General features: G+C 62.8%; 228 protein-coding genes and 4 tRNA genes (2 of these 232 running past the window's edge). 122 read left to right on the top strand and 110 right to left on the bottom strand.

The features are described from left to right. The 3 genes in view from KJP28_RS10810 to KJP28_RS10800 are tightly spaced (at most 5 nt apart) and all read left to right on the top strand, a layout consistent with a single transcriptional unit that may run on beyond the window. On the top strand, positions 1-71 hold the 3' portion of the coding sequence (locus KJP28_RS10810) for a CheR family methyltransferase (protein WP_336245335.1). It extends 730 nt beyond the left edge of the window; only the last 71 of its 801 coding nucleotides appear in the window; its start codon lies beyond the left edge, outside the window; its stop codon occupies positions 69-71. Continuing rightward, positions 71-457, top strand: a complete 387-nt coding sequence (locus tag KJP28_RS10805) for a response regulator (RefSeq protein ID WP_218392548.1) — start codon at positions 71-73, stop codon at positions 455-457. Before KJP28_RS10810 ends, KJP28_RS10805 begins: the two co-directional genes overlap by 1 nt. Positions 458-462: 5 nt before the next feature. After that, on the top strand, positions 463-840 hold the full coding sequence (locus KJP28_RS10800; protein ID WP_218392547.1) for a hypothetical protein: 378 nt from the start codon (positions 463-465) through the stop codon (positions 838-840). Between the two features lie 136 nt (positions 841-976). On the opposite strand, the gene KJP28_RS10795 is transcribed toward KJP28_RS10800, so the two are convergent. The 9 genes from KJP28_RS10795 to KJP28_RS10755 form a co-directional block, all read right to left on the bottom strand. Next, positions 977-1,498, bottom strand: a complete 522-nt coding sequence (locus KJP28_RS10795; RefSeq protein ID WP_218392546.1) for a chemotaxis protein CheD — start codon at positions 1,496-1,498, stop codon at positions 977-979. A gap of 19 nt (positions 1,499-1,517) precedes the next feature. After that, a complete protein-coding gene (cheB, locus tag KJP28_RS10790; protein WP_255552301.1) occupies positions 1,518-2,573 on the bottom strand; it encodes a chemotaxis-specific protein-glutamate methyltransferase CheB in 1,056 nt (351 codons plus the stop codon). Further along, positions 2,570-5,173 carry a methyl-accepting chemotaxis protein gene (locus tag KJP28_RS10785; RefSeq protein WP_255552300.1) on the bottom strand — a complete coding sequence of 868 codons (2,604 nt, stop codon included), beginning with the start codon at positions 5,171-5,173 and terminating at the stop codon, positions 2,570-2,572. Before KJP28_RS10785 ends, cheB begins: the two co-directional genes overlap by 4 nt. A gap of 39 nt (positions 5,174-5,212) precedes the next feature. After that, complete coding sequence (locus KJP28_RS10780) at positions 5,213-5,782, bottom strand: hypothetical protein (RefSeq protein ID WP_218392544.1); 570 nt, start codon at positions 5,780-5,782, stop codon at positions 5,213-5,215. 207 nt (positions 5,783-5,989) lie between these two features. Then, positions 5,990-6,484, bottom strand: coding sequence for a 30S ribosomal protein S9 (rpsI, locus tag KJP28_RS10775; RefSeq protein WP_218392543.1), 495 nt, complete (start codon positions 6,482-6,484; stop codon positions 5,990-5,992). Positions 6,485-6,486: 2 nt separating this feature from the next. Beyond that, positions 6,487-6,951 (bottom strand): 50S ribosomal protein L13, encoded by a 465-nt coding sequence (gene rplM, locus KJP28_RS10770; protein WP_218392542.1) that lies wholly within the window; start codon positions 6,949-6,951, stop codon positions 6,487-6,489. Between the two features lie 119 nt (positions 6,952-7,070). Next, positions 7,071-7,712 carry a hypothetical protein gene (locus KJP28_RS10765; RefSeq protein WP_218392541.1) on the bottom strand — a complete coding sequence of 214 codons (642 nt, stop codon included), beginning with the start codon at positions 7,710-7,712 and terminating at the stop codon, positions 7,071-7,073. A 214-nt stretch (positions 7,713-7,926) separates the two neighbouring features. Beyond that, positions 7,927-8,904: an SLAC1 anion channel family protein gene (locus tag KJP28_RS10760; protein WP_218392540.1), complete on the bottom strand. Its 978-nt coding sequence runs from the start codon at positions 8,902-8,904 to the stop codon at positions 7,927-7,929. Positions 8,905-8,983: 79 nt separating this feature from the next. Continuing rightward, positions 8,984-9,406, bottom strand: coding sequence for a PaaI family thioesterase (locus KJP28_RS10755; protein ID WP_218392539.1), 423 nt, complete (start codon positions 9,404-9,406; stop codon positions 8,984-8,986). A 55-nt stretch (positions 9,407-9,461) separates the two neighbouring features. Between KJP28_RS10755 and KJP28_RS10750 the strand changes: the two genes are divergently transcribed. The 6 genes from KJP28_RS10750 (at position 9,462) to typA (ending at position 14,562) form a co-directional block, all read left to right on the top strand. Then, positions 9,462-10,247: an enoyl-CoA hydratase gene (locus KJP28_RS10750; RefSeq protein ID WP_218392538.1), complete on the top strand. Its 786-nt coding sequence runs from the start codon at positions 9,462-9,464 to the stop codon at positions 10,245-10,247. 146 nt (positions 10,248-10,393) lie between these two features. Then, the gene (cutA, locus tag KJP28_RS10745; RefSeq protein ID WP_218392537.1) at positions 10,394-10,708 is read left to right on the top strand and encodes a divalent-cation tolerance protein CutA; all 315 of its coding nucleotides are present in this window, start codon (positions 10,394-10,396) and stop codon (positions 10,706-10,708) included. After that, entirely contained in the window at positions 10,705-11,037 is a 333-nt protein-coding gene (locus KJP28_RS10740; RefSeq protein ID WP_418887927.1) for an SMR family transporter, read from the top strand. The genes cutA and KJP28_RS10740 overlap by 4 nt, the downstream gene beginning before the upstream one ends. Next, a complete protein-coding gene (locus tag KJP28_RS10735) occupies positions 11,037-11,654 on the top strand; it encodes a YitT family protein (RefSeq protein WP_218392535.1) in 618 nt (205 codons plus the stop codon). Before KJP28_RS10740 ends, KJP28_RS10735 begins: the two co-directional genes overlap by 1 nt. Before the next feature lie 62 nt (positions 11,655-11,716). After that, positions 11,717-12,685: an alpha/beta fold hydrolase gene (locus KJP28_RS10730; protein ID WP_218392534.1), complete on the top strand. Its 969-nt coding sequence runs from the start codon at positions 11,717-11,719 to the stop codon at positions 12,683-12,685. Between the two features lie 56 nt (positions 12,686-12,741). Next, on the top strand, positions 12,742-14,562 hold the full coding sequence (gene typA / locus KJP28_RS10725; protein ID WP_218392533.1) for a translational GTPase TypA: 1,821 nt from the start codon (positions 12,742-12,744) through the stop codon (positions 14,560-14,562). A 122-nt stretch (positions 14,563-14,684) separates the two neighbouring features. Here typA and KJP28_RS10720 read toward each other — a convergent pair whose 3' ends face one another. The 8 genes from KJP28_RS10720 to dksA all read right to left on the bottom strand — a co-directional run bounded on the left by KJP28_RS10720 (position 14,685) and on the right by dksA (position 26,007). Next, entirely contained in the window at positions 14,685-14,972 is a 288-nt protein-coding gene (locus tag KJP28_RS10720) for a DUF1330 domain-containing protein (RefSeq protein WP_218392532.1), read from the bottom strand. Continuing rightward, positions 14,973-17,624, bottom strand: coding sequence for an alanine--tRNA ligase (gene alaS, locus KJP28_RS10715; protein ID WP_218392863.1), 2,652 nt, complete (start codon positions 17,622-17,624; stop codon positions 14,973-14,975). 180 nt (positions 17,625-17,804) lie between these two features. Continuing rightward, complete coding sequence (recA, locus tag KJP28_RS10710; protein WP_218392531.1) at positions 17,805-18,872, bottom strand: recombinase RecA; 1,068 nt, start codon at positions 18,870-18,872, stop codon at positions 17,805-17,807. 203 nt (positions 18,873-19,075) lie between these two features. Beyond that, positions 19,076-21,457: a hybrid sensor histidine kinase/response regulator gene (locus tag KJP28_RS10705; protein ID WP_255552299.1), complete on the bottom strand. Its 2,382-nt coding sequence runs from the start codon at positions 21,455-21,457 to the stop codon at positions 19,076-19,078. 155 nt (positions 21,458-21,612) lie between these two features. Then, a complete protein-coding gene (locus KJP28_RS10700; RefSeq protein WP_218392530.1) occupies positions 21,613-22,782 on the bottom strand; it encodes an RsmB/NOP family class I SAM-dependent RNA methyltransferase in 1,170 nt (389 codons plus the stop codon). Further along, positions 22,782-24,236 carry an IMP dehydrogenase gene (guaB, locus tag KJP28_RS10695; protein ID WP_218392529.1) on the bottom strand — a complete coding sequence of 485 codons (1,455 nt, stop codon included), beginning with the start codon at positions 24,234-24,236 and terminating at the stop codon, positions 22,782-22,784. The genes KJP28_RS10700 and guaB overlap by 1 nt, the downstream gene beginning before the upstream one ends. 119 nt (positions 24,237-24,355) lie before the next feature. Next, entirely contained in the window at positions 24,356-25,525 is a 1,170-nt protein-coding gene (locus KJP28_RS10690; RefSeq protein WP_218392528.1) for an FAD-dependent monooxygenase, read from the bottom strand. Between the two features lie 59 nt (positions 25,526-25,584). Further along, positions 25,585-26,007, bottom strand: coding sequence for an RNA polymerase-binding protein DksA (gene dksA / locus KJP28_RS10685; protein ID WP_218392527.1), 423 nt, complete (start codon positions 26,005-26,007; stop codon positions 25,585-25,587). 206 nt (positions 26,008-26,213) lie between these two features. On the opposite strand from dksA, the gene KJP28_RS10680 reads away from it, so the two are divergent. The 6 genes from KJP28_RS10680 (at position 26,214) to KJP28_RS10655 (ending at position 31,376) form a co-directional block, all read left to right on the top strand. Beyond that, positions 26,214-27,068 carry an AAA family ATPase gene (locus tag KJP28_RS10680; protein WP_218392526.1) on the top strand — a complete coding sequence of 285 codons (855 nt, stop codon included), beginning with the start codon at positions 26,214-26,216 and terminating at the stop codon, positions 27,066-27,068. A gap of 316 nt (positions 27,069-27,384) precedes the next feature. Next, the gene (locus KJP28_RS19955; protein WP_255552298.1) at positions 27,385-27,837 is read left to right on the top strand and encodes a GNAT family N-acetyltransferase; all 453 of its coding nucleotides are present in this window, start codon (positions 27,385-27,387) and stop codon (positions 27,835-27,837) included. A 3-nt stretch (positions 27,838-27,840) separates the two neighbouring features. Continuing rightward, positions 27,841-29,250 (top strand): DUF2927 domain-containing protein, encoded by a 1,410-nt coding sequence (locus tag KJP28_RS10670; protein WP_255552297.1) that lies wholly within the window; start codon positions 27,841-27,843, stop codon positions 29,248-29,250. Positions 29,251-29,290: 40 nt separating this feature from the next. After that, entirely contained in the window at positions 29,291-29,449 is a 159-nt protein-coding gene (locus KJP28_RS10665) for a hypothetical protein (protein WP_218392524.1), read from the top strand. Positions 29,450-29,469: 20 nt separating this feature from the next. Next, the gene (locus KJP28_RS10660) at positions 29,470-30,654 is read left to right on the top strand and encodes a vWA domain-containing protein (protein ID WP_218392523.1); all 1,185 of its coding nucleotides are present in this window, start codon (positions 29,470-29,472) and stop codon (positions 30,652-30,654) included. 38 nt (positions 30,655-30,692) lie between these two features. Further along, complete coding sequence (locus KJP28_RS10655) at positions 30,693-31,376, top strand: M48 family metallopeptidase (RefSeq protein ID WP_218392522.1); 684 nt, start codon at positions 30,693-30,695, stop codon at positions 31,374-31,376. Between the two features lie 4 nt (positions 31,377-31,380). Here the strand turns inward: KJP28_RS10655 and KJP28_RS10650 are convergent, their stop codons facing one another. From KJP28_RS10650 to KJP28_RS10640, 3 genes are all read right to left on the bottom strand, one after another. Next, positions 31,381-31,935: an RSP_2648 family PIN domain-containing protein gene (locus tag KJP28_RS10650; protein ID WP_218392521.1), complete on the bottom strand. Its 555-nt coding sequence runs from the start codon at positions 31,933-31,935 to the stop codon at positions 31,381-31,383. Further along, positions 31,932-33,131: an RSP_2647 family RNA methyltransferase gene (locus KJP28_RS10645; RefSeq protein WP_218392520.1), complete on the bottom strand. Its 1,200-nt coding sequence runs from the start codon at positions 33,129-33,131 to the stop codon at positions 31,932-31,934. The genes KJP28_RS10650 and KJP28_RS10645 overlap by 4 nt, the downstream gene beginning before the upstream one ends. Before the next feature lie 87 nt (positions 33,132-33,218). Next, on the bottom strand, positions 33,219-33,818 hold the full coding sequence (locus KJP28_RS10640) for a DUF6778 family protein (RefSeq protein ID WP_218392519.1): 600 nt from the start codon (positions 33,816-33,818) through the stop codon (positions 33,219-33,221). 216 nt (positions 33,819-34,034) lie between these two features. On the opposite strand from KJP28_RS10640, the gene edd reads away from it, so the two are divergent. Both edd and eda read left to right on the top strand, forming a co-directional pair. Next, positions 34,035-35,840, top strand: coding sequence for a phosphogluconate dehydratase (edd, locus tag KJP28_RS10635; RefSeq protein WP_218392518.1), 1,806 nt, complete (start codon positions 34,035-34,037; stop codon positions 35,838-35,840). A 10-nt stretch (positions 35,841-35,850) separates the two neighbouring features. After that, a complete protein-coding gene (gene eda, locus KJP28_RS10630; protein WP_218392517.1) occupies positions 35,851-36,492 on the top strand; it encodes a bifunctional 4-hydroxy-2-oxoglutarate aldolase/2-dehydro-3-deoxy-phosphogluconate aldolase in 642 nt (213 codons plus the stop codon). Positions 36,493-36,506: 14 nt separating this feature from the next. On the opposite strand, the gene KJP28_RS10625 is transcribed toward eda, so the two are convergent. Together KJP28_RS10625 and KJP28_RS10620 are read right to left on the bottom strand one after the other, a co-directional pair. Next, positions 36,507-36,794, bottom strand: a complete 288-nt coding sequence (locus tag KJP28_RS10625; protein WP_255552296.1) for a hypothetical protein — start codon at positions 36,792-36,794, stop codon at positions 36,507-36,509. After that, on the bottom strand, positions 36,791-39,580 hold the full coding sequence (locus KJP28_RS10620; RefSeq protein ID WP_218392516.1) for a [protein-PII] uridylyltransferase family protein: 2,790 nt from the start codon (positions 39,578-39,580) through the stop codon (positions 36,791-36,793). Before KJP28_RS10620 ends, KJP28_RS10625 begins: the two co-directional genes overlap by 4 nt. Before the next feature lie 62 nt (positions 39,581-39,642). Here KJP28_RS10620 and KJP28_RS10615 point away from each other — a divergent pair, with 62 nt between their 5' ends. The 5 genes from KJP28_RS10615 to KJP28_RS10595 all read left to right on the top strand — a co-directional run bounded on the left by KJP28_RS10615 (position 39,643) and on the right by KJP28_RS10595 (position 43,805). Continuing rightward, complete coding sequence (locus KJP28_RS10615; protein WP_218392515.1) at positions 39,643-40,113, top strand: YbaK/EbsC family protein; 471 nt, start codon at positions 39,643-39,645, stop codon at positions 40,111-40,113. A 126-nt stretch (positions 40,114-40,239) separates the two neighbouring features. Then, on the top strand, positions 40,240-40,743 hold the full coding sequence (locus tag KJP28_RS10610; RefSeq protein WP_218392514.1) for a DUF2852 domain-containing protein: 504 nt from the start codon (positions 40,240-40,242) through the stop codon (positions 40,741-40,743). A 79-nt stretch (positions 40,744-40,822) separates the two neighbouring features. Beyond that, on the top strand, positions 40,823-41,287 hold the full coding sequence (locus KJP28_RS10605) for an RDD family protein (protein WP_218392513.1): 465 nt from the start codon (positions 40,823-40,825) through the stop codon (positions 41,285-41,287). A 113-nt stretch (positions 41,288-41,400) separates the two neighbouring features. Beyond that, entirely contained in the window at positions 41,401-42,240 is an 840-nt protein-coding gene (locus tag KJP28_RS10600; protein ID WP_218392512.1) for an arginyltransferase, read from the top strand. A 185-nt stretch (positions 42,241-42,425) separates the two neighbouring features. Then, entirely contained in the window at positions 42,426-43,805 is a 1,380-nt protein-coding gene (locus tag KJP28_RS10595) for a uracil-xanthine permease family protein (RefSeq protein ID WP_218392511.1), read from the top strand. Between the two features lie 62 nt (positions 43,806-43,867). On the opposite strand, the gene KJP28_RS10590 is transcribed toward KJP28_RS10595, so the two are convergent. Further along, positions 43,868-45,730 (bottom strand): PhoX family protein, encoded by a 1,863-nt coding sequence (locus tag KJP28_RS10590; protein WP_218392510.1) that lies wholly within the window; start codon positions 45,728-45,730, stop codon positions 43,868-43,870. Positions 45,731-46,145: 415 nt separating this feature from the next. Between KJP28_RS10590 and KJP28_RS10585 the strand changes: the two genes are divergently transcribed. From KJP28_RS10585 to KJP28_RS10570, 4 genes are read left to right on the top strand one after another with little or no spacing between them, the layout of a single operon-like run. After that, entirely contained in the window at positions 46,146-47,900 is a 1,755-nt protein-coding gene (locus tag KJP28_RS10585) for an acetolactate synthase 3 large subunit (protein WP_218392509.1), read from the top strand. A 2-nt stretch (positions 47,901-47,902) separates the two neighbouring features. After that, the gene (locus tag KJP28_RS10580; protein ID WP_218392508.1) at positions 47,903-48,127 is read left to right on the top strand and encodes a hypothetical protein; all 225 of its coding nucleotides are present in this window, start codon (positions 47,903-47,905) and stop codon (positions 48,125-48,127) included. 11 nt (positions 48,128-48,138) lie between these two features. Next, positions 48,139-48,702, top strand: a complete 564-nt coding sequence (gene ilvN / locus KJP28_RS10575) for an acetolactate synthase small subunit (RefSeq protein ID WP_218392507.1) — start codon at positions 48,139-48,141, stop codon at positions 48,700-48,702. A 3-nt stretch (positions 48,703-48,705) separates the two neighbouring features. Further along, on the top strand, positions 48,706-49,080 hold the full coding sequence (locus KJP28_RS10570; RefSeq protein ID WP_218392506.1) for a hypothetical protein: 375 nt from the start codon (positions 48,706-48,708) through the stop codon (positions 49,078-49,080). Positions 49,081-49,239: 159 nt separating this feature from the next. Here KJP28_RS10570 and KJP28_RS10565 read toward each other — a convergent pair whose 3' ends face one another. The 8 genes from KJP28_RS10565 to pdxH all read right to left on the bottom strand — a co-directional run bounded on the left by KJP28_RS10565 (position 49,240) and on the right by pdxH (position 57,267). Continuing rightward, the gene (locus tag KJP28_RS10565; RefSeq protein ID WP_218392505.1) at positions 49,240-49,527 is read right to left on the bottom strand and encodes a hypothetical protein; all 288 of its coding nucleotides are present in this window, start codon (positions 49,525-49,527) and stop codon (positions 49,240-49,242) included. Continuing rightward, complete coding sequence (locus KJP28_RS10560; protein WP_218392504.1) at positions 49,528-50,076, bottom strand: ImmA/IrrE family metallo-endopeptidase; 549 nt, start codon at positions 50,074-50,076, stop codon at positions 49,528-49,530. It lies immediately after the preceding gene. Positions 50,077-50,090: 14 nt separating this feature from the next. Then, positions 50,091-53,792, bottom strand: a complete 3,702-nt coding sequence (locus KJP28_RS10555) for a vitamin B12-dependent ribonucleotide reductase (RefSeq protein ID WP_218392503.1) — start codon at positions 53,790-53,792, stop codon at positions 50,091-50,093. A 620-nt stretch (positions 53,793-54,412) separates the two neighbouring features. Further along, positions 54,413-55,279: a DUF8021 domain-containing protein gene (locus tag KJP28_RS10550; RefSeq protein WP_218392502.1), complete on the bottom strand. Its 867-nt coding sequence runs from the start codon at positions 55,277-55,279 to the stop codon at positions 54,413-54,415. Between the two features lie 122 nt (positions 55,280-55,401). Then, positions 55,402-55,478 (bottom strand) — tRNA-Pro (locus KJP28_RS10545). 41 nt (positions 55,479-55,519) lie between these two features. Continuing rightward, positions 55,520-55,993, bottom strand: coding sequence for a DUF192 domain-containing protein (locus KJP28_RS10540; protein ID WP_218392501.1), 474 nt, complete (start codon positions 55,991-55,993; stop codon positions 55,520-55,522). Position 55,994: 1 nt separating this feature from the next. Next, a complete protein-coding gene (locus tag KJP28_RS10535) occupies positions 55,995-56,540 on the bottom strand; it encodes a cold-shock protein (protein ID WP_218392500.1) in 546 nt (181 codons plus the stop codon). A 121-nt stretch (positions 56,541-56,661) separates the two neighbouring features. Continuing rightward, positions 56,662-57,267 (bottom strand): pyridoxamine 5'-phosphate oxidase, encoded by a 606-nt coding sequence (gene pdxH / locus KJP28_RS10530; RefSeq protein ID WP_218392499.1) that lies wholly within the window; start codon positions 57,265-57,267, stop codon positions 56,662-56,664. 119 nt (positions 57,268-57,386) lie between these two features. On the opposite strand from pdxH, the gene fabI reads away from it, so the two are divergent. After that, on the top strand, positions 57,387-58,211 hold the full coding sequence (fabI, locus tag KJP28_RS10525) for an enoyl-ACP reductase FabI (RefSeq protein ID WP_218392498.1): 825 nt from the start codon (positions 57,387-57,389) through the stop codon (positions 58,209-58,211). Beyond that, entirely contained in the window at positions 58,208-58,714 is a 507-nt protein-coding gene (gene gpt / locus KJP28_RS10520; RefSeq protein ID WP_218392497.1) for a xanthine phosphoribosyltransferase, read from the top strand. The genes fabI and gpt overlap by 4 nt, the downstream gene beginning before the upstream one ends. A gap of 162 nt (positions 58,715-58,876) precedes the next feature. Here the strand turns inward: gpt and KJP28_RS10515 are convergent, their stop codons facing one another. The 3 genes from KJP28_RS10515 to KJP28_RS10505 are packed head-to-tail and all read right to left on the bottom strand — an operon-like array spanning position 58,877 to position 60,967. After that, on the bottom strand, positions 58,877-59,398 hold the full coding sequence (locus KJP28_RS10515) for a gamma carbonic anhydrase family protein (RefSeq protein ID WP_218392496.1): 522 nt from the start codon (positions 59,396-59,398) through the stop codon (positions 58,877-58,879). Beyond that, positions 59,395-60,036: a guanylate kinase gene (gene gmk, locus KJP28_RS10510; RefSeq protein ID WP_218392495.1), complete on the bottom strand. Its 642-nt coding sequence runs from the start codon at positions 60,034-60,036 to the stop codon at positions 59,395-59,397. The genes KJP28_RS10515 and gmk overlap by 4 nt, the downstream gene beginning before the upstream one ends. 10 nt (positions 60,037-60,046) lie before the next feature. Continuing rightward, positions 60,047-60,967, bottom strand: a complete 921-nt coding sequence (locus KJP28_RS10505; RefSeq protein ID WP_255552295.1) for a YicC/YloC family endoribonuclease — start codon at positions 60,965-60,967, stop codon at positions 60,047-60,049. Positions 60,968-61,129: 162 nt separating this feature from the next. On the opposite strand from KJP28_RS10505, the gene KJP28_RS10500 reads away from it, so the two are divergent. After that, positions 61,130-61,834 (top strand): PAS domain-containing protein, encoded by a 705-nt coding sequence (locus KJP28_RS10500; protein WP_218392494.1) that lies wholly within the window; start codon positions 61,130-61,132, stop codon positions 61,832-61,834. Between the two features lie 107 nt (positions 61,835-61,941). On the opposite strand, the gene KJP28_RS10495 is transcribed toward KJP28_RS10500, so the two are convergent. After that, entirely contained in the window at positions 61,942-63,312 is a 1,371-nt protein-coding gene (locus KJP28_RS10495) for a class II 3-deoxy-7-phosphoheptulonate synthase (protein ID WP_218392493.1), read from the bottom strand. A gap of 200 nt (positions 63,313-63,512) precedes the next feature. Here KJP28_RS10495 and KJP28_RS10490 point away from each other — a divergent pair, with 200 nt between their 5' ends. From KJP28_RS10490 to KJP28_RS10455, 8 genes are all read left to right on the top strand, one after another. Next, positions 63,513-64,511, top strand: a complete 999-nt coding sequence (locus KJP28_RS10490) for a GlxA family transcriptional regulator (RefSeq protein ID WP_218392492.1) — start codon at positions 63,513-63,515, stop codon at positions 64,509-64,511. 121 nt (positions 64,512-64,632) lie between these two features. Continuing rightward, entirely contained in the window at positions 64,633-65,826 is a 1,194-nt protein-coding gene (locus KJP28_RS10485; RefSeq protein WP_218392491.1) for an ABC transporter substrate-binding protein, read from the top strand. Positions 65,827-65,916: 90 nt separating this feature from the next. Beyond that, positions 65,917-66,699 carry an ABC transporter ATP-binding protein gene (locus KJP28_RS10480; protein WP_218392490.1) on the top strand — a complete coding sequence of 261 codons (783 nt, stop codon included), beginning with the start codon at positions 65,917-65,919 and terminating at the stop codon, positions 66,697-66,699. Next, positions 66,696-67,514: an ABC transporter ATP-binding protein gene (locus KJP28_RS10475; protein ID WP_218392489.1), complete on the top strand. Its 819-nt coding sequence runs from the start codon at positions 66,696-66,698 to the stop codon at positions 67,512-67,514. Before KJP28_RS10480 ends, KJP28_RS10475 begins: the two co-directional genes overlap by 4 nt. A gap of 1 nt (position 67,515) precedes the next feature. Next, on the top strand, positions 67,516-67,878 hold the full coding sequence (locus tag KJP28_RS10470; protein ID WP_218392488.1) for a hypothetical protein: 363 nt from the start codon (positions 67,516-67,518) through the stop codon (positions 67,876-67,878). Beyond that, on the top strand, positions 67,878-68,888 hold the full coding sequence (locus KJP28_RS10465; RefSeq protein ID WP_218392487.1) for a branched-chain amino acid ABC transporter permease: 1,011 nt from the start codon (positions 67,878-67,880) through the stop codon (positions 68,886-68,888). The genes KJP28_RS10470 and KJP28_RS10465 overlap by 1 nt, the downstream gene beginning before the upstream one ends. Beyond that, positions 68,885-70,189 carry a branched-chain amino acid ABC transporter permease gene (locus tag KJP28_RS10460; protein WP_418887924.1) on the top strand — a complete coding sequence of 435 codons (1,305 nt, stop codon included), beginning with the start codon at positions 68,885-68,887 and terminating at the stop codon, positions 70,187-70,189. The genes KJP28_RS10465 and KJP28_RS10460 overlap by 4 nt, the downstream gene beginning before the upstream one ends. Next, entirely contained in the window at positions 70,186-70,806 is a 621-nt protein-coding gene (locus KJP28_RS10455) for a nucleotidyltransferase family protein (RefSeq protein WP_218392486.1), read from the top strand. The genes KJP28_RS10460 and KJP28_RS10455 overlap by 4 nt, the downstream gene beginning before the upstream one ends. 31 nt (positions 70,807-70,837) lie before the next feature. On the opposite strand, the gene KJP28_RS10450 is transcribed toward KJP28_RS10455, so the two are convergent. The 5 genes from KJP28_RS10450 to ypfJ all read right to left on the bottom strand — a co-directional run bounded on the left by KJP28_RS10450 (position 70,838) and on the right by ypfJ (position 81,204). Then, the gene (locus tag KJP28_RS10450; RefSeq protein ID WP_218392485.1) at positions 70,838-71,536 is read right to left on the bottom strand and encodes a Hint domain-containing protein; all 699 of its coding nucleotides are present in this window, start codon (positions 71,534-71,536) and stop codon (positions 70,838-70,840) included. 555 nt (positions 71,537-72,091) lie between these two features. Next, entirely contained in the window at positions 72,092-79,273 is a 7,182-nt protein-coding gene (locus tag KJP28_RS10445; RefSeq protein WP_218392484.1) for an Ig-like domain-containing protein, read from the bottom strand. 1 nt (position 79,274) lies between these two features. Then, the gene (locus KJP28_RS10440; protein WP_218392483.1) at positions 79,275-79,559 is read right to left on the bottom strand and encodes a hypothetical protein; all 285 of its coding nucleotides are present in this window, start codon (positions 79,557-79,559) and stop codon (positions 79,275-79,277) included. A 674-nt stretch (positions 79,560-80,233) separates the two neighbouring features. Beyond that, a tRNA-Leu gene (locus KJP28_RS10435) sits at positions 80,234-80,319 on the bottom strand. A 42-nt stretch (positions 80,320-80,361) separates the two neighbouring features. Next, positions 80,362-81,204 (bottom strand): KPN_02809 family neutral zinc metallopeptidase, encoded by an 843-nt coding sequence (gene ypfJ, locus KJP28_RS10430; RefSeq protein WP_218392482.1) that lies wholly within the window; start codon positions 81,202-81,204, stop codon positions 80,362-80,364. Between the two features lie 119 nt (positions 81,205-81,323). On the opposite strand from ypfJ, the gene KJP28_RS10425 reads away from it, so the two are divergent. Continuing rightward, positions 81,324-81,902: a YqaA family protein gene (locus KJP28_RS10425; protein WP_218392481.1), complete on the top strand. Its 579-nt coding sequence runs from the start codon at positions 81,324-81,326 to the stop codon at positions 81,900-81,902. 5 nt (positions 81,903-81,907) lie between these two features. After that, on the top strand, positions 81,908-82,369 hold the full coding sequence (locus KJP28_RS10420) for a disulfide bond formation protein B (protein WP_218392857.1): 462 nt from the start codon (positions 81,908-81,910) through the stop codon (positions 82,367-82,369). A 1-nt stretch (position 82,370) separates the two neighbouring features. Here KJP28_RS10420 and KJP28_RS10415 read toward each other — a convergent pair whose 3' ends face one another. Further along, a complete protein-coding gene (locus KJP28_RS10415; protein WP_218392480.1) occupies positions 82,371-83,117 on the bottom strand; it encodes an RNA methyltransferase in 747 nt (248 codons plus the stop codon). Positions 83,118-83,163: 46 nt separating this feature from the next. On the opposite strand from KJP28_RS10415, the gene KJP28_RS10410 reads away from it, so the two are divergent. Further along, the gene (locus KJP28_RS10410) at positions 83,164-83,502 is read left to right on the top strand and encodes a TfoX/Sxy family protein (protein ID WP_218392479.1); all 339 of its coding nucleotides are present in this window, start codon (positions 83,164-83,166) and stop codon (positions 83,500-83,502) included. Positions 83,503-83,555: 53 nt separating this feature from the next. Beyond that, on the top strand, positions 83,556-84,176 hold the full coding sequence (locus KJP28_RS10405) for a thiamine phosphate synthase (RefSeq protein WP_218392478.1): 621 nt from the start codon (positions 83,556-83,558) through the stop codon (positions 84,174-84,176). A gap of 3 nt (positions 84,177-84,179) precedes the next feature. On the opposite strand, the gene olsA is transcribed toward KJP28_RS10405, so the two are convergent. From olsA to KJP28_RS10390, 3 genes are all read right to left on the bottom strand, one after another. Further along, the gene (gene olsA / locus KJP28_RS10400; RefSeq protein ID WP_218392477.1) at positions 84,180-85,025 is read right to left on the bottom strand and encodes a lyso-ornithine lipid O-acyltransferase; all 846 of its coding nucleotides are present in this window, start codon (positions 85,023-85,025) and stop codon (positions 84,180-84,182) included. Next, on the bottom strand, positions 85,022-85,807 hold the full coding sequence (olsB, locus tag KJP28_RS10395; RefSeq protein ID WP_218392476.1) for an L-ornithine N(alpha)-acyltransferase: 786 nt from the start codon (positions 85,805-85,807) through the stop codon (positions 85,022-85,024). The genes olsA and olsB overlap by 4 nt, the downstream gene beginning before the upstream one ends. A 120-nt stretch (positions 85,808-85,927) precedes the next feature. Next, on the bottom strand, positions 85,928-86,113 hold the full coding sequence (locus tag KJP28_RS10390; protein ID WP_218392475.1) for a DUF3553 domain-containing protein: 186 nt from the start codon (positions 86,111-86,113) through the stop codon (positions 85,928-85,930). A gap of 33 nt (positions 86,114-86,146) precedes the next feature. Here KJP28_RS10390 and KJP28_RS10385 point away from each other — a divergent pair, with 33 nt between their 5' ends. Next, positions 86,147-86,737, top strand: a complete 591-nt coding sequence (locus tag KJP28_RS10385; protein WP_218392474.1) for a histidine phosphotransferase family protein — start codon at positions 86,147-86,149, stop codon at positions 86,735-86,737. 36 nt (positions 86,738-86,773) lie between these two features. On the opposite strand, the gene KJP28_RS10380 is transcribed toward KJP28_RS10385, so the two are convergent. The 8 genes from KJP28_RS10380 to KJP28_RS10345 all read right to left on the bottom strand — a co-directional run bounded on the left by KJP28_RS10380 (position 86,774) and on the right by KJP28_RS10345 (position 94,205). After that, complete coding sequence (locus tag KJP28_RS10380) at positions 86,774-88,027, bottom strand: glutamate-5-semialdehyde dehydrogenase (RefSeq protein ID WP_218392473.1); 1,254 nt, start codon at positions 88,025-88,027, stop codon at positions 86,774-86,776. A gap of 70 nt (positions 88,028-88,097) precedes the next feature. After that, positions 88,098-89,027: a hypothetical protein gene (locus KJP28_RS10375; RefSeq protein ID WP_218392472.1), complete on the bottom strand. Its 930-nt coding sequence runs from the start codon at positions 89,025-89,027 to the stop codon at positions 88,098-88,100. 119 nt (positions 89,028-89,146) lie between these two features. Then, entirely contained in the window at positions 89,147-90,259 is a 1,113-nt protein-coding gene (proB, locus tag KJP28_RS10370; protein ID WP_218392471.1) for a glutamate 5-kinase, read from the bottom strand. After that, positions 90,247-91,296 (bottom strand): GTPase ObgE, encoded by a 1,050-nt coding sequence (obgE, locus tag KJP28_RS10365; protein ID WP_218392470.1) that lies wholly within the window; start codon positions 91,294-91,296, stop codon positions 90,247-90,249. The genes proB and obgE overlap by 13 nt, the downstream gene beginning before the upstream one ends. 102 nt (positions 91,297-91,398) lie before the next feature. Continuing rightward, positions 91,399-91,944, bottom strand: a complete 546-nt coding sequence (locus KJP28_RS10360; protein WP_218392856.1) for a GNAT family N-acetyltransferase — start codon at positions 91,942-91,944, stop codon at positions 91,399-91,401. A 183-nt stretch (positions 91,945-92,127) separates the two neighbouring features. Next, on the bottom strand, positions 92,128-92,397 hold the full coding sequence (gene rpmA, locus KJP28_RS10355; RefSeq protein ID WP_218392469.1) for a 50S ribosomal protein L27: 270 nt from the start codon (positions 92,395-92,397) through the stop codon (positions 92,128-92,130). Positions 92,398-92,419: 22 nt separating this feature from the next. Further along, positions 92,420-93,088, bottom strand: coding sequence for a 50S ribosomal protein L21 (locus tag KJP28_RS10350; RefSeq protein WP_218392468.1), 669 nt, complete (start codon positions 93,086-93,088; stop codon positions 92,420-92,422). Positions 93,089-93,371: 283 nt separating this feature from the next. Beyond that, positions 93,372-94,205 (bottom strand): hypothetical protein, encoded by an 834-nt coding sequence (locus tag KJP28_RS10345; RefSeq protein WP_218392467.1) that lies wholly within the window; start codon positions 94,203-94,205, stop codon positions 93,372-93,374. A 186-nt stretch (positions 94,206-94,391) separates the two neighbouring features. On the opposite strand from KJP28_RS10345, the gene KJP28_RS10340 reads away from it, so the two are divergent. From KJP28_RS10340 to msrB, 3 genes are all read left to right on the top strand, one after another. Then, a tRNA-Ser gene (locus KJP28_RS10340) sits at positions 94,392-94,481 on the top strand. 110 nt (positions 94,482-94,591) lie between these two features. Further along, positions 94,592-95,020 carry a MarR family winged helix-turn-helix transcriptional regulator gene (locus tag KJP28_RS10335; protein ID WP_218392466.1) on the top strand — a complete coding sequence of 143 codons (429 nt, stop codon included), beginning with the start codon at positions 94,592-94,594 and terminating at the stop codon, positions 95,018-95,020. An 84-nt stretch (positions 95,021-95,104) separates the two neighbouring features. Next, on the top strand, positions 95,105-95,545 hold the full coding sequence (msrB, locus tag KJP28_RS10330; protein ID WP_218392465.1) for a peptide-methionine (R)-S-oxide reductase MsrB: 441 nt from the start codon (positions 95,105-95,107) through the stop codon (positions 95,543-95,545). 13 nt (positions 95,546-95,558) lie between these two features. On the opposite strand, the gene KJP28_RS10325 is transcribed toward msrB, so the two are convergent. Beyond that, the gene (locus tag KJP28_RS10325) at positions 95,559-96,272 is read right to left on the bottom strand and encodes an RlmE family RNA methyltransferase (RefSeq protein WP_218392464.1); all 714 of its coding nucleotides are present in this window, start codon (positions 96,270-96,272) and stop codon (positions 95,559-95,561) included. Positions 96,273-96,275: 3 nt separating this feature from the next. After that, a complete protein-coding gene (locus KJP28_RS10320) occupies positions 96,276-97,388 on the bottom strand; it encodes a Ppx/GppA phosphatase family protein (RefSeq protein WP_218392463.1) in 1,113 nt (370 codons plus the stop codon). A 208-nt stretch (positions 97,389-97,596) separates the two neighbouring features. Here KJP28_RS10320 and KJP28_RS10315 point away from each other — a divergent pair, with 208 nt between their 5' ends. Together KJP28_RS10315 and KJP28_RS10310 are read left to right on the top strand one after the other, a co-directional pair. Then, positions 97,597-97,902, top strand: coding sequence for a virulence factor (locus KJP28_RS10315; protein ID WP_218392462.1), 306 nt, complete (start codon positions 97,597-97,599; stop codon positions 97,900-97,902). A 10-nt stretch (positions 97,903-97,912) separates the two neighbouring features. Continuing rightward, positions 97,913-98,968 (top strand): methyltetrahydrofolate cobalamin methyltransferase, encoded by a 1,056-nt coding sequence (locus tag KJP28_RS10310; protein ID WP_218392461.1) that lies wholly within the window; start codon positions 97,913-97,915, stop codon positions 98,966-98,968. Positions 98,969-99,065: 97 nt separating this feature from the next. Here KJP28_RS10310 and KJP28_RS10305 read toward each other — a convergent pair whose 3' ends face one another. The 3 genes from KJP28_RS10305 to KJP28_RS10295 all read right to left on the bottom strand — a co-directional run bounded on the left by KJP28_RS10305 (position 99,066) and on the right by KJP28_RS10295 (position 101,161). Next, positions 99,066-99,479 (bottom strand): DUF1330 domain-containing protein, encoded by a 414-nt coding sequence (locus tag KJP28_RS10305; RefSeq protein ID WP_218392460.1) that lies wholly within the window; start codon positions 99,477-99,479, stop codon positions 99,066-99,068. Positions 99,480-99,568: 89 nt separating this feature from the next. Further along, positions 99,569-100,900, bottom strand: a complete 1,332-nt coding sequence (tig, locus tag KJP28_RS10300; RefSeq protein WP_218392459.1) for a trigger factor — start codon at positions 100,898-100,900, stop codon at positions 99,569-99,571. Positions 100,901-101,076: 176 nt separating this feature from the next. Then, positions 101,077-101,161: transfer RNA gene (locus KJP28_RS10295), tRNA-Leu, on the bottom strand. Positions 101,162-101,310: 149 nt separating this feature from the next. Between KJP28_RS10295 and KJP28_RS10290 the strand changes: the two genes are divergently transcribed. Continuing rightward, the gene (locus KJP28_RS10290; protein ID WP_218392458.1) at positions 101,311-101,826 is read left to right on the top strand and encodes a Hint domain-containing protein; all 516 of its coding nucleotides are present in this window, start codon (positions 101,311-101,313) and stop codon (positions 101,824-101,826) included. A 33-nt stretch (positions 101,827-101,859) separates the two neighbouring features. Here the strand turns inward: KJP28_RS10290 and KJP28_RS10285 are convergent, their stop codons facing one another. Then, positions 101,860-102,336 (bottom strand): Lrp/AsnC family transcriptional regulator, encoded by a 477-nt coding sequence (locus KJP28_RS10285; RefSeq protein WP_218392457.1) that lies wholly within the window; start codon positions 102,334-102,336, stop codon positions 101,860-101,862. A gap of 150 nt (positions 102,337-102,486) precedes the next feature. Here KJP28_RS10285 and KJP28_RS10280 point away from each other — a divergent pair, with 150 nt between their 5' ends. From KJP28_RS10280 to KJP28_RS10260, 5 genes are all read left to right on the top strand, one after another. Beyond that, positions 102,487-102,792, top strand: a complete 306-nt coding sequence (locus tag KJP28_RS10280) for a DUF2849 domain-containing protein (protein WP_218392456.1) — start codon at positions 102,487-102,489, stop codon at positions 102,790-102,792. Beyond that, positions 102,785-104,443, top strand: a complete 1,659-nt coding sequence (locus tag KJP28_RS10275; RefSeq protein ID WP_218392455.1) for a nitrite/sulfite reductase — start codon at positions 102,785-102,787, stop codon at positions 104,441-104,443. The genes KJP28_RS10280 and KJP28_RS10275 overlap by 8 nt, the downstream gene beginning before the upstream one ends. Beyond that, entirely contained in the window at positions 104,433-105,158 is a 726-nt protein-coding gene (locus KJP28_RS10270; protein ID WP_218392454.1) for a phosphoadenylyl-sulfate reductase, read from the top strand. Before KJP28_RS10275 ends, KJP28_RS10270 begins: the two co-directional genes overlap by 11 nt. Further along, positions 105,155-105,577 carry a DUF934 domain-containing protein gene (locus KJP28_RS10265; RefSeq protein WP_218392453.1) on the top strand — a complete coding sequence of 141 codons (423 nt, stop codon included), beginning with the start codon at positions 105,155-105,157 and terminating at the stop codon, positions 105,575-105,577. Before KJP28_RS10270 ends, KJP28_RS10265 begins: the two co-directional genes overlap by 4 nt. Before the next feature lie 66 nt (positions 105,578-105,643). After that, positions 105,644-106,477, top strand: a complete 834-nt coding sequence (locus tag KJP28_RS10260; protein ID WP_218392452.1) for a ferredoxin--NADP reductase — start codon at positions 105,644-105,646, stop codon at positions 106,475-106,477. Between the two features lie 83 nt (positions 106,478-106,560). Here the strand turns inward: KJP28_RS10260 and KJP28_RS10255 are convergent, their stop codons facing one another. After that, positions 106,561-107,373 carry a translation initiation factor 3 gene (locus KJP28_RS10255; RefSeq protein WP_218392451.1) on the bottom strand — a complete coding sequence of 271 codons (813 nt, stop codon included), beginning with the start codon at positions 107,371-107,373 and terminating at the stop codon, positions 106,561-106,563. A gap of 135 nt (positions 107,374-107,508) precedes the next feature. Here KJP28_RS10255 and infC point away from each other — a divergent pair, with 135 nt between their 5' ends. Further along, a complete protein-coding gene (gene infC, locus KJP28_RS10250; protein ID WP_472850321.1) occupies positions 107,509-108,102 on the top strand; it encodes a translation initiation factor IF-3 in 594 nt (197 codons plus the stop codon). 72 nt (positions 108,103-108,174) lie between these two features. Here infC and KJP28_RS10245 read toward each other — a convergent pair whose 3' ends face one another. The 7 genes from KJP28_RS10245 to KJP28_RS10215 form a co-directional block, all read right to left on the bottom strand. After that, the gene (locus tag KJP28_RS10245; protein ID WP_218392450.1) at positions 108,175-109,722 is read right to left on the bottom strand and encodes a glutamate synthase-related protein; all 1,548 of its coding nucleotides are present in this window, start codon (positions 109,720-109,722) and stop codon (positions 108,175-108,177) included. A 97-nt stretch (positions 109,723-109,819) separates the two neighbouring features. Then, the gene (locus KJP28_RS10240) at positions 109,820-111,742 is read right to left on the bottom strand and encodes an OmpA family protein (protein WP_218392449.1); all 1,923 of its coding nucleotides are present in this window, start codon (positions 111,740-111,742) and stop codon (positions 109,820-109,822) included. A gap of 170 nt (positions 111,743-111,912) precedes the next feature. Continuing rightward, positions 111,913-112,695 carry an FAD binding domain-containing protein gene (locus KJP28_RS10235; protein ID WP_218392448.1) on the bottom strand — a complete coding sequence of 261 codons (783 nt, stop codon included), beginning with the start codon at positions 112,693-112,695 and terminating at the stop codon, positions 111,913-111,915. 12 nt (positions 112,696-112,707) lie between these two features. After that, the gene (locus tag KJP28_RS10230) at positions 112,708-115,071 is read right to left on the bottom strand and encodes a xanthine dehydrogenase family protein molybdopterin-binding subunit (protein ID WP_218392447.1); all 2,364 of its coding nucleotides are present in this window, start codon (positions 115,069-115,071) and stop codon (positions 112,708-112,710) included. 59 nt (positions 115,072-115,130) lie between these two features. Next, complete coding sequence (locus KJP28_RS10225) at positions 115,131-115,616, bottom strand: (2Fe-2S)-binding protein (protein WP_218392446.1); 486 nt, start codon at positions 115,614-115,616, stop codon at positions 115,131-115,133. A 117-nt stretch (positions 115,617-115,733) separates the two neighbouring features. Next, the gene (locus tag KJP28_RS10220; RefSeq protein WP_218392445.1) at positions 115,734-116,726 is read right to left on the bottom strand and encodes a molybdopterin-binding protein; all 993 of its coding nucleotides are present in this window, start codon (positions 116,724-116,726) and stop codon (positions 115,734-115,736) included. After that, the gene (locus tag KJP28_RS10215) at positions 116,726-117,697 is read right to left on the bottom strand and encodes an XdhC family protein (protein WP_218392444.1); all 972 of its coding nucleotides are present in this window, start codon (positions 117,695-117,697) and stop codon (positions 116,726-116,728) included. Before KJP28_RS10215 ends, KJP28_RS10220 begins: the two co-directional genes overlap by 1 nt. Before the next feature lie 94 nt (positions 117,698-117,791). Here KJP28_RS10215 and trpC point away from each other — a divergent pair, with 94 nt between their 5' ends. The 4 genes from trpC (at position 117,792) to lexA (ending at position 121,062) form a co-directional block, all read left to right on the top strand. Continuing rightward, positions 117,792-118,592: an indole-3-glycerol phosphate synthase TrpC gene (gene trpC / locus KJP28_RS10210; protein ID WP_218392443.1), complete on the top strand. Its 801-nt coding sequence runs from the start codon at positions 117,792-117,794 to the stop codon at positions 118,590-118,592. Further along, positions 118,589-119,068 (top strand): cyclic pyranopterin monophosphate synthase MoaC, encoded by a 480-nt coding sequence (gene moaC / locus KJP28_RS10205; RefSeq protein WP_218392442.1) that lies wholly within the window; start codon positions 118,589-118,591, stop codon positions 119,066-119,068. Before trpC ends, moaC begins: the two co-directional genes overlap by 4 nt. Further along, a complete protein-coding gene (locus KJP28_RS10200; RefSeq protein WP_218392441.1) occupies positions 119,068-120,240 on the top strand; it encodes a molybdopterin molybdotransferase MoeA in 1,173 nt (390 codons plus the stop codon). The genes moaC and KJP28_RS10200 overlap by 1 nt, the downstream gene beginning before the upstream one ends. Before the next feature lie 123 nt (positions 120,241-120,363). Then, positions 120,364-121,062 (top strand): transcriptional repressor LexA, encoded by a 699-nt coding sequence (gene lexA, locus KJP28_RS10195; protein WP_218392440.1) that lies wholly within the window; start codon positions 120,364-120,366, stop codon positions 121,060-121,062. On the opposite strand, the gene KJP28_RS10190 is transcribed toward lexA, so the two are convergent. Further along, positions 121,056-123,209, bottom strand: coding sequence for a ComEC/Rec2 family competence protein (locus KJP28_RS10190; protein WP_336245326.1), 2,154 nt, complete (start codon positions 123,207-123,209; stop codon positions 121,056-121,058). The genes lexA and KJP28_RS10190 overlap by 7 nt on opposite strands. Before the next feature lie 78 nt (positions 123,210-123,287). Here KJP28_RS10190 and gltX point away from each other — a divergent pair, with 78 nt between their 5' ends. Continuing rightward, positions 123,288-124,691 (top strand): glutamate--tRNA ligase, encoded by a 1,404-nt coding sequence (gltX, locus tag KJP28_RS10185; RefSeq protein WP_218392439.1) that lies wholly within the window; start codon positions 123,288-123,290, stop codon positions 124,689-124,691. Between the two features lie 45 nt (positions 124,692-124,736). Continuing rightward, positions 124,737-126,032: a citrate synthase gene (gltA, locus tag KJP28_RS10180; protein WP_218392438.1), complete on the top strand. Its 1,296-nt coding sequence runs from the start codon at positions 124,737-124,739 to the stop codon at positions 126,030-126,032. A 79-nt stretch (positions 126,033-126,111) separates the two neighbouring features. Here gltA and KJP28_RS10175 read toward each other — a convergent pair whose 3' ends face one another. From KJP28_RS10175 to KJP28_RS10165, 3 genes are all read right to left on the bottom strand, one after another. Beyond that, positions 126,112-126,891 (bottom strand): enoyl-CoA hydratase-related protein, encoded by a 780-nt coding sequence (locus tag KJP28_RS10175; RefSeq protein ID WP_218392437.1) that lies wholly within the window; start codon positions 126,889-126,891, stop codon positions 126,112-126,114. Between the two features lie 66 nt (positions 126,892-126,957). Beyond that, positions 126,958-127,419 (bottom strand): cytochrome c-type biogenesis protein, encoded by a 462-nt coding sequence (locus KJP28_RS10170; protein ID WP_218392436.1) that lies wholly within the window; start codon positions 127,417-127,419, stop codon positions 126,958-126,960. Then, on the bottom strand, positions 127,416-129,392 hold the full coding sequence (locus KJP28_RS10165; RefSeq protein ID WP_218392435.1) for a heme lyase CcmF/NrfE family subunit: 1,977 nt from the start codon (positions 129,390-129,392) through the stop codon (positions 127,416-127,418). The genes KJP28_RS10170 and KJP28_RS10165 overlap by 4 nt, the downstream gene beginning before the upstream one ends. A gap of 228 nt (positions 129,393-129,620) precedes the next feature. Between KJP28_RS10165 and KJP28_RS10160 the strand changes: the two genes are divergently transcribed. After that, positions 129,621-130,094, top strand: coding sequence for a hypothetical protein (locus KJP28_RS10160; protein WP_218392434.1), 474 nt, complete (start codon positions 129,621-129,623; stop codon positions 130,092-130,094). Positions 130,095-130,159: 65 nt separating this feature from the next. Then, entirely contained in the window at positions 130,160-130,426 is a 267-nt protein-coding gene (locus KJP28_RS10155; RefSeq protein WP_218392433.1) for a hypothetical protein, read from the top strand. Between the two features lie 14 nt (positions 130,427-130,440). Here KJP28_RS10155 and KJP28_RS10150 read toward each other — a convergent pair whose 3' ends face one another. The 9 genes from KJP28_RS10150 to KJP28_RS10110 all read right to left on the bottom strand — a co-directional run bounded on the left by KJP28_RS10150 (position 130,441) and on the right by KJP28_RS10110 (position 139,155). Continuing rightward, the gene (locus KJP28_RS10150) at positions 130,441-130,872 is read right to left on the bottom strand and encodes a hypothetical protein (RefSeq protein WP_218392432.1); all 432 of its coding nucleotides are present in this window, start codon (positions 130,870-130,872) and stop codon (positions 130,441-130,443) included. Between the two features lie 129 nt (positions 130,873-131,001). Then, positions 131,002-131,193 (bottom strand): hypothetical protein, encoded by a 192-nt coding sequence (locus tag KJP28_RS10145; RefSeq protein ID WP_218392431.1) that lies wholly within the window; start codon positions 131,191-131,193, stop codon positions 131,002-131,004. Then, entirely contained in the window at positions 131,183-131,713 is a 531-nt protein-coding gene (locus KJP28_RS10140) for a holin family protein (RefSeq protein ID WP_218392430.1), read from the bottom strand. The genes KJP28_RS10145 and KJP28_RS10140 overlap by 11 nt, the downstream gene beginning before the upstream one ends. Continuing rightward, the gene (locus tag KJP28_RS10135) at positions 131,704-132,315 is read right to left on the bottom strand and encodes a holin-associated N-acetylmuramidase (RefSeq protein WP_218392429.1); all 612 of its coding nucleotides are present in this window, start codon (positions 132,313-132,315) and stop codon (positions 131,704-131,706) included. Before KJP28_RS10135 ends, KJP28_RS10140 begins: the two co-directional genes overlap by 10 nt. Before the next feature lie 65 nt (positions 132,316-132,380). Continuing rightward, positions 132,381-132,824 carry a cytochrome c maturation protein CcmE gene (ccmE, locus tag KJP28_RS10130; RefSeq protein ID WP_218392853.1) on the bottom strand — a complete coding sequence of 148 codons (444 nt, stop codon included), beginning with the start codon at positions 132,822-132,824 and terminating at the stop codon, positions 132,381-132,383. Positions 132,825-132,895: 71 nt separating this feature from the next. Continuing rightward, positions 132,896-133,924, bottom strand: coding sequence for an N-acetyl-gamma-glutamyl-phosphate reductase (gene argC / locus KJP28_RS10125; protein WP_218392428.1), 1,029 nt, complete (start codon positions 133,922-133,924; stop codon positions 132,896-132,898). Positions 133,925-133,979: 55 nt separating this feature from the next. After that, positions 133,980-134,792: a glutamate racemase gene (murI, locus tag KJP28_RS10120; protein ID WP_218392427.1), complete on the bottom strand. Its 813-nt coding sequence runs from the start codon at positions 134,790-134,792 to the stop codon at positions 133,980-133,982. Between the two features lie 4 nt (positions 134,793-134,796). Further along, positions 134,797-135,669 (bottom strand): lysophospholipid acyltransferase family protein, encoded by an 873-nt coding sequence (locus KJP28_RS10115; protein ID WP_218392426.1) that lies wholly within the window; start codon positions 135,667-135,669, stop codon positions 134,797-134,799. Between the two features lie 60 nt (positions 135,670-135,729). Beyond that, positions 135,730-139,155, bottom strand: a complete 3,426-nt coding sequence (locus KJP28_RS10110; protein WP_218392425.1) for an indolepyruvate ferredoxin oxidoreductase family protein — start codon at positions 139,153-139,155, stop codon at positions 135,730-135,732. 157 nt (positions 139,156-139,312) lie between these two features. Between KJP28_RS10110 and KJP28_RS10105 the strand changes: the two genes are divergently transcribed. The 4 genes from KJP28_RS10105 (at position 139,313) to KJP28_RS10090 (ending at position 144,500) form a co-directional block, all read left to right on the top strand. Continuing rightward, positions 139,313-140,218: a LysR family transcriptional regulator gene (locus KJP28_RS10105; RefSeq protein WP_218392424.1), complete on the top strand. Its 906-nt coding sequence runs from the start codon at positions 139,313-139,315 to the stop codon at positions 140,216-140,218. Between the two features lie 67 nt (positions 140,219-140,285). Next, on the top strand, positions 140,286-141,398 hold the full coding sequence (locus KJP28_RS10100; RefSeq protein WP_218392423.1) for a hypothetical protein: 1,113 nt from the start codon (positions 140,286-140,288) through the stop codon (positions 141,396-141,398). A 274-nt stretch (positions 141,399-141,672) separates the two neighbouring features. After that, positions 141,673-143,838 carry a phosphoribosylformylglycinamidine synthase subunit PurL gene (gene purL, locus KJP28_RS10095; RefSeq protein WP_218392422.1) on the top strand — a complete coding sequence of 722 codons (2,166 nt, stop codon included), beginning with the start codon at positions 141,673-141,675 and terminating at the stop codon, positions 143,836-143,838. 131 nt (positions 143,839-143,969) lie between these two features. Next, positions 143,970-144,500, top strand: a complete 531-nt coding sequence (locus tag KJP28_RS10090; protein WP_218392421.1) for a dihydrofolate reductase family protein — start codon at positions 143,970-143,972, stop codon at positions 144,498-144,500. A gap of 88 nt (positions 144,501-144,588) precedes the next feature. Here KJP28_RS10090 and KJP28_RS10085 read toward each other — a convergent pair whose 3' ends face one another. Beyond that, complete coding sequence (locus KJP28_RS10085; protein WP_218392420.1) at positions 144,589-145,341, bottom strand: MerR family transcriptional regulator; 753 nt, start codon at positions 145,339-145,341, stop codon at positions 144,589-144,591. 79 nt (positions 145,342-145,420) lie between these two features. Between KJP28_RS10085 and KJP28_RS10080 the strand changes: the two genes are divergently transcribed. The 3 genes from KJP28_RS10080 to grxD all read left to right on the top strand — a co-directional run bounded on the left by KJP28_RS10080 (position 145,421) and on the right by grxD (position 146,617). Then, on the top strand, positions 145,421-145,930 hold the full coding sequence (locus KJP28_RS10080; protein WP_218392419.1) for a hypothetical protein: 510 nt from the start codon (positions 145,421-145,423) through the stop codon (positions 145,928-145,930). A gap of 68 nt (positions 145,931-145,998) precedes the next feature. Next, positions 145,999-146,241, top strand: a complete 243-nt coding sequence (locus KJP28_RS10075; protein ID WP_218392418.1) for a BolA/IbaG family iron-sulfur metabolism protein — start codon at positions 145,999-146,001, stop codon at positions 146,239-146,241. A gap of 16 nt (positions 146,242-146,257) precedes the next feature. After that, complete coding sequence (grxD, locus tag KJP28_RS10070; RefSeq protein WP_218392417.1) at positions 146,258-146,617, top strand: Grx4 family monothiol glutaredoxin; 360 nt, start codon at positions 146,258-146,260, stop codon at positions 146,615-146,617. A 73-nt stretch (positions 146,618-146,690) separates the two neighbouring features. Here grxD and KJP28_RS10065 read toward each other — a convergent pair whose 3' ends face one another. Together KJP28_RS10065 and KJP28_RS10060 are read right to left on the bottom strand one after the other, a co-directional pair. Then, complete coding sequence (locus tag KJP28_RS10065; protein WP_218392416.1) at positions 146,691-147,056, bottom strand: cell division protein ZapA; 366 nt, start codon at positions 147,054-147,056, stop codon at positions 146,691-146,693. Beyond that, positions 147,049-147,552, bottom strand: a complete 504-nt coding sequence (locus KJP28_RS10060; RefSeq protein WP_218392415.1) for a coiled-coil domain-containing protein — start codon at positions 147,550-147,552, stop codon at positions 147,049-147,051. Before KJP28_RS10060 ends, KJP28_RS10065 begins: the two co-directional genes overlap by 8 nt. Positions 147,553-147,775: 223 nt before the next feature. Between KJP28_RS10060 and tkt the strand changes: the two genes are divergently transcribed. Next, a complete protein-coding gene (gene tkt / locus KJP28_RS10055; RefSeq protein ID WP_218392414.1) occupies positions 147,776-149,797 on the top strand; it encodes a transketolase in 2,022 nt (673 codons plus the stop codon). Positions 149,798-149,945: 148 nt separating this feature from the next. Here the strand turns inward: tkt and KJP28_RS10050 are convergent, their stop codons facing one another. Then, positions 149,946-150,923 carry a DUF808 domain-containing protein gene (locus KJP28_RS10050; RefSeq protein ID WP_218392413.1) on the bottom strand — a complete coding sequence of 326 codons (978 nt, stop codon included), beginning with the start codon at positions 150,921-150,923 and terminating at the stop codon, positions 149,946-149,948. 290 nt (positions 150,924-151,213) lie between these two features. Here KJP28_RS10050 and gap (KJP28_RS10045) point away from each other — a divergent pair, with 290 nt between their 5' ends. Continuing rightward, positions 151,214-152,209 (top strand): type I glyceraldehyde-3-phosphate dehydrogenase, encoded by a 996-nt coding sequence (gap, locus tag KJP28_RS10045; protein WP_218392412.1) that lies wholly within the window; start codon positions 151,214-151,216, stop codon positions 152,207-152,209. Positions 152,210-152,391: 182 nt separating this feature from the next. Here the strand turns inward: gap (KJP28_RS10045) and KJP28_RS10040 are convergent, their stop codons facing one another. Further along, the gene (locus tag KJP28_RS10040; protein WP_218392411.1) at positions 152,392-153,456 is read right to left on the bottom strand and encodes an alpha/beta hydrolase; all 1,065 of its coding nucleotides are present in this window, start codon (positions 153,454-153,456) and stop codon (positions 152,392-152,394) included. A gap of 80 nt (positions 153,457-153,536) precedes the next feature. Between KJP28_RS10040 and KJP28_RS10035 the strand changes: the two genes are divergently transcribed. The 6 genes from KJP28_RS10035 to KJP28_RS10010 all read left to right on the top strand — a co-directional run bounded on the left by KJP28_RS10035 (position 153,537) and on the right by KJP28_RS10010 (position 157,831). After that, entirely contained in the window at positions 153,537-154,376 is an 840-nt protein-coding gene (locus KJP28_RS10035) for an AraC family transcriptional regulator (RefSeq protein WP_218392410.1), read from the top strand. Positions 154,377-154,413: 37 nt separating this feature from the next. After that, on the top strand, positions 154,414-154,557 hold the full coding sequence (locus KJP28_RS10030) for a hypothetical protein (RefSeq protein ID WP_218392409.1): 144 nt from the start codon (positions 154,414-154,416) through the stop codon (positions 154,555-154,557). A 140-nt stretch (positions 154,558-154,697) separates the two neighbouring features. Beyond that, a complete protein-coding gene (gene gap / locus KJP28_RS10025) occupies positions 154,698-155,696 on the top strand; it encodes a type I glyceraldehyde-3-phosphate dehydrogenase (RefSeq protein ID WP_218392408.1) in 999 nt (332 codons plus the stop codon). 82 nt (positions 155,697-155,778) lie between these two features. After that, positions 155,779-156,741 carry an alpha/beta fold hydrolase gene (locus tag KJP28_RS10020; protein WP_218392407.1) on the top strand — a complete coding sequence of 321 codons (963 nt, stop codon included), beginning with the start codon at positions 155,779-155,781 and terminating at the stop codon, positions 156,739-156,741. A gap of 196 nt (positions 156,742-156,937) precedes the next feature. Continuing rightward, positions 156,938-157,564: a MarC family protein gene (locus KJP28_RS10015; protein WP_218392406.1), complete on the top strand. Its 627-nt coding sequence runs from the start codon at positions 156,938-156,940 to the stop codon at positions 157,562-157,564. Positions 157,565-157,669: 105 nt separating this feature from the next. Next, complete coding sequence (locus KJP28_RS10010; protein WP_218392405.1) at positions 157,670-157,831, top strand: DUF1127 domain-containing protein; 162 nt, start codon at positions 157,670-157,672, stop codon at positions 157,829-157,831. Here the strand turns inward: KJP28_RS10010 and coaD are convergent, their stop codons facing one another. The 3 genes from coaD to KJP28_RS09995 all read right to left on the bottom strand — a co-directional run bounded on the left by coaD (position 157,832) and on the right by KJP28_RS09995 (position 159,802). Further along, positions 157,832-158,329: a pantetheine-phosphate adenylyltransferase gene (gene coaD, locus KJP28_RS10005; protein WP_218392404.1), complete on the bottom strand. Its 498-nt coding sequence runs from the start codon at positions 158,327-158,329 to the stop codon at positions 157,832-157,834. A gap of 85 nt (positions 158,330-158,414) precedes the next feature. After that, positions 158,415-158,849 carry a CBS domain-containing protein gene (locus tag KJP28_RS10000; RefSeq protein ID WP_218392403.1) on the bottom strand — a complete coding sequence of 145 codons (435 nt, stop codon included), beginning with the start codon at positions 158,847-158,849 and terminating at the stop codon, positions 158,415-158,417. Between the two features lie 62 nt (positions 158,850-158,911). Continuing rightward, positions 158,912-159,802, bottom strand: a complete 891-nt coding sequence (locus tag KJP28_RS09995) for a LysR family transcriptional regulator (RefSeq protein ID WP_218392402.1) — start codon at positions 159,800-159,802, stop codon at positions 158,912-158,914. A 103-nt stretch (positions 159,803-159,905) separates the two neighbouring features. Between KJP28_RS09995 and KJP28_RS09990 the strand changes: the two genes are divergently transcribed. From KJP28_RS09990 to KJP28_RS09935, 12 genes are all read left to right on the top strand, one after another. Then, positions 159,906-161,405 (top strand): CoA-acylating methylmalonate-semialdehyde dehydrogenase, encoded by a 1,500-nt coding sequence (locus tag KJP28_RS09990; RefSeq protein ID WP_218392401.1) that lies wholly within the window; start codon positions 159,906-159,908, stop codon positions 161,403-161,405. A gap of 92 nt (positions 161,406-161,497) precedes the next feature. After that, a complete protein-coding gene (locus tag KJP28_RS09985; protein WP_218392400.1) occupies positions 161,498-161,908 on the top strand; it encodes a hypothetical protein in 411 nt (136 codons plus the stop codon). A gap of 115 nt (positions 161,909-162,023) precedes the next feature. Continuing rightward, positions 162,024-162,623 (top strand): L,D-transpeptidase, encoded by a 600-nt coding sequence (locus tag KJP28_RS09980; protein WP_218392399.1) that lies wholly within the window; start codon positions 162,024-162,026, stop codon positions 162,621-162,623. 67 nt (positions 162,624-162,690) lie between these two features. After that, positions 162,691-163,140 carry a hypothetical protein gene (locus tag KJP28_RS09975; protein WP_218392398.1) on the top strand — a complete coding sequence of 150 codons (450 nt, stop codon included), beginning with the start codon at positions 162,691-162,693 and terminating at the stop codon, positions 163,138-163,140. A 49-nt stretch (positions 163,141-163,189) separates the two neighbouring features. Then, on the top strand, positions 163,190-163,630 hold the full coding sequence (locus KJP28_RS09970; RefSeq protein WP_218392397.1) for a hypothetical protein: 441 nt from the start codon (positions 163,190-163,192) through the stop codon (positions 163,628-163,630). Between the two features lie 28 nt (positions 163,631-163,658). Beyond that, on the top strand, positions 163,659-164,081 hold the full coding sequence (locus KJP28_RS09965; protein WP_218392396.1) for a hypothetical protein: 423 nt from the start codon (positions 163,659-163,661) through the stop codon (positions 164,079-164,081). A 75-nt stretch (positions 164,082-164,156) separates the two neighbouring features. Continuing rightward, the gene (locus tag KJP28_RS09960) at positions 164,157-165,290 is read left to right on the top strand and encodes a carboxylate-amine ligase (RefSeq protein WP_218392395.1); all 1,134 of its coding nucleotides are present in this window, start codon (positions 164,157-164,159) and stop codon (positions 165,288-165,290) included. Between the two features lie 127 nt (positions 165,291-165,417). Further along, a complete protein-coding gene (locus KJP28_RS09955) occupies positions 165,418-166,563 on the top strand; it encodes an acyl-CoA dehydrogenase family protein (RefSeq protein WP_218392394.1) in 1,146 nt (381 codons plus the stop codon). Position 166,564: 1 nt separating this feature from the next. Further along, on the top strand, positions 166,565-167,590 hold the full coding sequence (locus tag KJP28_RS09950) for an enoyl-CoA hydratase/isomerase family protein (protein ID WP_218392393.1): 1,026 nt from the start codon (positions 166,565-166,567) through the stop codon (positions 167,588-167,590). Positions 167,591-167,639: 49 nt separating this feature from the next. Further along, positions 167,640-168,512 (top strand): 3-hydroxyisobutyrate dehydrogenase, encoded by an 873-nt coding sequence (gene mmsB / locus KJP28_RS09945; RefSeq protein WP_218392392.1) that lies wholly within the window; start codon positions 167,640-167,642, stop codon positions 168,510-168,512. Next, positions 168,509-169,171 (top strand): Crp/Fnr family transcriptional regulator, encoded by a 663-nt coding sequence (locus KJP28_RS09940; RefSeq protein WP_218392391.1) that lies wholly within the window; start codon positions 168,509-168,511, stop codon positions 169,169-169,171. The genes mmsB and KJP28_RS09940 overlap by 4 nt, the downstream gene beginning before the upstream one ends. Before the next feature lie 73 nt (positions 169,172-169,244). Beyond that, complete coding sequence (locus KJP28_RS09935; RefSeq protein WP_218392390.1) at positions 169,245-169,451, top strand: YgaP family membrane protein; 207 nt, start codon at positions 169,245-169,247, stop codon at positions 169,449-169,451. Positions 169,452-169,565: 114 nt separating this feature from the next. Here the strand turns inward: KJP28_RS09935 and KJP28_RS09930 are convergent, their stop codons facing one another. Continuing rightward, entirely contained in the window at positions 169,566-171,116 is a 1,551-nt protein-coding gene (locus tag KJP28_RS09930) for an NAD(P)H-hydrate dehydratase (protein ID WP_218392389.1), read from the bottom strand. Between the two features lie 171 nt (positions 171,117-171,287). Between KJP28_RS09930 and KJP28_RS09925 the strand changes: the two genes are divergently transcribed. After that, positions 171,288-171,626: a P-II family nitrogen regulator gene (locus tag KJP28_RS09925; protein ID WP_218392388.1), complete on the top strand. Its 339-nt coding sequence runs from the start codon at positions 171,288-171,290 to the stop codon at positions 171,624-171,626. A gap of 48 nt (positions 171,627-171,674) precedes the next feature. Beyond that, on the top strand, positions 171,675-173,081 hold the full coding sequence (gene glnA / locus KJP28_RS09920) for a type I glutamate--ammonia ligase (protein ID WP_218392387.1): 1,407 nt from the start codon (positions 171,675-171,677) through the stop codon (positions 173,079-173,081). Positions 173,082-173,439: 358 nt separating this feature from the next. On the opposite strand, the gene KJP28_RS09915 is transcribed toward glnA, so the two are convergent. Beyond that, positions 173,440-174,354, bottom strand: a complete 915-nt coding sequence (locus KJP28_RS09915) for an endonuclease/exonuclease/phosphatase family protein (protein WP_218392386.1) — start codon at positions 174,352-174,354, stop codon at positions 173,440-173,442. A 123-nt stretch (positions 174,355-174,477) separates the two neighbouring features. Here KJP28_RS09915 and KJP28_RS09910 point away from each other — a divergent pair, with 123 nt between their 5' ends. The 15 genes from KJP28_RS09910 to KJP28_RS09840 all read left to right on the top strand — a co-directional run bounded on the left by KJP28_RS09910 (position 174,478) and on the right by KJP28_RS09840 (position 187,760). Then, positions 174,478-175,707 carry a bifunctional alpha/beta hydrolase/OsmC family protein gene (locus KJP28_RS09910; RefSeq protein WP_218392385.1) on the top strand — a complete coding sequence of 410 codons (1,230 nt, stop codon included), beginning with the start codon at positions 174,478-174,480 and terminating at the stop codon, positions 175,705-175,707. Positions 175,708-175,739: 32 nt separating this feature from the next. After that, positions 175,740-176,789, top strand: coding sequence for an alanine racemase (gene alr / locus KJP28_RS09905; protein WP_218392384.1), 1,050 nt, complete (start codon positions 175,740-175,742; stop codon positions 176,787-176,789). Next, a complete protein-coding gene (locus KJP28_RS09900) occupies positions 176,786-177,571 on the top strand; it encodes an MlaE family ABC transporter permease (protein WP_218392383.1) in 786 nt (261 codons plus the stop codon). The genes alr and KJP28_RS09900 overlap by 4 nt, the downstream gene beginning before the upstream one ends. Continuing rightward, positions 177,568-178,284: an ABC transporter ATP-binding protein gene (locus tag KJP28_RS09895; RefSeq protein WP_218392382.1), complete on the top strand. Its 717-nt coding sequence runs from the start codon at positions 177,568-177,570 to the stop codon at positions 178,282-178,284. The genes KJP28_RS09900 and KJP28_RS09895 overlap by 4 nt, the downstream gene beginning before the upstream one ends. 177 nt (positions 178,285-178,461) lie before the next feature. Next, complete coding sequence (locus KJP28_RS09890; RefSeq protein ID WP_218392852.1) at positions 178,462-178,923, top strand: paraquat-inducible protein A; 462 nt, start codon at positions 178,462-178,464, stop codon at positions 178,921-178,923. A 144-nt stretch (positions 178,924-179,067) separates the two neighbouring features. Further along, on the top strand, positions 179,068-180,435 hold the full coding sequence (gene radA / locus KJP28_RS09885; RefSeq protein ID WP_218392381.1) for a DNA repair protein RadA: 1,368 nt from the start codon (positions 179,068-179,070) through the stop codon (positions 180,433-180,435). A 24-nt stretch (positions 180,436-180,459) separates the two neighbouring features. Next, positions 180,460-181,035 (top strand): CvpA family protein, encoded by a 576-nt coding sequence (locus KJP28_RS09880; RefSeq protein ID WP_218392380.1) that lies wholly within the window; start codon positions 180,460-180,462, stop codon positions 181,033-181,035. Positions 181,036-181,154: 119 nt separating this feature from the next. Then, positions 181,155-182,606 (top strand): amidophosphoribosyltransferase, encoded by a 1,452-nt coding sequence (purF, locus tag KJP28_RS09875; protein ID WP_218392851.1) that lies wholly within the window; start codon positions 181,155-181,157, stop codon positions 182,604-182,606. 202 nt (positions 182,607-182,808) lie between these two features. Further along, a complete protein-coding gene (locus KJP28_RS09870) occupies positions 182,809-183,096 on the top strand; it encodes a pilus assembly protein PilP (RefSeq protein ID WP_218392379.1) in 288 nt (95 codons plus the stop codon). A gap of 56 nt (positions 183,097-183,152) precedes the next feature. Beyond that, on the top strand, positions 183,153-183,530 hold the full coding sequence (locus KJP28_RS09865) for an iron chaperone (protein ID WP_218392378.1): 378 nt from the start codon (positions 183,153-183,155) through the stop codon (positions 183,528-183,530). A 122-nt stretch (positions 183,531-183,652) separates the two neighbouring features. Next, positions 183,653-184,303 carry an SDR family NAD(P)-dependent oxidoreductase gene (locus tag KJP28_RS09860; protein WP_218392377.1) on the top strand — a complete coding sequence of 217 codons (651 nt, stop codon included), beginning with the start codon at positions 183,653-183,655 and terminating at the stop codon, positions 184,301-184,303. 3 nt (positions 184,304-184,306) lie between these two features. Continuing rightward, on the top strand, positions 184,307-185,056 hold the full coding sequence (locus KJP28_RS09855; RefSeq protein WP_218392376.1) for a hypothetical protein: 750 nt from the start codon (positions 184,307-184,309) through the stop codon (positions 185,054-185,056). A 53-nt stretch (positions 185,057-185,109) separates the two neighbouring features. After that, positions 185,110-185,895, top strand: a complete 786-nt coding sequence (gene surE / locus KJP28_RS09850; RefSeq protein ID WP_218392850.1) for a 5'/3'-nucleotidase SurE — start codon at positions 185,110-185,112, stop codon at positions 185,893-185,895. After that, on the top strand, positions 185,892-186,545 hold the full coding sequence (locus KJP28_RS09845; protein WP_218392375.1) for a protein-L-isoaspartate(D-aspartate) O-methyltransferase: 654 nt from the start codon (positions 185,892-185,894) through the stop codon (positions 186,543-186,545). Before surE ends, KJP28_RS09845 begins: the two co-directional genes overlap by 4 nt. A 54-nt stretch (positions 186,546-186,599) precedes the next feature. Then, positions 186,600-187,760 carry a M23 family metallopeptidase gene (locus KJP28_RS09840; protein ID WP_255552292.1) on the top strand — a complete coding sequence of 387 codons (1,161 nt, stop codon included), beginning with the start codon at positions 186,600-186,602 and terminating at the stop codon, positions 187,758-187,760. A gap of 39 nt (positions 187,761-187,799) precedes the next feature. Here the strand turns inward: KJP28_RS09840 and der are convergent, their stop codons facing one another. Genes der through KJP28_RS09825 form a run of 3 tightly spaced genes read right to left on the bottom strand, consistent with a single transcriptional unit; the run spans position 187,800 to position 191,362 of the window. Next, positions 187,800-189,257: a ribosome biogenesis GTPase Der gene (gene der, locus KJP28_RS09835; RefSeq protein WP_218392374.1), complete on the bottom strand. Its 1,458-nt coding sequence runs from the start codon at positions 189,255-189,257 to the stop codon at positions 187,800-187,802. 48 nt (positions 189,258-189,305) lie between these two features. After that, positions 189,306-190,727, bottom strand: a complete 1,422-nt coding sequence (locus tag KJP28_RS09830) for an outer membrane protein assembly factor BamB family protein (RefSeq protein ID WP_218392373.1) — start codon at positions 190,725-190,727, stop codon at positions 189,306-189,308. Next, entirely contained in the window at positions 190,724-191,362 is a 639-nt protein-coding gene (locus KJP28_RS09825; RefSeq protein ID WP_218392372.1) for a hypothetical protein, read from the bottom strand. Before KJP28_RS09825 ends, KJP28_RS09830 begins: the two co-directional genes overlap by 4 nt. A 193-nt stretch (positions 191,363-191,555) precedes the next feature. Between KJP28_RS09825 and KJP28_RS09820 the strand changes: the two genes are divergently transcribed. Next, positions 191,556-192,668, top strand: coding sequence for an efflux RND transporter periplasmic adaptor subunit (locus KJP28_RS09820; protein WP_218392371.1), 1,113 nt, complete (start codon positions 191,556-191,558; stop codon positions 192,666-192,668). After that, positions 192,665-196,426 carry an efflux RND transporter permease subunit gene (locus tag KJP28_RS09815; protein ID WP_218392370.1) on the top strand — a complete coding sequence of 1,254 codons (3,762 nt, stop codon included), beginning with the start codon at positions 192,665-192,667 and terminating at the stop codon, positions 196,424-196,426. The genes KJP28_RS09820 and KJP28_RS09815 overlap by 4 nt, the downstream gene beginning before the upstream one ends. Positions 196,427-196,497: 71 nt before the next feature. On the opposite strand, the gene KJP28_RS09810 is transcribed toward KJP28_RS09815, so the two are convergent. Next, positions 196,498-198,297, bottom strand: coding sequence for an ABCB family ABC transporter ATP-binding protein/permease (locus tag KJP28_RS09810; protein WP_255552353.1), 1,800 nt, complete (start codon positions 198,295-198,297; stop codon positions 196,498-196,500). Between the two features lie 139 nt (positions 198,298-198,436). Further along, positions 198,437-200,431, bottom strand: a complete 1,995-nt coding sequence (locus tag KJP28_RS19950; RefSeq protein WP_255552291.1) for a LysM peptidoglycan-binding domain-containing protein — start codon at positions 200,429-200,431, stop codon at positions 198,437-198,439. 102 nt (positions 200,432-200,533) lie between these two features. Here KJP28_RS19950 and KJP28_RS09800 point away from each other — a divergent pair, with 102 nt between their 5' ends. Continuing rightward, a complete protein-coding gene (locus KJP28_RS09800; RefSeq protein WP_218392368.1) occupies positions 200,534-201,091 on the top strand; it encodes an LOG family protein in 558 nt (185 codons plus the stop codon). Here the strand turns inward: KJP28_RS09800 and rarD are convergent. The 3 genes from rarD to KJP28_RS09785 form a co-directional block, all read right to left on the bottom strand. Further along, a complete protein-coding gene (gene rarD, locus KJP28_RS09795) occupies positions 201,028-201,945 on the bottom strand; it encodes an EamA family transporter RarD (protein ID WP_218392367.1) in 918 nt (305 codons plus the stop codon). The genes KJP28_RS09800 and rarD overlap by 64 nt on opposite strands. A gap of 81 nt (positions 201,946-202,026) precedes the next feature. Further along, positions 202,027-202,482 carry a host attachment family protein gene (locus KJP28_RS09790; protein ID WP_218392366.1) on the bottom strand — a complete coding sequence of 152 codons (456 nt, stop codon included), beginning with the start codon at positions 202,480-202,482 and terminating at the stop codon, positions 202,027-202,029. Then, positions 202,482-202,709: a hypothetical protein gene (locus KJP28_RS09785; RefSeq protein ID WP_218392365.1), complete on the bottom strand. Its 228-nt coding sequence runs from the start codon at positions 202,707-202,709 to the stop codon at positions 202,482-202,484. The genes KJP28_RS09790 and KJP28_RS09785 overlap by 1 nt, the downstream gene beginning before the upstream one ends. 96 nt (positions 202,710-202,805) lie before the next feature. Between KJP28_RS09785 and KJP28_RS09780 the strand changes: the two genes are divergently transcribed. The 4 genes from KJP28_RS09780 (at position 202,806) to KJP28_RS09765 (ending at position 204,970) form a co-directional block, all read left to right on the top strand. After that, a complete protein-coding gene (locus tag KJP28_RS09780) occupies positions 202,806-203,165 on the top strand; it encodes an ArsR/SmtB family transcription factor (RefSeq protein ID WP_218392364.1) in 360 nt (119 codons plus the stop codon). Then, positions 203,158-203,697, top strand: coding sequence for an SRPBCC domain-containing protein (locus KJP28_RS09775; protein WP_218392363.1), 540 nt, complete (start codon positions 203,158-203,160; stop codon positions 203,695-203,697). The genes KJP28_RS09780 and KJP28_RS09775 overlap by 8 nt, the downstream gene beginning before the upstream one ends. A 123-nt stretch (positions 203,698-203,820) precedes the next feature. Further along, positions 203,821-204,309, top strand: coding sequence for a MarR family winged helix-turn-helix transcriptional regulator (locus KJP28_RS09770; RefSeq protein WP_218392362.1), 489 nt, complete (start codon positions 203,821-203,823; stop codon positions 204,307-204,309). After that, on the top strand, positions 204,299-204,970 hold the full coding sequence (locus tag KJP28_RS09765; protein ID WP_218392361.1) for an MBL fold metallo-hydrolase: 672 nt from the start codon (positions 204,299-204,301) through the stop codon (positions 204,968-204,970). Before KJP28_RS09770 ends, KJP28_RS09765 begins: the two co-directional genes overlap by 11 nt. Positions 204,971-205,103: 133 nt before the next feature. Here KJP28_RS09765 and KJP28_RS09760 read toward each other — a convergent pair whose 3' ends face one another. From KJP28_RS09760 to KJP28_RS09735, 6 genes are all read right to left on the bottom strand, one after another. Continuing rightward, positions 205,104-205,703: a superoxide dismutase gene (locus tag KJP28_RS09760; RefSeq protein ID WP_218392360.1), complete on the bottom strand. Its 600-nt coding sequence runs from the start codon at positions 205,701-205,703 to the stop codon at positions 205,104-205,106. A 166-nt stretch (positions 205,704-205,869) separates the two neighbouring features. Further along, positions 205,870-206,418: a sarcosine oxidase subunit gamma gene (locus KJP28_RS09755; protein ID WP_218392359.1), complete on the bottom strand. Its 549-nt coding sequence runs from the start codon at positions 206,416-206,418 to the stop codon at positions 205,870-205,872. Continuing rightward, positions 206,411-209,431, bottom strand: a complete 3,021-nt coding sequence (locus KJP28_RS09750; protein WP_218392358.1) for a sarcosine oxidase subunit alpha family protein — start codon at positions 209,429-209,431, stop codon at positions 206,411-206,413. Before KJP28_RS09750 ends, KJP28_RS09755 begins: the two co-directional genes overlap by 8 nt. Beyond that, positions 209,428-209,751 carry a sarcosine oxidase subunit delta gene (locus tag KJP28_RS09745; protein ID WP_218392357.1) on the bottom strand — a complete coding sequence of 108 codons (324 nt, stop codon included), beginning with the start codon at positions 209,749-209,751 and terminating at the stop codon, positions 209,428-209,430. The genes KJP28_RS09750 and KJP28_RS09745 overlap by 4 nt, the downstream gene beginning before the upstream one ends. Positions 209,752-209,823: 72 nt before the next feature. Next, positions 209,824-210,087, bottom strand: a complete 264-nt coding sequence (locus KJP28_RS09740; protein WP_218392356.1) for a hypothetical protein — start codon at positions 210,085-210,087, stop codon at positions 209,824-209,826. An 82-nt stretch (positions 210,088-210,169) separates the two neighbouring features. Continuing rightward, complete coding sequence (locus KJP28_RS09735) at positions 210,170-211,417, bottom strand: sarcosine oxidase subunit beta family protein (RefSeq protein WP_218392355.1); 1,248 nt, start codon at positions 211,415-211,417, stop codon at positions 210,170-210,172. A gap of 193 nt (positions 211,418-211,610) precedes the next feature. Between KJP28_RS09735 and ccmI the strand changes: the two genes are divergently transcribed. From ccmI to KJP28_RS09720, 3 genes are read left to right on the top strand one after another with little or no spacing between them, the layout of a single operon-like run. Then, the gene (gene ccmI / locus KJP28_RS09730) at positions 211,611-213,146 is read left to right on the top strand and encodes a c-type cytochrome biogenesis protein CcmI (RefSeq protein WP_218392354.1); all 1,536 of its coding nucleotides are present in this window, start codon (positions 211,611-211,613) and stop codon (positions 213,144-213,146) included. Beyond that, positions 213,143-213,610, top strand: coding sequence for a Holliday junction resolvase RuvX (ruvX, locus tag KJP28_RS09725; RefSeq protein ID WP_218392353.1), 468 nt, complete (start codon positions 213,143-213,145; stop codon positions 213,608-213,610). The genes ccmI and ruvX overlap by 4 nt, the downstream gene beginning before the upstream one ends. Next, complete coding sequence (locus KJP28_RS09720; protein ID WP_218392352.1) at positions 213,607-213,831, top strand: DUF1289 domain-containing protein; 225 nt, start codon at positions 213,607-213,609, stop codon at positions 213,829-213,831. Before ruvX ends, KJP28_RS09720 begins: the two co-directional genes overlap by 4 nt. Before the next feature lie 116 nt (positions 213,832-213,947). Here KJP28_RS09720 and KJP28_RS09715 read toward each other — a convergent pair whose 3' ends face one another. The 3 genes from KJP28_RS09715 to purQ form a co-directional block, all read right to left on the bottom strand. Beyond that, on the bottom strand, positions 213,948-215,279 hold the full coding sequence (locus KJP28_RS09715; RefSeq protein ID WP_218392351.1) for a sigma-54-dependent transcriptional regulator: 1,332 nt from the start codon (positions 215,277-215,279) through the stop codon (positions 213,948-213,950). 70 nt (positions 215,280-215,349) lie between these two features. Further along, positions 215,350-217,140: a sensor histidine kinase gene (locus KJP28_RS09710; RefSeq protein WP_218392350.1), complete on the bottom strand. Its 1,791-nt coding sequence runs from the start codon at positions 217,138-217,140 to the stop codon at positions 215,350-215,352. Between the two features lie 36 nt (positions 217,141-217,176). After that, a complete protein-coding gene (gene purQ, locus KJP28_RS09705; RefSeq protein ID WP_218392349.1) occupies positions 217,177-217,845 on the bottom strand; it encodes a phosphoribosylformylglycinamidine synthase subunit PurQ in 669 nt (222 codons plus the stop codon). A 143-nt stretch (positions 217,846-217,988) separates the two neighbouring features. Here purQ and KJP28_RS09700 point away from each other — a divergent pair, with 143 nt between their 5' ends. Beyond that, positions 217,989-219,098 (top strand): histidine kinase dimerization/phosphoacceptor domain -containing protein, encoded by a 1,110-nt coding sequence (locus KJP28_RS09700; RefSeq protein WP_218392348.1) that lies wholly within the window; start codon positions 217,989-217,991, stop codon positions 219,096-219,098. A 53-nt stretch (positions 219,099-219,151) separates the two neighbouring features. Here the strand turns inward: KJP28_RS09700 and purS are convergent, their stop codons facing one another. From purS to purC, 3 genes are read right to left on the bottom strand one after another with little or no spacing between them, the layout of a single operon-like run. After that, entirely contained in the window at positions 219,152-219,382 is a 231-nt protein-coding gene (gene purS, locus KJP28_RS09695) for a phosphoribosylformylglycinamidine synthase subunit PurS (protein WP_218392347.1), read from the bottom strand. Positions 219,383-219,386: 4 nt separating this feature from the next. Beyond that, a complete protein-coding gene (locus tag KJP28_RS09690) occupies positions 219,387-219,752 on the bottom strand; it encodes a hypothetical protein (protein ID WP_218392346.1) in 366 nt (121 codons plus the stop codon). A 3-nt stretch (positions 219,753-219,755) separates the two neighbouring features. After that, positions 219,756-220,517 (bottom strand): phosphoribosylaminoimidazolesuccinocarboxamide synthase, encoded by a 762-nt coding sequence (gene purC, locus KJP28_RS09685; RefSeq protein ID WP_218392345.1) that lies wholly within the window; start codon positions 220,515-220,517, stop codon positions 219,756-219,758. A 211-nt stretch (positions 220,518-220,728) separates the two neighbouring features. Between purC and KJP28_RS09680 the strand changes: the two genes are divergently transcribed. The 3 genes from KJP28_RS09680 (at position 220,729) to bmt (ending at position 224,263) form a co-directional block, all read left to right on the top strand. After that, a complete protein-coding gene (locus KJP28_RS09680; protein ID WP_218392344.1) occupies positions 220,729-221,043 on the top strand; it encodes a DUF1476 domain-containing protein in 315 nt (104 codons plus the stop codon). A gap of 181 nt (positions 221,044-221,224) precedes the next feature. After that, on the top strand, positions 221,225-223,165 hold the full coding sequence (locus tag KJP28_RS09675; RefSeq protein WP_218392343.1) for a phosphatidylglycerol lysyltransferase domain-containing protein: 1,941 nt from the start codon (positions 221,225-221,227) through the stop codon (positions 223,163-223,165). A gap of 78 nt (positions 223,166-223,243) precedes the next feature. Next, positions 223,244-224,263, top strand: a complete 1,020-nt coding sequence (gene bmt / locus KJP28_RS09670; protein ID WP_218392342.1) for a betaine--homocysteine S-methyltransferase — start codon at positions 223,244-223,246, stop codon at positions 224,261-224,263. An 18-nt stretch (positions 224,264-224,281) separates the two neighbouring features. Here bmt and KJP28_RS09665 read toward each other — a convergent pair whose 3' ends face one another. Next, positions 224,282-225,361, bottom strand: coding sequence for a PA0069 family radical SAM protein (locus KJP28_RS09665; RefSeq protein ID WP_218392341.1), 1,080 nt, complete (start codon positions 225,359-225,361; stop codon positions 224,282-224,284). Positions 225,362-225,498: 137 nt separating this feature from the next. On the opposite strand from KJP28_RS09665, the gene KJP28_RS09660 reads away from it, so the two are divergent. Then, the gene (locus KJP28_RS09660; RefSeq protein WP_218392340.1) at positions 225,499-226,203 is read left to right on the top strand and encodes a corrinoid protein; all 705 of its coding nucleotides are present in this window, start codon (positions 225,499-225,501) and stop codon (positions 226,201-226,203) included. Then, positions 226,203-226,335 carry the 5' portion of a hypothetical protein gene (locus KJP28_RS09655; RefSeq protein ID WP_218392339.1) on the top strand. 41 nt of this gene lie beyond the right edge of the window, so only the first 133 of its 174 coding nucleotides appear in the window; its start codon is at positions 226,203-226,205; its stop codon lies beyond the right edge, outside the window. The genes KJP28_RS09660 and KJP28_RS09655 overlap by 1 nt, the downstream gene beginning before the upstream one ends.

The following is a 226,335-nucleotide window of genomic DNA, read 5'->3' as shown; positions in this document are numbered from 1 at the left end:
ACCTGTTCGAGAAGTCAGGTATTACGACCTACACGCGGCGCGGCGATCCGACCTCTCGAAAGGAAACCTGATGTCATTGCGGAACCAGCTCAGGATCATGGTCGTTGATGACATGTCGACCAGCCGCGGATTGATTACCCAGGCATTGGATGATTTCGGTATCCGTCAGGTTGAAAGTGCGACTGACGGGCACGCAGCGCTGAAGAAAATAGCGACCTGGCCTGTCCACCTCGTTATTTCCGACATGAACATGCCGGGAATGAACGGCCTCCAACTCCTCCATGCGCTCAGAAATGCGCCTGCAACACGCAAAGTCGGGTTTCTCCTTATCACCGGAAAGGTGGAACGGGACATCATCGAGATGGGTAAAAAGCTGGGAATGAACAATTTCATTCCCAAACCATTTCGACCGGATGACTTGCGCAATGCCGTCGAGGCAATTGTCGGACGGCTGTGATCTTCATGGATGGTGGTTTCAGCAACATGGATCAGGAAGAGACATTGCCTCTGTCCGATGCGATCGGGCGCCTGAGTATCGAGTTGGAGCGTGCGGCCTGCGACTGCGCCAAGCTTCAAGTCCTGACATCTACTTTGCTCGAGAAGTCGAACCACCCGGACCTGGCATCAGAATTCATGATGTTACAGGATCTTGATCGGCTCCATCAGACACTCGAGAATCTGAATGCTTACGCTCACCAATTGTCCGGCATTAAAGCGGACCAGACAGTAGGTCGAGCCCATTTGGAAGCGAGCATTCAACTCATGTCCCTGCGAGCCCGAATGTTTCCACGGGCCGATAACTCCAGTGATGACGGGTTGGACGGAACGACGTGGCTTTGACGCAACTTGGCACCCATGATTTGGATTGAATCTGTTCCCGCCCTGACCTCGATGTGACTACTGAGAACACCTTGCTGGTTTTTCGACCTCGCGCGCGCGATAGCGATTGGGGCCATCCGCGACTATTCTGCTCTCATCAGAACAATTCGACTCCATGCGCCGTCATGGTCTCTGTTGGAGCGAGCGGCACTTGCAGGGCTACCGATTTCACACGAGCGCGCCCAGTTCCAGGCCAGAACTCCAGTCTGCGCGCAGCATTTCCACCCGTGTCTCCACCGATGTAAGAGATGGATTCCCGTCGAAGAAAGTCCTTCACGAAGTCGACGTTGCGCGGGCCTGCGTTGGACAAGCCGTCAATCATGCGTGCCCCGCCGAAGACTTTCGCCTTTAATGTCGATCGGTCTGCGCCAAGTCGCAGCAATCCATTGATCAAGAGTTCCATTGAATTGACTCCATGTCCGTAGGCTTGATCGGAACCCGATGTGTCGTCAGTGAACAACACATGGTTCATCCCACCGATCCCGCGTGCCGCGTCCCAAATGCACGCCGACACGCAAGAACCAAGAAGCGTTGCGATTACGGCATCTTGACCGCCGTCGATTGCAAATTCGCCCTGTGAAATATAGGACTTTCCCACCTTGAGTTTGCTTATGCTCATATATGGAACTCCGCTGTTCTTACGGTTGCGCCAGAGATGCGGCTTGCAACAACCGACCGGACATCTGTGGGAGACCAACCAGATCTTCCAATGCTCCAAGTTGCCAAGCTGCGCGCGGCATACCGAAGACCACACAAGAATCCTCGTCTTGTCCGAAACAGATCGCGCCCGCCTTTTTCAGATTAAGCATCCCTTCCGCGCCATCTCGGCCCATACCGGTCAGGAGGGCAGCAATGACGCGGCTCCCAAAAGGAACTGCGGACTGGAACATTCGATCTACGGAAGGTCGGTGCCCGGAACACTTCGGCCCTGCCGAGAGTTTCGCGCGAAATTCTTCTTCGGACAATTCCAGGTGGAACGCGCCACCGGGGGCGAACAGGATCTGACCCTTGCTCGGCTTGTCGCCTTCTGAGGCAAGCCGCACTTCTGGCGCGACGATTCCATCAAGCCGTCGCGTGAAACTTGACAAAAACTGTTCCGGCATATGTTGCGTCACATAGGTTGGCGGGCAATCCGCAGGAAACTCTTTGAAAAGGTATTCGAGCGCCTCGACGCCTCCCGTGGAGGCCCCGATCAGAATGAATTTGCCGTTCCACTCCGCGAAGTGCTGCGGCGCCAAGTGCTCGCCCCGGCTAGACGGGGGAAACCTGAGATTTGTCTTTTTGCCCGCCACGGAAACAAGGAGGTCGGCAAGGCGCGCGAATGTTCGTTCTGCTTCTCCGAACCTTGGTTTTTCGATACAATCGATGGCACCAAGGCTCATGGCCTGGATTGCAGCCTCGCTGCCCTCCGGCGTAAAGGACGATATCATCACGACCGGTTTCGGACGCGCCGCCATTAACCTTTTCAGGAACTCCAACCCATTCATTCCTGGCATTTCTACATCCAGGGTCACAGCATCGATTTCGACCGATTGGATGCATTTCCGTGCCTCCACTGCCGTGCCCGCTTCGGCGACGACTGTAAGCCTGGGATCGGCTTCCAAACCGGCGCGGATGAGCTTTCTCATCGTTGGTGAATCGTCAACGATAAGGACCCGCGTCTTTCGTGGAATTCCTGTCGCAACTGTGTTCAAAATTCATCCCATCCGTCGTCGTCCGAGACGGAAGCCTCAATCACGGCACCACCGGATACGGCACGAAGTGCAGACGGTTCCTGGACCACTTGGCCTTGCGACGGGTCAGACCGTGTTGCAGCCTCTGACCTGACGAGAGCCGATGCGTCTTGGGAACCCTCTCCGACCTTGAAACGGGCCATCGTGATGGCCAGGCTCTCGGCCTCGCGTGTGAGAGCGTGGCTTGCGGCCGTGGTTTCCTCGAACATCGCTGCGTTCTGCTGTGTGACCTGGTCGAGCTGGTTCACGGCTGCGTTGATCTCACCGAGCCCCGAACTCTGCTCCCGGGCGCTTTCCGCGATCTCCGCGACATTGCGCGATATCTCGGTGACCGCGTCGACGATACCCTTGAGCGCCGTGCCGGTTTGCCCGACGAGCTCGACCCCTCGTTTCACCTGACCGCCGGACGCCGCGATCAGTTCGTTGATCTCTCGCGCCGCATCCGAGGACCGCTGGGCCAGCGCCCGCACTTCCGAGGCCACAACCGCGAAACCGCGCCCCGCCTCGCCGGCCCGCGCCGCCTCGACCCCGGCATTGAGCGCCAGCAGGTTCGTCTGGAACGCGATGTCGTCGATCACGCCGGTGATCTTCGAGATCTGGGTCGAGCTCGCCTCGATCTCGCCCATCGCCTCGACCGCTTCGCGCACGACCTTGCCCGAGGCCTCGGCATCGGTGCGCGCATTCTCGACGATCTCGCGGGCATGGGCCGCACCATCTGCGGCAGAACTGACCGACGAGGTCAGCTGATCCAGCGCCGATGCGGTTTCCTCCAACGTCGCGGCCTGTTTCTCGGTGCGGGCCGAAAGATCGTCCGCGGCGTTGGAAATCTCGGACGCTTCCCCGGTGATCAGTTCGGCGTTCTCGATCACCCCGCGCATGGCATCCAGCAACTTGTCCGCAGCCAGGTTGAAATCCGCACGAAGCTGCTCGTAATCCTCGGAAAACGCCTCTTCGATCCGCATCGTCAGATTGCCTTCCGCAAGGCTCTCCAAACCACGGCGCAATCCTTCGACGACCAGGTCCTGCGCCTGTTTCTGCGCGGTCTTCTGGGCTTCGACCCGCGCGAATTCGCGTTCGACGTCCGTGACGTCCGCGCCGATCAGAATAATCCGCAGAAGACGCCCCGCGGTATCGAGGACGGGCGTGAACCCACCGTCTACGATCACATGGTCTCCAAACTTCGTTCGCAGTTTGAATTGCCCATAGACCGTTTGGCCGCCTCGAAGCTGGTCAAAAACACTGCCACGTTCGGCTTCAAGCGTCTGATCAAAGTCGAAGAGATCTCCACCCCCTTTGCTGCCGATCTCATCCATTGTGCATCCTGTTGCATCGAGGAAATGCCTGTTGGCAACGAGCAATGCGCCGTCGATCGAAAATTCCGCTTTCAACTGGTTGTTTTCGATCGCGGCTAGAAGGGCCTCGTTCATGTATTCCTTGGTCTTGTCTTCCCACTCGACGACATAGCCTGCGAGGGCACCGCTTTCGTCCCGGACTTCGTTGATGCTGAGTTTGAAACGGCCCTCGCCGACCGAGATATGTGCGGTATAAGGAAGTCGCTTGGGATCCGTTAGGATATCGCGCACATGTTGCGCCATGGGCCCCGGGTGAAATTTATCCAACGAAGACCCTACGATAGCGTCCGGTCGGAAGTCCCCGGAAACTTTCGAGAAGTCACCCTTGTAGCGCTCCAGGATTTCCATGACCGATCCGTTCGCCGTCGTGATGTTCAGATCCTTGTCGGCGAGCATGATGGCTGCGGTGGAATGGTCGAACGCGATACCGCGGAACTGGTTTTCAAGGGCCACCTTCGCACCATCGCGCAGTCGGTCGCGCAGAGCACGGAGCGATTTTCCGATGTCGCCCAGCTCGTCTCCTCTCAGGGCGACCCCGATCTCGAAGTCATAATCATGACTCGCGACACGGTCGATTTCCCGAGCCGTTTGCACCATGGGGCGCGTCACCCAGATGCGAAGAAGCAGCGTCATGAAGACGACGCCGACCATCACGGCCCCTCCGACGGCCGCGACGACCCGCCACTGGGCCTGCATGGCATTCGCAATCACGTGTTCGGTCGTCCACGCCGTCACCACAGCCCCGACCGGAGCGTCTTTGCCGAGGTATCGCACCGGGACCCCAACAGTCAGCCCGTCGTTCGCGAGAACCGTGGCGCCTGTTGCCACGGCTTCCCGACCAATGCGGGCGAGGTCGACTTCGAGGCCGGGGGTCGACCCCGCACTGACGACCACAGCCCCGTCGGCATCGACCGCAAGCCCCTGCAGTGTTTCCGCCTTCTCATGTCCCGTTAATTGCATGAGCTGGCTCTCGATCACGTCGGCGTCACCGAACGCGACGGCACCTGCCAGCGTTTCCGCCGTCATGACTGTGATTTCGCCGGCGGAATGGCGCAAGGCATCTGTCAGTTGCGAGATCGTCGCGCGCGTGTACATGAACGACGCCATGGCCGTCAGTGCAGCCCCCATGACGAACACGATTGCGGCCATTTTCAGGAAAAGCGAGTTCAGGCGGAACGCGGCTTTGGGCTCGGACGATGCCTTAGTCATTTCAGTACCTTCGATAGGGGATGTGTGGTTCAGTATGGATTACTGGAGCGCAGCGGCGTTAATGCCCACGGTCATGGCGCCGATCACCTCGCCCGTGTCAGGATCGGCAATCGCGAATGACGCCTGTGCCTGGTATGTCTGCGTGCTTTCGTCTTTCTCGATATCCGAGAAATGTCGCGCGTCCGGCCCCACTCCGAAGGTTTCCGTGAACTTCGCCTCATCCCCCTGCCAATAGTCCGAGGTCGTTGCCGAAGCGCCGACATTCAGCCCATGAGCATCCATGACGAAGGCTTCCGTCACCGCACCTTTGAGCCCGGCAACCTGCGCCCGCAGATAGTCCGAGAGCGTGTTGTCCAGCACGGAGGAAATCGTCGGGGTTGCGGTGGTTCCGACCTCGTCCCGCCATGTCGCGTCCATCGAGTCGATGTCGTCCTGCGTCAAAGCCTCATGCGCGGTATTCTGTGCGCGGATCGCCTCGATCACTGTCGGGTCCATCGCCCAAGACATGACGTATTGATCGACGAAATCGCCAAGCGCGGCGGATGCGTCAATTGCGGCAGCGGGACTTGCGAGCGAGAGCGCAAGAGCGGATGCGATGAGGGTCTTCATGGCAATCTCCTTTGAACCATGCGCCGGTCAATTGACGCATTCCTTGGATGAGAATTGCCGTGGACGCTAACCCCGTTCCCTTTCCGCACCGTTAATGCAGGCGCGTCCCGCAAACCTAAAATTGTCGCGACTGCGCCGTCCAACCTTTGCGGCAACGAAAAAGGCCGCTCCGAAGAGCGGCCTTTCCAATGCAGTGCGTGATGCAGATCAACGCTTGGAGAACTGGAAGCTCCGGCGCGCCTTGCGCCGACCGTATTTCTTCCGTTCCACCACGCGGCTGTCGCGGGTCAGGAACCCGGCTGCCTTGAGCGCCGGACGCAGCGACGGTTCGTAAAGCTGCAGCGCCTTGGAGATACCGTGCTTCACGGCACCCGCCTGACCCGACAGCCCACCGCCGGTGACGGTCGCCATAACGTCGAATTCACCTTCGACACCAGCGACGGTGAAAGGCTGGCGCAGGATCATCTGCAGAACCGGACGTGCGAAATACGCGTCCATTTCCTTGCCGTTGACCGTGACCTTGCCGGAGCCCGGCTTGATCCACACGCGAGCAACTGCGTCTTTACGCTTGCCGGTGGCATAGGCGCGGCCCAGTTCGTCGCGAACCGGCTCACGATTGATGGTTTCTTCGGCGGCCGGCGCTTCGCCCGTGCCTTCGACAACCGCGTTCAGCTCATCGAGCGATTTCACTTCTTCAGCCATGATCAGCCCTCACGCGTGTTTTTCTTGTTCATGGATTTGACGTCCAGCACTTCGGGTTTCTGCGCGTCGTGGCCATGCTCGGCCCCGGCGTAAACGCGAAGGTTGGTCATCTGCTTACGGCTCAGCCGGTTGCCCGGAAGCATCCGCTTGACGGCCTGCATGACGATGCGCTCGGGGTGCTCGCCCTCGAGGATCTGGCCAGCGGTACGCGACTTGATGCCGCCCGGATAGCCGGTATGCCAGTAATGCACTTTGTCGGTGCGCTTCTTGCCGGTCATCTGCACCTTGTCGGCGTTGATGACGATGACGTTGTCACCGCAATCCATGTTCGGAGTGAACGATGGCTTGTGCTTGCCACGCAGACGCATGGCGACGATCGAAGCAAGACGGCCCAGCACCACGCCTTCGGCGTCGATGATGATCCATTTCTTGTCGATATCTGCAGGGGTCGCAGAAAAGGTTTTCATGGTTGTCGGCCCTTGATGGGTTTCGGATGGCGTGTTTCTAGTGATTTTTCCGACCCGGTCAAGAGCATTGATATCGCGAAAATGCAACGATTTCAGTGGTTTGTATTTTCGGTATTATTTTACCCCACGCCCTGCCCACCGGAATACCGCAACATTTCGCGGGCGGCCACCGATTGCCGGAGCCTGAGGTGGAACCGTTCAAGACGATCTCGCTGTTCGTCTTCGCGCTGTTCGATCATGAGAGAACCGTAATCGTCCTCGAGGTCCAGGCTCTTTTTCTGCCAGGCTCGGATGGCCAGCGCATGTTCGGCGCGCCCGACCCCCTTGTTCGCGTTCTTCCGGAAATGTTGCAGCAGGGCCCGTTCATCGGCGAGGTCGAGCACTTCGCCCACGATCACCTGCCGCGCAAGGATCGCGAACCGCTCCAGCACCGAACCGTCGAGTTCAGGTTCGTAGAAGTCCAACGGCCCGATGGCGGGCGGCGGCGTCACCTGGCGCGACCGAGTGATCGAAAACCGGGTCCAGGGGCGAAAACCCTCGCCCTTGCCATGAGCGACCAGCACTTCGACCGGTTCCCAGAGCACCTGTGCCGATGGAAGGACGCGAACACGGCGCCCCTTCACCTGAACCTGCATGGATATCCCGCCCCACATCTCGTCGTTCATCTGCCAGACGGCAAGATTGCGCCGCTGCCGGGTCATCCCCTGCGCGACGAGGTGGCCGGTGCAGGCCTCCAGGACGGCTTTCGTATGTTCTTTCATGGACTTGCGCGTTTGTTCCAACCGTGACCATCCTATCCGCGAATGAGTTGGGACGCGTGGAAAAACTGTGTTTTCAGCCTATTTTGATCAGGTTTGTCGACCATGCGCGGACAATGGGGTGATCGTGCCTCGGCCATCCCCGAATTGAAAACGATGGTCGGCGGGTCGTCTGCCGTTTCGGAGATCGCAGGACCGATTCTCATCGGCGATCGAACTAGTCCGGCCGGCAGATTTCTCCAGCCCCGATCGCTTTGGCAGTCCGCAGGATCAACCCGAAGACCACCACGAGCAACAGGACCAGTGCGCTCACGCCAACCGTTTGATGAAACTGCGTTCCTTCGACCCGCGCAAACAGGAACGACGCGATGGAGAGCGCGGCGAGCGGGAACGATAACGCCCACCAGCTGAGCGCGAACGGCAGACGCGCAAGTTTGGGCACTTGAGCAATGACCAGGGCTGCGAACAGGTAAGCGATGTAGATCAGCACACGTGCGAAGCCGTCCACCACCCCATTCATCCCGACATAGGCCACGAAGGCCACCGACGGCGGCGCTATGAGGATCACCATCGTCGGAAACAACCGCGCGGGGATCGGATCGTGAAACACCAGCCGGTTCATGACCAGCGTCAGCAGCACACCCCAGAACATCATGCCGACGGAAAAGAACAGCCACGATGTCTCGATATATCCCATACGTGCGCCTGCGACGGGAACGATCACGTTGCCGACGGCGGGAATGAACCATGCGGGGGTCAGATGCCCCACTTCGAAGGACCGGTGGCTGATCCAGCCCGTCACGACCGAAACGGTCAGAACGCCCTGCCCGACCACGCCGACAAGCCAGAAGATTTCCGCGGTCTGCGGAAACTGACTGTGCATGGCCGTGCCCAGCAGCAGAAGCGAGATCGTGATGGTCGGAAAGAAAGCGAGCTTTACGGGATGGTGCCACTCCTCGATCACGGCGCGCGGATAACGCAGGATCTTGGCAAAAAAGACGGCCGTAATCGCCGCCATGACCATTGATGCAAACCAGAAGGCACCGATCGCCGCCGTCTCGGCCCAACCGATGACGAAGCGCGCAGCGTGAAGGGCGAGCGTCAGCCCCCAAAGTCCCATCGCCACCGCGAAGAACGTGACGGGAAAATGTTCCAGCCTGTTATGGGGCACCGCCCCTTCCATGACATCGCTCATGTCGACCCCTTCTCGCTATCCCTGCTCCGACACTGGCTGTCCACCCGCCGGGAGGTCAAGCGAAACGCATTGCCGCGGATCAGCGCTCGGGCGGGATTGAATAGGTCATCGCGGCGCGCGCTACGGGCCGATCGTCCCCTTCCGAGAAAATCAGCACGTCTCCGACTGCCAGCACCTTGCCGAGCTTGAGGATGCGGGTCTCGGAACGCAAGTTCGCGCCCGCAATGGGTTTTCGCATGAAATCCATCGAACAATTCGTGGTGACGGCCAATGCCTTCGGCCCGATCATGGCGAGGGTCGCAAGATAGACCGACACATCCGCCAGCGCGAACATCGTCGGCCCCGAGACCGTTCCACCGGGGCGCAGGTGCTTGTCACCGATGTTGGCCCGGATCGTCGCATGCATGGGCGAAACATCCATCACCTCGAACTCGTTGGCCACCTGCGGAAACTGCGCATCAAGAAACGCGTTCAGATCATCCAATGTCATTGCGAGCTGCATCTTTCACCTCCCTCTTTTGCGTCCTATGGTTCACCGAGACTTGAGGGAGGACAAGATGTCGGAGCTTCTGATCCGTGAGGACGCCGCGTCAATTTCGACGCTGACCCTGAACAATCCGGGCGCGCTGAACGCGCTGTCGGACGACATGCTGGCCGCATTGAAATCCACGTTTTTGGACCTGATGGAGGACGACACCGTGAAGGCCGTGGTCCTCAAAGGCGCAGGCAAGGCGTTTTGCGCAGGGCACGACCTCAAGGAAATGCAGGCCGGACGTCAGTCCGAGGATGGCGGCTCCGCCTATTTTGGCGATCTTTTCTCTCGCTGCGGCGAGGTCATGCAGATGATCCCGCACCTGCCGATGCCGGTCATCGCGCAGGTCCACGGCATCGCCACCGCCGCCGGATGTCAGCTCGTCGCGTCCTGCGACATGGCCGTCGCCGCCGAAGGCACGCGTTTCGGGGTGAACGGCGTGAACATCGGCCTGTTCTGCTCGACGCCGATGGTGGCGCTCAGCCGCAACGTCCCGCGCAAGCAGGCATTCGAACTGCTGACCACCGGGGAGTTCGTCGATGCCAGCCGCGCCCGCGAACTGGGGCTGGTCAACCGCGTCGTCGCGCCGGACGCGCTCAACACCGAGACCCGCGATCTCGCCGAAACCGTGGCCGCCAAGCTGTCGAGCGCCGTGCGCATCGGCAAGCGGGCGTTCTACGAGCAGATACAGATGCCCCTCGACGCCGCCTATGAGTACACTGGTCAGGTCATGGCAACCAACATGATGGACACGAACACCGCAGAAGGCATCCAGGCGTTCATCGAAAAGCGGAAACCCGATTGGTCCTGACCCCGCCATCGCGAAAACGCACAACGATCAGGCTTCGCCGAAAACCCGGCTGCCTGTCGCGGCCCTGAATTATTCCCCGCTTTCCTTCCTTCGACCCGCTTCGTAGCCTTGCCGAGGAAACAGGTCACCGCGCGAAGGACAGGCCCATGCCAGCAATCGAAGTGCAGATCACTTACCCGAGCGACGCCGAGGCCCGACAGGCAGCCTCCCGTCTTGTCGAAGGCAGGCTTGCCGCCTGTGGGCAGGTGGCGCAGATCGCCTCGGTCTACCGCTGGCAGGACAGGATCGAAACCGAAGGAGAGTTCCTCCTGACCCTCAAGACGCTCGACACCTGCCTGCCCGGCATCGAGCGTCATGTCCGCGAAAACCATCCCTACGACGTGCCCCAGATCACGGCGCTTCCAATCGTCGGCGGTGCTCAGGATTACCTCGACTGGATCGCAGACGAGGTCGCGACCTGATGCCTTATCTCATCCTTTTTCTCGCTGTCCTCGCCGAGACCATCGGCACCACCGCTTTGCAGGCCAGCCAACAGTTCACCCGGCTTGTGCCAAGCGTGATCGTCGTGGTGGCCTATTCCGTCTCTTTCCTGCTTCTCGGATGGGCGCTCAAATTCCTGCCCGTCGGGATAGCTTACGCAATCTGGTCCGGGCTCGGCATCGTCCTCATCGCGATCATCGGGTTCCTCGTGTTCTCGCAACGGCTCGACCTTCCGGCCGTTCTTGGCATGGCGATGATCCTCGGTGGCATCCTCGTGATCCACCTGTTCTCCAACACAGCCACGCACTGATGCTCATCCTCTCGGCCCCGCCCGACCGTCATTCCCTCGTCGAAGACGCTGTCGCCTTCATCATCGCCGCGACCCTCGTCGCGCTTGGCATCGTGTTTCTCCAAACCGCAGGGCTCTTCACCGGGCAGATCGCAGGCGCAGCACTGATCGTCTCCTACCTCGGCGGCTGGCCCTTCGGCCTCGCTTTCTTTCTCTTGAACCTGCCCTTCTACATCTTCGCGATCCTGCGCATGGGCTGGACCTTCACGATCAAGAGCTTCCTCGCGGTCGCCATGATGTCCACCATGACCGAATACCTCGGTGCGGCGCTGACTATTGACCTCCCCCACCCGGCGTTGGCCGCGCTGATCGGCGCCGTCTGTGCCGGCCTCGGGCTGCTGTCCTTCTTTCGCCACGGCGCCTCACTTGGCGGGATCGGGATGCTCGCACTCTACCTTCAAGATGCCCACGACATCCGAGCAGGCATCACCCAACTCGCTTTCGACGCCTGCGTTTTCGCCGTCGCCTTCTTCCTCTTTGCGTTTGAAACCGTCCTCTGGTCGCTCGCAGGCGCCGCGTTTCTCAACATCATCATCGCGCTCAATCACCGCCGTGACCGCTATATCGCCCGGTCCTGACGTCACGTGGCGTTTGACGCGGGCGGCGGGCTGCGCTTCCCTTGGATCAAGGGAGGAACGCCATGACCGATATGCAGAAGATCGCAACCAACGGAATCGCGTTGAACGTGGCGCTGGCGGGCGACGGCCCGCTTGTCATCCTCGTCCACGGCTTTCCTGAAAGCTGGTACAGCTGGCGACACCAGATCCCGGCGCTGGCCAAGGCCGGGTATCGCGTCGCCGCACCCGACGTGCGCGGCTATGGCGAGTCCGACCGCCCGCACGCCATCGAAGCCTACGACATGGAGAGCATGACCGCCGACTTCGCCGGACTTGCCAAGGCACTTTCCCCGGATGACCCCGCCGTCATCGTCGGCCACGACTGGGGCGCACCCCTTGCGTGGAACTCTGCCCGCCTCTACCCCGACACTTTCCGCGCGGTGGCGGGCCTGTCGGTGCCCTATTCCACCCCGGGCGAAACCGTCCCCCTCGACCTCTACAAGAAGCTCTTCACCGAAAAGGGCCGCTTCTTCTACCAGGTCTACTTTCAGGATGAAGGCATCGCCGAAGCCGAACTGGAAGCCGACCCCGAAGACAGCATAGCGCGGTTTCTCTGGGCGTGGTCGGGTGACGCATATCCAGACGGCTGGCCCACGGACAAGCCCCACGGCGACAAGGTGCTCACCGGCATCTCCCGCCCGCCATTGCCTCTCCCCTGGCTGACACAGGAAGATGTCGATACCTTCGCCGCCCAATTCGAAGCCTCAGGTTTCCGCGGCCCTCTCAACCGATACCGCAACTGGCATCGTGACCATGCGTTCCTGAAAAACCACCCCTCGAACCCGATCATTCAGCAACCCGCGCTCTTCATCGGCGGCGAATACGACCCGGTCCTCACCATGTTCGCCCGTCCGCCTGCGGAATTGCTCCCCGACGTGCTCGCCGACTTGCAAGGCTGCCACATGCTCCCCGGCATCGGTCACTGGACCCAACAGGAAGCGCCCGAGGCGGTAAACACGCGCCTGATCGACTGGCTCGCAAAACTGCACTAGCCATTCCTCCCGCCCCCCTGTATGGCCCGCGTCAGAACAACAAGGACGCGCGCAATATGGACCTTCGCAATATCGCAATCATCGCTCACGTCGACCACGGCAAGACGACGCTGGTGGACGAGCTGCTCAAGCAATCCGGGGCCTTCCGTGAGAACCAGGCCGTGGACGAGCGCGCGATGGATTCGAACGACCTCGAGCGTGAGCGCGGCATCACGATCCTCGCCAAGGCCACGTCGGTGGAATGGAAAGGCACGCGTATCAACATCGTGGACACGCCCGGCCACGCCGATTTCGGCGGTGAGGTCGAGCGCATCCTGTCGATGGTGGATGGCGTTGTCTTGCTGGTCGACGCGGCCGAAGGCCCGATGCCCCAGACCAAGTTCGTGACCTCGAAGGCCCTCGCACTGGGCCTCAGGCCCATCGTGGTCCTGAACAAGGTCGACAAACCCGATGCCGAACCCGATCGCGCGCTTGACGAAGTGTTCGACCTCTTCGCCAATCTCGACGCCGATGACGACCAGCTCGACTTCCCGCACCTTTACGCCTCCGGCCGTTCCGGCTGGTGCGACCCCGAACTGGACGGACCGCGCAAAACCCTCGACGCGCTCTTCAACCTGATCGTGAATCACGTCCCGGCCCCGAAACAGATCCGCCATCAGGACGAAGACTTTCGCATGCTCGCCACCACGCTCGGCTCCGACCCCTTCGTGGGCCGCATCCTGACGGGCCGTGTCGAAACCGGCCGCGTCAAGGTCGGCCAGACCGTGCAGGCGATCTCGCGCATCGGCCAGAAGATCGAGCAATTCCGCGTCACCCGCGTTCAGGCCTTCCGGGGGCTCGGCCAGCAGGACATCGAACTGGGCGAAGCCGGCGACATCGTCTCGCTCGCCGGCATGTCCAAGGCGACCGTCGCCGATACGATCTGCGCGCTTGCCGTGGACGAACCACTCGACGCCCAGCCCATCGACCCGCCGACGATCACCGTGACATTTGGCATCAACGACAGCCCGCTCGCAGGTCGCGACGGCAAGAAGGTCCAGAGCCGCGTGATCCGCGACCGGCTCATGAAAGAAGCCGAATCCAACGTCGCCATCAAGATCGCCGACACCCCCGGCGGCGAGGCGTTCGAGGTGTCCGGGCGCGGCGAACTCCAGATGGGCGTCTTGATCGAGAACATGCGCCGTGAGGGCTTCGAGCTGTCGATCTCCCGACCGCAGGTGATCATGCGCGAAGAAGACGGCCAGCGCATGGAGCCGATCGAAGAAGCCACCATCGACGTCGACGACGATTATTCCGGCGCGGTGATCGAGAAACTCACGGGTGCGCGCAAAGGCGAACTGGTCGAGATGAGACCGGCGGGCGTCGGCAAGACCCGGATCATCGCCCACGTGCCGTCGCGCGGTCTCATCGGCTACCACGGCGAGTTTCTGACCGACACCCGCGGCACCGGCGTGCTGAACCGCGTGTTCCACGGCTGGGCCCCACACAAGGGCCCAATCCCGGGCCGACGCGCGGGCGTTCTTATCTCGATGGATGCGGGCGATGCCGTGGCCTATGCACTGTGGAACCTCGAAGAGCGCGGCAAGATGTTCATCGGCCCGCAGGAAAAGGTCTATCAGGGCATGATCATTGGCGAGCATTCGCGCGAAAACGACCTCGAGGTGAACCCGCTCAAAGGCAAGAAGCTCACCAACGTCCGCGCCTCCGGCACTGATGACGCGGTGCGCCTCACCCCACCGACCATCCTGTCGCTTGAAGAGGCCATCGCCTACATCAACGACGACGAACTGGTCGAAGTGACCCCGAACGCGATCCGCCTGCGCAAACGCCACCTTGACCCGCATGAGCGCAAGCGCGCGGCCAAGGCAAACGGGTAACGTCTTTCCGGTCCTGAAATATCCCCGCCGGAGGCAAAAAATCGCCCGCCTGACCCCAAGGTCAGGCGGACTTTTCATGCGCGCGCGCCAGCGCGCTCAATTTGAAAACTCTCTGAAAGCACTCACTCGTTGATTTCAACGATCACCAATTCCCGCTCGGATGCACCCCGCGCGTGGTCGAGCGCGGCCTGGTATTCCGGCGAGTTGTAGCAGGCTTCCGCATCCTCGACCGAGGGGAACCGCGCAACCACGTTGCGGGGCCGCTCGGTGCCTTCGAGTTGCACGTAACGCCCGCCCCGCGCGATGAACGCGCCGCCATGCTTGGCGATGGCCGGACCCGCCAGCTCTGCGTATTTGCCGTAGGCTTCGGCGTCGGTGACATTCACATGTGCGATCCAGAGTGCAGGCATCTATCCCTCCAACAGTTTTTCGGCCTCGGCAATCGCGGCCTCGGCGCCTGAGAAATCCTTGCCGCCGCCCTGTGCCATATCCGGGCGACCACCGCCGCCCTTGCCGCCGACGGCGGGGACTGCAGCCTTGAGAACATCTACGGCCGACACGCGGTCGGTCAGGTCGTCGGTCACACCGCAGGCCACGGCCACCTTGCCGTCCTCTTCCGCGATGAGCAGCACGACGCCGGACCCGATCCTGCCCTTGTGTGCATCGATCAACCCGCGAAGGTCCTTTCCGGAGACACCTTGAAGCGCCTGCGCGAGAAACTTGACCCCGCCGACCTCCTTGACGTCGCCACCGGTTTCACCACCGCCGCCAAGCGCGATCTGCTGCTTGAGCTGCGCAATCTCGTTCGTCAACTTCTTGCGCTCATCCAACAGCCCCCGGACCCGGTCCACCAGCTCGGACGGCTGCGCCTTCAACACGCCCGCCAGCTCCGCGATCCGCTTGGCCTCATCCTCGAGATAGGCGAACGCCGCCTTGCCGGTCAGCGCCTCGACACGGCGCACCCCGGCCGAGGACGCGCTGTCCGACAGGATCACGCACAGCCCGATGTCCCCCGTCCGGGTCACATGCGTGCCGCCGCAAAGCTCGATGGAATAGGTATTCCCATCCGCACCCTTTCCGGTCGCGGATTTGCCCATCGACACGACCCTGACCTCGTCGCCGTATTTCTCACCGAACAGCGCCTGCGCGCCGATCGCTCGGGCGTCGTCCGGAGTCATGATCCGCGTTTCGACCGGCGCGTTCTGACGAATGAACGTGTTCACCTCGCGCGACACGTTGTCGATCTGTTGCTGCGTCAGCGCCTTGTTGTGGCTGAAATCGAAGCGAAGCCGGTCTGGCGCGTTGAGCGACCCACGCTGGGCGACATGGTCACCCAGTTCTTCCCGCAAAGCTTCGTGGATCAGGTGCGTGGCCGAGTGATTGGCCCGGATCGCCGTGCGCCGCAGGTGATCGACGACAAGCTCCGCGCCTTGCCCGGTCGCGATCTCGCCGCTTTCGACCTTGGCGGAATGGATGAAGACCCCGGCGACCTTTTTCGTGTCACTCACCTTGGCCTCGCCCGTCGGCGTCTTGATGAACCCGGTATCGCCGACCTGGCCACCGGCTTCTGCATAGAACGGCGTCTGGTTGACGACGATCTGCACCTCTTCGCCCGCCTTGGCGCTCTTGCCCGGTTCGTTCCCGATGACCAGCGCCACGATCTGCCCTTCGGCATGTTCAGTGTCATAGCCCAGGAACTCGGTCGTGCCTTTCTCTTCGGCGATGTCGTACCAGACGGTCGCATCCGCCGCCTCGCCCGACCCCGACCAGGCCGCCCGCGCCTTGGCTTTCTGCTCTGCCATGGCGGTGTCGAAACCCTCGGTGTCCACGACCCGCCCCATCTCGCGCAGCGCATCCTGCGTCAGGTCGAGCGGGAAGCCGTAGGTGTCGTAAAGCTTGAACGCGGATTGACCGGGGAGCGCCTCGCCCTCCGGCAAACCGGAAAGCTCATCGTCCAGAAGCTTCAGCCCGCGATCCAAAGTCGCCTTGAACCGCGTCTCCTCAGACAACAGGGTTTCCTCGATCAGCGCCTGCGCACGGCCAAGCTCGGGATAGGCCTGGCCCATCTCGCTCACCAATGTCGGCACCAGCCGATGCATGACGGGATCCGCCGCGCCGAGCAGATGCGCGTGCCGCATGGCGCGCCGCATAATCCGGCGCAGCACGTAGCCCCGGCCTTCGTTCGATGGCATCACCCCATCCGCGATCAGGAACGAAGTCGAGCGCAAGTGATCGGCGATTACCCGGTGATGCACGTTCTTGTCGCCGTACGGATCGACGCTGGTCTGATGCGCCGAAGCCTCGATCAGTGCCTTGAACAGGTCGGTGTCGTAATTGTCATGGCTGCCCTGAAGCAACGCCCCGATCCGTTCCAGCCCCATGCCGGTGTCGATGGACTGCATGTCGAGCTCACGCATCGAGCCGTCCTCGAACTGCTCGTTCTGCATGAAAACGATGTTCCAGATCTCGATGAACCGGTCGCCATCTTCTTCCGGGCTGCCCGGAGGTCCGCCCCAGATGTGATCGCCGTGGTCGTAGAAAATCTCCGTGCACGGACCACACGGGCCAGTCGGCCCCATCTGCCAGAAATTGTCCGAGGTGGCGATGCGGATGATCCGGTCTTCCGGCACGCCCACCTTCTTCCAGATTTCGAACGCCTCGTCGTCGGTGTGAAACACCGTGGTATAGAGCTTGTCCTTCGGGATCCCGAACTCGCCCGTGATCAGCTCCCAGGCAAACGGGATCGCCTCGTTCTTGAAATAGTCGCCGAAGCTGAAATTCCCCAGCATTTCAAAGAACGTGTGGTGACGCGCGGTGTAGCCCACATTGTCGAGGTCGTTATGCTTGCCGCCGGCCCGCACGCATTTCTGCGCCGTCGTCGCGCGCACATAGTCGCGCTTTTCGACTCCCGTGAAGCAATTCTTGAACTGCACCATGCCGGAATTGACGAACATGAGCGTGGGGTCGTTGCGGGGCACGAGGGGGCTGCTGTCGACCACCTCATGTCCGTTTTTGGCGAAGTAGTCGAGAAAGGTAGAGCGGATGTCGTTCAGGCTGGCCATGTTCTTCCGGTTCGGCTGTGTTTTCAGGGGCGCGCGGCCCGTCCGTCCCGGTTTATCCATGTGCAGGAGGCGTGTCCACCACGACGAAAAAGGACGGACCGAAGCCCGCCCCTTTCCAGGTATTCTCCACCGCATATGCGCGGCGTGGGCCATTTCCGGAGTTGGCCGTCTCCGACCGGATCACTCTTCGATCATGTCCTCGTCGTGATGGGCCATGTCGAAGTCGAGCCCATGGGCCGCGCGGATCTTGTCCTCGATCTGATGCGCGATTTCCTTGTTTTCCTTAAGGAAGGTCTTGGCGTTCTCGCGTCCCTGACCGATGCGCTCGTCCCCGTAGGAGAACCAGGCACCCGATTTCTCGACCACGCCGGCTTTCACGCCGAGGTCCAAAAGCTCGCCGGTCTTGGAGATGCCTTCGCCATACATGATGTCGAATTCCACCTGCTTGAACGGCGGGGCGACCTTGTTTTTCACGACCTTGACGCGTGTGGCGTTGCCCACGACCTCGTCGCGGTCCTTAATCGCGCCGATCCGGCGAATGTCGAGCCGCACCGACGAGTAGAACTTGAGTGCGTTGCCGCCCGTGGTGGTTTCCGGCGAGCCGAACATGACGCCGATCTTCATGCGGATCTGGTTGATGAAGATGACCATGCAGTTCGAGCGCGCGATCGAACCCGTGAGTTTGCGCATCGCCTGGCTCATCAGCCGCGCCTGCACCCCCACGTTCGAGTCGCCCATGTCGCCTTCCAGCTCCGAGCGCGGCGTAAGCGCGGCGACCGAGTCGACCACGACCATGTTCACAGCACCCGAACGCACCAGCGTATCGACGATTTCCAGTGCCTGCTCGCCGGTGTCCGGCTGCGAGATCAGAAGCTCGTCGAGGTCCACGCCAAGGCGTTTCGCGTATTGCGGGTCGAGCGCGTGTTCCGCATCGACAAAGGCGCAAACGCCGCCCTTCTTCTGTTCTTCGGCCACGCAATGCAGCGTCAGCGTCGTCTTGCCCGAGCTTTCCGGCCCATAGATCTCCACGATCCGACCCTTCGGCAGACCGCCGATCCCAAGCGCAATGTCGAGCCCCAGCGACCCTGTCGAGGTCGAGGCGATCTCGGCCACCGGGTTGTCGGCGCCGAGCTTCATGATCGAGCCTTTGCCGAATTGACGTTCGATCTGGGCCAATGCCGAGTCGAGCGCCTTTTGCTTCTCGCTGTCGCGTTTCATATCGAGTTCCAGGAGGTTCGCGGTTGCCATGTTTTCTATCCTTATTCCACACCCTGCGCCGGGCGGCAATTGTGCTCTTGTTCGCCTTGTGTTCTGCCGGCATTGATGGAGAACAAAAGAGAACATTTCAAGAAAATTCTACGCATTCACCCTGCCACGAAAACGATTAACGAAGTGTTGACGGCGAATGGAGCGATGGCATCGAAGCGACAAATCCGAGTGAATTCGGTTAGTTATGGGTGAATTTGCCCAGATACCGTCGCTGTCAATTGCTGTAGCGAAAACGGTTTCGGCAGGAACACCGAATTGGGAATCCGCGATTGCTGTTCCGAAACCGAATCTTCGACATAGCCCGAGATGAACACCACTCTCACGTCGGGGCGATCCGTGAGCGCCTTCGCAACCCAGGTCGGCCCGTCCATGCCCGGCATCACCACATCCGTCACGATCACATCCACGCCCACAGCCGGGTCGGCGAGACGCTCGAGCGCGGCTTCCGCGCTATCCGCCTGGATCACGTCATAGCCATGCAGTTGCAATGCCCGTGCGGCGAACGCGCGGACAGGTGCCTCGTCCTCGACAAGCAGCACGTTTCCGCCCTGTTTTTCGGCGGTTCGATCGGTGATTTCCGCGAATGCCTCCCCATCAGGGGGCGCCACGTCGGGCAAGTCAGATCGGCGGCCGTGCGGTTGCGCGACATCTTCCGGGTGCGCATCGTCGCGAAGTTCCGGCGCATCGTCCGGGTCACTGAGCGCCACGTCGCCCTGCTCTTTCGATGCATGATGGACCGGGAAGTGAAGGACGAACGTCGTGCCCGAACCGACTGTAGAATCGACGAAAATATAGCCGCCGGATTGCTTCACAATACCATAGGCCATCGAAAGACCGAGCCCGGTGCCCTTCGACCCTTTAGTTGTGTAAAACGGCTCGAAAATCTTGTCGATCCTGTCGGGGGCGATGCCTTGCCCTTCGTCGATCACCCGGATCGTCACGTAATCACCCATCGGAACGCGCACGCGGTCCCGCTCCATCGGATGGTCGAGCCGCGTGTCGCGAACGTCGAGCCTGACGCGTCCACCGTCCGGCATGGCATCCCGCGCGTTGACGACGAGGTTCATCACCACCTGTTCCAGCTTTCGCTTGTCTGCACGGACGGGTTTCACCGAGGCGTCGTGCCGATACTCGAGCGTGACTTTCTCTCCGACCAGCCGCCCCAGCAGATGCGAAAGGTCGGACATGCTTTCGGCTAGGTCGATCACGTCAGGGCGCAGTCTCTGTTTGCGCGAAAACGCCAGCAACTGGCCAACCAGCGCCGCTGCGCGGTTCGTGTTCTGCGATATCTGTTTCAGATCGGCAAAATCCTGATCATTCTCATCATGCCGCATAAGCAAAAGGTCGCAATGGCCTGAGATTGCAGTCAAAACGTTATTGAAATCATGCGCCACCCCGCCCGCAAGCTGCCCGATCGCCTGCATCTTCTGGCTCTGAACGAATTGTCCTTCGAGCGTCTTCAGCTCCGTCGCATCGTTCAGAACCGCGACCAACGCATCCCCGTCGTCTCCCCGCATCCGCTCCAGAGACACCTGCAAAAAGGTGTCCTCTTCGCGCCGCCTGGCATGGACCGTTTCTGTGCGGCCGCTGTTGCGCCCGATCCATGCCTCGTCGAGCCAATCGTTCAGGGGGCGGCCAAGCCCTTCGACCAGTTCGGCGAAGGGCACGCCCGAAGGGGACTCGCAACCCAGAAGTCGGCGTGCCCGCTGGTTGGCCATCGTGATCGTGCCGGCTCGATCCAGCTTGATCAACGGAATCGGGAGGCTCTCGACCAGGCCCCACTCCGGCGTCGCGATCACGGGGCGTTCGGGTTCGGGCAGGAGATAGAGTTCGCGCCGCCCACCCGAAAGCGCCACTTCTGCGACCTGCACCGCGACACTCCCCTGCGACGCACGGATCGTGTGAACCTCGCCATTGCGGATCGGGTAATCCGTGAACACACGGTCGATCGACGTCTCACGCCCGCCAAGCAGTCGGCGCAGCGCTTCGTTCAGGAAAAGGATCGTGCCGGAGCGCGAGACCGTCATCATCGGCATCCCGATGTTTTCACCGGCATGACCCGCCGCGCGAAATTCACCAAGCTCGTCGAGTCGCCACAGAAACCCATCCTCGCCTATCCGGTGCACCGACAATTGTACGCGCTCGCCACGGTTCGGGATGTCTTCACGAGCCGACCCCAGCGCCAGCGCCTTGTTCTGCAAGCGATAGACGACGGTCGCCGGCTGGGACAGGATATCGCCGAGCACATTGGCCAGCGTCTTGCCGGCGGCAGCACCGTAACGGTCTTTCGCCGCGCGGTTCACATAGCCGATTTCGCCGTCCCGATCCGTGGTCATGATCGGCGCGGCATCTTCGCCAGCCAAGGCCGCGATCGTTTCCCTCAGCTGGATGCGTGACAACCGATACCGCCAGTGCGCGACCAGCGACAGGGATGCGAACGCAAGGAATACCATCCCCAACAATCCCGAAAACACCGCGATGACATCGTTTGATGTCAGAAACCCGATCCCGAAAGCCCCGAGCCCGACGAGCAACAGAACTTTGCAATGGCGGGTCAACGACATTGCGGCTCGCGTCACTGGTCCGGGGGACAATGCGGCTACAGGCAAATGGCGCTCGCTTTCGATTCGATTCCGGCCATTAAGGCGCGATTAGTCTTAATGCGAGATTAATGAACCGACATCGTTCAATCTAGGGTTGATCTGCGTCGGGCCGTTCCTCACGCCACCCCGTCGCGCTGCAGCACCGCAACAAAGAACCCATCGCCCCCGTCGAGCGGCGTAAACCGTTGACTCCGAACGATTTTCCATCCGGGCGTGCGGGAAATGAACGCCTCGATCTGCGCCTGATTTTCCTCATCGAACAGTGAACATGTGGCGTAGACAAGTTGCCCGCCCACCGCGACGAGCGGCGCGATGTCTCCAAGTATTTCGGCCTGAATATTGCAGAGTTCGCTGAGTCGCTCCTCGGTCAGATCCCATTTCCCCTGCGGCGCACGACGCCACGCCCCGGACCCCGAGCAGGGCGCGTCGGCAAGCACCATGTCGTATGTGCCGCCCATTCCGGGACACTCGAGAATCGCAATATCGACCCCGGCCCTCCTGACGCGTTCCGGAAGATCGTTCATCCGCTTCTGGTTCACGTCATGCGCATAGACCTCTGCGCCTTGTGCGGCCATGGCGAGCGCCTTGCCGCCGCCGCCCGCGCAATAATCCAGAACCCGCATCCCCGCCGTGACGCCTGTGAGGTCGATCACCGCCTGGCTTGCGACATCCTGAAGCTCGACCAACCCATCGTTGAACGCCGCTGACAGATGCACCCGCCTCGCGCCCTCGACCACCTCGAGCGCCGTCGGCGAAAGAGGATGCGCCGCCGTCACGATGCCGTCTGTTGCGAGCGCGGCGACGGCCTCATCGCGGCTGCACTTCGCGGCATTCACGCGAAGAAACACCGGCGCGCGCTTGCGCAACTCTGCCGCGACCGTCCGCCAATCGGGCCCGAGCGACCGTTCAAGATACGGCAGCAACCAATCCGGCATGTCGAGCCGAACCGCCTCCGGCAATGCGTTCAGGTCGCACACCCGCCGCTCATGGTCCTGCAGGGCATCCGGCGCGAACCGCGACCCATCGAACACCGCTTCCGGCGCGTCGCCTGCCTCCCGCAAGCCCCCGATGATCATCGCGCGACCGTCGTCACCCTGTCCCATAGCAGCATGCGAGCGCGCGCAACGTATCGCGGAATAGACCAGGTCGCGCACCGCCGCGCGATCCTTGGACCCGGCATAGCGGCTGGCGCGCGCCCAACGGGTCAGCGCCTGCTCCGGCGCCTGCCCGGCCTGCCAGGCGTCGAGCACGTCGATTGCGGCCTGTGCGCGGGCACCGGGCGTCATCAGCCGATCCGGTAATTCGGGCTTTCACGCGTGATCTGCACGTCGTGGACGTGGCTTTCCTTGAGCCCGGCCCCGGTGATCTTCACGAAGGTCGCGTTCTTGCGCATGTCGTCCACGGTCGCATTGCCGGTGTAGCCCATCGCGGCCCGCAGACCGCCCACGAGCTGGTGGATCACGGTCCCGGCCGGGCCCTTGTACGGCACCTGCCCCTCGATCCCTTCGGGAACGAGCTTGTCGCTGGCGGCATCCTTCTGGAAATAGCGATCCGCCGATCCCCGCGCCATCGCGCCGAGCGATCCCATGCCCCGGTAGGATTTGAACGAGCGTCCCTGATACAGGATCACCTCGCCAGGGCTTTCATCGGTACCCGCGATCATGCTGCCGACCATCGCGCAAGACGCGCCGGCGGCAATCGCCTTCGCAAAATCGCCCGAAAACTTGATGCCGCCGTCCGCGATCACCGGCACGCCCGACTTGTCGGCCTCTTTCGAGGAATCCGAAATCGCGGTGAGCTGCGGCACACCGACGCCCGCGACCATCCGCGTCGTGCAGATCGAGCCCGGCCCGATCCCGACCTTCACGCTGTCCGCGCCCGCGTCGATCAAGGCGCGGGTCGCTTCGGCGGTGGCGACGTTGCCCGCGATGATCTGCACCTGGTTCGATGCTTTCTTTGCCCGCGACACCGCTTCCAGAACGCCTGCCGAATGGCCATGTGCCGTGTCGATCACGACGATATCCGCACCTGCGTCGATCAGCGCCTGCGTGCGCTCGAACCCCGCATCGCCCACACTGGTCGCGGCCGCCACGCGCAGCCGCCCAAGGTCGTCCTTGCAGGCGGTCGGGTTCAACACGGCCTGCTCAGTATCGCGCAGCGTAAGAAGCCCGGTCAGCTTGCCGTTCTTGTCTGTGACCAGAAGCTTTTCGATACGCCGCGCCTTCATGAGGCTCTTGGCCTCTTCCCGGTCGGCAGGCTCCTTGAGCACGGCGAGGTTCTCGGAGGTCATCATGACGCGCACCGGCGTGTCGTCCGAGGTCGCGAACCGCATGTCGCGGTTGGTCACGATCCCCATGACGTGACCCTTCTCGTCGACGACCGGGAAGCCCGTGAAATTATACCGCTCGATCAAGGCCTTGGCATCCGCCAGCGTCTGGTCCGGGCGCAGCGTTACGGGGTTGTAGACGATCCCGCTCTCGAACCGTTTCACGCGCCGAACCTCGCGGGCCTGTTCCTCGACGCTCAGGTTCTTGTGGATCACACCGATCCCGCCCGCCTGCGCCATCGCGATCGCCATGCGCGCCTCGGTCACCGTGTCCATCGCCGAGGACAGGAGCGGGATGTTGAGCGTGATAGCCTTGGTCACCTTGGTGCGCGTATCCGCCGTGGATGGCAGCACGCTGCTCTCCGCCGGAACCAGCAATACATCGTCGAAGGTAAGCGCCTCGCGAATCTCCATTTGGGGCCTCCGTTGGAGTGTTCGTTTGGCAGTTTCCTATTTCACGGAGGCGCCGGAATGGAAAGGGGGTATGGCGAGAAATATGGCCCGTCCCGCACCCCTGATCGGCATTGCGCCTCTCACGCCGCCTGCGTCACGTCGTGGTCGTAGATCCAGTCGTAGCGCGACAGGATGGTTTGCGGCGCGAACCGATCCGCGAACCGGAGCGCGGTATGGCCCGCGAAACGCAGAAGCGGGTTCGCATAATGATAGTTCCGCGCATTCGCGTTTGCGGCTTCGATCACCCGGGAGGCCCGCGTCCGCCGCCGCGCCTGATACAATGCCGGACCCTCGTCCAGCCCCGCGACCGCAAGACAATCGGCCAGCACCCAGGCATCCTCGAGCGCAAGTACGGCACCCTGCGCCATGAACGGAAGCGTCGGGTGCGCGGCATCGCCCAGGATCACCGCGCCGCCCTTGTGCCATTGGTTGGCCACCGGATGACGGAAGAGCCCCCACAGGTTGACCGTATCGACACGGTCGAGGATGTGACGCGGCAAGTCCCCGAACCGTGAGAACGCCCGCCGGAGGTTCTCCGGGTCGTCTTCGTGGTGCCACCCCTCAGCGGCCCAAGTGGCGCGTTCTTCGACGGCGACGATGTTGACGATGCTCCGGTCGCGCAGAGGATAGGTCACGAAATGGCGCCCCGGTCCCATGAAGACGCGGGCCTCCTGCGGCTCGTCGCCCGTGGCAGGTACGATCGCGCGCCATGCGACCTGCCCGGTGAACGACGGCTCGCGCACCCCGTTCAAGACCTCTCGCATGACCGAATGCAGTCCATCCGCGCCAACCACGAACGGCGCGTCGCGCGGGCCTTCACCCTCGATTTCGAGTGTAACCCTGTCGCCGATCCCGACATGCGTGACCCGCCGCGTCGTCTCGACCGAAACGCCGACCTCTTCGGCCCGTTCGAGCAGGATCGCGATGATATCGGCCCGATGCACCAGCAGGAATTCCTGTTCCGGTCGCTGCCCGGCCAGATCGAGCCGGATCACGCGCTCTCCCGTCAGCCCGTCATGGAGCGTGACCGCATGTGACCTGGGGCAAACGTCGCGCATCCGATCCCCGACCCCCAGCGCATCGAGCACCACGAGGCCATTCGGGCTGATCTGTATCCCGGCACCGACCTCACGCACACTTGGGGCCTGTTCGAGAACCGTGACCCGCGCGCCGCGCATGGCAAGCGCAATGGACGCCGCGAGACCCCCTATACCGGCCCCCAGAACCGTGATCTCCTGACCGATCAGCATGTCCGTATCCTTGAAAGAAAAACGGCACCGAAGCGGTTGCCTGGTGCCGTCTGCTGCGATCAGGTGTCGCGATGCACTTTCTCGCGCCGTTCGTGCCGCTCTTGCGCCTCCAGGCTCAGGGTCGCGATCGGCCGCGCGTCGAGACGCTTGAGCGAAATCGGCTCGCCCGTTTCCTCGCAATAGCCGTATTCGCCCTCGTCGATGCGGCGCAGCGCACTGTCGATCTTTGCGACCAGTTTTCGCTGGCGGTCCCGTGTGCGCAATTCCAACGCCCTGTCCGTCTCTTCGGACGCGCGATCTGCGATGTCGGGAATATTCCGGGTCGAGTCCTGCAGGCCCTCGATCGTGTGCTTGCTCTCGTCGAGCAGTTCGGCTTTCCAGTTGAGTAGCTTGCGGCGGAAATACTCCACCTGGCGATCATTCATGAAAGGTTCGTCTTCAGCCGGGCTATAATCCTCTGGCAGGAAGGTTTCAGCCTTCATTCCACTCTCCTCTAAAACATCGGAGGCGCCGTTGTAGATGTTGTCTTTGACCATGCGGTACACTCCTCGCGGTCATTTACCGTAGCGTCGGTATGTTGTCACTACACAAAGCGCGGGTTGTGGGACCCGGCGGCCCAATTTATGCTTTTGCACGACAGTTGCGCTGCGTATAGCGGTTAGTCATCAAACATCAAAGGGTTCGCGGCATGAAATTTACGTCGACAAAAGAATATATTGCGACGGACGACCTCTCGATCGCGGTCAACGCCGCGGTGACGCTCGAGCGCCCGCTCCTGGTGAAAGGCGAACCGGGAACCGGCAAGACCGAACTCGCCCGTCAGGTCGCGAATGCGCTCGGCCTGCCGATGATCGAATGGAACATCAAATCCACCACACGCGCCCAGCAGGGCCTTTATGAATACGACGCGGTCAGCCGACTGCGCGATTCCCAACTCGGCGAAGAGCGGGTCCATGACGTTGCCAACTACATCAAGAAGGGCAAACTCTGGCAGGCATTCGAAGCCGACGAAAAAGTGGTGTTGCTGATCGACGAAATCGACAAGGCCGACATCGAGTTTCCGAACGATCTGCTTCAGGAACTCGACAAGATGGAATTCCATGTCTACGAAACCGGCGAGACGGTGGCGGCCCGCCATCGCCCTGTCGTCATCATCACGTCGAATAACGAAAAGGAACTGCCCGACGCCTTCCTGCGCCGGTGCTTTTTTCACTACATCAAGTTTCCTGACATGGAGACGATGAAGCGGATCGTCGATGTCCATCATCCCGGCATCAAGGAACAACTGCTGACCACGGCCCTCACGCAATTTTACGAAATCCGCGAACAGGCCGGACTGAAGAAGAAACCTTCGACCTCCGAAGTCCTCGACTGGCTCAAGCTCCTTCTGGCCGAAGACATGGATGCCGAAGATCTGAAGCGCGACGGGGCCTCTGCGCTCCCGAAACTTCACGGGGCGCTTCTCAAGAACGAACAGGACGTGCACCTGTTCGAACGCCTCGCGTTCCTTGCCCGGCGGGAGAGCAACGCGCCGCGTCGCTGACCCGGCGAAAACCACGGCGGTGCCGCAAATTTGACGGAAACAATGATGACGCTCAATCATCATGGTTTCGATTCGCGCAACACATCGCAGGGCCTCTGACACGTCGTCACAATCTCGCCGCATTTCCCGGCGTTCGCTTGTGGCGACGCGTCGGGGCGGCGCTAGATGTTGCGGGCTCATTGTTTCTCATCACGGAACAAACCTTTTTTCGCCCCAATTGCGCCACTTTTCGCTTGGGGAATCTGCGCCGCACCCCTTAACCCTGTTAGGGCCTGAAGGCCTGGGGGGGCATCAGAACGGTGAAGGACGTATTGTTTTGGGAGACGATACGAACATCTCCGTCCGTTCGTTGACGCGAGCTGACGAGCCCCAGTGGCGGCGCCTCTGGTCGGACTATCTGCGCTTCTACGAGACGGAATTGCCCGAGGAGGTGTACCTGACCACCTTCGACCGGCTTCTGTCCGATGAAGAACCGCAGCATTGTCTGATCGCGGAGTGCGCCGGTCGTCCTGTGGGACTCGTCCATTTCATCTTCCACCGCCACAACTGGCGCGTCGAAGACGTGTGTTACCTGCAAGACCTCTATGCCGACCCCGATGCTCGGGGCACGGGCGTGGGCCGTGCGTTGATCGAGGCGGTCTATGCCGCCGCGGACACCGCAAAGGCGCCCACCGTCTATTGGCTGACGCAGGAGTTCAACACGACAGCCCGCAAGCTCTATGACCGGATCGGAACTTTGACGCCGTTCATCAAGTACCAACGGGGGTAGAGGATGACGGGCAATTTCGCAGCGGGCACGATGATGGCGGCGGCATTCGCACTCGCCTCCTGTGCGCAGGGGCCGAACAGCACCCGCGTGGACGATTTCGCGGCGGTGCGCGAAGTCACGGCGCGGCAAATGACCCTGCCGTCCGAGCTTCCCCCGATGAAAGCGTTCACCTCTGGCCGCATCTCGGCACCCGCGCGCCCGAACAGCCAGATCGCGGCGGATTTCCTCGATCTTTCCTTCGAGCTCGAAAGCGGCCGCACCCTGCCCGTCCTGTCACGTTTCGAAGGCCCGATCACGCTTCGGCTCACAGGCCGGGCACCCGCCATCCTCGACAACGACCTGACACAACTCGTCGCGCGCCTGAACACCGAGGCCGGCATCGACATCACCCGTGTCGCCTCTTCCTCCTCCAATGCCTCCATCACGCTCGAGGTCATCTCCCGGAACGCCCTGCAACGGCTCGTTCCCGGTGCCGCGTGCTTCGTCGCGCCGAACGTGTCGAGCTGGTCGGAATACAAGGCCGCCCGCCGTTCGCCTCAGACCGACTGGACCAAGCTGACCCAGCGCACACGCATGGCCGTCTTCATGCCCGGCGACGTGGCTCCGCAGGAAATGCGTGATTGCCTGCACGAAGAAATCGCACAGGCACTCGGCCCGGTAAACGACCTCTACCGGCTGTCCGACAGCGTCTTCAATGACGACAACTTTCATACCGTTCTCACCGGTTTCGACATGCTGATCCTGCGCGCCTATTACGCGCCGGAGCTCAAATCCGGCATGACCCGTTCCGAGGTGGCCGCCAAGCTCCCCAGGCTTCTGGCTCGCCTCAATCCGGCGGGCGGCAGTGGTGCACCTGCCCCCGCCTCACCCACACCCCACGCTTGGAAAGAAGCTATCGAGATGGCACTTGGCGGCAACGCCACGACCGGCCAACGTCGCGCCGCCGCGCGTCACGCGGTCGATATCGCCCGTGCCATGGACTGGCGCGACACCCGTCTCGCCTTCTCGCTCTTCGCGCTGGGCCGTCTCAGCCTCGGCGTGAACTCCGACATCGCGCTGGCTTCGTTCCGCGAGGCGGAAGCGATCTACCAGGGCCTCCCCGGCAACGAGCTTCAAGCCGCGCACATGGGTGTCCAACTCGCGGCCCACGCGCTCTCGCTCGGCAATGCGAACACGGCGCTTCGGATCGTCGACGAACACCTGCCGCCCGTGCAGGCCGCCCAGAACGCCGCGCTCCTCGCGACGCTCCTGATGATCAAGGCCGAAGCGATGGATCTGCAAGGCCGCGACGTAGAGGCGCAGCTGGTCCGGCTCGACAGTCTCGGATGGGCACGGTATGGCTTCGGGTCTGACATCGAGGTCGGTGCGCGTCTTCTGGAAATCGCGGCGATCTCGCCCAACAATCGCGGCTGATCGGGGCGACCCGGTGCGCCGCACGGCCCCGGGAGCGCCCATGATCATCCTCGCTTTCGCCCTTGTCGGTGCCGTGATTGGCGGCATCACCGCCAAACGGCGCGGCGGCCAACGGCTCGACATCGCGCAATACGCGGCGGGTTACGGCATGGCTTTCGCCATCGTCGGTTTGTTTGTTACGGTGTTTCTCAGCAGGTAGGTTGAGAGGCCCCGTTCCCGATGTTCATACCCTTTTTCGAAACGCTGCGCGAAAACCGCGTGCCGGTGTCGCTGCGCGAATACCTGACCTTTCTCGACGCGATGAAGGCTGATCTCGCGCTCTACGACATCGAAGCGTTCTACCTCCTCGCCCGCACCACGATGGTCAAGGACGAGCGCAATCTCGACAAGTTCGACCGCGCCTTCGCCCAGACCTTCGAAGGGTTGGAGGCGATCAGTCTGGACCAGGTGCTGGAAGCCGTGAACATCCCCGGCGACTGGCTCGAGAAGATGGCCGAGAAGCACCTCACCGATGAGGAACGTGCCGAGATCGAGGCGCTGGGCGGCTTCGAGAAGCTCATGGAAACGCTGAAGAAGCGGCTCGAAGAACAGGGCGAACGGCACGAAGGCGGATCGAAATGGATCGGCACCGCAGGAACGTCGCCCTTCGGCGCCTATGGCTACAACCCCGAAGGCGTGCGCATCGGTCAGGACAAATCCCGCCACCAGCGCGCGGTGAAGGTCTGGGACAAACGCGAATTCAAGAACCTCGACGGCGACGTCGAGCTCGGCACCCGCAACATCAAGGTCGCGCTGAAGCGCCTGCGCAACTGGGCCAGCGACGGCGCGCATGACGAGCTCGACCTCGACGGCACGATCAAGGCCACTGCGGAACACGGCTATCTTGACGTGCAGACCCGACCGGAACGGCGCAACGCCGTGAAAGTGCTCCTGTTCCTCGACGTCGGCGGTTCGATGGACCCGCATATCAAGGTCGTCGAAGAGCTGTTTTCGGCCGCCCGCGCCGAATTCAAGCACCTCGAATACTACTACTTCCACAATTGCCTTTACGAAGGTGTCTGGCGCGACAACCGCCGTCGCTGGGCCGAGCAAACCCCGACATACGACGTGCTTCACACCTATGGCTCCGACTACAAATGCATCTTCGTCGGCGACGCCTCCATGTCACCATACGAGATCGCCATGCCCGGCGGCGCGAACGAGCATTGGAACGAGGAAGCAGGCGTTACATGGCTCCAACGCGCGCGCGACCAATGGCCCGACCATCTCTGGATCAATCCCCTGCCCGAAACCCACTGGCGCTATACGCAATCCGTGCAGATGATCTCCGAGATCTTCGAGGGCCGCATGGTCCCGATGACACTCGAAGGGATCGACCGAGGTATGCGCGAATTGGGGCGCTAGGCCCTTCCCGCCCGCGCCGAAAGCCCCATATCTGACATATGCTGAAATTCGCCCCCATCCTCATCGCGGTGCTCTACGGGTTCATCATGTGGTGGTTCTCTGCCTTGCGGTTGCGCCACGAACTCGACCAGAAATCGACCGAGCTTGCAGACGCCCGGCTGCGCGCCCTGACCGACAAGATGGCCACGGCCCTCGATGTGGACAGGATCAGGGTGAATATCTACGAGATCGAACCGGTGAACGGCCTCGCCTCTCCCGACGGGCGCATCTTCATCACCCGCGGATTCTACGACGCCTACCGCAACGGCAAGGTGACGGCCGAGGAAATGGCGTCGGTCATCGCGCATGAACTGGGCCATGTGGCGCTCGGCCATGCCCGCCGCCGCATGATCGACTTTTCCGGGCAGAACGCGCTGCGCACCGCGCTGATGATGGTGATCGGTCGCTTCATTCCCGGGATCGGTCCCCTTATCGCCGGGGCCATTACCTCGATGCTCGCGGCCCGCCTGTCACGCTCCGACGAATACGAAGCCGACGAATACGCCACCGCGCTGCTGATCAAGTCCGGCATCGGCGTCGGCCCGCAGAAAACGCTGTTCACCAAGCTCGAAGACCTGACTCAATCGCGCGGCTCCGGTCAACTTGCATGGCTCATGTCGCACCCGAAGACGCAGGAACGTATCGCAGCGATCGAAAGGAACGAGGCGAAATGGGTGAAATGACGCCCTAACGCAGACCGCTGGCTTCCAGCGCCTTGCCCAATCGCGGCAACCGCGCCTTCTTCATCAGCTTTCGTATCGCCCAATCCTCGCCCGACAGCCGTTCCGCTTCGCCACGCACCCGTTCGGCCACGTCGCGCATCGCCGCCGGATGTTCGTCGTAGAGCGCCTTCAGAAACAGATCCGGCACCACGAGAGCGAGTCCTTCCTCGCCCACGGCCTGCCGTGGAAAATCCTTCACGTTCAACGTCATGAGCGCATCCGCCGACCCGGCAATGGCAGCGGCCAGCACGTGAATGTCGTTCTCGTCCGGAAGGTGCAGGCGACGCAGGTCCCCATCACGCGGCCGCACGCTGGCGGCGGGCCAAGCCGCGTCCAGCGCGGCAATCTCACCACGCGCAAGCCCTTCCTGACCGGGTCCGAGCTTCGCCGCCGCCCGCGCCCATTCCTCGAGGATGCGCGGCGACCAGAGCGGCGTGAACAGCCCCGCGCCCGCCGCCCCCATCACCATCTCGCGCATGACGGTCGGATAAAGCACGCAGGCGTCGATCAGCACTTTCACGGAATGAGCCTGTAGAACAAGGCCTTGAGATACCCGCTTTCGGCCAGCGCCGGGTGCTGCGGATGGTCCGGTCCCGCAAAGCCTGTATGGATGAGGTGACTCGCCCGACCAGCCCGCCCGATGCCTCGCGTCGAGGCACGACGGAACTTGTCCAGATCAGCCGCATGAGAACAGGAGCACAGGCCAAGATAGCCGCCCTCCGCCACCAGCGGCGCGGCAAGTTTCGCGACCCGCTCGTAGGCCCGCAGCCCGGCTTCCAGCGCCCCCTTGTTCGGCGCGAATGCAGGCGGATCGCAGATCACGACATCGAATGTCGCCCCCTCCTCGCCCATGGCCGCCAGAACATCGAACGCATCACCCTGGCGCGTCTCGAACCGCTCGCCTACGCCCATCGCCTCGGCCCCCTGCGCGGCAAGCGCTAGCGCGGGCGCGGACCCGTCAACCGCAAGCGCCCGTTCCGCCCCTCCGGACAGAGCGGCGAGCGAGAAGCCCCCCACATGCGAAAACACGTCGAGCACCCGCGCACCTTTGGCAAGCGTAGCTCCGAAGGCGTGGTTCGGGCGTTGGTCATAGAACAGCCCCGTCTTCTGCCCGCCCAGAAGATCGGCCATGTAAACCGCGCCGTTCATCGGCACCGGGATCAGCCCTTCGACCTGACCCCGAAGTATCTCGACACCCTCGTCCAGACCTTCCAGCGCCCGCGCGCGCCCCGACGCATTCTTGATCACCGTGGTGACACCGCTCGCCGCGACGAGCGCATCGACCATTTCGCCCAAGAGTACATCCGCCCAGGCCGCATTGGGCTGGATCACCGCGGTATCTCCGAACCTGTCGATGATGACACCGGGCAATCCATCAGCCTCGGCATGTATCAGGCGATAGAACGGATCGGGGAAAAGTCGGTCGCGATGGGTCAACGCCGCTGCGATCTTCTCGCGCAACCAGTCCTGCCCGATGACCGCATCCACATCCCGATCCAGCATCCGCGCCATGATCCGGGACTTCGGGTTGACCCCGACAAGCCCCAACGGCTGCCGGTCCGCGTCTTCCAGAACGGCGACACTCCCCGGCGCGATCGCCTTCGTGCGCCGGTCGGTGACAAGCTCATTGTCATAGACCCACGGCGCGCCATGACGAATGGCGCGCGCGTTGGTTTTGGGTTTCAGCCGAATAACGGAATAACGGGTGTCGTTCATACCGCTTCCTATCGCGTGGTTCGGTCCCACGAAAGGCGAAAGAGGGCAGCCATGCCACCCTCCTGCCCTGTCCCGATCATGACCGCATCAGCGCGCGGCGAGTTGCTCGGCGAATGTCTGTGCCACGTAGTTCGTGATCCGCACCTTCTGAGACACCCCTCGGGCCTCCGCCGCGCGCGCCGCCGCGCCGTAATATGATTTGAACGCACCGTCGAAGGTTCCGCCCGGCCCCACCGGCTCGCCCGTCCGCGCATCGCTCAACTGGTATGCGAAACCGATCTCGTGCGCGCCCAGCGGGTTGCGTTCCCGCGTGCGCGGCGTCACCGCGTGAAAGCGCGTCATCGTCACGTCGAGCACGACGGACTTCGGGCCGCGCATCGCAGACACACCCTGCTTGAGCGCAGCGGTCATGATCGCATCGACCTGCGCATGGCGGTCGCCTGCCGGATCACCATGCCAGACGATATCCGCCCTTGGTTTGATCTCGTTCTTTTCGCTCACGGTCAGGCTTTCCGGCACGGTGACGTTGGCGGACCGCACCGTGTAAGGCCCCTTGGCAAGCGCTGGATCGCCTCCAGTCGCAGAGCCGGTAACGACCGCCTCCTCGTACGACCTCTCGGTCGACCCCATACAGGCGGACAAGGCCGCCAATGCGAGCAGGCTCGCGAGAATTCGAAACAACCGCATCGGGTGTCTCCTTTGTCTTTACAGTAACAGCCCGAAGTGTGTGATTAATCATTACGGCAGAACGTGGACAGAACGAAGACCAGAGCGGGATTTTTTCTTGGAAGGAAACAATTTCGTGACCGCAACCACCGTTCAGGCTTTCCGCGTCACGCCGCCTTGTTAGCGGTAACAAGACGTGCTAGGCCGAGATCACACTCGCGAACAACAGGTAAACGCATGAGCTTGCATCCCGAGATCGCCCGCGTCACCCAACGCATCATCGACCGAAGCGCCGAGCGCCGAGCCACCTACATGGAGCGTATTCAGGCCCAGATCGACAAAGGTCCGAAACGGGGCCACCTGTCGTGTTCCGGTCAGGCCCACGCCTATGCCGGCGCTGGTCCCGACCAAAACGCGCTCGCCACCACGGACGCACCCAATATCGGGATCGTCACGACCTATAACGACATGCTCTCGGCCCACCAGCCGTTCGAACGCTTCCCCGACCTGATCAAATCCGCCGCCCGCGCAGAAGGCGCGACTGCACAGGTCGCAGGCGGCGTGCCGGCCATGTGCGACGGGGTCACTCAGGGTGAAGTCGGGATGGAGCTGTCGCTCTTTTCCCGCGACGTGATCGCCCTCGCCTCCGGTGTGGCGCTCTCGCACAACACCTTCGACGCCGCGCTTTACCTCGGCGTCTGTGACAAGATCGTGCCGGGCCTCGTGATCGCAGCCGCCACCTTCGGCCATATCCCCGGCATCTTCATGCCCGCAGGCCCGATGACCTCCGGCCTGCCCAATGACGAGAAAGCCAAGGTGCGGCAGAAATTTGCAGCCGGCGAAGTTGGCCGCAAGGAGCTGATGGAGGCCGAGATGGCCGCCTACCACGGCCCCGGAACCTGCACCTTCTACGGCACGGCGAACTCGAACCAGATGCTCATGGAATTCATGGGCCTGCACCTGCCCGGCGCATCTTTCGTGAACCCGAACACGCCGCTGCGCGATGCCCTCACGATGGAAGGCGCGCGGCGTGCGACCCAGATCACCGCGGCAGGCAACGAATTCACCCCGGTCTCCGAAGTGCTCGACGAAAAGGCCTTCGTGAACGGCATCGTCGGCCTCATGGCCACGGGCGGGTCGACCAACCTCCTGATCCACCTCCCCGCCATGGCGCGCGCGGCAGGTATCGACCTGACGATGGAGGATTTCGCCGACATCTCCGCCGTCACGCCACTCATGGCGCGGGTCTACCCGAACGGGCTCGCTGACGTGAACCATTTCCACGCCGCAGGCGGGCTGGGCTACATGATCGGCAACCTGCTCGACGAGGGGCTTCTGCACGACGACGTGCGCACGGTCGCGGGCCACGGGCTGAAACGCTACGCCTATGAGCCGAAACTCGACGGCGAACGCGTGACCTACGAGGACGCGCCGCGCAAAAGCGAAAACGACAAGATCCTTCGCCCCGCCTCCGATCCGTTCCAGAAATCAGGCGGCCTCAGCCAGATGACCGGCAACCTCGGACAAGCGGTGATGAAGGTCTCCGCCGTCGATCCGTCGCGTCATGTGATCGAAGCCAAGGCGCGGGTCTTCCACGATCAGAACGCCGTCAAAGACGCATTCAAGGCGGGCGAATTCACCGAAGACACCGTTGTCGTCGTGCGCTTTCAAGGACCCAAGGCCAACGGGATGCCCGAACTCCACGGCCTGACACCCACCCTCGCCGTACTTCAGGATCGCGGGCTGAAGGTCGCGCTCGTCACCGACGGTCGCATGTCTGGCGCCTCCGGCAAGGTGCCCTCCGCCATCCACGTCTCGCCCGAAGCGGTCGACGGCGGCCCGATCGCCAAGGTGCAGGACGGCGACCTCGTGCGCCTCGACGCCACCAATGGCGTGATCGAGGTGCTCACCGACGGCTTCGCCGACCGCGCGCCCGTCACCGCCGACCTCTCCGCTAACGGCTTCGGCCTTGGCCGCGAGATGTTCGAGATTTTCCGCCAGAATGTCGGTCTCGCCACGGCGGGCGCTGGCGTCGTCGTTTGAAGGAGCCGCCATGGAACCCGCCACCCAGAGCCAGAAAGCCCAAAGCATCTGCGAACTCGCACCGATCATCCCGGTGCTCATCGTCGAGACCGTCGAACAGGCCGAACCACTGGCCCGCGCTTTGGTTGCAGGCGGCCTTCCGGCGCTCGAAGTCACCTTGCGCACCGAAGCCGCGCTCGACGTGATCGCAGCCATGTCGCGGGTCGAAGGCGGCGTGGTCGGCGCCGGAACGCTCCTCACCCCCGACGACGTGAAACGCGCCGTCGATGCGGGCGCGCAATTCGGCGTCTCGCCGGGATCGTCGGACAAGCTCCTCGCGGCCTGCGAAGACGAAGGGCTGGCGCTTCTGCCCGGCGCAGCGTCTGCGACCGAGGCCATGCGCCTTTTGGAAGCGGGTTATTTCATCCAGAAATTCTTCCCCGCCGAGGCCGCTGGCGGCGCGCCCTTCCTGAAATCCCTCTCCTCGCCACTCCCGCAGATCAGCTTCTGCCCGACCGGTGGCGTCTCGCCCGAGAACGCGACCGACTACCTGTCGCTTCCCAACGTGATCTGCGCGGGCGGCTCATGGGTCGCCCCCAAGGACAAGGTCAAATCCGGCGACTGGGACGCCATCGAAGCACTCGCGCGGAACGCGGCGAAACTGCCCCGGTAACGGTGGCCCCCCTCTTACCCGCGCCGCGCGCGCCAACCACCCCGCCGACCGTTGGCCGATAACTCGCCACCCTGCCCTTCACGCAGAACTTCGGTCATCGGATGATCGGGGAAATCCGTCCCGTAGACGGCCAGAAGCATCGCGACATCCTCCGCAGTGTCTCGCTCCGTGCGCCGGGCGATCACCCAATTGAAGAAGATGATCCGGCAATCCTGAAGAGACACGCCCTCGATCGCGTAGGATTCGCGGATCACGCCCGACGGGTCGGCTTCTTTGAGTTGTTCCGCTGTCACATCGCTCACGCCGCCACCTCTCCGGGCTTGCGTGCAAGGATCGCCTCGACCGCATTGCCCGCCTTTGTCACGCAACCCTCAACCTTTGCGACCAGCGCCTCGGCATCCGCAACGTCCAGAACCCGGCACAGGAAGTCCCGCCCGCCCTGTCCGACGTCCTCCAGGTTCAGTGTGCCTTCGGTCAAGAGCTTCGACGCCGATTGAAGCTTGCGCAGCGTCCCATAGGCGGTGGCCAGCGCATCTGCTTCATCCCCCGTAATCCAGCCGATCTCACGCCCCGCCTCGATCTGCCCCAGCGTATCGCGCGGGGTCGTCGGCGCCAGCACCGCCGCCGCCTGCGCGACCAATTCGATATCCTGCAAACGCCCCGGCCCCACCTTGGCCTCGAGCGGCCCGCCGCCCCCCTTCGCCTCGGCGATCCGGGCCCGCATGTCGATCACATCTCCAATCACACCGCCCGCATCGCGGGTTGCAGACAAGACCTCGCCGCGAAGACGCTCCACCGCCTCGCCTATCGCATCGTCACCCGCCACCGGGCGGGCACGCGTCAGCGCCAGATGTTCCCAGGTCCAGGCCTCGCCCCGCTGGTAACTGTCGAACGAGACAAGCGACGTCGCCACCGGCCCCTGCCGCCCCGACGGGCGCAGCCGCATGTCCACCTCGTAAAGCCGACCCTCCGGCATCTGCGCCGACAGCGCCGTCACCAACGCCTGCGTAAGCCGCGAATAATAAGCCCGTGCCCCGAGTGGCCTGCGCCCGTCGCTTTCGGCATCGCCCGGCGCGTCATAGATCACGATCAGGTCGAGATCCGAGGTCGCCGTCGTCGTGCGCGCGCCAAGGCTCCCCATCCCGATCAGGGACGCGCCATTGCCCGGCGGCGCGCCATGCTTGCGCGCGAATTCCGCGACCACGATGGGCCACAGCACCCGCACGACCGCATCCGCAAGGTCGGCGTATTCCTCGCCCGCTTCCTCTGCCGTGATGAGCCCGCGCAAGAGATGCACGCCCACCCGGAAGTGCCATTCCTTCATCCAGCGCCGCGCCCCGTCGAGGCGTGTCTCGTAGTCATCGAGCGGCTCCAGATACCCCGACAGGTCGTCGCGCAGCGCTTCTTCGCCGGGCCAATCCGCAAAGAAATCGCCCCCGATCACCGCGTCGAGCACTTGGGCATTCTGGCCGAGATAGACCGAAAGCGCCGGGGCCGTCGCCGCAATATCGAGGATCAGATCGACCAGCGCCGGGTTCGCCTCGAACAGAGAGAAGAGTTGAACACCGGCAGGCAGACCCTTGAGAAACCTGTCGAAATTCAAAAGCGCCTCGCGCGGGCGCGCCCCGCCGGAGAGTTTCGCAATCAGGTCGGGCTTAAGCCGTTTGAAAATCTCGCCGGCCCGCGAAGACCGCAGTGCGGGATAGTTCTTCCAGTTCTCCACGATGGCCGCGTCCTCATCGGACAGACCTTCGTCCACCGGCCCGGACGTTGGCGCGTCGGGCGCGAAAAAATCCTCGGTGACTTCGTGGACGTCCGTCAAAGCCTCGTAAAGCTCGGTCTTCAGAACCTCCACATCGCGATCCATCATCGCTGCGATCCGCTCGAACCCTTCGGGACTTTTCGGGAGCTTGTGTGTCTGCGCATCACGGACCATCTGAACGCGATGCTCGACCTCACGGTGAAAGCGATAGTGGCGCGTCAGCAACTCGGCGGCATCGAGCGGCACCCAACCCTTCTCGGCCAATGCCGCCAGCCCGCCGACCGTATCCAGAACCCGCAGATCCTTGTCACGCCCACCCGCGATCAACTGCCGCGTCTGCGTGAAGAACTCGATCTCGCGAATGCCGCCGCGACCCAACTTCATGTCATGCCCGGGCAAGGTGATCTTGCCATGCAGCCCCTTTTCGCGCCGGATGCGCAGCCGCATGTCGTGGGCATCCTGAATGGCCGCGAAATCGAGGTGCTTGCGATAGACGAAAGGTGTCAGACCCTCAAGAAACCTCTCGCCCGCCGCCATGTCGCCCGCACAGACCCGCGCCTTGATAAACGCAGCCCGCTCCCACGTCCGCCCAAGGCTCTCGTAATACCGTTCGGCGGCATCCATGGAGACGATGACCGGTGTCACGGAAGGGTCCGGGCGCAACCGCAAATCGGTGCGAAACACGTAGCCTTCGGCGGTGTTCTCCGACAGCATCGTCGACATCTTGCGCACCGCCCGGATCAGGCTGGCGCGCGCGTCCTGATATTCGTCAGCATCGTAGCGCTCATCATCGAACAGCATGATAAGGTCGATGTCGGACGAGTAATTCAGCTCATGCGCCCCCATCTTGCCCATCGCCAAAGCCACCGCACCGCCTGCCTCGGCCGGATCACCCTGATCCCCGCCCGGCAACTTGCCGCGTCGCACTTCTTCGCTCACCTGAAATTCCAACGCTTTCTGCGTCGCCATATCCGCGAAATCGGTCAGCGCATGGGTCACCTGCTCCAATGTCCAGACCCCGGCGAGATCGGCCAACCCGGTGAAAAGCGCCACCCGCCGTTTCGCAATCCTGAGCGCCGCGTCCAGCTTACCGTCTTCCAGAACAAGCGCCGACGCGAACCCGACCCCCGGTTCCTCGGCCAGCGCCTCGCGCAGCCACGCCTCTTCGCGCTCCATCAATCCCTTGAGGTACGGAGAGCATCCCGCCGCCCCGGACAATAGCGCGCGCAACTCCGGCGCAAGATCGGAAAACCGCGCCTCGATCTCCGACGCATGATCTTTGTCGAACGGTCGTGGGGTGCGCTGGATGGATCGGGCGAAACTCATGGCCGGACATTGGCCGCGCGCATCGGGCTGGTCAAGCCAGAGACAATGTGCAGATTGAGGGGATGAGCAAGTCCCTGAACCGCGTGAAACGCGCCCTGGCCGACGCCGGGGTGAAAGCCGAAATCCTCGAAATGGCCGAAGGCACCCGAACGGCCGAGGATGCCGCGCGCGCAGCGGGCTGTGAGATCGACCAGATCGTCAAATCCGTGATCTTTCGCGGTGAGGACGATGGCAAGGCGATCTTGTTCCTGACCGCGGGAAGCAACCGGGTGGACGATGCCAAGGCGAGCGCAGCGGCCGGCGAAGCGCTTGGCAAGGCCGATGCGGGACTGATCCGGGCCCAGACCGGCTTTGCCATCGGTGGCGTGGCCCCGGTCGGGCACCTCAACCCGATCCGCGCCTTCATGGACCCCAGGCTTCTTGATTTCGACGTCATCTGGGCCGCCGCCGGCACCCCGCGCCATGTTTTTGCGATTGATCCCCGTATGGTCGAGCAACTGACCGGCGCACAAGTCATTGATTTCACGTCCTGATCCAAAATAATGTGAATGTTTTTCACATTTTTCCTTGAACGCGGATGGTGAAGTGCCAATCTAGGTAATGTGAAAGCAATTCACATCGCTCGACACGCCTTACGTTTTGGAGAAAGGACAACGCATATGAGCACCGCCGTGGACAGCACCGTTCCGCACCGTCGTGAGGGATGGTTCGCAAAATCCGAGGCTTGGCTCGACGAAAAAGGCAAAGGCGCCTGGATCGCGGCCATGGTTCTCGGTTTCATCTTCTTCTGGCCGGTCGGCCTCGCGCTTCTGGCCTACATGATCTGGAGTAAACGCATGTTCGCAGGTTCCTGCAGCGGCAAGCACCGCAAATCGCATCACGCATATCGCCACGCGCATATGGCGCAGCGCCACGGGTTCCGCCCGACCGGCAACAACGCCTTCGACGCCTACAAGGCCGAAACGCTGAAGCGCCTGATGGACGAACAGGAACAGTTCGAAGCTTTCCTCGACCGCCTGCGCGAAGCCAAGGACAAGCAGGAGTTCGACCAGTTCATGGACGAACGCGCCACCAAGGCCCGTGCTTCAACCGATGACGCGGACGACTCTCGCGACGCCGACGGCGAAGATGGCCCCGTCGTGGCCGAAGAGCCCAACAAATGATCGCCTGCGGCCCCGGCATCTCTTGCCGGGGCCGCGCGGCTTCCTAGATGTGACCTACCCCGAAAAGACGAGAGACAGGATGGACCATTCGACGACATATGCCCCCGGCTGGGGCCTGCCTGACCCGGACTACCAGTCCGAATTCTACGCGGACGTTCCGGCCAAGCGCGCGATCGCATGGGTGATCGACACGCTGATCGTCGTGTTCATCGTCGCTATCGCGATCATCGCGACCGTTGGCATCGGGTTCTTCTTCGCGGGCTTCCTCTGGCTCGTGATCGGCTTCATCTATCGCGTCGTCACATTGGCCAATGGTTCGGCCACGCTGGGCATGCGCATCGCGTCGATCGAGCTGCGCCGGGGCGATGGCACCCGCTTCGATCTCGGAACCGCGATCATGCACACGCTGGGGTATTCGCTGTCGATGTCCTTCGTCCTGCCGCAGGTGGCCTCGATCATCCTCATGCTCACGAATGAACGCGGACAGGGTCTCACCGACCTCGTGCTCGGCACCGCCGCGATCAACCGCGCCGCCCGGCTCTGACGGCAACACCCCGCCGCCCCGTTTACCTCGCAAGGGGTTGGGGGCTTGGCGGATGCGGGTTTGATTGTTACGTTCCTGTCAAACGGGGCAACAATTCAGATCAATACGGCTCGATGCGCCATACTTTACCACTCGCTCCGCAGTTTTACGTAACTGCGCCTCAGCCCTGCCCCTACCTCGAGGGCCGGATGGAGCGGAAATTGTTTACCGCGCTTCAGGGCGAACAGGCCGAAGATCTCAACGATGCCCTGTCCAAACAGGGCTTTCGGCGGTCGCAGAACGTGCTCTACCGCCCCTCCTGTTCCGATTGCAACGCCTGCCTCTCCGCCCGCATCCGGGTCGCGGATTTCGTTCCATCGAAAAGCCAGAAGCGGACCGAGAAGAAAAACGAACACCTCTCGCGGCGCACCCGCGCACCCTGGGCGACCGAAGAACAATACGATCTCTTCCGCCACTACCTCGACGACCGGCACGCCGACGGTGGCATGGCCGACATGGACGTGTTCGAATTCGCGGCGATGATCGAAGAAACGCCGATCAAGTCACGGGTGATCGAATATTCGGCACGCTCGGAAGATGGCAAGACACGCGATCTCGCAGCGGTCTGCCTGACCGACGTGCTCGATGACGGGCTTTCGATGGTCTACAGCTTCTACGACCCGGCCCGACGCGCAGACAGCCTCGGCACCTTCGTGATCCTCGATCACATCCGCCTCGCGAAAGAAGCGGGCCTGCCCTACGTTTATCTCGGATACTGGGTCCCCGGCTCTCCCAAGATGGCCTACAAGTCGAAATTCTCGGCATTGGAGGTCTATACCGGCGGTCAATGGACCGATCTCGGAGACCCGGAAGAGTTCGACAGCCGCCCGCACCCGCTCTCGAGCGACCCGATTGCGGAACAGGTCGCCCAGATCGACCTGCCGGGCGCGCGTCCGGTGCGTGGCAAAGACTGACGCGCACCCGCGTCGTCGCAAAAACTTCCAATAATTCGGCATTCCGGCCCGATTGATCGGCTGGCGAGCCCGTTATGGGCCGAAACCGCCCGGTTTTTGCGCACTTTCTAGCATCCAACGCTTTGTAGTCGCGTCGAACAGGCGCACACTCGACGCAGGGAGTGACGGATCACACGGGGACGAACATGTCGGACGCAGCCACACCGAACCTTCTCTACACGCTCGAAGACAGGCCCGCGCCGGGTCCGGCGGTACTCTCGGCCTTCCAGCATATCCTTGCCTCCATCGTGGGCATCGTCACCCCCACGCTGGTGATCGGCGGCGTGCTCGGTCTCGGCGATTACATCCCCTACCTCATCGCCATGTCGCTTTTCGTCTCCGGCATCGCGACCATCATCCAGTCGCGCGCCTTCGGCCCGGTCGGCTCCGGCCTGCTTTCCGTCCAGGGCACCAGCTTCGCGTTCCTCGGCCCGATCCTCGCCGCCGGTTTCGCGGTCAAGGGCGCGGGCGGCAGCCCGGAGGACATCCTCGCCATGATCTTCGGCCTGTGTCTCGCAGGTTGCCTTGTCGAAATCGTGCTGAGCCAGTTCATCCACAAACTCGGGCGCATCATCACGCCTACCGTGACCGGCATCGTCATCACCGTCATCGGCCTGTCGCTGGTCAAGGTCGGCTTCACCGATTTCGCGGGCGGCGCACAGGCGGGCGACTCGCTCGGCGCGCCGATCAACCTGCTGATGGGATCGGTCGTAGTCGTCGCGATCCTCACCACCACCTTCATCGGCCACCCGATGCTGCGTATCGCCTCGATCATGGTCGGCCTCGTCATCGGCACGATCCTCGCCCTCGCGCTCGGGCAGGTGGACGTCTCGAATTTCGGCGGCGGCCCCGCCGTCGCCCTGCCCGTCCCGTTCCGCTTCGGCCTCGACTTCGACCTCGCGCTGTTCGTCCCCATCGCCTTCGTCTTCCTCGTCACGGCGATCGAGACTTCGGGCGACCTCACGGCAAACTCGGTAATCTCGAACCAGCCGGTCAAAGGCCCCCTCTACCTCAAACGGATCAAGGGCGGCGTGTTGGGCGACGGCGTGAATTCGGCGCTGGCAGCGATCTTCAACACCTTCCCCAACACCACGTTTTCGCAGAACAACGGCGTGATCCAGATGACCGGCGTCGCCTCGCGCCACGTGGGTCTCTATATCGGCGCGCTGCTGATCCTCATGGGGTTCTTCCCGATCATCGGCCAAGTGTTCCTGTTGATCCCGAAGCCTGTCTTGGGCGGCGCGACGCTTGTTCTCTTCGGCACCATCGCCGTCGCGGGCATCCGCATCCTCGCCTCCGAGCCCATCGACCGCAAGAAAGTCTACATCATGGCGGTAAGCTTCGGTCTCGGCCTTGGCGTCACCCTCGTGCCCGACGCGACCCAGAACCTACCCGATTTCGTGCAACAGGTCTTCGCCACCCCGATCACCCTCTCCGGCCTCTCCGCGATCATCCTGACCATCCTGATCCCCGACGAAAAGATGGAGGAGCAGCTTGAGAAAACCGAACCCGCCCCGGCGGAATGAAAAAGGCGCCCCCCTGCGGGGACGCCCGATCCTGCTGAAATGGCACGGTTCAAATTTCGGGGTCAGCCCACGGGCTGGCCGTCTTCGCGCCAGACCTGGATCACCGACGAACGCGGCGCGCCGTTCCCGTCCGGCCAAGAACCGCCCGGGTGCTGGATGCCGACGAAAGCCACGGTGCGGTCGAGGTTCCAGCACAGGCCCGTTACCTCCGCCCCGTTGGGCGCGGTGAGGAAGCGGGCGATCTCGCCGGTTTCGGTATTGCCGACGAGCATCTGGTTGTTGCCCTGACCCTCGAAGTCACCTTCGTTGGAATCGTCACCGTCCGTCTGGATCCAGAGCATGCCCTGGCTGTCGAACGCCATCCCGTCGGGGCTGTTGAACATGTTCCCATCGGTCACGTTCTCGGACCCCGCATAGGCGTTGTCGTAGACCACGGGATTGCCCGCCATCACGTAGAGATCCCAGTTGAACGTGTCTGCACCGTGGTCGTCGCCAGCAGGCACCCAACGCACGATCTGACCGTATTCATTGGTCTCGCGCGGGTTCGCCGCGTTCACCGGCATTCCGTCGCCACCGCGTTTGGAATTGTTGGTCAGCGCGCAATAGGCTTCGGCCTTCGCCGGATGCGCGGCGATCCATTCCGGGCGATCCATCGTGGTCGCACCGACCTTGGAGGCGGCGATACGGCTGAAGACAAGCGTTTCTTCGAGGCTCATCCCGGTGGCGTCCGGCGTCAGCGCGATCCACTCGCCGGTCATGTCGTCGTTGAACTTGGCGACAAAAAGCTGACCGTCCGACAGAAGCCCCTCGGTCGAGCCACCTTCCTCGTAAAACCCGTTCGAGACGTATCTGTAGATGAACTCGCCGCGCTCATCGTCGCCCATGTAGACCACGACACGACCATCGGCGGCCTGCACCATCTCGGCGTTCTCGTGTTTGAACCGGCCCAGAGCGGTGTGCTTGACCGGCGTGCTGTCCGGGTCGGACGGGTCGATCTCGGTGATCCAGCCGTGGCGGTTCGGCTCGTTCGGCTCCTGGCTCAGATCGTAACGCGCGTCGAACTTCTCATACGCATAGCGCCCTTCACCGCCGATCCCGTAGCGCACCACGCCTTCGGTCTCGTCGTACGCCCCGGTCGCACCGAAGTAGCCGTTGAAATTCTCTTCACAGGTCAGATACGTGCCCCAGAGCGTGCGCCCCGAACCGCAGTTGTTCATCGTGCCCTTGGGCGACATGCCTTCGGGGTCCGCGTTGGTTTTCATGAGGTCGTGACCAGCGGCGGGACCGTCCATGGTCATCTGCGTCTCATGCGTGATGCGGCGGTTGTGCGGGCTGTCCTTGACCACTTCGTAGCCGTCGTTGCCCATGGCGACTTCCATCACCGTGACGCCCTGAAGGTTCTTCAGAAGCATGACCTCCTCGGCACTCGCCGGAACGCCTTCCGATGCAGCAGGCAGGTTGATCTTCGGGTTCACGTATTCCGAGTTGACCGCGATCACCTCTTTGCCGTCCACGTCGAAAAGCTCCATGCCGTCCGTGTTCTCACCGAACACCTTGTCCGACATCTCGACCGAAACGCCGGTCTCGGCGTCATAGGCACCTTCGGCGTCGGACCAGAGCGCATCGCCCCAACGCACCAGCGTCTTCCACTGGTAGCCTTCGGGCACATGGATTTCGTGATCCGTCGAAATGCCGATCGGCTCGAACGCAAACCCGCCATGCGCCGCAGCCTGCGCGCGCGCCGAGGTGAGCATCGCCGTTCCGAAAACCGCAGCGCCCGAGCCGAAGGCCAGTGCGCCGCCAAGAAAACCGCGCCGCGTGATGGCGCGCTCGACCACCTTGTCGAAGTCGTTTTCTGCCGGGCGCGGGTCGCGCATTTCATCGAATTCGTCCCAAGACAGATCGACGATATCCTGATCTTTCATAGCTGGCTCCAATGCTCGCTTCATGTTCGGATTGAACCGCCGACTCGGCGGACGCGCAGACTGTCCATGCCGCACGTGACAGCGGCGTGACGGCTCTGTAACGGCTTCACGACAGCCTGTGGATTTCGCAATGACCCGCTCACCAACCCAAAATCAGAAGAAAATTCCAAAAAAAGTGGCCTCTGCGACACTTTATTCATTGGATTAGGCGTTGACGCCCCCTGCCGCCCCTCATAATACTCCCCGCACCACAAAGGAGACTGGGTCGTGGAAAGCCTTGTAGTCATCGTAGGACATAGGCGCATGGGACGGTAACGGACCCCTGATGGTTCCCCATGCGCCCCCGGATCGACACCGGGGGCTTTTTTTTGACCGAAGACAGGGGCGCAAGACGCGCACCGATACGGAGAGAGACATGACACGTCAGATGACCGGCGCGAGAATGGTGGTTCAGGCCCTGAAGGATCAGGGTGTGGACACGGTATTTGGATATCCCGGCGGCGCCGTCCTCCCGATCTATGACGAGATCTTCCAGCAGAATGACATCCGCCACGTCCTCGTGCGTCACGAACAGGGCGCGGTCCATGCCGCCGAAGGCTATGCCCGCTCGACCGGCAAACCGGGCGTCGTGCTCGTGACCTCCGGGCCGGGCGCGACCAACGCCGTCACCGGGCTGACCGATGCGCTCCTCGACTCGATCCCGCTCGTCGTGCTCTCCGGTCAGGTTCCGACCTTCATGATCGGCACCGACGGGTTTCAGGAGGCCGACACGGTCGGCATCACCCGCCCCTGCACCAAGCACAACTGGCTCGTGAAAGACACCGAGAAGCTATCGGAAACGATCCATCAGGCGTTCCATGTCGCCACGACGGGCCGCCCCGGCCCGACGCTCGTCGACATCCCCAAGGATGTCCAATTCGCGCAAGGCAGCTACACGCCGCCCGCGAAGTCGAAGACCGACCATTACCAGCCGACCGTCAAGGGCGACATCGACGCGATCACCGACCTCGTCGAGCTGATCGAAACCGCCGAGCGCCCGATCTTCTATACCGGCGGCGGCGTCATCAACTCCGGCCCCGGCGCCTGCCAGATTCTGCGCGAGCTGGTGGATGGCACGGGCTTCCCGATCACCTCGACGCTCATGGGCCTCGGCGCCTACCCCGCGACCGGCGACAAGTGGCTCGGGATGCTCGGGATGCACGGGCTTTACGAAGCGAACATGGCGATGCACGACTGCGACCTGATGATCAACGTCGGCGCGCGCTTCGACGACCGGATCACGGGTCGCATAGACGCCTTCTCGCCCGGATCGCAGAAAGCGCATATCGACATCGACCCCTCGTCGATCAATAAGGTGATCCATGTCGACCTGCCCATCGTCGGTGACGTGGGCCATGTCCTCGAAGACCTGCTGCGCATCTGGAAATCGCGGGGGCGCAAGACCAATTCGGACGCGCTCAAGAACTGGTGGAAACAGATCGACGCGTGGAAAGAGGTCAAATGCCTGACCTACCGGAACTCCGACAAGATCATCAAACCGCAATACGCGGTCGAACGGCTCGAGGCGCTGACCCGTGGCAAGGATCGCTACGTCACCACCGAAGTCGGCCAGCACCAGATGTGGGCCGCGCAATTCATGGGCTTCGACGAGCCGGGCCGCTGGATGACCTCGGGCGGTCTCGGGACCATGGGCTATGGCCTCCCCGCCTCCGTCGGCGTTCAGCAGGCTCATCCCGACGCGCTGGTCATCAACGTCGCCGGTGACGCGTCTTGGCTGATGAACATGCAGGAAATGGGAACGGCGGTGCAGTTCCGCCTGCCAATCAAGCAATTCATCCTGAACAACGAACGCCTCGGCATGGTCCGCCAGTGGCAGCAACTCCTGCACGGCGAGCGCTATTCGCACAGCTGGTCCGAAAGCCTGCCCGATTTCGTGAAACTGGCCGAGGCCTTCGGCTGCAAGGGCCGCCTCGTGAAAGATCCGGCGGAGCTCGACGACGCAATCCAGGAAATGCTGGACTACGACGGCCCCTTCATCCTCGACGTGCTGGTCGAGAAACACGAAAACTGCTTCCCGATGATCCCGTCGGGCGAGCCGCACAACAAGATGCTCCTGGGCGAAGTCGAAGCGACCGATGCGATCCAGGGTGCCGGCGCGACGCTGGTGTAACTATGAAAAAGTCCGAGGCCGAACGGATTGTCAGATATGCAGCCCACAAATGGGTGGAGGAAACCGAACAAGATTTAAGTAGCGCTGGTGAACCCTCTTTCTACGAATTTCGCGAATGGCTTCTGGAGCGATGGTCAAACGCTTTGGATTTTCGCTCGACTATGGGACCAAACAACGATGCTGAAAGCTGGTTCGATGACGAACTCGGCCAGGCTTGGCGCAATTAGAGAGGACCGACATGTCTGCTTTGAAAATCAAAAAAGGCGCATCCCGCAAATCCGCCTACGACCTGCGCGACCCGAATTCCGAAGTGATCGAGACCCACACCCTCGCCGTCACCGTGGACAACGAGGCCGGCGTGCTGGCCCGCGTGATCGGGCTGTTCTCGGGCCGTGGCTACAACATCGACTCGCTCACCGTGGCTGAGGTCGACCATCTGGGCCACACCTCGCGCATCACCATCGTGACACGCGGCACGCCCGCCGTGATCGAACAGATCAAGGCGCAGCTCGGGCGCATCGTGCCCGTTCACGACGTCCACGACCTCACCGTCGAAGGCCCCTCCGTCGAACGCGAACTCGCGCTCTTCAAGGTCCACGGTACCGGCAACGACCGGGTCGAGGCCCTGCGGCTCGCCGACATCTTCCGCGCCAACGCGGTCGACTCGACGCTGGAAAGCTTCGTCTTCGAACTCACCGGCACGCCCGACAAGATCGACGCCTTCGCCGAACTGATGCGCCCCCTCGGACTGGTCGAAATGGCCCGCACCGGGGTCGCCGCCCTGTCACGCGGCAAAGAGTAAGCCTTGCCGGGGATCGACCTCATCGCGATCCTCGCGGGCGCTGGCGTCATGCTCGGCGGCAGCATCGTCGGCGGGTTGATCTACGGCATCGGACTCGCGGCCGACATGGGCAGTGACGAAGAGACTCCGGAAAGCCCGGTCCTGAGCCGGTCGACGATCACCCAACTCGTCATTCTTTCGGTGCTTTGCGCCGCACTCGGCGGGGCCGTGACCGGACAAATGGCCAGCAACGCCCCGGTCACGAATGCTCTGGGCGTCGGCATCCTCGCCCTCGCGCTGTCCTTCATCCCGGTGCGCGACCTGTCCCGGCGCGTCTCGATCCTCACCGGCCTCGCCTCGATCCCGGCCGCCGCACTAGGCGCACTGCTCGTCACCTGACGCCAAACATTGCCTCCCGCCAAAAAGAAAAAGGGGAACCCGAAGGCTCCCCAGTTTCGCTGATAAGGCTCGTCATTTGTACCGCCCGGTGTTTTCTGCCTGCGGCCTTATCCGCGTCAGGGGCGAACGCATCCGCCCCGTGTCTTTAACTCTTCATCTTCAAGCGCGCTTGCTCTCGCGCACGTCCGGCACCTCTCCCAGCGTCAGGAAATAGGCCAGCCCGTGGGTCATATCGAACTCCCGCACGGTCATCGTGATCTCCTCGCCGCCCGTGCAGCGGAAGGTGACCGGGCCAGAGCTTTCCAGCCCGATCATCGCCGTCGGCACCCGGAACGACCCGGACCCGAAGGTCTCGCCGCCGCCCTGGGTAATCAGCACCCGGAGCTCCATCCGGTCGGTCTCCTGACCATCCACCAAGAAGCTGCCTGTGAAGTCCCGGATTTCCATTCAACGCATCCCCGACCGGATATATTTTCTCAAAGCGATACGTAGAACTCGTTCGGACACTCCGAAATGATGGCAAATTCGCTCTAGGTTTCCGCAATAAAACCCGTATGCAGCTTCTAGTGCGCCGTCACCAAAAAGCAGCACTTCGGCGAACTCGTTGGCTTCGCGTTCTTTAACGAGGTCCTCTTCCAAATAAAACTCAAACCCAGAAGCGTCGAACGCCATATCAGCCGCGAACGGATCGTTATGGTCCGCATGAAGGAGGAAGTGTCCGATCTCATGCAGAACTGCCCAGCGGCGAGCTTGCACGCTATGGCGCCGGTTTACCTCGATACAATAACCATTTGGGGAAAAGGCATCTTTCACCAAACGCCCGGTAGTCCCTTCAGGCATCTCAACTTGCTCAACGAAGAAACCTAACTTCTCTGCCAGTGCCTTTACTGAACGCGCTTTCCCATCAACCGCCGGATGAAGGTTGAAAGATCTTAAAGCGTCTCGGACGGTCCCATCGAGTGGGAGGCGCCGAAAAATATCGCGAAGGTTCTTCATACCATCAGCCCCGCTCAGCTACAGCCGCTCGTCGCGCCGCAGGTGTTGCACTTCATGCAGGTCCCGTTGCGCACCAGCGTGTAGTTGCCGCAGTCACCGCAAGGATCGCCCTCGTAGCCCTGCATCTTCGCCTTGGCGCGGGCGTCCATCGTCATGACGGTCCCGGTCCCGAGCGAGGTCGCCGGTTCCGCCACGACCGTGCCGCCGGCCATGCCGCCGGCCGTCTCCGGCACCAGCGTGTTCAGCGCGCTGATCGGGTCGCCGCCGGTGCCGGTGGCTTCCATGCCGCCTTGCAGCACCACCAGTTCCTGCGGCAGACGCTTGCGGAGGTAGCCGGTCGAGGACACCTGCTTCAGCATCTCGAGCGAGCGGGAGGCGGCGGTTTCCGACATTTCCTGCACATTGGCCACGCCCTCTTCCTGGCCCCGGCCCAGATCGTCGAAGGACGCGCCTTCGGGCTTCACATGGGCAAGGTCGGTGCGGTCGAGATAGGACACCGCCAGTTCGCGGAAGATGTAGTCGAGGATCGACGTCGCGTTCTTGATCGAGTCGTTGCCCTGCACCATGCCCGCGGGCTCGAACTTCGTGAAGGTGAAGGCATCCACGAATTCTTCCAGCGGCACACCGTATTGCAGCCCGACCGACACCGCGATGGCGAAGTTGTTCATCATCGCGCGGAAGCCAGCGCCTTCCTTGTGCATGTCGATGAAGATCTCGCCAAGGTTGCCGTCGGCATATTCCCCGGTGCGCAGGTAGACTTTGTGTCCGCCCACGATCGCCTTCTGGGTATAGCCCTTACGACGTTCCGGCATCTTCTCGCGTCCGGCGCGGGCGACTTCCTTGATGACCACCTTTTCGATGATCTTCTCGGCAAGCACTTCGGCCTTCTGCTGATTGGTGCCGGTGGCGAGGATTTCCTCGGCCTCCTCGTCGTCCTCGACAAGCGCAGCGGCAAGCGGCTGGCTGAGCTTCGAGCCGTCACGGTAAAGCGCGTTGGCCTTCACACCCATCTCCCAGGACCGTTCGTAAGCCGCCTGGCAATCCTCGATGGTCGCATCGTTCGGCATGTTGATCGTCTTCGAGATCGCGCCGGAGATGAACGACTGCGCGGCGGCCATCATGTCGATGTGGCTGTTCACGCTGAGGAACCGTTTGCCCTTCTTCCCGCAGGGGTTGGCGCAATCGAAGATGTGGTAGTGTTCTTCCTTCAGGTGCGGCGCACCTTCCAGCGTCATCGTGCCAAGAACATGATCGTTCGCGGCGTCGATGTCGCCCTTGGAGAAGCCGAGATGCTTCAGAAGGTCGAAGGCCGGGTTGTTCAGTTCCGCATCGGTCAGGCCGAGGTCATTGCGGCAGAACTCCTCGCCGAGCGTCCACTGGTTGAACAAGAAGCGGATGTCGAAGGCCGAGGCCAGCCCCTGCTCCAGCTTCTCGATCTCGGCACGGCCGAAACCCTTGTTCATGAGCGTCTGGCTGTTGATCCCGGGCGCGTTCCCAAGGCTGCCATGACCGACCGCATAGGCGATGATCTCTTCGATCTGGGCCGACCCGTAGCCGAGCGTCTCGAGCGCGGCGGGAACCGAGCGGTTGATGATCTTGAAGTAACCGCCACCGGCCAGCTTCTTGAACTTCACCAGAGCGAAGTCCGGCTCGATCCCCGTCGTGTCGCAATCCATGACCAGCCCGATCGTGCCGGTCGGCGCGATGACCGAGACCTGAGCGTTGCGGTAGCCGTGCTTCTGCCCCAGCTCCAGCGCCTCGTCCCAGCTCGACATGGCCAGGTCGATGAGGTTGCGATCGGGGCAATTGGCATGATCCAGTGCCACCGGCTTCACGTCCAGCGCCTCGTAACCTTCGGTCGCGCCATAGGCGGCCGTGCGGTGATTGCGGATGACACGAAGCATATGCTCGGCATTCCGAGCGTAGCCCGGGAACGTGCCCAGCTCGCCGGCCATTTCGGCGGAGGTGGCATAGGACACGCCGGTCATGATCGCGGTGAGAGCACCGGTCAGCGCCCGACCCTCTTTCGAGTCGTAGCCCAGCCCCATGTTCATCAGCAGCCCGCCGATGTTGGCATAACCCAGACCCAGCGTGCGGAAGTCGTAGCTCAGCTGCGCGATTTCCTTCGACGGGAACTGCGCCATGAGCACCGAGATTTCCAGCGTCACGGTCCAGAGCCGCGTCGCGTGCATGTAATCCGCCGCCTGGAATTCCCCATCCTTGTAGAAGGTCAGGAGGTTCATCGAAGCGAGGTTACAGGCCGTGTCGTCGAGGAACATGTATTCCGAGCACGGGTTCGAGCCACGGATCTGCCCGTCTTCCGGGCAGGTGTGCCAGGCGTTGATCGTGTCGTGATACTGGATGCCCGGATCGGCACAGGCCCAGGCCGCGTGGCCGATCTGTTCCCACAGGTCACGCGCCTTGATCGTCTTGGCCACCTTGCCGTCGGTCCGGCGCAGAAGCTCCCAGTCGGCGTCATCCTTGACGGCCTGAAGGAACGCGTCTGTCACACGCACCGAGTTGTTCGAGTTCTGGCCCGACACGGTGCCGTAGGCTTCGCTGTCCCAGTCGGTGTCATAGGTCGGGAATTCGATCGAGGTGAAGCCCTGCCGCGCATAATCCAGCACGCGCTTGATATAGGTCTCGGGGATCGCGACCTTCTTGGCGGCGCGCACGGCGTCTTTCAGCTGCGGGTTCACCTTGGGGTCGGTGGCTTTCTCGATCTCGCCGTCGAAACCCTGAATGGCCGAGAAGATGTCGTTCAGATGCGCTTCGTGCATCTTGGAGCCTGCGACGAGGCTCGCGACCTTCTGCTCTTCCTTGACCTTCCAGTTGATGTATTCCTCGATATCCGGGTGATCGGCATCGACGATGACCATCTTGGCCGCGCGGCGCGTCGTGCCGCCCGACTTGATCGCGCCGGCCGCCCGGTCACCGATCTTGAGGAAGCCCATCAGCCCCGACGACTTGCCGCCGCCCGACAGCGGCTCGTTGGCCGCCCGCAGGTGCGAGAAGTTGGTGCCGGTGCCGGAGCCGTATTTGAACAGACGCGCCTCGCGGACCCAGAGGTCCATGATGCCGCCGTCGCCCACGAGATCGTCACCGATCCCCTGAATGAAGCAGGCATGGGGCTGCGGGTGCTCATAGGCCGAGGAGGATTTGGTCAGCTCGCCCGACACGTGATCGACGTAGTAGTGACCCTGGCTCGGGCCGTCGATGCCATAGGCCCAGTGCAGACCGGTGTTGAACCATTGCGGCGAATTCGGCGCGGCCATCTGTTTGGCCAGCATGAACCGCATCTCGTCGAAATAGGCGCGCGCATCTTCCTCGGTGGTGAAATAGCCACCTTTCCAGCCCCAATAGGTCCAGGCGCCGGCAAGCCGGTCGAACACTTGCTTGGACGAGGTTTCACCGACGATCCGCTGATCCTCGTCGAGAGTGTCGAGCACCTTGTCGTCCGGCACGCTGCGCCACAGGAACTCGGGAACGCCGTCTTCCTTGACCGGCTTCAGAGCCGCGGGAACGCCCGCCTTGCGGAAATACTTCTGCGCGATCACGTCCGAGGCGACCTGGCTCCAGCCCTCCGGCACTTCCACGTTGTCGAGTTTGAACACGATGGTCCCGTCCGGGTTGCGGATCTCGGATTTCGTGGTGGTGAAGGTAATCGCGTCGTAAGCGTCCTTGCCGGCTTCGGTGAATTTGCGCTCGATTTTCATTGCGGCCCCTGCTGCGTTCTCAATGTCATCACTCGATGTGGATCGGTGCACTTGCCGGATCCACGGCTCAAAAGAGGGTCGGTTCGGTAGATTGAGGACAACAACGCCTCGTGCCGCACCCATGACGGGGCGACAAAAGAAGCCTAGGCCCAACGTGGAACCTGGTTTTCAGCTTGAGCTGTCCCTACCTGCTGACGACCACTATATCTTGTGGCTTTCCGACCAGCACAAACAAATTGGCGTAGGGAGCCCGATTGGTCAACGCCATTTAAGTCCCCATTAACCACATTTTTCGGTTGACCGGCACGGGCCGGGATTCGGGACTTATCCACAGGGTGTGGACCCCGGCGAAGAACCGCCGGTTTTTCAGTGCGTTCGCCTTCAGGACTGCCCGAAAGGATGAGCCGCGACTCGGCGAGATCGGCATACGACCGAGTATGGCACGAGAGACACAGGCAAATGCCGAATGTTCGATTCTGCATCGAATCGCACAAGTTTCGCGCGGTTCAGGCACCGCATATATGGGAAGTGAACTGTCTCGGACACTATATATGGGGCGTGTCAAAAAACAGATTCGTTTCGGCCCGACATCTGAGTCGAGCCGGAACCGCGGGCGACGGCTACTCGCCCGACCAGTCGATCACTTTCTCGAATTCCAGGTCGCGCATCGTCGCCTCGATCTGTTGGACCTGGTCATCGGCCACCTTGAACGCCTCGAACAGGTACAGCGACCGGGGGTCATAATGGCGCACCGTCGTCTCGCCATTGCGCGTGCGCTCGATGTCGGCCTCCGGGATCTGGAACATCACGATCGCGACGACCACGCCGCGCTCCTCGTCGATGATCGGGAAACGCCGTTGCTCGACACGCGGAATATAGGCGAAGAGCCCCAGCGAATTGCAATGCATGTCCGGGAAGCGTTCCGAATGGGTCATCTGGATACCGTTCTCCACCCGATTGCAGTCCTCGGCCACCGGCAGCGCCGAGCCGTCCGTCATCTCGATCCCGTCGAAATAGGTATTGGCAAGTTCCACCATGCGCTCCGGCGTCGCCCGGCGCCCTTCAGGAACCACCTCGTCGAACTGCGCATCCGTCGCCAACGGGATCTCGCGTGGAAAAAGCGATGCCTCGCCGTCCCGCGTGACCATCCATTCCATCTCGGTCGCGGCGCCGTCCTCGACCTTCGCTCGAAGACCGAAGATCGCAGGCGCGCCGTCCGCCCCCGTCCCTGTCCCGACAACCATCACCTGCCCCCGATCCGCATCGGCATAAGCGTTGTGGACGACAATATCGCTCGCCCCAGCGCCCCAGGTCGCACCGGCCTCGACCACGTCGCCGTTCTCGGTGATCCGCGCACCGCCGGCGTCCCCTCCCGCCGCAAGCATCGTCGCGGTCTCGATCAGACAAGCCCGGTCGCACGCCATCGCCGCAATTGCGGAGTGGGTCACAAACACGAAGGGCACCAGCCCCCCAACAAGATATCGCATGAAGAATCCTCCCAGATTATAGTTCATAGTGGAAACCATTATGCACGATAATCGAAAGAACGGGACTCATTTCAACGCCCGCCGTAATGCAGCGGGAAATGACGTTCAGGAGGTGCTGGGAATGGTCGGGGCGGCGAGATTCGAACTCACGACCTTCTGTACCCAAAACAGACGCGCTACCAGGCTGCGCTACGCCCCGACGGCGGTCTCAATACCCACAGCCAGATGATTTGAAAAGCCCTATTGCGTGTCGCAGGACCACGCGGCGTTTTCACCATCAAAAAACGGGTGGCGCATCTCGTCCCCGGCGTCGATTCCGATCGCCTCGGCCATACCGCCGCGGATCTCGAGAACGGCGATGACCCCGGTGCCGCCACTGATCCCGGTCAGGTCGCCGGGCACGGCCTCGGAGTGAACATGTTGCACCATCCCATCCGGATCGACGAATATCATGTCCAGTGGGATCAACGTGTTCTTCATCCAGAACGCAGGCGATCCTGCGGATTCATAAAGAAACAGCATGCCGCGAGACGCCCCGAGGCTCTCGCGAAACATTAACCCTTGTGCGCGTTCTTCGACGTCGTCGGCAATTTCCACGGTGAACCGCGCCGAGCCGAAATCACCCCGAATGTCGACCCTGTCTTCGCGACACTCGGCTTGCGCAGCCAAGGGTAAGGACAGGGCCAGAGCCGCGATTGCACAGATGCGCTTCATGTCAGGCCTCTTCTGAGAAGGAAGGATCTGATGCAGCATCCCACGCCGTGACCAAAAGCGCCATACGTCCGCGGTCGCCCATCACGGTCCTCATCCCGATCGCTTCGCCCGGCTGTAAATCGGCAAGCCCGGACCGCCGAAGCACCTCGACATGGATGAAGACGTCCTCCGCATCGCCGAACACGTTGGCGAAACCGAAGCCTTTGCTCTTGTCGAACCATTTCACACGTGCAGGCACCAGCGGACCGGCGCTGTCGAGGTCGAAGTCTTCCTGAAAGCTGTGCAAGGGCTCGTCGTCCGGTTCCGGCGCCGAGATCGAAAGCACTTCGATAGCCTGGTATCCCCTCGGAGTTTCCTGCACGACGATGGAAATCCCGGCACGGTCAGCGACCGAACCCTGACCGAAGTTGCGAAGCACATTCGCATGAAGAAGAATGTCCGGCCCGCCGCTCTCCGCAACCACAAAACCGTAGCCCTTGGCGGGATCGAACCACTTCACGAACCCACTCAGAACCTTGCGATCCTGAGGGTCGTCGTCATCGTTCATTCGGACCACCTGTGTTGTCCACATCCCCATATTTATCATGGCCCATTGTACCCGCCAGAACAAGCGTCCCTATACTAACTTTTGGATAGGTCGTGCCCATTTTAGGCCGAGTTTCCTAGACTTACGGATTTAGTCGGAGAATGGACCAATCTTCATCAAGAGCCGCGCGACGCCATTGAAAGCGGTCATGAAGCCTGAATGCGCCGTCCGCCCAGAACTCGATTTCGAGCGGTGAAAGGCGGTATCCGCCCCAGAACGGCGGCCTGTCGGGATGGGTGCCGTGCTGGGCCGTGACCTTGGCCACCTCGGCCATCAGAGCGCCGCGGCTCTCCAACGGTTCGCTCTGGCGCGATGCCCAGGCCCCCAACCGGCTCTTGAGTGAGCGCGACGCATAGTATTCGTTTGCCTCCGGCCCGTCGAAGCGCGACACGATCCCGCGCACCCGCACCTGGCGGCGCAGGCTTTTCCAATGCATCACGAATGCGGCTTTCCCGGCCCCGTCGATCTCTCGCGCCTTGGCCGATCCGTAATTCGTATAGAAAACAAAGGCATCGGCGGTGACTTCTTTCAGAAGCACCATGCGCGCGTTGGGCAAACCATCGGCATCGACCGTGGACAACGCGATTGCATTGGCGTCATTCGGTTCGCTCGCTTCCGCTTCCGCCATCCATTCGCGCACAAGCGCAAAGGGATCGTCACCTGCGAAAATACCACTCCGGTCACTCATGCGACTGCTTCCCCACGTGCACAAACCTTGTTCAGCCCGCCTGCGACGCAGGCTTGAAGCCGCCACGTCAATCTCATAAACCGGGCCAATACGAAAGTCGATGGGACGGGGAAACAGGCATGTCCAACGGGTTGATGCAAGGCAAGCGCGGCTTGATCATGGGGCTGGCGAACGACAAGTCGATCGCCTGGGGCATCGCGCAGGCATGCCATGAGGCAGGCGCGGAACTGGCGTTCTCTTACCAGGGCGACATGATGAAAAAGCGGGTTCTGCCGCTGGCCGAACAGCTGGGGTCGCAATTCGTCATCCCCTGCGACGTAATGGACGAAGCCTCCACCGACGCCCTCTTCGCGACGCTCGAGAAAGAATGGGGCAGCCTCGATTTCGTCGTCCACGCCATCGGCTTTTCCGACAAGTCCGAATTGCGTGGCCGCTACGTCGATACCAGCCGCGAGAACTTCAAGAACACGATGGACGTGTCGGTCTATTCCTTCACCTCCGTCGCCCGCCGCGCCGCGGCTCTCATGCCGAACGGCGGCGCGATGCTGACGCTCACCTATTACGGCGCCGAGCAAGTCATGCCGCATTACAACGTTATGGGTGTCGCCAAGGCCGCGCTGGAGGCCTCCGTGCGCTACCTCGCCGAAGACCTCGGCAAGGACGGCATCCGCGTCAACTCGATCTCCGCGGGGCCGATCAAGACGCTGGCCGCCTCCGGCATCGGCGATTTCCGCTACATCCTGAAATGGAACGAAATGAACTCGCCGCTCCGGCGCAACGTGACCATTCAGGACGTTGGCAAATCCGCGCTCTATCTCCTCTCCGATCTCGGCTCCGGCGTGACCGGCGAGACGCATCACGTCGACGCGGGCTACCACGTCGTCGGGATGAAAGCCGTGGACGCGCCGGACATCGACCTCGTCACGGGACGGAAAGAAGAATGACCGACAATCGCCTGCCCCACGAAAAAGGCTTCCACGTCAGCTGGGACCAGATCCATCGCGACAGCCGCGCGCTCGCATGGCGGCTCGACGGGCAAGGCCCGGACGATGGAAGCTGGCGCGCCGTCGTGGCGATCACACGCGGCGGGCTTGCACCGGCGATGATCGTGGCCCGCGAACTCGACATTCGCATGGTCGATACGATCAGCGTGAAGAGCTACAACCACCAGACGCAGTCAGAACCCGTGGTCATCAAGTCACCGGACATGGAGGTGATCGGAGACGGCACCGGCGTTCTGGTCGTCGACGACCTCGTGGATACCGGCAGGACCCTGGAAGTCGTGCGCAACCTCATGCCAAAGGCGCATTTCGCGACCGTCTATGCCAAGCCCAAGGGCAAGCCAATGGTCCAGAGCTACATCACCGAGGTCAGCCAGGACACGTGGATCTTCTTTCCGTGGGACATGGCGCTTCAGTATGTCGAGCCCTATCGCGGCACCGACTGACCCCGCTCCGGTACACGAAATATGACGACAGCGTGCGGTGGCGTTAGCACATTCTGCGCCGTTCGCCGCACCGACGCTTTGCCATACGCGATCCATACGTCTTCCATACGTGATACATATGTGTCGAAAACGGCCTCCGACCCCGGTTAATCCGGCGTTCGCCTAACCGATCTGCTTGAGCCCGTTGCGGAACCGGCGCGCGTTTTCCTGATAATGCAGCGCCGAGGCGATCAGGGCCTGTTTCGCCTGATCGTCCAATTCCCGCACCACCTTCCCCGGCGCGCCCATGACAAGGCTCCCGTCCGGCATCTCTTTCCCTTCCGTCACCAGCGCGCCGGCCCCGATCAGGCAACCCTTGCCGATCACCGCCCCGTTCAAAACCGTCGCCCCCATCCCGATGAGGCTCCCGTCGCCCACAGTGCAACCGTGTAGCATGGCCTTGTGCCCGACCGTCACATTCTCACCGAGCGTCAACGGGAAGCCCATATCCGTGTGAAACACGCAGTTTTCCTGAACATTCGTGCCGCGTCCGACCGTCAGCATCTCATTGTCACCGCGCAGCGTGCACCCGAACCAGACAGAGCTTTCCGGCCCCAGCATCACCTTGCCGATGATATTCGCATCCGGGGCCACCCAGGCGCTGTCGTCGATCACCGGATTATGGCCGTCGAGTTCATAAATCATGTGCTCTCCTCGTCGAATTCTGCCTGAAGCGACCGGATGAAGGGGAAAAGGTCCGGCTGCTGTGCCTGCCGCAATCTTTCGGCCTCTACGATGGTCTTGAGCTTATCGAACGTCGTGTCGAGATCGTCGTTCACAAGGACATAATCGTAGCCATGCCAATGGCTTATCTCGTCCCAGCTTTTCAGCATCCGCTTCGAGATCGTATCCTCGGTGTCCTTCGCGCGGCTCACCAATCGCCGCCGCAACTCCGCAATGGAAGGCGGCAATACGAAGATCGACAGCACATGGTCGCGCAGCGCCGAATGCTTGATCTGCTCGGCGCCCTGCCAGTCGATGTCGAACAGAACATCTCGCCCGGCCTCGATCGCCTCGCGCACCGGCGCTTCGGGCGAGCCATAGAAATTGCCGAAAACATGCGCGTGTTCGAGCATCTCTCCGTCCTGCACGAGGCGTTTGAACCCGGCCTCGTCCATGAACCGGTAATCCACCCCGTCCACCTCGCCGTCGCGCGGCGCACGCGTCGTGGCCGAGACCGAGAAGCTCAACGTCGGGTCCCAATCCATCAGCCGATGCGCCAGCGTGGATTTGCCTGCGCCCGAGGGCGAAGACAGGATGATAAGAAGCCCGCGTCGTTTCATGGCCTTGTTCCTACTCGATATTCTGGACCTGCTCACGCATCTGGTCGATCAGGGTTTTGAGGTCCAGACCGATCCGCGTCAACGGCTGAAATCCTGCCTTGGAGCACAGCGTATTGGCCTCGCGATTGAATTCCTGCATCAGGAAATCGAGCTTGCGGCCACGCGGTTCATCCCCGGTCATGAGGCTGCGCGCCTGTGCGACATGGGCCGTCAATCGATCCAACTCCTCGCGCACGTCCGACTTCACGGCGATCAGGGCAAGCTCCTGCTCGATCCGGTCGCCGTCGATCCCGTCCGTGTTCTCCATCACACGGGCCATCGCGCCGCGCATCGCCTCGGCTTGCGCCGCGCTGCGCTCGGACAGGAGCGCTTCGGCCTCGGCGACAAGCGCTTCGATCTGGTCCAGTTGCCCACTGAGAATCTGGATCAGCGCCACGCCTTCATGCGCGCGCATCGCGTTGAAATCTGCCAGAAGCGCCGGGAGTTCGCCTGTTAAAGCTTTCATAAGCGGTCCGGTGTCATCCTCCACCTGCGCGTTTTGCAACACGCCCCGCATCGTCGCGATATCCACCGCGTTCGGCACGGCAAGCTCTAGACCGACCTGCCCGGCCCGCGCCTGTATCTCGCCAAGCGTGGACAGCACCTCGTCCAGCGTTGCCACATTCAGGGCCAGCCCGGCCTCATCGGTGTCGCGGGTGACGCGCAGGGACAGAGTGACGTTCCCACGCGCGACTGCCGAGCCGATGGCTTTGCGCACGGCGGGTTCCAGGCCTTCGATCCAATCGGGGACGCGGAGCCTTATATCAAGGCCCTTCGCGTTGACCGAGCGGATGTCCCACGACCAGCTCCACGGCGCGAGCGCGCCCTTGGCTGCGGCGAAACCGGTCATTGATTTCGGAGTGCTTTCGGTCGCCTTGGCGTTCACTGACATTAACCCTTTCTTCAGATTTTGCCCCATTTCGGGCAAAAATGTGGCAGATTAAGGCATCGGTAACAAACGCCGACCATTCGTTAACAGAGCCGTCGCACCGGGGCAACAAAGCGGCGGTAGCTCTGCCGGCAGCGGTTCGGACGATGCGATGAGGGGAACATTATGAAGATCGAGTATATGAAAGGTACGAATGTCATTTCGATCACGCCGATCCGGGATCAGCTGAATTTCCCGTCCATCCGCCGAGTCGAGGCCTATTGGGAAGGTCTGCGCAACGGCCGCCTGATGCCCGCCCGTCGCGAGGTCGATCCGCGGGGGATATCCGACGTGCTCGAATTCGCCTTCGTGCTCGAAAAAATCGCGCCGGGCGTCGCGCGGTTCCGGCTCGCCGGGATGCACCTCAACGATCTGATGGGCATGGAAGTGCGTGGTATGCCGATCACCGCGATGTTCCTGCCCGAAGCGCGACGCGACCTGAAGACCCTGCTGGAAACGGTGCTGGAAAGCCCCGCCAAGGTGAAAGTGACGCTGGATTCCGACCACGGGCTCACCCGCCCGAAACTTGAGGCGCAGATGGTGCTGCTGCCGCTGAAAGATGAACAGGGCCGACCCACGCGCGTTTTCGGGGCTTTGCAGGCGAAAGGCAAGATCGGGCGCGGCCCGCGTCGGTTCAGAATACAATCCAAAGAGATCGACCCGATCCTCGGAGACGAACCGCCCCTCTACGCCGGGTTTGCCGATGCATCCGCGCCGAAGCACAAGGCCGAATTGGCGGAGCGCCAAGCGGCATTCCAAGGGAAGTCCGACGATGACGGCGGCTTTCTCCGGCTGGTCCATGACGCGGACAAAGACGCGCGTCGGGACTGAACTATACACTTAGTTACAGAAGGTTAGCCGATAATTCTTCTGTGACTCCTCAATAAAAAAAACCCCGGCACAAGACCGGGGTTTTCCACGTGATCGTGTCGCGTTCGTCAGGCTGATGCCACCGCCTGGTCGCGCCGCCCGTTGTTCGACAATTCCTCGGCCACGAGGAACGCCAATTCAAGCGATTGCGACGCGTTCAGACGCGGGTCGCAAGCGGTGTGGTAGCGATCGGAAAGATCCTCGTCCGTCACCGCCCGGACACCGCCGGTGCATTCGGTGACGTCTTGGCCTGTCATCTCGAAATGCACGCCGCCCGGGATTGTCCCATGCTCGCGGTGCACCGCGAAGAACTCCTGCACTTCCGACAGCACCTGATTGAAGGGCCGGGTCTTGTAACCGGATTCCGACTTGATCGTGTTGCCGTGCATCGGGTCGCAGGACCAGACCACGTTGGCGCCCTCGGCCTGAACTGTCTCGATCAGGCGCGGAAGATGCTCGGCCACCTTGCCCGCTCCGAACCGCGCGATCAGCGTCAGGCGGCCCGCGTCGTTGTTGGGGTTGAGCTTGTTCATCAGGACCTTGAGGTCCTCCGGCGTGGTCGTCGGCCCGCATTTCAACCCGATCGGGTTGATCACGCCACGGGCGAATTCCACATGCGCACCGTCCGGCTGCCGCGTGCGGTCGCCGATCCAGATCATGTGACCCGAGCCCGCGACCCACTGGCCGGAGGTGGAATCGAGACGCGCAAGTGCCTCTTCGTATTCCAGCAGAAGCGCTTCGTGGGAGGTGTAGAAATCCACAGTGGAGAGTTCGTGGTTCACGTCAGACGTCAGGCCCGCGGCACCCATGAAGTCGAGCGCATCCTGGATACGGTTCGCCATATCCCGATACTTCTCGGCTTCATCGCTTTCCGTGAACCCCAGTGTCCAGGCGTGGACCCGGTGAATATCTGCGAAACCGCCCGTCGAAAACGCCCGCACGAGGTTCAGCGTCGCCGCCGACTGTGTATAGGCGTGCAGCATCTTCTGCGGGTTCGGGACGCGCGACGTTTCCGTGAAATCGAGGTCGTTGATGATGTCGCCCCGGTAGCTCGGGAGCTCGACGCCCTGAACCGTTTCGGTCGGGGCCGAGCGCGGCTTTGCGAATTGCCCGGCCATGCGGCCCACCTTCACCACCGGCACTTTCGCGCCATAGGTCAGGACCATCGCCATCTGAAGCATGACCTTGAACGTGTCACGGATGTTGTCGGCCGAGAATTCTGCGAAGCTCTCAGCGCAGTCGCCGCCCTGAAGCAGGAAGGCCTCACCACGCGATGCCGCAGCCAGCTCAGCGCGCAGACGGCGGGCTTCCCCGGCGAAGACCAGCGGCGGATATTTGGAAAGCTGCGCCTCGACCTCGGCCAGTGCGGCCTGATCCGTGTAGTCGGGCATCTGAACGCGCGGCTTTTCGCGCCATGCTGACTTGTTCCAATCCGTCATCGTCTCGCTCCATCCGGTCCACGGGTTCGCCCCGTGGTCTGCATCAAAGGTGTTAGCGGCAACACCCGTTGAAAATATCGGGTGTATACCGACGCCCCCGGCGAGTTGCAAAACAAAACCTCCGCGCTCTTGCCGCGCTGGTTCAAAAATGGTCCAAATGGACAATGCGGTGAAAGCCGGACGACAGTTCCAGACAACAGATGACGATGACCGAAAGACCCGACACGCCCAGGCAAAAGCGCTTTGTTTTCGTGATGCTGCCTGAGTTCACGCTCCTGAGTTTCGCAGGCGCGCTCGACGCTCTGCGGCTCGCCAATCGTCAGCTTGGTGTCGATGCCTATTCCTGGTCCCTCGTCGGCGAAGGCGGAGAGACGGCCAGCTGTTCAGCCGGCAGCACGGTGATCCTGGACGGCGATCTCGAGGAATTGCAGCACAATGACGTGGTCGTTCTCTGCGGTGGCACGAACATTTCCAAGGCGACCAGCCAGAAGCTCATTTCCTGGCTTCGCCGGGAAGCACGCCGGGGTGTAACCATCGCCGGCCTGTGCACGGCGGCCTATACACTCGCCAAGGCCGGTCTGCTCGACGAAAAACGCGCGACCATCCACTGGGAAAACCACGACGGCTTTCTCGAAGCTTTCCCGGAAGTGGACCTGACGAAGTCGATCTACGTGATTGACGGAAAGATCATCACGACCGCCGGCGGCACCGCTTCGATGGACCTGATGCTGGCGTTGATCGCTCGGGACCATGGGTCCGAAATCGCGAACGCCGTCGCAGATCAGCAAATCTACACCTCCATTCGCACGGATCGCGACACGCAGCGGCTTTCCGTGCCGACCCGCATCGGGGTACGCCATCCGAAGCTTTCGGCGGTCATTCAGAAGATGGAAACGCATATCGAAGAGCCGATCCGGCCTGCGGCTCTTGCTGCCGAGGTCGGGTTGTCGACGCGCCAGCTCGAGCGCCTGTTCCGCCGCTACATGAACAGATCGCCCAAGCGCTATTACATGGAGCTTCGGCTCGGGAGAGCGCGTAACCTGCTGATGCAGACCGACATGAACGTGATCAACGTAGCGCTTGCCTCGGGCTTCACGAGCCCTTCGCATTTCTCGAAATGCTACAGGGCGCAATACGGTTCGACCCCGTATCGGGAGCGCGGATCGCAGGGCGCGGAAGCGGACGAGACGACGGAATAGCCGCAGCTTCACGCGTGCTTGACCAAGGGTCAGCCGCACACCGGGGCGCTGCCCCTCTTTTCATTTGTAAAACCCACGTTACAGTGTCGGCAGGAACTTGTTCCAACATGGGAGAAAACCAATGAAAAAACTGCTTCTCGCAACCGCCGCGACCGCGCTTGTCGCTCCGGGAGCTTTCGCAGCAAGCCACTCTAGCGAAGTGAAGATCGGTGTGCTTCTGGGCTTCACCGGCCCGATCGAATCGCTCACCCCGATGATGTATGACAGCGCCGCGCTGGCGATGACGGAAGTGAACGAATCCGGCAACTTCCTTGAGGGTGTGACACTCGCACCGGTGCAGGCCGACACGACCTGTGTCGATGCCTCCGCCGCAACCGCCGCCGCCGAACAACTCGTCGCGGACGGTGTCGTGGCGATCGTGGGTGCGGCCTGTTCGGGGTCTTCGACCGCCGTGCTCGCCAACGTCGCGATGCCGAACGGTATTCCGATGATTTCGCCATCCTCGACTTCGCCCGCGCTTTCGACGGCCGAAGACAACGGCCTGTTCTTCCGCACCGCGCCGTCGGATGCCCGTCAGGGTGAAGTGCTCGCGCAGGTCCTGACGGACAAGGGCGTGACCTCGGTCGCCGTGACCTACACCAACAACGATTACGGCAAGGGCTTCTCCGATGCCTTCGCCGCTGCGTTCGAGGGCATGGGCGGCTCGATCACCACGACCGTTCCCCACGAAGATGGCAAGGGCGACTATTCGGCTGAAGTCGGTTCGCTCGCCTCCGCTGGTGGCGACGCGCTCGTCGTGCTCGGCTATGCCGACCAGGGCGGCAAGGGCGTAATCCAATCCTCGCTCGACACAGGCGCGTTCGACACGTTCGTGATGGGTGACGGCATGTATGCCGACGCGCTCCTTGCGGACCTTGGCGGCGACATGGAAGGCTCTTACGGCACCGTGCCGTGGTCGGAAGGCGAAGGCGCGGACGCGTTCAAAGCCATCACCGATGCGGCTGGCGTGAATGGCGAAAGCTCGTTCACCCGTGAAAGCTACGACGCAGCCGCGCTGCTCGCACTTGCGGCCATGAAGGGCGGCGAGGCAACTTCGGAAGCCATCGCAGCCAACATCATGGACGTGGCCAACGCTCCGGGCGAGCCGATCCTGCCGGGCGAGCTTGGCAAGGCGCTTCAGATCCTGGCGGATGGTGGCGAGATCGACTATGTCGGCGCGACCAACGTGGAACTCGTGGGACCGGGCGAGGCCGCTGGCTCCTACCGGGAATACGAGATCAAGGGCGGCGCTTACGAGACCGTCACTTTCCGCTGATCGCGGAGGGACAATCGAAATGGTCGCAGCCCGGAGTTCACCTCCGGGCTGCACCACATACGGCTTACGGACAGCCTTGGGGGACTACGCTTGATCACGGTTGAAGACCTGCACAAGCATTTCGGCGGCTTTCATGCCGTCGACGGCGCGAGCCTGACGATCGAGGCAGGCTCGATCACCGGCTTGATCGGCCCGAACGGGGCCGGAAAAACCACTCTTTTCAATGTCATCGCCGGGGTTCTTGAACCGACCTCCGGGCGCGTCTTCATGGACGGCGAGGACATTACCGGCCTGCCGCCACACACGCTTTTTCACAAAGGCCTGTTGCGCACGTTCCAGATTGCGCATGAGTTCGGGTCGATGACCTGCCGCGAGAACCTGATGATGGTTCCCGGCGATCAGGCGGGCGAACGGCTTTGGGACACGTGGTTCGGCCGCAAACGCATCGCCAACGAGGAACGCGCGCTCAAGGCCAAGGCCGACGAGGTGATGGAGTTCCTGACTATCGAACACATCGCCGATCTGCGCGCGGGTCAGGTGTCGGGCGGGCAGAAGAAGCTGCTCGAACTCGGACGCACGATGATGGTGGACGCCAAGATCGTCTTTCTCGACGAGGTCGGCGCGGGCGTGAACCGCACCCTGCTCTACACCATCGCCGACGCGATCAAGCGGTTGAACGAAGAGCGCGGATATACATTCGTCGTGATCGAGCACGACATGGATTTCATCGAGCGCCTGTGCGACCCGGTCATCTGCATGGCCGAGGGCGCGGTGCTCGCCGAAGGGACGCTGGCCGAGATCAAGGCCAACGAGCACGTGATCGAGGCGTATCTCGGCACTGGCTTGAAGAACAAGGAGCAGGTGGGCGGATGAGCGACCCCTATGGCGACCGCGGCAACAAGGACCGCTCCATCACAAGGTCCTCGACCTCTGAGCTGGTACCGGGGCCGCAACATGGCAAGGCAAGGCCCTCGCCCGGTGGACCGTTCCTGATCGGTGAGGCGATGACGGGCGGCTATGGCAATGGGCCGGACATCCTTCACGACTGCACGATCGCGGTGGATTCCGGCGAGATCGCCGTGATCGTCGGGCCGAACGGTGCCGGCAAGTCGACGGGCATGAAGGCGCTTTTCGGGATGCTCAACGTGCGTTCGGGCACCGTGCGGCTGGATGGTGAGGATATCACCGATCTCAGCCCGCAGGATCGCGTCAAGAAGGGCATGGGTTTCGTGCCCCAGACCCACAACATCTTCACCTCCATGACGGTGGAAGAGAACCTCGAGATGGGGGCGTTCATTCGCACCGACGACATCTCTGGCACCATGGCGCAGGTCTATGACCTGTTCCCGATCCTGAAGGAAAAGCGGTATCAGGCGGCGGGCGAGTTGTCCGGCGGGCAGCGACAGCAGGTCGCGGTTGGCCGTGCGCTGATGACCCGGCCCAAGGTTCTGATGCTGGACGAGCCGACCGCTGGCGTGTCGCCCATCGTGATGGACGAATTGTTCGACCGGATCATCGAGGTCGCGCGCACCGGGCTGCCCGTTCTGATGGTCGAACAGAACGCGCGTCAGGCGCTCGAGATCGCCGACAAGGGCTACGTGCTCGTGCAGGGCGCGAATGCGCATACCGGGACCGGCAAGGAGCTTCTGGCCGATCCCGAAGTGCGTCAGAGCTTTCTGGGGGGCTGACATGAAACGCACCCTGGCTCTCCCGCTCCTGATCCTCGCGCCGGCTTTCGCCCATGCCGAAGGTGCGCGCATGGAGCTTGTCTGCACCTCGGACGACGGCGCGTCGCTAACCTTCCTCTTCGCCCCGGTCGATCTGGATGACCTCGGGGCCGGACGCATCGAAGTGGGAGAGGCCGCATCGCGCGGATATGCGGGCGGCGCTTTCGGCCCATGGAGCTGGATCCATGATGACGTGGCGCATACGCTGATCGTCGATGGCAACGCAACAGATGACGGCGTTCCGATGCTGCTCCATTCGCTCGACACCAACACGACGCCCTACACGGCGACACGCACCGAACTTACCTGCGAGGCACCCACCTGATGGACGTCATCAACGCCATTGTCGCGCTCCTCAACTTCGTCATCATCCCGGCCACGGCCTATGGCAGCCAGCTTGCCCTCGGCGCGCTCGGCGTGACACTGATTTATGGTATCCTGCGGTTTTCGAACTTCGCGCATGGTGACACGATGGCCTTCGGCACGATGGCGACGATCCTGATCACCTGGGGCCTTCAGTCGATGGGGATCAGTTTCGGCGTGTTGCCAACGGCGCTTCTCGCCCTGCCCTTCGGGATCGCGATCACCGCGCTTCTCGTGCTCGGCACGGACAAGATCGTTTACGGTTATTACCGGCGCGTGAAAGCCAAGCCCATCGTGCTGGTCATGGCCTCGATCGGTGTGATGTTCGTGCTGAACGGCGTCGTTCGCCTGATTATCGGCCCCGGGGACCAGCGCTTTGCGGACGGCGAACGTTTCATCATAAACGCGCGTGCCTTCCGCGAATGGTCGGGGCTGGAGGAAGGGCTGGCGTTCAAGACGACGCAGGGCATCACGATCGTGACCGCTGCGATCGTCGTCGCCGCCCTGTTCTGGTTCCTCAACCGCACCCGTACCGGCAAATCCATGCGCGCCTATTCCGACAATGAAGATCTGGCGCTTTTGTCGGGTATCAACCCGGAGCGTGTCGTGATGATCACATGGATCATCGTGGCCGCGCTCGCCACCATCGCGGGCGTGCTGTACGGGCTCGACAAGTCGTTCAAACCCTTCACCTATTTCCAGCTTCTGCTGCCGATTTTCGCCTCGGCAATTGTCGGCGGGCTGGGGTCTCCGCTCGGGGCGATTGCGGGTGGTTTCGTAATCGCGTTTTCGGAGGTTTTCGTGACTTATGCGTGGAAGAAGGTGGTGACATATCTCGCGCCCGAGAGCCTTGAACCCTCCGGCTTGCTGCAGCTTCTTGGGACGGATTACAAATTCGCCGTGTCCTTCGCGATCCTCGTGATCGTGCTGCTGTTCAGACCCACGGGCCTCTTCAAAGGGAAATCGGTATGAGCATGAACTGGCGCAATATCTCGCTTTTCGCTCTCGTCGCCCTGCTGATCATCGGGACGGGGATGTTCCAGAGCTGGAACCTCGCGCTCGCGATCCTGAATATGGGTCTGGTCTCGGCGATCATGGCGCTCGGGGTGAACATGCAATGGGGCTACGCGGGCCTCTTCAACGTCGGGATCATGGGGTTCATCGCTTTGGGCGGACTTGGTGTGGTCGTGACGTCGATGCCGCCGGTCTCCGCGGCGTGGAGCGCTGCCGGGCGTGAGCTTGTCGCATCGCTTCTGCTGGGACTGGCTGTCATCATTCTCGCGGTGTTTTCCTACAAGCGGATGTCGCCCGGCAAGCTGCGCACGCTGGTCCTGATCGGAATTCTCGTGGTCGGGTTCTTCGCCTACCGCGCGGTGTTCGATCCGGCGGTGCAGAAGATCGAGGCGATCAATCCGGCCGCGACGGGATATCTCGGGGGGCTCGGGCTTCCGGTTCTGCTCGCCTGGCCGGTAGGCGGTGCCCTCGCCGCGGTTGCGGCCTGGGCGATCGGCAAGACCGCGTTGGGTCTGCGGTCCGATTACCTTGCGATCGCGACACTGGGGATCTCGGAGATCCTCGTCGCCATGCTCAAGAACGAGGATTGGCTGGCGCGGGGCGTGAAGAACGTGAACGGCCTGCCCCGCCCGGTGCCCTATGAAATCAGCCTCCAGCAGCGCGACAGCTTCGTGGCATGGGCGCAAAACTGGGGGGCCGACCCCGTGACCGCGTCGTCCATCGTCGTGAAACTCGGCTATGCCGGGCTTTTCCTCGTCGTGCTTCTGATCCTCATCGCCGCAAGCGAGGCCGCGCTCCGGTCGCCCTGGGGCCGGATGATGCGCGCGATCCGCGACAACGAAGTTGCCGCCGAGGCGATGGGCAAGGATGTCACGCGGCGCCATTTGCAGGTCTTCGTGCTCGGTTCGGCCGTCGTGGGGCTTGCCGGGGCGATGATGACGACGCTCGACGGTCAGTTGACGCCCGCGTCCTATCAACCGCTGCGCTATACCTTCCTCGTCTGGGTCATGGTGATTGTCGGCGGGTCCGGCAATAACTGGGGCGCGGTACTGGGCGGTTTCGTCATCTGGTTCTTCTGGGTGCAGGTCGAGCCGATGGGCCAGGCGCTCATGGGCTTCATCACGCTCGGGATGGAGGACGGATCGGCCCTCAAGGCCCACCTCCTGGATTCCGCTGCGCATATGCGTCTGCTTACCATGGGGCTCATCATGCTCCTTGTCCTCAGGTTCAGCCCGCGCGGGCTGATTCCCGAAAAATGACGCCGCTCGCTATCCCGGTTCTGATTCTTGCCGCGGGTGCGTCCACGCGGATGCGGGGCCGGGACAAGCTGCAAGAAGACGTGAGAGAGGGATATCCCCTGCTGCTCGACCGGGTGGACATGGCGCTCGGAACCGGTCAACCGGTTCTGGTCACGCTCCCTCCGCGTGAAACCTCGCCGGACCGATGGCGTCTGATCGAAGAACGGCCTGTCGCGGTCGTGGGCGTGCCCGATGCTGCGGAAGGCATGGCGCGGTCGATCGCATGTGGAGTCGATGCTCTGCCGGAGGGCGCGGTGGGCGTTCTTATCCTGCCCTCGGACATGCCCAACATAACGACGCAGGACATCAAGCACATGATCGCGGAATTCGACGGAGAACGCATCCTTCGTGCCACGACGGCGGACGGCGTGCATGGACACCCGGTGTTGTTCCCGTCGCGGGATTTCTCGGTGCTCCGGTCACTCGAAGGCGACGCGGGGGCGAAGTCGGTGTTGGATGCGAACGAGGATCGGCTCAAGCCTGTGCCCCTGCCCCACGACCATGCCAGACTGGACCTCGACACCCCGGAAGACTGGGCATCCTGGCGACAAGAGGCGGGCGCACCGCACACCCCCTAAGGCCGGTCGGGTACAGGTCGGGACGAAGGCGTCAGACCGCGTCGATCAGCCGGGCCTCGCCCGTGTTCAGGGACATGCGCGGCGCGATGTAATTGGCTTCACCGCTTTCGTAACGCAGGCGCGGAACGCATTCGGTGATCTCCTCCCATTCCGAGGGGAAACCGACGCGGATCGCCCACATCTCCGGCGAGAAGCTTTCCATCCATATCCCGTTCGCGCGGATCAGTTCATGGGTATCGAGAAGCACATGCTTGAACCGCATGACCGAGCGGAGCACGTAGTCGATGCCGGAAAGATGGGTTAGATCGCCGACACTGGCAATCACCTCGTCCGTGCCGAAATAGAGATCGTTCTTCGGATTTCGGACCAAGAGCCGATGGCCTGCGTTCAGGACGAGGTTCCCTGCCTCTGGATCGGTGCCCCATGCCCCGGCCTTGACGCGCACCGGGCCGCGCATGTGATCCGGCGCGTTCACATCGTCGTTTCTGTAGATCGACATGCTTTCGCCGACCCAACGGATCGTCGCATGTCCATTGTCGCGGGTCAGGACCTGCATACCCGCTTCGAGATCCTTCGCGAGCTTCGACCCCTGCGCCGTATCCACGACGGCAGACGGCGCCAAACCGGTGAGCGAGAACGTCGTCAGAAGCGATGAGCCGTTCTCGGTGGTTTCGAGACCGAGGCCGGGGTCGAGGTCACGATCGACGGCGGGAGAGCGGAAATGCAGCATGGCAGACGTCCAGACAGAAAACGTGGCAGACAAAAGAATTCATCTGAAACAAGCTACGGGGCAAAGGTGCCCGAAATATGAACTTTACCTTTAAAATCGTCACAGAGGTCCTGCGCGTAGCCCCTTGTTTTCCAAGTCCACGTGAGCGGTTGCCGCAAATTTGACAGATTTTGCCACATTGCCGCCTTCTTCTGAATGAGCGGACGCAGACCGCGGTGCGCTTTCCGCTGTGGGAACTCGCGGAAAAGAATCGCCTAATCTGCGATGAAAAGAAGGGCTTTGCCTGAACGGCCTCCGACAGGCGTGAACAATCGGCGCAACGGTGGCGATTGTTGAATGTGGCGAGACAATGGCATGAGCTCGCGGCGTTCTCCGTCTGAAAGCGCATGGCCGGCCAGTGTCGGCCTGAACGAAAACGACCTCCCGGATGAACCGGGAGGCCGCCTTTCAATCTGAAACGACCCAGTCGGGTGCAGGCGTCGCACGCCCGGGGGCAGCCCCTCCCCTTTCAGGTTGGATCGTCCGGCGAAGCTCATGCTCCGCCGGGCCGCTGCATTACTTTCTCAGACCACGGGCCAGCATTTGGGCTTCGTGTTTCTTCAGGATACGGCGGGCCGAGGTGAAGTCCTCGATCCCTTCGCGTGTTTCGAGTTCCGGGAAGAGCTCGAACAATTCCTGACGCTGCGCGTTGCCGATCCCGGCCAGCGAGTAATCGCCCGGCTGGAAGCTTTCAGACCACGTGCCATCCGAGAGCACCACTTCGTGGTGATCGAAGAGGAAGTGGATGTAGTTCACCTCCCGCACATCCACGGTCATGACGCCCTTGTTGTCGACGAGGTGCTTGGCCGAGGCCAGAACCTCACGCTCGTCGAAATAGAGGGTGGTCTGATCGTTGGCGACCAGCATCCGGTGGTTCGGCGACACCATCATGTCGCGCTCCGGAAGTCCGTGACCGAGGCTTCCCGCCTTGATCAGAACCGGCTTGAGGTGCTGGCTCTGGTTCAGGCTGCGCCAATCCATCGTCTTGGACCCGATCCAGCGGATCTCCTGGATGCCGTTGTCACGGGTGATGACACGGTCGCCTTCGCGCAGTCTTTCGACCGGCACTTCGCCACGGGGCGTGGCAATGAGCGTGCCCGGCGTGAAGCACGGCACGATTTCCTCGATGTTGTAGAACTCCATCGTCCCGGTCGAGTTGCCGTCCTCGTCGAAGAATTCGACGACGCCGTTCTCGGGGTTGTCGGCGCTGAGATCGACCTTGAGCGAACCGCCCGTCGGAGCGGACCCGATGAGGTTGAGCGTATCCCAGTCGTCGCCGCCTTCGCCGCCGTCGACCGTGTCGCCCTGACCGAAGTTGACGAAGGTATCGCGATCATCGCCGCCCTCGCCTGTGTCGACGCCATCGTCTTCGACACCCGGCAGGATGCCGTCGCCCGCGTCGATGTAGTCGTTGCCCTTGCCGCCGATGAGAACGTCGTTGCCGAGGCCACCGTAGATCATGTCGTCGTCGATGCCGCCGTCGATGGTGTCATCGCCTTCGTCACCGTAGAGGACATCGTCGTCGTCCTGACCGTAGATCGTGTCGTTGCCTTCGCCACCGTGGATGGTGTCGATGCCGTTCTCCGGTCGCGGATCGAGGAAGGTCGGGATCGGGCTGTCCGGATCGTTGTCGTCCGCATCGCCGTAATCGTCGACAGGGTTGGCATCATCCTCGATGTTGAGAAGATCGTCCTCGTCCGGGCCGAGACCGCCCCAGATCACATCGTCGCCGTCGCCGCCGTCGATGTCGTCCGAGCCATGCCCGCCGATGATGAAGTCGTCACCCGTACCACCGTCGATGTCGTCGTCGTCGAGACCGCCGTCAATCGTATCGTCGCCGGAACCGCCGTCGATCACATCGGCATCGTCGCCGGTGTAAATCGTGTCGTTTCCAGCACCGCCATCGACCACGTCCTTGTCGTCATTCGGATCGTCGTCGAGGGGAACGAGGTCGGCCGGCGTCAAGGGCGCGAAGGGCCAGTTGTCCACGGTCTCGCCCGGCGTGAAGCCGTAGTCGGAGGCCGGGTTGGTGCCGGACGTGTCGATGACGTCATCGCCGTTCCCGCCGTCGACCACATCGTTCCCGTCGCCACCATAAACGGTGTCGTCACCGTCGCCCGCGTCGACGTCATCATCGCCTTCACCGGCATAGATGATGTCGTCGCCGTTTCCGGCTTCGATCTCGTCATCGCCATCATAGGCCTCGATGATGTCGTCTTCGCTGCCCACCGGCGGGAAGATCGAGTCTCCGGCATCGACCATGTCGCCTTCCGGGTCGCCGGTGTAGCTCGTGTCGATGACGTCGTCACCGTCGGAGCCTTCGACGATGCCGTCATTGACCATGATTGTGACCGTCGCCGTGTCGGTGAGACCGTCTTCGTCCGTGATCGTGTATTCGATCGTCGCCGGACCGGTGAAGTCGGTCGCCGGCGTGAAGGTGATCGTTCCATCCGGGTTGATCTCGACCGTGCCATCCGGCGAAGTCGCCGTCGTGACGTCGAGCGCGGCATCTTCGCCATCCGGGTCGATGTCGTTCAGAAGGACCGGAATCACCACCGCCGTGTTGATCGGCGTGCGCCCTTCATCATCGCCCGCGATCGGGGGAAGATCCTCGCCCCCGCCCATGCAGACCTCGATCGTCACGGTCGCCGTATCGGTGGCGCCGAATTCATCCGTCACCGTGTAGGTGAAGGTATCGGTTCCGGTGTAGCCGTCTTCTGGCGCGTAATTCACCGTCCCATCCGGCTGAAGTTCGGCGGTTCCGTGGCTTGGCGTCCCGACCTCCGTCACCGAGAAGTCGTCGCCTTCCGGGTCGCTGTCGTTCTCGATCACGTTGATGTTGATGAACTCCACATCCGGGTCGATCGAATACGTGTCGTCCACCGCATCCACACTGTTCGGTTCGACGTCGGGTTCGACCACGATGGTCACGGTCGCGACATCGGTGCCACCGTTGCCGTCGGACACCGTGTAGTCGAACGTATCGGTCCCGTCGAAACCGGGGTCAGGCGTGTAGGTCAGCGTCCCGTCCGGGTTTTCGCTCACGGTGCCGTTCGACGGTTCGGTGGTGTCGATAATGTCCAGCGGATCGCCATCGACGTCCTCGTCGTTATCGCGCGGATCGAAGGTCACCGCAGTGTCTTCATCCGTGGTGACCGCATCGTCATTGGCATCCGGCGCATCGTTGACCGGCTCGATGTTGACCGTGACCGTGGCCGTATCCGTGGCCCCGTTCTCATCGGTGATCGTGTATTCGAACGTATCCGTCCCGTTGAAATCCGGGTTCGGCGTGTATTCGATCGTGCCGTCGGGCAGAAGCGTTGCGGTGCCGTTGGACGGCGTGCCGACCGCCGTCACCTCGAAGTCGTCACCGTCCGGGTCGCTGTCGTTCGCGGTGACGTCGATGATCACCGAGACATCCTCGTCGGTGTCGGCGGTATCGTCTTTGGCCGCCAGCTCATTGACCGGGTCCACCGTGATGGTCACGGTCGCAATATCGGTCGCCCCGTTTTCATCCGTCACTGTGTAGTCGAACGTGTCGGTGCCGTAGAAATCCGGGTTCGGCGTGTATTCCACCGTCCCGTCGGGAAGCAGCACGGCCGTGCCGTTCGACGGCGTCCCGACATCCGTCACCTCCAGATCGTCACCTTCCGGGTCGGAATCGTTGGCCAGGACATCCACGATGATCGACGTGTCTTCATCCGTCGAAGCCGCATCGTCCACCGCATCCGGCGCGTCGTTCACCGCGCCCACGCCGATGGTGATGGTCGCTGTGTCCGTCGCCCCGTTGCCGTCGGTGATCGTGTAGGTGATCTCCGCCGCCCCGGTGAAATCGTCCGCCGGGGTGAAGGTCATCTCGCCCGTCTCCGGGTCGAAGGTCACGCTGCCCTGCGCCGGGTCCACGTCCGCCGACAGGATGTCGAGGTCGTCGCCGTCCGGGTCGCTGTCGTTGTCCAGCGGGTTGAAGGTGATCGGCGTGTCCTCGTCGGTGGTCAGGCTGTCGTCCACCGCGTCCGGCGCGTCGTTCACGCCGGTGATCGTCACCGTCACGCTCGCCACGTCGGTCCCGCCGTTGCCGTCGGTCACAGTGTAGGTGAAGGTGTCGGTCGCCGTCTCGCCCTCCGCGAGGCCCTCGTAGGCTCCGTTCGGGTCGTAGACCACGCTGTCGTCGTCCGGGTTCACGGTCACAGTCCCGTTGGTTCCGGTCGTGTCGACCGAGAGGATCTCCAGGTCGTCGCCGTCGGGATCGCTGTCGTTTCCTGTCAGGTCGATCGTGACCGGGCTGTCCTCGTCCGTCGCAGCCGCGTCGTCGACCGCATCCGGCGTATCGTTCACCGCGCCCACACCGATGGTGATGGTCGCCGTGTCCGTCGCCCCGTTGCCGTCGGTGATCGTGTAGGTGATCTCCGCCGCCCCGGTGAAGTCGTCCGCCGGGGTGAAGGTCATCTCGCCCGTCTCCGGGTCGAAGGCCACGCTGCCCTGCGCCGGGTCCACGTCCGCCGACAGGATGTCGAGGTCGTCGCCGTCCGGGTCGCTGTCGTTGTCCAGCGGGTTGAAGGTAATCGGCGTGTCCTCGTCGGTGGTCAGGCTGTCGTCCACCGCGTCCGGCGCGTCGTTCACGCCGGTGATCGTCACCGTCACGCTCGCCACGTCGGTCCCGCCGTTGCCGTCGGTCACCGTGTAGGTGAAGGTGTCGGTTGCCGTCTCGCCCTCCGCGAGGCCCTCGTAGGCCCCATTCGGGTCATAGACCACGCTGTCGTCGTCCGGGTTCACGGTCACGACCCCGTTGGTCCCGGTCGTGTCGACCGAGAGGATCTCGAGGTCGTCGCCGTCGGGATCGCTGTCGTTCGCCGTCAGGTCGATCGTGACCGGGCTGTCCTCGTCCGTCGCGGCTGCGTCGTCCACCGCGTCCGGCGCATCGTTCACGTTGGTGACATTGATGGTCACGGTCGCTGTATCGGTGCCGCCCTGACCATCCGAAATGGTGTAGGTGAAGGTATCGGTGCCGGTGAAGTCGTCGTTCGGCTCATAGGACGCGGTCCCGTCCGGGTTCAGTGTCGCGGTCCCGTTCGTGGCCGGGCCGACACCGATCACCTCGAGCGGGTCGCCGTCTGCGTCGCTGTCGTTGGCCAGGACCGGGATCACGGTCGCAGGGGAATCCTCATCGAGCGTGACGGTATCGTCCATCGCATCGGGATCGACGTTCTGGACATCGGTGATGATCTCTTCGATCTGGCTGAAGGTCAGGATTTCGCCGTTCGAGAAGGTCACGGTGCCGGTGATTGCGCCCGCGTCGCTGGCATCATCCGAGGAGTCGATGGTCACGCGGCCCGCGCCGGTGAGGTCGAGCACGTCGTGGTCGGTGTTCTCGTCCGGACCGTTGCCGCCGGTGACGATATCGCCATCGGCATCGGCGCCGCCCGTGACGATGAAGGTATCGTCCCCGCCTTCGCCATACATCGTGTCGGACCCCGCGCCACCGGTGATCGTATCGTCGCCCTCGTCGTCCGGGACGCACGTCCCTGCGGTGGTGTCGAAGAAGACGTCGGTGATGTTGATGCCGGAATTGTCGTAGCCGTTCTGATCGTGAACGATGACGATTTTCGACACCGGGCCGGCGATTTCGACGTGGAGCGAGTAATTGGCAGAGCTGTCGGACTCATACCCGCCCTTGCTGTCCGCCGTATCGACACCGAACTTACCGTCCGTGTCGAGCATGGTCAGCTTGGAGCCGCCGGTCAGGTCGATGTCGATCTGGTTGCCGTCAGCGTCATAGGCTTTGACGGTGACGACACCGTCGCCGTCTATGTCATTGATGCGGAAGTCGACGTTTTCGACCGGGGCCGCGAAATCGAACTGGTATGTGGAGTCGTTGTGTTTGCCCCCCGCTTCGGACCCGAACGAGCTGTTATCGTTGATGGTTTCGCCGCCAGTGTCGATGCCCGAGACATTCTGGTCGTCGGTCTCGAAGACGGACTTCACCCCGGAATCCTCATGTACAACCGTGAAGGTGACGTCCATGTTGCCGGTGTTTTGCGTGACGTTGCCAGCGTCCTGATCGTTGCCGAAGCCGGGTGCTTTCGACCATTCGAAGGATTCGCGAATGGTTTCTGCCGGGGCGCCGTCGACGAGGCCATGATCGCCATAAAGGACGTCGTCATCCGCGCCGCCGTCGATGATATCGTCGCCGCCTTCGCCGTAGATCGTGTCTTCGCCTTCACCGCCGAGAAGCGTGTCGTTGCCTGCGGCATCCGGCAGGCAATCATCGTCGAACACGCCGCTGTCGAAATAGACGTCGGTGATCTGGACGTGGCTCGTGTCGTTTCCGACGATGTCGTGTTTCACATAGATCGTATCGACCGGGCCGGCGATGGAAACGAGGACGGAATTCTGGTCCGCGGTCGCGGCGGCGTCGCCGCCCGTCGCGGTCGCGGTGTCGCCGGACACGGAAACCTTGGACCCGCCGGTCAGGTCGACGTCCACCGGCACGCCATCGAGATAGGCATAAACCGTGACGGAGGAGTCCACGTCCACGTCATTGATCCGGAAAGCGACGTTCGACACGTCCTGATCGAACGCCAGCTTCACCTTCGCGTCGTCGTATTTGTCGTCGCCTTCAAGCGCGAGGCCGGAGGACTGATCGGCCGCGCCAAGGTCGCCGGTGTCGATGCCCGAGACATTGCCTGCGTTGTCCTCGAACTCGATGTCGGCGTCATGCTTCGAGTAGTAGACGGAATAGGTGACATTCACAGTGCCGGTGTTCTGGGTAAACGACCCATCGGCATCCGTCTCATCTCCATATCCGGGGGCCTGATCCCATTGGAACACCTCCCGGGTCGACCCGGCGTCGCCGTTGCGCGTTTCGCTGTCGCCCCGGATCAGGTCGTCGCCACTGCCGCCTTCAACGTAATCGTCGCCGGCCCCGGCATAGACTTCGTCATTCCCGGCGCCCGCGAGCACCGTGTCGTCGCCGCCCATCGCGTAGACGATATCGTCATCGCCGCTTTCGCCCGGCAGGATCGCGTCGTTGGCGTCGATACGGTCGCCATGGGGATCACCTGTGTAATTCACGTCGATCAGGTCGCCGTCGTCATCGTTTTCCACGATCCCGTCAGGTTCGATCTCGGGCGTGTGAACCGCGTTGAAACCCATGTCGGTGATCTTGATTTCGCCGGATTCGTTGTCCGAAGAGCCGTTGTCGTGGACGATAACGATCTTTGACACCGGACCCGCGACCTTCACGGTGACGTTGTCTTTCGTCGAGCCGCCCGACGTGCCTCCATCCGGGTTCGCGCCGCCTTCGACCATGCTGCCGCTCTGGGAAATGCCCGAACCGCTCTGGATATCGAAGTCGACGTCCACGAGGTTGCCGTGTTCGTCGTAGGCAAGGATCGTGACCTTGTCGTCCCAGTCATGGCCCTGGTCGACATCTTCGATCTGGAAATTCACATCGGTGACCAGGGTGCCGAAATCCACGATCGTCTGCGTGGCGTTCGTTACATCGTCGGACACGAGCTTGCCGCCCGACAACGCAAACTGGTCGTGATCCCCGTTCTTGGGTGTCGAAACAGTGACGGACACGTTCGGGTCGCCCTTTGCCGACGCCAGAGAAGCGCCGCCATCGGATCCCCTCAGGTCCCAGTCGAGGATGTAATCGCCGACCGGCGTCCAGGGCGAGGTCGTGTTTTGGTAAGTCATGTCACTGTTTCCCTTGCAAAAATCCGTGACGGGCAGAGGTCATGTTGACCGCGTCACGGGTAAAGGTTTCGGCCACGGCCGCGATGCGGCGGGTCGCGATATCGCTCATTACGCTTGGCTGGATCAGAGAAACGCAGAATGCCGCCGCGAACGTCGCGACGACACACAGGTCAAGATCGAACAAAGACACCATGTCTTTTATGCCCCTTGCTTCAGCGTTCGTTCCTTTCCAGGTTCGAGCGACACCGAATGACGAAAGGGCGGCGCACACCTGATCAGAACGCAAACACCAAACCGGGAAGAGCGAACCGCTAAGGGTTCGACGGACCTGCGGCCATCAGGAACCCCCCGGTTCCATCGACCATCAGTCCGGTTGCCCAACTATCGCACGGACAGTCGGCCGACACCTCTACCCTGCGTTGAATCGCAGTTCTCGTGTGCGGCCGCCCCCGTGGCCTTCAGACATCGCCCCCCAGTTGGGCAAGTTGACCCTACATCAGTGGTTTTTCGCCGACAAAAGGATTCTAGGGGAATCGACCACAGTTTCGCCTTATTTACCTTACCCTACGGCAGGTTGCCCGAAGGCGGCCTGCGAGAACCCCCGCGCGATTGTTTCGAGATTCCCGTCCAATCCGACTGCGACAAAACCAACGCTTGACGCTGAAGCGATGCCACACAGGGTCCGCGAGGGTCTTTCGCAGGTCAGGCACAGGGAATTCCGCACGTCGAGGTAGTTTTTGTTTCGTGTGCGGAAACAATTCGTCTGCCCCCGGACCAAGTGCAAAACCTGTGATATCTCCCGCCGACCGCGCCCGAGTCGGACCGCAGCGTTCGCATTTTTGAACCAATCGCGTGGATTCGGGGAAACCTTGGACGAATCGAATGAGAAACGGATTGCAGCGCTCCCGAATCGCGTTTGGTGTGAACGCGCGCGGCGCGTCTGATGCAATTCGCCTGATGTGGTGCCCGAGGTGGGACTCGAACCCACACGGTATTGCTACCGGGGGATTTTGAATCCCCTGCGTCTACCATTCCGCCACTCGGGCACGACGCTTGCTCTAGCCTCGCTGGTCGCGGAGGTCAACGGATCACAGCGCGTCGGTGCCGAAGGTATCGCAACTTCTCAGGTCGCCGCTCTCGTATCCCGTCGCGAACCAGCGTTGCCGCTGCTCGGATGTGCCGTGTGTGAACTTGTGGGGCATCGGCACCTGCCCTGCGTTTCGCAGGAGCGTGTCGTCGCCGATCTGCTTGGCGGCGTTCATCGCCTCGGCAATGTCGCCGCGCTCGAGGGTTCCGAATTTCTCTTCGACATGTCGAGCCCAGATGCCGGAGTAACAATCCGCCTGAAGCTCGATCCGCACGGAAATGGCGTTCGACTGTTCCTGTGACGATTGCATCCGGATCTGGTTGGCCTGCCCCAGAATGCCCAGCTCGTCCTGAACGTGGTGCGCGACTTCATGTGCCACCACATAGGCCGCCGCGAAATCCCCGCCCGCGCCGAGCCGTTGGGACAAGGTCGTGAAGAACGACGTGTCGAGATAGACCTTGTTGTCGCCGGGGCAATAGAACGGCCCGGTCGCGCCGGATGCGCCGCCGCAGGGCGATTGCGTCACGCCTTTGTAGAGAACGAGGATGGGCGGATTGTACGGCCCGTCCACCTGCCGCGCGAAGATGTCGGCCCAGACCTCTTCGGTGTCGGCGAGCACGACCGACACGAATTCACCCGCCTGCTCATCCGCTGCCGTAATTTCGCCGTCGCCGGAATAGGTGGAGTCGCCCTGCCCGGTCAAAAGTGGGGTCACGTCGATCCCGGTGAAGTAGCCGATCGCCAGAATGATCAGCAGCCCGCCGATCCCGATACTGGCACGCCCCCCGCCACCACGCCTGCGGTCCTCTATGTTGCGGCTGCCGCGCCGTCCTTGCCATTTCATGTCACGCGCCTCGCGTTTCCGTTCACACACAGATTACTCCGTCGGCGCGCCCGGTCCACTGCAATCACTTGACCCCTTCGGGCGTTTCGGTGTTCTTGGGCAAAAAACAAGGGTCGGGCATGATCAGAAGATTGTATGATTGGACCATTTCGCTTGCGGCATCGCCGCACGCGCTTTGGGGTCTTGCGCTGATCGCGTTTCTCGAAAGCTCGGTTTTCCCGATCCCACCCGACATCCTGATGATCCCGATGATCATCGCCACACCGCATCGCGCTTTCCTGATCGCGGGCGTGGCTCTGGTGTCGTCGGTGCTGGGCGGGATGCTCGGCTACTTCATCGGATGGGGCGCTTTCGAGAGCATCGGGCGGCCCGTGCTCGAGTTCTACGGAAAGACCCATGCGTTCGACGACTTCGCGGCCCGATACAACGAATTCGGGCCCTGGGCGGTCCTGATCGCGGGCGTCACGCCATTTCCCTACAAGGTCATCACCATCCTGTCGGGGTCGACGGGTCTGAACATCTGGGTCTTCATGATCTCGTCGATCGTCGCGCGCGGTCTGCGCTTCTTTGTCGTCGCCGGGCTTCTGTGGAAGTTCGGAGAGCCGATCCGCGACTTCATCGAACGCCGTCTCGCCCTGATGTTCACGATCTTCGTCGTCCTGCTCGTCGCGGGCTTTTACGTGGTGAAATACCTATGACCCGGATGAGCTGGAAAACCCTGGTCCTGATCGCGTTGGGCGGTTCCGCTGCCCTGCTTGCCGGTGCCTTCATTTTTCAGGCGCTCGGATACGCGCCCTGCAAGATGTGCTACTGGCAGAGGTACCCGCACGCCGCTGCGGTCCTGATCGGCGGCCTCGCGCTCGGGCTATCCCAGAAATGGCTCGCATGGCTCGGCGCGCTTGCGGCCGCAGTGACCTCGGGGATCGGTGTCTACCACTCCGGCGTCGAACGTGACCTTTGGGAGGGGCCGTCAAGTTGCACGGGCAGCGGCACGACCGGGCTGTCGACCGACGAATTGCTCGACCAGATCATGAACGCCCCGCTGGTGCGCTGCGACGAGATCCCGTGGGAGATGTTCGGCGTCACGATGGCGAACCTGAACGCGCTTTTCTCGGCGGGCCTTGTGGTCGTCTGGATCATGGCGGCGCGGGCGAGCCGCACCTGACCTAGCCCAGCTTGCGGAACACCTGCCGCAACATGCCGTGAAGCATCTGAACGTCAGCGCGCGTCAGCGCGAGCCGCGTCCACATGTTCCGCATGACGATCTTCATGCCGGCGGCCTTGGTCTCGGGGAAGAAATAGCCGACCTCGTCGAGCCGCTCTTCGTAATGCTTCGCCAGCGCTTCAACTTCGACCTGCGTCGCGAACTCGGTCTTGGCGAGGCTCATCACGTCATGGTCGTAATCGAGCGTCTGGCGGCCGTATTCGTAAGCCGTCAAAAGCACGGATTGGGCGAGGTTCAGCGAGGCGAAGTCCGGGTTGACCGGCACCGTGATAATCGCGTTGGCCCTTGAAACATCGTGATTTTCCAGCCCCGCGCGCTCCGGCCCGAAGAGCACCGCGACCTTCTTGCCCTCCGCCCGCATGGCCCGTGCCTCGGCCATGGCGCGTTCTGGGGTGCGCACCGGTTTCGCCAGCTCGCGCGAGCGGGCGGTGGTCGCATAGACGTAGTCGCAATCGGCGATCGCGTCGGGGAGGTCGTCGAACACCCCTGCCCCGTCGAGCACGCGCCCGGCCCCGGACGCCATCGCGACGGCCTTCTGGTTCGGCCAGCCGTCACGCGGATCGACGAGCCGCATCCGCTCCAACCCGAAATTCAGCATCGCGCGCGCCGCCGCGCCGATGTTCTCGCCCATCTGCGGTCGCACCAGCACGAAGGTCGGCTGGGGTCCGTTTGCATCTTCGTCCAACATGGCGCCCGTGTTAATCTGAGCGGGTCAGAGCGGCAAGGAGGATCGCATGGCAGTTGACGAAGGCGAGGCCGAGCTTCTCCGTGCGGACCTTGCAGGAGAACCCGGGATCACGGAACAGGCGATGTTCGGCGGCCTGTGTTTCCTGCGCGACGGCAACATGATTGGCGGTGTACGCCGCGCCTCGGAGGGCGGTGCGCTCATGCGGGTGGGCAAGGAACGGATGGCGGAGGCCCTAGCGCTCGACGGTGTGACGCCGATGATGATGGGCAAGCGCAAGATGGGCGGCTTCGTCGCGGTCACGAGCGAGGCATTGGCGGATGATGCGCTACGCCGCCGGCTTCTGGACATGGCACTCGCCTTCACCGCCAACTTGCCAGCAAAGTAGCCATTCCCGCCAAACACTTGTAGAAAGTCGCGACTCGCAACCGGGGACGCGACATGGCCGATACAGAACTTCCGCAGCTCTACCTCGTGACACCGCCGCAATTCGAATTGTCGGTGTTTCCCGATCAGCTTTCGCGCGTGCTGGACGCGACCGAGGTCGCCTGTCTGCGGCTCGAACTTGCGACGCGCGACGAAGACACGATCGCCCGCGCGGCCGATGCTTGCCGCGAAGTGGCCCATGCCCGCGACATCGCGCTTGTGATCGCGGATCACCTTCTGCTGGTCGAAAAGCTCGGGCTGGACGGGGTGCACTTCACCGATGGCGCGCGACAGGTGCGCAAGGCCCGCAAGGAGCTTGGGAACGACCCGATTGTCGGCGCGTTTTGCGGGACATCGAACCATGACGGGATGATCGCCGGCGAACAGGGCGCGGATTACATCGCCTTCGGACCTGTCGGGGAAAGCAATCTCGGCACGGGCGCTGTCGCCGAGCGCGACCTTTTCGCATGGTGGAGCGAGATGATCGAGGTCCCCGTGGTGGCCGAAGGCGGTCTGACCGAAGCACTCGTGCGCGACCTGACCTCGGTCACGGATTTTTTCTGTTTCGGAGACGAGGTCTGGGGCGAAGACGACCCTGTCGCCGCCCTCAGCGCGCTTGCGTCTGCCCGAAGCTGAGGATCACGGGCGCGGCGCGTCGGTGCCCAGAGCCGACAACAACGGGCCGCGCACGGCGGTTTCGAGGTGAGCCGCCAACATCTTCCGGTTCGCGAAATCCGCGACCTGGACCGGATCGTGATAGACGAGTTCCACCCATCCCTGCGGGCGCGCGGCCAGAACGGCGGCCAGGTGCGGACCAAGGTCCATGTCCCCCCACCACCCGAAGAACCGGGCGTCACGGCCCGTCGGAGCATGATAGACAACACTGACCGGCTGTATGCGCATCGTCTCACGCAGGGCTGGCTCAAAGAACGCCGCAAAAAGCGTTGTTTTGAAAGGCAAAACGCGTTTGCTGTCGGTCGAGGTGCCTTCGGGAAAGAACAGGAGCCTGTGACCGAGTGCCAGGCGGCTGCGGAACAGTTCGACCTGTGCGCCCGCTTCTCGGCGATTGCGCGCGATAAAAACGGTTCCGGTGACTCGGGCGAGCCAGCCGATGCCCGGCCAGTCGCGCACCTCCGCCTTCGAGACAAAATAGATGCGTTTCGGCGCGTTCAGCACGAGGATGTCGAGCCATGACGAATGGTTCGCCACCACCGCACCCGCCCCCTTCATCGGGGTGCCGCGGAGCCGAAGTTTGATCCCCATGGAGGCAAGGCACAGGCGACAGACGACGCGCGTGATGGTTGGGGTGACAGGCCGCCCCTCGCCCGCCGCGATGCGCTCGATCGGACGTAGCACAAGCGTCAGGATCAGCCCGATGAGCAACGTCACGACGACCGGCACGCCGCGCAGGACGACCAATGGCCAGCCGAATAACCCGACGGAATGGTCGGGCGGGCGGCTTCCGTCATCCCAGGTCTCGCTCACCCGCGCGCCTCCCGCGCGGCGAGTTTTTCATACATGGCACGCTGTTTCGCAGGCACGAGGTCCATGTCCACGATGATGCAGACGTCCGAAGTGTTGAACGGTTCGTCGATGAACACCCCGTCGCCGATCACGCCACCCAGACGCAGATAGGCTTTGATGAGCGCGGGCATCGCCTTCATCGCGGCCTTTTCGTCGATCGCCTCTTTCGGCATCAGGTCGGCGGACCGATAGAACCTGTCGAGCACGCGGGTTCGCAGCGCCCTGGGCGCGAGATGAGAGTGATGCAGATGGGAAAGCGGTTCGCGAATACGGTCGAGATCCGTTCCGTGAAAGCTCGCCACTCCGAACATCACGTCGATATCATGCGCACTGGAATAGTTCAGCAAACCGACCCAGAGTTGGGCCAAAGCAGCCCCGCCTCGGTAATCCTTGTGAACGCAGGAGCGCCCGAGTTCGAGCAGCTTGCGGCCCGAATTTTTCAGCGGTGTGAGGTCGTATTCGCTTTCGGTGTAATACCTGCCGAGTCCTGCCGCTTGGTCGTCGCGCATGACCCGGTAGGCACCGACCGCCTGTTCGCCGTCCGGTCGGGTGCGATCATATAGGATCAGGTGATCGAAATATGCGTCGAAATCATCGCGTTCGAGGCGCTTTTCGTGGTCGACATCGACGCCGTCACCGCCAAGTTCTTCGACGAAAACCGCGTATCTGAGCCGTTGCGCATCCTCGACTTCGGCCCCGGTCGCCGCCACCCGCAGTTCGTATTTCGGCCGGGTCCCCGACATCGGCTAAATGCTCCCTTTTGACAGGGTTTATGGATTGAAACTGCCATTTGCAACAGCACCGTGCATCGGGTTTTTGACACACCTATAGGTTGTGTATATTAATCTGTCACGCGCAAGGCGCTAGTCGACGTCGTACACAGGCTCCAGCGCGACATTGGAGATATCTATGACACGTTTCCCCGCGTTCTCGAAATTCACGGTCACTTTGCCGCCAATGTTCGATTGGACCTGTCCAAGGCCCCAGTCCGGTTGGGTCGGTAGCCGGACCAACTGGCCGGGTTCGAGCAGGGAAGACAGGGGATCCATCGCAGCTTTCCTTTCACATGAGGCGGGCCCGACATGAGCGAGGCGCCCGATATCGTCGCTCTCGTCGGGTCGCGTATCTGTCACGATCTGGCCAGTCCACTGGGGGCCATTGGCAACGGGCTCGAGCTTATGACGCTCTCCGGGGTCGAGGAAACCCCCGAGATGGCACTTGTGAACGAAAGCCTGAAGGGTGCGCGCGGGCGCATCGCGTTTTTCAGGATTGCGTTCGGGTCGGCGCACGACGGTGACATTGTGCGCGCCGGCGAGATGGCCGAGGCGCTGTCGGCGCTTGGGGCGCGGAAACTCGCGATGGATTGGCGGCTTTCGGGCGACATGCCGCGCCGCGACGCGAAACTCGTGCTTTTGGCGGTGAATTGTCTTGAAACGTCTATGCCGTTCGGTGGGCGCATCTCTGTGACGTCGGCCGACGGTCGGTTCCTTGCGACGGGTGCGGCAGAATGTTTCAACGTCGACGATCAGGCATGGGCGGTGATGGGCGGTGGGCCAACCACGGACATCACGCCCGCGCAGGTGCAATTCGCGCTGTTGGCGGAAGAGATCGCCCGCCAGAACCGTCGGCTGGATCACACGAGCGACGCCGGTCAGATCACCTTGCGGTTCTGACCCTTCCGAGCACGGATACACGACATCGGTGGAGCGTCAGGGGCGCGCCGTTCCGTCGCCCTCGACGATATACTTGAAGCTGGTGAGTTGCTCGGCACCGACCGGGCCGCGCGCGTGCATCTTGCCGGTTGCGATCCCGATCTCGGCCCCCATGCCGAACTCGCCACCATCGGCGAACTGGGTCGAGGCGTTGCGCATGAGGATCGCGCTGTCGATCCGCTCGAAGAACCGCGCGGCGGCGGCATCGTCTTCGGTCATGATCGCATCCGTGTGTGACGAGGAATAGGTGCGGATATGGTCGATGGCCGCATCGAGGTCGTCCACAACCTTCGCGGCGATGATGCTGTCGAGATACTCGGTTCCCCAGTCGTCATCGGTCGCCGCGACGGATCCGCGCAACCCCTCGCCCGCACGCACTTCGACCCCGGCCTCCATGAGCGCGTCGATCACCGCCTGACCCAGCTCCATCGCGTCTTTGTGGACCAACAGGCATTCGGCTGCGCCGCAAATGCCAGTGCGACGGGTCTTGGCGTTCAGCACGACGTCCATGGTCTTTTGGGGATCAGCCGCCTTGTCGATATAGACATGAACGATGCCCTCGAGATGAGCGAAGACCGGCACGCGCGCCTCGCGTTGAACGAGGCCCACGAGCCCCTTGCCTCCACGCGGGACGATCACGTCGACGTAATCGGTCATTGTCAGGAGTTCGCGCACCGCCTCGCGGTCGCGGGTCGGCACGCGTTGTATCGCGGTTTCGGGAAGGCCGGCAGCTTTCAGCCCCTCGACGAGACAGGCATGAATCGCGCCCGAGGAATGGAAACTCTCGGAGCCGCCGCGCAGAATCACTGCGTTGCCCGACTTGAGGCACAGCGCACCTGCATCCGCCGTCACGTTGGGCCGACTTTCGTAGATCACGCCGACCACGCCGAGGGGCGTGCGGACGCGCTTGATGTGCAAACCGGAGGGGCGGTCCCATTCCGACAGAACGGCGCCCACGGGATCGGGCTGCGCCGCAACGGCGCGCAAACCATCGACGATGCCCTGAATTCGGCCTTCGTCCAGAAGCAGGCGATCCATCATCGCGTCGGTCAGACCCTTGTCGCGCCCAAAGGCGAGGTCTTTCTCGTTGGCAGCGATGATCTCGGCCCGATTGGCCCAGACGGCGTCCGCCGCAGCTTCGAGCGCGCGGGTTTTGGCTTCGGCAGGCGCAAAGGCGAGTTCCTGCGCGGCGGCCTTGGCGTTCTGACCAAGCTCCTGCATCAGGGCGGAGATGTTTTCTGCGTCTTTCATCGAAGCCTCCTTCTGGCTGGAGCTTAGATAAGACGGGCGAAGCACAAGGTCAAAGGAAAGGCAGCCGCGCCTAGCGGTTCCAGTCGTCGCGAACGGTGCAACTGAGCTGAAGACCGTCGCGACACAGCTGATTCAGAGTGCTGCGCGCGGCCCCGGACGTCACGCGAGGGTTCTTGCCATATCCGCCTAGGACCGCGCCAAAATGACAGGCCGGGACATAGCCCCTGACGCAAAGATCGCCGAGATCACCCGATGCGGCGTTGTAGTCCTTGTCGAGCATCGCGGCCCGAACGGCGCGCCCCATGACGGGTTGCCCGCATTCGTCGAAACTGTTGGAGATGTCCCGGATTTTCCCGCGCTGCTCGTCGTCGTAGTCGTCCGTCAGCATGACGTTCAGCGTCACGTATTCCAGCGCGGCGTCGCATTTCGCCTGAACCAATTCCGAACGTCTGTCCCTGAGCCCAGCGAGTTCAGCGTCAAGTCCGATGGACGCAACGCACTTGTCGTAAAGCGCCGGGACGTCCGCGAACCCGCTCACCGGCAAAGATATCTTGCCGCCATCTGGCAAACGGTCGCTTAGCACCTCGACGGTGTCGGTCTTGCCAAGCGCGGTCAGCAGGCGCGCGTTGTTGGCGTCGTCTTTGGCTGGAAAGACCAGTGAAATCCGGTTCTCGCTGAACACCGTAGGCACCGAGATGCCGCCGCGACCGACAAGTTCCAGCCGGGCGAGTTCAACCTCCCGCTCAAGGGACCAGCTCTTGTTGATGACGACCAGTGCGTGACGGTCGTCATCGTTGAAATTCGATTCGAAGAACAGGGTAAAAGGCGCCTCGGTGCGCCCAACGACACACTCTGTCTTGTCTTCCGTCGGGAAGACCTGCCACCCGTTCTTGCCGGTCTGGGACCAGCCCGGCCCGGCCACGAAGATCAGCACGGCGGACAGTATGACGGCCAGCGTCAGAAGAGACGGCGTGGCGGGGGAAAAGGCTCCAGGACGCATGGTTCGCGCCTCCAAATGGATGTCTCGAATGCAGGAAGCATGACACATCCGGGCCGAAATCCAAAGATCGTTGGAAGGAACCTACGCGTCGGGGCGCAAGGCCGAACCCGAAGTGCGGTCTAGAGCGCCATGTCGTCACGATGGATGAGTGCGGCGCGACCGGGATAACCCAGTGTTTGCTCGATCTCCGCCGATCGCTTGCCGATCAGAAGTCGCGCTTCGTCAGAGGTATAGCGTGTCAGGCCCGCGCCGACATGCGACCCGTCAGGGCCGACCAGTTCGACCGCTTCACCGCGTCCGAACCGACCGGCGACCCCGGTGATCCCGGCGGGGAGGAGCGATTTTCCCCGCCCCAGTGCGCCGACCGCACCTGCGTCGAGCGTGATGACCCCCTTCGGCTTCATCGCACCGATCCAGTGCTTGCGCGCGGCTGCCGGGTCTTCCCTTGCGATGAATACGCTGGCACGCTCGCCGTTCTCGAGCGCTGTGAGCGGGTTTGCGCGGCTGCCTTCGGTGATGATCAGGCTGCACCCGGCCGCCATCGCGGTCTGGGCGGCCAGGAGTTTGGTCTTCATGCCGCCCTTGGACAGGCCGGTTCCGGCGTCCCCGGCCTGCGCCATAAGGGCAGCGGTGATTTCCTCGATGACCGGGATGTGGCGAGCGTCGGGGTCGAGTTTCGGATTGCCTGAGTAGAAGCCATCCACGTCGGACAGGAGCACGGTCATGTCCGCGCCGACGGTCACGGCCACTTGCGCGGCAAGCCGATCGTTGTCGCCATATCGGATTTCGTCGGTCGCGATCGTGTCGTTTTCGTTCACGATAGGCACCACGCCAAGCGAAAGGAGCGTGGCGAGCGTGGCGCGCGAATTGAGGTAGCGGCGGCGATCCGCGCTGTCCTCGAGCGTCACGAGCACCTGCGCCGTGGTGATACCGAGCGGTGCGAGGACTTCTTCGTAAGCCCGCGCGAGCCTGATCTGGCCGACAGCGGCGGCCGCCTGACTTTGTTCCAACGACAACCCACCGGCAGGCAGGCCCAGAACGCCGCGCCCGAGTGCGATCGACCCTGACGAGACGATGACAACATCCGCACCGCGTGATTTGAGCCGCGCCACGTCAGCGGCGAGCCCCGCGAGCCAGTCGGATTTCAATGCCCCGGTGACAGTATCGACCAGCAGCGCCGATCCGATTTTCACGACGATCCGGCGCGCGTCGGAGAGCGTCAGGGTTGCCACGACCCGCTCTCCTCTTCGTCGCCGCCTTCGGCCTTCTTGCGGCGGTAACGTTCCGCCCCGATCTCGGCCTTGAGCGCGCGCAGGACTTGCGTCACGCCCTCTTTGGCAACACCTGACATCTCGTAAACCGTGCCGCCAGACGCCTGTTCGAGTGCTGCGCGTTTTTCGTCGCGCTCTTCGTCCAGAAGCGCGTCGACCTTGTTCAGCACCGTCACGCGGGTCTTGTCGCCCAGAATGTCGCCGTAATTCCCGACCTCGTGGATGATGGTGCGATAGTCGGCCACGACGTCCTCGGATGTGCCGTCGATGAGATGCAGGAGCACCGCGCAGCGTTCGACATGGCCAAGGAACTGATCGCCAAGCCCCCGACCCTCATGCGCACCTTCGATAAGGCCCGGAATATCGGCCACGACGAATTCGACATTGTCGACGCCGACAACGCCGAGATTGGGCGCGAGCGTGGTGAAGGGGTAATCCGCAATCTTGGGTCGCGCGTTCGAGGTTGCGGCGAGGAAGGTGGACTTGCCCGCGTTCGGCAGGCCCAGAAGACCCACGTCCGCGATCAGTTTCAGCCGGAGCCAGATCGTGCGCTCGACGCCCGCCTGCCCCGGATTGGCGTGACGGGGTGCCTGATTGGTGGCGGTCTTGAAGTGGAGGTTGCCGAAACCACCGTTCCCACCCTTCGCGATGACGAGGCGTTCGCCGACTTCGGTCAGATCGGCGAGGACCGTTTCGCCATCTTCCTCCAGCACTTCGGTGCCGACGGGAACGCGCAGAACGATGTCGTCGCCCGACTTGCCGGTGCGTTGGTTGCCCATTCCGGGCTGGCCGTTCTTGGCGAAGAAATGCTGCTGGTAGCGGAAGTCGATCAGCGTGTTCAGCCCTTCGACGACTTCGATCACCACATCGCCGCCACGCCCGCCGTCACCGCCGTCCGGGCCGCCGTATTCGATATACTTCTCCCGGCGGAACGAGATGCATCCGTTCCCGCCGCTTCCCGAGCGGATGTAGACCTTGGCGAGATCGAGGAATTTCATGGCGTTGCCTTCGTCGTTTGGGCCGTGGGTATTGCGAAATGCGCCCCGGCTCAAGATGAAAGGCGTTGCGCCGCCTTCCGCCGGGAAAGTCGGGCAAAGGCGTCAGCCCATCCTTCGCAGATAGGTCCAGGTCGGGATCGTCGCGTTGCGCGCGACCGAGAAGGCCTCGGCGTCGCCGACGTATTCGAAGCCGGCATTGGTCAGGACGCGCGCGGAGTTCGGGTTATCTTGAAACACCGCCGCGAACAGGGTCGCATCGCCAAGCGGATTGGCCGCGACGAGCGCCTGAACCGCTTCTGATGCGATCCCGGTATTCCAGAACGGTGGTGCCACCCAGTATCCCAACTGGCTCTGGTTGCGGTCCATCCGCGTCAAGCTGATCACGCCGAGCACTTCATGGCCGTTCGCGGCCTCACCATCGGCGGAGCCGTCCATCACCCACACGTCTTCGATCCGGTCATCGGAAAGCGCCCGCGACACGAATGCCTCGGTCACGCCCGGGGCCAGCGGGTGGGGTATCGACCGGGTTTCCTCGGCGACGCGTCGGTCGCCGGAATAATGACTGAGGAGCCCCACGTCGCTCATTTTAGGTTGCCTGAGAACGAAACGTCCTGCTTCGATCAATGCCTGATCGGTCTTCAATTCCATTTCAATCGTCACTCGCTTCCCTCCTCGAAAGCGGCCTCCTGGAAATATGTATGAACGAATTGGTTCAACCCCAAGAGGTCCCTGATAGTTTCGGACGAGACGGCCTCCCCGCTTCTCGCCCGAAACGAGAAAGGGGACCGGCCTGCGCCGATCCCCCTTCATATCGTCTTGCCGGGTGTCGGCTTATTCAGCGGCTTCCGCCTCCGGGAGCACCGATACGAAGGTGCGGCCCTTGAGGCCTTTGGAAAAGTTCACGCGACCGTCAGTCAGGGCGAACAGGGTGTGATCCTTGCCCATGCCCACGTTCTCGCCGGCCCAGACCTTGGTGCCGCGCTGACGCACGATGATGTTGCCGGCGATCACTTCCTGACCACCGAATTTCTTCACACCAAGGCGGCGACCAGCAGAGTCGCGACCGTTCCGGGAGCTACCACCAGCTTTTTTATGTGCCATCTCGCTCTCTCCTTATCTCGACTTACTTCGCCAGTTTCTTGGCTTGTTCAACCCAGCCTTCACGCTCGATGCGGCCTTTGAAGCTCAGCTTCTCGTCCATCTCTGCGATATCGGCATCGGTCCATGCGGCGATCTGTGCGAAGGTGGTCACGCCAGCTTCGTGCAGTTTCTTCTCAAGCGCCGGACCCACGCCCGACAGTTCCTTGAGGTCATCGCCATCGGATTTCGCGGCCTTCTTGGGAGCGGCCTTCTTCTCTTCGGCTTTCGCCTCGGTCTTGGCTTCGGCTTTCTTCGGCGCGGCTTTCTTGGCCGGTTTCGCCGCCGAAGCGGCCTCAGCCGTCACCGAACCTGCACCAATCGCGGCTTTGACGCCCGACTTGTCGGCACCCTTTTCGAGGATGTCGGTGATGCGAAGCAGCGTGAGCTGCTGACGGTGGCCTTTCTTGCGCTGCGAGCCGTGCTTACGGCGACGCTTCACGAAGTGGATGAGCTTTTCACCCTTGATCTGGTCGATGACCTCGGCCTGCACGCCGGCACCGGCCACGAGGGGCGTGCCGAGGGTCGAGCCGACCATGAGAACATCGTTGAACTGGATCTTGTCGCCGGCTTCTGCTGCCAGCTTTTCCACGCGGAGCACGTCGCCCGCCTGGACTTTGTATTGCTTGCCGCCGGTCTTCATGACTGCGAACATGGGCTTATCCTTTTTTCCCCGCGTCCTGTGGCCCCGGTCATCCGGCGTTTCGCGGGGTCGCCCCCGGCCTCGAACAGCGCGCCCTCGTGTGGGCGAGATTTCATAGCGATTCTTCCCGAGGCGAGCCTTCCCGCCACGAGAGCCGCGTGTATCGCGGCAAAGCGGCTTCAAGTCAAGGAAAACCATGTCGTCGTTGACGGGACAGTGATATGCCTTTTTTCCAAGGCGTCGGGATGGGGGAAGAGGCCCATTGCGACGATGACCGACCTCGCGGTCCCCTGCCCTAGATGTCGGTCTGTGGCGACAACTCGGCCAGACGGCTTGCAAGCGTCTCATACCGATCGCCCATCACCTGAAACTGGATCCCGTTCAGGATCTCATAGACCTGCTGCATGTCGGGGTCTTCGAGCGCTTCGCGATATGCGACGATCTCCTCGTCGGAAAAGTCCTTGTAGACTGCCGCCGCCGACAGAACGGAACTCGCCTCGACCGTTTCGCGAAGGCGAGGCACCTGCTCCTCGAGGATTTCGCGAAGCTCAGCCTCGGAAAACTGGATATCGGCCGCCCCGGCGTCCATCGCCGCCATGAGATAGCGCACCTGAATTTCGACGATTGCCTTCACCGAGCTTTCCGCCCCGCCGATCGCCTCATTCATGCGTTGGAATTCCTCCAGCCGTGCCGGGTTTTCTTCCGCCAGTCGCGTCACGATCATTTCACCTTCGGCAAGCTGCTCCTGATCGTCGCGTGTCTGCGCAGCATTCTCGGCCTCGACCAACCGCACACCAAGGGGCGTGTCGTAAAACTCGATCCCGTGTTCGACCAGATCCTGCGGCATGATCGCTTCCATCATGTCCAGCGTCTGCTCGATCATCGCGTCGGGTTCGAAGACGTCTTCGGCGAGCCGCACCCATTCGCTTCCAAAGGCGTCCGGGTCCGACCCGGCGATGGAGGGGCCATTCATGGCCCCCTGCTGCATCGACGTGATCGCGACATCGAATCCGGTCACTTCGAGGAACTCACGGGACTGGTCACGATCTGCGGCGACCGCGACGGCGGCACCGAAGCAAAGCGCAGCGACAGCGACGGCGGCACCGGTCATCAGGCGTTCGAACTTCATTCTGGCCTCCAGGTCGTTTGGCATCTGTGGCGAACCTAAGCGCGATAACCGCTGCCCTCAAGGAAACCTCTCGTGAATGTAAGCTTGCGAGCGACACCTCGCGTAGCGCCAGTATTCCGCTTCGCTCCAAAAAAGAGGTTGCGTCCCCCCGCCCCCTTTATTACATCGCCCGTCACAGACCCCCGCGGAGAGGTGCCGGAGTGGTCGAACGGGGCGGTCTCGAAAACCGTTGTGGGTGCAAGCCCACCCAGGGTTCGAATCCCTGTCTCTCCGCCACTATCCCCCCGGATATGCGCTTTCTTTTGCTCGAAGCCCCTGTGCCCCGAGCTTGCAAGCGGGTCATTTGATATGTATGCATATTTTATGACGCGACTGGTGGAGGTTGCATGGAACTCTTCGGGATGCCCGGCCATCTGATCCGACGGATGCAGCAACATTCGGCGCAAGTGTTCAAGTCGAAGTGTCAGGCGGCCGGATTCGACCTCACATCCGTTCAATTCGCGGCCCTCGATGCGCTCTTCCACAATCCAGGCATCGACCAGGCGCGTCTGGCAGAGATCATCGCTTATGATCGGGCAACCATCGGTGGGGTCGTGGAACGGCTGGAGCGAAAGGGGCTCGTGCGCCGGGACGTGAGCAAAACGGACCGTCGCGCCCGAGTGCTCGCCATGACCCCGGAAGGCGCGGACCTGTACGCGAGAATGCGCCCGGTCGTCGAGGCATTGCAGGCGGATATTCTCGAGCAATTGTCAGAAGACGAACGCCAAACGTTCCTGTCGCTGTCACGCAAGGCGCTCGGTGGGGCGAACCTGTAACCGAACTCGCCGTGTCGTGACGGAGGCGGGTCTTACATTTTTTCCGCCCGCATCACATCTTGGACCCAGACCAAGGAGGACAGGATGACGAAATACGAAAAGAACCCCGATGTCGTGGCCGCATTGGACGAGATGCAATTCTTCGTCACCCAGCAATCGGGCACGGAACGCCCCGGCACGGGCGAATACCTCGACAACAAGGAGCGCGGGATCTACGTCGATATCGTGTCCGGAGAACCGCTGTTCGCATCGTCCGACAAATACGAGAGCGGTTGTGGATGGCCCAGTTTCACCAAGCCGATCGAGCCTGCGCATGTGAACGAGCTTCAGGATACGAGCCACGGCATGATCCGCACCGAAGTTCGTTCGACCCATGGCGACAGCCACCTCGGCCATGTGTTCCCGGACGGGCCGCAGGATCGCGGCGGGCTGCGCTATTGCATCAATTCGGCCGCGCTTCGTTTCATTCCGATCGAAGATATGGAAGCCGAAGGCTATGGCGACTACGTCGATCAGGTTGGGTGAGGCCGACTGGCGACTAGCCGCGAAAGCCCGTCGCAACGACGAATTTCTCGGACGAATCCGACCGGCTCGCGGGCGGTTTGACGTTGGCGACCTTCTCGAACTTCTGTTTCAGGAGCTTCTGAAGATCGCCCTCCGCGCCGCCTGCCAGCACTTTGGCGACGAAGGTCCCGCCCTCTTCCAGCACGTCAAAGGCAAAATACGCAGCGGTTTCGCCGAGCGCGATGATCCGCAGGTGGTCGGTCTGCTTGTGGCCTGACGAAGCCGCCGCCATGTCGGACATCACCACGTCCGCCTTGCCGCCCAGCCATTCCTTCACCTTGTCGTCCGCGCCGTCTTCCATGAAGTCCAGCTGGTGCGCCTCGGCCCCGGCCACAGGCTCGACCTCCTGAAGGTCGACGCCCAGAACGGTGCCGACCGCCTTGCCCTTTTTCTCGCCGAGCGCATTGACCCGCTCGACCGCAACCTGAAGCCAGCCGCCGGGCGCACAACCCAGGTCCACGACCCGCGCGCCGGGCACGAGGAAGCGATACTTGTCGTCAATCTCGAGGATTTTGAACGCAGCCCGGCCACGGTAGCCTTCGTCGCGGGCGCGTTTCACATACGGGTCGTTCAACTGCCGTTCGAGCCAGCGGGTCGATGACAGCTTTCTTCCACGGGCGGTCTTCACCTTCACCCGCAAATCACGCTGCCCCCGGCCGGAGGTGTTTTTTCCCGGTTTCTTCGCCATCTTTCAGTAAGGTCCGTCTTCCAGCACGCCGTCCGACGACATCTGCGCGTAGAGCAACCCTTCGCGCAACCCCCGATCCGCCACGGAAAGCCTGTCGGTGGGCCACACCCGCAGAAGCGCCTGAAGGATCGCCGCGCCGGACATGATAAGCGCCTGACGGTCCTTGCCGATGCGCGGATCGCGGCGGCGGCCCTCGGGACCGGCGGCGAGGTAGCCGCGAATGACCTTGTCGATCTGGTCGGATGTCATGCGAAGACCGTCGACCTTGTTGCGATCATATCGCCTGAGACCCAGATGGGTCGCGGCAACGGTCGTGACGGTGCCTGAGGTGCCGATGATCTGGAACCCTTCGCGCGCCTGCTCCTGATGAAACGGCGAGAAATTCCCGAGCTGTTCCTCGAAGAACCAGCTCATGAGCGCGAACCGCGCCGAATCGTCGTCGACATCATCGAATTGTTCACGCAGCGTCGCGACGCCGAGCGGGACCGAGATCCAATCCACGACCTTCGCAGCGGGAAAGGGGCCCGGGTCGCCCTTGAACCCCTTGTGCAATCGCATGATCGCCTTTTGCCGGTCGCGCGGCGCGACCTGGGCGACGTCGATCCAGACCAGCTCGGTCGATCCGCCGCCGATATCGACGACCAGCAATTGTTCGGTTTTCTGGCTGACGAGCGGCGCACATGAGATCACCGCGAGCCGCGCCTCTTCCTCCGGCTTGATGATTTCGAGCTTGAGCCCGGTCTCCCGGCTCACGAACCGCATGAAATCGCGCGAATTGGTCGCACGCCGGCAGGCTTCGGTCGCCACCAGCCGCATCCGGCTTACATCATGCTTCTGCAATTTCCGCTCGCAGATCTTCAGCGCCTGGACGGTGCGCGCCATGGATGCGCGAGACAGGCGACCGGAACCGGACAGGCCCTGTCCGAGTTGGACTGACTTGGAGAAGCTGTCAACGACATGAAACTGGTTGCCCTTTGGTTGGGCAATCAGCATGCGGCAACTGTTCGTGCCTAGATCCAGCGCGGCATAGAGGCTGTCTGGATCCGGTTTGACCGGCGCGGGCTGCTCGACCGCTTTCGGGAACGCGCCCGCACCTTCGGGACGCTTGGGCGCCATGACTATCGCCCTTCCATATCGAGTTGCACTCAGGGTAATGCGCCCCCCGCATGGTGGCAAGCTTCGTGATCGCTCATGGAGATAGTGAGGAACTTTCATCCCCCCGCCGGTGGCCCCGAAGCCGCTCCGCCGTTATCACGTTTGCAGAGGTCGTAAATGGCATATCGGCCTGCGCGCGATCAGGTAGCAAAGGCAAAACGGAGAAGTCATGGCTCAGGTCACAATCGTCTATTGGCGCGACATTCCCGCGCAGGTCATCGTCGGGCGCGGACGCCGCGCGGCGAAACACCCCCTGCCCGAGCGGTTCGAGCAGGCGATAGACCGCGCTGCGATGGTGTCCGGCATGGCCGGAACGGACGATTATCTTTCGGAATGGCGACGCGCCGAGCCCTTCGAGATCGACGGAGAAGACGCGGACGTCGCCGCCGCCGAGGCCGCCCGGATCGAGGCCGAATACGACACCGAGCGACTGAAAACGCTGATTTCAAACAAAGGGCGCGAAAGCGCCGGATAAAGGACAGAGAATGACACGCACCATCCTGGAAAGCGCCTCCAAGACCGTCACCATCGGCTTTGACGAACCATTCTGCGTCATCGGCGAGCGGATCAACCCCACGGGCCGCAAGAAGCTGGCGGCGGAACTCGAGGCGGGCGATTACTCCACGGTCGAGCGGGACGCGGTCGCCCAGGTCGCCTGCGGCGCCACGGTGCTCGATGTGAACGCGGGCGTCGTCTATAACTCGAACCCCAACCCGAACGAGACCGAGCCGCCGCTCATGACGGATCTTATCAATCTCGTTCAGGGCCTCGTGGATGTGCCGCTCTGTATCGACAGCTCGGTTCCCGCCGCATTGGAAGCGGGGCTAAAGGCCGCGCAGGGCCGCCCGCTGGTCAACTCCGTGACGGGCGAGGAGGAGCGGATGGATTTCGTTCTCCCGCTCGTCGCAAAATACAAAGTGCCCGTGGTGGCGATCTCGAACGACGACACCGGAATTTCCGAAGACCCGGATGTCCGTTTCGCGGTGGCCAAGTCGATCGTCGAGCGCGCTGCCGATTTCGGCATTCCCGCCCATGACATCGTCGTCGACCCGTTGGTCATGCCGATCGGCGCCATGGCGACGGCGGGCAAGCAGGTGTTCACGCTTGTGCGCCGGTTGCGAGACGAACTCGGCGTGAACACGACCTGCGGTGCGTCCAACATCTCCTTCGGCTTGCCCAACCGTCACGGGATCAACAACGCCTTTCTGCCCATGGCCGCAGCCGCCGGCATGACCTCGGCAATCATGAACCCGCTCGCCCTGCCCGTCCCGGCCTCGAAAATCGCGGAAAAGCGCGCCGAAGTCGAAGCCGCCGGGATCGTCCTGCCCGAACGTATGGACGACGAGACCTTCGTCACCATGTTCGGCCTCGGCTCGACCCAATACAAGCCGGGCAAGGAGATGGAAGCCATCCGCGCGGCCAACCTGCTGCTCGATGCCGATGCACATGGCGCGGACTGGATCGCCTTCAACTCCGCCGATCAGAGCGCAGCAGGCGGCGCGAGAGGTGGTCGCCGCGGAGGACGCCGTCGCCGCGGCTGATGTCTTTCATCGTGCCCCAAATATGCAAACCCGCAGGCCGCCCCCATGGGCGGCCTGCTTTTTATGTGCGGGCGTCAGCCCGCTCCTTTTGGTTGCGTCAGCCGAAACCCGAGCCTGCCTTGCCCGGCTCCATGCGGATCAGCCGTGAGGTTTCCACCGCCGCCTGCCGGTGCACCATCGCTGCGCGGTAGTCCGGGTCCTTGATCATCTCGACGAAGGCATCGACGGACGGATACTCGGCGATGAAACAGGCATCCCATGTCTCGTCCGACGGGCCGATGAGCATGTGCTCCATCGTCCCTGACCAAACGATCCGACCGCCCAGGCGTTTGAAGACCGGCGCGCTTTCGCGGCCGTAGGCGGCGTAAGCCTGCGCGCCCGTCGCTTCACGTCCATCCTCGTATCGGGCCTGCGCCCGGAACTTCACGAGATTGAGCATCTGGATCGGTCCCTCGCGCGGCACGTCGCGAAAGGCGCGAAAGCTGTCTCCGTCAAATCCTGTGTAGGTCATGGTCGGTCCTCCTCGGATCGACCCTAACACCGGAGACGAAAAAGGCCGCCCCGAAGGGCGGCCCGAAACGCAACGTCATGGAACGTGGCTCACTCTTCGTCGAGCGCGTCCACGGCCTTTTGCAGGTCGTCCTTGGAGACCTCTTTCTCTTTCACATCAGCCTGTTCCGCGATGTGATCGACGACCTTGTCCTCGAACAAAGGTGCCTGGATCTGCTGGCGCATCTGCGGGTTCTGCTGAACGAAATCGAAGAAGGCCCGTTCCTGACCCGGGTACTGACGCGCCTGGTTCATGACGGCCTGGGTAAATTCGGCGTCGGTCACTTCGACTTCGGCTTTCTGTCCGATCTCGGCCAGGACGAGGCCAAGGCGCACACGGCGTTCGGCCAGCTTCTGGGCCTCGTCGCTCACCTCGATCTCAGGGTGATCGTGGCCTTCGACGTCCGGGTTTTCCTCGTGCCAAAGCTGGTGCGCGATCTGCTTGGCTTCCGCGTCGACAAGGCTCGGCGGCAGTTCGAACGACACCTTGCCGTCGAGCGCGTCCAGAAGCCCGCGCTTCATGACGGCGCGGGCTGCACCTGCATATTCCGCTTCGAGGCGCTCGGTCACCTGCGCCTTGAGCGCGGCGAGGTCTTCGGCTCCGTATTTCTGAGCCAGTTCGTCATTGATCTCGGCGGCAGCAGGTGCCTTTACGGCTTTGATCGTGCAGGAGAAAACCGCTTCCTTGCCGGCCAGGTTCTCGGCACCGTATTCCTCGGGGAATGTCACGGTGACGTCCTTCTCCTCATCGGCCTTCACGCCCACGAGCTGTTCCTCGAAGCCCGGGATGAACTGGCCGGAACCGAGCACGAGCGGGAAATCCTCGGCCGAGCCGCCGTCGAACGCTTCGCCGTCGACCTTGCCCACGAAGTCGAGCACGACCTGGTCGCCGTCCTTGGCCTTGGAACCTTTCTTGCGGTCCTCGAAGTTCTGCGCGTTTTCGGCCAGCGATTTCAGCGCGTCGTCGACTTCCTCATCCGACGCCTTGACCACGAGACGCTCCAGCTTGAGCGAGGTCAGGTCGACTTCCGGGATCTCGGGCAGCGCCTCGTAGGACATTTCGACTTCGACGTCGTCGCCCTCTTTCCAGTCCTCGTTGGTCATCTTGACCTCGGGCTGCATGGCCGGGCGGTCGCCGGACGCTTCGAAGTGATCGTTCATCGCCCCGTCGACGGCTTCCTGCATGGCTTCGCCCATCAGGCGCTGGCCAAACTGCTTCTTGAGAAGCGCCATCGGCACCTTGCCCTTGCGAAAGCCCTTCATCTCCACTTCGGGACGGGCCTCTTCCAGCTTTTCGTTGACCTTCGCGTCCAGATCGGCAGCAGGCACGACGATCTTGTAACCGCGCTTCAGGCCTTCGTTCATGGTCTCGGTGACGCTCATAGCAGTTCCTTCATAGGCAAATGGGGCGCGCGCACCGCGCCCCCGGAAATTTCACGCCCTTCTATTGAGCGTCACCGGGCGTTGCAAGCCGATTGGCACGAAAACGCATGAATCAGAACCGGGGCGCGCATCATGCGCCGCAGAAGTGCAATGGGATGGATGCAATTGGCATGAAGTGGTGCGGGTGAAGGGACTCGAACCCCCACGCCTCGCGGCGCCAGAACCTAAATCTGGTGCGTCTACCAGTTCCGCCACACCCGCACGCGGGCCGATGTAGCACCACCGGCCAAGCTTTGCGAGAGGCAAAGACGGTGTATCGAGCCAATATTCGACAATTTTTCTTGGCGGTTAACCCTTTGTTTGGTTAGCATGATCAAAAAAAGAACAGGCAAAATTGAGCAGGTATAACCATGACCCAGATCATGACTCGGGTCGCGTCCGGCAAGTCCGTTCGCGTCACGCTCCCCCTGTGCCGTTCGGGTCTCGGCCTCGGCACATCCGTAATGACGACAGACGGGGCGCTGCCCGTCGAATACCTCACCCCAGGCGACCGTATCATCACCTTTGACGCAGGCGCGCAAACGCTTGAAAGTCTGAACGTTTTGACACTTCCGATGGACGACCTCGTGCGGCTCCGGCCCTCCGTTCTGGACGAGGACGGGTTCGGGCGCAACGTGGTCATGTCGGCGCGTCAGAAGCTCTTGGTCCGGGACTGGCGCGCGCCGATGCTGTTCGGCAAGCGCGCCGCTCTGGTCGAAGCCTGTCGGCTGGCGGATGGCGACTATATCACCCGGATGAACGGCAATGTGCCGATGCGGGTGTTCCAGCTCCACTTCAAGGGCAGTCAGCACGTGATCCAGCTCGATCAGGGTTTGATGGTCACCTCTGCCCGGACGTCGAAAAAAGCTTCGTCCTCAAAGGCCTGACGGCATCTGGCCCGATTAGTTGCGTCGTGTCGGTCAACGCTGCGCGGTGTCGAGCGGCAATTCAGTGGTGAACTTGATCTCTTCCATCGACAGAAGCGCGGTGACGTTGAAGATCTTCACCTCTGAAATCAACGCCTGATAGAAGGTGTCGTAGGCCCGCGCATTCGCGACACGCACCTTCAGGATATAGTCGATCTCACCCGCCAGCCGGTGCGCTTCCATCACTTCGGGGCGCGCGCGCAGCGTGGCGAGGAACTTGTCCTGCCAATCCGCCTCGTGCTCGGACGTGCGGATCAGCACGAAAAAACAGGCCTCCAGCCCCAACTTCTCGGCATCCACGATGACCGTTTGCGGTCCGATCACGCCGGCTTCGCGCATTTTGCGAATCCGGTTCCAGACCGGGGTCTTCGACGACCCCACTTTTCCCGCGATCACGTCCAGCGACTGGCTCGCATCCGCCTGCAATTCGCCAAGGATTTTTCGGTCTATGTCATCAAGCTGTGACGGCATTCTGCGAACCTCTCTGCAACGAGACAAATGATCCATTTAGGCCGTCCGGGAGGAACAATCATCCTTATTCGCCGCCCCTACTGGCCTCGAAACGGGACAATGTCCTATATCTAAACCTAACACAAGCCAAGACGCGAAGAGGCGAACATCATGGCCAAGCGCTTCCAGCCCGGAATTGTCAGTGCGAACGACCTTTTGTCGGGCGCCGTCATCTACCTTGCCGCCGATGGCACATGGGTTTCGACCATGTCCAAGGCAGAATTCATCACCGATGCAGAACGCGCCGATGAGCGTCTCGCGCTGGCGGAAACCCAGCCGGAGATCGCCGTGGGCGCATACCTTGCCCCTGCCGACAACAGCGACGCGGGTCCGGTGCCGAACCATTTCCGCGAAAGCTTCCGCGCAGAAGGCCCTTCCGCCCCTGCCCGCAAGTCCTGGGGATATGCAAATGCTTGACGCACAGAACAACCCGACCCGCACCTATCTCGACCGCCGTGTCGAGGAGTTCCGCGCTCAGGTGAACCGTCGCATCGACGGCTCGCTCACCGAAGACGAGTTTCGCCCGCTGCGTCTGATGAACGGTCTTTACCTGCAATTGCACGCCTACATGCTGCGCGTCGCGATTCCCTACGGCACGCTCAACGCCGATCAGCTCGACGTGCTGGCCGAGATTTCCGAACGCTGGGATCGTAGCTACGGCCATTTCACCACGCGCCAGAACATCCAGTACAACTGGCCCAAACTGCCAGATGTGCCGGACATGCTCGCCCGTCTCGCCGACGTGAACCTTCACGCGATCCAGACCTCGGGCAACACGATCCGCAACGTGACCGCCGATCCGCTGGCCGGTGCCCATGCCGACGAGCTGATGGACCCTCGCCCGGTGGCCGAACTGATCCGCATCTGGTCGACGGACCACCCGGAATACCAGTTCCTCGGCCGCAAGTTCAAAATCGCCGTCACCGGTTCGCCCAACGACCGCGCCGTCACGAAGGCGCATGACCTTGCCGTGCGGATTGTCGAGAAGGACGGCGAGATCGGCTACCAGATCCTCGTCGGCGGCGGGCTTGGCCGGACTCCGGTCGTGGGCCGCGTGATACGTGAGTTCCTTCCGCAGGCCGACCTGCTGCCGTATCTCGAAGCGGTGCTGAGCGTCTACAACCTCGCCGGCCGCCGGGACAACAAATACAAGGCCCGGATCAAGATCACGGTCAACGAAATGGGGCTCGAGGAATTCTCGACCCGTGTGGACGAAGCGTTTGCCCGTATCCGGCCGGAATTCTCCGGCGCGGACCAAGACCTCCTGGCCGAGCTTCAGACCGCCTTCGCCGCTCCCGAGCTTGCCCCGCGCGACGACGCGGCCTATCACGCCGCCCGCGCTGCCGATCCGGTCTTCGCAAGCTGGGCGGACGTGAACCTGCGTGAGCATTTCGCCGAGGGCTACGCCATCGCGATGATTTCGCTCAAGCCGCATGGCGGCGTGCCGGGCGATGCCAATGCCGAGCAGATGCGCGTCGTCGCTGAGCTTGCCCGCAAATACGGCCAGAACGAAGTGCGGGTGACGCAGGAACAGAACCTCGTCCTGCCCCACGTCGCCAAAGCCGACCTCCCTGCCGTCTTCGGAGAGTTGAAGGCGCACGGGCTGGCCACCGCGAATGCCGGCCTCGCCTCGGATATCATCGCCTGCCCCGGCATGGATTACTGCGCGCTGGCAACGGCACGCTCGATCCCGGTCGCTCAGCAGATTGCCGAGCGCATGGCCGAGAACGAAATCGACGTCGGCGAAATGGCGATCAAGATTTCGGGCTGCATCAACGCCTGCGGGCATCACCACATCGGTGACATCGGAATCCTCGGCCTCGACCGGGCCGGCGTTGAAAACTACCAGATCACGCTGGGCGGCGATGCCGGTCCCGACATGAAGATCGGTGAAAAGACCGGCCCCGGTTTCGCCTACGACGAAGTCGCGGACGCCGTCGAGCGCCTGGTGCATGCCTATCTCGACCTTCGGCACGACGGCGAGTTGTTCCGCGACACGATTTCGCGGACCGGCCCCGAGCCTTTTAAATCTGCGCTCTACGACGAGGAAAAGGCCAATGCCGCTTGAAGCCCTAGCCTATCCGATGCGCGAAGACATCGCGGCGACGATCAACCTTCAGTTCGCCGAGACGGATGCGCAAAGCTTCGTCGAGCATGTGCTCACGGAACATGGCAATGTGGCGCTGGTATCGTCTTTCGGGACCGAGAGCATCGTGCTTCTTGACCTGGTCGCCCGCGCTGACCGGAACGCCCCGGTCCTGTTCCTCGAAACCGGCATGCTCTTTGCGCAGACGCTGGAATATCAACAGGACGTGGCTGAACAGCTTGGTTTGACCAACGTGAAGGTCGTGCGTCCGGCCGCCGAAGACCTGAAGACGAAAGACCCCTTCGGCCGGCTGCATATGGGCGATACCGATGCTTGCTGCGACATCCGCAAGGTTCTCCCGCTCGAACGTGCGCTGACGCCGTACGACGGCTGGATCACCGGGCGCAAGCGCGTGCATGGCGGCCAGCGCAAGCAGCTCGACCTCGCCGAGGTCGAAGGCGACCGGCTCAAGTTCAATCCGCTCGCGCATTGGTCGGGCGACGAGGTGCGTGGCTATATCGAAGCCAAGGGCCTCCCCAAACATCCGCTGATCTCGCAAGGGTATGCCTCGGTCGGCTGTGCGCCCTGCACATCGCCCACCAAGGCGGGCGAAGACCCACGTGCGGGCCGCTGGCGCGGTCAGGACAAGGACGAATGCGGTATTCACTTCATCGACGGAAAGGCGGTGCGGGCATGAGCATCATCGTGACGGATACGGGCTTTGCGCCCGAGGACTGGACTGGCGGCTTCCTCGCCATCGAGGGTGTCGAAGCCGGTGCAGGAGATTGCGAGACGACGGGCATCGACCTCGACCCCGGTGCGGACATCAATGCGCAGAAGGCCTGCCTCATGCGCGCGCCGGTCATCCGCATCGCATTCGCGAGCTTTTCCGACGGGCGCGGTTTCACCATCGCAAAATCGCTCCGGCTCATGGGCTACAAGGGTCGGCTGCGCGCCGGTCCCGGCCTGATCGCCGATCAATACGCCATGGCACGGCGCGCAGGTTTCGACGAGGTCGAGATCACCGAAGAGCTCGCCGAACGTCAGCCGGAGGAGCAATGGCGCTTCCGCTCCGACTGGCAGGCCTATGACCATCAGTCGCGGCTGCGCGGGTAGACCCGAGCCGAAAATACACCTATTAGACGCGCGAAAGGGCGGGGTCATTGCGGCCCCGCGATCCATATGAACGAAGTGACATCCGTGACCGAAGCACAGAAAATCAAACCCGTTCCGACCCTGCCCGATGCACAGACCGTGACGGAGGTGCAGCATTACACCGACCGTCTGTTCTCGTTCAAATGCACGCGGCCGGCATCCTTGCGGTTCCGCTCCGGCGAGTTTCTGATGATCGGACTCATGGGCGACAACGGCAAACCGCTCTTGCGTGCTTATTCGATCGCCTCGCCCGCCTGGGACGAGGAGCTGGAGTTCTATTCGATCAAGGTGCAGGACGGCCCGTTGACCTCGAAGCTTCAGCACATCCAGCCGGGCGATGAGCTGATCGTGCGGCCCAAGCCGGTCGGCACGCTCGTGCATGACGCGCTGCTGCCTGGAAAACGCATCTGGTTCTTTGCCACCGGCACCGGGTTCGCGCCTTTCGCCTCGCTCCTGCGCGAGCCGCAGACCTACGAGGATTACGACGAGGTCATCATCACGCATACTTGCCGCGAGGCGGGCGAGCTGACGTACGGTCGCGATCTGATCGAAAGCATCAAGAACGACGAGCTTCTGCACGAGCTGATGGGCCCGGAATTTCACGAGAAAATCCGCTACTATCCAACGACGACACGCGAAGAAAGCGCCAAGATGGGCCGGATCACGGATCTCATGCGGTCCGGTGAGGCGTTCAAGGATCTCGGTGTCGAGCCGCTGAACCCGCAGAGCGACCGCGCGATGATCTGCGGCAACCTCGCGTTCAACCTGGAACTCAAGGAAATGCTCGAGGAATACGGGCTGGAAGAGGGCGCGAATTCCGATCCGAAGCATTACGTGGTGGAAAAAGCGTTCCTCGATTGAACCACTGCGCCACACATTGAAACCGCCGCCCGGAACGCTCCGGGCGGCGGTTTTCGTTTCGGTGCGAGATGCGTGTGGTCGGCTTACATGTCGAACGCCGTCTTGATCTGTTCGATAACCTCGGGGACCATGTCGGGGTTGTCCGCCGCACTTTCGACCGCGCCGACGAGCGTGGTTTTGACCGGGTCCGGCAGGTCCGATCCCTCGATGAATTCGGTGATCTGAGCTGCATCGAAGGTTTCCGGCTCCAGATACTGCGTGATACCGGCGGCGTCCATCGCAGCGGCTTGTGCCGTGTCGGCTGCGTTCTCCGCCGTTTCCGCTGCGCTCTCGGCTGCGCCGGCAGCCGCTTCAGCCGCATCCGACGCGCCCTGGGCTGCTGCGTCCGCCGCCTCTTCCGCGGCTTCTGCGGCGGTTCCTGCTGCTTGTTCCGCAGCATCGGCAGCGCCTTCGGCGGCATCCCCAGCCGCGTCGCTTGCCTCCGACATGGCGTCCGAAGCGGACTCGGCGGCGTCCTGAGCCGCGTTCGCGGCGTCTTCCGCGGCGGTGGCAGCGCTTTCCGCGGCGTCGCTCGCCGTTTCTTCCACGGCGTCCATCGCCTCGTTCGCAGCGCCCTCTGCCGCTTCGGCAGCTTCACTGGCCGTTTCTTCGACCGAATCCGCTGCGTCAGACGCGGCATCACCGGCGCCTTCGGTCGCCTCGCCTGCGGCATCTACGGCATCCTCTACGGCCTGCGCCGCGTCTTCTGCCGCTTCGCCGACACTTTCGGCCGCGTCATTCGCCATGTCTTCGACCTGTTCGCCCATCGCGTCGACATCGCCGCTGTTGGTGTACCAGAGATACCCTCCAACCGCCAAAATCGCGACGACGATAATTCCTATCAGCCCTCTGTTCATGATCCCTCTCCGTTTGGACGGGTCGCAATCAGACCCAATGCACATGAGATGCGCTTCACGAAGTTCAACTTCAAGGGCAACAGGTTTTCGCTCGATTACCAGCACTTATCGGCTTGAAAGCAGGCCAGTGCGCCTATACCTTCCCAGCCCGAAACTCCAAGCAACAATCGAAGGATTTGGACCATAGCCCGCAGACCTCATAACGCGCCGCCGACGCGCGAAACCGGCCCCCGTGTCAACGACCGGATCAAGGCCCCCGAAATCCGACTTATCGGCGCCGAAGGCGAAAATGTCGGCGTTGTCACGCCTGAGCGTGGCATGGAGCTTGCTGAACAGGCCGGTCTCGACCTGGTCGAGATTTCGCCGAACGCAACGCCGCCCGTCTGCAAGATCATGGATTTCGGCAAGTTCAAGTACGAACAGCAGAAGCGGGAATCCGAGGCGCGGAAAAAGCAGAAGATCATCGAGGTCAAAGAGGTCAAATTCCGCCCCAACACCGATGTTCACGACTACGACGTGAAAATGCGCAATGTGGTGAAGTTCCTGGAAAAGGGCGACAAAGTGAAAGTCACGCTGCGCTTCCGTGGGCGCGAGATGGCGCACCAGAACCTTGGGCGTGAGCTGCTCGAACGGGTGGCCGAGGACGTCAAGGAAATCGGCAAGGTCGAGAACATGCCGAAAATGGAAGGCCGGCAGATGATCATGATGATCGGACCGCTGTCCAAGTAGCGCGACGCACCATGCGATTTGACGAGCCCCGCCTCACCGGCGGGGCTTTTCCATTCTAACGTGTCGGACACTTCATCCGGCCACGCCTGCGAACCGAATCCCTGTCAGCGCAGCCATGTCGCGATCGAAGGTGGTAATGTCGAAGGGACGAAATTCTGACAACGCGCTATGGCCGCAGGCGCGGGCGAGTGCTGACATCATCTGCGTCGATGCATCGAAGAACCGTGCAAGGCGATCTGCGCCTGCCTCGACATCCAGCCGCTTGCGCAATTCCGGCTTCTGTGTCGCCACGCCGGTGGGGCAATTGTTGGTATGGCACATTCGCGCCGCAACGCAGCCGACCGCCTGTATCGCGGAATTTCCCAGCGCGACGGCGTCGGCCCCCAAGGCCAACGCTTTCGCGAAATCCTCGGGCATTCTGAGACCGCCGGTGATGACAAGTGTGACGTCGCGCCCGGCTTTTCGGTCGAGATGCGCGCGCGCACGTGCGAGGGCGGGAATGGTCGGGATCGAGATATTGTCGCGAAACAGCAGGGGTGCTGCGCCTGTGCCCCCGCCCCGTCCATCGAGAATGACGTAATCGGCCCCAGCTTCGAGCGCGAAGTCGATGTCATCCTCGATATGGTTCGCGGAGATCTTGAAGCCGACCGGGATACCGCCGGACATGTCGCGCACCTCGTCAGCGAAACGCGCGAATTCGGCGGGCGTATGCAGGTTCTCGAACGTCGCGGGCGACACGGCATCCTCGCCTTTTTCCAGCCCGCGCACTTCGGCGATCTTGTCGGTGACTTTCGACGCCGGAAGATGGCCGCCGATACCGGTCTTGGCCGCCTGCCCGCCCTTGAAGTGAAAAGCTTGAACCTTTTGCGCAATGTCAGGCGTCCAGCCGAAAACGGCAGATGCGTATTCATAGAAATACCGGCCATTGGCCTCCTGCTCCTCGGGCATCATGCCGCCCTCGCCGGAGGCGATTCCCGTCCCGGCCGCTTCGGCACCTTTGGCAAGGGCCAGTTTGGCCTCGGGCGACAGGGCTCCGAAGCTCATGTCGGTCACGAAGAGCGGAATTTGCAGGGTCAGCGGCTTGTCCGCGCGTGGGCCGATCACGGTTTCCGTGGCGACCTCGGCGTCATCCAGGAGCGGCTTTTTCGCAAGCTGGGCGGGAAGTAGCTGTATATCCTCCCATTTCGGCAGGCGATCTCGCGGGACCCCCATCGCGTCCATCGCTCCATGGCCCGACGAAATCCCTTTGCGCGCGATCTCGTGTATCCGCGCGACAGTCGGCTCCTCCGGCGTCGGCTCCGGCTCTGGTGGGCCATCGTCCGTGTCAGCCTCAGGAACCGGGTCGCCCACATCCAGATCTTCGGGAAGCTTGTTGTGCGTGCCATCGCAGAACGGCGCGTCCGAAGTCCCCTTGCACCGGCACAAATAAGCATCGCCGTCTTCGTCCGCGGTAAACTCCAGCGGCGCGAGCCCCGTCCCCTTGTGCGATCCGTCGCAGAACGGCTGGTTCTTCGAGCGTCCGCATCGGCACCAGAAATACGTCTCGCCCTTCTTGAGTTCGACTTTTGCCGGGGATTTCGCGGCGATCAGTGGCGCTGCATCTGTGTCGTCGTTCGGCATGTGGCTCGTTCCTCCCTTGAACTGGCTTTTCGATGATACGACAAAAACGGGCGCGAAGATGAAACTCCGCGCCCGTTTGGTTCGTCCGCTAACCGACTTATTGCAGCAGCGGCGTGATGTTGCGCACGTTCGCGCGCCGGTTCTGGCGCTCTGCGTCGGCGGTCACGATTTTCAACTCGCTTTCACCATAGCCCTGCGTGATCAGGTTTTCCGGCGGCACATCGAAATATTCCGTGAGTGCGAGGGCCACACTTTCGGCGCGACGGTCGGACAGGGCAAGGTTGTAGCTTGCATTACCCACCGCGTCCGTATGGCCTTCGATCAGGAACACGGCATTCGGAACCTCCTCGATCACGTCGCGAATCGCGACGCCCAGATCGGCCAATTCCTCCGCCTGGCTCGCGCGGATGACCGCCGAGCCCGTGTCGAAGGTGATCGCGTCGACTTCGATGACAGGGGCGAGGTCACGTACGCTTTCGTACTGTCGCACCTGACGGAGCGAGAAAGTACGGCCAGTGTTCTGGTTCATCGTTGCCATCAGCGCGTCACGCAGTGCCGCTTCGTCGGACGCCGAAACATTCGTTTGCTGGCGCTGTCCCGAGTTGGCGACATCGTCCCGGTCGACCGGTTCCGCCGCTTGCGTGTCGTCAAAGAGCACGTAGCGCGTGCCATCGGGCATCAGGCGAACGCGACGCACGGTCGTGCCGTCCGCCTCGCGCACGGTGACGATACGCACGCCGTTTTCGCGGCGAACGACCGTCTTGGTCGATCCGTCGTCATAGGTCCGGGTGCGTATGGTCGAGCCGGGACGGCGCAGGATTTCGTCGTCGTTCTTCAGCACTTCAAGATCGCCTTCGGGATTGCGCACCACGATGCGATCCCCGGAATTCGATACGATCTCGTCGCCATTGGCCAGGATCGTGCCGATAGCGATACCGCCGAGACCCGCGAGGACGGTTTTCTCGAAATTCGTGAGTTCACGGTTCAGACCCTGACCCTGCTGATTGTCTTCGGCCTGAGCATTCGCTTGCGCATTGCCGCGTGCTCCGACCTGCGTTTCGAACTCCTCGCCAGACGACCGCGCCTGTTCCTCGGTCACGGTTTCCGTCTCGACGCCTTCTACATCGACCATCTGTTCGTCGAGCAGTTCGTCATCGGCTTCCGCATCAGCTGCGGCAGCAGATTCGGGGGCCACGTCTTCGACAGGCGTTTCCGGGACGTCGGGGCCTTCTTCAGCTTGCGCCTCGATGTTTTCGTCCTGCTCGGGCGCAACCCGGTCCGCGATTTCGTCGGCGAGCTTCTCGACCAACGAACCGTCGTCTTCGCCAGCCTCGGCTTCGGCTTCGGCCTGTGCTTCTGCTTCGGTGCTTTCGGCAGGCTGTTCGGTGTCGGCCTGGGCCGCCGGTTCTTCGGCCGGCATCTCTTCGGTGACCGCGTCGTCCTGTGCCGTTTCCTCTTCGGCCGGCTCCTGATCCGCGATAGCCTCATCTGCAGCGGATTGCGCCGCCTCATCGGTCATCGGTTCCTGCGGCTCCTGTGCGGCGTCCGCCTGAGGCTCTTCCTGAACCTCGGTTTCGACTTCAGCTTCGGCTTCTACTTCCGCCTCTGCAGGCGGCGTTTCGGGTTCGCTGGCAGCGGTCTGTCCGGCCTCACCCTCGCCTGCGGGTTCAGGCGCAGTCTCGGCGGCCTCGCCCTGTGCATCCGCGTTGTCCGGCTGTGCCTGGGCAGGCTCTTCGCCGGGCGCTGCGGGTTCCTGAGGTGTTTCCGCCGTTTCCGGTTCTGCGGGCGGCTCAGGCGCGGTCTCGGCGCTTTCGGGTTCAGGGTCGGAGGGCAGCAGACTTTCGCGTGCCAGTTCGACAGCGTTCTCGACGCGCACGCCATCAGCGGTCACGCACGGAAAAGGACCGGTGACGGTGCATTCTTCCAACTGCTCTTCCGCGTCCTGTGCGAAACTCGCCGGCGTCATCAGCGCGGTGCAGAGCGCGACGACGGAGGTGGATTTCAGGGCGTTCTTCATCATTGTGATATCTCCTCTCGTTTCCCGATGTTTCGGGCAAACTTCCTGTTCAGAACGCGCCGGGCGGCTGGGGTGTTCCGTCGCGACCCCGCAATCGGCCATTCCCGAAACCCACAAGCGAAAAACCGCGCCCCCGTGGGGACGCGGCCAGAAGGTTCGTTTTTTGTCGGGGCTCAGCCCGCTTTGGTAACAGCCCGCTTGGTCAGGACGCCGACCAGATGGGCGCGATATTCCGGCGAGCCATGAATATCGCCGATCATGCCGTCACTTGGCACCTTAAGGCCTTCGAGCGCATCCGCGGCGAAATTCGACGACAAGGCGCTTTCAGCCTCGGACCACCGGAAGACACCGCCTTCGGAGGCCCCAGTGACCGCGACGCGGACGCCGTTCGCCGTTTTTACGACGAACACGCCAACCAGGGCAAAGCGCGACGCGGGTTGTTCGAACTTCACATAGGCGGCGGCCTGCGGGATCGGCATTTTCACCGCCGTGATGATCTCGCCCTCGTTGAGCGCGGTCTCGAAAAGGCCAACAAAGTAGTCGTCCGCCGCGATCTCGCGTTCATTCGTCACGATGGTTGCGCCCGAGGCAAGTGCCGCCGCCGGGTAGCAGGCCGAGGGGTCGTTGTTGGCGAGCGAGCCGCCGATGGTGCCCCGGTTGCGCACATGTGGATCACCGATCAGTCCGGCAAGGTCCGAGAGGGCCGGATAAGACCCTTCGGCTGCGACATCGGCATGACAGGTCGCGCCACCGATGATCAGCGTGTCGCCCTCCCTTCTGATCCCTTTCAACTCGTCGATCGCGGTCAGCGACACGAGCGTCTCGGGCATGGCGAGCCGCTGTTTCAGCGTCGGGATGAGCGTCTGCCCACCTCCGAGCGCCTGCGCCTCTTCGCTTTTCAGGGCATTGACCGCATCGGCCAGCGAGGTCGGCCGTTCCAATTCGAATGCATACATGGTTCGTCCTCCTTACTGGTTCATCGCGGCCCAGACCCGGGACGGGCTGAGCGGCATGTCGATATGGGTCACGTCCTTGCCGGCACGCTGAAGCGCGTCGACCACGGCGTTGACGACGGCAGGCGGCGATCCGATGGCTCCGGCCTCGCCACAGCCTTTGACACCGAGCGGGTTGTGGGTGCAGGGCGTCTGGCAGGAGTGATCCACCGCGAAGCTCGGCACGTCCCCAGCACGCGGCATGGCGTAGTCCATGTAGGAGCCGGTCAGAAGCTGTCCGTCCTCGTCATAGACGCAGCCTTCCAGCAGCGCCTGCCCGATGCCTTGCGCGAGCCCGCCATGGACCTGCCCCTCGACGATCATCGGGTTCACGACATTGCCGAAATCGTCGGCGGCCGCGAAGCTCTCGATCGTGACCTTTCCGGTCTCGGGGTCCACTTCGACCTCACAGGCATAAGCGCCCGCAGGATAGGTGAAGTTGTTGGGGTCGTAGAACGCCGTTTCCTCAAGCCCCGGTTCGATATCCTCGAGCGGGTAGTTGTGCGGCACGTAGGCCGCGAGCGTCACATCGCCCCAGGCCACGGATTTGTCGGTGCCAGCCACGCTGAATTGCCCGTCCTTGAGTTCGATGTCGCCTTCGGCGGCCTCGAGCAGGTGGGCGGCGATCTTTTTCGCCTTGGCGATGATCTTCTCGGTCGCCCGGACCATGGCGCTGCCTCCGACCGCGAGCGAGCGCGACCCGTAGGTGCCCATGCCCATCGGCGTGTTGGCGGTGTCGCCGTGCACGATCTCGACCATGGAAGCGTCGATGCCGATCATCTCCGCGACAACCTGCGGGAACGACGTCTCGTGCCCCTGCCCATGGCTGTGCGAACCGGTCATCACGACCAGACCGCCGGTGGCGTTCACCCGCACCGTGGCGCTTTCGTAAAGCCCGGCGCGTGCACCGAGTTGCCCGACGAGGTGACTGGGCGCGATGCCGCAGGCCTCGATGTAGCAGTTCACGCCGACACCACGCAGCTTGCCGCGCTTCTTCGACTCTTCGGCCCGTTTGTCGAAGCCCGCGAGGTCGATCATCTCCTCGAGCTTGTCCATCGTCGCCACGTAATCGCCGGTGTCGTATTCCACCGCGACCGGGGTCGCGTAGGGGAATTCGGTGACGAAGTTCTGACGCCGGAGCGCGATCGGGTCCACGCCCAGTTCGCGCGCCGCCTTGTCGATGACGCGTTCGAGCTGGTAGGTCGCCTCGGGCCGCCCGGCGCCCCTGTAGGCGTCGACCGGGACGGTGTTGGTGAACACCGCCTTCACGTTCACGTAGATCAGCGGCGTCTTGTAGTTGCCCGCCATCAGCGTGCCATGAAGCCATGTCGGAACCGAAGGAGCGAAGGTGGACAGATAGGCCCCCATATTCGCATAGGTTTCGGTGCGCAGCGCGGTGAAGTTGTTGTCACCGTCCAGCGCCAGTTCGATCTTCGTCACATGATCGCGCCCATGGGCGTCCGACATGAACGCCTCGGACCGGCTCGACGTCCACTTGACCGGGCGGTTGAGCGCCTTGGCTGCAAAGGTGCAGAAGGCCTCTTCCGCGTAGTGGAAAATCTTGGTGCCGAAACCGCCGCCCACGTCAGGCGCGACCACGCGCAGTTTGTGCTCGGGGATACCCAACACGAACGCGCCCATCAGAAGCCGGATCACATGCGGGTTCTGGCTGGTCGTGTAGAGCGTGGAATTGTCGCCCGCCTGGTCGTAATCCCCGATCGCCACACGCGGCTCCATCGGGTTGGCGACGAGCCGGTTGTTGACGAGTTCAAGTGTCGTGACATGCGCCGCGTCCTTGAACGCCTGTTCCACGGCAACCTTGTTTTCCTCGACGAAGCCCCAGTCGTAGCACAGGTTGCTCGACAGGTCGTCATGCACCTTGGGCGCGCCGTCCTCGATCGCCTTTTTCATGTCGATCACGGCGGGAAGATCTTCGATATCGACTTCGATGGCTTCGGCCGCGTCGCGCGCTTGATCGAGCGTATCGGCCACGACCGCCGCGATGGGGTCGCCCACATGCCGGACCTTGCCTTGTGCAAGGATCGGATGGCCCGGTTCCTGCATCGGCTCGCCATGTTTGTCGGTCACCTGCCAGCCGCAGGGCATGCCCCCGACGCCTTCGAAATCGGCACCCGTGAAGATGCGGACAACGCCAGGCATACCGGCGGCCGCTCCGGTGTCGATCCCGTTGATCCGTCCATGCGCAACGTTCGAGCGCAGGAAAAAGACATAGGCCTGTCCGGGCCGGTTCAAATCGTCTGTGTAACGTCCGGTGCCTTTCAGGAACCGAAGGTCTTCGCGGCGCTTCGTCGGTGCGCCGATGCCTCCATCAGCTGGCATGTTTCATCCTCCCTGGATAACGGCGGGTGTCCCGCCCTGTCTCGGGTCCAAGCCCGGACTTATTCCGCGGCGACCGCGCTCACGTCCTGACCGGACGCCGCCATGATCGCCTTCACAATGTTGTGGTAACCGGTGCAACGGCAGATATTTCCGCTGAGATAGGTCCGGATTTCCTGTTCGGTGGGCTTCGGATTCTCCTCCAGAAGCGACGCGGCGGTCATCACCATGCCCGGCGTGCAGAAGCCGCATTGAAGCCCGTGGTGATCCTGAAACGCCTGCTGGATCGTGTTCAGCGTGCCGTCGGCGGCGGCCATGCTCTCGATCGTGGCGACCTCGGCCCCGTCCGCTTCGAGCGCGAACATGTTGCAGCTTTTCACGGATTTGCCGTTCACATGCAGCGTGCAGGCACCACATTGCCCGGTGTCGCAGCCGACATGGGTTCCCGTGAGGCCAAGGTTTTCCCGCACGAACGTGGACAGCAACGTGCGGCCCTCCACCTCGCCGGAAACGGACTTGCCGTTCACGGTCATCGTGACCTTCGTCATTGTTTCCTCCCTGACGATTTTTGATTTGGTTCAGTTAAGCATCCAAACAGCGGCTTGAGAACAGGGCAAATTAGGTATGAGTTGTAACAGTTTGCACGGCAGAGGCATTTTCACGCCTCAACCTGCCCTCGGCTGCTTGCGCATCGGCACTTCCTTGAGCAAACCGCCAACACCCATCGCCGCGATTTCGGCAGACGTGGGCGCAAGACCGGCCGCGAGCCGTTCCAGCACCCAGTCGGCACCGTTTAGCGCGGGCGAGCGGGCGCAGCCGGGTAGTCCGATCACCGGGCGGCCATCGGCGAGCGTGCCGTAGAACAACAGGTTGCCGGGATCGACCGGCATCCCGAACCGCGTGACCTCACCCCCGGCCCGGCGCACGGCCTCTGGCCCGACGTCGCGGGGGTCGGACGTGGCGGAGGCGGTGAGGATCAGAACCATGTCCGCCTCGGTCGCGCCGAGCGCGTCGGCCACCGCGGCCGTTTCATGCTCACAAGCGACGCTTGACGCGAGCGTCATGCCGAGGCCGTCCAGACGGCCCTCGATCGCCTTCAGCCCCTTCCCTTTTTCCTCGCTGGACCCGGCATCGTGCCGCGTGACGATCAAGTCAGCGGTACGCGCCCTGATCGGAGCCAGACGGATCGCCCCACGCCCGATCTCCGCGGCCCGCTCCACGCTCTCGCGCGGCGCGCCATAGGCGATGATCTTGACGGTTCCCACCATGCCTTTCACGCTCATCCGGTGCCACGGCGGCACCGTGGCGAGCGTCACCATGTCGTCCACGGCATTCACGGCGTCGAGTTTGTCGACATCCAGCATCGCCAACCCGATCTCGTCCGCCAGTATGTTGACCCGCCCCGTAAAGGGCTTGGAGAGCGACAGGCCGGATCCCTCCACGAGTGCTTCGGCCAGAATGCGGGCGGCTTCGTCCTCGCCCATGTCGCCGGGGCCGAGACGCGCGATGGTCACGCGCTCGATGCCGGAGGCTTCGAGTGCCGCCACGTCCTTTTCACCCACCACGCGCCCCTTGCGCAGCCGACCGTCCGACAGGGCCACGGAATGGGCGAGCACGGCACCAAGCGCCTCGCGCACGGGGACCGCTCCGAACTCCATCAGCCCTGTCTCAAGGCCTGCGTGACCTGCGCCATGACGGAAATCGCGATCTCGGCGGGCGATTTGGACCCTATGTCAAGACCAACCGGCGCATGGATGTGGGCGATCTGTTCGTCGGTGAATCCGCGATCTTTCAGCCTGTCCACACGCTTGGCATGGGTGCGGGTCGAGCCCAGACAACCGAGATAGAAGCAATTCGAGGCGACCGCTGCCTCGATCGCCGGATCGTCGATCTTGGGGTCGTGCGACAGGGTGACGACGGCGGTACGGGCGTCGAGGCCGTAATCCGGCAAGACGTCATCAGGAAAATCCTCACGAATATCCTCGCCGGGGAAACGGTGATCCTGCGCGAAAGCCCCGCGCGGGTCTATGACGAGCGGGTCATAGCCCGCGATCCGCGCCATCGGCACCAGCGCCTGCGCGATGTGGACGGCGCCGACGATGACCATGCGCAGTGGCGGGTTGTGGATCGCCACGAAAGTGCGTTCGTCCTCTTCGACGCCAGACCGATCTGCGCGAAACCGCGCCGGCGCGGTCTCCGGTCCGATTAACCGCCGCGCCCAATCGTCAAGGTCCACGACATAGCCAATCGGCTCACGCGCTGCGCGTTTCGCGACGATCTCGGCCAGCATCTCTTCAGGGATTTCGTCGCCGACCGGCTCCACGAGCACCCGGATCGTGCCACCGCAGGCAAGACCGACCGCATAAGCCTCGTCATCCGAAACGCCGAAGGTCAGGAGCCGCGAACCGCCCGTTTCGAGCACCTCCTGGGCTTCGACGATCACCGCGCCTTCGACGCAGCCGCCAGAAACCGACCCTTGTATCTCGCCCGCCCCCGAAATCGCCAATTGGCTGCCCACGGGCCGGGGCGCCGATCCCCATGTCTGCACGACGGTGGCGAGCACCGCGCCCTTGCCCGCGCGGTGCCATTCCAGCGCCACTTCGGGGATGTCGTCAAATCTCTCGCTCATGGGCTCCTCCATCAAGACAACGCTGGCACCGTTCCCGACCTTTCGCAAGTGATCCCACCTTGCCCCGCCCGCGCCACCTGACTAAACGAGTTGCATGACCAACGTGCTCGACAAGATCAAAGCCTATAAACTCGAAGACGTGGCCGCCCGCAAAGCCGCGCGCCCCCTGTCCGAGGTCGAGGCGGCGGCCCGCGACGCAACCCCGCCGCGCGGCTTCGCGGACGCGCTGATGGCGGATGCGAAGACCGGCTACGGGCTGATCGCCGAGGTCAAGAAAGCCTCGCCGTCGAAGGGCCTGATCCGCGCCGATTTCGACCCGCCGGCGCTGGCCCGCGCATACGAGGCTGGCGGCGCGAGCTGCCTGTCGGTGCTGACCGACACGCCGTCCTTCCAGGGGGCCGACGCGTTTCTCGTCGCCGCACGGGACGCGACCGCCCTGCCCGCGCTGCGCAAAGACTTCATGTACGATACCTATCAGGTGACTGAGGCGCGGGCGTTGGGCGCGGATTGCATCCTGATCATTATGGCGAGCGTGACCGACGGCCAGGCCGCGGAACTTGAAGCCGCCGCGTTCGACTGGGGCATGGACGTATTGGTCGAAGTTCATGACGCCGAAGAACTCGAACGTGCGACCGCTTTGACTTCGCCCCTGCTCGGCATCAACAACCGCAACCTCAAGACCTTCGAGACGACGCTGGACACGACGCGGGAACTCTCGCGCCTCGCCCCCGCCGACCGACACCTCGTCTGCGAATCCGGGCTTTTCACATCCGCTGACCTCGCGGCCATGGCCGAGGTCGGGGCGCGCAGTTTCCTGATCGGTGAAAGCCTGATGCGCCAGGACGATGTCGAGGCCGCGACCCGAACGATCCTCGCCGACCCGGTGCCGGCATGAGTGGCAAGCTCACACATTTCGACGAGACCGGACAGGCCCACATGGTCGACGTGTCCGACAAGGAGGTGACCGACCGCACCGCGATTGCCGAGGGGGTCGTCATTATGGAGCCTTCAACGCTGGCGCTGGTCAAAGACGGGACCGCCAAGAAAGGCGACGTGCTGGGTATCGCGCGGCTTGCCGGTATCATGGGGGCCAAGAAAACGTCCGACCTGATCCCGTTGTGCCATCCGCTCCCGGTAACGAAAGTGTCGCTCGATCTGTCCACGGACGACACGTTGCCCGGGGTCCGGATCACCGCGACGGTCAAGACCTCCGGGCAGACCGGCGTCGAGATGGAGGCGCTCACCGCCGTCTCGACCGCCGCCCTCACGGTCTACGACATGCTTAAGGCCGCCGAGAAAGGTATGCGTATCGAGGGCATACGCTTGCTTGCGAAAACCGGTGGAAAGTCAGGCACTTACGAGGCGGTGTGATGATAACGGTCGAAGACGCGCTGTCCCGTATTTTCGACCTCGTCGCGCCGGTCGGAACGGAAACCGTGCCATTGGCGGACGCAGCCGGGCGTATTCTCGCAACCCCAGTAACAGCCCGGCGCGACCAGCCGCCATTCGCAGCCTCGGCGATGGATGGATACGCGTTGAAGTCGGTCGAGGCGGACCCTGAAGCCATGTTCAAGGTCGTGGGCGAAGCGCAGGCGGGCCAGCGTTTCGATGGAAACGTCGGAGCAGGTCAAGCGGTGCGGATCTTCACTGGTGCGCCGGTGCCAGAAGGCGCGGACATGGTGGTGATCCAGGAAGACGTGGACAGGCGCGGCGACCTCATCACCCTGCACCGGGACGTGCCGGATGGCCGCAACATCCGCCCTGCGGGGAACGATTTTCGCGTGGGCGACACGCTCGACGCCCCGCGCCGTCTGAGCCCCCGCGACGTGGCGCTGATCGCCTCGATGAACCAGCCGCAGGTAGAAGTGTCCCGCCGCCCCGACGTGGCAATCATCGCCACCGGCGACGAATTGGTGATGCCAGGCGAAGAGCCCGGGCCGGACCAGATCATCGCCTCGAATTCCTTCGGGCTGAAGGCGATGCTGGAAGCCGAGGGCGCTCGCGTGCGGCTCCTGCCCATTGCCCGCGACAACGAGGCAAGCCTGCGCATGGTCTTCGGCCTTGCCGCAGGTGCCGACCTCGTCATCACGATCGGGGGCGCGTCGGTCGGGGACCATGACCTTGTCGGGCCGGTCGCCGCCGAGCTTGGCATGGAACAGGCGTTCTACAAGGTCGCGATGCGGCCCGGCAAACCTTTGATGGCCGGTCGGCTGGGGAATGCCGTGATGGTTGGTCTGCCGGGAAACCCTGTGTCCGCAATGGTTTGCGGTTCGGTCTTCGTCATTCCCGCCCTGCGCGTGATGCTGGGACTGCCGCCTGCACCGATCACCCATATGACTGCCACCTTGCGCGAGGATCTTGCCCCGAACGGGCCGCGGCAGCACTACATGCGCGCTGTCCTGGATGAGCGCGGCATCGCTGCAATGTCGTCTCAGGACAGCGCGCTCCTGTCGGTCCTGGCCCACGCCAACGCGCTTATCGTGCGACCGCCCTCCGATTCGGCGCGCAAGGCCGGCGAAACGGTCGATTATCTGCCTCTCTGACGCCCGGAATGTTCCAAACCGTTGACACGAAACGGGAACACGGTTAGAACATTACCTGAACAGGTGTGTCAGACACCGGGAACGAAAGCAGACGGCCAAACCGAACAAGCCGGAGGAAGAGCAATGCTGACCCGCAAGCAAATGGACCTATTGGAGTTCATCCACAAACGCATTCAGCGTGACGGGGTGCCCCCGAGTTTCGACGAGATGAAGGACGCGCTACAGCTGCGATCCAAGTCCGGCATCCACCGCCTGATCACGGCGCTTGAAGAGCGCGGCTATATCCGCCGCCTCGCCCACCGGGCCCGCGCCATCGAGATCACCCGCCTGCCCGAGGCGCTGGACCCGTCTGGCAAAGCCGGGTTCGAGCCGCGTGTGATCGACGGCGACCGCCCCGACGCTCGCCCCTCGGCGGCCATGTCGCTTGAAAGCGCGGGCGCGACCGAGCTTCCGATCCTTGGCCGGATCGCGGCAGGCACTCCCATCGAGGCGATCGAGGATGGACAGACGCAGGTCGCGGTTCCCGGCGCCATGCTGGCAGGTCGCGGCAAGCACTATGCACTCGAGGTCAAGGGCGACTCGATGATCAACGCCGGGATCAATTCGGGCGATGTCGTGGTCATCAAGGAAACCTCACACGCCGACAACGGCGATATCGTCGTGGCGCAGGTCGATGGCTACGAGGCGACGCTCAAACGCTTCCGCCGGTCTGGCGACATGATCGCGCTCGAAGCGGCGAACCCGGCTTTCGAGACACGTCTTCTTCGCGAGGGTCAGGTGAAGGTGCAGGGCAAGCTCGTCGGGCTGATCCGTACTTACTGAGCGGTCGACAGATCGACGTTTCTCTCGGGCGCGCTGGAAACATTGCGCCCGTTCGATATCGGATACACCAGATTCGGGATCGGCGCTTTGCGTCCTGTCCATAAACGCCGCCCTGCCCGCGCCTCGGCCGTCACGAATCGCGGCCCGTCCGGGTCCAGATAGATCGCCACCGCGCCGGTAGACCTGACAACATCCGAGTCGATCACGAGACAGGGCGCATCGTCCGTCATCAGACCTTCGACTGATTTCGTCCCGATCACGACGAGGCCTGCGTTTTCACAGGCGTCCTGCAACCGATCCAGCATCCCACGACCGCTGAGGTGGATCATCGAGAAAGCTCCAGGCTCATAGCGCAACGCGCCTTTGTATCCTGCATATCCGGCCCGCGCGGCGGCGGCCTCCTGCACACCGCCATCGCCGTCGTTCTCAAGCCAGTTCTGTGCGGCGAAACCGTCGCCCTGTGGCTTGCTCAAAGCACGCCCTTGGGGGCCGATCACACCCACCAACCCGCCGGACGGCGCGATTAGCACGTCGGGGCGCCCTGCCTGCGTCCACGCGGCCAACGCGATGAGCAAGGCCAGTCCGCCGAGAACGCGACCGCCACCGCGCAGCAGCACCATGGCAAGCCCTCCGAGGGCGATCACGGGGAAGACGAAAGCCTGCGGGGCGATCACATGCCCCACCGACCCGTCCAGCGCCGCAACCCAGCGCGCCACACCGAGAATCCACTCGATCGGCCAGCGCATCAGCGCGAGCGCCACCCAGCCGAGGCCGAGCGGTGACAGGAGCGCGGCGAGCACGGCAAGCGGCATGACCAGCGTGCCCATGACCGGAACGGCGAGCACATTGGCGATCAGACCGTAATGCGCGACCCGGTTGAAGATCGCTGCCGCGAAGGGCGCTGTCGCGAGCCCTGCGACCAGCGATGACAGGAACACGGCAAAGACCGGGCGCGCCCAACGTGGCAGCCGCGCCCCCTGAAAGTCCCTGAGGGCCCCGAACACGGCGACCAGAGCCGTGGTCGCGGCGAAGGACATCTGGAACCCCGCCTCGACCAGCGTCTCCGGCTTGAGGATCAGAAGGATCAGCGCCGCGATCGCCACGGCCCGCAGGGTCAACGCCCTCCGGCCGGTCATGATCGCGCCCATCATGACCGCGACCATGACGAAGGCGCGGCTTGTGGAGACCGCGCCGCCCGACAAGGCGAGGTAGAACGCCCCTGCGATCAACGCGACGAAGGCCGCGATCCGGCGCACGTCGACCGCCTGCCCCAACCCCGGCGTCACCGCGAGCGCGACTCGCAGGGTCGAGAAGACGAACCCGACAAGAAGCCCCATGTGAAGGCCTGAAATGGCCAGAAGATGCGCGAGGTTCGACGCACGAAGCGCCTCGAGCGTCTCGCGGCTCATGGCCGAGCGGTCGCCGGTCGTGATTGCTGCCGCGAAGGCGCCGGCTTCGCCCGACATGGCGTCTTGCACGGCGGTCGAGATCGCGCGGCGCAATCGTCCGACCGGCACGTCGCGGTCAGGCGGCGCAACGACCAGCGCGGGGATACGGGCATATCCGACGGCGCCGATTCCGCGAAACCACGACATGCGCCGAAAATCGAACCCTCCCGGCTCCACCGGGCCTTCGGGTGCCGAAAGATGTCCCGTCACGGCGATGCGCATACCCAGCACTGGATCGACATATCCCTGCCTGCCGTGAAGCGATATACGCACCCGGCCCGGAATTTCGTCCCGGTCGACCCTGTCCAGCCGGACGTGATCAAGCGTGAGCCGCATCGCATCCGATTGCGACCTGTCGATCGTCACCACCCGACCTTCGATCGGGCCATAATAGCGAAACCCGAGAACTGGCGAGGCGACGTTGTGCGCACGAAAACCGGCAAGCATCATGCCGAGGAGTATCGTTGCCAACCCCATGAAAACTATCGCGAACCCCGGAAACCTGCCGCGATCGAGAACCCGGGCTACCAATCCGGCGATAAGCGCCAGAAGCGCCACGAATGTCCAACCCGGCACGCCCGGTTCGGATCTGAGCGAAAAGTATGCGCCGATACCCGCGCCGAGGCCGACCGGAGCGAACAGCAAGAGCCGACCACGCAACCGCTCCAGCCGTTCGGACATCATGGCGAGTGGGGCCAAGCCTTGTCCTCCTTCTCCGACCCGTCTAGACCTCCCCCGAGCCTATTCCGCCATGGTTTCCGAAAGGTTAACGCCTCTATGTCCGACAGTCCCGTCGTCACCCGTTTCGCGCCGTCTCCCACCGGCTACCTGCACATCGGCGGCGCACGCACGGCGCTGTTCAACTGGCTTTATGCGCGGGGCCGTGGCGGCCAGTTCCTACTGCGCATCGAAGACACGGATCGGGCGCGGTCCACGCCGGAAGCGACCGAGGCGATCCTCAAGGGCATGGCCTGGCTCGGGCTCGATCACGACGGCGAGGTGGTCAGCCAGTTCGAACGCGCCGGACGCCACACCAAGGTGGCGAACGAGATGCTGGCAAAGGGCCACGCCTACAAATGCTTTTCGACGCAGGATGAAATCGCGGAATTCAGGGAAGCTGCCCGCGCCGAGGGGAAATCGACGCTGTTCAGATCGCCCTGGCGCGATACCGATCCGTCGACCCATCCAGACGCGCCCTTCGTCGTGCGCCTGAAGGCCCCGCGCGACGGCGAGACGGTCATCGAGGATGCGGTACAGGGCAAGGTCACGTTCCGGAACGACCAACTCGACGATATGATTTGTTTACGTTCCGATGGCACACCGACCTACATGCTCGCTGTTGTCGTAGATGATCACGATATGGGCGTTACCCACGTGATCCGGGGGGACGACCATCTGAACAACGCCGCCCGCCAGAAGCTCGTGTACGAGGCGATGGACTGGGACGTGCCCGTGTTCGCGCATATCCCGCTGATTCACGGCCCCGATGGCAAAAAGCTCTCAAAGCGCCACGGCGCACTGAGAGTCGAGGAATATCAGGCCATGGGGTATCCGGCGCCGGCAATGCGCAACTATCTCGCACGGCTGGGGTGGAGCCACGGCGACGATGAGGTGTTCACCGATGACCAGGCGAAGGATTGGTTCGACCTTGGCGGGATAGGCAAGGGCGCAGCACGGTTCGACTTCAAGAAACTCGACCACGTTTCCGGCCAGCACATTGGCATGATGGAGGCAGATGCGCTTATTTCGCAGGTGCAGGATTTTCTTGCCGTGACCGATGCTGATGCGCTGACCGAAGGTCAGATCGAAGGTTTGCGCGAGGCGCTTCCTTTCGTTCGATCGGGGGCCAAGACCATCCCGCAACTCTTGGAAAAGGCGCACTTTATTCTGACGCAGCGTCCGCTGGAGGTGGAAGAGAAAGCCGCAAAGAACCTCGATGATGTATCCCGTGGTATACTGTCTGAATTGACGCCGCAGTTGCAAACTGTTAGCTGGAAACGCGAAGAATTGGAGGCTATCCTGAACGCGACGGCCGAAGCCCATGACATGGGGTTCGGCAAGCTCGCGGCACCGCTTCGCGCCGCGCTCGCAGGACGCACCGCGACGCCGAGCGTATTCGACATGATGCTGGTTCTCGGCCGGGAGGAAACACTCGCCCGGCTCTCCGAGGTCAGCGCGTAATCCAACTGGGCCATACGGGTCCGACGCAAGAGAGGGAAGACAAGTATGACTGAACAGACGGGGACCGCGAAGCTGAGCTTCGGTGACAAGGAACTTGAACTTCCCATCTACACGCCGACCGCAGGGCCGGACGTGATCGACATTTCCAAGCTCTACGCGCAGGGTGACGTGTTCACCTTCGACCCGGGCTTCACCTCGACGGCCGCCTGCGACTCGACCATCACCTTCATCGATGGTGAAGAAGGCGTGCTTCTGCATCGGGGCTATCCGATCGACCAGCTCGCGTCGAAATCGCATTTCCTCGAAGTCTGTTTTCTTCTGCTCTACGGCCACCTGCCGACCGCGTCCGAGGTAGAAGACTTCGAATTCCGCGTGACCCGCCACACGATGGTTCACGAGCAGATGACAAAGTTCTACTCGGGCTTCCGCCGTGATGCGCACCCGATGGCGATCATGGTGGGCGTGGTCGGCGCGATGTCGGCCTTCTACCACGACTCGACCGACATTTCGGACCCGTGGCAGCGCGAAGTGGCGTCGATCCGCATGATCGCGAAAATGCCGACGATTGCGGCGATGGCCTATAAATACACAATTGGCCAGCCCTTCGTGTATCCGCGCAACGATCTCGATTATGCGTCGAACTTCCTGCACATGTGTTTCTCGGTGCCTGCCGAGAATTACGAGGTGAACCCGATCCTGAGCCGCGCGATGGACCGGATCTTTACGCTCCACGCCGACCATGAACAGAACGCCTCGACATCGACCGTGCGTCTGGCCGGTTCCTCGGGCGCGAACCCGTTTGCCTGCATCGCCGCCGGCATCGCCTGTCTCTGGGGTCCGGCGCATGGTGGTGCCAACCAGGCCTGTCTCGAGATGCTGAAGGAAATCGGCACGGTCGACCGAATCCCCGAATACATCGCACGGGCCAAGGACAAGGACGATCCGTTCCGCCTGATGGGCTTCGGACACCGGGTCTACAAGAACTTCGACCCGCGCGCGAAGGTGATGAAGCAATCGGCGGACGAGGTGCTGGACCTGTTGGGGATCGAAGACAACCCGATCCTGCAGGTCGCCAAGGAGCTCGAGCGTCAGGCGCTCGAAGACCCCTATTTCACCGACAAGAAACTTTTCCCGAACGTGGATTTCTACTCGGGCATCATTCTGGAAGCGATGGGTTTCCCGACCGCCATGTTCACACCGATCTTCGCGCTTGCCCGCACCGTGGGCTGGATTTCCCAATGGAAAGAGATGCTCGGAGACCCGAAACAGAAAATCGGTCGTCCGCGTCAGCTCTATATCGGCGAAACGCTGCGCGATTACGTGGATGTCGAGAACCGCTGATCAGCGGACGACGTTCAACCCAACAAGGAAAGGGCCGCTCATTTTGGGCGGCCCTTTTCGGTATCATCCAGTCAGCGGATCAGCGCCCTTCGAAACGCGGAGGGCGTTTTTCGAGGAAAGCGAGGATGCCCTCCTTCGCATCTCTGGACGTTCCGCATTCACCCTGAGTGCGTGCCTCCAGTTCCAGTTGCGCGTCAAGATCGTTGCCGAGGCTCGCGCGCATGGCTTTCTTGATCCCGGCGAAAGCCAGCGTCGGTCCTTGTGCGAGGTAATCGGCCCGCGCCCGCCAGTGATGTTCGAAATCCACATCGGCCACCACTTCCCAGATCATGCCCCAGTCGGCGGCCTGCGCCGCAGTCACCCGCTCGGCGAACAGGGCGGAGCCCATCGCGCGGGCGAGCCCGATGGTGCGCGGCAAGACATGCGTTCCTCCTGCGTCAGGGATAAGGCCGATCTTCGAGAAAGCCTGTAGGAAATAGGCGCTTTCGGCGGCGATGACCACGTCCGCACCGAGCGCGATATTGGCTCCAGCCCCCGCCGCTGGGCCGTTGACAGCCGCGATGACCGGCACTTTCGCCTCCGCCATCTCGCGCACGATCGGCTCGTATTCGTCCCGCAACACGCGCTCGAGATCCAGCGCCGAGATCCCGCTGTTGGTCTGACCAAGATCCTGCCCGGAACAAAAGGCGCGCCCGGCCCCTGTTACCACCACGACCCGCGCGGCTTCGGCGCCACGTTTGATGCCATCGGCCAGTTCTGCGCGCATCTGAGTGGTCAGCGCATTCATCTTGTCCGGCCGATTGAGCGTGACAACCGCCACACCCGCCGTGACCTCATACAGAATCGTCTCGTAATCCATGAGCCCTCCTTCTCGCTGCGCTGTCAGCCTAGACAAGGCACCGCCGAAGGAAAGACGGACGCGCCGTCACTCGCCGCTCTTGCCGGTCAGTTCCGCGATGCGCGCCCGTTCTTCGGCGGATAGTCCCGTCTCACCCGGCTCCTTCGCCGTGGAACGTCCACGAAGGTAGACGAGCGCACCGAACGCGGCGGCCACGAACAGCGCCGGCCCCGCCAGCCACAAAAGCAGATTGGCCCCGGAGGTGTTCGGTTTCATCAGGACGTATTCGCCATATCGCTCGACGACGAATTCCGTCACCTCTTCGTTGCTGTCGCCGGCGACAAGGCGTTCACGCACCAGAAGCCGCAAGTCGCGTGCGATCGAGGCGTTGCTCTCGTCGATATTCTCCCCCCGACAGACCACGCAGCGCAGCCCTGCCGAAATCTCGCGGGCGCGCGCCTCCAGCGCCGGATCGTCCAGAACCTCGTCCGGGTTCACGGCGAACGCAGGGGTCGCGATGAAAGCGAGGAGAAACAAGAGCCGCTTCATTCCGCAGGCACCCCGGTGCTGCGCATCTGGCGCGACGCTCCGGCGGCGACGCGATAGCGCCGGTCCGAAAGGCTCAGAAGTCCGCCGAGCGCCATGATGATCGCCCCGGCCCAGATCCAGTTGGCGAAGGGTTTGATGAACGTCCTGACCGCATATCCACCGTCGGATTGCGCGTCACCGATCACCACGTAGATATCACGCCAGAACCCGTTGAGAATGGCCGCCTCGGTGGTCGGCATGGCCTGCACGGGGTAAACCCGTTTCTCCGGTTGCAGCACCGCAAGGTCCCGCCCGTTCCGGCTGACCTCGATATCCGCAACGGTGGACAGGTAGTTCGGCCCCCGCTCTTCGCGGACCTCGCGGATCATCACCTCGTATCCCGCCACATCGAAAGGTTCGGCCGAACGCGCGACACGGATATCCTCCACCTGCCAGGCCATCAGCCCGGAAATCCCCATGAACACGACGCCGAGCCCGGTGTGCGCGACGACACGCCCCCAATCGGCCCGGGGGAGGCGTGCAAGGCGGCCGAAACGGTTCGAGAGCGCCCCGCGCCCGAGACGGCTCCACAGGTCGGTCGCCGCGCCGGCAACCAGCCACGCTCCAAGCAGGAAGCCCACAGGGCCGAGAATAGTGCGTTGGCTCTGGATGGCCCACACAAGCAAGAACACCGCAACGGCAAGGATCGCCGCCGGAACGAGCGGTTTGACCACGCGCCCGAGCTTCGCACGTTTCCATGGAAGCATTGCGCCAACGGGCAGGAGAAGTGCGAGCGCCACCATGAACGGCGTGAACGCCGCTTCGAAAAACGGAGCGCCGACCGAAAGTTTGCGGTCGAAGAACATCTCGGCCACCAGGGGCCAGATCGTTCCGATGAACACCACGATCGAGGACACGGCGAGCAGGATGTTGTTGAAGACCAGCGCGCTTTCCCGGCTGACCATCGCGAAGACGCCTTTGGCCTCCATCGTTCCCGCCCGAGCCGCGAAAAGCGTCAGTGCACCTCCGGTGAAAACGGCGAGAATCATCAGGATGAACACCCCGCGTTCAGGGTCGTTGGCGAAGGCATGCACCGAGGTGATGACACCGGAGCGCACAAGGAAGGTGCCGATCAGCGAGAAGCCGAAGGCGAGGATGGCAAGCAGGATGGTCCAGCTTTTCAACGCCTCGCGTTTTTCCACGACGATCGCGGAATGCAGGAGCGCGGCGGCAAAAAGCCACGGCATGAAGCTTGCGTTTTCGACCGGGTCCCAGAACCAGAACCCGCCCCAGCCGAGCTCGTAATAGGCCCACCACGAGCCGAGCGCGATGCCGACGGTCAGGAAGACCCAGGCCGCCAGCGTCCAGGGCCGCACCCAACGCGCCCAGGCCGCATCGACCCGGCCCTCTATCAGTGCCGCGACGGCGAAGGAAAACGCCATCGAAAGGCCGACATAGCCGAGGTAGAGGAACGGCGGATGAAACGCGAGGCCGGGGTCTTGCAGAAGCGGGTTGAGGTCCTGCCCGTCAAACGGCGGCTGCGCCACCCGCAAGAACGGGTTCGACGTGAACAGGATGAAGGCGAGGAACGCCACGCCAATCGCGCTTTGCACGGAAAGAACGTTGGCTTTCAGGCGCGGCGGAAGCCCGCTCCCGAACCAGGCTGCCATCGCGCCGAACAGGGTAACGATCAGCACCCACAGCATCATCGACCCTTCGTGGTTCCCCCAGACGCCCGACACCTTGTAGAGCATCGGTTTGGCGCTGTGCGAATTTAGCACGACCACCCTGAGCGAGAAATCCGAAACGACAAAGGCGTAGGTCAACGCGGCAAAGGCGGCTCCGACGAGAAGGAATTGGAGCGTCGCGGCAGGTGCAGCGATGGCCATCCAGCCAGACCACCCTTTCTGCGCGCCGATGAAAGGCACGATCGTTTGCACGATGGCCACGCCGAAGGCGAGGATAAGTGCCATATGTCCGAGTTCAGCTATCATGCGAGGCTTTTAGTGCTTTTGCGCATTCTCGCCAATGGGCCGTGCGTGAATGTCGCGGATTTGTCATGGGCAGATTGTCGCAAAGGCTGAAGCGAAATCTGGCGGCGATATGCCGAAACGAGCGCCCGCGTCTCGGAACATCGTGACACGGGCGCGCATTGGGTAAATTGAGCGCAACGAGCAAATGGTGCGAGGTGAGTCTGCCCGTACCAAATCAATGGAGGTATTATGGCATATCCGATCAAGACAACGCTTCTCGCGACAGGCCTCACGCTGGGCACGATGGGCGGTGTCGCCTATGCAGGTGATTTCGACGGGTTCTATCTCGGGGCCTATGGTTCGGGCAATTTCTCGACGACGCCGAACACGTACGGCTTCGGCGGTCAGGCCGGTTACATGTATGAATTCGCGCCCGGTGGCTACGTCGGCGGCGAAGTCGATGTCTACCGGCCAATGGGCGGCCCGACGGTCTACACCGGTGCCGCGCGTCTGGGTTACGATTTCGGCTCACCCTTCATGGCCTATGTCTCGGCCGGGGCCGGTGTCGACGGCACGGGCGCAGGCGTCTGGACCGTGGGCGGCGGCGGTCAATACGATGTCGGCAACGGCGTCTCCGTACGCGCCGGCGTCGATCGTTATCAGCCAACAGCCGGCGGCGCGGCCAATTACGCCGGCAAGGTCGGTCTGAACTACACGTTCTGACCCCGAACACGACAAGACTGCGCGGCAGGCTCGCCTTGCCGCGCAGATCGTGAGATGATGTCGGCATGAGAAAGCTTGCGTTCATTATCGTTGTCGCATCAGCCTGCCCCTCATGGGCGCAGGACGGCACGACCGCAAGAAATGATCTCTTCGACTGGAGAGCCGATCCGGCGCGCGCCGCGCGGGCGGAGGCGCTGTCGAAGCCACCCGCACTCCCGAAAACACCGAAACCCCGCGATTATGTGCCTTACTCGGATAGTTCCGACAAAGACGCTGAGAACGAGCTGAAAATCGGTGGCCATATATGGGCCGGTTACGCGGTGAGGTTCTGATTGACGCCGGTTTGTCAGAAACCGATATGAACCACGTGAACGGCGCAAGATACGGCGATGGCGCCAAGAACCGGCCACAGGAAATGCAATCCGTGAAAGCCGAAACTGCGTTGTATGACCGCGAAATGGAGCACCGCGCCGACAATCGGTAGCGCGAGGACGGCGAACAATGCGGGATGGTCCTGCGCCCATGTCGGCGTTCCCATCAGGTTGTAGGCCCACCACCAGCCGGCCATCCACGAGATTCCGAGCCAGGACACGACCATGCCAATCGCTAGAGGCGTCGTGCGTTCGAACCAGAGCCAGAGAAACGTGCAGGCGATCAGCAGTGCCATGATCGCGATCGTGCCGTATGCGACATCCGCAACCACGTCGAATCCCAAGCGCAGGAAGGCCAGTTCAAGTGCGGCCACCGTCATTGCGACCAGCCATATCGCCTGTTTCATGCCCCAATACCTCTCGCACGGCACGATCCAGTGTTTCGGACGCGCATTGGTGCCGTTCCAACGCACGCGTAAGCCTGACGCCTGCCAGAAGTGCCCAGGTCGAGCGGAAGAACTGTCGCATCGACCGGGTCACAGGTCCCTGCCCCGGCTCGGAAGCCGTTCCCGGATGATTGTCGTGATCTCGATCAGGATGGCGGAGTTCTTGTCGAGCACCGCGCGCGTCGCCTGATCCTTCTGCAAGTCCCGCCAAAGCAGGTAGAAGACCAGAAGCACCCACGGACCGTGATCCGAAAGGATCTTGATCAGCGTGTCAGCGCTCATCGCGCAGCCACTCGTTCAACGCGGGATTGGCGTCATCGCCCCCGTCCCGATCGCGGGCCAGCGCGTCCAGCACTCCAAGATTGTGGACGACATTGCTCGTCGACGCGATCGTCGTTGCGAAAGAGCGTTGGAATTCCTGGCTTTTCACCTGATGGCGCGCGCCGAAGTAAAAACTCACGATCGCGCCCAGCAGCCACCAGAGCGGTTCCGGGACCAGGGCGATCCCGTTCATCCGCGCGGCGAACCACACCGGGTCCACCATAGCCGAGACGAAAAGCCCCAGTGTGCCGAGTGCCAGAGCGGGTCGCGGGATGCGGTTGACCCCGTCAATGAATCGGTCCCAGACCGACTTTCTCTCGACCTGGAATTCCGACGCGAATTGCCCGAGCGCTGCCGCCTGCAACTGCGCCTCCCGCTGCGCCTGAGCCTCCGCATTTTCGCGAAACACCCCCATCGTTTCGCTGACCACGTTCCGACCCCCGCCGAAAACGAGGTTCATGGCACCGTCGATCACCCCCATTTCGCCACCCGCGCGCGATGCTCAGCCTCGCTGAGATGGTATTTCGGAGAGATGAACTCCTCTGCCCGCGTGATCCAACCCCCTTTGCCGCCGTCTCGCCGGCGCGCGTATTTGCGACTGGCGGAGCGCCGGTCAGCAAGGCTGTAGTAATAATTCCGACGTTCGATCCCATAGGCGTCGGCGATGTGATCTGGAGCCTTGCGCGCCGCGGTCTCTGCCGCCGCCGCGGTCTGCGGCCCGATGACGCCATCGACGGCGACGGACAAGCCCATCTTGCACAAGAGCTTCTGAAGAATGCGAACCGCGTTCGAACCCGCGTTGACGTACATGTCGAACACGGAGGGTTGCAAAGCCTCAGGCAAGCGCGCGATCCCCGGGTCGACGAAATAATGCCGGATGAAAATATCGACGGCGTCCCCGCGCGAAAGCGCCCTCACGTCCTCGGTCGTCACGCGGCCGTCGCCGGTCAGGTCCATGCCAAGACGGCGCATCGTTCCGATGGTGACGCCGTGGTTCGTCGCCCCGCCCGGATCGTCGGGATCGTTCACGTAGCCGCCTTCGCGTGCGACGATCGCTTCCGCGATGTCTCGAACCGATATCATCTGCCTGTGCCTCGCGTTCTGACTGCGAGACACAGGGTGCGATCAAATGGTTAACGCCTTAGAAATCAGGAGTTCGGGTCCTGATACACGCCCTGTTCCTTGAGGCTGTCCATCACCTCTTTCGGCATGTATTCCTCGTCATGCTTGGCAAGGATGTCGGTGGCGAGGAACACACCGTCCACATAGGAACCGGTGCCGATCATGCCCTGGTTCTCACCGAAAAGGTCCGGCAACACGCCCGTGAACGTCACCGGGATTGAAGCCCCCCCGTCCGTCACCGAGAAGCTCACCGTCTCGCTTTCCCCGCGGCGCAACGTGCCTTCTTCGACAAGCCCGCCGATGCGGAACACCTCGGTCGATTGCGGAGGCTCGGCCAGAATCTCGCTCGGCGACCGGAAGTAATTGATCCCGTCGCGGAAGGCGAATCCGATCAAGCCCGTCGCGACGATGAGCGCGAGGAACGTGAACAGGATAATCTGAATACGGCGACGCTTCTTCAGCCCCTTCATACCCGACATATCGACAATCTCCTTAGCTGCACGCTTCTAGCGTGGGCGCGTGACCCGATCCTTGATATAACTCAAGGGAACATCGGCGCGAGCATCAGCCCAGCCGTCTCATCTTCACCAAGCATCAAATTCGCGTTCTGAACCGCCTGCCCGCTCGACCCTTTCGCAAGGTTGTCCAGCGTCGACACGACCAATGCGCGCCCCGGCACGCGGTCGCCGATGACCCCGATATGACATTGGTTCGACCCGGTCACCTGACCCATCCCCGGCGCCTGCCCATAGGGCAGAACCGTCACGAACGGTTCCGTCTCGTAACGTGCGACCAGACTGTTGTGAATCGCCTTGGGGTCACCCTCGACATAACAATCCGCAATGATGCCCCGGTTGATCGGCACGAGGTGCGGCGTAAAGACGATCTCGACCTTTCGACCCGCGATGGCGCTGAACTCCTGATCGAATTCCGCCAGATGCCGGTGCTTGCCGCCTTGGGAATACCCGAGCACATCGGTCGAACGCTCCGCAAACAGCATGTTCTCCTTGAGCGACCGCCCCGCCCCCGAAATCCCGTTCTTGAGATCGCAGATGATCCGGTCGAGGTCGATCAACGCGTCCTCGATCAGTGGCCGCAGCGCATATTGCACCGTGGCGGCGTTACATCCAGTGCCTGCGACCAACCTGGCATCCCGGATCTCGTCGCGGTAAAACTCGGTCAGCCCGTAAACCGCTTCTTTCTGAAGCTCGACCGCCACGTGCTCCGCGCCATACCATTTCTCGTATTCAAGAGGATCGCGCAGCCGGAAATCCGCACCGAGGTCGACGACCTTCACGGTGTCGGGCAGATCGCGCACAAGGGCTTGGCTCAACCCGTGCGGCAGGGCGGCAAACACCAGATCGACATCGGAGAAGTCGATCTCCTCCATCTTCACCAGCTTCGGCAGGTCGAGCGCACGCAGATGCGGATAGACCTCGGACATCTCCATCCCCGCTTTCCGATCCGCGGAAAGGGCGACGATTTCGAAGCTCGGATGCGTGGCGATGATCCGGACGAGTTCCGCGCCGGTATAGCCGGACGCGCCCAGAATGGCGATCTTGTGTGTCATGCTCTCGTGTCCTGTTCAGACAGGGTAAATAGGGTGTTTGGGCGATGCGCGCAAATCACGCGGCTTCGAAAGCGATCTTTCGTCGCAGAAAGCGCGTCGCACCGTTCGAGACGCGCGCGGGATCACCCGTGGTCAGGAACTTGGACTCGGTCCCCGCGCCGACCATTTTCGGGTGGCGTTCGAGGTAATCGGCGAGGCTCGCCGCAACCAGGTTCGCCTGCGAATAAACCGTCACCTCCGGGCCCAGCGCCTCCTGAAACGCCTCCTGCATGATCGGGTAATGCGTGCACCCAAGGATCGCGGCCTCGGGTTCCGGCATCTTGCGCTTGAGCGCGTCGACATGGCTGCGCACGAGCGCATCCGCAAGGATCATGTCGCCATCCTCGATCGCGTCCACGACACCACCACAGGCCTGCGCCTCGACGTCGACCCCGATGGCCCGAAACGCAAGCTCACGCTGGAACGCCCGGCTTGCAACGGTCGCGGGCGTGGCGAACAGCGCCACATGTTTCACGGCGACTTCGCGCGGCGGGGAATTGTCGCCCCATTTGCGTTCGGTCAACGCTTCGATCAGGGGCACGAACACCCCCAGAACCCGCTTGTCGGCGGGCAGCCAGCTTTCCTGCATTCGGCGAAGTGCTGCGGCAGAGGCGGTGTTACAGGCGAGGATGACGAGGTCGCAGCCCTCGTCCCATAGCCGTTCGACAGCCTTGGTGGTGAGTTGGTAGATGTCCTCGGCATCCCGCACGCCATAGGGCGCATGCGCATTGTCGCCGAAATAGACCACGGGAACTTCCGGCAGGCGCTGCGTGACCGCGTCCAGAACCGTGAGGCCACCGAGCCCCGAGTCGAATATCCCTACCGCCATGCCCTCATGCCTTGTGCCGCTCTTCGAATTCGAACCCCGTGGCGCGCCAGTCCACGGGCGTTGGCGACAAGGCATAGGTCCGTTCGCGCAGGAAATCCATCATGGATTTGGGCGACGCGCGGAATTGTGCGAGCGTTTCCGGGGCGATGGGTGCGCCGATGATCGTGCCGACCGGCCCGTCCACTCGCGCCCTGAACTCCCGGATCAAGAGCCCCATTCTGATGGGCACGGCGACGTGACTGGCAAGCTGGAACAGGCGCGAGTTCTGCCCCTCGAAGAAAACCGGCACCACGTGTGCGCCCGAACGCGCGACCATCTTGGCGGTAAAGAGCCGCCAGGCCGGGTCCATGGGGCGCCCGAACGGCGTGGGCGCGGTCGACACCGTGCCGCCGGGGAACACGCCCACAGCGCCGCCGTCGGCCAGAAAGGCCTGCGCGTTTCGCCGCGTCTCGATGTTGCGCCGCGTGGCCTCGGGCGTGCCCGCAAAGTCGATGGGCAGGATCACCTCACGCAGTTCCGGGGCCCGCGAGAACACTTCATGCGCCAGAATGCGAAACTTCGCCCCCCGCGCCTCGCGCAGGAGATGCCCCATCATCAGACCGTCGAGGATCCCGTAGGGGTGATTGGCCACGACCACCAATGGCCCCTCGCGCCGCAGCGCGTCGATCCCGGCCCCGCCGATCTTGGCCTCGATCCCGAAACGCGCCGCCATGACTGACCAGAAGTCGGCCCCGGTCGCCAGGTCTTTCTCATACCCCCGAGCCCGCAGGATCAGCCGCCGGCGACCCGTGGAATTTTCCAGACCACGGACAAGAGCACGCAGCATGCGGCCTTCGATCGTGTGGGCATAGGAGATGTCGTGTGCGACGCCGGGCATGGGCCGAATCCTCGTTGGATTTCAGCCCATATGCCCTCCGTCTGTAACGCCCGCGTGACGCTACTCGGCAGCCTCGGCGACATGGTCCGGACCCGCCCGGAATGCCGCGAGCAATTCTTCGCGCCGTTTCGCAGCCTTGGCCTGGTTCGCTTCCTTCACCGGCCCGAAGCCCCGGATGTCGAGCGGAAGCCGCGCAAGCGCCACCCCCGCCTCGGGATTGCCACTCTCCCAAGCCCCAAGCACCTCGTCCATGTCGGCTTCGTATTGCGCGATCAGAGCACGCTCCATCTTGCGTTCCGCCGAATAACCGAACGGATCGAGCGGCGTGCCGCGCAAGCCCTTGAACGCTGGCAGGATCGACATGGCCTTCACCACGCCCTCGCTCATGCGCCGCTTCAGGGGGCGACCATCGGGGCCTTCCCCGCCAAAAATCGGTGGCGCCAGCAGGACCGACAGTTTCAGGTCGCCGTCGAAAGCGTCCTCGGCCTTGGCGCGCGTATCCTGCAAGAGCCGCGCCACCTCGTATTCGTCCTTGTAGGCCAGGAGCTTGTGATACCCGAGCGCGATGGCTTCGCGCATGGCCTCATCCGGCGCACGATCCACCAACGCGCGATACCGAGTCGCAAGCCGCGCATTCTGATAGGTCGTCAGATGGCCTTCTCTGTAGGCGATCCGTTCATCGAGCGTTCGCGGTTTCTCCACGACCTTGTCCGTGTCGGCCATGTCATGCGCCGCCTCTGGATCATGCGCGACCCAACGCCCTGTCTCGAACGCCCGTTTGTTGCGCTCCGGGGCCTGTCCGTTCAGGTCGATGGCCTGCATCAGCGCCTCATGGCTGATCGGGACCAACCCACGCTGCCATGCCGCACCCAGCACCATCATGTTCGAATAGATCGAATCTCCCATCAGCGCCTCGGCCAGTTCGGTCGCGTCGAAAAGCTGAAGCCGATCCTTCAGCCGCGCCTCCAGCGACAGCTCGAGCCGGTCACTCGGGATCGTGAAATCGGTATCGCGGGTGAAATCGCCGGTAACGATCTCGTGGCTGTCCACCACTCCCCCCGTGCGCCCCGTTTGCGTAAGACCCAGCACCTGCGGACTGGCCGAGACGACGAGTTCGCCGCCGATCAGGGCATCGCATTCACCCGTGGCAACCCGGATCGCCGAGATATCCTCGGGCGCGTTTGCGATGCGAAGGTGGACCGTCACCGCGCCGCCCTTCTGCGCGAGCCCAGCCATTTCCATCATGCCCGCGCCCTTGCCGTCCAAATGCGCGGCCTGCGCCATGATCGCGCCGATGGTCACGACGCCGGTGCCGCCGACCCCGGTGATGACCGAGTTCCAGGTGCCGTCGATCTCCGGCAATGCTGGGTCAGGCACTTTCGGCAGATCGAAATCCGCCGCCACGCGTTTCTTCGGCGTGCCGCCTTCAACGGTCACGAAGCTGGGGCAAAAGCCCTTCAGACAGGAGAAATCCTTATTGCAGGCCGATTGGTCGATGGCGCGTTTGCGGCCAAGTTCGGTCTCGACCGGCGTGATCGCGACGCAGTTCGACTGAACCCCGCAATCGCCGCAGCCTTCGCAGATGTCGGTGTTGATGAGCACCCGCTTGTCCGGGTCCGGGAACGTGCCCCGCTTGCGACGACGGCGTTTTTCGGCAGCACAGGTCTGCACATACAGAAGGACCGTTACCCCTTTGATTTCGCGCAATTCCTTCTGCACGTTGTCGGTTTCGTCGCGGGTCCGGATTTCGACATCCCGCGGGAAAGCCCCGGTGTCCAACTCTTCTTTCGGGTCATGGACCAGCACGAGCTTTTCCACGCCCGCCGCCAGCATTTCGCGTGCGATCCGAAGCGAGTCCAACCCACCCTCGTTGGCCTGACCGCCGGTCATCGCGACCGCGTCGTTGTAGAGGATCTTGAACGTGATGTTCGTGCCCGCCGCGATGGCCGCGCGCACCGCCTGAATGCCCGAATGGTTATATGTCCCGTCGCCGAGGTTCTGAAACACATGCTCGCGATTGGAAAACGGCGCTTCCCCGATCCAGTTCACGCCTTCGCCGCCCATATGGGTGAAGCCCAGCGTCTCGCGGTCCATCCACTGCACCATGTAGTGACAGCCGATCCCGGCATAAGCCCGGCTCCCCTCCGGCACCTTGGTCGAGGTATTGTGCGGACAGCCGGCGCAGTAATACGGAAGCCGCGCGGCAATCGCCTCGGCATTGTCCGCCTTCTGAGCCTCGGCGATGCGCGAAAGCCCGGCGTGAATCGCTTCGGTTTCGCGGCCCTCCTCGATCAGCACGCCGCCGATCTTCTCCGCGATGAACATCGGGTCGAGCGCGTAGCGCGTCGGGAACATCTCGATCTGTCGCCCGTGTTCCCACGTGTCGCCCTTGTGCCAGCCATAGACGCGGCGCCCGCGCCGATCGTCGAAGATCGCTTCCTTGATCTGCACCTCGATCAGCTTGCGCTTTTCTTCCACCACGACGATCAGATCGAGCCCTTCGGCGAATTCGTGGAAGGATTCCATGTCGAGCGGCCAGGTCTGCGCAACCTTGTAGGTCGTGATGCCAAGGCGCTCCGCCTCAGTCTCGTCGATCCCCAGAAGCGACAACGCATGAACGAGATCGAGCCAGTTCTTGCCCGCCGCGACGAAACCGATCTTGGCCCCCGCCTTGCCCCACATGCGCCGGTCGATACGGTTGGCGCGGGCATAGGCTTCGGCCGCGAAGCGCTTGTAGTCGATCATCCGCGCTTCCTGAACGATACGGTCGTCCACCAGCCGTATGTTCAGCCCGCCGTCGGGCATTTTGAATTCCGGCGTGACCAGCGACATGCGATCAGCTCGCCCGTCCACGACCGCCGTCGCCTCCACCGTGTCCTTCATCAGCTTCAGCCCGGCCCAAAGCCCGGAAAAGCGTGACAGACCATAGCCGTATATTCCGAGATCGAGGATTTCCTGAACACCCGCTGGTGACAGGACCGGCATGTAGGCATCGACCATCGCCCAGTCGGACTGGTGCAGCACGGTCGAGCTTTCGCCGGTATGGTCATCGCCCATCGCCATGAGCACGCCGCCGTTTACGCTGGAGCCAGCCATGTTTGCGTGGCGCATGACGTCGCCGGACCGGTCCACGCCCGGCCCTTTGCCGTACCACAGGCCGAAGACGCCGTCATACTTGCCTTCACCGCGCAACTCGGCCTGCTGCGACCCCCACAGGGCCGTCGCGGCGAGGTCTTCGTTCAGACCGGGTTCGAACCGCACGTTCGAAGCGGTCAATTCCTTTGCCGCGCGCATCATCCAGCTATCGACACCACCCAGGGGCGAGCCTCGATACCCGGTAACATAGCCGGCCGTGTTCAGCCCCGCTGCACTATCGCGGGCCGATTGCATCAGCATCAGCCGCACCAGCGCCTGGGTGCCGTTGAGCAACACCGGGGATTTCGTCAGGTCGAATCTATCCCTGAGGGACACATCCTGCCGTGTCATCGCGCGCCTCCGATCATGGAATAAGCACAATCAGGCTAGGGGAAGCGTGACGATGTGTAAAATTGTAAAGAACCGCAGCGGAAGTCTGGCAATTCACGAAAAGTTTTGAGAAAGACTTTAACCCAAACGTGCTCATTATCGGGTAAGTCATTTCGTTATGGACTGGGACAAGCTCAGAATCTTTCACGCGGTCGCCGACGCGGGAAGCCTTACACATGCCGGCGACACGCTCAATCTGAGCCAATCCGCGGTCTCACGGCAGATTCGCGGACTAGAAGAGAGCTTGAATGCCACCCTGTTCCACCGCCATGCGCGCGGACTGATTCTCACCGAACAGGGCGAACTTCTGTTCGATGCCACCCGCGCGATGGTCCAGCGCCTCGATGCCGCCGTCGCCCGCATCCGGGATTCGAAGGAAGAGGTGTTCGGCGAATTGCGCGTGACGACCACGACCGGTTTCGGGTCGCTCTGGCTCGCCCCGCGCCTTCCCAAGCTCTACGAAAAATACCCGGACCTGAAGATCGACCTCATGCTCGAAGAACGGGTGCTCGACCTCCCCATGCGCGAAGCCGACGTGGCGATCCGTCTGAAAGAACCGTCGCAGGCCGACCTGATCCGCAAGCGGCTCATGAGCGTGAACATGCGCCTCTACGCCAGCCCGACCTATCTCGATGCCCATGGCCGGCCTGAAAAGGTCGAAGATCTCACACATCACCGCCTGATCTGTCAGAACACGAACTCCACGCAGGTCACCGCAGGCGCGACCTTCACGCAGGAGCTTTTGACCTACAACATCGAGTCGCTACTGACCGTGAACAACTATTTCGGCGTGTTGCAGGCCGTGCTGAACGGTCTCGGCATCGGCATCCTGCCTGACTACATCCTTCAGGACTTCCCTGAGATCGAGCGCGTCCTGCCGGAGATCGAAAGCCGCGAAATTCCGGTCTTCCTCGCCTATCCCGAGGAACTGCGCGCCTCCAAGCGCATCGCCGCCTTCCGCGATTTCGTGACCGAGGAGATCATGGAACATCGCAAGCTCGCGATGGAAAGCGGCGAAAGCTGAACCGTCCCGCCCTTGACGCCTCCCGGCCCATTGGCCAAACAAGCGCGGATCAACGACGGAAACTCCGATGGCCTGGCCCCTGAGCCCAAAACCGATGCACGGCAAGCTGATCGTCCATGTCGGAGACCACAAAGCCGGCTCATCGACGATCCAGGCCGCCCTCGCCCGGGGCGACGTAAGCCTTCGCGACGCCCGATTGTGCTATCCACTGACCAAGGGGCGCTGGAACCAGAACTACCTCTCCGACAGCCTTCGAAAGCCCAGGCCCGCAGCACGGATCACCGGCGCGCCGTCGCAAAGCTTTCGAGAGTTGAGCCAACTGGTGCGCGAAGAAAACGGTGATGTCACGATCCTCTCCGGCGAAGAACTCGAATGGTGTAGCCCCGAGCGCCTGCGAGGCCATATCTCCCGCAGCCTCGCGCCGGACAGCAATGCGCTCACAGTCATCGCCTACCTGCGTCCCCACGTTGGCCGTGCTCTGTCCAGTCTGGCCGAACAGATTAAGATCGGCTGGGCCCCCGACAACCCGACCCACCTTCTCACCCGCCAATTCGACCGGTTCACCGGGCCGCTTCACTATGGTCCTCGACTCGACCGCTGGCGCAAGGCGTTCGGTGACGCTTATGTCGTACGCCCCGTCATCCGCTCAGAACTGGCGAATGGCTCGCTCCTCGAAGACTTCCTGACGACGACCCTTGGGTCAGACACATTTGAAATTCGCCCCGGCCCTGACGCCAACGCCTCGTTGTCTGTGCAGGACCTGATGCGCCTCCACGTCGTGCACATGTCGCTGACACGTCTCAACAAATGGGGTCATCACGCGCTTGGCTGGGGACTTGCCGAGGTCATGTCGAAACAGGTCCCCGAAGAAACGCGTGGCGACCGGATCGCCGGCAATCGCGACTTCGCCGAGAAGATGCGCGCCACGTTTCTTGACGACGCGCGCCATGTCGACCGCGCCTTTCTGGGCGACCGAAAACTCCTGGAATCCGAGATCGACCGTGCGGTCGATGAAGCACCGACCGAAGTCCAATCCCTCCATCCCGAGGATTGGCTGTCCCCGACCGAGATTCGCGATGCCAAGCTGCTGGCCAGCACGATCAGCTTCATCGACGACGGAAAAACGAACTGGCGGCGGAGCATCGCCCGGTCCCGCGTGGCGTCCATGCTGTCGAGCTGAACCGAACACGCGGCAACTCAGACACTTGCGCCTCACGCAACAAGCTATGCGCCTCGCGCATATCGGCATTGCGCATGAAACGCTTGCTTGATGAGCAACCCGCCCATATTTCCCCCATCGAAGCCGGTCGCTGACCGGTTTTACCTCCCTGTTGGACTATGGCCGGGCTACGCGCCCGGTCTTTTTTTTGCCCAAACGTCAGGCGCATCCTCTTCCCCCTTACCCGCCAATCCCTTATGAGGCACGCAACGCGAGCTGCCACAGGGGACGGGACGTGACCGAAGAGCCCAAGATCACCGAAGAGATCATCGAAGCCCACGGGATCAAGCCCGATGAATACCAGAACATTCTGCGTATCCTGAATCGGGAACCGAACTTCACCGAACTCGGAATCTTCTCGGCCATGTGGAACGAGCATTGTTCCTACAAATCCTCCAAGAAATGGCTCCGCACCCTTCCGACCGAAGGCCCGCAGGTCATTTGCGGACCCGGCGAGAACGCGGGCATCGTCGACATTGGTGACGGGCAAGCAATCGTCTTCAAGATGGAGAGCCATAACCACCCGTCCTACATCGAACCCTACCAGGGTGCGGCGACCGGCGTGGGCGGCATCCTGCGCGACGTGTTCACCATGGGCGCGCGGCCCATCGCGGCGATGAACTCACTGTCGTTCGGCGAAGTCGAGCACCCCAAGACCAAACGCCTCGTGCATGGTGTGGTCGAAGGGATCGGCGGCTACGGCAACTGCTTCGGCGTGCCGACGGTGGGCGGCGAAGTCCGCTTTCACCCGGCCTACAACGGCAACTGCCTTGTGAACGCGTTCGCGGCGGGACTGATCGACACCGACAAGATCTTCTATTCCGCAGCGTCGGGCATCGGGATGCCGGTCGTCTATCTCGGCGCCAAGACCGGGCGCGACGGCGTCGGCGGGGCAACCATGGCCTCCGCCGAATTTGACGACACGATCGAGGAAAAACGCCCCACGGTGCAGGTCGGCGACCCGTTCACCGAAAAACGCCTGATGGAAGCGACGCTGGAACTCATGCAGACCGGGGCCGTCATCTCGATCCAGGATATGGGCGCGGCCGGTCTCACCTGCTCTGCTGTCGAGATGGGCGACAAGGGCGAGCTGGGCATCAAGCTCAACCTCGACGACGTGCCCCAGCGCGAAGAAAACATGACAGCCTACGAAATGATGCTGTCCGAGAGCCAGGAGCGGATGCTCATGGTCCTCAACCCGGAAAAAGAAGCCGACGCCCGCGCGGTGTTCGACAAATGGGACCTCGATTTCGCCATCGTGGGTGAAACCATTCCCGAAGACCGCTTCCTCATCATGCACGGCGGCGAATGCCGCGCCGACCTGCCGCTGCGCGCGCTCTCCGGCAACGCCCCGGAATACGACCGCCCGTGGGAGGAAACACCGCCCGCCGCCGCGCTCGAAGACGTGCCTTCCATCGACCCGATCGACGGGCTGCGCGCGCTGATCGCCTCACCGAACTACGCCGCCAAACAGTGGGTCTACGAGCAATATGACCATATGGTCATGGCCGACACGGTGCGCCGTCCGGGTCTGGGCGCCGGCATCGTGCGCGTCCACGGCACCGACAAGGCGATCGCCTTCACCTCGGACGTGACCCCGCGCTACGTCAAGGCGAACCCGGTCGAAGGCGGGCGTCAGGCGGTCGCGGAAGCCTACCGCAACCTCACTGCCGTGGGTGCCACACCGCTCGCCACCACCGACAACCTCAACTTCGGCAACCCGGAAAAGCCCGAGATCATGGGTCAGTTCGTGGGTGCCCTGAAAGGGATCGGTGAAGCCGTCGCCTTCCTCGACATGCCGATCGTCTCCGGCAACGTCTCGCTCTACAACGAAACCGATGGCAAAGGCATCCTGCCGACCCCCACCATCGGGGCCGTGGGGCTTTTGAAAAACCTCGACAACGATCTGATCGGTGGCGAAGTCCGCGAAGGCCATGTCGCTCTCGTCGTCGGCACGACCGCCGGGCACCTCGGACAATCCGCGCTGCTCTATGAAGTGTTCAACCGCGAAGACGGTGACGCGCCACATGTGGACCTCGCAGCCGAAAAGAAGAACGGCGATTTCATCCGCGCCAACCGCGAAATGATAAAGGCCTGCACCGATCTCTCCGACGGCGGCCTCGCGCTTGCGGCCTTCGAGATGGCCGAGGCCGCGGGCGTCGGCGTCAACCTCGACTCGGACGACACCGCGACACTCTTTGGCGAGGATCAGGCGCGCTACCTGATCGCCTGCAACTTCGATCAGGCCGAGGCGCTGATGATCGAGGCGGGCAAAGCTGGCGTTCATATGGAAGCGGTCGGCAAATTCACCGGCGACACCGTCAAATACGGCGGATCCGAAGCGCCCCTCGCGGACCTTGCGGAAACCTTCCGCACAAGCTTCGCCGAGAAAGCGACCTGACCCTGTCGCGGGATGCGCGGCCGTGCTAACGTCCGCGCATCCAGAGGAGTGCCCTGACGGTGATCAAGTAAGTCCATTCGCATAATCGGCCCCGACCGGGGCCAAGGACTTACCTGAACGCAGGAGCATTCATGCAACCTCTCATCTATGACGTGGCGGTCTCCGCCGACGGCTTCATCTCGGGGCCGAACGCAGACGCCTCGCGGTTTCCTTTCGAGGGCCCGGTGGTCGACGATTACCGCGCACGCCTCGCCACCTACGGCACGGCCATCATGGGCCGCGCCACCTACGAATTCGGCTACGGTTTCGGCATGAAACCGGGCGCGAACCCATATGACCCCATGGACTGCCACGTGGTCTCCGATGGCCTCGACATCCCCGACGACGCGGTCACGATCACGCCGCGCGACTCCGCCCGGACCCTGATCGAACACCTGAAACAAGAGGCCACCGCCCCGCTCTATATCTGCGGTGGCGGCACCTTCGCGGGCTGGGCGCTCGACAACGGGCTGATCGACGAGATCCGATTGAAACGCGCGCCGATCCTTCTGGGCACCGGCACGCCGCTCTTCGCCTCCGTCACCTTCAGCCCCGGCACAAGACTGATCGACACGAAAGACTACGGTGAAGGCACCATCTACCAGGCCTTCCGCCTGACCTGATCCCTTTCATTGTTCGAAAAATACTTCGGGGATAGGTGGTCCCGTGTCACACGGGACCACCGCAAGGGGCTGGCCCCTTGCGCGCGCGTCAGCGCGCCCCAGCCTTGATCGCTGCGGGCAACCACTGGCTGAACCCCGGAGACAACGCCTCGTATCGGGCGACGAACTCCGGATGCGACAGGTACATGTTGGCCAGACCTGCATGGGCGTCTGGCGAACAATCCCTTCCCCACATGCCCGCGACCCAGTCGCGGTGCGCCGTCACGTCCGCATCTTCCGGAGCGAGGCCGCCTTCATACGCCGCGACCAACGCCGCTTCGATGTCACGCAGCGCGTCCATCTTGCCCTCCATGCCCTCCGGCGCCTTCTCCAGATGCGCTTTCGAGGCCGCAATCGCCTCGGCCATCCAGTTGCCATAGGTGTCCACCAACCAGGCTTCGTGCTCGGCCTGTCGTTCCGGCGCGTGTGGCCAATAAAGTTTGTCGGTCGCCATGATGCGTCCTTTCCTCTCGGTCTCTATCGTTGCATCGAGCGTTTCGATCATTCCAGCGACCTTCGACGCTTCGCGTTCCAGCCGCGCACGGTGGGCGATCAGCCGCGCCAGCCGGTCACCGTCGTCCAGCATGGCCCCGATCTCAGCCAACGGCACGCCACCCGCCTTCAGCGCCAGGATTTCCTGCAGCCGTTCCGCTTCGGCCCGCCCGTAGTAGCGATAGCCGTTCGGTGCGATCCAGGCCGGCGACAGCAACCCGATCTCGTCGTAATGGTGCAGCATCCTGACCGTTACGCCTGCGATCCGGGCCAGTTCGCCCACCGTGTAGTCTTCGATTCGCTCACTCATGGCCCGATCAATGCGCCCTCACGCCGCGTGAGGGTCAACACCCCTTGCGCAGATCGCCGCGCCGGTCCAAATCTGCCGCATGGCCCATATCCCCGACATGACCTCTGATTGCGCCAATTGCGCCGCCCTGTGCTGTATTGCGCTCGCCTTCGATGCGGGTGAGGATTTCGCGATCGACAAACCTGCGGGCCTGCCCTGCCCGAACCTCGACGGCGGCCTCGGGTGCAAGCATTACGGACACCTCGAAGCCGAAGGGTTCAAGGGATGCGTGATCTACGAATGCCGCGGGGCGGGTCAGCGCGTGACGCAGGAGCTGTTCGAGGGCGACACATGGGCCAACACGCCCGCGATCACCGCCCCGATGCTCGATGCCTTCGCCGCGATGCGCCGGGTCCATGACGGGATCGAGCTCCTGCTCGTCGCCGAACGGCTCGACCTTCCCGACAGCTATGAGGCCGAGCGCGAAGCCTTGCTCGAGGCCTATGCGCCCGACGACGGCTGGACCGAAGACAGCCTCGCCGCTTTCGTCAAATCGGATGCACCCCAACGGCTCGCCACATTTCTCCCGAAACTGCGCGACTTCGTATAGCGTCCCGCCCTTGCAGCCGGTCTCCACGCCCTCTACATCTGAGGGTAGAACCGGGGAGACATACATTCATGGCCATGGAAGGAACGGAAATCGAAGCGCTGATCCGCGCGGAATTTCCGGACGCAAAAATCACCATCACCGACCTCGCCGGCGACGGCAACCACTGGGCCGCCGAGGTGATCGACGCGAGTTTCAAGGGCATGAACCGCGTTCAGCAGCAACGCGCCGTCTATGCCGCCCTCAAGGGCAAGATGGACGGACCCAACGGCGACCTGCACGCGCTCGCGCTCACCACCAAAGCCCCCGACTGATCCGACGAGGACCGATATGACCGCACAAGACACAATTCAGACCACCGTCACGTCAAACGACGTGGTGCTCTACATGAAGGGCACGAAAGACATGCCGCAATGCGGGTTCTCGTCCCGCGTTGCAGGCGTTCTCAACTTCATGGGCGTCGACTTTCAGGACGTGAACGTGCTGGCAGACGAGGAAATCCGCCAGGGCATCAAGGAATATTCCGACTGGCCGACGATCCCGCAGCTTTACGTCAAGGGCGAGTTCGTCGGCGGCTGCGACATCATCACCGAGATGACGCTGTCGGGCGAGCTGGACCAGCTTTTCGAAGACAAGGGCATCACCTATTCCAAGGAAGCCGCCGACAAGATCCGCGAAGCGAACGCCTGACCGTCGGAACGACCCAAACGAAAAAGCGCGCGGGCCATCACCCACGCGCTTTTTTTCATGTCTATTGGTCCAATCAGCTTGCTTTGCTCTCGACCTGATCGGCAATCGCTTCGGCCCGCGCCGCAAGCTCGGACAGCGTATCGGTAACGGCTTCGGGAACACCTCCGGTCGCCGCCCGCGCCTCGGCCAGTTCCGCCTCGAGAGACGCGATCTTGCGCTCGGCAAGCTTCAACGTGTCGTCGAGTCCCGCCGTTTTGTCAGCAAGCATCAATCCGGCCATGAGAAGAAGGCGGCTTTCGGTCAGGTGCCGGATCTGGCTCAGCATGGTCTGCGCCTCGGCATCCAGCATGGCGGCCGCGGATTTCAGGTAATGCTCTTCGCCCTCTGCACAGGCCACCTGAAAGTCCCGGCCACCGACGGCGATTGTCACCTCAGGCATCCTCGGCCTCCTTTCCCTGTCCGGCTTCGATCATTGCGTTCAACTCGCCCAGAACCGCGTCGATCTCGGCCCGGTCGGCGCTCTGCGCCACGCGCAGTGCCTCGAGTTCCGTCATCATCGCCTTGTTCACGAGATGCGGCTCCGCCACGCCGTCGCTGATCGCTTTGCGCAATTCACCGTTGTTCTTGCGTAGTTCCTCGTTGGCCCGCGCCAGTCTCGCGACGGTTTCTTCCTGCGTGGACAACAGGTTAGAAAGCCTCTCGACATCGCTCGTCAGCCGCTCCACGGTGCCGTCCTGCGTATCCTTGATGGTGCGAACCCGCTCCTCGAGTTGGGCGTTCGCCGTGCGCTCCTCTTCGAGTTGCGCGCGCAACGCATCGACCTCGGACGTGTCGCCCGGCTCGGCACCTGCGCTGCTGTCCAGCCTTTCGACCCCCGCGCCGATCCTGTCCAATGCAGTCGCGATGCGTGATTGTAGCTCGGAAATCTCGCTCATGCTCCGCCTGTCCCTTTTCTACCTTTGAGGGAGTTTGCCGCGCCATGGGCCTGCATGCAAGCGGGCCACGAATCGGATTGCGGCGCTCCCTGTTGCGATCCTATCCCATGCCCGGCGGGAATGCGCCCCTTTTGCCTCAACCACTTGGAGGTCGCGCTTGATCTCGCCCAATTGGCTGTTAAACCGACCGCACAGCGCACTCATCACAAAAAGGATTGCCCCCGTGGACATTCCCGCCCTTCGCGAAAAACACCCCGACCATTGGATGAAAGCGGCCGCGATCCGCATGTTGGCCGTGGACGCCGTTCAGGCCGCCAATTCCGGCCACCCCGGCATGCCGATGGGCATGGCGGATGTCGCCACGGTGCTTTTCGAGAAACACCTGAAATTCGATCCGTCCCGCCCCGACTGGCCCGACCGCGACCGGTTCGTTCTGTCGGCGGGCCATGGCTCGATGCTGATCTATGCGCTTCTGCACCTTACGGGTTACGAAGACATGACCATCGAGGAGATCAAGAATTTCCGTCAATGGGGCGCAAAGACCGCCGGCCACCCGGAATACGGGCATGCGCAGGGGATCGAGACGACGACCGGGCCTCTGGGTCAGGGGATCTCGACAGCCGTGGGTATGGCCACCGCCGAGGAAATGCTGCGCGCACGCTTCGGCAAGAAGGTGCAGGATCACTACACCTACGTGATCGCGGGCGACGGTTGCCTAATGGAGGGTATCAGCCACGAAGCCATTGGTTTTGCTGGCAAACAGAAACTCTCGAAACTGATCGTGTTGTGGGACAACAACTCGATCTCCATCGACGGTGAGGTGACGCTCTCGGACATCACCGACCAGCGTAAACGCTTCCAGGCGGCAGGTTGGCAGGTGCTAGCCTGTGACGGCCACGACCCGGACGACATCGACCGCGTTCTGACCGAGGCGAAAAAGTCCAAGAAGCCGACGATGATCGACTGCAAGACGCATATCGGCTTCGGTTCGTCCAAGCAGGACACGGCAAAGGCGCATGGCTCGCCGCTGGGCGAGGACGAGATCGTCAAGCTGCGCAAGATCTACGACTGGCCGCATCCCGCCTTCACCATCCCCAACGAGATCGCGAGCCAGTGGAAAGCGATCGGCGAGCGCGGGGCCGAGGATCGCAAGGCCTGGGAAGGCCGGTTCGCGGACTTGTCCGACCAGCGCCAGAAAGAGTTCAACCGGGTCTTCAATCTTGAACCGTCGAAAAAGCTGTCGGCCCGCATCAAAGCGCTGAAAAAACAGATTTCCGAGGAAGCTCCGAAGGTTGCGACCCGGAAATCGTCTGAAATGGTGCTCGAAGTCGTGAACCCGATCATGCCGGAAAACATCGGCGGTTCGGCGGACCTTACCGGATCGAACAACACGTTGACGGCCGATCTTGGCATCTTCGATGTGAAGAACCGTAAAGGCCGTTACGTGCATTACGGCATCCGCGAACATGGCATGGCCGCGATCATGAATGGTCTGGTGCTTCACGGCGGTATTCGCCCCTATGGCGGGACCTTCATGGCTTTCGTCGATTATGCGCGGGGCGCGATGCGGCTCTCGAGCCTCATGGGTATCCCGGTCACCTATGTCATGACCCACGATTCCATCGGACTTGGCGAGGACGGGCCGACCCACCAGCCGGTCGAGCATCTGGCGATTTGTCGTGCGACTCCAAACTCTTACACCTTCCGACCCTGCGACACGATCGAGACGGCGGAAGCATGGGAGATCGCGCTGACCTCACAGAAGACGCCGAGCGTTCTGGCCCTGTCGCGTCAGGGGCTTCCGACCCTGCGCACGGAGCACAGGAACTCCAACCTCGTCACGAAAGGCGCCTATGTGCTGGCCGAGGCAGAAGGCAAGCGGCAGGCCGTGCTGATCGCCACCGGGTCGGAGGTCGAGATCGCGATGAAAGCGCGCGACATCCTTCAGGAAGCGGGCATCGGAACGCGTGTGGTTTCAATGCCTTGCATGGAACTCTTCGCGGAACAGGACGACGCCTACCGGCGCAAGATCCTGCCCCCTGGCCCGGTGCGCGTGGCCGTGGAAGCCGCACTGCGCGACGGCGGCTGGGACCGCTGGCTTCTCGGCGAGCGCGGGTCCGAGAAGAAGGCCGGATTCGTCGGCATGGAAGGGTTCGGGGCGTCGGCGCCTGCCCCCACGCTCTACGAAGAATTCGGCATCACGCCGGAGGCGGTAGCGGGCAAGGTCAGGGACCTGATCGGCTGACGCCGGACACCTTCACGAATGCACAAACGGGGCCTGCGGGCCCCGTTTTTGTGCAATCCGATACGTATGGAACACGTATGGAATACGTATGTAACGCGTATGGTTCACATACGGCTTGACCGAAAGTCGACCCCGTGCACAGCGCACATCAATGCGCGTCGGCCTTGCCTCCTGTCACCGCCGCAATGGCGGGGCTGATGATCCGCGTGGCGACGGGGATCAGGATCAGGCCGAGCGCAAAGCCGAAGACGCCGTCCTGCGCGGCCACCGCTGTCCACTCGACCGCAGGCCGCAGACCTTCCGATACCATATGCCCGACCGCTTCGGCATTGTGGTGGATGAAATCGTAGATCGGGTCCCACCCCATCTGGTGCAGGCCGTGCACGATGATGTTGCCCCCCACCCAGAGCATCGCCGCCGTACCGACGATGGTCAGGAACTTCATGAAATAGGGCATCCCCTTGACCAGCCCGCGCCCGATCGCACGGGTCACGCCCAGCCGCCCCTGGGCCGCCATGGCGAGCCCAAGGTCGTCGCCTTTGACGATCAGCGCGACAGAGCCATAGACAACGGCGGTGATGCCGATTGCGACAAGCGCGAGCGCCCCGGCTTCCATCCAGAAGCTGCTTTCGGGAAGCGCCGACAAGGCGATGGTCATGATTTCCGCAGACAGAATGAAATCGGTCTTGATCGCGCCCGATACCTTTTGCTCTTCGAGATGCATCGGGTCCGGGTTTTCATGCTGTTTCGGGTCGTGGACGGTGTGTTCATGGGGAAAGAGCGCGTGCCATATCTTCTCGGCCCCCTCGAAGCACAAATAAGCCCCGCCCAGCATCAGAAGCGGCGGTATCGCCCAAGGGGCGAAATTGGCCAGAAGCAGACCGACCGGCAGAAGGATCAGGAGCTTGTTCCGGATCGAGCCGAGCGCGATCTTGCCAACAATGGGCAATTCGCGGCTGGCATCGAAGCCGATGAGGTATTTCGGCGTGACCGCCGCGTCGTCGATCACCGCGCCGGCGGCTTTCGAGCCCGCCTTGAGTGCCTGCGCCGCCACGTCGTCGACGGAGGCCGCAGCCACCTTGGCGATGCCCGCCACGTCGTCCAGCAATGCGAGAAGTCCGCTCATCCTGCCCTCGTTTCCGTTTCGGAACACCCTACTGCGCCCCCCGCACAAGACAAGATGCGAATCCCCCTGACAGCGCGTCAGGGGGACGCGTCCGGGCAGGTATCCAATCGCATACCGTTTGCGGTATCGTTCGCGCTAACGTGCATTTTTACGGCATGTTTTCGCTAACATATTGGCCGATAACGTGTTTTTGCCTTGGCCCGGATCGGACCCGTCCCGTATATGATGACCGAGAAAAAGCGCGCGAGGGGATGCGCGAGATGACTGCAAACCCTGATGGGGGACATGACATGACGGTTACTGTCGGAATCAACGGCTTCGGGCGCATCGGGCGCTGCACCTTGGCGCAGATCGCAGGATCGGGCCGTAACGACATCCAGGTGGTGAAGGTCAACGCGACCGGCCCGCTGGAAACCGCAGCGCATCTTTTGAAATACGACAGCGTACACGGCCGTTATCCGCAGGACATCGCCGTGGGCGACGGCACCATGGACGTGGGCCGCGGCCCGATGCGGATGATGTCGACCTACGACATGGACGAGCTGGATTGGTCGGGCTGCGACGTCGTGCTGGAATGCACCGGCAATTTCAACGACGGCGAGAAGGCCAAGAAACACATCGAGCGCGGCGCGAAGAAGGTGCTGATCTCGGCACCGGCGAAGAACGTGCAGAAGACCATCGTCTTCGGCGTGAACGACGAGACGCTGGAAAGCTCGGACTACATGATTTCGAACGGGTCCTGCACGACGAACGGGCTGGCTCCGATCGCCAAAGTGCTGAACGATACCATCGGAATCGAGCGCGGCATCATGACGACGATCCACAGCTACACCGGCGACCAGCCGACGCTCGACCGCCGGCACGACGACCTTTACCGCGCGCGCGCTGCGGCGATGGCCGTGATCCCGACCTCGACCGGGGCGGCCAAGGCGCTTGGCGAAGTGCTCCCGGACCTCAAGGGCAAGCTCGACGGAACCGCGCTTCGCGTGCCGACGCCGAACGTGTCCTGCATCGACCTGACCTTCGAGGCGGGCAAGGACGTGACCGTCGAAGACGTCAACGAGATCATGCGCGAAGCCGCCGCCGGACCGATGGCGCGGGTGCTGGGTTATGACGACGAGCCGAAGGTCTCGATCGACTTCAACCACACGGAGCAGAGCTCGATCTTCGCCCCGGCCCAGACCAAGGTGATCGGGCGGACCGTGCGCGTGCTGGCCTGGTACGACAACGAATGGGGCTTCTCGACCCGGATGGCCGACGTGGCCGCCACGATGGGCCGGCTGTAAGGCAAAACCTGGTATTGTTTCGAAACGCCCCGGCCCTTGCGCCGGGGCTTTTTCGTGTCGGATATTTTCGTGTCCGGGCGGTGTTTTCGTTTACCTTCTGGAAAGAAAATCGCTGCAAGTGATTGAAAAGGCGTAACTCCGGGATTCTAGAATTCTGGAATCCCGGAATCCGTCGCCGGGCGTCACGAAGGGGCGAAGGGGCCGGTTGCCTGCCGTGTGTTCGGCGTCGGGTTAGGCACCGCGCCCTCGCCCAAGGCCCATTTCACCATGTCCCGGATCGCCCCCAGCGCGTCGGTCGCGTCGGCCTGAAAACTATCGTAGAGCTGGAAATCGTGGGGCATGGCGGGCCATTCGTCGAGCCGGACATCGGCCCCCTGCTCCGCCTGAACATCGGCAAAGTCCTGGATCATGTCACGCAGCACTTCGCGCCCGCCCGTCTGAAGGTAGAGCGGCGCGAGGCCGGCGAAGTCGTGTGAAATCGGCGACAAGGCCTCGCGCCCGAACGTGCCGTCCGGGTCTAGCCATTCACCGAAGCGGATCGCCATCCAACCTTGCACAAGATCGGTCGGGTCGTTGCCCGTGAGCGACGCGCCTCGCGCTCCGATGTCGGTCCAGGGGCACATCCCGATGGCGAGCGCCGGTTGCGGTTTGCCCGCGTCGCGCAGGGCCAGGAGATGCATCAGCACCATATGCCCACCCGCACTGTCGCCGATGACCGCGACCTTGGCCGGGTCCGTATCCCGCGTGACGAGATCCCAGGCGGCCATCGCATCCTCGGCCTGGGCCGGATGGGGATTTTCCGGGGTCAGGCGGTAGTCGGGCGCGTAGAGCACGGTGCCGGTGTGATGGGCGAGCATGGCTGCGAACCGGGCGCTCATCGCGCCGTGGAACGTGTATCCGCCGCCGTGGAAATAGAGCAGTGTTCCGTCGGTGCGCGGCGTGTTCGGGCAATACCAGCACCCTGCAGCCGCCTTTTCGACTTTGACGTCATAGATGTCGTCGGTCGCGAATTGCAGGGCGTCGAGCACCCGCCGACCCCGCCGTACCTGTCCCGCTTCGATGAGGACCATGGCGCGGGTGAACTGGCGGCGCGTGAAGCGCACGCCGATCTCCATGTCGGCGCCCCAGTCGGGCGCCATGCGTCGCCCGGTGGCATGGCGCATGTAGGTGGCGATGGCGATCCGGTTCAGGGCGAGAAACGCGTCGAGCCTGAGGGCCATGGGGCCGGAAAATCTCATGTCCGTCATGTTGGGTCCTTTTTTCGGCGAGACTGGCGCAGAGGGGCGCGTGGGAATAGAACGATTGCGACACCGACCGAAAGCTTCCGATGCCTGACCCCGCCCAGCTCTTCCTGCCGCCTCCCGCCCTGTCGGGCTGCGTTTTCGCGGCGATCGGGCGGGATACGCGGGGCCTGAATCTCCGCCACGCGGATCGGTTCAACCACTTCCCGGCCTCGCCCCTCTGTGCGCTGAATATCGTGATGCAGGGCGAGACGCGGATGGTGGCGTCCGGCACACGGCCCGAGGATGCACCGGTACTCGCTCGTGTGACGCTATCCGGGCCGCAATCGGCACCGGTGACGAGCTGGTCTCCGGGCGAGGTCGTCGCGCTGTCGATCGGGCTTTATCCGGATGCGGTGGCGCGGCTGACCGGTGTGGATGTGGTCGCGCTGGCTGACCGCACTGTGACCGACGTCCCGGCCCCGCTCGACCGCGTCGCCTTGGCCGTGCTTGGCGTGGCCGAGCCTGCGGCGGGGTGGTTACGGGCTGCGAATGCGTTGCAGGCACTATGGGCGCAAGAGCGTGACGCGCGGGCCGAGGGCGCGACCGCGCGGATTGGCGACTGGGCGCGGGATGTGGCCACGCGGGCCGCGCTCAGCGGACCCGGCACGTCGCTCCGGGCGATCGAGCGGCGGCTGAAACGGCTGTCGGGCGCGTCGCGCCGAACGCTCGACCATTTCGCCCGGATCGAGGCGCTTCAGGCCCGCGTCACCCGGGACCGCGACGCGCCGCTGGCCGCGCTTGCCCACGACGCCGGGTTTTCTGACCAGTCGCATATGGGCCGCGCGCTGCGACGCACCACCGGCTTTTCGCCCGCGCAGATCAACCGGCTGATCGAGACAGAGGAACCGTTCTGGGCCTATCGGCTGATGGGCGAGCGGTTTTGAGCTTGCCCCGCAAGGACCAATCGGCAACAAACCCGCCATGACCGACCGCATCGCAATCTATCTCGGCCTGATCATTGCCGCTTTGATCGCGCTGGACCTGTTCCTGCGAAATGGTGCGACGCTCGTGTTCCTCGGCAAGGAAATGTTCGAATTCCTCGAATGGCTCGCCTTCTGGCGCTGATTTTTTGAGCAACCCGCCCGGATTGCCCTTGACCTTTGGCTCATCATGTCGATGTTAGCGATAACGCCGCCAGCGCGGGGCATTGGCTGGTTACGATGTCGCCACGTGTTGCCGCGAACGCTGACCTCAAGGAGCTTCTCATGACCCTCAAAGTCGCAATCAACGGATTTGGACGTATCGGCCGCAATGTGCTTCGCGCGCTCTATGAGCAAGGCCGCACGGATATCGAGGTCGTCGCGATCAACGATCTTGGCCCGGTCGAAACCAACGCGCACCTGCTTCAATTCGATTCGGTTCATGGCCGCTTCATGAACGAGGTGACGGTGAACGGCTCGACCATCGACGCCGGTCGCGGCCCGATCGAAGTGACCGCGATCCGCGACCCCAAGGAGCTTCCGTGGGGCGACGTCGATGTCGTGCTCGAATGCACGGGCATCTTCACCGGCGACAAGGCCAAGGTGCATCTTGAGAACGGGGCCAGCCGGGTTCTGGTGTCTGCCCCGTCGTCAGGTGCGGACAAGACCATTGTCTATGGCGTGAACCATGAGACGCTGACCTCGGACGATGTCCATGTTTCGAACGCGTCCTGCACGACCAACTGCCTCGCCCCCGTCGCCAAAGTCCTTCAGGACAGTTTCGGCATCAAACGCGGTTTCATGACGACGATCCACAGCTATACCGGCGACCAGCCGACGCTGGACACGATGCACAAGGACCTCTACCGCGCGCGGGCCGCCGCGATGAGCATGATCCCGACCTCGACGGGTGCCGCCAAGGCGGTGGGTCTGGTGCTGCCGGAACTCGACGGGAAGCTTGACGGTGTGGCGGTGCGGGTGCCGACGCCCAACGTGTCCTGCATCGACCTGACCGCCGAGCTCGACCGTGATGTGAGCGTGGACGAAATCAACGCCGCCATGAAAGCCGCCGCAGACGGCCCGCTTAAGGGTGTGCTCGCGACGACCGACCTCAAGCTCGTGTCGATGGATTTCAACCATGCGCCCGCCAGTTCCACCTTCGCCACGGACCAGACAAAGGTGATGGACGGGAATTTCGTGCGCGTCCTGAGCTGGTACGACAACGAGTGGGGCTTCTCGAACCGGATGCTGGACACGGCGGCGGAGATCGGCAAACACCTCTGACGCCCTATACGTCACGTAACGAGACGCCCCGTCTGGATTCAGGCGGGGCGTTGTCGTTAGGGTGACGCAAGGGAGGCGTGTCATGCTCAAGGCCATCGTCATCATTCTTCTGCTCGCCGCTGCGGCGTTCGGGGTGATCGTTCTTATCGCGATGCGCAAGACACGCGAACTTGCCCGCGCCGCGGAAACCGCGGTGCCGCCGAACGGCCGCTTCGTCAAAATATCCACCGGACGGCTGCATTATGTCGAGGCGGGGCAAGGCCCGTCGGTTCTGGTGATCCACGGGCTTGGCGGTCAGCTTCGATCACTGTCGCATTGGCTGGCAGAGCCGCTGTCGCGCCGGTTCCGAGTGGTCTTCGTGGACCGTCCTGGCATGGGATATTCCGACCGACCCGACAGTGCTTCGGCCCGGATCGACGATCAGGCCGGCTACATGGAAGAGGTCATCGACACGCTCGATCTGGGTCGGACCATCGTGGTCGGGCATTCGCTGGGCGGGGCCATCGCCTGCGCGCTGGCGCTCAGATGTCCCGAGAAAATCGCGGGACTTGCCCTGGTCGCGCCGCTTCTGCGCCCGTCGACGACCCAAACCAAGGCGTTTGCCGCGCTCGGGGTGAAAGGCGACGGCATGCGCCGGTTCATTGCGCAGAGCTTCGCGGTGCCGACGACCGCGAAGAACCAGGACGTCACGCGGGACGAGGTGTTCGGCCCCGATCCGATCCCGCGCGACTATACGGTAGCGGGCGGCGGGCTTCTGTCGTTGCGGCCCCGCACGTTCTTCAACACGTCGCGCGATTATGTGTCGGTCGGAGAGGTGATGCCCGCGCAATGGAAACGGTACGATGAAATCGTCTGCCCGGTCCGGGTGATTTACGGCACGGAGGACCGGATCCTCGACTACAAGGAACAGGGCGTGGAAGTGTCGGAACGTTACCGACACTTCAAGCTGACGACGCTGCCGGGAAAAGGGCACATGATCCCGCTGACCGCGCCTCAGGAGGTGGTCAAGGTCATCGAGGATGTGGCGGATGCGGCCGGAACGTAACACCCGATCTCGACACCTGTTAACCTTTTGACGAAAATCGAACGCGCAACACATTGAAATTACATGTTTAATCAGATTCCGGGATGCTAGAATTCCAGAATCCCGGAATCTTCGGTGCGGCGGCGACAGGCGCTTGCCCAAATCGCTGCCACGCGATACGCGGTGGCTTGCGAACAGATCCAAGTCCGAGGCCATCTTGCCCGATTTCTCAATCCTGCTTCAGGAGTTCATCACCCTTTGGGTGGTGATCGACCCAATTGGCACCCTGCCCGTATTCCTTGCCGTCACGGCAGGGCTCGATGCGCGTGCCCGGCGTCATGCCGCGATCCGCGCGGTGCTCGTCGCCTTTGTCGTGTTGCTGGCGTTCATCGTCGTCGGGCAACTCGTGCTCGAAGGGCTGGGGCTCGACCTGTTGTCGTTCCAGATCGCGGGCGGGATCATCCTGTTTCTGTTCGCGCTGACCATGATTTTCGGGCCGGGCAAACCTGACACCGAGCTCAGCGGGGTCGATGCGGCGAAACATGCCTCGGTGTTTCCGATCGCGATGCCGTCCATCGCCTCGCCCGGTGCTATGCTGGCGGTGGTGATCCTGACCGATAACGACCGTTTCGCGATCTCGCATCAGGTCATGACATCTGGGTTGATGGCGCTGGTTCTCCTTATCACTCTCATCATCCTGCTGGCCGCCAACCCGATCCACCGGGTGATCGGTCAGACCGGGGCCGCCGTCATCAGCCGGGTGATGGGCATGATCCTGGCCGCCGTCGCGGTCGATGCCGTGTTGCGGGCGATGGTCGGGCTGGGGGTCGTGCCGCCGTTCTGAGCCCGCCTTGCGCTCACCTCATGGCGGTTATCGCCATTGGTCATTTGTGCTGCAGCGCGGCATCCCTAGATTGAGGGGGACCACGCGAACAGACAGGAGGCCATCATGTCCGCCTTTACCACGTTGAAAACCGCCCTCGCCCGCCGCGCGCATTACCGTCAGACCCGGCGCGAGATCGAGGCGTTGCCCGCCGAACTCGCCATCGAGGATCTCGGCCTCATTCCGTATGACGCCAAGGGGATCGCCAAGCGCGCGGTCTATGGGTGATCAATCGCGACCGAGCTTCTTGTAGAGCTTGGCCTTCACTTCGGGCGTGACGAATTTCGTCACGTCGCCGTCGAGCCGGGCGATTTCCTTGACGAGCTTGGACGCGATTGCCTGATGCTTCAGGTCGGCCATGAGGAACACGGTCTCGACTGTATCGTCGAGCGCCCGGTTCATGCCGACCATCTGGTATTCGTATTCGAAATCCGTCACCGCGCGCAGACCGCGCACGATGATCGACGCGTCGACGTCATGGGCCGCGTTGATCAGGAGGTTTTCGAACGGATGGGCAACGATCTCGGTCCCGGTCTGATCGGCAAGCTTGGCACATTCTTCCTCGACCATCGCCACGCGCTCTTCGAGGGTGAACATTGGCCCCTTGTCGCGGTTGATCGCCACGCCGATCACCAGACGGTCGACCAGCGCGCAGGCGCGTTTGATGATGTCGATATGGCCGATCGTGATCGGATCGAACGTGCCCGGATAAAGTGCTGTGCGCATGGAGCCCTCCGTATTGAGGCCGCACGCAATATTATTGCGCCCACGAATGCAAGTGCTTTCGGTTCTTGAGCGGCCCCTGCCGGTGTCAGTAACCCATGATCATCGACTTGAGCGATTCCGCCTGCTGGCTGAGCTCTTCCAGACGCGCCTTGACGACATCGCCGATGGACACGAGGCCGACCATCTTGTCGCCTTCCATCACCGGCATGTGGCGGAAGCGGCCTTCGGTCATTTTCTGAAGCACCTGGATTGCCCGGTCGCCGGGTTCGCAGGAGATGAGCTTCTCCGTCATGATGTCGGAGACCTTGTCGGTGAGACAGCCGGTGCCACGGGCGCCGAGTTCGCGCACGATGTCGCGTTCCGACAGAATGCCCTGCGGATGCACGCCGTCCTCCGCGACGATCACGGCGCCCACCTTTTCCTTCGAGAGGATCGCTGCAGCCTCGGCCACGGTCGTCCCTTTGGTCACCGTGAGAACTCCTTGAGTTTCCTTGTCTTTCAGAATTTGGCTGACGAGCATCGCATCCTCCTCGTTGGCGCTAACGTCTTGTAATTAAACGTTCGCGCCGGCGCACGCTTTTGTCAAGTCAGCGCTTCGAGCCGGGCGACTTCGGCTTTCAACCCGCCCAGCACCATTTCGGCCACGCGGCTCATGCGTTCGATGCGGGCGTCGCCTGCGTGACGGACGAGATAGAAGGTCCGGGTGAGCGATATCCGGTCCGCCAGCACCTTTCGCAGGTTCGGCGCAAAGGGGAGCGCGAAGTCGTGGGCGATGCCGATCCCCCCGCCCTCGCGCAGGAAGCCGAGTTGGACTGAAACCGAGTTCGAGCCCAGCGTGACCTTGTCGGCCCCGATTTCGGACAGGTAGTCGAGTTCCTTGTCGAAGATCATGTCCGGAATGTAGCCGACCACCGGATGCGCGCGCAGATCCTCCGGCCCTTCGATGGGTGGATGGCTGGCGAGATACTCCTCGGTTGCCGCGAGATGGAGGGTGTAATCGGTGATCTTCTGCACCGTCAGCCGTCCGGTCGTCGGGGGTGACACCGCGATGGCGAGGTCGGCCTCGCGTTTGGACAGGTTGATGATCCGGGGCAACGCGACGATCTGCAATTCGATCTCGGGATGTTCACGGGCGATATGGGCACAGACGCGGGGTAGCAGGAAATTGGCGCAACCATCGGGCGCGCCGATCCTGACCTGCCCCGACAGGCCCCCGGTCGTTCCCGCGAGCGCTTCGGTTCCACGGGTCACGGCCTGCTCCGCGTCTTCGGCATGAACGAGAAGCCGCGCCCCGGCGTCGGTCAGGCCGTAACCTTGCGGCGAGCGGGCGAAGAGCGGTGCGCCAGTCGCCTCTTCGAGTTTGGAAATGCGTCGGCCCACGGTCGCGGGGTCGAGTTTGAGCACCCGGCCCGCCGCCGACAGGCTTTCGCCGCGTGCAACGGCGAGGAAAATCCTCAGGTCGTCCCAATCCATTTCACCCTATCCATGCATTATCGCAAAACGCTTTGAGAAAATGTCGCTTTATTCAGCAAAATTGCAAGGGTAGATTGCACGCAGCTTTCATGAGGAGGATTCCATGTACGAAGTCGGCAACTGGATCAATGGCGAGGCGGTGGCAAGCAGCTCGTCGCGCAAGCAGGATATATTCAACCCCGCCACGGGCGAAGTGCAGGGCAGCGTTGCCTTGTCGAGCGTCCAGGAGCTGGACGCAGCGGTTGAAAAAGCCGCAGAAGCGCAGGTCAAATGGGGCGCGACCAACCCGCAGCGTCGGGCCCGCGTGATGATGAAGTTCGCTGATCTCATCAATCGCGACATGGACAAGCTGGCCGAGGCGGTGAGCCGCGAGCACGGCAAGACGCTACCGGATGCGCGCGGCGACGTTCAGCGCGGACTGGAAGTGGTCGAGGTCTGCATGGGCGCGCCCCACATTCTCAAGGGCGAGTACATGGATTCCGGCGGCCCCGGCATCGACCTTTACTCCATGCGCCAGCCGCTTGGCGTCGTGGCCGGCATCACGCCGTTCAATTTCCCGGCCATGATCCCGCTTTGGAAAATGGCTCCCGCGCTCGCCTCGGGCAACGCGATGATCCTGAAACCGTCCGAGCGCTGCCCGAGCACGTCGATGATGCTGGCAGAACTGCTTAAAGAGGCCGGTTTGCCGGACGGCGTGCTTCAGGTCGTGAACGGTGACAAGGAAGTCGTGGACGCGATCCTCGACAACGAAACCGTGCAGGCGGTGGGTTTCGTCGGCTCGACCCCGATCGCGCAGTACATCTATGGCCGCGCGGCGACCAATGGCAAGCGCGCCCAGTGCTTCGGCGGGGCAAAGAACCACATGATCATCATGCCCGACGCGGATCTCGACAAGGCCGCCGATGCGCTGGTGGGTGCCGGTTTCGGCGCGGCTGGCGAACGCTGCATGGCGATTTCGGTGGCGGTGCCGGTGGGTCAGGAGACCGCCGACAAGCTGATCGAAAAGCTGACGCCGCGCGTCGAAGCCTTGAAGGTCGGCCCCTATACGTCGGAAGAAGACGTGGATTACGGCCCGGTCATCACCGCGCAGGCGAAAGAGCGGATCGAGGGGCTGATTTCTTCGGGTGAGAAGGACGGCGCGACGCTCGTCACCGATGGACGCGGCTTCAGCCTTCAGGGCTACGAGGACGGCTATTACGTCGGCCCAACGCTTTTCGACAACGTCACCGAGGACATGGACATCTACAAGGAAGAGATCTTCGGACCCGTCCTCTCGACCGTCCGCAAGGACAACTACGAGGACGCGCTCGACCTCGTGATGAAGAACCAGTATGGCAACGGCACGGCGATCTTCACCGCCGATGGCGACACCGCGCGTGATTTTGCCGCGCGCGTGAACGTCGGCATGGTGGGCATCAACTTCCCGATTCCGGTGCCGCTGTCCTACTTCACCTTCGGCGGCTGGAAGAAATCGGCCTTCGGCGACCTGAACCAGTATGGCCCCGATGCGTTCCGGTTCTACACCAAAACCAAGACCGTGACCGCCCGCTGGTTCTCGGGCATCAAGGAAGGTGGAGAATTCGCTTTCAAAGCGATGGATTGATCCGTAACCTCTTGGCGTGGGCGACATCTTCGCCCACGCATTTTCTGGTTTCCGAGTTGTCAATCATTCCCTCAATGACTGGAAACCATACCATGACCATACATCTTCACCGCGTGGAAGGCACCGAAGCGACCCTTGTTCGCTGCGAGAACGTCGTGACGTTCGACGACATGGTGATGCGGGTGAACGAATTCGTGCAGGATGTGGCGCGGACCGGTCACAACACGGTGGTCGTGGACCTGACGCCGACGATCGACATCGACCTGTCCTTTCGCGATGTGCAGGATTTCATTCCCTACATGCGGCTTGCGCTATCGGACCGCGACCGGTCGTTCCGGTTCGAACTCGCGGCCCCCCCGGGCACGAAGAGCGCGCTTGCCAGGGTGTTCCAGCTCTTGTCGCAGGGCTTGCCGAAGATCGACGTAAACGTGCACAGGCGGCTCGCAGATGCGATCGAAGCGTCCGGGCTCGGCGACGATATGGCTGATCTCGCCGCGAATTGAACGAGACCGTTCATCACATTCGGTTGAAAGAATACGTCCTCACGAAATCGCGCGTTGCGTTTGAGGCGGGCTGGCGCGAAGACCTGTCGAGAACAACGAGCAGGACAGGCACCCGATGACTCAGACCAAATTCACACGCCGCGCCTTGATCGCGACGGCAAGCGCCCTTCCCTTTGCGGCCCCGACGATCCTGCGTGGGCAGGAAAGCGAACCGTTGGTTCCGAACCCCGACGACCTGATCCCCGAGGTCGCGCGCAACAACATCTCGTCGTTCCGCACGATGGATTGGCGCGACCATTTCGACAGCCTCGGCAAGGGCGCGATTGTGTGCGATACGGTGAGCCGGGTCCTGCATTTCTGGTCGGGCGACGGCAACACCTACAAGCTTTACCCGACCTCGGTTCCGCGGTCCGACGAGTTGACCAAGCGCGGCTACACCGAGATCGTGCGCAAGAAGGTCGGGCCGACATGGACGCCGACCGCCTCGATGCACGAGCGGTTTCCCGACCTCCCCGATGTCATGCCGGCCGGGCCGGAAAACCCGCTGGGCACCCATGCGATGTATCTGAGTTGGCCCGCCTACCTGATCCACGGCACCCATGACACCCGCAAGATCGGGCGGCGATCGTCGGACGGTTGCATCGGGCTTTACAACGAGAAGATCGCGGAATTGTTCGACCTTGCCGAGATCGGGACGCAGGTCAGACTGATCTGAGACATCGGCACACCGAAACGCCTTGCACATGAAGAGCCCGCACATCATTGTTCGTGCGGGCTTTTTCATGCAAGCTGATCCGGGACCGATGCCGCTTACTTTTCGCATATATCCTTCGCGCAATCTCGTCTTCGTGGCTTATGACGGGATGATGTCGATCGAGGAGACCCGTCGCGGGCTCGCCGATTACCAGGCGCATCCCGACTTTCACCCGTCGCAAAACCATCTGCTCGACCTGAGCCTCGTCACCGGATGGGAACGGGACTTTCCGAGGATCATGGCGATGCAGGCCGAAGCCGTGGACATGTTCCCGCCCGGGACGAAGCCGCCATACCTTGTCTATTATGCGCCGACGACAATCGGGCAGGACGCGGCGATGGCGTGCATCAGGAGCTGGGACGAAGGTTCGGTCATTGTTCCCCGGTTGACCACGCGCGAAGCGGACGCGCTCCATATTCTCGGCCACGATGCTGGCTCGTTCACCGAAATCGGGATAGGACGCGCCGGAAGCCCTTGAATTCCGTTGTTGAATTGGACAGAGTCTCGGGATTGAAGGGGATGTCGAATTGCCGGGAAGTTATACGATCCTGCCGGACCGGGGTCTGGTTTATGTCCGATACGAGGGACACATCACGCTCGACGAGGCGCAGGCCATGTTCCTCGACTACACGCGCAACCCCGACAGTCATCCGGGACAAAAGCAACTGATCGACCTGTCGCGCGTGACGAATTGGGAGCGCGATTTTATCAAGCTCATGCGGATGCAAGCCGAGAAAGCCGCGGTGTTTCTGGGCGACCGGTCCGATTTCATGATGATCCTTTACGCGCCGACGCCGCGCACGCAGGAAGTGGGCCGGCATTTCGTGGCCTCGTGGGAGGGCGTTCCGGGCATGGTCGTGTCGCTTCAGCATGACGAAGCGGGCGCGCTTGCCATACTCGGCCAACCCGAAACGCGCATCGACGATCTGCTGGCCGACGCCGAAGGCGTCAACGCGGAAAGCACCTGAACCCAAGGCGCGAGGACAGACGAAAACGATGCCTGGACAGTTTTCGATACTGCCCGAACGGGGGTTGATCTATGTGCGCTGCGAGGGGCGGTTCAGGCTGCCCGAAGCCGAAGCGCTCATGGACGAGTATTATGCTCATCCGGATATGCGCCCGGACATGAAACGGCTGTTCGATCTGAGCGGCCTGACGGGGTACGATGTGGATTTCCAGCGCATGCTGGCGATCCATGCGGAGAAGACCCATGTCTTCACCGAGAAGACCGCCGATATGATGATGGTCGTTTTCGCGCCGACGACCGTATCTCGGGAGTTTGGCCAATTGCTCGTCGCGCCGTGGCGCGGGGTGTCGGGCATGGTTGCGACGGTCCAATCCGACGAGGCGGCGGCGTTGGCGATCCTTGGGCAACCTGAACAAAGCTTCGCCGGCATGCTCGCCGCCTGCGCCATGTGACGTTTCGCGCCGCGCCGGGCGGCTTGCGCGAAAGGCGTTTTGCCCGCAACGTGGGGCAAAGGGGAGCAAGGCGCCATGGCGAAGTTGCAGCCGGATTTCACCATCGGGATCGAGGAGGAATATCTTCTCGTCGACAAGGACACGCTGGCGCTCGCCGAAGCGCCCAAGGCCTTGATGGATGCCTGTATCGAAGAACTGGACGAACAGGTCAGCCCGGAGTTCCTGCAGTGCCAGATCGAGATCGGGACGCATGTGTGCAAGGGCGTCGCTTCGGCACGGGAGGACCTGCGCCACCTGCGTCAAGTTGTGGCGGAAAAGGCGGGCGAGCACGGGCTCGCGCCCATCGCCGCCTCCTGTCATCCGTTCTCGGACTGGAAGACGCAGAGCCATACGGACAAGGAACGCTACAACGAGCTTAGTCGTGATCTGGGCGGGGTCGCACGGCGGCTTCTGATTTGCGGGATGCATGTGCATGTCGGGCTGCCGGATGAGGAAGACCGGGTCGATATCGCGAACCAAATGACTTATTTTCTGCCCCACCTGCTCGCCCTCTCCGCGTCCAGCCCCTACTGGCAGGGCGAGGATACCGGGCTTGCGTCTTACCGCCTCACGATTTTCGACAACCTGCCCCGCACCGGCCTGCCTCCGAAATTCTGGAGCTATGCCGAGTTCGAACGCACCGTGAAGGCGCTGGTCGATCTGAAGCTGATCGAGGATGCGTCGAAGATCTGGTGGGACCTTCGGCCTTCGGCCAAGTTTCCAACGTTGGAAGCGCGGATTTGTGACGTGTCGCCCAAGATCGAAACCGCGCTGACCATCGCGGCGATCATCCAGAGCCTTACGCGGATGTTGTGGCGTTTGAAGGGCCGCAACCAGCGCTGGCGGGTCTATGACAACGTGCTGATTGGCGAGAACCGCTGGATGGCGCAGCGATACGGGATCAAGGGCGGGCTGATCGACTTCGGTCAGCGTGAGATCGTGCCGATGGCTGACTTGATCGAGGAGTTGATAGAGCTGTTACGCGAGGACGCAGAGGCGCTTGGGTGTCTCGAGGAGTTGGAAAACGCCCGCGCGATCATCGAACACGGCACCAGCGCGGATCGGCAACGCCGCGTGTTTGCCGATGCGATCGAAGCGGAACTCACCCGGGACGAGGCGTTGCGGGAGGTCGTGCGAAGCCTCATTGCGGAATTTCACGAAGGACTGTGAGCGATAACGGCTCTGCTTTGCATTCTTGCAAAGCCGGTTTTGGGCAATTCGCGGTTGAGATTGGCCTGACGGAGGGTCACACTCGGAAACTGAACCGATGTTCAGTTCCGTCTCGGGGAGGAGACCCATGGATTTCGCGCTGACAGAAGAACAGGACGCCATTTTCGAGATGGCGCATGGCTTTGGCCAGGAGCATATCGCGCCTTACGCGCAGGAGTGGGAACGTCAGGGCACGATCCCGAAAGAGCTGTGGCCCAAGGTGGCGGAGCTTGGCCTTGCAGGGATTTACGTCAGCGAGGATTACGGCGGGTCCGGCTTGACGCGGCTCGACGCCACGCTGGTCTTCGAAGCACTCGCCATGTCCTGCCCTGCCGTGGGGTCGTTCCTGTCGATCCACAACATGTGCGGCGGGATGATCGACAAGTTCGGCTCGGACGAGGACAAGGCGCGCTGGCTCCCCGACCTCTGCTCGATGGAGAAGGTGTTTTCCTATTGCCTCACCGAACCGGGGAGCGGATCGGACGCGGCGGCGCTGCGCACGAAGGCGGCCAAGACAAACGAAGGTTACGTGCTGAACGGCACCAAGGCGTTCATCTCCGGCGGCGGCTACTCGGATGCCTACCTGACCATGACCCGCACCGGCGAGGACGGGCCGCGCGGCATTTCGGCGATCGTGATCGAGGCCGGGACGGACGGGCTTTCGTTCGGTGGTCTCGAAGACAAGATGGGGTGGAAAGCCCAGCCCACCGCGCAAGTCCAGTTCGACGATTGCACCGTGCCGCATGCCAACCTCGTCGGCGAAGAAGGCCGGGGTTTCGTTTACGCCATGGCGGGGCTTGATGGCGGACGGCTCAACATCGCGGCCTCGGCGCTCGGTGGCGCGCAGAACGCGCTTGACCTGACGCTGGCTTACATGGGTGAGCGCAAGGCGTTCGGAAAGACCATCGACCAGTTCCAGGCACTTCAGTTCAAGCTGGCCGAAATGGAGGTCAAACTGCAATCGGCCCGGACCTTCCTGCGACAGGCGGCATGGAAGCTCGACAACAGGACGCCGGATGCCACGAAGTTCTGCGCCATGGCGAAGATGTACGTGACCGATGCGGCCTTCGACGTGGCGAACGGATGTTTGCAGCTTCATGGCGGCTACGGCTACCTCGCCGATTACGGGATCGAGAAGATCGTGCGCGATCTGCGGGTCCACCAGATCCTGGAAGGCACGAACGAGATCATGCGGCTGATCGTGAGCCGCCAGATGCTGGCGGATCGGGGGTAGAATGTCCGACATTTTCATCGAGACGAAAGGCCGCGCGGGGCGGATCACGTTGAACCGCCCCAAGGCGCTCAATGCGCTGACTTATGCCATGTGCCTCGAGATCGAGAAGGCGCTGGATGCGTGGCGGGACGACACGTCGGTGGAGGTGGTGGTGATCGACGCGGCGGGCGACAAGGCGTTCTGTGCCGGCGGCGACATTCAGGAGATGTACGACACCGGGATCACCGGGGATTACAGCTACGGTCGGACCTTCTGGTCGGACGAATACCGGATGAACGCCAAGATCGCGGAGTATCCCAAGCCCATCATCGCCTTCATGCAGGGCTTCGTCATGGGCGGCGGTGTCGGGGTGGCCGGACATTGTTCGCACCGGGTGGTTTGCGAAACGAGCCAGATTGCGATGCCGGAGGTCGGGATCGGGCTTGTGCCGGACGTGGGCGGGACGCTGCTGCTGTCCCGTGCGCCCGGGGGAATGGGCGAATACCTCGCCCTTACCGCGGCGCGGATGGGTCCGGGCGATGCGCTTCATGCCGGGTTCGCGGATACTTTCGTTCCGCGGGAATACTGGCTCGACCTCATCAGCCAGTTGGAACAGAACGGCGACGTGACCAAGATCGCGGAGGTGGCCGAAACGCCGCCCGACGCGCCGTTGGCCGATAAACAAGAGCGGATCGACCGCTTGTTCGAGCATGGGCTGGACGGGATCGTCTCGGCGCTCGAAGACGACGGGAGCGATTTTGCGGATGTCGCCCTCAAGGCGATCCGGCGTAACTCGCCGCTGGCGATGGCGGTGGCGCTGGTCAACATCGGTCGCGCGCGCGAAGTGGACGAGATCCGCGCGGTGCTGGGGTTCGAATACGAATACACCTATCGCTCGATGGAGCATGGCGATTTCCTTGAAGGTATACGCGCGGCCATTGTCGACAAGGATCGCAACCCGCAATGGAAATATGCGCTTGGCGACGTGCCGATATCGGTGGTCGAGGAAATGACCGCCAACCTGGGGCCGAATGCGTTGGCGCTATGAAAGCTGAGGCCCCGGGCTGGGTCCGGGGTGGAACACATGGGAGGATCGCATGAAGATCGGATTTATCGGGTTGGGCAACATGGGCGGACCGATGGCCGCCAACCTCGCCAAGGCGGGGCACGAGGTGACGGGCTTCGACCTTGCCGCGCCGATGCCGGACGGCGTGAGCAAGGCCGACACTGCGGTGGAGGCGGCCAAGGGGGCCGAGGTTGTCATTACCATGCTCCCCAATGGGGCCATCCTGCGCAAGGTAGCTGACGAGATCGTGCCGGCGATGGATAAGGGCGCGGTCTTTGCCGATTGCTCGACCGTTGACGTGGAAAGCGCCCGCGCAGTTGCCGATCAGGCGCATGACGCTGGGCTACTCGCGGTAGATGCGCCTGTCTCGGGCGGTGTCACGGGTGCGGCGGCCGGAACACTCACCTTCATGGCCGGCGGCGACGAGGACGGGTTCGCCAAGGTCGAGCCGCTGTTCGACATCATGGGGCAGAAGGCCGTGTATTGCGGGCCGTCGGGCAACGGTCAGGCCGCGAAGATCTGCAACAACATGATCCTTGGCGCGACGATGATCGTGACCTGCGAAGCCTTTGCGCTCGCCGACAAGCTCGGTCTGGACCGGCAGGCGATGTATGACGTGGTGAGCACATCGTCGGGCTATAGCTGGACGATGAACGCCTATACCCCCGCCCCCGGTATCGGTGCGACCAGCCCGGCGGACAATGACTATAAACCCGGTTTCGCGGCGGAGTTGATGCTGAAGGACCTGAGGCTCGCGCAACAGGCGGCAGAGGCAGCGGATGCCGATACGCCTTTGGGCAAGGCTGCGCGCGACCTTTATGCGCAATTCGTCGAGAACGAGGGCGGCGAGGGTAAGGATTTCTCGGCCATGCTGCCACGGTTCGAGAAACGCGGACACGAATGAGCGCGGACTGGACGGGCGAAGCGCAGGAGCTTGCTGCGCTCGAACCGCCAGCGCGACAGGCGCTGTCGCGCCTGACACCAATGGAGGTGCCGGAGGGCACGTGCCTGTTCTCGCCGGGCGAGGTGGTGAAGGGTTATGTCATCGTCCTGACCGGCCATGTCGGGGTCTACCTCGTTGGTCCGAACGGCCGGGATATCCTGCTTTACGAGGTCACGCCCGGCGAGGCCTGTATCCAGTCCACGCTGGGGCTTCTGGGTGGTGAGGACTACTCGGCCGAAGCGGTGGTCAGCCGCCCCACCCGGCTCGTTCTGGTGCCACGTCCGGTCTTTCTCGAACTGCTCGACAGCTCCGCCGCCTTTCGCAAGGTCGTCTTCGCGGCCTTTGCGGAGCGGATGCAGGCGATGATGCAATTGATCGAGACGATGTCGTTTCTCAAGGTCGAAGCACGGCTCGCCGCGCTGATCCTCGACCGGTCCGAAGGCGACAGGCTCGAGATGACGCAGGCCGAGATGGCGCGCGCCATAGGCACCGCGCGCGAGGTCGTTTCTCGGCGGCTCGACCGGCTGGCGAGGGACGGCATGATCGGACGGGAACGAGGACAGGTTATCGTGCTGGATCGCGAAGGATTGGAAAACATCATCGAACATCCCGCTGTGTGACCCTGTCACATGCGTTGCCGGGACGCCGGGTATAGACTCTGAACATCGAATGAACGCGACAAGGAGTTGTGAGATGTTCAAGACAAACGAAGGCAATGTGGACCGCGCCATTCGCGGGTTGATCGGGATCGCGGGGATCGTGCTGTTCTTCATGTATCAGGGGACCGCGCTTGGCTGGATCGCTCTGGTCGTGGGCGTGGTCATGCTGTTCACGGCGGTGACCGGCTGGTGCGCGCTCTACACCCTCTTCGGTGTGAATACCTGCAAGATGAAGAGCTGATCCAAACGCATATGTGAGTGTTGCGCGCCGGGCCGGAGGGTCCGGCGCGTTGCATCTGGTGCCCCCTACATGCCTTGCGGTTCACCCCGAAACGACGCCGGCAGTATAAGCGGCTCAGGTCGTCATTTTCCCGAGCAGGGCCGGGAGCTGTTCCGGGATATCCTCTGCAATCAGACCCGGGCCGAAGCTGCGTGCGGCCTCTGCGTGCAGCCAAGCCGCGGCGCAGGCGGCTGAGAACGGTGCGAAGCCGCGCGCCAGAAGTCCGGTAATCAGTCCGGCGAGCACGTCTCCTGATCCGGCGGTCGCGAGCCAGGGCGCGGCACGCGGACCAACCGCCGCATGCACGGCGCGGGCGCCATCCGGGGCAGCTATGACCGTGTCGGGTCCCTTCAGAAGCACGGTGCATCCCGCGCGCGCAGCGGCATCTGCGGCGGCATCGAGACGCGCGTAGGCCGGACCGCTGGTTGCCGGAGCCGATAGGTGCTCAGCCAGGTCGGGGAACAGCCGGGCGAATTCGCCCATATGCGGTGTCAGAACGCAGGTATCATGGACCCGCTTGAACAATGTTTGAGGCGCATCCGCAAAGGCCGTGATTGCATCCGCGTCGAGCACGGTGGCCCGCCCCGCCGAAAGCGCACAGGGAACAAGGTCGCGCGCACGCTCAAGACCAAGGCCGGGGCCGAGGCACAGGGCATTGAGACGCGGGTCCTGCAATCGTGTGTCCAGGGTGGCGGCATCGGCAACCGGCGCGAGCATGATTGCGTCGAGCCTGGCGGCGTTCTCCTGAAGTGCGCCGGGTGTGGGTGCGACGGTCACGAGCCCCGCACCGATCCGCAGGGCCGCGCGCGCCGCGAGGCGGGCCGCGCCGCCTTTGCCAGAGCCGCCCGCAAGCACGAGCGCGTGACCGTAGCCGTATTTATGGCCTTCTGATTTTGCGAGATCATTGACGAAGGGCGCTGGCGAGTCGACGAGCCAGGTGGTGTCGTTTCCGGTCTGGGAAAGGCCGATCGAAGCGACCCGCAGGACGCCGCAGAGCCGCGGGCCATCGGCGAGAACATGGCCATTTTTGCGCATATGGAAGGTGACCGTGAGGTCGGCGCGGAAGGCGGCTCCGCCCTGCCCCGATCCGGTAAGAAGCGGGCGACCGGAATCGGCGCACAGGCCGCTCGGGATATCGACGGCGACCCGGGCCCAATCGGTCGACGACCGATCGAAGGTCGCGAGGATCGAAGCGGTATCAGGGTCCAACCCACGGGTCAGCCCGGTGCCGAACAGCGCGTCGATCACGATGCCCGTCTGCGACCCTGCCCCCGGTTCGCTTTCGAACGGCAAAGCGGCGACAGGGCCGATCTCGCGCCAGCGGTCATAGTTCGCTCTTGCATCGGGCGGCAGCATGTCCGGCGCGCCCAGAAGATAGACCTCGACGCGCCAGCCTTTCTGCTGCAACAGCCGCGCAATCACGAAGCCGTCGCCGCCATTGTTGCCCGGTCCACACAGCACGACCGCCTTGCGGTCATGGCGCGCGAGGTCTGGCCAGTGGGTCAGGATGGCGGACACGACGCCCTCACCCGCCCGCTCCATCAGCGCCAGCCCGGTCACGGCCCCCGACGAAATAGCCGCTTGTTCGACGGCGCGCATTTGGGCGGATGTGAGCAGCTCAGACATGGATTTCGCTCGAATAGTTCGCATATCGCCCGCGCAATCGGCAGAGTGCATAAATATTGTGCATCAGCACTGGAATCCGCCGCCCGCTTGGGCTACCCAAACCCTATCCAATTGTCGCCCCCGTCTGGAAGTGGTCAGTGGGCGGCGAACCTGATTTCCGGAGGGGAGCCCATGAAAAAGATCGAAGCCATCATCAAGCCCTTCAAGCTCGACGAAGTGAAAGAAGCCCTTCAGGAGATCGGCGTGCAAGGCCTTTCTGTCATCGAGGTGAAGGGGTTCGGACGCCAGAAAGGCCATACCGAACTGTATCGCGGCGCGGAATACGTCGTCGATTTTCTGCCGAAGGTGAAAATCGAGGTCGTCTTGCCCTCGGACCAGGTGGATGCCGCCATCGAGGCGATCGTCGGTGCCGCCAAGACCGACAAGATCGGCGACGGCAAGATTTTCGTCTCGCCGATCGAGCAGACGATCCGCATCCGCACTGGCGAAACCGGCCACGACGCCGTTTAACCCACTGACCAATCACCGTATTCCAACCAAAGGGGAAAGCGAAGTACCATGAGCAACGCTGACGTTCTCAAACTGATCAAGGATGAAGACATCGCCTATGTCGACATCCGTTTCACCGATCCGCGCGGCAAACTGCAGCACGTGACCGTGATGTCCGACCAGGTCGACGAAGACTTTCTGGAAGAAGGCTTCATGTTCGACGGCTCCTCGGTCGCCGGCTGGAAATCCATCGAAGCCTCCGACATGAAACTTATGCCCGACACGGAATCGGTCTATATCGACCCGTTCTATGCGGAAAAGACGCTCTGCGTGCATTGCTCGATTGTCGAGCCCGACACCGGCGAGCCTTATGAGCGCGACCCGCGCGGCACGGCCGAGAAAGCTGAAGCCTACCTGAAGTCCTCTGGGATCGGCGATGTGGCCTATTTCGGTCCGGAAGCTGAATTCTTCCTGTTCGACGACGTGAAATACTCGGTCGCCCCGAACAAGGTCGGCTACGAGATCGACGCCGATGGCGCCGCCTGGAACACCGACACCGAGTTCGAGATGGGCAACCTTGGCCACCGCCCCGACTACAAGGGCGGCTACTTCCCGGTGAACCCGTCCGATGACGGTCAGGACATCCGCTCGGAAATGCTTTCGACCATGAAAATGCTCGGCATGAAGGTCGACAAGCACCACCATGAGGTTGCAACCACGCAGCACGAGCTTGGCCTGATCTTCGACAGCCTCACCAAGCAGGGCGACGAGCTTCAGAAATACAAATACGTGATCCACAACGTGGCTGCCGCCTATGGCCGCTCGGCGACCTTCATGCCGAAGCCGATCAAGGGCGACAACGGCTCGGGCATGCACGTGAACATGTCGATCTGGAAGGACGGCAAGCCGCTTTTCGCCGGCGACAAATACGCCGACCTGTCGGATGAGGCCCTGTGGTTCATCGGCGGCGTTCTGAAGCACGCGAAAGCGCTCAACGCCTTCACCAACCCGTCCACGAACTCCTACAAGCGCCTGATCCCCGGCTTCGAAGCCCCGGTTCTGCGCGCCTACTCGGCCCGTAACCGTTCGGGCTGCGTGCGTATTCCGTGGACCGAGAGCCCGAAAGCCAAGCGTGTGGAAGCCCGCTTCCCCGATCCGGCCGCGAACCCCTACCTGTGCTTCGCCGCCCTGTTGATGGCCGGCCTCGACGGGATCAAGAACAAGATCGATCCGGGCCCGTCCTCGGACAAGAACCTTTACGATCTGCCGCCGGAAGAGCTGGAAGGCATTCCGACGGTGTGCGGTTCGCTGCGTGAAGCGCTCGACAGCCTGGCCGAGGATTACGAATTCCTCACCGCTGGCGACGTGTTCACGAAGGACCAGATCGACGGCTACCTCGACCTCAAGTGGGAAGAGGTCTACGCCTACGAGCACACGCCGCACCCGATCGAATACCAGATGTATTACAGCGTCTGATCCGGGTTGTGAGACATTGCGAGGGCGTCCCTGTCGGGGCGCCCTTTTTCATTGGTCGGCCCCAAAACAACCGCCCGCTCACGCCTGAAATGTGGCGTCACGTGTTCCCACACCTTCCGGGCCGCATGTTTTCAGGGGTCGGTGCGAGACTTGAAGTCCGACCTGTGTCGAAACCACGACGGAAACAAACCGTTTCCGCCACCATTCTTCCGCGTCCAGATCAAACTGCGCGGCGATAAGGATGGTGTTCGAGAGAACTGGTCAGGAGGGCGCGCGTACTCCCGGCACGGTATTCACAGGGCCGTGCCACGTGTCCTTCCCACACTTCAGGCGGTCCTTCGGGGCCGCCTTTTTTCCATCAGTTTTTCGTTTCCGGCAGCGTGAATTCCGCCCAGACGCCGCGGTGATCTGAGCCAAGGAGCGGCAGCAGTTCCGTGCGCCCCTGCCCGCCCGTGACGAGGACATGGTCGATCGGCACACGCAGCGCCCCCCGGGCCTTGACGATCGAGACTTCGACCCGGCCGATGCGTTTGACGTCTGCCGCGGCAGCATAATCGCGAAATCCGTCGCTCCAGGGCACGGTGTTGAAGTCGCCTCCGATGACTTTCGGTCCTTCGAGCGCGGCGAGCGCGGGAACGAGGTCGGCCACCTGTTCGGCATTCTCGTAAGGAAAGACCCAGTGCAAGTGTGTCGAGATGACCCAGAGCGGGCCCTCGGGTGCATCGACCTGCATGACGGCCGATCCCCAGAGGCATTGCTGTGTCCCCTCGATCATCTCCCAACGCGAAAACACCGCAACGCCACCGACCCCGACGAAATCGCAATAGGTGGCCGAGGCCATGCGGCGGGTCAGCCGGTTACGAATGCGCGCGTTCCGCTTGTGGACCTCCTGAATCGTGACGACATCGGGGCGGCGGCGCAGGATGTCGGTGGAAAGCTCGTCTCGTGCGCTGTTCAGAAAAAGCAGGTTTTTCTGGTAGAGCGTATAGGTCGGTTTGGTCTCGGCCGTGGCGTTGGCGGCGGCGCCGCCGAGGGGCACGAACCCAAGCGACAGAAAAACGCCGGCTCCGACCAGCACCGACCCAGCACCGACGACCCAATGCCGGCGGATCAGGTGCAGTGCCCCCAGGGCCACGAGACCCAAGCCCGCATAGGCGCGAAATACCGCAAGGGAATCACCGAACGGGTGCAGGTCGCCGGCGTAGCCGAGCACGAGGCCGAGAAACGTCACGGCTGTGAGCGCGATCAGGACAATGTCGAAGGTTCTTTTCATGGCTCCTCTTACCCGCCGGAATGGCACGGGGAAACATGCCCTTCGTTCACATCGGCGACAGCCTGCCCAATTGCGCCCGGCGCGCGGCATGTCCATGTTGGAATAGCAAAACCGGAGGACGGCATGACGACGGAAAAACTGACATTCGCGGGACATGACGGGTCGGAGTTGGCCGCAAGACTGGACCTTCCCGCGGGCAAAGTGCGGGCGACCGCGCTTTTCGCGCATTGCTTCACCTGCTCGAAGGACATCCTTCCGGCCAAGCGAATTGCGCGGCGGTTGAACGCAGCCGGGATCGCGGTGCTGCGGTTCGATTTCACCGGGCTTGGGCACAGCGAGGGGGAGTTCGCCAACACCACGTTCACCTCGAACGTGGAAGACCTGCGGGCCGCCGCGCGCGCCCTCGCCGACCGCGACCTCGCGCCGTCCCTGCTGATCGGGCATTCGCTTGGCGGGGCTGCCGTGTTGCGGGCCGGAGCGGGGATGGAGGGGATCAAGGCGGTGGTGACGCTCGCCGCGCCCTATGCCCCCGACCACGTAACCCACAACTTCGCCGACCGGGTCGAACAGATCATGCAGGACGGGCGCGCAACGGTCGATCTGGGCGGGCGGGACTTCGTCATCGGCAAGGCGTTCATCGAGGACATCCGGGCCGAAAACCTCGAGCCTGCCATTCACGATCTCAAGGCAGCACTTCTTATCATGCATGCGCCACGCGACGAGGTGGTAGGGATCGACAATGCCGAGGCGATTTTCCGCGCCGCGCTCCACCCCAAGAGCTTCGTGACGCTCGACGATGCCGATCACCTGATTTCGCGGGGCGATGACGCGGAATACGCGGCTGACGTTATCGCGGCCTGGGCGAAGCGTTACCTCGACCTTGGCGCACCGGAGCCGCGGGCGGGGGCGCCAGAAGGCGTGTTGCGCGTGACCGAGGCGGACCCTGACGGGTTTCTTCAGGACGTGGCTTCGGGGCCGCACCATGTCTATGCCGACGAGCCGGAAAAGATGGGCGGCACCAACAAAGGGCTGTCGCCTTATGGCCTGCTCTCGGCTGCGCTCGGAGCCTGCACCTCGATGACGATGCGGATGTATGCGCGGCGCAAAGGATGGCCCGTGACGGGGATTCGCGTGGATGTCACCCATGACAAGGTTCATGCGGAGGATGCTGATCCGGACAAGCCGTCGCAGAAAATAGATGAATTCCGGAGGCTTATCCATCTCGAGGGCGCGTTGGACGACGCACAGAGGGACAAGCTTATCGAGATCGCGGACAAATGCCCGGTGCACAAAACGCTGCATCAGAACAACCAGATCGTCACCGAATTGGCCCCGTCCGAAGGTGGCTCTTGACCTGACCGGCAGGGAGCGACAAACCACGCCGCATGGGAACGGGTAAACTTACAATCGACCTCGACGCGCTGGCCGCGAACTGGCGCGCGCTGGACGCGATGAGCGCGAGCCATGTGCAGACCGCAGCCGTGGTCAAAGCGGATGCCTATGGCACAGGTGTGGCCAAGGCCGGGCGCGCTCTCGCTGCCGCCGGTGCGCGGCGCTTTTTCGTCGCCGTGGCCGAAGAAGGCGCGGCGTTGCGCGAGGCTTTGGGTCCGGGGCCGGAAATCTCGGTCTTCGGGGGACACATGCCGGGTGACACCGACATGATCCACGACCTGAACCTCGTGCCGATGATCAATTCGGTCGATCAACTGACCCGGCATCTGGAGGCCCTGCCCGGATCGCCTTTCGGCATTCAACTCGACAGCGGCATGAACCGGCTCGGCATGGAACCCGCCGAATGGGCCGCCGTGCGTGACATCGTTCTGGATGCGGGGCCGCGGCTCATCATGTCGCATCTCGCCTGCGCGGACGAGGCGGAGCACGAGATGAACCCGCGCCAGCTTGCCGAATTCCTCGACATGACGCATGGGCTGGCCGTGCCCCTGTCGCTCGCGGCGACGGGGGGCATCCTGCTTGGCCCGGATTATCATTTCGACCTTACGCGCCCCGGTATCGGGCTTTACGGCGCGCGGCCTTTCGTCGATGCGCACCGGGTCGTGGACCTCGACCTGCCAGTGATACAGGTGCGCGACATCAAGGTTGGCGAAAGCGTCGGTTACGGCAATTCGTGGATTGCGGAGCGGCCTGCGAAGATCGCCACCGTCTCGGGCGGATATGCGGACGGCATTACCCGGCATCTGTCCAATATCGGGGTGATGTTCTTCGAGGACACGCCCTGCCCCATCGTCGGCCGGGTGTCGATGGACCTGATCGGGGTGGACGTCACGCATCTGGATGTTTCGCCCGCGAGCCTTGGCCTGCTCGGGCCGCATCAGGTGGTCGATGATCTGGCCGATGCGACGGGGACGATCGGCTATGAGATCCTGACCCAATTGGGCCACCGTTATACCCGTCATTACGCGCGGGGGCGCATGTGAACCCGCTGCTCAGGCCCCTTGCCCTTCTCGGGCGGGGCACGCGCAGGGGATTGGCGCGGCTGGGCAACGTGACGCTCTTTTTCCTCGACGCGCTTCTGCGCCTGCCCCTCACGATCCGTTTTCCACGCGAAATCGCGCGGGCGTTCCTTCAGGTCGGTTGGCTGTCCTTGCCCATCGTCGGATTGACGGCGGTGTTCACCGGCGCGGCGCTGGCGCTTCAGATCCATGCGGGCGGATCGCGCCTGTCCGCCGAGATGGTCGTGCCGCAGATCGTGGCCATCGGGATTGTCCGGGAATTGGGGCCGGTGATGGTCGGGCTGATGATCGCGGCGCGGGTCACCTCCTCCATCGCCGCCGAAATCGCGACGATGAAAGTGACCCAGCAGGTGGACGCGCTGGTGACACTGTCGACCGATCCTATGACCTATCTCACCGCGCCGCGCGTGTTGGCGGGCGTCGTGACGGTGCCGGTTCTGGTCGGCGTGGGCGATGTGCTTGGCTTGTTCGGCGGGTTCGCGGTCGCGACCGGTCAGCTTGGCTTCACGCCCGAAAGCTATGTCGAGACGAGTTGGAACTTCCTGACCGAGGCCGATATCGCGCTGTCGCTCATCAAGGGGGCCGTGTTCGGGCTGATTGCGGTGACGCTGGCCTGTCACGCGGGGCTGAATGCCGGTCGGGGCGCACGCGGTGTCGGACAGGCGGTGAAATCCGCCGTGCAGTGGGCCGCGATCCTGATCCTCGCGGCGAATGTGGCGCTGACCGGGGCGTTCTTTTCCGCATGATCCGGCTCGACCATATCGCCAAGTCTTTCGGTGGCGTCCCCGTGCTCGAGGACGTCTCATTGGAGATCGTCTCCGGCCAATCCCTGGCCATTCTCGGGCGGTCGGGGACCGGCAAATCGGTGCTTGCGCGGATCGCGCTGGGTCTGATGGCAGCGGACGCGGGCCAGGTGATGATCGACGGCGCGCCGATGTCGGCGAAGGTGCGACGCGGGTTGATGACACAGACAGGCGTTCTGTTTCAGGGCGCGGCGCTGTTCGACAGCCTGCCGGTCTGGGAGAACGTGGCGTTTCGACTGCGCCACGGCCCGAAGCGGGTGAGGCGGCGGGCCGCGAAGGATGCTGCACTGGAGGCTCTGGACAAGGTCGGGTTGGACGCGCGGGTGGCCGATCTGCTCCCCTCCGATCTTTCGGGTGGGATGCAGAAGCGCGTCGGGCTGGCACGCGCCATTCTCGGGCGTCCGCGTCTGCTGATCTTCGACGAGCCGAATTCCGGGCTCGATCCGGTTACGGCGGGCGAGATCGACGCGCTCATCCGAAGTCTCGTCACCGATCTGGGCGCGGCGGCGATGACGATCACCCATGACATGGCCTCGATCCGCGCCATTGCCGACGAGGTGTTTTTGCTCGATGCGGGTCGCGCCCGCTGGCAAGGGCCGGTGGAGGATCTCGATGGTGCCAAAGACCCGCTCCTCGCCCGGTTTCTGTCGCGGTGAGGGTGCGGGAACCGGTTTGTTGACGGAATGCAGGTTAAACCACAGACCGTCGCGACTTACCTAGACGGGTGCAGCTGGTCGCACGTGACGTGAACGGCACTCGGGAGACATGACATGGATGCACAACGTCCCATGACGGGCACGAAGACGATCAAGACATCGCGGCGGGCCGGTCAGATGACTGCGCCACGTTGGATCGTTGCCTTGAACCTGTCGCTGATCGTCCTGTTCCCCATCGCGTGGTTTGCCCCGCTTCTGCGCGCCGGGCTGAACCTTCCACTTCTGGGACTGAAGGAGGTGAGCGTGATCTCCGGACTTGGCGCGCTGTGGGGCGAGGATATCCTGCTCGCGCTTGTCGTCGCGATTTTCGCGATTCTCAGCCCGGCGGTGAAGGTGATCGGGATGGCGCTGATGCATTCCGGGATCAGCTGGGGGCTATTGAAGCCATTGTTCGGTTTTCTCGGGCGGTTGGCGATGGCCGATATCTTCCTGATGGCGCTCTATGTCGTGATCATCAAGGGGGTCGCGATGACGCGGGTCGAGGTTGGCTGGGGGCTCTATCTTTTCACGTTCTGCGTACTGGCCTCGCTTCTCGTGTCCATGTGGAAACCGCGCCAAACGGTCTCGGAGCGCCGCTGACGCGACCCTCCGACCCGTCGGGAGGGCCAGCCCTCCCGCGTGCCGTTCGCGGGGCGAACGCCCCGTCCCTCCCGAAGTATTTTCGGAACAATGAAGGGGACCGGGTGATCTTGCGCCCCCACTATCCGCGTGAAAAAAGAGCTCATGGCGAAACCCAGTTCTTCCTATGTCTGCCAGTCCTGCGGGGCGTCCTTTTCCAAATGGTCAGGCCGGTGCGAGGCCTGTGGCGAGTGGAATTCCATCGTCGAGGAAAAACCTCTTTCGTCGGGTCCGGCGAAGAAATCGCTCGGGGCGAAGCGCGGCGCGACGATGGTTCTGAGCGATCTGGCGGCGAACGAGGTGCCGCCACCGCGCACCACGTCGGGCATGGAGGAACTGGACCGGGTGCTGGGCGGCGGACTGGTGCCCGCGTCGGCGGTGCTGGTGGGTGGCGATCCGGGGATCGGGAAATCGACGTTGCTCTTGCAGGCCGCGGCACGGTTTGCGCGACAGGGTGTGAAGACCATCTACGTGTCCGGCGAGGAGGCCAGTGCGCAGGTGCGGATGCGTGCGCAGCGGCTCGGGCTGGCGGATGCGCCGGTGCAACTCGCCGCCGAAACCAATTTGCGCGACATCCTCACGACGCTCGAGACCGAGCGCCCCGGATTGGCAATCATCGATTCGATCCAGACCATGTGGGCGGACAACGTCGACAGCGCGCCGGGGAGCGTGAGCCAGGTACGTGCTGCGGCGCATGAGCTCGTGAGTTTTGCCAAGAAACGCGGCGTGGCTGTGATCCTTGTCGGTCACGTCACCAAGGAAGGCCAGATCGCAGGCCCCCGCGTGGTCGAGCATATGGTCGATACGGTGCTTTATTTCGAAGGCGAGCGCGGGCATCAGTTTCGCATTCTGCGCGCGGTGAAGAACCGTTTTGGCCCCGCCGACGAGATCGGCGTGTTCGAGATGACCGGTGGCGGATTGGCCGAGGTGGGCAATCCGTCGGCGCTTTTCCTGTCGGACAGGGAAGAGGCCGCGCCCGGCTCCTGCGTCTTTGCCGGGATCGAGGGGACGCGGCCGGTGCTGGTCGAGTTTCAGGCGCTGGTCTCGCCCTCGACCCTGAGCCAACCGCGCCGGAGCGTTCTGGGCTGGGACGCAGGCAGGCTCGCCATGATCCTCGCCGTGCTCGAAGCGCGCTGCGGCATCCCTTTTGCAGGTCTGGACGTCTATCTCAACGTCGCGGGCGGACTTCGGGTGTCTGAACCTGCCGCCGACCTCGCGGTCGCCGCCGCACTTCTGTCTGCGCGGGAAGATGCCGCCCTGCCCCGAGAAGCCGTGGTTTTCGGCGAAATCTCTCTCTCTGGCGCGCTGCGCCCGGTGGGGCAGACCGAAAACAGGTTGAAAGAGGCGGAAAAACTTGGTTTCACAACGGCGATCATCCCGGACCGCTCCAAGGCGGGCGGGAAAGGCGGCCTTTCGGTCCGGTCCTATCCGGATCTGGCGGGGTTCGTCGGAGACATGTTCGGCGCCGGATAGCCGCAAAAAACAAGGGACGGACAGATGGACGGGTTTACGATAGTCGACGGCATCGTCGCATTGGTGATTCTGGTCTCGGCCATCCTCGCCTATTCCCGCGGCTTCGTAAGGGAAGGCATGGCCATCGTCGGATGGGTCGCCGCCGCCGTCATCGCCTATCTCTTCGCGCCGCAATTCGTGCCGCTGGTCAAGGAGATCCCGTATATCGGCGACTTCTTCTCGGACAGTTGCGAATTGTCCGTGATTGCGAGCTTCGCAGCCGTTCTGGCGCTTGCACTCGTGGTCGTGTCTCTCTTCACGCCGTTGTTTTCTTCGGTCATCCAGCGCTCGGCGCTCTCGGGCGTGGACAAGGCGCTGGGGTTCGTTTTCGGTGTGCTTCGTGCGATCCTGCTGATCGCGGTGGCGCTTATCGTCTATGACAACGTGGTGACCGCCGACACCATCGCCGCGGTGGACAATTCGCGCACGGCCAAGGTCTTTGCCCGGTCCAAGGACAGCCTCAACGAACAGATTCCCGAAGATGCGCCGGGCTGGATCGTCGAGCGTTACGAGGAACTCGTCTCGACCTGCACGGCCAACGGACCCGTCACCGTCGAATAAGACATAAAACCGTTACAATGCCCGCGGTGGCCCGTGACAGCGCCCTGCCCCTTCGTTAAGTAGGAGGCACGCTGCCACAGGATTCGGACCTGACGCCCATGTCTGCTTGCCGCAAAGCAATGCCGCCCGCCCATCCTTTCGATGACGATAAACTCAAGGAAGAATGTGGGGTCTATGGTGTGATCGGTCTGACCGATGCCGCCAATTTCGTCGCCCTCGGGCTTCACGCACTGCAACATCGCGGGCAGGAAGCCGGCGGGATCGTGAGCCACGACCCCGAGATCGGGTTCAACTCGGCCCGGCGGTTCGGGTATGTGCGCGACAATTTCACCAAGCAATCGTTGATGGAAACATTGCCCGGCCCGCTGGCCATCGGGCATGTGCGGTATTCCACCGCCGGGAAAAAAGGCGCTGCGATCCGCGACGTGCAGCCGTTCTTCGGCGAGTTTTCGATGGGCGGTGCGGCGATTGCGCATAACGGCAATATCACCAATGCCGACGAGCTGCGCACCGAATTGATCGGACGCGGTTCGATTTTCCAGTCGTCGAGCGACTCGGAATGCATCATTCACCTGATGGCGCGGTCGATGCAAAAGAACATCGCCGAACGGCTCGAAGACGCGTTGCGCCGGGTCGAGGGGGCGTTTTCGGTCGTTGCGATGACGCGGACCAAGCTGATCGGGGTCCGTGATCCGCTGGGCGTGCGCCCGCTGGTGCTCGGACAGCTCGGCGATGGTTGGGTTCTGTCGTCGGAGACCTGTGCGCTGGACATCATCGGTGCGAAATTCGTGCGTGAGATCGAGCCGGGCGAGATGGTCGTCATCACCCATGAGGGTGTCGAAAGCCGCCGTCCGTTCCGGCCGCAGACGCCGCGTTTCTGCATCTTCGAGCATGTCTATTTTTCGCGCCCCGACTCGATCATCGGTGGGCAATCTGTCTATGAGACGCGCCGCCAGATCGGGGTCGAACTGGCGCGGGAGAACCCGGTCGAGGCCGATCTCGTCTGTCCGGTGCCCGACAGCGGCACGCCTGCGGCCATCGGTTACAGCCAGGAAAGCGGTATCCCTTACGCGATGGGGATTGTCCGGAACCAGTATATGGGCCGGACCTTCATCGAGCCCACGGAGCAGATCCGCAACATGGGCGTGCGGCTGAAGCTCAACGTGAACCGGGCGCTCATTCAGGGAAAACGCGTGATCCTTGTGGACGACTCGGTCGTGCGCGGAACCACGAGCCGCAAGATCAAGGACATGATCCTCGATGCTGGCGCGGCGGAGGTGCATTTCCGCATCGCCAGCCCGCCGACCGCATGGCCGTGCTTCTATGGTGTCGACACGCCGGAACGCGAGCAATTGCTGGCGGCGACCATGTCGGAAGACGAGATGCGCGAGCATCTCGAGGTCGACAGTCTGAAGTTCATCTCGCTCGACGGGCTCTATCGCGCCGTGGGCGAGGCGAAAGGGCGCGATCCGAACCGGCCGGCGTATTGCGATGCCTGCTTCTCGGGCGAATATCCTATCGAGCCGCGCGACATGATCGCGAAAGGTTTCGAGCTGAAAGCGGCCGAGTAACCGCGCCCCGACGCGGGTTTCGGCCCGCGTTCCCCTGTCTCACAAGGCGCGTCGGCCAGTTTCTGCCGGTTCCGGCGCTTTGCCTCGGCCATTCTCGGCGCAGCACGTTCTGCGCCTCTTTCCATTTCTCCAAACCCGATGTTAACCGCCCGCCTCTAACGTGAAGCGAGGTCCACTCCCCTCGCGACGAAAAGGTGACAAAATGGCCGATACGAACGCGCCGACGCAGGCGGGCGCGACGAGCGAAGTCGTGGCGAAGAACGCCACGAAGCACGGTGAATTGCCGCTCGATCAACTCGCGTTGATCGGGATTACCGGCAAGCCCGGGACCATGACCGCGCTGTTCCGCACGGAAAACGGAGAGGTCCAGACTGTTAAGGAAGGCAACGAGACCCGCATCGGGCAGGTGTTCGAAATCAGCGAAGCGGGCGTCGTTGTGACCCGGTCCAACGGAAACTCGGTGTTCATTCCGCCGCTTCGGATCGGCTGAGGTCGCGCACGCGTCTGTCTTTATGGTCGCGGCTTTTCGGCATTGCCCGACGTCACGTGAGCGGCAATGCTGTGCCTATGCGCGACCAGCACGACACCTATCTCGCCACCCTGCCGGCTCAGCAACGGGCCGCTATGGATGCCTTGTCGGCACGGATCGCGACACGGCTGCCCGAAGGATGCGAGGCCGTCATTTCATACAAGATCCCGGCTTGGCGCGGTCCGACGGGTGACATCTTGATCGGCATTGCGGCGTTCAAGGACCACATCAACGTCACACCGTTTTCGGGAAGTATCGTTCCGCGCATCAAGGAACGGGTCGAGGGTGAAGGGTTCATGACATCGAAATCCGCCATCAGGGTGCCATACGATACAGCACTTCCTGATTGGGTGCTGGATCAATTGATCCGCCTGAAGCTGACGTCTCTCGACTAGCGTGGGGGAACGCTTCACGCGGGCCCGCGAAGGTCGCAGCGTGCGAGACACATGCGTCCATGCCGCACTGGACAGCCCTGCGCACGGGTGAGATACCTCGCGAAACCCAAGCGGAGACACGCATGTCCGAAAAGATCGCCCTTATTACCGGAGCCTCACGCGGGCTTGGCGCCGCCTTTGCCGAAGCCCTCGCGCCCGAATATCACATCGTTGCGGTTGCCCGGACAACTGGCGCGCTCGAAGACGTGGACGACCGGATCAAGGCGAAGGGCGGCGACGCGACGCTGGCGCCGATGGACATTACCGAAGACCACGCAATGCAGCAGCTTTGCGCGGCGATCCACGAACGCTGGGGCAAAGTCGATCTTTGGTTGCATACGGCCATCGAGGCGCAACAGCTCATGCCCGCGGACCATGTCGCGCTGACCACGAAAGACTGGGCCAAGTCGCTTGGCGTGAACGTGGATGCGACCGCTCGTCTCATCGCCTATGTCAGCCCGCTTCTGGGCAAGGACGGCACCGCCGCGTTTTTCGCCGACGACCACGCGGGCGAGAAGTTTTTCGGCGCGTACGGCGCGACGAAGGCGGCGCAGATGGCGCTTGCGCGGAGCTGGCAGGTGGAAACGGCCCATATCGGGCCGAAGGTTCTTGTGCTCGAACCCAGGCCGTTGGCGAGCGCGATGCGGGCGCGGTTTCACCCGGGCGAGGATCGCGACGCTCTTGCCGCCCCTGCCGACGAGGCCGCGCGGCTTCTTCCCGAATTGATCGGGTAAGCCATGAGCCTCGCCCTGTTCATTCTGCTGGGCGCGCTCATCGGCATCGACACTTTCTTCGGCACGCGGCAGCCTGACTGGTTCCGGTCTTTGCGAATGATCGCGGCCCTGCTCTGGGCGGGGCTGGTGATCGCGCTGATTGTCTTCACGCGGAACGGCGTCATCAGCCTTCTCGTTGGCGTCCTTGCTGCGATGCCGGTTGTCGCCATTTCATGGGGGGTCACGGAGGACCGGTTGGGGTCGCGGCTGCTCTTGATCGGCGGCCAATTCGGGATCGCAGTGTTATTCGTCGGTTTGGCGTCGACGTTGCCCGGCGTCTTGATGCACGGCGACAATCACCCTTTCCTGCTGATCGCCGTCGGATTGCTCGCAGGTGCGGCCATGGCGGTGATCGTTCCGCCCTCGGCTCCCAAGATACCCGTTTGGCCGATTTACGTTCCCGGCGCTGTCTTGGTCGTGCTTTGGATTGGCGCGCTTGTCTGGGTCCAGCATGAGATGGACAAGATTTATGCGCGGGACGAAGCCTGCCTGGCCGAACCCGGAGGGCGACAGCTTCGTTCGCCCTGGGCGTTGTCGCCACGTGCCGTTCTGTTCGACACCGATTTCCGGAGCGGGACGCGCGCGCGGCTGCTTCTGGGTCAGGACGGGCACCCCTGGACCCATCACCTGAGCCTGCGCGAAGGGACGTTCTTGCCCAATAAGTCACAGGCTTTCGCTTTCATGGCCCCCCGAATGGCGAATTGCCGTCCGTAGCTTGAGACCCGTCCAAGGCAGGATTATGGATGGAACAGGATCTGCGGGGTAACATGCGAATTCTCATCACCAATGACGACGGTATCAACGCGCCGGGGCTCAAAGTGCTCGAAGCGATCGCGACGGAAATCGCCGGGCCGGATGGCGAGGTCTGGACCGTCGCGCCGGCATTCGAACAATCGGGCGTCGCGCATTGCATCAGCTACTCGCGACCGATGATGATGGCCGAGCTTGGTCCGCGCCGTTACGCCGCCGAAGGCTCACCGGCCGATTGCGTACTCGCGGGCCTCGGCGAAGTGCTGGACGTGCATCCGGACCTGATCCTGTCCGGAGTCAACCGGGGCAACAATGCCGCAGACAACACGATGTATTCCGGCACGGTCGGCGCGGCGATGGAAGGCGCATTGCAGGGTCTGCCCGCGATCGCTCTGAGCCAGTTCCTCGGGCCGAAGAACCTCGACCCCGATGTCATGTTCGACGCGGCCGCCGCATGGGGTGTGCGGGTCGTGAAATCCCTGATCGAGCGCGCACCTTGGCAGGAAACCGCCGATTATCGGCTGTTCTACAACGTCAATTTCCCGCCTGTTCCCGCAGCCGAGGTGAAAGGTATTCGGGCCACGTCGCAAGGTTGGCGACCCAAGACGTTCTTCGGAACCGAACCGACCACATCGCCGAGTGGGCGCCGGTTCGTGTGGATCAAGGGCGGTCCTCAGCACGAGCCGACGGCACCGGGAACCGATGCTGCTGCCAACCTGGACGGCTATGTGTCGGTCACGCCGATGCGCTGCGATCTGACCGCTCACGACGCGCTCAAGGATCTGGAGACGGCCCTGGCATGAGCGACCCCGCTTCCTCAGACGCCGAACGCAAGATGCAGTTCCTGTTCCAGCTGCGCCAGCGCGGCGTCACGAATAGCCGTGTTTTGAACGCGATGGAGGCGATCGACCGAGGGCCGTTCGTGCGCGGGGTGTTTGCCGACAGGGCCTATGACGACACGCCGTTGCCGATCACCTGCGGTCAGACCATCAGCCAACCGAGCGTGGTGGGGCTGATGACGCAGGCTCTGGACGTGCAGCCCAAGAACAAGGTTCTGGAGATCGGAACGGGTTCGGGATACCAGGCCGCGATCCTCGCCAAGCTCGCCCGGCGGGTCTATACGATCGACCGTCACAGGTCGCTCGTCACCGCCGCGCGGCAGATTTTCGATGAACTCGGTCTTCACACGATCACCGCGATCACCGGTGACGGGTCGTTCGGGATCGAGGAACAGGCGCCGTTCGACCGGATCATCGTGACAGCTGCTGCCGAGGACCCGCCCGGCCCCCTCTTGGCTCAACTGGCCATAGGCGGTATCATGGTTTTGCCGGTAGGACAGTCCGACCATGTGCAGAGCCTCATAAAGGTCACGCGCACTGAGGACGGCTTCGAATACGAAGAAATTCTGCCGGTTCGGTTCGTGCCGCTTGTGGAAGGTCTGGGAAAAGACTGAAGCGGCCAATGGGGAAAGGCCCGGAAAAAAGGGTCGAAACATGAGGTCGGCAGTATGAAATTCCCAAAAACCACGCCCGCATTGCGCATGTCACGTCTCCTGCTCGCCAGTGCCGGTCTTGCTGCGCTCGGCGCATGTAGTGAAACCGCGGATTGGGGGTCCGACTTCGATTTCGATCTGCGTTCTTTCGGAAACGGATTTTCGACCGCAGATGCAGCACGCTCGGTGAGCGGCCCCCGCCCGCAATCGGATGCCAAAGGGATCATTTCCTACCCGGACTATCAGGTCGCGGAAGCGCGCAAAGGAGATACGCTTACGACCCTCGCGTCGCGCGTCGGCCTGCCGGAAGGCGAGATTGCCAGGTTCAACGGGCTTGAACGCGGGGCGCAATTACGCGAGGGCGAGATCGTGGCGCTGCCACGACGGGTCGAGGCGCGGAATGTCGATGTGACGACGCTTGCCGGCAATGCGCTCGACCGTATCGGACCGGGCCAGCAGAGCGGCGGCAACGCGGCCCCTGTCTCGGCGGAAACGCCGAACCGCCACCAGGTGTCCAAAGGGGAAACCGCCTATTCCATTGCGCGGCTCTACGGCGTTTCCGTGCGCGCGTTGGCGGAATGGAACAGCCTCGACAGCGCCTTGACCGTGCGCGAGGGCCAGTTCCTCCTCATCCCGACGGCGGCGCAGCGCGTCGCAGAGGCGGATCCCGTCTCCACCAATTCGTCGCCCGGCGTGGGCAGCCCCACGCCCCTGCCGCCGTCGTCATCGGCCCCTCTCCCCGGCGCGCCGGCGGAAAGCGCCAATGCGGCGAGAGCGAATACACCGTCGTCGCCCAATCTCGGGGAAAGTCGCACCTCGGCGTCCGGTGCGGCCATGACGATGCCCGCAGACGGGCGGATCGTTGGCGCATACGTCAAAGGCAAGTCGGACGGCATCGACATCGGCGCACCGGCCGGAAGTGCGGTGAAGGCCGCGCAGGCCGGGACTGTCGCTGCGATCACGCGGGATACGGACGATGTGCCTATCCTGGTCCTGCGCCATGAAGGCAATCTGCTGACCGTCTATGCCGGCATCGACTCGATTTCGGTCAACAAGGGCGACAGCGTGGGACGTGGACAGGCCATCGCCAAGGTCCGCAACTCCGACAATCCGGCGCTGCACTTCCAGGTCAGGAAGGGCACGGCGAGCGTGGACCCGGTTCCGTATCTCAACTAAGGCACGGGACCTCGACGCGCAGGACGCGTCGGGGCCCGTCTATTCGTCCGCGCGGCCTTTGCCCAGATGCTTGCGCAGGCGCGAGGGCGTGGACTTCGTCTTGTTCTTGTAAGGGTTCTTGTCCGCCTGGGACCGCATGGTCAGGCGGATGGGCGTCCCCGGCATGTCGAAGTCTTCGCGCAGTCCGCCAACGAGGTAGCGCGAATAGCTCGCAGGGAGCTTTTCGGGGTTCGAGCACATCACAACGAAGGCCGGCGGCCGGGTCTTCACCTGCGTCATGTAGCGCAGCTTGATCCGTCGCCCGGACGGAGCAGGTGGCGGATGTTGTGCGATCATTTCGGCGAGCCAGTCGTTCAGCTTCGCGGTCGAGATGCGGCGGTTCCAGACGGCATGCGCACGCAACACGGCCTCATGCAGCCGGTCCATACCACGGCCCGTCTTGGCGGAGATCGTCACGAGGGGTGCGCCGCGCAATTGCGGAAGCATTTTCTCAAAACCAGCTTTCAAGTGTTTGAGTTTTTGCTGCTTTTCCGATTCCACGTCCCACTTGTTCACCGCCACGACGACCGCGCGGCCTTCGCGTTCGGCAAGGTCCGCGATGCGCAGGTCCTGTTGTTCGAACGGGATCGCGGCGTCGAGCAGGACCACCACGACCTCGGCAAATCGCACGGCTCGAAGACCATCGGCGACGGAAAGCTTTTCAAGCTTTTCCTGCACCTTGGCGCGTTTGCGCATGCCAGCCGTATCGAAGATGCGCGTGGGCGTTCCGTTCCAGTCGAACGCGAGCGAGATCGAGTCGCGGGTGATCCCCGCCTCGGGCCCGGTCAGGAGACGGTCCTCCCCCAGAAGCTGGTTGATGAGGGTCGATTTGCCCGCGTTGGGGCGACCGATCACGGCCACCTGAAGCGGCTTATCGCGGGTCGGGACACGAGGCGCGTCGGCCTCGCCGTCTTCATCCACCGCGACGTCCATGATGGGTGCCGTGTCTTCCTTGCCCGCCATCTCCTCGGCGATGGGTTCGAGTGCGGTCAACAACTCCCCCATGCCTTCGCCATGTTCGGCGGACATCTGGATCGGCTCACCCAGCCCGAGGCTGTAAGCCTCGATCAGCCCCGCCTCGCCCGCTTTCCCCTCGGCCTTGTTGGCGGCGAGGATGACATGGGCGTTCTTGCGGCGCAGGATGTCCGCGAAAACCTCGTCCGTGGGCAGGATGCCGGTTCGGGCGTCGACGATGAAGAGACAGGCATCGGCCATTTCCACGGCGCGTTCCGTCAGGCGGCGCATCCGGCCTTCGAGCGAGTCGTCGGTGGCATCCTCGAGCCCCGCCGTGTCGATCACGGTGAAACGCAGATCGCCCAGCCGCGCCTCGCCTTCGCGCAGGTCGCGGGTCACACCGGGCTGGTTGTCGACGAGCGCAAGGCGCTTGCCGACGAGCCGGTTGAACAGCGTGGACTTGCCCACATTGGGGCGCCCGACGATGGCGAGGGTAAAGGTCATGGTGTCAGCTCATATGATCAGAGCCGCCCACATAGGCCCCATGCAGGTCTAACGCAAGGCCACCAGCGTGCCGCGATCGGTCGCGATGTAAGCCACGCCGCCGACGATCACGGGGCGCGAGGACGCGCCAGCCGGGAGGGCGACAGCATTCACGAGTGCGCCGTTCGAGGGGTCGAAGGCCCGGAGATACCCGTCGCCGGACGCCACCCAGAGCCGCCCGCCGGCCAGCGTAGGGCCGTAAGACGGGTAGATCGCCTTGCGACGGCGCGGGTTGGACTTCGTGTAGCCCGGAAGCGGAACGCCCCAGATGCGCTCGCCGTTCGAAGCGTTCACGCGCACCAGTTCAATCGCGTCGCCGACCATGAAGAGAGACCCGCCTGCGACCACAACCGGGTGCATCGCGCCTTCGGTCGCGCTCCAGAGCTGTTGGCCCGAGGTGCTGACGGCTGTCAGCGCGCCTGCTGCCGTACCGGCATAGATCGTGGAGCCGGAGACGACGGGCGCACCCGAGAAATCGGACACCTGCGCAAAGGCGCGACCGTTGCGCAGACCCTTCACCTGCGTCGCCCAGCGCGGCTCGCCGTCCGCAGCGTTGACGCCTACGAGCGAGCCGATGGAGAACGGCATGACGACCGTGGAACCGGCCACGGCCGGCGCAGACGCGCCAAGGACGCCGGGCTTATCCGGTGTGCCCGGTGTCTGCCACTGGAGGCGGCCGTTGGACGCGTTCACCGCGATTGCGCGGTTCGACGTGGACAGGACATAGACCGTGCCGCCTGCGACGGTGGGCGCACCGGACCCCGGTGCACCGAGGTCCTGCCGCCACCGGACAGAGCCCGACCCTGCGTCCATGGCGATCAACTCGCCAAAGCCCGTGGTGGCAAACACCGTTCCGCCGGAATAGGCCAGTCCGCCGCCGGATGCATCGCCCGGCTTGTCGGAGGCAGGCGTCAGGTCCGTCGACCAGAGAGCCCCGCCACCCGTGGTATGTGCCACGACCATAGCCTGCGAATCCATCGTGAACACGCGACCATCGGCGACCACGGGTTCGGCCGTGATCTTGTTCTTTCGACCGTTGCCTGCGCCGATCGGCACTTCGAAGACGACCTGGGGTGCAGCCGAGAACGCGAGGTGCGGGAGGTTGTGGGTCACGCTTCCTGCGACATGGGTCCAGGACCCAAGAGAGCTTTGGCCAGCAAGACGCACCGGAACGGATTTGTTCGCCGCGTCTTCGGCCTCGGCGCGGGCGAACGCGGCGGCCTGTGCCTCTCCGACCTGTTCCGGGTCCGGCGAAAACAGCGATTCACGCGGTCCCGAGAAGATCACTTCGCGCTCGTCACAGGCCGAAAGTGCCAGAAGCGCCCCCATCAGCGCCATACCGATCAGTCGAGTTCGTCCCACGTGCTTGCCCCCCAAGCTCTGCTCTGTCCGGCCCGGATCGGCCAAGGCGTGCGTCCGGGTCCTTGTCATTCCGTCGTCCCGCCCAGCGCGACGATCATTTCCTCGGCCCGCTGACGCAGGCCATCGGTGCTTTCGGCATCATTCATCAAAGCGTTGAGACGCTCAAGCGCCGCGTCGTTGTTTCCCGCCGCGATTTCTGCCAGAGCCATCTGTTCCTCGGCCAGCACGCGGAAAGGGCCGCCAGCGATGGTCAGCGGTTCGAGCACGGCAATCTTCTCATCGGGCGAAAGCGTGCTGTTTGGCACGAGCACGCGTTTCAGTGCGGCCAGATCGCGATAGAGGACCGGATAGGCTTCATTCTCGGTGATCGACGCGAGGGTACCGTCCGCCTGCGCAGGATCCTGCGTTTCGGCTGCCTGGATAAGCGCGAGCACGACTCGCGCATCACCGGGCGCATCGACGCCTTCGAGCGCTGCGATGCGCGCCTCAGGATCGGGCGCTTCCATCGCCGCGAGAACGGCATCTCCGGTCTCCTGCGCCGACCGCGCTTCACGCGCCGCCTGCCATTCCACGTAGGCAGCACCGCCGACGATGATCAACACGGCGACAATACCGATCCAGCCCCATCTGCGCATGAGCGCAAAGAGCTTGTCGCGGCGCACCTCTTCGGTCACCTCGTCGATGAAACTGTCGGGATTGCTCAATAGCTCGGCCTCCGCCCGGTTTGTTGCCTCTCTTTACCGCGACTGCGCCAGTTTTGCCAAGGGGCGCGGCAAAAGTGAACCAAAACGCCATGAATTGCGCATAGCTTATGAGCGTAGCCTTGTGGCACGGGGGTTCGGGCTCTATTTCAAGGCCAGGGACATGCGAAATTAACCGCTTGGGGAACAGGACAGTATGCGACCGATTCCGATCATCACCGCGTTGATCACCGTGGCGATATTGTTCCTGCTCGTTTTCCAACGGGAAGCGCTGCGCGATTTCGTCGGACTTGGCAACGCGAGCGAGGCGGTGGTCAGCGAAGGCGAACCGGCCCCTGCCGAACGAGACCCAGGCACTGTCGCGCGGGTCGAGGTCACGGCGATGGTAAGCCGCGCGCAGGATATCGACACGGGTGTCATCGTCCGGGGTGAAACCGAAGCCAAACGCGCCGTCACGCTCGTGTCGGAGACGTCCGGGCGGGTCGCGGTTCAGCCGAGCGCCAAGGGCAGCGAAGTGGCCCAGGGCGACGTGGTTTGCGAACTCGACCCCGGAACGCGCGAGGTTTCGATCAGCCAGGCCGAGGCGCAAGTGGCGGAAGCCGAGAAGAATCTGGCCGCCGCCGAGGCGCTGTCGGAAGACGGGTTCGCCTCGGAAACGCGTGTATTGTCGGCGCGCGCGGCCTATCAATCCGCGACGGCTGCCTTGGAGCAAGCGAAGTCTGCGCTCGATGACACCGAGATCCGCGCGCCGTTCGCCGGCGTGATCGACGGCGACGTGCCTGAGGTGGGCACGCTCTTGCAACCGGGCGGGACCTGCGCACGGATCGTGCAGCTCAACCCGATGAAGCTGATCGGCTATGTGCCGGAACTCGACGTGGCCCGCATCGAGCCGGGCGCACAGGTTGGCGCACGGCTTGCGACCGGGGAACAGATGATCGGCACCCTCACCTATGTCGGGCGGTCCGCCGATCCGGTGACACGGACCTTTCTCGTGGAAGCCGAAGTTGCGAACGACGATCTCTCGATCCGGTCCGGCCAGACAGTGGAAATGCTGATCGCCTCCGCCGGTCGCGCCGCACATCTTGTGCCGCAATCCGCCCTAACGCTGAACGACGCAGGCGACCTCGGTGTGCGCAGCGTGGGCGACGACGACGTGACCGCATTCCTCCCCGTCGAGATCGTACGCGATTCCACAGATGGCGTCTGGGTCGCCGGCCTGCCCGATGAGGTCGCTGTGATCGTGGTCGGACAGGATTACGTGAAGGACGGCGTGCCGCTCGACGTGCAATACCGGGAGTCCGGCTCGTGAGCGGGATGGTCGATTGGGCCGCGTCCCGCGCGCGGATGGTGATCGCGTTCATCGCGCTGTCGCTCATCGCCGGGATCGCAGCCTATGTCGGTCTGCCGAAAGAGGGCGAGCCGGACATCGAGATACCGATGCTGTCGATCTCGGTCCCCTTCCCCGGGATTTCCGCCGCGGATGCCGAGAACCTGTTGATCCGTCCAATGGAGACGGAGCTTGCCGATATCGACGGGCTCAAGACCATGACCGGTGTCGCCGCCGAAGGATATGCCAACGTCACGATGGAGTTCGAGTTCGGCTGGGACCGAGGCGATACGATCGCTGACGTGCGCGACGCGATGAATTCGGCGGAGGCCAATTTCCCCGACGGGGCCGACAAGTACTCGGTCAACGAAATCAACTTCTCGGAATTTCCGATCCTCAACATCTCGCTTACCGGCACCGCGCCAGAACGGACGATGGTGCGGCTCGCGAAGGAATTGCAGGACGAGATCGAGGCGGTCGAAGCCGTGCTCGAGGCCCAGCTCACCGGCTCGCGCGACGAGATGATGGAGGTTCTGATCGACCCTCTGAAGCTCGAAGCCTACAACGTGACGGCGGGCGAATTGATCAACGTCGTGGTGAACAACAACCAGTTGATCGCCGCCGGTCAGATCGAGACGGAAAACGGCGCGACGGCGCTCAAGATCCCGTCGAGTTTCGACGACGTGCAGGATATCTATGCCCTCCCCGTCAAAGTGAACGGCGACAGCGTGGTGACGCTTGGCGACCTTGCGGAGATCCGGCTGGCGTTCGAGGACCGGGCGGGCACCGCGCGGTTCAATGGTGAGACGACCGTGGCGCTGCAGGTGGTCAAGGCGAAGGGCTACAACCTTGTCGACACGGTGGACGCGGTGAAGGCGGTCGTGAACGCGGCGCAGGCGGACTGGCCACAGGAAGTACAGGACGCCGTCAACGTCGCCTATGCCACGGACCAGAGCCACATGGTCGACAGCATGGTGCGCCAGCTCGAAGGCTCGGTCATTACCGCCATTGCGCTGGTCATGATCGTGGTCCTTGCCTCGCTCGGGATGCGGTCGGCGCTGCTCGTGGGCTTTGCGATCCCGACCTCGTTCCTCCTGACCTTCGCGCTCTTCGCCGTGCTGGGCGCGCCGATCAACAATATCGTCATGTTCGGCCTGATCCTCGCCGTCGGGATGCTGGTCGACGGGGCTATCGTGGTCGTGGAGTACGCCGACAAGCGGATTTCCGACGGGGTCGGCCCCATGGCGGCCTACACCGAAGCCGCGAAGCGGATGTTCTGGCCCATCGTCTCATCGACCGCGACGACGCTTTGCGCCTTCCTGCCCATGCTGTTCTGGCCCGGCATTCCCGGCGAGTTCATGGAGATGTTGCCAAAGACGCTGATCTACGTGCTTTCGGCGTCGCTCCTCGTCGCGCTGATCTATCTGCCGGTGATGGGTGGCGTCGCGGGCCGCATCTCGCGCAGCCTCGACCGGGCGAGCCGCGTTTTGCGCCCCCGGCCCCTCTGGCTTCGTCTCGTGGCGAGTGGGGCGGCCGCCGTCGCTCTGTTTTTCGCGGCGTTGCAGGTCGTCAACCCGGATTACCTGTTCGGTGAGGCCGGAAATCCTTTTGACGCGCCCATCGACCGCATCCTGAGCGCGACGGTGTTTGTCCTACTGGCCATGCTCACCACGCTTCTGATCGACGCGACCAAGCCCGAGAAGCGCGAGAAGCCCATCGACGGCGGGCACCGGCGCACCGGCTTCGGGGTGATCATCAAGGCCATCGTCGGAAACCCGGTGATGCCCGTTGTCACAATCCTTGGCGTGATGGCGCTGGTCGTGGGGATCGGCATGGATTTCTCGCGCAACTCCAAGGGGGTCGAGTTCTTCGCGGACACCGCGCCAGAGCAGGCCGTGATCTATGTCTCCGGGCGCGGCAACCTGTCGGTCGCCGAGAAGGACGCTCTGGTGCGCGAAGTCGAAGACGTCGTGCTGGCCACCCCCGGCGTGAAAAACGCCTTCGCCTTTGCCGGTGAAGGGGGCCTGAACCAGAACACCGGCGGCGCGGCGGGACCGCGCGACATGATCGGCCAGATCCAGGTGGAAATCGCGACCTTCGAGGACCGGCCGTTCTATACCGAGGACGCGAAGCTTCTCGGCTTCATTCCCTACACGCGCACAGTGCGCGATGACACGTATGACGGCAAGGTCGTGGTCGCCGCGCTCAAGGAACGCCTGGGCGCGCTGCACGGCATTCACGTCGAGGTTGCCGGGATCGCCGGTGGTCCGGCCTCGACCAAGCCCGTTCACCTGCGGCTGAAATCGAACGACACCGAAGCGCTGATGGCGGCGACCCAGACCACGTTCGACCGGTTCGAAGCGATGCCCGGTCTGGAACAGGTCGAAGACACGCGCCCCCTGCCCGGTATCGACTGGGAGCTCGACATCGACGTCGAGGAAGCGGGCCGCTACGGCACGGATGTCGCCACGGTCGGGGGCATGGTGCAGCTTATCACCACCGGCATTCTGCTCGACACGATGCGCGTGGACGGGGCCGACGAGGAGATCGAGATCCGCGTGCGCTTCCCGGAACAAGACCGCGTGCTGTCGACGCTCGATACGCTCAAGGTGCGCACGACCGAGGGGCTGGTCCCGATCTCGAATTTCGTGGAGCGACGCGCCGTGCCCACATTGGCGCGGGTCGACCGGGTCGACCAGAGCCGGTATTTCGACGTGAAGGCGGCGGTGACGGCGGGTCTGGTGCATCTCGAAGGCCCCGACGGGCTTGATGCCGTCATGCCGGAAGCCGAAGCGCGCGCGACGATGGCGGACGGCAATCGCGACGACTTCACGCTGACCCCGGTCAACGCAACCGAACGTATCGAGACGATCAACGCATGGCTTGCGGATGGCGGCCTGCCCGAGGGGATCGAGACGGAATGGGTTGGCGATTTCGCGGACCAATCTGAGTCCACTGCGTTCCTGTCACAAGCCTTCGCGGGCGCGCTGTTTCTGATGTTCATCATCCTGCTTGCGCAGTTCAACAGCTTCTACAACTCGGTGCTGGTGCTTCTCGCCGTGGTTCTGTCGACCGCCGGTGTGCTGTTCGGAATGCTGGTCATGGGACAGCCCTTCTCGGTCATCATGACCGGCACCGGCGTCGTGGCGCTGGCGGGGATCGTGGTGAACAACAACATCGTGCTCATCGACACCTACCAGGAATACTCGCAATACATGCCGCGGATCGAGGCGATCATCCGCACCGCGGAAAGCCGTATCCGCCCGGTGCTCCTGACCACGATCACCACGATGGCTGGTCTCGCGCCGATGATGTTCGGCCTGAGCTTCGATTTCATCAATGGCGGTTATTCGGTCAATGCCCCCACGGCGCTGTGGTGGGTGCAGCTCGCCACGGCCGTGGTCTTCGGCTTGGGGATCGCGACGATCCTGACGCTGGTTTTCACGCCCTCGATGCTTGCTGTGCGCGTCTGGGCCGGGAAAGGCGCCTATGGCGCGGCGCGGATGATCCGTGCGCGGATCGCGGGGCCTGCGTCACGGCCTGCCCGCGACATCGGCCTTGACCGTGAAGCAAAACGTGCCGAGTTCGACGAGGTGGTCTGGAATTACGAAGACCTGCCGCCGAGTGTCGAAGCGGACGAGGGCGACGAGGAACCGACGTCGGACGATCTGGGCGACATGCTGAAGGCCCGCAAGGAAGGGCTTGACCAGAACGGCAAACCGCTCAAAGCCGCCGAGTGATCCTCTTCATCGTTTCCTAAATACTTCAGGGGGTCCGGGGGACTGGTCCCCCGGCGCAAGAACGGATGCCGTCACGCCACGGCGTTGGCCTCTGCCTCGCCATCGTCATCCTCTTCCGCAGCCTGCCGCGCCCACATCGCCGCGTATTTGCCGCCAAGCGCGAGCAACTCGTCGTGGCGGCCTTCTTCGCGCACCACGCCGTCTTCGAGCACCACGATCCGGTCGGCATCCGCGATGGTCGAAAGCCGGTGGGCGATGGTGATCACCGTGCGCCCGACACCCATCGCTTTCAGGCTCTGCTGGATGTCGCGCTCGGTCTCGGTGTCGAGCGCCGAGGTTGCTTCGTCGAGCAGCAGGATCGGAGGGTTCTTGAGCAGCGTGCGCGCGATCCCCACGCGCTGTTTCTCGCCGCCGGAGAGTTTCAGCCCACGCTCGCCGACCTGCGTGTCGTAGCCTTCGGGCAGGCTGGACACGAAATCATGGATCCTGGCCGCTTTCGCCACGGCTTCGATCTCGGCAAAAGTGGCGCCCTCTTTGCCGTAGGCGATGTTGTAGCGGATCGAGTCGTTGAAGAGCACCGTGTCCTGCGGCACGACGCCGATGGCGCGATGCAGGCTGTTCTGCGTCACATCGCGCAGGTCCTGCCCGTCGATGCGGATCGCGCCGCCCGTCACGTCGTAAAACCGGAACAGAAGCCGCCCGATGGTGGATTTACCGGACCCGGACGGGCCGACGATCGCGATGGTTTCGCCTGCGCCCGCGCGGATCGACACGCCATGTAGGATCGGGCGCGCGGCCTCGTAGCCGAATTCCACCTGGTCGAGTTCCACAGCGCCGCCGTTTATCTCGAGATCAGGCGCATCGGGCTTGTCCGTCACCTCGGCAGGCTGCTCGAGCAGATCGAACATTTCGGCCATATCGACGAGCGCCTGGCGGATTTCGCGATAGACCGAGCCGAGGAAATTGAGCGGCATGGTGATCTGGATCATGTAGGCATTGACCATCACGAAATCGCCCGTGGTCAGGTCGCCGTTCTGCACGCCGATCGCGGCCATGACCATGACCGCGGCAAGCCCGGCGGTGATGATGAGGCTCTGGCCTGCGTTCAGGAACGCGAGGGATTGCGAGGTCTTGACCGCTGCCGTCTCATACTGCCGCATGGCACCATCATAACGGTCCGCCTCGCGCCCTTCGGCCCCGAAATATTTGACGGTTTCGTAGTTCAGAAGGCTGTCGATGGCTTTCTGGTTCGCGTCCGTGTCCTGATCGTTCATTTCCTTACGGATGCGCACGCGCCACTCGGTCACGGCGAAGGTGAAGCGAATATAGATCGCGATCGTCGCCAGAACGGCTGCGAGATACCAGACGTCGAACAGAACGAAAAAGATGATGGCGACCAGCGCCAGTTCGATGAAGAGCGGGATGATGTTGAACAGCAGGAAGCGCAGCAGAAACTCCACGCCCTTCACGCCACGCTCCATGATACGGCTGAGGCCACCGGTCTTGCGCGTGATGTGGTAACGCAGGGACAACGCGTGGATGTGGCGGAAGGTTTGAAGCGCCATCGCTCGGAGCGCCCTCTGGGCGACTCGCGCGAAGACCCAGTCGCGAAGCTGCTGGAACCCGACCGACAGGAACCGCGCCACGCCATAGGCGATGGTCAGGCCAAGTGCCCCGATGGCGAGCATCCAGGCGGCGCTGTCCCCGCCCTCGCCCGTCAGGCTGTCAACGGCGGCCTTGTAGAACAGCGGCGTCACGACCGAGACGAGTTTGGCTCCGATCAAAAGCGACAGCGCCACGACAACGCGGATCTGCACCTCGCGATTGTCCCTGGGCCAGAGATACGGGATCACCCGCTTGATCGTGCGCATCCCGCTGCCTTCGAAGGCTCCGCTGGTGCGCGCATCGCTCACCTGTCTCTGACCGCCGCCTCTGCGCATGGTGTCCCTTTCCTGATCGGAAGGCACAGATAGCCCCTGTCTGGGTCAATGACCAGTGGTGGGCAGGGCGTTACTCGGTCGCGGGGGTGATGCCGGTGGGAAGATCGAAGACCTGCCCGGGATAGATCAGGTCCGGGTCGCGGATCTGGTCCTTGTTGGCCTCGAAGACCTCGACATAGAGAAGCCCCTCGCCGTAGCGCGCCCGTGCGATTGCCCAGAGAGTCGAACCGGGCTGCACCGTAATGGCGGCGATGAGGGGTTCTTCTTCGGGCGTGTCCGGGGCGACTGCCTGCGCAAGCTCGGTGGGGGGTGGCGTTGCGTCGGGTGCGTTGGCCTGAGTGACCTGAGGCTGGTCGGGCGCGTCGCCGGACGCGTCCGGCGCCTGTGCAACGGCCTCGGCCTCGGGGGCCGCAATCTCCGGGGCTGGCGACGGTGTCGCGGGCGGCTGCGTGTCGGTGGTGTTCTCGGCGGCGGTCGGCGCTTGTGTTTCCGGCGTGGCGCCCGTGGTGTCGGGCGCGTCGCTCGCGGCGGGTGTGCGCACGGCTTCGGCGGTCTCTGCGGCGACCTCGGGCGCGGTCGGCGCTTCGATCCCGAGCAAGGCTGCGAGGACCTCTCGGTCTTCGCGTTTGAACGGCGTGTCGAGCCGCGCGACGACGCCGCCTTCGGCGTTCAGTTGATCGACGCGCATCGTATAGACGCCCGCGCTCACGGTCTCGGGCAAGGTCAGGCGCCATTGCCCGGCATCGTCTGCCTGTGTGTCGCCCACGCGTTCGTTGTCGAGATAGACCCGCACAGGCGCGCCCGGCACGGCACGACCGGACACGACTGCCTCGCCGTTTTCGTCATAGGCAATGGCGTCGAGCGTCAATTCGGGACCGCCTGTCGACGACGGGGCGTCGACCACGCGGATGCCCTCGCGGTCCGCTTCCAGAACGCGGGGCGGCGCGGGGACGGCCTCGGGCTCCTGCGCGGGCGCGGCTGACGTTGTCGGTTCCTGCGATGTGTCTGTGGCGGTCTCGGCGACTTCCTCGTCCGGCTCGGAAGCGACGAGCTGGTCCTGTGTTTCAGCAACGGCGGGTTGCTCGGCGTCCTGCGCCGCAGGTGCTTCTGCGTCCGCCGGTTCTACCACCTCTGCTTCGGGGGTGTCCGGCGCGACTGGGGTCGGCTCGTCCTCAGGTTCTGGCTGAACCTCCGCCACAACGCGGGTGCGCGGCTCGACGATGCGGGTTTCCTCGGCATACACCAGCTCGCCCTCACCTTCGCGGCGGGTGGCGAGACGCACGATGCGCGGGGCCTGCGCAACGGCGAGATCGAACAGGGCTGCGAAGTCGCCGGACGCGTTCGCAGTTTCGCGGGCCACCTCTTCACCGTCGACGAACACGACGACTTCGGAGCCGGGGTCCGCCCTACCCGCCACCACTGCGATCCCGTCGGACGGGAAACGGATGTTCCCGAATGTCGGCGGTGTCACCGGCTGCGGCGCGTCGGGCGCGGCTTCTGCGGTTCCGGTGGTCTCGGGTTCTACAGGGCCGGTCGTGTCCTCAGCGTCCGTGGCGGCGCTTTCCTCCGCGTCCGGCCTATCCGCTTCTTCCCTGTCCTGTGCCGTGATCTCCGGTTCCTCAACCGTTTCCGGGGCGGCCTCGGACATCATGTCGGCCTCTGGTGCTTCATCCGGCGTTTCCGCGCCCATCGACGGGCTCTCTTCGGCGGGCGGGATGATGATGCTGTCGGCCCCGAACACGGGCTCGCCAGACACCCTGCGACGCACGGCGGCGCGCAGGGTCCGCGCCGCATCCGAGTTCGGCAGATCGAAAACCGCGACGAATTCGCCGGTTTCCGAGGTTGTCACCTCGGCAAGGATTTCCTGATCGACATAGATTTGAACTTGCGACCCCGGTGTCGCAGTGCCAACCACCACGGCCTGATCGTCGCGCATCATGGTCTTGTCGAGAGTGGGCGGCTCGAGGCGGCCACCCTGAAGCAGCCAGACCGACGCAATGAAAAGCGCCACGGCGGCACATGCACCGAGCGTCCAGCCCAGCCATCGTTGAAGCGAGCTGCTCATTCCGACCCTTTCCGCCGTCCCCCTTGCGCCTGTCGCGGCGCTTGAGCGACCTTAGCAACCGGGGTATGGACGGTCAAAACACTTCTTTGAAAGGCCCAAGCGATGCCACGGCCCACCCGATCCATCTGTGTCTTTTGCGGCTCACGCATGGGGGCGGACCCGGCCTATGAGACCGACGCCCGCGAGACGGGCACGATGATCGCGGAGAAGGGCTGGCAACTTGTCTATGGCGCTGGGGACGTCGGGTTGATGGGCGTGGTCGCGGTGGCGGCACAGGCGGCGGGCGGCGACACCTTCGGTGTGATCCCCGAACACCTCATGAAATGGGAGGTCGGCAAGCGGGACCTCACCTCGTTCGTCGTTACCGAGAACATGCATGAGCGCAAGAAGGTCATGTTCATGAATTCGGATGCCGTGGTCCTGCTCCCTGGCGGCGGCGGGTCGCTGGACGAGTTCTTCGAGGTCCTGACATGGCGCCAGCTCCGGCTTCACGAAAAGCCCATCGTGTTGCTCAACACGTCCGGCTACTGGACACCGCTGATCGCGTTGATCGACCATGTCATCGCCCAGGGCTTCGCCGATGCCTCGCTCAAGGATTACCTGACGGTGGTGCCGGACGTGCCGGCGTTGGCGAGCCGTTTGGAGGCCGCTCTTTCCTGACGCAGCGTGGCGGTGGAATAGATCGCCAGCGCCACCCAGATCAGCGGAAGGGCGACGAGATGCGCGTGCGTCACCGGTTCAAGAAAAATGAAAGCAGCGATAAGAAATTGTATCGAAGGGTTAATGTATTGCATCACCCCGGTCAGGCCGTAGGAAAGCCGCCGCGCACCGTAGGAGAAGAAGATCAACGGCGCACCTGTCAGGACGCCTGAAAACAGCAGGAGCGCGAAGTCCGTTCCGCCGGTCATCCCGCTTTCGTCTCCGCCGGTGTAGAGCCACACGAAGTAACCCAACGAGACCGGAGCGACCAACGCAACCTCGGCGGTGACGCTGGCAATGGGGCCTGCGTCGAGCCCCTTCTTGATCGCGCCGTAAAGTCCGAAGGTGAAGGCCAGTAGGAGGGAAATCCAGGGTGGCGCTCCCAACCCGACGGTCAGGATCAGAACGGCGAGCGCCGCAAGCCCGACCGCCACGCCACGGGCGCGCCCGAGGCTTTCTCTGAACAGCACGAGGCCCAACAGGACGGCGACGAGCGGAAAGATGTAGTAGCCGAGCGACGCGCCCAGGGCACGGTTCGTCTGAATCGAAAAGATGAAGAAAAACCAATTGGCCGAGATCATTGCGGCGGCGAACGCCACCTTGCGGAAGTTCGGCCCGGTCAGGAGCGCACCGAGCGTGGCGATCCGGCGTTGCGCCAGCAGGATGCACGCGAAGAAAACGAAGGACCACAGCGTGCGGTGGGCCAGCACTTCGAACGCCGGAACATGCGCTAGTGCTTTGTAGAGGATCGGCGCGAGGCCCCAGATGAGCCCCGCGCCGATCAAGGCGATTATTCCTTTTCCGGTCTCGCTCATCACCTGCCCCTGTCGCGTCAACCACGACAGAGCGCCACGATGACGCGCGGCGTCAAGGGCTACGTCGCGTGCCGATCCGGATCAGGCGGACGCGAGTTCTTCTTTCAGGATCTTTTCCATCTTGTCGATCGGGTGGTTCGTCAGCAGTTTCGTCACCTCGCCCACCACCTTCTGCGTCACCTCCTGGTGCAGCTCGTCACGCAGGTGGCCCATGACTTGTGGCGGACAAGCGATGACGATCGCGTCGAAATCGCCGCGATGTGCGCGTTTATAGAGCAGATCGGCAAGCTCACTGGCGAAACGTTCCTTCGCCAGTTCGTGCCAGTCCGTGTCGTCCAGTGACGACCGCTGGCCAGCGCCGGTGTCAGGCATGCGCCCCGGCCTGTTGGCGGATTGGTCCTTGTCCGATGGGTTCTCCTGATGCTTTTCGCGCCGGACGACGAGATGCGGGTTCTCGCCATCGGCCACGTTTTCAAGAAACAAGGCCTTTTCGCTGTCAGCGACGAGCACCCATGTGCCTGTGTCGATCTCGGCCATCATACCTTCTCCTTGTCGCCTGAACCGTCCTGGTCGCCGGCCAGCGGACGGGTCTTGCCCGCGCTGGTCTCATCCACGCGCTTTTCCTCGTCGCGCGTTCCGACCTTGCGTTGCAGGTTACCACCTTTTACGCCTTCCTGCGCGGTGTCGTCGAGTTTCTCGGGTTTTCCGCCGAGGATTTCTTCCGTCTCTCGGCGTCCGTCCTTCGATCTGGCTCTCTCTGCCATAATGTCCTCCTTTGGTTTGGGACAAAAACGCGTGCCGGCACGCACCGGTTCCGTTCTCACTTGACCGACTCGTCCTAAATGTAGTTATGTAGCTACATGACTACAAATGATGATATGGATGCGGTCTTCGCCGCCCTCGCCCACACGACACGGCGCACGATGCTAGACATCATCCGCGATCAGCCGGGGATCACGGTCGGCAGGCTCGCCGCACGGTTCGATGTGAGCCGGATCACGGCCATGCAGCACCTGACAGTGCTGACCCAAAGCGGGCTTATCATCGACCAAAAGGACGGGCGGTCGCGAAAGCTCTATCTGAACGCCGCCCCATTGCAGGAGATCCACGCGCGATGGATCGACCAATACGCCGCCCACTGGGCGGACCGCGCGCTTTTCATCAAACAGGTGGCCGAAGCCGCCGCTGCCAAGAAGGATACTGGAGATGACAATGGTTGAACCTATTGGAAACGCAGAAGAATTGAAGACCTACCGGACCCGCACGTTCATTGCGGCCCCGATCGAGACAGTCTGGAACACGCTGGTGAAAACGGACGAGGCGCTGCCTTTTTTCTTCGGCGGGGTATGTGACACGAAAGACGGGCTGAAACCCGGTGCGTCGATGCGGATGGTTCATCCTTCAGGAAAACTGGCGATGGTGGTGGGAAAGGTGCTCGTCTTCGAGCCGCCGCATCGGTATTCGCACACGTTCCAGATGACCAATATCGACGAGCCGCCGGCAACCATCGTCTATGAGTTGGCCGAGGTCGAGGGCGGCACGCAGTTCGATCTCGTGATCGAGAACGCTGTGGCGGGATCGAAGCTCGAAAAGCAAATGGTAGGCGGGCAGAAATACATCTCGCAAAACCTAAAGGCGCTGATCGAAACCGGGCGGCCCGCGTTTTCGGGTCGGATGCTGATGATGATGTCCCCGGTCCTTCCGCTATTCGCGCCGAAAGGCCAGCGGATCGAGAACTGGCCGCTGGACTGAGCGCGCAGATTGGGTGGCCGCAGATCGCGTAGGCCCACCGACCCTCTGTCATCGTGCGGGCCTTGGCGCTTCTCAATTTACTATTATGTGACAGCTATCATGTAATAGTGAATTGTGAGCGTCATGACCAAAGACCAAAATGCAGAGCTTTATGAGTTGGCCGATCTGGTCCACGCGGTGGCACGGCAATTGCCTGCCCCGTCAAACCTCGAACCGGGCCCCTGCACGCCGATCGAGATCAACGTGATGCGGTTCGTCGGCAAACATCCCGGTGTGTCAGCACGGGCTGCGGCCGATGCCTGTGGCCTGCCGACCAGCAACTTCAGCAGAGTACTGCGAGGGCTGGTGGCGAAGGGGTTGGTGGAGCGGCGCAGCGATCCACGGGACGCGCGGGTCGTGCACTTGCATCCGACCGACCGCGCGCTGGCGAATACCCTCCGCATGCGGGAGGCTTGGGGCGCGAAGCTGCGTGGGGCCGCGCTGGACCATGAAACCGTCGCGACAGTGGCGCAGGCGCTGCGCCACATCGAGGCCCATCTCGCAGGCGGCGCGACGGGGGATGACGCTTTCCAAGATCACGAATGGAAAAGGAGAACGACCGATGCTGGATGATCTCTATTTCAGCGACAACACCCAACAGCTGCAAGCCTCGATCCGAGGCCTGTTTGGAACACCCACCGCGCCGCTGCCCTTTCTTGACGGGGTCGTCGTGCGTGCTTTCGTGCTGGACCGGCCGCAGGGCAATATCATCATCTACAACGCGCCGGGCATCAGCGAGGCTGCGGACGAGACCCGGGAGTTGGGTCAGCCCCAACGCCTGCTCATGAACCACCATCACGAGGCAATGTATGGCGCGCCGGACCTCGACGTGCCGGTCTGGGTCCATGAGGCGGACAGGTCGCGGGTCAGCCTGCCCATCGCCGGGACATTCGCAGAGCGGCACATGATCGACGATGACCTAGAGGTCATCCCGACGCCGGGCCATACCGCCGGGACGACGGCATTCTTGTGGGACAACGGCGAACACCGGTTCCTCTTTCCGGGAGACAGCCTCTGGGTGCAGGGCGGGGAGTGGAAAGCCGTTCTTCTTGGGGACAGCAATCGTTCGGCTTATCTCGACAGCCTCGCACGTCTGAAGACGGTCGATTTCGATGTGCTCGTGCCCTGGGGCGCAGAGGTCGGTGAACCTTTCGGTTATGCGGTGACGCGTGAGGAAGCCAACGCGAACCTAGACAGGATCATCGCGCGGCTCGAGGCTGGCGAGAACGCCTGAATTTTGCGAGCCTCTTGGTTTTTCGCTCGCACATTGGAGAACGACGAAGCGAACCGACGCGGGTCTTCGGAGTCGTCCACCAAAAAAATGGCCGCCTCAATGGGCGGCCATTTCCGTTGGATCGTCAGTGCGCTCACATGCGCGAGGCGACGTTTTCCCAGTTCACCAGCTTGTCGAGGAAGTTGGTGAGGTAGGCGGGGCGCTTGTTGCGGAAGTCGATGTAGTAGGAGTGCTCCCACACGTCGCAGCCGAGAAGCGCGGTCTGACCGAAGCACAGCGGATTCACGCCGTTTTCCGTCTTGGTCACCTTGAGCGACCCGTCGGTGTCTTTTACGAGCCAGGCCCAGCCCGAGCCGAACTGACCGGCACCGGCGGCGGCGAAATCGTCCTTGAACTTGTCGACCGACCCGAAGGCTTCGGTCAGCGCTTTTTCAAGCTCGCCCGGCATCTTCTTCTCGCCCGGCCCCATCATTTCCCAGAATTGGTTGTGGTTCCAGTATTGCGAGGCATTGTTGAAGATGCCCGACTGGGCGACGGCATTCGCGTCGTAGGTGCCCTTGATGATCTCTTCGACCGGTTTGCCTTCCCACTCGGTCCCCTCGATCGCCTTGTTGCCGTTGTCGACATAGGCCTTGTGGTGGATGTCGTGGTGGTATTCCATCGTTTCCTTCGACATGCCGAGGTCCGCGAGGGCGTCGTGGGCATAGGGAAGGTCGGGAAGTTCGAAAGCCATTGGGTATCTCCCTGTTCTTGCGTGTCTGTCGCGCAATAGATGGGCCTCGGGTGCGGGGAAGGTCAAGGGTCGGGGTGCGGTTAATCACCTGACGCAAAAGAAATCCTCGCACAGCGGCTGTGCGAGGAACTTAAGGCCGCTGGCCTGCGTTGAGGTGGCTTATGCGCTACAGACCGAGCTCACTTCCGGGCCGCGCTGCGCCCGACAGAAGATCGAACATGTAGCGACCGACCGAGCGGAAGCACATGACCTCGTAGACATCGGCTTCCGGCATCCAGATCGCACCCGCGGCCTGTGCAAGTCGGGTGCGCCGCATCTCTCCCGGCGCGAGAGCGTCGATGTTCGCGGGCGTCACCTTGCGCAGCACCTCGTCCGCATTGGCGCCCTCGACGCGGAACACCTGCCGCACGTCAGACACGACCGCGACGAGGCTGTGATCCTTACCGAGCGCTTTTTCGACCTTGGCCGCGATTGCGGGTGCTTCGGGATAATCGCAGATCACGAGAAGCTCGTCGGGGCTCATCCAGGCCAGTTGCACGCCGCCCTTCGCAGTCACGGCCCGAGTGTCGGGCAGGTCCACGCCGGCGGCTTTGGCGGCCTTCACGAGCGTCTCGCCCTCGCCCCTTATGGTGATCATCCCACGCGGGCCGGTATCAGTAACGGTTGCGAAGCCTTCATACCGGGCATCGGGCGTGGCGGTCACGGGATCAGACATCGGCCTTTGCCCCCTCTTTGTCGTAGAAACAGGTGTCGCAGATCTCGGCCTTGATGACCGTGCCGGTGCCATCGAGCGTCGCGAAGTCGATCACCTCGCCCATCCGGTCCGGCCCGTTGTGGACAAGCCCCATGGCGATGCCTTTCCTGAGCGTCGGCGAATAATAGGTCGAGGTCACTCGCCCGATGACATTGCGTTGACCGTTGGCATTGGTGCCATCGCCAACCGCATAGGCCCCATCCGGGATGACCGCGCCGTCGAGCGTGCGGAGACCCACGAGCTTCCAACGATCGGGCGAGGCCATGAACGAGCGCTCCTGAGCGCGTTTGCCAAGGAAGTCCTCTTTCTTCTTCGAAATCGCCCAGTCGAGGCCGAGATCCTGCGGGATCACGGTGCCATCGGTTTCGTCCCCGATCATGATGAAGCCCTTCTCGGCCCGCATGATGTGCATGGCTTCGGTCCCATAGGGCTGGATTCCATGCGGTTCGCCTGCCTTGGCGACGGCTTCCCACATCTCGGCACCACGATGGGCGGGCACGGCGATCTCATAGCTGAGTTCGCCGGTGAAGGAGATCCGGAACAAGCGCGCGGGCATGCCGGCGAGTTCGCCTTCCTGATAGGTCATGAAGGGCATGGCGTCTTTTGAGACATCCATGCCACCCAGCGCTTCGATCACGGCGCGGGCCTTGGGACCGGCTACGCCGATCTGGGCCCATTGCTCGGTGACATTGGCGGTATAGACCTTCCAGTCCCACCATTCGCACTGGAGCCAATCCTCCATATGCGAGTGGATCCTGTCGGCTCCGCCGGTGGTGGTGTGGCAGAGCCAACTGTCCTCGGCCAGACGCACGACCACGCCGTCATCGGAAAGGAACCCGTTTTCCGAGCACATCAGCCCGTAGCGGCATTTGCCGACGCCGAGCGTGGACATCACGTTCGTGTAGAGCATGTTCATGAACTTGCCCGCGTCAGGCCCTTTCACGATGATCTTGCCCAGCGTCGAGGCGTCCAGCATCCCGACGTTTTCCCGGGTATTCAGGATCTCGCGGTTCACCGCCTCGTGCACCGTTTCGCCAGCCCGCGGATAGGCATAGCCGCGGCGCCAATGGCCGACCGGCTCCCAATTCACGCCGCATTCCTCATGGATATGGTGCATCGGCGTGCGGCGCAGTGGCTGGAACAACTCGCCCCGCGCTTCGCCGGTGATGGCCGACATGGAAATCGGCGTATATGGCGGGCGGAAAGTGGTGGTTCCCGTCTGCGGGATCGGTTGACCGAGGGCATCCGACAATACGGCCAAACCGTTGATGTTCGAAAGCTTTCCCTGATCCGTGGCCATGCCGAGCGTGGTATAACGCTTGGTATGTTCGACCGATTGGTAACCTTCGCGCGCGGCGAGTTGCACGTCGGAGACCTTCACATCGTTCTGGTAGTCGAGCCACATTTTCATGCGTTTCTCGACACCTGCTTCAGTCGGCATGATCCAGACCGGCTTGATCGGCTGGCGTTCTTCCTCGGCCGCTTTCGGAGCGGCCTTGCGCGTCAACTTTCCGCCTGCGGCCTTGGCCGCCGTTCTGCCCGCCTCATGCGCGTCGGCCAGACCTTTCTCGAGTGACAGGAACCCGGAGGCGGCCCCGGCAGTGACGACGAACGCCTCGCCAGCCGCACCGCTTGGCGGGCGGTCGGGATCGGGTCGGAACATGGCCTCGCCATCGTCCCAGTTGAGCTTTCCGCCGCAATGGGACCACAGGTGGACGACCGGGGACCAGCCGCCGGACATGGCGATTGCGTCGCATTCGACATCTGTCGAGGCGCCCTTTCCCGAAAGATCGGTGATGATCGCACCTGTAACCACGCGCTTGCCTTTCACCCCGGCAACCGCCTTGCCCATCATCAGCTTGATCCCGGCCTTGCGCGCGCGTTCGGCGTTCGCGCCGGTCGCCGTGGCGCGGGCATCGACGACGCCGACCACGTCGAGCCCAAGGTTCTTCAGCACAAGCGCGGTCAGGTAGCCGTCGTCGTTGTTGGTTACGACAAGCGTGCGGCGACCGGCGGCGACACCATAGTTCACCGCATAATCACGCACAGCGGAGGCGAGCATGACACCCGGCACATCGTTGCCGGGGAACGACAGGGGCCGCTCCAACGCGCCGGTTGCGGTGACGATCTGCTTCGCACGGATGCGCCACAGGCGGTGGCGCGGGCGTCCATCGCCCGGCGTGTGGTCGGAGACACGCTCATAGCCCAGCGCGTATCCGTGATCATAGACCCCTGCCCCCATCGTGCGGGTCCGCAGCGTGACGTTGTCCATCCCCGCGAGGTCTTCAACCGCGGCCGCAATCCACGCCTCCGAAGCCATGCCGTCGATCTCGCCGCCTTCGACGGGCGTGCGCCCGCCCCAATGGGCTTCCTGCTCCAGCACCATGACCTTCGCGCCACCTGCGGCGGCCGCTTTCGCTGCCGTCAGACCCGCGACACCGCCACCGATCACCAGCACATCGGTGTGATGGTAGCTGTGCTCGTAGGTGTCTTCATCGCGGCCTTCCGCGTCAGGTGCTTTGCCGAGACCAGCGGATTGCCGGATGAACGGCTCGAACAAGTGCTTCCACGCGGCGCGCGGGAACATGAAGGTCTTGTAGTAGAACCCCGCTGGCAGGAACCGCGCGATGGCCTGGTTGACCACGCCGATATCGAAGGCGAGCGATGGCCAGACGTTCTGGCTGCGCGCTTCGAGGTTGTCGAAAAGCTCGGTGGTCGTGGCGCGCTGGTTCGGCTCGAGCTTGTTGCCAGACCCGAGGTTGACCAAAGCATTCGGCTCCTCGACGCCCGAGGCGACGATCCCGCGTGGACGGTGATACTTGAACGACCGGCCCACCATTGTGACGCCCGCGCCGAGAAGCGCCGAGGCGAGCGTGTCGCCGGCATAGCCGGTGTGCGGCTTGCCATCGAAGCTGAACCGCAGCGGTTTGGAGCGGTCGATCAACCGTCCTGCATCGTCGATACGGTGGCTCATGCGGTGCCCTCCCAGTCGGGTCGTTTCGCCTTGATCGCCTTGACGACATCGGCGGGCGGCTCCGGCGTCTGCCCGGAATAGGTGGCATAGACCTCGAGCGTCACTGTGTCGCGCGCCGCGAGGAACCATTTGCCGCAGCCATAGGCATGCCGCCATCGTTCGAAATGAACACCCTTCGGGTTGGCACGGTCGAAGAGATACGCCTCGAACGCCTCGTCGGACGAGCCGACCGTCGCACGTTTCAGATGCGCTTCGCCGCCGTTCTCCAGCTCGGTTTCATCAGCCGCGATGCCGCAGCAGGGACAGGTTAGGATCAGCATGACGCGGCTCCAGACATGCAAACAGCCCGCACGCCGAATGGCGCCGGGCTGCTTACCGGGTTTTGAACTTCTTTATTCGGCTGCGCTTTCCGCAGCGCCTTCGACGGCTTCAGCGGCACCTTCGACGGCTTCGGCCGCTTCGCCTGCGCCTTCGATCGTGACATTGACGTCACCGGATTGCTCCTCTGGCGTGTCTCCGCCGAATACGATCCACGCGATGACCGCAACGACCACGACGAGGATACCGACGACAAAGGCAAGCCCGGCGTTGCCACCGCCACCGCCGGTCGTGGTGGTGGTGTTGTTGTAGTTCGGGGGTGTACCTCGATCGGCCATCTTGCGTCTCCTGTGCAATTCTCAGTTGCGCAGGTAACGGGCCAAGGCGTCGGGTTGTTCCCGGTGTGTCGCAGCGTCGGCATCAATGCGCCACCCCCGCCGCGACGCTTTCGTCGATGAAACGCCCTTCGCGGAAGCGTTCGATGCCGAAATCGGCGGCGAGCGGCCCCGGTTCGCCTTTCGCGACCAGTTCGGCCATCGCCCAGCCCGAGCCGGGGATCGCCTTGAACCCGCCGGTGCCCCAGCCGCAGTTGACGAAAATACCGCCGACGGGCGTTTTCGAGATCAACGGTGAACGGTCACCGGTCATGTCCACGATCCCGCCCCATTGGCGCAGCATCTTGAGCCGCGAAATCATCGGGAAGGTTTCGACCAATGCGCGCACGGTTTCCTCGATATGGTGGAAAGAGCCGCGCTGCGTGTAGTTGTTGTAATGGTCCGTGCCGCCGCCGATGACCATTTCGCCCTTGTCGGACTGGCTCATGTATCCGTGCACGGTGTTGGCCATGACGACCACGTCCATGCAGGGCTTGATCGGCTCGGAGACCAGCGCCTGAAGCGCAACACTTTCGATGGGCAGACGGAAGCCGGCCATCTGCGCCAGGTCCGACGAATGCCCGGCGACGACGAGCGCGAGCTTGCCGGTTTCGATCCGGCCCTTGGTGGTGTTCACGGCCTTGACCTGCCCGCCCTCGGTCTCGATCCCGGTGACGGCACAATTCTGGATGATATCCATCCCCATGGCGGAACAGGCGCGGGCATAGCCCCAGGCCACGGCATCATGGCGCGCCGTGCCGCCGCGCGGTTGCCAGAGGCCGCCGAGAACCGGGTAGCGCGGGCCTTCGAGATTGATGATCGGCACCAGCTCCTTGACCTTCTGCGGCCCGATGAACGTGGTCTCGACCCCCTGAAGCGCGTTGGCGTGGGCCGTGCGTTGATACCCCCGGACCTCGTGATGGGTCTGGGCCAGCATGATGACGCCACGTGGGCTGAACATGACGTTCATATTCACGTCCTGGCTCATCGTCTCGTAAAGTGAGCGCGACTTCTCATAAATCGCCGCAGACGGGTCCTGAAGGTAGTTCGAGCGGATGATGGTGGTGTTGCGTCCCGTGTTGCCGCCACCGAGCCAGCCCTTTTCGATCACCGCGACATTGGTGATCCCGTGGTTCTTGCCAAGGTAGAACGCCGTGGCGAGCCCGTGGCCGCCCGCACCGACGACAATCGCGTCATAGCGTTTCTTGGGTTCCGGCGACGCCCAGGCGCGCTCCCACCCCTGGTGATAGCGTAGCCCTTCCCGGGCGATGGCGAAGGCGGAATAGCGTCTCATGCGAATCCTCGGGTTGATCCGCTGGGACATTAGCAAGTCGCGCCCCGGTGCCAATGCGACGCGCGGCACTCGCCGACACAAATGCGACATGGGCGATCACGTCGCAGTCGCAAATGTGTGCGCGTCGTCGCAGGGGGTTTTGCGCAGCCACGACAACGGATAAATAGCGCGCAAGAGTTTCGCAGGAGGAAGCATGGGCTTCTGGATCGTCGTCATCACCGCCGCAATCGGTATCGTCCTGGTTCTGGGCTATGCGCTTTTTTCACCTGCTCGCGATACGGCCCGCGCGACGGCCGAGTATGACATGGAAATTTACCGCGACCAGCTCAAGGAACTGGAGCGCGACAAGGCGCGCGGCGTGATCCGCGAAGAAGAAGCCAAGCGTGCGGAGGTCGAGATTTCGCGCCGGCTGCTCGACGCAGACCGCGCGCTGCAGGCCTCGACCGGAGCGAAGGGCGCGCCGAAGGTGGCGAGCATCACGGGGATCGCACTGATTGCCGCGGTAGTGATCGGTGGGGGTGCGTGGGTCTATTCGTCCATCGGAGCGCCGGGATACGCGGATTTGCCGCTGGCCGAACGCATGGCGATTGCTGCCAATGCCCGCGAGAACCGGCCAAACCAGGCTGACGTCGAATCCCAGCTTCCCGACTGGGAGGGCCCCGGCGACGAAGTAGACGCCGAATACGCCCAACTGGTGGTTCAACTGCGCGAGGCCGTGTCACGGCGCCCGGACGATGTGCAGGGGCTTTCCCTTCTCGCGCAACACGAAGCCAATATCGGCAATTACCGCGCCGCCTACGGTGCGCAGGAGCGGTTGATCGCGCAGCAGGGCGACAATGCGGATGCCGCCGAATACGCCGAATTGGCAGAGATGATGATCCTCGCCGCCGGCGGGTATGTCTCGCCCGAAGCGGAACGCGCGTTGGAGGCGGCGCTTGCTCGCGACGAGTCTAACCAGATCGCGCGGTATTACTCGGGTCTGATGTTCGCCCAGACCGGGCGCGCCGACCTGGCGTTCCGGATCTGGCGCGTGCTCTACGAGACCTCTCCGATCGACGCGCCCTGGATGGGGCCACTCGCCGCGCAATTGCCCGAACTCGCACGCATCGCCGGCGTGAATTACACATTGCCCGAACGAGACGGCGATCCGGGGCTGTCAGGTCCTTCGCCGCGCGAAATCGCGAACGCCGAGCAATTCAGCCCAGAGCAACGCCAACAGATGCTTCAAAGCATGGTCGACAACCTCATGGGGCGGCTTGCGGAACAAGGTGGGACCGCACCGGAATGGGCCCGGCTCATCGCCGCATTGGGTCTGATCGGCGAAACTGAACGCGCCGCCGCGATCTGGGGTGAGGCACAGGGTCGCTTCGGAGCGCATCCGGCGGACCTCGACCTCATCCGACAGGCCGCGGTCGAGGCGGGTCTGGCCGACGGCGAGGCCCCCGCCCTACCCGGCCCCAGTGCCGATGACATCGAAAACGCGGCTGGCATGAGCGCCGAGGACCGCGGCCAGATGGTCACCGACATGGTCGAGCGCCTTGCCAGCCGCATCGAAGCCGAAGGCGGCTCGCCCGAGGAATGGGCCCAGTTGATCCGCGTCCTGACCGTACAAGGCGAGACCACGCGCGCGGCTGACGCCTGGCGGGACGCGCAGGCAGCCTATGCAGACGACGAAGCCGCTCTCGCCACCATCCGCGCGGCCGCCGAAGCCGCGGGCGTGACGCAGTGATCTGCGAAGAAATCAGCGACTTCGCTCAGGCGCTACCGCCCATGTCGGCGCTGGCGGGGCTGGATTATGGCGATAAGACCATCGGTGTCGCGGTGTCGGACGGGATGCGACAGGTGGCGACACCGCTCGAGACCATACGCCGGGGCAGGAAATTCACTCAGGATGCGGAGGCGCTTCTGTCGATCCTCACGAAACGCGCGATCGCCGGTATCGTGCTTGGCCTTCCGCGCAACATGGACGGAACCGAAGGCCCGCGCTGCCAGAAAACCCGCGCCTTCGCGCGCAATCTCACGCGCCTGACCGATCTTCCGATCACCTTCTGGGACGAACGCCTTTCGACCGTCGCCGCAGAACGCGCGCTGCTGGAAGCCGACACGTCGCGTGCCAAGCGGGCCGATGTGATCGACCATGTGGCGGCGGGGTATATTCTGCAAGGCGCGCTGGATCGCATGAGGCACCTATGAGCGACGACGTCTGGACCCGCGACGAACCGCTGTCCCCCTGCAACAAGGTCTGCCAGATTCACCCGGAAATGCGGATCTGCATCGGGTGCTATCGGACTATACAGGAAATCAGCGAATGGCGGTCGATGACGGACATGCAGCGGCGCGAGGTCATGGAAATTCTGCCGGACCGCGCACCCATGCTCGCGAAACGGCGCGGAGGTCGCACACGCACCCGCTGAAACACTTTCCGGTCAGAAATATCCCGGAGGGGGGCGTATCTGCGCTCCGCAGATACGACGGGGGGAGGCAGCGCCTCCCCCTTTTTGGTCAAACCGGCGTCCGCCCGTTCGAAACGCTACAGGTAATCAGCGCGCTGAAGGCCGTATTTCGCCATCTTTTCGTTCAACGTCCGACGCGGGAGCGACAATTCTTCCATCACCCCGACGATCGAGCCCTTGTGGCGGCGCATCGTGTTGTCGATCAGCATCCGCTCGAAGGCTTCCACGTATTCCTTGAGCGGCTTGCCTTCGGTCGTGACCACCGGCTGCACATCGTCGTGGTCGTTCATCAGAAGCGACGAAATCGTTCCCGATCCACGGCGCGATTGAAGCACAGCACGTTCGGCGATGTTGATGAGCTGGCGGATGTTGCCGGGCCACGGGGCTTGCAGGAGTTGTGCGGCTTCCTGCGCGGTCACGGCAGGCGCGGCGCAGCCATATTCCTCGGCGAACCCGTCTGCGAAGCGGGTGAAGAGCATCAGGATGTCCTCGCCGCGCTGGCGCAGCGGCGGCAGCGTGATGGTCATCGTCGCGAGCCGGTAGAACAGATCAGGGCGCAGGCAATCTTCGCAGGTCTTGCCGGCTTCCTGCAGGTTGCTCACCGCGACGACACGGGTCTCGGGCGGCGTGCCCTGATCGTTGATCCAGGCGAGGAGTTTGGCTTGCAACCCGTCGGGAAGCGCTTCGATGTCTTCGAGCACGAGTGTCCCACCGCGGGCTTCCTCGACATGCGGCATCCGCCCGCCGTCGTCCATAGGTCCGAACAAGCGGCGGCCCAGTTCTTCTTCCTCGACGCCCGCACAGCGCACGGTGACGAACTTGCGTCCCGCCTTCGCGCCGACAGCATGGAGCGCGTGGGCCACGAGCGTCTTGCCCGTCCCGGTTTCGCCGTCGATCAGGACATGGCCGTCGGCCTGCCCGATATCGAGGATGTCCTCGCGCAGACGCTCCATGAGCGGCGAGGCCCCGACCAGCTTTTTCATGATGGTGGTGCCATCGCCGAGTTCGCGGCGCAGCGTGCGCGCGTCCAGCGTCATGCGCCGGTTCTGGGTCGCCTTCTTGGCGAGATCGGTCATCTTGTCTGGATTGAAGGGTTTTTCGAGGAAGTCGTAAGCGCCGACGCGCATCGCCTCGACCGCCATCGGCACGTCGCCATGGCCCGTGATCATGATCACGGGGAGCGCCGAATCGACGCTCATGAGCTTTTTCAGAAACTGCATCCCGTCCATGCCGGGCATCCGGATGTCGGAGATGACGACGCCGGGGTAATCGGTGCCCACGGTCTTGAGAGCCTCCTCGGCGGAGGCGTAGGTTTCGGTGTCGAACCCGGAAAGTGCGAGCCATTGGCTTATGGACTGACGCATGTCCTGTTCGTCATCGACGATTGCGATTTTCATTGCCTGTGCCATCTTTCTATACCCTTCTGGCCCCCTTCGGGCCGAACATTCCGGGGCTATCCCCCCAGCCGTACGCGCACCGCTATTCTGCGGCTTCAACGTCCGAGGTCGTGTTATTGGTCGCTTCTTTATAGATAGGGAGTTCCACCTCAAATACAGCCCCCCCGGCGGTCCCGTTGCGAGCGGTTAACCGCCCACCGAAATCGTTGACGATCCCCGACGAGATCGCGAGACCGAGGCCGACCCCGTCGCCGGGAGCCTTGGTGGTGTAGAACGGCTCGAACAATTGATCGAGGTCTTCGACCCCCGGCCCGTTGTCCCGGACCGAGATCCGCGCCACGTCGCCGCCGGTCAGAAGGATGTCGACCTGCGGGTCATCCACGCTTTTCGTGGCGTCGATGGCGTTGCGCAGAAGGTTGATGAGCACCTGCTCGAGCCGCACGTTGTCGCCCATGATCAGCACCGGTTCGCGCGGGACGTTGCGGGTGATGCGGACCTGGCGACGCTTGAGTTGCGGTTCCATCATCGACAGCGCCGTGGAGACCGACTGCCGCACGTCCATCGCCTGAAACGCATCGCCCCCTTTGCGGGCGTAGCTCTTGAGCTGCTTTGTGATCGCGCCCATGCGTTCGATCAGATCGTCAATCCGTTGGAACGATGAAAGGGCTTCCTCGCTTCGCTTGCGTTGCAAGAGCAATTTCGCGCCGGCGAGATATGTTTTCATGGCCGCGAGCGGTTGGTTCAACTCGTGGCTGACGGCAGCCGACATCTCACCGAGAGCGGCAAGTTTGGACGATTGCGCCAATGTCTGTTCGGCCACCTGGAGGTTCTTCTCGGCCTTCTGGCGTTCGGCCACCTCGCGCTGGAGCGCTTCGTTCAACTGGCGCAGTTCCGCGCTTTCGAGCTGGAAGAAACGGCTCGCCGTGGTCGCGCGGCGGCTGACCACGTAAAAACCGAGCGCAAGCAGGATTGCGAAACCCATGATTTCAAGCGCGAGCACCCCGTTCACACGCTCACGCACGGACGCATAGGTCGTGAACGACGTCATGCTCCAGCCCTGAAACGGGATACGGGCATCCTGGCGGATCACCCCGTCGCCAAGAAAAAATGCCTCGGACGGAAGTGAGGCCCATTCCGCGGTTCGCTCCAACGCGCGTTCGATCGCGGTGGGAGGCGAGGTTTCGGCCATCGCTTCGCTTTCCGGCAATCCGCGCCACCGAGGCTCGGTCGTCAGGATGATTTTTCCTTCGCTGTCGGTGACGAAAACGGCATCGGAAATGCCGGCCCAGCTTTCTTCGAACTTGGCGAGGTCGACCTCGACGACGATGACCCCGATCAACTCACCTGCGTTCAGGATCTTTCGGGAGTACGTGAAATTGACTGCCCCCGCTTCGGTTTCCGATGTCGTGAAAACGGTGTCCGAGGCGCGAAGGGCGTCGATGAAATAGGATTGTGAACGGTGGTTCGACCCGAGGCGCTCCCGTTCGGAGGCGGCGACCGCCCGACCGGATTGGTCGAGCAGCAAGAGCGAGCGCGCGCCGATCTCTTCGCGGTAAGAAATGAGCCGTGCCGAGGAATTGATGAAGTCCTCGGAGTTCAGTGCGGAAATGAAAGCCGGATCGCGCGACAGAAGCAGAGGCACGACGGAATTTCGCTGCAACTCCGACAGCAGGTTGCCCGAATAGAGGGCGACCCGGAGTTCGGCCCGATTGCGCGTGCTTTCGGTGTAACGCTTCGTCAGGAGATCGTTCGAGATCCAGATGACCGCGATCGCCGCAGCCACGAGCGCGACAAGCGCGACGCGTCCTTTGGTTCCCAGCCCGGGCATTCGGGGCGGGCGGCCTCCATCGGAATGGGTCTCGTTCTCCGTCATGTCCCGATTGTAGGCGCGCGCAACGACGCCCTCAAGTCAGGCCGAGACGAGGCCATCGGCGAGCGAGCGGAACATCGCCACCCCGTCAGTGCCGCCATGCGCGACATCAACGGCGCGCTCCGGGTGCGGCATCATGCCGAGGACGCGGCGGTTTTCCGACAGGACGCCTGCGATATCGGCGGTCGAGCCATTGGGATTGCTCGTGTAGGTGAAAGCGATCCGATCTTCGCCGCGCAAGGTCGCAAGTGTCTCGTCATCGACCGAGTAGTTTCCATCGTGGTGTGCGACCGGCACCGAAATGACATCGCCTGCATTGTAGCCCGACGTGAAGTCTGAGCGCGAGGTTTCCACTTTCAGATCAACGGGTTTGCAGATGAACTTCAGATTTGCATTACGCATCAATGCGCCGGGAAGAAGCCCGGTTTCGGTCAGCACCTGAAACCCGTTGCACACGCCGAGAACGTAGCCACCCCGCTTTGCGTGAGCCTTGAGCGAGGCCGAGATCGGAGACTTGGCGGCAATCGCGCCGCAACGCAGGTAGTCGCCGAAAGAGAACCCGCCCGGCACGCCCACGATGTCTACGTCGTTCGGAAACTCAGTGTCCTTGTGCCAGACCATCGTCACGCTGGCGCCCGCGCGTTCGAACGCGACGGCCATGTCACGGTCGCAGTTGGAGCCGGGAAAGACGATGACGGCAGCTTTCATCGGGGTATTCTCCTGAGCATGAAACTACCGGGCTGATAGCTTTCGTAACGTCAGCGGTCAACCACGGCAGATTACGGGAATTGTAATTTGTCGGTGACTTCGTGCAAGAGTAGCGTCGCGCCATGAAAAAAGATACGATTTCAATGACCAAGACACCGCCCCTTCCCCCAACCCGGCCGGACAACGAAACGCGTCTCGACGCGCTCGCATCCCTTTGCATTCTCGATACGGAACCGGAAGCCGGGTACGACGACCTGACGCAATACGTCTCCGAGGTCTGCGACACGCCCACGGCGCTCGTCTCACTCGTGGATCGGGACCGGCAGTGGTTCAAATCGGCAAAAGGGTTCGACCAGCCCGAGACCGGTCTTGAGAGCTCGGTCTGCGCCTATGTGGTGTTCGATGACAACTTCGTGGAGATCGAAGACCTCTCGACCGACCCGCGCACCGAACGGAACCCGCTCGTCACCGCACCGGGGGGCGTGCGGTTCTACGCCGGTGCACCCCTTCGCTTGTCTTCCGGAGAAGTCGTGGGTGCGCTCTGCGTGCTGGACACGAAACCGCGCAAGCTCAACGATTTTCAACGCCGGACGTTGACGGTCATGGCGGGTCAGGTCGTGAACCAGATGGAGCTGCGCCGCGCGCTCGAACAGGCCGAAGTGCTCAAGAAGGAGGTGGACCACCGGGTCAAGAACTCACTGCAGTCGATTTCTTCGCAGATCCGTATTCAGGCCCGCAAGGCGCGCGATATGTCGGTGCAGACCGCGCTGCGGCAGGTCGAAGCGCGGATCGCGATGGCGGCCGCGCTGCATGAACAGCTTTATCGGTCAGCGGACGGCGCAGATGTGGATCTTGCGGCATTCATGACCGAAACGGCCCGTATTCTCGACGGGACCAGCCCGCCCCATATCCATGTCGAAAGCGATTTCAGGCCCGCCCGGGTGAACGCGATTCAGGCCAGCGCGATCGGCGTTATCGTCAATGAATTCGCGACGAACTCCATCAAGCATGCCTTCCCGGAGGGCCGCAACGGACAGGTTAGGTTCTCCTGCGAAGCGGCCACGGATGGGAGCCTCGTGATCGAGATGAAGGACAACGGGATCGGGATGCCGAAGGATACGAGCGCGGGCGGGATCGGACTGGCGGTTATCGAAGCGTCGGCGGCGCAGCTCGAAGGCCGTTGGGAACTGCAGGAACTCGGCGACGCGGGAACAGGCGCGCGTCTGACCTTTCCGATTGCCCCGGCCCAGTAGAAACACGAAGGGCCGCCCCGAAGGCGGCCCGGTTCCTGTCACGCCGACAGACGTCAGTCCATGTGGATCGCGTAGCTTTCGATCACCGTGTTGGCGAGCAACTTCTCGCACATATCCTTGATCGTTGCCTCGTCGGTGCCGTCGGCCACGTCGAGCTCGATCACCTTACCTTGGCGCACACCTTCGACACCGTCGAAACCAAGCGACCCAAGGGCGTGGCGCACGGCTTCGCCCTGCGGGTCCAGCACACCGTTTTTCAGCATCACGTCGACGCGCACTTTCATCGCTCTACTCCTTCGATTCCACCTGAACGGCCCGTTCCCAGCCGTCATACATCCAACCCGCGCCCTGCACCATCCAATCGAGCGTCGCAGTATGCCGGTTGAACGCACCCGAGGCCACCTCGCGCGTTTCGGTCAGCATCACCCCGGTCTCGCCGAACGGTTCAGCGAACCATCCACCTTCACGCAGGGCCGTAACAAGGTCTGCACGCGGCGCGGGACAGAGATCGGGTGTCAGAGGAGACAGGAAATGCCGGACCTCGGCCACGCCCGTTCCATCGTCTCCGTTGTTCGCCAACAGCCCGCGCAATTCGTCATTCCCGTTCACGTGGCGGGCGACGAGTTCGACGGGCGGCTGGTTCGGGTCCGACATGGATCAGTTGATGAGCGTCGGCTTCGTCGCGTGGGTCACGTTCGTGGGCAGGACGCCCAGACGCTTCGCCACTTCGGTATAGGCATCAGACAGGTTACCCAGATCGTGACGGAACACATCCTTGTCGAGCTTCTGGCCGGTTTCGATATCCCAAAGGCGGCAGCTGTCCGGGCTGATCTCATCGGCCACGATCAGGCGCATGAAATCGCCGTCCCAGACCCGGCCAACTTCGATCTTGAAGTCGATGAGCTTGATGCCGACCCCATGCATCACACCAGACATGAAGTCGTTCACCCGGAGCGCCAGCGCGACGATGTCATCCAGATCCTGCTGCGAGGCCCAGCCGAAGGCGATGATGTATTCCTCGGGCACGAGCGGATCGCCGAGCGCGTCATCCTTGTATGAAAACTCGATGATCGGGCGCGGCAGGGGCGTGCCTTCTTCCAGCCCGAGCCGCTTGGACATCGACCCGGCTGCAAAATTGCGCACGATCACCTCGAGCGGCACGATCTCGACCTGACGAACGAGCTGCTCGCGCATGTTCAGGCGCTTGATGAAGTGGTTTGGCACGCCGATCCGGGTCAACCCGGTCATGAAGAACTCCGACAGGCGGTTGTTCAACACGCCCTTGCCTTCGATCACGTCCTTTTTCTCGGCGTTGAACGCGGTGGCGTCGTCCTTGAAATACTGGACGATCGTACCCGGCTCCGGGCCTTCGTAGAGAACCTTCGCTTTGCCCTCGTAGAGCTTCTTGCGACGTGCCATGAACCTAATCTCCTTGTCGCGCGAACAGCCGCACGGGATTTCGCCCTCTTAGACCAAGGCCGCGAGGTGAGCAAGCGTTGGCACCATGCCACGTTGCACATGTCAGGCCCGCGACAATTGGCGGCGAAACGGTCATGATCGCGCTACCGGGGCTTGCGGGCTGACACGCGAGAAGGCATATGGAGAACAACTTCAGGAGGGACCGACATCCATGAGCACGTTCGACGACCGCGAAAACGCCTTTGAGAACAAATACGCCCATGACCAGGAAATGCAGTTCAAGGCCGAAAGCCGCGCGAACAAGCTTCTGGCGATCTGGGCCGCTGGGCTTCTGGGCAAGTCCGGGGAAGAGGTGCAGGTTTATATCACCGAGGTGATCAAGGCCGATTTCGAAGAGGCCGGACATGAGGATGTCGTGCGCAAGGTCGCCGGCGACCTAGGTGACAAGAGCTCGGCAGACGAAGTCAGGGCCCAGCGTGCCACGATGCTCGCAGAAGCCAAGGCGCAGCTGATGAGCGAAAGCTGAAGCGCCCGCTTTACATTGCAAAGAACACGAAATGCGTCGGACCCCGGCGCGTTTTTTGTGCGTAGAAGGCGTCGCGATCAGGGCGTCAAACACCTGACGGCAGTTGCCAATCCGCATCCGAATTGCGTTCATTTCGAGATGTTAACCCACCTTTATTGCCCAGTGCTCATAACGGGCAATCATGAAACGGGTGGAGAGCACTTTGGGCCAGATCGACCCCGCGAGCCGTCCGGTCGCGCTTTCGTCTGATGCGCAGTCTCTGGACGTGCGGCGCGCACTCCTCCGGCAGGTTCCGGTGTTGGCCGTCGTTGCGGTTCTCGCATTGCTGCTGCGGGATCGCCTAACGGAACTGGACGTCGCCCGTATCGGGCAGGCCTTTGCCACTGTGCGACCGGAGCAATGGATGCTCGGCCTGGGCCTGACCGCGATCAGTTTCTGGGCGCTCGGGCAATACGACGTGGTCGTTCACAGGATGATCGGGCGCGATACTGACCCGCGCCGGGCCGCGCGTACGGGGATGGCAGCGGTCGCTCTTGGCCAGACGCTCGGCATGGGAACTCTGACCGGTTCGTTCGTGCGCTGGCGCATGCTTCCCGGTCTGGGATTGTTCGACGCGACCAAGATTTCCGCCATAGTCACATTCTCTTTCTTCACCGCATGGGCTGTCGTTCTGTCCTGCGCGGTTTTGTCGTTCGGGGCGGCGGTGCCCCATGCCGGGGCGATCTCTGTTCTCGTCCTCTTCGCCGCTCTTGGTTTCGTCATTGTTAGCGTTCTGCGTCCCGGCCCCATTTCCCGCCTGCCCCTGCCGCCCGCAAAGGCGATGGGCCTGATCCTCGTCTTCACGGTGATCGACACCTGTGCTGCGGCGGGGGCGCTCTGGGCCATGATGCCGGCCGAGTTTGCACTCGCCCCCGGGCCGGTCATCGCGGCCTATCTCATGGCCCTCGGCGCAGGGTTGATCCTGTCGACACCGGGAGGCGTCGGGCCTTTCGAGATTGCCTTGCTCACCCTTCTGCCCAACGTGCCGGACGAACCGCTTCTTGCAGCGATCCTTGCGTTTCGTGCCGTTTACTACGCCGTGCCCGCAGTGATCGCCGGAGTGATGGTATTGCGGCCCGGTACAGCTCCGTCAGGTTCTGCACCTGCGCGGTCTGCGCTGGAAAGGGTTCGTCCCCCGCACTTCCCGCTCGTGCTCGAAGCAGCACTTGCATCCGCCCCACGCGCAGAGGCCGCGCTCCTGCGACACGGGCGGTTCGAACTCCTGTCGAACTCTCGATGCTGGCCCACGGCGCTCGTCGCACGTTCGGGACAATCTCTGATCATGCTCGGTGACCCGCTCGCCCCTGATCGCGGTGGAGACGAGGTGTTTCCTGGCCTGATCGACCGGGCGCAGGCAACGCTTCGCGCGCCGGTGATCTACAAATGCGGAGGCCGTCTCGCGGCACAGGCGCGGCGCGCCGGCTGGTTAACGCTACCGATCGCGCGTGAAGGCTATCTGGATCCCTCGCAATATAGCCCCGACGGGCCTCGCAAACGTCAATTGCGACGAAAACTGCGCAAGGCCAAAAGCGCAGGTATCGGGATAGAGGTGATCGCGCCGGGCGACCCGGTCCCGCTTCCGGTCCACGAAATGGACGACCTGGCCAAAGACTGGGCAAGAGCACGCGGAGGAGAGCGCGGCTTTTCGATGGGGACCTGGGATCCTTCCACGTTGCGCCACGCGATGATCGTGCTGGCGCGGGACTCCGGTGGCGCGCTTTGTGGTTTCATTACGCTCCACGTCAATCAAAGCGAGGCGACATTGGACCTCATGCGACAGTGCGAGATGCCGCCCGACGGGATGATGCACCTCCTGGTTCACCACGCGGTGAAAGCCTGTCACGACCTGGACCTGTCGAGGTTTTCACTCGCCGCCGTGCCTTTTGGTCCGCGCGACGACGAGCCCTTCCTGTTCACAACACTGCGCGGCTGGCTCGACCGAACTTCCGGCGCGGAAGGTTTGCGCCAGTTCAAGTCCGCTTACGATCCGTTCTGGGAAACGCTCTATATCGCCGCTCCGAGCCGCGCCGCTCTGGTCCTCGGTGCGCTCGATGTCATGCGCGAAATCACGCGCGATCCCTGAATTTTCGACACATGAGCCGATTTGCACCCTGATCGGTTTCGTGGCACATCCACGCTCGTTAGCGAAAGGATGCTTCACATGACCACCAATGCGCTCTCGGAGCTATTGTCCCAACGTGATTGGCTTTTGACCGACGGTGCCACCGGCACCACGCTGTTCAACATGGGGTTGGTTTCGGGCGATGCACCGGAATTGTGGAACGTCGAGCACCCTGATCGCATTCGCGCGCTTTACCAGGGTCCCGTGGACGCGGGTTCGGACCTGTTCTTGACCAACAGTTTCGGCGGAACCGCCTCGCGCCTGAAACTCCACAACGCGCAGGACCGGGTGGGCGAACTGAACCGTGCCGCTGCCGAGCTGGGTCGCGAAATCGCCGATGCTTCGGGACGGAAGGTCGTGGTCGCCGGTTCGATGGGCCCGACCGGTGAAATCATGGAGCCGATGGGCCCGCTCTCCTACGACTCCGCCGTCGAGATGTTCCACGAACAGGCCGAAGCACTGAAAGACGGCGGCGCGGATGTGCTCTGGGTCGAAACCATCTCGGCCCCCGATGAATACAAGGCCGCCGCGCGCGCCGCCGAGCTGGCCGAAATGCCGTGGTGCGGCACGATGAGCTTCGACACTGCCGGGCGCACGATGATGGGCTTCACCTCCGCCGACCTCGCCAAGATGGTCGAGACGCTACCGAACCCACCCCTCGCCTATGGCGCAAATTGCGGCGTCGGCGCCTCCGACCTTCTGCGCACCGTATTGGGGTTTCAGGCTTCGGGCAGCGAACGCCCGATCATCGCCAAGGGGAATGCGGGCATCCCGAAGTATGTCGACGGTCACATCCATTACGACGGCACGCCGGACTTGATGGCCGACTACGCGGTCCTCGCCCGTGACAGCGGCGCGACGATCATCGGCGGTTGCTGCGGCACCACGACCGAACACCTGGTGCGGATGCGCGAGGCTTTGGAAACCCGGCCCCGCGGCGAGACGCCGACGCTCGACAAGATCACGCAGGCGCTTGGTGGGTTCTCGTCTCCTTCGGACGGCACGGATGGCGAAGGACCCGCCCGCCGCGAGCGCAAGGGGCGACGCCGCAAGGGGTGATCGCCTGACAGGGCGCATTCAGAACAATTCCAACTGCGCGGACGGTTTCCGCGGCACCTCGAACAAGTCGGTGCGAAGAGTTGGCAGGTCCCGAAATCCGAGCCTCTTTGCCGCGATCTCGAACCTCTTGGCGACGACCTCGGCATAGGCCCCTTCGCCCCGCATCCGATGCCCCCAACGCGGATCGTAATCCTGCCCGCCATGCATGTCGCGCACATGGCCCATGACGCGAGACGCCCGGCCGGGATAATGCGCTTCGAGCCAGTCGCGAAAAAGCGGCGACACTTCAAGCGGCAGGCGCAGCATGATCCAGCTCGCCGCCTGTGCCCCCGCCTCGCACCCTGCCTTGAGGATCGCTTCGAGTTCCGGGTCGGTCAGAGCCGGAATCATTGGCGCAGCCATGACACGCACCGGCACCCCGGCCTGCGCGAGCGCCCGTATCGTCGCGATGCGGCGGGCCGGAGCGGGCGCGCGCGGCTCCATGCGGCGCGACAGGGTACGGTCAAGTGAGGTCACGGACACCCCGACATGCACCAGCCCGTCCTTTGCTAGGTCGGACAGAATATCGAGATCGCGCTCGATCAAGGTGCCTTTGGTGACGATCCCGACGGGGTGACGATGGGCGCGAAGCACCTCGAGAATCTCGCGCATCACCTTCATTTTGGCTTCGACCGGTTGATATGGGTCCGTGTTCGTGCCGATCGCGATGGTTTCGGGTTGATACCGTCGGCGCGCGAATTCGCGGGCCAGCACCGAACCGATCCCCGGACGCGCCACAAGGCGGGTTTCGAAATCCAGCCCCGGTGACATGCCGAGCCAGGCGTGGCTGGGCCGGGCGAAGCAGTAGATGCAGCCGTGTTCGCATCCGCGATATGGGTTCAGCGACCGGTTGAACGGCACGTCGGGCGAACTGTTCCTGGTGATCGCAGACCGCGGACGTTCGATCCGCACGTCCGTGCGAAACGCCTCGCCATGTCCCTGCCCCCAACCGTCGTCGATCTCGACGCGCGCGAGCGATTCGTAACGCCCCGAGGCATTGCTGGTCGCCCCGCGACCGCGACGCCGCTCATGATCAATATGAAGAATCTCTTCGCTCATGAGAACATTAGTAGAACATTCATACTTCCCTGCAAAGGTCGCAGTTACATTTCGCCATGTCGCAAACGGTCGTGATTGCCCGGGCGCGATCTCGCATATAAGGGGGAAGAAGCGCGAACCGCCTGAAAGGTAAGGCAATGTCTGACGAAGAAGACGATATCATCCTCTCCGAGCTCGACGACGAAGAGCTTGTCGCCCAGATGATGGACGACCTCTATGACGGTCTGAAGGAGGAAATCGAGGAAGGCACCAACATCCTCCTCGAACGTGGGTGGCAACCGTATGACGTTCTGACCAAAGCGCTCGTCGCGGGCATGACCATCGTCGGCCACGACTTCCGAGACGGCATCCTGTTCGTTCCTGAAGTGCTGCTCGCGGCCAACGCGATGAAGGCAGGCATGGCGATCCTGAAGCCGCTTCTGGCCGAAACCGGCGCTCCGACCATTGGCAAGATGGTGATTGGCACGGTCAAGGGCGACATCCACGACATCGGCAAGAACCTTGTCGGCATGATGATGGAGGGCGCGGGGTTCGAAGTTGTGGATATCGGGATCAACAACCCGGTCGAGAACTACCTCGGCAAAGCCGCCGAGGAAAAAGCAGACATCATCGGCATGTCGGCGCTTCTGACCACGACGATGCCTTACATGAAGATCGTGATCGACGAGATGGTCGCGCAGGGTATTCGCGACGATTACATCGTTCTCGTGGGCGGCGCACCGTTGAACGAGGAATTCGGAAAATCCATTGGGGCCGACGCTTATTGCCGGGACGCAGCCGTTGCGGTCGAGACCGCGAAAGAGCTGATGGCGCGCAAACACAACCGGGCGCACGCGGGCTGATGCGGCGGGCGCTCCTCTGGGGGCTCGTGCTCATTTCCGTCGGTGGGGCCGGGGCGATCCTTGTCGCGGCCTTTCGCGCCGACCAGTTGACGGGTCAGGTGTTTTTCGCGCTTCTCCCGCTCGTCATGATGT

Origin of the sequence: Maritimibacter dapengensis, assembly GCF_019218265.1 — a bacterium.
GTDB lineage: Bacteria > Pseudomonadota > Alphaproteobacteria > Rhodobacterales > Rhodobacteraceae > Maritimibacter > Maritimibacter dapengensis.
Note: the sequence above shows the minus strand (reverse complement) of the source record. Positions and strands in the feature narration are given on the sequence as shown.

Coding starts and splice junctions, on each gene's coding strand:
- KJP28_RS10270 (WP_218392454.1), top strand. CDS start 104,433: ATGCCGCTTGAAGCCCTAGCCTATCCGATGCGCGAAGACATCGCGGCG.
- KJP28_RS10640 (WP_218392519.1), bottom strand. CDS start 33,818: ATGCGGTTGTTTCGAATTCTCGCGAGCCTGCTCGCATTGGCGGCCTTG.
- KJP28_RS10230 (WP_218392447.1), bottom strand. CDS start 115,071: ATGCCAGCTGATGGAGGCATCGGCGCACCGACGAAGCGCCGCGAAGAC.
- KJP28_RS09660 (WP_218392340.1), top strand. CDS start 225,499: ATGTCTGACGAAGAAGACGATATCATCCTCTCCGAGCTCGACGACGAA.
- gltA (WP_218392438.1), top strand. CDS start 124,737: ATGACTGAACAGACGGGGACCGCGAAGCTGAGCTTCGGTGACAAGGAA.
- KJP28_RS10105 (WP_218392424.1), top strand. CDS start 139,313: ATGGACTGGGACAAGCTCAGAATCTTTCACGCGGTCGCCGACGCGGGA.
- KJP28_RS10410 (WP_218392479.1), top strand. CDS start 83,164: ATGGCAGTTGACGAAGGCGAGGCCGAGCTTCTCCGTGCGGACCTTGCA.
- KJP28_RS09770 (WP_218392362.1), top strand. CDS start 203,821: ATGACCAAAGACCAAAATGCAGAGCTTTATGAGTTGGCCGATCTGGTC.
- KJP28_RS10445 (WP_218392484.1), bottom strand. CDS start 79,273: ATGACTTACCAAAACACGACCTCGCCCTGGACGCCGGTCGGCGATTAC.
- KJP28_RS10730 (WP_218392534.1), top strand. CDS start 11,717: ATGACCGATATGCAGAAGATCGCAACCAACGGAATCGCGTTGAACGTG.
- KJP28_RS10050 (WP_218392413.1), bottom strand. CDS start 150,923: ATGAGCGGACTTCTCGCATTGCTGGACGACGTGGCGGGCATCGCCAAG.
- KJP28_RS10780 (WP_218392544.1), bottom strand. CDS start 5,782: ATGAAGACCCTCATCGCATCCGCTCTTGCGCTCTCGCTCGCAAGTCCC.
- KJP28_RS10110 (WP_218392425.1), bottom strand. CDS start 139,155: ATGACACGGCAGGATGTGTCCCTCAGGGATAGATTCGACCTGACGAAA.
- KJP28_RS10580 (WP_218392508.1), top strand. CDS start 47,903: ATGAAAAAGTCCGAGGCCGAACGGATTGTCAGATATGCAGCCCACAAA.
- purS (WP_218392347.1), bottom strand. CDS start 219,382: ATGAAAGTGCGCGTCGACGTGATGCTGAAAAACGGTGTGCTGGACCCG.
- KJP28_RS10805 (WP_218392548.1), top strand. CDS start 71: ATGTCATTGCGGAACCAGCTCAGGATCATGGTCGTTGATGACATGTCG.
- KJP28_RS10075 (WP_218392418.1), top strand. CDS start 145,999: ATGGCCATGGAAGGAACGGAAATCGAAGCGCTGATCCGCGCGGAATTT.
- eda (WP_218392517.1), top strand. CDS start 35,851: ATGGAACCCGCCACCCAGAGCCAGAAAGCCCAAAGCATCTGCGAACTC.
- gap (WP_218392412.1), top strand. CDS start 151,214: ATGACGGTTACTGTCGGAATCAACGGCTTCGGGCGCATCGGGCGCTGC.
- KJP28_RS10550 (WP_218392502.1), bottom strand. CDS start 55,279: ATGCGATATCTTGTTGGGGGGCTGGTGCCCTTCGTGTTTGTGACCCAC.
- KJP28_RS09790 (WP_218392366.1), bottom strand. CDS start 202,482: ATGGCCGAGATCGACACAGGCACATGGGTGCTCGTCGCTGACAGCGAA.
- KJP28_RS10245 (WP_218392450.1), bottom strand. CDS start 109,722: ATGCCGAACGACGACACAGATGCAGCGCCACTGATCGCCGCGAAATCC.
- radA (WP_218392381.1), top strand. CDS start 179,068: ATGGCGAAACCCAGTTCTTCCTATGTCTGCCAGTCCTGCGGGGCGTCC.
- KJP28_RS10800 (WP_218392547.1), top strand. CDS start 463: ATGGATGGTGGTTTCAGCAACATGGATCAGGAAGAGACATTGCCTCTG.
- KJP28_RS10020 (WP_218392407.1), top strand. CDS start 155,779: ATGCTCAAGGCCATCGTCATCATTCTTCTGCTCGCCGCTGCGGCGTTC.
- KJP28_RS10380 (WP_218392473.1), bottom strand. CDS start 88,027: ATGAAAGACGCAGAAAACATCTCCGCCCTGATGCAGGAGCTTGGTCAG.
- coaD (WP_218392404.1), bottom strand. CDS start 158,329: ATGCGCACAGCACTTTATCCGGGCACGTTCGATCCGATCACGATCGGC.
- KJP28_RS10090 (WP_218392421.1), top strand. CDS start 143,970: ATGCAACCTCTCATCTATGACGTGGCGGTCTCCGCCGACGGCTTCATC.
- obgE (WP_218392470.1), bottom strand. CDS start 91,296: ATGAAATTCCTCGATCTCGCCAAGGTCTACATCCGCTCGGGAAGCGGC.
- KJP28_RS10080 (WP_218392419.1), top strand. CDS start 145,421: ATGGCCCATATCCCCGACATGACCTCTGATTGCGCCAATTGCGCCGCC.
- KJP28_RS10660 (WP_218392523.1), top strand. CDS start 29,470: ATGTTCATACCCTTTTTCGAAACGCTGCGCGAAAACCGCGTGCCGGTG.
- KJP28_RS10350 (WP_218392468.1), bottom strand. CDS start 93,088: ATGTTCGCAGTCATGAAGACCGGCGGCAAGCAATACAAAGTCCAGGCG.
- KJP28_RS10700 (WP_218392530.1), bottom strand. CDS start 22,782: ATGACGCCCGGTGCCCGCGCACAGGCCGCAATCGACGTGCTCGACGCC.
- fabI (WP_218392498.1), top strand. CDS start 57,387: ATGTCCAACGGGTTGATGCAAGGCAAGCGCGGCTTGATCATGGGGCTG.
- KJP28_RS10690 (WP_218392528.1), bottom strand. CDS start 25,525: ATGCTGATCGGTCAGGAGATCACGGTTCTGGGGGCCGGTATAGGGGGT.
- KJP28_RS09820 (WP_218392371.1), top strand. CDS start 191,556: ATGCGACCGATTCCGATCATCACCGCGTTGATCACCGTGGCGATATTG.
- KJP28_RS10030 (WP_218392409.1), top strand. CDS start 154,414: ATGACCGACCGCATCGCAATCTATCTCGGCCTGATCATTGCCGCTTTG.
- KJP28_RS10470 (WP_218392488.1), top strand. CDS start 67,516: ATGAAACGCACCCTGGCTCTCCCGCTCCTGATCCTCGCGCCGGCTTTC.
- KJP28_RS09985 (WP_218392400.1), top strand. CDS start 161,498: ATGACCATACATCTTCACCGCGTGGAAGGCACCGAAGCGACCCTTGTT.
- trpC (WP_218392443.1), top strand. CDS start 117,792: ATGACCAACGTGCTCGACAAGATCAAAGCCTATAAACTCGAAGACGTG.
- KJP28_RS09955 (WP_218392394.1), top strand. CDS start 165,418: ATGGATTTCGCGCTGACAGAAGAACAGGACGCCATTTTCGAGATGGCG.
- KJP28_RS09895 (WP_218392382.1), top strand. CDS start 177,568: ATGATCCGGCTCGACCATATCGCCAAGTCTTTCGGTGGCGTCCCCGTG.
- KJP28_RS10515 (WP_218392496.1), bottom strand. CDS start 59,398: ATGATTTATGAACTCGACGGCCATAATCCGGTGATCGACGACAGCGCC.
- KJP28_RS10335 (WP_218392466.1), top strand. CDS start 94,592: ATGGAACTCTTCGGGATGCCCGGCCATCTGATCCGACGGATGCAGCAA.
- KJP28_RS10460 (WP_418887924.1), top strand. CDS start 68,885: ATGAGCATGAACTGGCGCAATATCTCGCTTTTCGCTCTCGTCGCCCTG.
- KJP28_RS10455 (WP_218392486.1), top strand. CDS start 70,186: ATGACGCCGCTCGCTATCCCGGTTCTGATTCTTGCCGCGGGTGCGTCC.
- KJP28_RS10150 (WP_218392432.1), bottom strand. CDS start 130,872: ATGAAACAGGCGATATGGCTGGTCGCAATGACGGTGGCCGCACTTGAA.
- KJP28_RS09810 (WP_255552353.1), bottom strand. CDS start 198,297: ATGCGCACGATCAAGCGGGTGATCCCGTATCTCTGGCCCAGGGACAAT.
- KJP28_RS10490 (WP_218392492.1), top strand. CDS start 63,513: ATGACGATGACCGAAAGACCCGACACGCCCAGGCAAAAGCGCTTTGTT.
- KJP28_RS09665 (WP_218392341.1), bottom strand. CDS start 225,361: ATGAGCGAAGAGATTCTTCATATTGATCATGAGCGGCGTCGCGGTCGC.
- ccmI (WP_218392354.1), top strand. CDS start 211,611: ATGGGCTTCTGGATCGTCGTCATCACCGCCGCAATCGGTATCGTCCTG.
- surE (WP_218392850.1), top strand. CDS start 185,110: ATGCGAATTCTCATCACCAATGACGACGGTATCAACGCGCCGGGGCTC.
- KJP28_RS10065 (WP_218392416.1), bottom strand. CDS start 147,056: ATGCCTGAGGTGACAATCGCCGTCGGTGGCCGGGACTTTCAGGTGGCC.
- ccmE (WP_218392853.1), bottom strand. CDS start 132,824: ATGAAGGGGCTGAAGAAGCGTCGCCGTATTCAGATTATCCTGTTCACG.
- KJP28_RS09765 (WP_218392361.1), top strand. CDS start 204,299: ATGCTGGATGATCTCTATTTCAGCGACAACACCCAACAGCTGCAAGCC.
- KJP28_RS09680 (WP_218392344.1), top strand. CDS start 220,729: ATGAGCACGTTCGACGACCGCGAAAACGCCTTTGAGAACAAATACGCC.
- KJP28_RS09745 (WP_218392357.1), bottom strand. CDS start 209,751: ATGCTGATCCTAACCTGTCCCTGCTGCGGCATCGCGGCTGATGAAACC.
- KJP28_RS10720 (WP_218392532.1), bottom strand. CDS start 14,972: ATGCCTGCACTCTGGATCGCACATGTGAATGTCACCGACGCCGAAGCC.
- KJP28_RS10495 (WP_218392493.1), bottom strand. CDS start 63,312: ATGACGGATTGGAACAAGTCAGCATGGCGCGAAAAGCCGCGCGTTCAG.
- KJP28_RS10560 (WP_218392504.1), bottom strand. CDS start 50,076: ATGAAGAACCTTCGCGATATTTTTCGGCGCCTCCCACTCGATGGGACC.
- KJP28_RS10345 (WP_218392467.1), bottom strand. CDS start 94,205: ATGAAGTTCGAACGCCTGATGACCGGTGCCGCCGTCGCTGTCGCTGCG.
- grxD (WP_218392417.1), top strand. CDS start 146,258: ATGACCGCACAAGACACAATTCAGACCACCGTCACGTCAAACGACGTG.
- recA (WP_218392531.1), bottom strand. CDS start 18,872: ATGGCAACCGCGAACCTCCTGGAACTCGATATGAAACGCGACAGCGAG.
- gmk (WP_218392495.1), bottom strand. CDS start 60,036: ATGAAACGACGCGGGCTTCTTATCATCCTGTCTTCGCCCTCGGGCGCA.
- KJP28_RS10390 (WP_218392475.1), bottom strand. CDS start 86,113: ATGGATCCCCTGTCTTCCCTGCTCGAACCCGGCCAGTTGGTCCGGCTA.
- KJP28_RS10160 (WP_218392434.1), top strand. CDS start 129,621: ATGGCATATCCGATCAAGACAACGCTTCTCGCGACAGGCCTCACGCTG.
- KJP28_RS10035 (WP_218392410.1), top strand. CDS start 153,537: ATGCCTGACCCCGCCCAGCTCTTCCTGCCGCCTCCCGCCCTGTCGGGC.
- KJP28_RS10240 (WP_218392449.1), bottom strand. CDS start 111,742: ATGATGAAGAACGCCCTGAAATCCACCTCCGTCGTCGCGCTCTGCACC.
- lexA (WP_218392440.1), top strand. CDS start 120,364: ATGCTGACCCGCAAGCAAATGGACCTATTGGAGTTCATCCACAAACGC.
- KJP28_RS10735 (WP_218392535.1), top strand. CDS start 11,037: ATGCTCATCCTCTCGGCCCCGCCCGACCGTCATTCCCTCGTCGAAGAC.
- KJP28_RS10585 (WP_218392509.1), top strand. CDS start 46,146: ATGACACGTCAGATGACCGGCGCGAGAATGGTGGTTCAGGCCCTGAAG.
- KJP28_RS10040 (WP_218392411.1), bottom strand. CDS start 153,456: ATGACGGACATGAGATTTTCCGGCCCCATGGCCCTCAGGCTCGACGCG.
- KJP28_RS10590 (WP_218392510.1), bottom strand. CDS start 45,730: ATGAAAGATCAGGATATCGTCGATCTGTCTTGGGACGAATTCGATGAA.
- rarD (WP_218392367.1), bottom strand. CDS start 201,945: ATGAGCGAGACCGGAAAAGGAATAATCGCCTTGATCGGCGCGGGGCTC.
- KJP28_RS09740 (WP_218392356.1), bottom strand. CDS start 210,087: ATGGCCGATCGAGGTACACCCCCGAACTACAACAACACCACCACCACG.
- KJP28_RS10595 (WP_218392511.1), top strand. CDS start 42,426: ATGTCGGACGCAGCCACACCGAACCTTCTCTACACGCTCGAAGACAGG.
- KJP28_RS10655 (WP_218392522.1), top strand. CDS start 30,693: ATGCTGAAATTCGCCCCCATCCTCATCGCGGTGCTCTACGGGTTCATC.
- edd (WP_218392518.1), top strand. CDS start 34,035: ATGAGCTTGCATCCCGAGATCGCCCGCGTCACCCAACGCATCATCGAC.
- KJP28_RS10305 (WP_218392460.1), bottom strand. CDS start 99,479: ATGACCTACACAGGATTTGACGGAGACAGCTTTCGCGCCTTTCGCGAC.
- KJP28_RS10540 (WP_218392501.1), bottom strand. CDS start 55,993: ATGAAGCGCATCTGTGCAATCGCGGCTCTGGCCCTGTCCTTACCCTTG.
- KJP28_RS09750 (WP_218392358.1), bottom strand. CDS start 209,431: ATGAGCCACCGTATCGACGATGCAGGACGGTTGATCGACCGCTCCAAA.
- KJP28_RS10170 (WP_218392436.1), bottom strand. CDS start 127,419: ATGAAGCGGCTCTTGTTTCTCCTCGCTTTCATCGCGACCCCTGCGTTC.
- dksA (WP_218392527.1), bottom strand. CDS start 26,007: ATGAAGGCTGAAACCTTCCTGCCAGAGGATTATAGCCCGGCTGAAGAC.
- purF (WP_218392851.1), top strand. CDS start 181,155: ATGCCGCCCGCCCATCCTTTCGATGACGATAAACTCAAGGAAGAATGT.
- KJP28_RS10260 (WP_218392452.1), top strand. CDS start 105,644: ATGAACGAAGTGACATCCGTGACCGAAGCACAGAAAATCAAACCCGTT.
- KJP28_RS09700 (WP_218392348.1), top strand. CDS start 217,989: ATGACCAAGACACCGCCCCTTCCCCCAACCCGGCCGGACAACGAAACG.
- KJP28_RS10760 (WP_218392540.1), bottom strand. CDS start 8,904: ATGAGCGATGTCATGGAAGGGGCGGTGCCCCATAACAGGCTGGAACAT.
- KJP28_RS09775 (WP_218392363.1), top strand. CDS start 203,158: ATGGTTGAACCTATTGGAAACGCAGAAGAATTGAAGACCTACCGGACC.
- KJP28_RS09995 (WP_218392402.1), bottom strand. CDS start 159,802: ATGGATTGGGACGACCTGAGGATTTTCCTCGCCGTTGCACGCGGCGAA.
- mmsB (WP_218392392.1), top strand. CDS start 167,640: ATGAAGATCGGATTTATCGGGTTGGGCAACATGGGCGGACCGATGGCC.
- KJP28_RS09855 (WP_218392376.1), top strand. CDS start 184,307: ATGAGCCTCGCCCTGTTCATTCTGCTGGGCGCGCTCATCGGCATCGAC.
- KJP28_RS09910 (WP_218392385.1), top strand. CDS start 174,478: ATGACGACGGAAAAACTGACATTCGCGGGACATGACGGGTCGGAGTTG.
- KJP28_RS09720 (WP_218392352.1), top strand. CDS start 213,607: ATGAGCGACGACGTCTGGACCCGCGACGAACCGCTGTCCCCCTGCAAC.
- KJP28_RS09755 (WP_218392359.1), bottom strand. CDS start 206,418: ATGTCTGATCCCGTGACCGCCACGCCCGATGCCCGGTATGAAGGCTTC.
- KJP28_RS09800 (WP_218392368.1), top strand. CDS start 200,534: ATGCCACGGCCCACCCGATCCATCTGTGTCTTTTGCGGCTCACGCATG.
- KJP28_RS09675 (WP_218392343.1), top strand. CDS start 221,225: ATGAAACGGGTGGAGAGCACTTTGGGCCAGATCGACCCCGCGAGCCGT.
- alaS (WP_218392863.1), bottom strand. CDS start 17,624: ATGGCCAGCCTGAACGACATCCGCTCTACCTTTCTCGACTACTTCGCC.
- KJP28_RS10315 (WP_218392462.1), top strand. CDS start 97,597: ATGGCTCAGGTCACAATCGTCTATTGGCGCGACATTCCCGCGCAGGTC.
- KJP28_RS09840 (WP_255552292.1), top strand. CDS start 186,600: ATGAAATTCCCAAAAACCACGCCCGCATTGCGCATGTCACGTCTCCTG.
- gltX (WP_218392439.1), top strand. CDS start 123,288: ATGTCCGACAGTCCCGTCGTCACCCGTTTCGCGCCGTCTCCCACCGGC.
- rplM (WP_218392542.1), bottom strand. CDS start 6,951: ATGAAAACCTTTTCTGCGACCCCTGCAGATATCGACAAGAAATGGATC.
- KJP28_RS09965 (WP_218392396.1), top strand. CDS start 163,659: ATGCCTGGACAGTTTTCGATACTGCCCGAACGGGGGTTGATCTATGTG.
- KJP28_RS09950 (WP_218392393.1), top strand. CDS start 166,565: ATGTCCGACATTTTCATCGAGACGAAAGGCCGCGCGGGGCGGATCACG.
- KJP28_RS10795 (WP_218392546.1), bottom strand. CDS start 1,498: ATGAGCATAAGCAAACTCAAGGTGGGAAAGTCCTATATTTCACAGGGC.
- KJP28_RS10620 (WP_218392516.1), bottom strand. CDS start 39,580: ATGAGTTTCGCCCGATCCATCCAGCGCACCCCACGACCGTTCGACAAA.
- KJP28_RS10535 (WP_218392500.1), bottom strand. CDS start 56,540: ATGAACGATGACGACGACCCTCAGGATCGCAAGGTTCTGAGTGGGTTC.
- KJP28_RS09925 (WP_218392388.1), top strand. CDS start 171,288: ATGAAAAAGATCGAAGCCATCATCAAGCCCTTCAAGCTCGACGAAGTG.
- guaB (WP_218392529.1), bottom strand. CDS start 24,236: ATGGAGATTCGCGAGGCGCTTACCTTCGACGATGTATTGCTGGTTCCG.
- KJP28_RS09890 (WP_218392852.1), top strand. CDS start 178,462: ATGACTGCGCCACGTTGGATCGTTGCCTTGAACCTGTCGCTGATCGTC.
- KJP28_RS10310 (WP_218392461.1), top strand. CDS start 97,913: ATGACACGCACCATCCTGGAAAGCGCCTCCAAGACCGTCACCATCGGC.
- KJP28_RS09860 (WP_218392377.1), top strand. CDS start 183,653: ATGTCCGAAAAGATCGCCCTTATTACCGGAGCCTCACGCGGGCTTGGC.
- KJP28_RS10085 (WP_218392420.1), bottom strand. CDS start 145,341: ATGAGTGAGCGAATCGAAGACTACACGGTGGGCGAACTGGCCCGGATC.
- KJP28_RS10135 (WP_218392429.1), bottom strand. CDS start 132,315: ATGATATCGGTTCGAGACATCGCGGAAGCGATCGTCGCACGCGAAGGC.
- KJP28_RS09935 (WP_218392390.1), top strand. CDS start 169,245: ATGTTCAAGACAAACGAAGGCAATGTGGACCGCGCCATTCGCGGGTTG.
- alr (WP_218392384.1), top strand. CDS start 175,740: ATGGGAACGGGTAAACTTACAATCGACCTCGACGCGCTGGCCGCGAAC.
- KJP28_RS09830 (WP_218392373.1), bottom strand. CDS start 190,727: ATGACAAGGACCCGGACGCACGCCTTGGCCGATCCGGGCCGGACAGAG.
- KJP28_RS09940 (WP_218392391.1), top strand. CDS start 168,509: ATGAGCGCGGACTGGACGGGCGAAGCGCAGGAGCTTGCTGCGCTCGAA.
- der (WP_218392374.1), bottom strand. CDS start 189,257: ATGACCTTTACCCTCGCCATCGTCGGGCGCCCCAATGTGGGCAAGTCC.
- KJP28_RS10275 (WP_218392455.1), top strand. CDS start 102,785: ATGCTTGACGCACAGAACAACCCGACCCGCACCTATCTCGACCGCCGT.
- KJP28_RS10415 (WP_218392480.1), bottom strand. CDS start 83,117: ATGTTGGACGAAGATGCAAACGGACCCCAGCCGACCTTCGTGCTGGTG.
- KJP28_RS10225 (WP_218392446.1), bottom strand. CDS start 115,616: ATGACGAAGGTCACGATGACCGTGAACGGCAAGTCCGTTTCCGGCGAG.
- KJP28_RS10325 (WP_218392464.1), bottom strand. CDS start 96,272: ATGGCGAAGAAACCGGGAAAAAACACCTCCGGCCGGGGGCAGCGTGAT.
- KJP28_RS09780 (WP_218392364.1), top strand. CDS start 202,806: ATGACTACAAATGATGATATGGATGCGGTCTTCGCCGCCCTCGCCCAC.
- KJP28_RS10175 (WP_218392437.1), bottom strand. CDS start 126,891: ATGGATTACGAGACGATTCTGTATGAGGTCACGGCGGGTGTGGCGGTT.
- KJP28_RS10475 (WP_218392489.1), top strand. CDS start 66,696: ATGAGCGACCCCTATGGCGACCGCGGCAACAAGGACCGCTCCATCACA.
- KJP28_RS09960 (WP_218392395.1), top strand. CDS start 164,157: ATGGCGAAGTTGCAGCCGGATTTCACCATCGGGATCGAGGAGGAATAT.
- pdxH (WP_218392499.1), bottom strand. CDS start 57,267: ATGAGTGACCGGAGTGGTATTTTCGCAGGTGACGATCCCTTTGCGCTT.
- bmt (WP_218392342.1), top strand. CDS start 223,244: ATGACCACCAATGCGCTCTCGGAGCTATTGTCCCAACGTGATTGGCTT.
- KJP28_RS10145 (WP_218392431.1), bottom strand. CDS start 131,193: ATGAGCGCTGACACGCTGATCAAGATCCTTTCGGATCACGGTCCGTGG.
- cutA (WP_218392537.1), top strand. CDS start 10,394: ATGCCAGCAATCGAAGTGCAGATCACTTACCCGAGCGACGCCGAGGCC.
- KJP28_RS10555 (WP_218392503.1), bottom strand. CDS start 53,792: ATGAAAATCGAGCGCAAATTCACCGAAGCCGGCAAGGACGCTTACGAC.
- KJP28_RS09880 (WP_218392380.1), top strand. CDS start 180,460: ATGGACGGGTTTACGATAGTCGACGGCATCGTCGCATTGGTGATTCTG.
- KJP28_RS10385 (WP_218392474.1), top strand. CDS start 86,147: ATGAGCGAGGCGCCCGATATCGTCGCTCTCGTCGGGTCGCGTATCTGT.
- argC (WP_218392428.1), bottom strand. CDS start 133,924: ATGACACACAAGATCGCCATTCTGGGCGCGTCCGGCTATACCGGCGCG.
- KJP28_RS10450 (WP_218392485.1), bottom strand. CDS start 71,536: ATGCTGCATTTCCGCTCTCCCGCCGTCGATCGTGACCTCGACCCCGGC.
- KJP28_RS10155 (WP_218392433.1), top strand. CDS start 130,160: ATGAGAAAGCTTGCGTTCATTATCGTTGTCGCATCAGCCTGCCCCTCA.
- KJP28_RS09710 (WP_218392350.1), bottom strand. CDS start 217,140: ATGACGGAGAACGAGACCCATTCCGATGGAGGCCGCCCGCCCCGAATG.
- KJP28_RS10755 (WP_218392539.1), bottom strand. CDS start 9,406: ATGCAGCTCGCAATGACATTGGATGATCTGAACGCGTTTCTTGATGCG.
- KJP28_RS10320 (WP_218392463.1), bottom strand. CDS start 97,388: ATGGCGCCCAAGCGTCCCGAAGGTGCGGGCGCGTTCCCGAAAGCGGTC.
- KJP28_RS10375 (WP_218392472.1), bottom strand. CDS start 89,027: ATGCGTCCTGGAGCCTTTTCCCCCGCCACGCCGTCTCTTCTGACGCTG.
- KJP28_RS10750 (WP_218392538.1), top strand. CDS start 9,462: ATGTCGGAGCTTCTGATCCGTGAGGACGCCGCGTCAATTTCGACGCTG.
- KJP28_RS10235 (WP_218392448.1), bottom strand. CDS start 112,695: ATGTATGCATTCGAATTGGAACGGCCGACCTCGCTGGCCGATGCGGTC.
- KJP28_RS10200 (WP_218392441.1), top strand. CDS start 119,068: ATGATAACGGTCGAAGACGCGCTGTCCCGTATTTTCGACCTCGTCGCG.
- KJP28_RS09980 (WP_218392399.1), top strand. CDS start 162,024: ATGACTCAGACCAAATTCACACGCCGCGCCTTGATCGCGACGGCAAGC.
- KJP28_RS10670 (WP_255552297.1), top strand. CDS start 27,841: ATGACGGGCAATTTCGCAGCGGGCACGATGATGGCGGCGGCATTCGCA.
- KJP28_RS10765 (WP_218392541.1), bottom strand. CDS start 7,712: ATGAAAGAACATACGAAAGCCGTCCTGGAGGCCTGCACCGGCCACCTC.
- typA (WP_218392533.1), top strand. CDS start 12,742: ATGGACCTTCGCAATATCGCAATCATCGCTCACGTCGACCACGGCAAG.
- KJP28_RS10000 (WP_218392403.1), bottom strand. CDS start 158,849: ATGCTCGTCAGCCAAATTCTGAAAGACAAGGAAACTCAAGGAGTTCTC.
- rpmA (WP_218392469.1), bottom strand. CDS start 92,397: ATGGCACATAAAAAAGCTGGTGGTAGCTCCCGGAACGGTCGCGACTCT.
- KJP28_RS10215 (WP_218392444.1), bottom strand. CDS start 117,697: ATGAGCGAGAGATTTGACGACATCCCCGAAGTGGCGCTGGAATGGCAC.
- KJP28_RS09915 (WP_218392386.1), bottom strand. CDS start 174,354: ATGAAAAGAACCTTCGACATTGTCCTGATCGCGCTCACAGCCGTGACG.
- KJP28_RS10600 (WP_218392512.1), top strand. CDS start 41,401: ATGCGCCATACTTTACCACTCGCTCCGCAGTTTTACGTAACTGCGCCT.
- KJP28_RS10505 (WP_255552295.1), bottom strand. CDS start 60,967: ATGTCAGTGAACGCCAAGGCGACCGAAAGCACTCCGAAATCAATGACC.
- KJP28_RS10100 (WP_218392423.1), top strand. CDS start 140,286: ATGGCCTGGCCCCTGAGCCCAAAACCGATGCACGGCAAGCTGATCGTC.
- rpsI (WP_218392543.1), bottom strand. CDS start 6,484: ATGGCTGAAGAAGTGAAATCGCTCGATGAGCTGAACGCGGTTGTCGAA.
- KJP28_RS10610 (WP_218392514.1), top strand. CDS start 40,240: ATGAGCACCGCCGTGGACAGCACCGTTCCGCACCGTCGTGAGGGATGG.
- ypfJ (WP_218392482.1), bottom strand. CDS start 81,204: ATGAAATGGCAAGGACGGCGCGGCAGCCGCAACATAGAGGACCGCAGG.
- KJP28_RS10665 (WP_218392524.1), top strand. CDS start 29,291: ATGATCATCCTCGCTTTCGCCCTTGTCGGTGCCGTGATTGGCGGCATC.
- KJP28_RS09690 (WP_218392346.1), bottom strand. CDS start 219,752: ATGTCGGACCCGAACCAGCCGCCCGTCGAACTCGTCGCCCGCCACGTG.
- KJP28_RS10615 (WP_218392515.1), top strand. CDS start 39,643: ATGAGCAAGTCCCTGAACCGCGTGAAACGCGCCCTGGCCGACGCCGGG.
- KJP28_RS10425 (WP_218392481.1), top strand. CDS start 81,324: ATGATCAGAAGATTGTATGATTGGACCATTTCGCTTGCGGCATCGCCG.
- KJP28_RS10360 (WP_218392856.1), bottom strand. CDS start 91,944: ATGGAATTGAAGACCGATCAGGCATTGATCGAAGCAGGACGTTTCGTT.
- KJP28_RS09845 (WP_218392375.1), top strand. CDS start 185,892: ATGAGCGACCCCGCTTCCTCAGACGCCGAACGCAAGATGCAGTTCCTG.
- KJP28_RS10680 (WP_218392526.1), top strand. CDS start 26,214: ATGAAATTTACGTCGACAAAAGAATATATTGCGACGGACGACCTCTCG.
- olsB (WP_218392476.1), bottom strand. CDS start 85,807: ATGTCGGGGACCCGGCCGAAATACGAACTGCGGGTGGCGGCGACCGGG.
- gpt (WP_218392497.1), top strand. CDS start 58,208: ATGACCGACAATCGCCTGCCCCACGAAAAAGGCTTCCACGTCAGCTGG.
- KJP28_RS10255 (WP_218392451.1), bottom strand. CDS start 107,373: ATGAACAGAGGGCTGATAGGAATTATCGTCGTCGCGATTTTGGCGGTT.
- KJP28_RS10115 (WP_218392426.1), bottom strand. CDS start 135,669: ATGCCCGGCGTCGCACACGACATCTCCTATGCCCACACGATCGAAGGC.
- KJP28_RS19950 (WP_255552291.1), bottom strand. CDS start 200,431: ATGAGCAGCTCGCTTCAACGATGGCTGGGCTGGACGCTCGGTGCATGT.
- tig (WP_218392459.1), bottom strand. CDS start 100,900: ATGAGCGTCACCGAGACCATGAACGAAGGCCTGAAGCGCGGTTACAAG.
- KJP28_RS10785 (WP_255552300.1), bottom strand. CDS start 5,173: ATGACTAAGGCATCGTCCGAGCCCAAAGCCGCGTTCCGCCTGAACTCG.
- KJP28_RS10485 (WP_218392491.1), top strand. CDS start 64,633: ATGAAAAAACTGCTTCTCGCAACCGCCGCGACCGCGCTTGTCGCTCCG.
- KJP28_RS09785 (WP_218392365.1), bottom strand. CDS start 202,709: ATGGCAGAGAGAGCCAGATCGAAGGACGGACGCCGAGAGACGGAAGAA.
- KJP28_RS10220 (WP_218392445.1), bottom strand. CDS start 116,726: ATGGAGTTCGGAGCGGTCCCCGTGCGCGAGGCGCTTGGTGCCGTGCTC.
- KJP28_RS10285 (WP_218392457.1), bottom strand. CDS start 102,336: ATGCCGTCACAGCTTGATGACATAGACCGAAAAATCCTTGGCGAATTG.
- msrB (WP_218392465.1), top strand. CDS start 95,105: ATGACGAAATACGAAAAGAACCCCGATGTCGTGGCCGCATTGGACGAG.
- purQ (WP_218392349.1), bottom strand. CDS start 217,845: ATGAAAGCTGCCGTCATCGTCTTTCCCGGCTCCAACTGCGACCGTGAC.
- gap (WP_218392408.1), top strand. CDS start 154,698: ATGACCCTCAAAGTCGCAATCAACGGATTTGGACGTATCGGCCGCAAT.
- glnA (WP_218392387.1), top strand. CDS start 171,675: ATGAGCAACGCTGACGTTCTCAAACTGATCAAGGATGAAGACATCGCC.
- KJP28_RS10605 (WP_218392513.1), top strand. CDS start 40,823: ATGGACCATTCGACGACATATGCCCCCGGCTGGGGCCTGCCTGACCCG.
- KJP28_RS09715 (WP_218392351.1), bottom strand. CDS start 215,279: ATGGCACAGGCAATGAAAATCGCAATCGTCGATGACGAACAGGACATG.
- KJP28_RS10265 (WP_218392453.1), top strand. CDS start 105,155: ATGAGCATCATCGTGACGGATACGGGCTTTGCGCCCGAGGACTGGACT.
- ilvN (WP_218392507.1), top strand. CDS start 48,139: ATGTCTGCTTTGAAAATCAAAAAAGGCGCATCCCGCAAATCCGCCTAC.
- KJP28_RS10420 (WP_218392857.1), top strand. CDS start 81,908: ATGAGCTGGAAAACCCTGGTCCTGATCGCGTTGGGCGGTTCCGCTGCC.
- moaC (WP_218392442.1), top strand. CDS start 118,589: ATGAGTGGCAAGCTCACACATTTCGACGAGACCGGACAGGCCCACATG.
- KJP28_RS09760 (WP_218392360.1), bottom strand. CDS start 205,703: ATGGCTTTCGAACTTCCCGACCTTCCCTATGCCCACGACGCCCTCGCG.
- KJP28_RS10140 (WP_218392430.1), bottom strand. CDS start 131,713: ATGGGGGTGATCGACGGTGCCATGAACCTCGTTTTCGGCGGGGGTCGG.
- purC (WP_218392345.1), bottom strand. CDS start 220,517: ATGGCACGTCGCAAGAAGCTCTACGAGGGCAAAGCGAAGGTTCTCTAC.
- KJP28_RS09975 (WP_218392398.1), top strand. CDS start 162,691: ATGCAAGCTGATCCGGGACCGATGCCGCTTACTTTTCGCATATATCCT.
- KJP28_RS10280 (WP_218392456.1), top strand. CDS start 102,487: ATGGCCAAGCGCTTCCAGCCCGGAATTGTCAGTGCGAACGACCTTTTG.
- KJP28_RS10645 (WP_218392520.1), bottom strand. CDS start 33,131: ATGAACGACACCCGTTATTCCGTTATTCGGCTGAAACCCAAAACCAAC.
- KJP28_RS10290 (WP_218392458.1), top strand. CDS start 101,311: ATGACCCAGATCATGACTCGGGTCGCGTCCGGCAAGTCCGTTCGCGTC.
- murI (WP_218392427.1), bottom strand. CDS start 134,792: ATGGCGGTAGGGATATTCGACTCGGGGCTCGGTGGCCTCACGGTTCTG.
- KJP28_RS10565 (WP_218392505.1), bottom strand. CDS start 49,527: ATGGAAATCCGGGACTTCACAGGCAGCTTCTTGGTGGATGGTCAGGAG.
- KJP28_RS10500 (WP_218392494.1), top strand. CDS start 61,130: ATGAAGATCGAGTATATGAAAGGTACGAATGTCATTTCGATCACGCCG.
- KJP28_RS10060 (WP_218392415.1), bottom strand. CDS start 147,552: ATGAGCGAGATTTCCGAGCTACAATCACGCATCGCGACTGCATTGGAC.
- KJP28_RS10465 (WP_218392487.1), top strand. CDS start 67,878: ATGGACGTCATCAACGCCATTGTCGCGCTCCTCAACTTCGTCATCATC.
- KJP28_RS09735 (WP_218392355.1), bottom strand. CDS start 211,417: ATGAGACGCTATTCCGCCTTCGCCATCGCCCGGGAAGGGCTACGCTAT.
- KJP28_RS10705 (WP_255552299.1), bottom strand. CDS start 21,457: ATGTCGTTGACCCGCCATTGCAAAGTTCTGTTGCTCGTCGGGCTCGGG.
- KJP28_RS09930 (WP_218392389.1), bottom strand. CDS start 171,116: ATGTCTGAGCTGCTCACATCCGCCCAAATGCGCGCCGTCGAACAAGCG.
- KJP28_RS09990 (WP_218392401.1), top strand. CDS start 159,906: ATGTACGAAGTCGGCAACTGGATCAATGGCGAGGCGGTGGCAAGCAGC.
- KJP28_RS10405 (WP_218392478.1), top strand. CDS start 83,556: ATGGCCGATACAGAACTTCCGCAGCTCTACCTCGTGACACCGCCGCAA.
- KJP28_RS09870 (WP_218392379.1), top strand. CDS start 182,809: ATGGCCGATACGAACGCGCCGACGCAGGCGGGCGCGACGAGCGAAGTC.
- KJP28_RS10010 (WP_218392405.1), top strand. CDS start 157,670: ATGTCCGCCTTTACCACGTTGAAAACCGCCCTCGCCCGCCGCGCGCAT.
- KJP28_RS10165 (WP_218392435.1), bottom strand. CDS start 129,392: ATGATAGCTGAACTCGGACATATGGCACTTATCCTCGCCTTCGGCGTG.